This window comes from uncultured Ruegeria sp. (assembly GCF_947504215.1).
GTDB lineage: Bacteria > Pseudomonadota > Alphaproteobacteria > Rhodobacterales > Rhodobacteraceae > Ruegeria.
Window position 1 is genome coordinate 1 of the sequence record NZ_CANNGO010000006.1, and the last position, 224,130, is coordinate 224,130.

The 224,130-nt window shown below is 56.2% G+C and carries 223 protein-coding genes, 7 tRNA genes, 1 other RNA gene and 1 pseudogene (1 of these 232 only partly in view); 113 read left to right on the top strand and 119 right to left on the bottom strand.

Going from position 1 to position 224,130, the window contains the following annotated elements; all coding sequences use genetic code 11:
• Positions 1 to 186 precede the first annotated feature (186 nt).
• Both Q1B21_RS12300 and Q1B21_RS12305 read right to left on the bottom strand, forming a co-directional pair.
• Positions 187 to 261, bottom strand: a tRNA-Asn gene (locus Q1B21_RS12300).
• 77 nt (positions 262 to 338) lie between these two features.
• Positions 339 to 1,253: an MBL fold metallo-hydrolase gene (locus Q1B21_RS12305; RefSeq protein WP_299889735.1), complete on the bottom strand. Its 915-nt coding sequence runs from the start codon at positions 1,251 to 1,253 to the stop codon at positions 339 to 341.
• A gap of 44 nt (positions 1,254 to 1,297) precedes the next feature.
• Here Q1B21_RS12305 and Q1B21_RS12310 point away from each other — a divergent pair, with 44 nt between their 5' ends.
• A complete protein-coding gene (locus Q1B21_RS12310; RefSeq protein WP_298934906.1) occupies positions 1,298 to 2,617 on the top strand; it encodes an ATP-binding protein in 1,320 nt (439 codons plus the stop codon).
• A 53-nt stretch (positions 2,618 to 2,670) separates the two neighbouring features.
• On the opposite strand, the gene Q1B21_RS12315 is transcribed toward Q1B21_RS12310, so the two are convergent.
• Positions 2,671 to 2,747: transfer RNA gene (locus Q1B21_RS12315), tRNA-Ile, on the bottom strand.
• A 108-nt stretch (positions 2,748 to 2,855) separates the two neighbouring features.
• Here Q1B21_RS12315 and purM point away from each other — a divergent pair.
• From purM to rnd, 3 genes are all read left to right on the top strand, one after another.
• Complete coding sequence (gene purM / locus Q1B21_RS12320; protein ID WP_299889737.1) at positions 2,856 to 3,902, top strand: phosphoribosylformylglycinamidine cyclo-ligase; 1,047 nt, start codon at positions 2,856 to 2,858, stop codon at positions 3,900 to 3,902.
• Positions 3,899 to 4,495, top strand: a complete 597-nt coding sequence (gene purN / locus Q1B21_RS12325) for a phosphoribosylglycinamide formyltransferase (protein ID WP_299889739.1) — start codon at positions 3,899 to 3,901, stop codon at positions 4,493 to 4,495. The genes purM and purN overlap by 4 nt, the downstream gene beginning before the upstream one ends.
• Positions 4,496 to 4,608: 113 nt before the next feature.
• A complete protein-coding gene (gene rnd, locus Q1B21_RS12330) occupies positions 4,609 to 5,766 on the top strand; it encodes a ribonuclease D (RefSeq protein ID WP_298934909.1) in 1,158 nt (385 codons plus the stop codon).
• Positions 5,767 to 5,772: 6 nt separating this feature from the next.
• Here rnd and Q1B21_RS12335 read toward each other — a convergent pair whose 3' ends face one another.
• A complete protein-coding gene (locus Q1B21_RS12335; protein ID WP_298934910.1) occupies positions 5,773 to 6,297 on the bottom strand; it encodes a hypothetical protein in 525 nt (174 codons plus the stop codon).
• A gap of 139 nt (positions 6,298 to 6,436) precedes the next feature.
• Between Q1B21_RS12335 and Q1B21_RS12340 the strand changes: the two genes are divergently transcribed.
• Positions 6,437 to 6,847 (top strand): SufE family protein, encoded by a 411-nt coding sequence (locus Q1B21_RS12340; RefSeq protein WP_298934911.1) that lies wholly within the window; start codon positions 6,437 to 6,439, stop codon positions 6,845 to 6,847.
• 2 nt (positions 6,848 to 6,849) lie between these two features.
• On the opposite strand, the gene Q1B21_RS12345 is transcribed toward Q1B21_RS12340, so the two are convergent.
• The 3 genes from Q1B21_RS12345 to Q1B21_RS12355 form a co-directional block, all read right to left on the bottom strand.
• Positions 6,850 to 7,515 (bottom strand): DUF1638 domain-containing protein, encoded by a 666-nt coding sequence (locus tag Q1B21_RS12345; RefSeq protein ID WP_299889742.1) that lies wholly within the window; start codon positions 7,513 to 7,515, stop codon positions 6,850 to 6,852.
• A 77-nt stretch (positions 7,516 to 7,592) separates the two neighbouring features.
• Entirely contained in the window at positions 7,593 to 8,630 is a 1,038-nt protein-coding gene (locus Q1B21_RS12350) for a Hint domain-containing protein (RefSeq protein WP_299889744.1), read from the bottom strand.
• Between the two features lie 152 nt (positions 8,631 to 8,782).
• Positions 8,783 to 9,481: a B12-binding domain-containing protein gene (locus Q1B21_RS12355; RefSeq protein ID WP_298934914.1), complete on the bottom strand. Its 699-nt coding sequence runs from the start codon at positions 9,479 to 9,481 to the stop codon at positions 8,783 to 8,785.
• 309 nt (positions 9,482 to 9,790) lie between these two features.
• On the opposite strand from Q1B21_RS12355, the gene Q1B21_RS12360 reads away from it, so the two are divergent.
• Positions 9,791 to 10,861 carry a PA0069 family radical SAM protein gene (locus Q1B21_RS12360; protein WP_299889746.1) on the top strand — a complete coding sequence of 357 codons (1,071 nt, stop codon included), beginning with the start codon at positions 9,791 to 9,793 and terminating at the stop codon, positions 10,859 to 10,861.
• Positions 10,862 to 10,908: 47 nt separating this feature from the next.
• Here the strand turns inward: Q1B21_RS12360 and gltA are convergent, their stop codons facing one another.
• Together gltA and gltX are read right to left on the bottom strand one after the other, a co-directional pair.
• Complete coding sequence (gene gltA / locus Q1B21_RS12365) at positions 10,909 to 12,204, bottom strand: citrate synthase (RefSeq protein ID WP_298934916.1); 1,296 nt, start codon at positions 12,202 to 12,204, stop codon at positions 10,909 to 10,911.
• Between the two features lie 121 nt (positions 12,205 to 12,325).
• Positions 12,326 to 13,726 (bottom strand): glutamate--tRNA ligase, encoded by a 1,401-nt coding sequence (gene gltX / locus Q1B21_RS12370; protein WP_299889748.1) that lies wholly within the window; start codon positions 13,724 to 13,726, stop codon positions 12,326 to 12,328.
• A gap of 78 nt (positions 13,727 to 13,804) precedes the next feature.
• Between gltX and Q1B21_RS12375 the strand changes: the two genes are divergently transcribed.
• Positions 13,805 to 15,856 (top strand): ComEC/Rec2 family competence protein, encoded by a 2,052-nt coding sequence (locus Q1B21_RS12375; RefSeq protein WP_299889750.1) that lies wholly within the window; start codon positions 13,805 to 13,807, stop codon positions 15,854 to 15,856.
• On the opposite strand, the gene lexA is transcribed toward Q1B21_RS12375, so the two are convergent.
• The 6 genes from lexA to Q1B21_RS12405 all read right to left on the bottom strand — a co-directional run bounded on the left by lexA (position 15,850) and on the right by Q1B21_RS12405 (position 20,675).
• Positions 15,850 to 16,548 carry a transcriptional repressor LexA gene (lexA, locus tag Q1B21_RS12380; RefSeq protein WP_299075590.1) on the bottom strand — a complete coding sequence of 233 codons (699 nt, stop codon included), beginning with the start codon at positions 16,546 to 16,548 and terminating at the stop codon, positions 15,850 to 15,852. The two genes, Q1B21_RS12375 and lexA, sit on opposite strands and share 7 nt — an antisense overlap.
• A 78-nt stretch (positions 16,549 to 16,626) precedes the next feature.
• Positions 16,627 to 17,799 (bottom strand): gephyrin-like molybdotransferase Glp, encoded by a 1,173-nt coding sequence (gene glp, locus Q1B21_RS12385; RefSeq protein ID WP_299889753.1) that lies wholly within the window; start codon positions 17,797 to 17,799, stop codon positions 16,627 to 16,629.
• Positions 17,796 to 18,269 (bottom strand): cyclic pyranopterin monophosphate synthase MoaC, encoded by a 474-nt coding sequence (gene moaC / locus Q1B21_RS12390; protein ID WP_299889755.1) that lies wholly within the window; start codon positions 18,267 to 18,269, stop codon positions 17,796 to 17,798. The genes glp and moaC overlap by 4 nt, the downstream gene beginning before the upstream one ends.
• Positions 18,269 to 19,081 (bottom strand): indole-3-glycerol phosphate synthase TrpC, encoded by an 813-nt coding sequence (trpC, locus tag Q1B21_RS12395; protein ID WP_299889757.1) that lies wholly within the window; start codon positions 19,079 to 19,081, stop codon positions 18,269 to 18,271. Before trpC ends, moaC begins: the two co-directional genes overlap by 1 nt.
• Positions 19,078 to 20,097 (bottom strand): anthranilate phosphoribosyltransferase, encoded by a 1,020-nt coding sequence (gene trpD, locus Q1B21_RS12400; RefSeq protein WP_299889759.1) that lies wholly within the window; start codon positions 20,095 to 20,097, stop codon positions 19,078 to 19,080. Before trpD ends, trpC begins: the two co-directional genes overlap by 4 nt.
• Positions 20,094 to 20,675: an aminodeoxychorismate/anthranilate synthase component II gene (locus Q1B21_RS12405; protein WP_298934924.1), complete on the bottom strand. Its 582-nt coding sequence runs from the start codon at positions 20,673 to 20,675 to the stop codon at positions 20,094 to 20,096. Before Q1B21_RS12405 ends, trpD begins: the two co-directional genes overlap by 4 nt.
• A 195-nt stretch (positions 20,676 to 20,870) precedes the next feature.
• Here Q1B21_RS12405 and Q1B21_RS12410 point away from each other — a divergent pair, with 195 nt between their 5' ends.
• Positions 20,871 to 22,286, top strand: coding sequence for a polysaccharide deacteylase family 2 protein (locus tag Q1B21_RS12410; RefSeq protein ID WP_299889761.1), 1,416 nt, complete (start codon positions 20,871 to 20,873; stop codon positions 22,284 to 22,286).
• A 53-nt stretch (positions 22,287 to 22,339) separates the two neighbouring features.
• On the opposite strand, the gene trpE is transcribed toward Q1B21_RS12410, so the two are convergent.
• From trpE to fabI, 5 genes are all read right to left on the bottom strand, one after another.
• Positions 22,340 to 23,851 (bottom strand): anthranilate synthase component I, encoded by a 1,512-nt coding sequence (gene trpE / locus Q1B21_RS12415; protein WP_299889763.1) that lies wholly within the window; start codon positions 23,849 to 23,851, stop codon positions 22,340 to 22,342.
• Between the two features lie 11 nt (positions 23,852 to 23,862).
• Entirely contained in the window at positions 23,863 to 25,704 is a 1,842-nt protein-coding gene (locus Q1B21_RS12420; protein ID WP_299889765.1) for a peptidyl-prolyl cis-trans isomerase, read from the bottom strand.
• Positions 25,705 to 25,788: 84 nt separating this feature from the next.
• Entirely contained in the window at positions 25,789 to 26,964 is a 1,176-nt protein-coding gene (locus tag Q1B21_RS12425) for an aminotransferase (RefSeq protein WP_299889767.1), read from the bottom strand.
• Between the two features lie 60 nt (positions 26,965 to 27,024).
• A complete protein-coding gene (gene gpt, locus Q1B21_RS12430) occupies positions 27,025 to 27,534 on the bottom strand; it encodes a xanthine phosphoribosyltransferase (protein WP_299889769.1) in 510 nt (169 codons plus the stop codon).
• Between the two features lie 4 nt (positions 27,535 to 27,538).
• Entirely contained in the window at positions 27,539 to 28,345 is an 807-nt protein-coding gene (gene fabI / locus Q1B21_RS12435) for an enoyl-ACP reductase FabI (protein WP_298934930.1), read from the bottom strand.
• A gap of 135 nt (positions 28,346 to 28,480) precedes the next feature.
• On the opposite strand from fabI, the gene pdxH reads away from it, so the two are divergent.
• The 4 genes from pdxH (at position 28,481) to Q1B21_RS12455 (ending at position 30,329) form a co-directional block, all read left to right on the top strand.
• A complete protein-coding gene (gene pdxH / locus Q1B21_RS12440; RefSeq protein ID WP_299075564.1) occupies positions 28,481 to 29,086 on the top strand; it encodes a pyridoxamine 5'-phosphate oxidase in 606 nt (201 codons plus the stop codon).
• A gap of 121 nt (positions 29,087 to 29,207) precedes the next feature.
• Positions 29,208 to 29,735 carry a cold-shock protein gene (locus Q1B21_RS12445; RefSeq protein ID WP_298934932.1) on the top strand — a complete coding sequence of 176 codons (528 nt, stop codon included), beginning with the start codon at positions 29,208 to 29,210 and terminating at the stop codon, positions 29,733 to 29,735.
• Positions 29,736 to 29,741: 6 nt separating this feature from the next.
• Positions 29,742 to 30,209 (top strand): DUF192 domain-containing protein, encoded by a 468-nt coding sequence (locus Q1B21_RS12450; protein WP_299889772.1) that lies wholly within the window; start codon positions 29,742 to 29,744, stop codon positions 30,207 to 30,209.
• Between the two features lie 43 nt (positions 30,210 to 30,252).
• Positions 30,253 to 30,329, top strand: a tRNA-Pro gene (locus Q1B21_RS12455).
• Between the two features lie 11 nt (positions 30,330 to 30,340).
• Here the strand turns inward: Q1B21_RS12455 and Q1B21_RS12460 are convergent.
• Positions 30,341 to 30,775 (bottom strand): hypothetical protein, encoded by a 435-nt coding sequence (locus Q1B21_RS12460; RefSeq protein WP_299889774.1) that lies wholly within the window; start codon positions 30,773 to 30,775, stop codon positions 30,341 to 30,343.
• 534 nt (positions 30,776 to 31,309) lie between these two features.
• Here Q1B21_RS12460 and Q1B21_RS12465 point away from each other — a divergent pair.
• Both Q1B21_RS12465 and Q1B21_RS12470 read left to right on the top strand, forming a co-directional pair.
• Entirely contained in the window at positions 31,310 to 34,939 is a 3,630-nt protein-coding gene (locus Q1B21_RS12465) for a vitamin B12-dependent ribonucleotide reductase (RefSeq protein ID WP_299889776.1), read from the top strand.
• 547 nt (positions 34,940 to 35,486) lie between these two features.
• Positions 35,487 to 35,732: a hypothetical protein gene (locus Q1B21_RS12470; RefSeq protein WP_299889778.1), complete on the top strand. Its 246-nt coding sequence runs from the start codon at positions 35,487 to 35,489 to the stop codon at positions 35,730 to 35,732.
• 54 nt (positions 35,733 to 35,786) lie between these two features.
• On the opposite strand, the gene Q1B21_RS12475 is transcribed toward Q1B21_RS12470, so the two are convergent.
• On the bottom strand, positions 35,787 to 37,331 hold the full coding sequence (locus Q1B21_RS12475; protein WP_299889780.1) for a trimethylamine methyltransferase family protein: 1,545 nt from the start codon (positions 37,329 to 37,331) through the stop codon (positions 35,787 to 35,789).
• Between the two features lie 408 nt (positions 37,332 to 37,739).
• Between Q1B21_RS12475 and Q1B21_RS12480 the strand changes: the two genes are divergently transcribed.
• Entirely contained in the window at positions 37,740 to 38,267 is a 528-nt protein-coding gene (locus tag Q1B21_RS12480) for an outer membrane beta-barrel protein (RefSeq protein ID WP_299889782.1), read from the top strand.
• A 6-nt stretch (positions 38,268 to 38,273) separates the two neighbouring features.
• Here the strand turns inward: Q1B21_RS12480 and Q1B21_RS12485 are convergent, their stop codons facing one another.
• Positions 38,274 to 39,461 carry a pyridoxal phosphate-dependent aminotransferase gene (locus Q1B21_RS12485; protein ID WP_299889785.1) on the bottom strand — a complete coding sequence of 396 codons (1,188 nt, stop codon included), beginning with the start codon at positions 39,459 to 39,461 and terminating at the stop codon, positions 38,274 to 38,276.
• A gap of 57 nt (positions 39,462 to 39,518) precedes the next feature.
• Positions 39,519 to 40,016, bottom strand: a complete 498-nt coding sequence (locus Q1B21_RS12490; RefSeq protein WP_366140889.1) for an MmcQ/YjbR family DNA-binding protein — start codon at positions 40,014 to 40,016, stop codon at positions 39,519 to 39,521.
• Positions 40,017 to 40,083: 67 nt separating this feature from the next.
• Here Q1B21_RS12490 and cysS point away from each other — a divergent pair, with 67 nt between their 5' ends.
• From cysS to Q1B21_RS12505, 3 genes are read left to right on the top strand one after another with little or no spacing between them, the layout of a single operon-like run.
• Positions 40,084 to 41,481 carry a cysteine--tRNA ligase gene (cysS, locus tag Q1B21_RS12495; protein WP_299889787.1) on the top strand — a complete coding sequence of 466 codons (1,398 nt, stop codon included), beginning with the start codon at positions 40,084 to 40,086 and terminating at the stop codon, positions 41,479 to 41,481.
• Positions 41,481 to 43,115 (top strand): citramalate synthase, encoded by a 1,635-nt coding sequence (gene cimA, locus Q1B21_RS12500; RefSeq protein ID WP_299889789.1) that lies wholly within the window; start codon positions 41,481 to 41,483, stop codon positions 43,113 to 43,115. The genes cysS and cimA overlap by 1 nt, the downstream gene beginning before the upstream one ends.
• Positions 43,112 to 43,894, top strand: coding sequence for a squalene/phytoene synthase family protein (locus Q1B21_RS12505; protein ID WP_299889791.1), 783 nt, complete (start codon positions 43,112 to 43,114; stop codon positions 43,892 to 43,894). The genes cimA and Q1B21_RS12505 overlap by 4 nt, the downstream gene beginning before the upstream one ends.
• On the opposite strand, the gene Q1B21_RS12510 is transcribed toward Q1B21_RS12505, so the two are convergent.
• Entirely contained in the window at positions 43,895 to 45,121 is a 1,227-nt protein-coding gene (locus Q1B21_RS12510) for an MFS transporter (protein WP_298934945.1), read from the bottom strand.
• 97 nt (positions 45,122 to 45,218) lie between these two features.
• Between Q1B21_RS12510 and Q1B21_RS12515 the strand changes: the two genes are divergently transcribed.
• Genes Q1B21_RS12515 through Q1B21_RS12530 form a run of 4 tightly spaced genes read left to right on the top strand, consistent with a single transcriptional unit; the run spans position 45,219 to position 47,314 of the window.
• Positions 45,219 to 45,851: a DNA-3-methyladenine glycosylase 2 family protein gene (locus tag Q1B21_RS12515; RefSeq protein WP_299889793.1), complete on the top strand. Its 633-nt coding sequence runs from the start codon at positions 45,219 to 45,221 to the stop codon at positions 45,849 to 45,851.
• Positions 45,848 to 46,513: an alpha/beta fold hydrolase gene (locus tag Q1B21_RS12520; protein WP_298934947.1), complete on the top strand. Its 666-nt coding sequence runs from the start codon at positions 45,848 to 45,850 to the stop codon at positions 46,511 to 46,513. The genes Q1B21_RS12515 and Q1B21_RS12520 overlap by 4 nt, the downstream gene beginning before the upstream one ends.
• A 2-nt stretch (positions 46,514 to 46,515) precedes the next feature.
• Positions 46,516 to 47,007, top strand: a complete 492-nt coding sequence (locus tag Q1B21_RS12525) for a GNAT family N-acetyltransferase (RefSeq protein WP_299889796.1) — start codon at positions 46,516 to 46,518, stop codon at positions 47,005 to 47,007.
• Positions 47,008 to 47,011: 4 nt separating this feature from the next.
• Positions 47,012 to 47,314: a putative quinol monooxygenase gene (locus Q1B21_RS12530; RefSeq protein ID WP_299889798.1), complete on the top strand. Its 303-nt coding sequence runs from the start codon at positions 47,012 to 47,014 to the stop codon at positions 47,312 to 47,314.
• 10 nt (positions 47,315 to 47,324) lie between these two features.
• Here the strand turns inward: Q1B21_RS12530 and Q1B21_RS12535 are convergent, their stop codons facing one another.
• Positions 47,325 to 47,750, bottom strand: coding sequence for a VOC family protein (locus Q1B21_RS12535; RefSeq protein WP_298934950.1), 426 nt, complete (start codon positions 47,748 to 47,750; stop codon positions 47,325 to 47,327).
• 32 nt (positions 47,751 to 47,782) lie between these two features.
• Positions 47,783 to 48,388, bottom strand: a complete 606-nt coding sequence (locus tag Q1B21_RS12540; RefSeq protein WP_299889800.1) for an rRNA large subunit pseudouridine synthase E — start codon at positions 48,386 to 48,388, stop codon at positions 47,783 to 47,785.
• A 213-nt stretch (positions 48,389 to 48,601) separates the two neighbouring features.
• Between Q1B21_RS12540 and Q1B21_RS12545 the strand changes: the two genes are divergently transcribed.
• Positions 48,602 to 49,189: an HNH endonuclease gene (locus tag Q1B21_RS12545; protein WP_298934952.1), complete on the top strand. Its 588-nt coding sequence runs from the start codon at positions 48,602 to 48,604 to the stop codon at positions 49,187 to 49,189.
• A 3-nt stretch (positions 49,190 to 49,192) separates the two neighbouring features.
• Here the strand turns inward: Q1B21_RS12545 and Q1B21_RS12550 are convergent, their stop codons facing one another.
• Positions 49,193 to 49,657, bottom strand: coding sequence for a disulfide bond formation protein B (locus tag Q1B21_RS12550; protein ID WP_299889802.1), 465 nt, complete (start codon positions 49,655 to 49,657; stop codon positions 49,193 to 49,195).
• Positions 49,654 to 50,232, bottom strand: coding sequence for a YqaA family protein (locus Q1B21_RS12555; protein ID WP_299889804.1), 579 nt, complete (start codon positions 50,230 to 50,232; stop codon positions 49,654 to 49,656). The genes Q1B21_RS12550 and Q1B21_RS12555 overlap by 4 nt, the downstream gene beginning before the upstream one ends.
• 145 nt (positions 50,233 to 50,377) lie before the next feature.
• On the opposite strand from Q1B21_RS12555, the gene Q1B21_RS12560 reads away from it, so the two are divergent.
• The 5 genes from Q1B21_RS12560 (at position 50,378) to Q1B21_RS12580 (ending at position 56,766) form a co-directional block, all read left to right on the top strand.
• Positions 50,378 to 50,463: transfer RNA gene (locus tag Q1B21_RS12560), tRNA-Leu, on the top strand.
• Positions 50,464 to 50,995: 532 nt separating this feature from the next.
• Complete coding sequence (locus Q1B21_RS12565; RefSeq protein WP_298934955.1) at positions 50,996 to 52,195, top strand: glycosyltransferase family 2 protein; 1,200 nt, start codon at positions 50,996 to 50,998, stop codon at positions 52,193 to 52,195.
• 465 nt (positions 52,196 to 52,660) lie between these two features.
• Positions 52,661 to 53,629 carry a TAXI family TRAP transporter solute-binding subunit gene (locus Q1B21_RS12570; protein ID WP_298934956.1) on the top strand — a complete coding sequence of 323 codons (969 nt, stop codon included), beginning with the start codon at positions 52,661 to 52,663 and terminating at the stop codon, positions 53,627 to 53,629.
• A gap of 99 nt (positions 53,630 to 53,728) precedes the next feature.
• On the top strand, positions 53,729 to 56,338 hold the full coding sequence (locus Q1B21_RS12575) for a TRAP transporter permease (RefSeq protein ID WP_299889805.1): 2,610 nt from the start codon (positions 53,729 to 53,731) through the stop codon (positions 56,336 to 56,338).
• Positions 56,335 to 56,766 (top strand): universal stress protein, encoded by a 432-nt coding sequence (locus Q1B21_RS12580; protein WP_298934958.1) that lies wholly within the window; start codon positions 56,335 to 56,337, stop codon positions 56,764 to 56,766. The genes Q1B21_RS12575 and Q1B21_RS12580 overlap by 4 nt, the downstream gene beginning before the upstream one ends.
• Positions 56,767 to 56,886: 120 nt before the next feature.
• Here Q1B21_RS12580 and Q1B21_RS12585 read toward each other — a convergent pair whose 3' ends face one another.
• Genes Q1B21_RS12585 through Q1B21_RS12595 form a run of 3 tightly spaced genes read right to left on the bottom strand, consistent with a single transcriptional unit; the run spans position 56,887 to position 60,975 of the window.
• A complete protein-coding gene (locus tag Q1B21_RS12585) occupies positions 56,887 to 57,927 on the bottom strand; it encodes a lipocalin-like domain-containing protein (RefSeq protein WP_299889807.1) in 1,041 nt (346 codons plus the stop codon).
• Entirely contained in the window at positions 57,917 to 60,331 is a 2,415-nt protein-coding gene (locus Q1B21_RS12590; protein WP_299889809.1) for an ABC transporter permease, read from the bottom strand. Before Q1B21_RS12590 ends, Q1B21_RS12585 begins: the two co-directional genes overlap by 11 nt.
• A complete protein-coding gene (locus tag Q1B21_RS12595; protein ID WP_299890106.1) occupies positions 60,328 to 60,975 on the bottom strand; it encodes an ABC transporter ATP-binding protein in 648 nt (215 codons plus the stop codon). The genes Q1B21_RS12590 and Q1B21_RS12595 overlap by 4 nt, the downstream gene beginning before the upstream one ends.
• 175 nt (positions 60,976 to 61,150) lie before the next feature.
• Here Q1B21_RS12595 and Q1B21_RS12600 point away from each other — a divergent pair, with 175 nt between their 5' ends.
• Positions 61,151 to 61,585: an ion channel gene (locus Q1B21_RS12600; RefSeq protein ID WP_298934960.1), complete on the top strand. Its 435-nt coding sequence runs from the start codon at positions 61,151 to 61,153 to the stop codon at positions 61,583 to 61,585.
• On the opposite strand, the gene cls is transcribed toward Q1B21_RS12600, so the two are convergent.
• The 3 genes from cls to Q1B21_RS12615 all read right to left on the bottom strand — a co-directional run bounded on the left by cls (position 61,582) and on the right by Q1B21_RS12615 (position 64,996).
• Positions 61,582 to 62,994: a cardiolipin synthase gene (gene cls, locus Q1B21_RS12605; RefSeq protein WP_299889812.1), complete on the bottom strand. Its 1,413-nt coding sequence runs from the start codon at positions 62,992 to 62,994 to the stop codon at positions 61,582 to 61,584. The two genes, Q1B21_RS12600 and cls, sit on opposite strands and share 4 nt — an antisense overlap.
• A gap of 422 nt (positions 62,995 to 63,416) precedes the next feature.
• On the bottom strand, positions 63,417 to 63,692 hold the full coding sequence (locus Q1B21_RS12610) for a hypothetical protein (RefSeq protein ID WP_299889813.1): 276 nt from the start codon (positions 63,690 to 63,692) through the stop codon (positions 63,417 to 63,419).
• Positions 63,693 to 63,919: 227 nt separating this feature from the next.
• Positions 63,920 to 64,996 carry an AI-2E family transporter gene (locus Q1B21_RS12615; protein WP_298934963.1) on the bottom strand — a complete coding sequence of 359 codons (1,077 nt, stop codon included), beginning with the start codon at positions 64,994 to 64,996 and terminating at the stop codon, positions 63,920 to 63,922.
• Positions 64,997 to 65,168: 172 nt separating this feature from the next.
• Here Q1B21_RS12615 and Q1B21_RS12620 point away from each other — a divergent pair, with 172 nt between their 5' ends.
• Together Q1B21_RS12620 and Q1B21_RS12625 are read left to right on the top strand one after the other, a co-directional pair.
• A complete protein-coding gene (locus Q1B21_RS12620) occupies positions 65,169 to 66,035 on the top strand; it encodes a YihY/virulence factor BrkB family protein (protein WP_299889816.1) in 867 nt (288 codons plus the stop codon).
• A 294-nt stretch (positions 66,036 to 66,329) separates the two neighbouring features.
• Positions 66,330 to 66,503 carry a hypothetical protein gene (locus tag Q1B21_RS12625; RefSeq protein ID WP_298934965.1) on the top strand — a complete coding sequence of 58 codons (174 nt, stop codon included), beginning with the start codon at positions 66,330 to 66,332 and terminating at the stop codon, positions 66,501 to 66,503.
• 2 nt (positions 66,504 to 66,505) lie between these two features.
• Here Q1B21_RS12625 and Q1B21_RS12630 read toward each other — a convergent pair whose 3' ends face one another.
• Together Q1B21_RS12630 and Q1B21_RS12635 are read right to left on the bottom strand one after the other, a co-directional pair.
• Positions 66,506 to 67,222, bottom strand: a complete 717-nt coding sequence (locus Q1B21_RS12630; RefSeq protein ID WP_299889818.1) for an RlmE family RNA methyltransferase — start codon at positions 67,220 to 67,222, stop codon at positions 66,506 to 66,508.
• The gene (locus Q1B21_RS12635) at positions 67,222 to 68,334 is read right to left on the bottom strand and encodes a Ppx/GppA phosphatase family protein (protein ID WP_299075498.1); all 1,113 of its coding nucleotides are present in this window, start codon (positions 68,332 to 68,334) and stop codon (positions 67,222 to 67,224) included. The genes Q1B21_RS12630 and Q1B21_RS12635 overlap by 1 nt, the downstream gene beginning before the upstream one ends.
• Before the next feature lie 180 nt (positions 68,335 to 68,514).
• Here Q1B21_RS12635 and Q1B21_RS12640 point away from each other — a divergent pair, with 180 nt between their 5' ends.
• The 6 genes from Q1B21_RS12640 to Q1B21_RS12665 all read left to right on the top strand — a co-directional run bounded on the left by Q1B21_RS12640 (position 68,515) and on the right by Q1B21_RS12665 (position 74,067).
• Positions 68,515 to 70,401, top strand: a complete 1,887-nt coding sequence (locus Q1B21_RS12640; protein WP_299889820.1) for a PhoX family phosphatase — start codon at positions 68,515 to 68,517, stop codon at positions 70,399 to 70,401.
• 246 nt (positions 70,402 to 70,647) lie between these two features.
• Positions 70,648 to 70,944, top strand: coding sequence for a virulence factor (locus Q1B21_RS12645; RefSeq protein WP_298934969.1), 297 nt, complete (start codon positions 70,648 to 70,650; stop codon positions 70,942 to 70,944).
• Between the two features lie 26 nt (positions 70,945 to 70,970).
• Positions 70,971 to 71,897, top strand: coding sequence for a methylenetetrahydrofolate reductase (locus Q1B21_RS12650; protein WP_299890108.1), 927 nt, complete (start codon positions 70,971 to 70,973; stop codon positions 71,895 to 71,897).
• A 9-nt stretch (positions 71,898 to 71,906) separates the two neighbouring features.
• On the top strand, positions 71,907 to 72,968 hold the full coding sequence (locus Q1B21_RS12655; RefSeq protein ID WP_298934970.1) for a methyltetrahydrofolate cobalamin methyltransferase: 1,062 nt from the start codon (positions 71,907 to 71,909) through the stop codon (positions 72,966 to 72,968).
• Between the two features lie 126 nt (positions 72,969 to 73,094).
• A complete protein-coding gene (locus Q1B21_RS12660) occupies positions 73,095 to 73,922 on the top strand; it encodes a polyphosphate kinase 2 (protein ID WP_299889823.1) in 828 nt (275 codons plus the stop codon).
• Positions 73,923 to 73,993: 71 nt separating this feature from the next.
• Positions 73,994 to 74,067: transfer RNA gene (locus tag Q1B21_RS12665), tRNA-Gly, on the top strand.
• Between the two features lie 15 nt (positions 74,068 to 74,082).
• Here the strand turns inward: Q1B21_RS12665 and Q1B21_RS12670 are convergent.
• Positions 74,083 to 74,937 (bottom strand): class I SAM-dependent methyltransferase, encoded by an 855-nt coding sequence (locus Q1B21_RS12670; protein ID WP_299889825.1) that lies wholly within the window; start codon positions 74,935 to 74,937, stop codon positions 74,083 to 74,085.
• A gap of 24 nt (positions 74,938 to 74,961) precedes the next feature.
• Positions 74,962 to 77,004 carry an ASKHA domain-containing protein gene (locus Q1B21_RS12675; RefSeq protein ID WP_299889827.1) on the bottom strand — a complete coding sequence of 681 codons (2,043 nt, stop codon included), beginning with the start codon at positions 77,002 to 77,004 and terminating at the stop codon, positions 74,962 to 74,964.
• A 217-nt stretch (positions 77,005 to 77,221) separates the two neighbouring features.
• Between Q1B21_RS12675 and guaB the strand changes: the two genes are divergently transcribed.
• The 3 genes from guaB to Q1B21_RS12690 all read left to right on the top strand — a co-directional run bounded on the left by guaB (position 77,222) and on the right by Q1B21_RS12690 (position 82,325).
• The gene (gene guaB / locus Q1B21_RS12680) at positions 77,222 to 78,670 is read left to right on the top strand and encodes an IMP dehydrogenase (RefSeq protein ID WP_298934975.1); all 1,449 of its coding nucleotides are present in this window, start codon (positions 77,222 to 77,224) and stop codon (positions 78,668 to 78,670) included.
• A gap of 95 nt (positions 78,671 to 78,765) precedes the next feature.
• Complete coding sequence (locus tag Q1B21_RS12685; protein ID WP_299889829.1) at positions 78,766 to 79,923, top strand: RsmB/NOP family class I SAM-dependent RNA methyltransferase; 1,158 nt, start codon at positions 78,766 to 78,768, stop codon at positions 79,921 to 79,923.
• 110 nt (positions 79,924 to 80,033) lie between these two features.
• Complete coding sequence (locus Q1B21_RS12690) at positions 80,034 to 82,325, top strand: ATP-binding protein (protein ID WP_299889831.1); 2,292 nt, start codon at positions 80,034 to 80,036, stop codon at positions 82,323 to 82,325.
• A 5-nt stretch (positions 82,326 to 82,330) separates the two neighbouring features.
• On the opposite strand, the gene Q1B21_RS12695 is transcribed toward Q1B21_RS12690, so the two are convergent.
• Positions 82,331 to 82,924, bottom strand: coding sequence for a sulfotransferase family 2 domain-containing protein (locus Q1B21_RS12695; RefSeq protein WP_298934977.1), 594 nt, complete (start codon positions 82,922 to 82,924; stop codon positions 82,331 to 82,333).
• Positions 82,925 to 83,116: 192 nt separating this feature from the next.
• Here Q1B21_RS12695 and recA point away from each other — a divergent pair, with 192 nt between their 5' ends.
• The 4 genes from recA (at position 83,117) to Q1B21_RS12715 (ending at position 88,284) form a co-directional block, all read left to right on the top strand.
• Positions 83,117 to 84,181 (top strand): recombinase RecA, encoded by a 1,065-nt coding sequence (gene recA, locus Q1B21_RS12700; protein WP_120635490.1) that lies wholly within the window; start codon positions 83,117 to 83,119, stop codon positions 84,179 to 84,181.
• A 147-nt stretch (positions 84,182 to 84,328) separates the two neighbouring features.
• The gene (gene alaS, locus Q1B21_RS12705; protein ID WP_299889834.1) at positions 84,329 to 87,001 is read left to right on the top strand and encodes an alanine--tRNA ligase; all 2,673 of its coding nucleotides are present in this window, start codon (positions 84,329 to 84,331) and stop codon (positions 86,999 to 87,001) included.
• Position 87,002: 1 nt separating this feature from the next.
• On the top strand, positions 87,003 to 87,290 hold the full coding sequence (locus tag Q1B21_RS12710) for a DUF1330 domain-containing protein (RefSeq protein WP_299075468.1): 288 nt from the start codon (positions 87,003 to 87,005) through the stop codon (positions 87,288 to 87,290).
• A gap of 370 nt (positions 87,291 to 87,660) precedes the next feature.
• The gene (locus Q1B21_RS12715) at positions 87,661 to 88,284 is read left to right on the top strand and encodes a transglutaminase-like cysteine peptidase (protein WP_299889837.1); all 624 of its coding nucleotides are present in this window, start codon (positions 87,661 to 87,663) and stop codon (positions 88,282 to 88,284) included.
• Positions 88,285 to 88,340: 56 nt separating this feature from the next.
• Here Q1B21_RS12715 and Q1B21_RS12720 read toward each other — a convergent pair whose 3' ends face one another.
• The 6 genes from Q1B21_RS12720 to Q1B21_RS12745 all read right to left on the bottom strand — a co-directional run bounded on the left by Q1B21_RS12720 (position 88,341) and on the right by Q1B21_RS12745 (position 94,129).
• Entirely contained in the window at positions 88,341 to 88,862 is a 522-nt protein-coding gene (locus tag Q1B21_RS12720) for a hypothetical protein (protein WP_299889839.1), read from the bottom strand.
• A gap of 598 nt (positions 88,863 to 89,460) precedes the next feature.
• On the bottom strand, positions 89,461 to 91,278 hold the full coding sequence (gene typA, locus Q1B21_RS12725; protein ID WP_299889840.1) for a translational GTPase TypA: 1,818 nt from the start codon (positions 91,276 to 91,278) through the stop codon (positions 89,461 to 89,463).
• 76 nt (positions 91,279 to 91,354) lie between these two features.
• Positions 91,355 to 91,690, bottom strand: coding sequence for a multidrug efflux SMR transporter (locus Q1B21_RS12730; RefSeq protein WP_298935426.1), 336 nt, complete (start codon positions 91,688 to 91,690; stop codon positions 91,355 to 91,357).
• A gap of 380 nt (positions 91,691 to 92,070) precedes the next feature.
• Complete coding sequence (locus Q1B21_RS12735; RefSeq protein WP_299889842.1) at positions 92,071 to 93,234, bottom strand: HD domain-containing protein; 1,164 nt, start codon at positions 93,232 to 93,234, stop codon at positions 92,071 to 92,073.
• Positions 93,231 to 93,476: a hypothetical protein gene (locus Q1B21_RS12740; RefSeq protein ID WP_299889843.1), complete on the bottom strand. Its 246-nt coding sequence runs from the start codon at positions 93,474 to 93,476 to the stop codon at positions 93,231 to 93,233. The genes Q1B21_RS12735 and Q1B21_RS12740 overlap by 4 nt, the downstream gene beginning before the upstream one ends.
• Positions 93,476 to 94,129, bottom strand: a complete 654-nt coding sequence (locus tag Q1B21_RS12745) for an alpha/beta hydrolase (protein ID WP_120635482.1) — start codon at positions 94,127 to 94,129, stop codon at positions 93,476 to 93,478. Before Q1B21_RS12745 ends, Q1B21_RS12740 begins: the two co-directional genes overlap by 1 nt.
• Positions 94,130 to 94,307: 178 nt before the next feature.
• Here Q1B21_RS12745 and Q1B21_RS12750 point away from each other — a divergent pair, with 178 nt between their 5' ends.
• From Q1B21_RS12750 to Q1B21_RS12795, 10 genes are all read left to right on the top strand, one after another.
• The gene (locus Q1B21_RS12750; protein WP_299075454.1) at positions 94,308 to 94,766 is read left to right on the top strand and encodes an Rrf2 family transcriptional regulator; all 459 of its coding nucleotides are present in this window, start codon (positions 94,308 to 94,310) and stop codon (positions 94,764 to 94,766) included.
• A 53-nt stretch (positions 94,767 to 94,819) separates the two neighbouring features.
• On the top strand, positions 94,820 to 95,863 hold the full coding sequence (locus Q1B21_RS12755; RefSeq protein WP_299889844.1) for a cysteine desulfurase family protein: 1,044 nt from the start codon (positions 94,820 to 94,822) through the stop codon (positions 95,861 to 95,863).
• An 18-nt stretch (positions 95,864 to 95,881) separates the two neighbouring features.
• A complete protein-coding gene (gene sufB / locus Q1B21_RS12760; RefSeq protein ID WP_298935431.1) occupies positions 95,882 to 97,402 on the top strand; it encodes a Fe-S cluster assembly protein SufB in 1,521 nt (506 codons plus the stop codon).
• Entirely contained in the window at positions 97,402 to 97,605 is a 204-nt protein-coding gene (locus tag Q1B21_RS12765) for a hypothetical protein (RefSeq protein ID WP_299889847.1), read from the top strand. The genes sufB and Q1B21_RS12765 overlap by 1 nt, the downstream gene beginning before the upstream one ends.
• Before the next feature lie 49 nt (positions 97,606 to 97,654).
• Entirely contained in the window at positions 97,655 to 98,410 is a 756-nt protein-coding gene (gene sufC / locus Q1B21_RS12770; protein ID WP_298935433.1) for a Fe-S cluster assembly ATPase SufC, read from the top strand.
• Positions 98,410 to 99,690 (top strand): SufD family Fe-S cluster assembly protein, encoded by a 1,281-nt coding sequence (locus Q1B21_RS12775; protein ID WP_298935434.1) that lies wholly within the window; start codon positions 98,410 to 98,412, stop codon positions 99,688 to 99,690. Before sufC ends, Q1B21_RS12775 begins: the two co-directional genes overlap by 1 nt.
• Positions 99,690 to 100,175: a YIP1 family protein gene (locus Q1B21_RS12780; protein ID WP_298935435.1), complete on the top strand. Its 486-nt coding sequence runs from the start codon at positions 99,690 to 99,692 to the stop codon at positions 100,173 to 100,175. Before Q1B21_RS12775 ends, Q1B21_RS12780 begins: the two co-directional genes overlap by 1 nt.
• Positions 100,172 to 100,753: a Yip1 family protein gene (locus Q1B21_RS12785; RefSeq protein ID WP_299889850.1), complete on the top strand. Its 582-nt coding sequence runs from the start codon at positions 100,172 to 100,174 to the stop codon at positions 100,751 to 100,753. The genes Q1B21_RS12780 and Q1B21_RS12785 overlap by 4 nt, the downstream gene beginning before the upstream one ends.
• Before the next feature lie 11 nt (positions 100,754 to 100,764).
• Positions 100,765 to 101,985, top strand: a complete 1,221-nt coding sequence (locus tag Q1B21_RS12790; RefSeq protein WP_299889852.1) for a cysteine desulfurase — start codon at positions 100,765 to 100,767, stop codon at positions 101,983 to 101,985.
• Between the two features lie 89 nt (positions 101,986 to 102,074).
• Positions 102,075 to 102,151, top strand: a tRNA-Arg gene (locus Q1B21_RS12795).
• Between the two features lie 237 nt (positions 102,152 to 102,388).
• Here Q1B21_RS12795 and Q1B21_RS12800 read toward each other — a convergent pair.
• The gene (locus Q1B21_RS12800) at positions 102,389 to 102,958 is read right to left on the bottom strand and encodes a DUF882 domain-containing protein (protein ID WP_298935438.1); all 570 of its coding nucleotides are present in this window, start codon (positions 102,956 to 102,958) and stop codon (positions 102,389 to 102,391) included.
• A 421-nt stretch (positions 102,959 to 103,379) separates the two neighbouring features.
• Here Q1B21_RS12800 and Q1B21_RS12805 point away from each other — a divergent pair, with 421 nt between their 5' ends.
• From Q1B21_RS12805 to Q1B21_RS12820, 4 genes are read left to right on the top strand one after another with little or no spacing between them, the layout of a single operon-like run.
• Positions 103,380 to 104,921: a L,D-transpeptidase family protein gene (locus Q1B21_RS12805; RefSeq protein ID WP_299889854.1), complete on the top strand. Its 1,542-nt coding sequence runs from the start codon at positions 103,380 to 103,382 to the stop codon at positions 104,919 to 104,921.
• A 35-nt stretch (positions 104,922 to 104,956) separates the two neighbouring features.
• On the top strand, positions 104,957 to 106,048 hold the full coding sequence (gene lpxD / locus Q1B21_RS12810; protein WP_299889856.1) for a UDP-3-O-(3-hydroxymyristoyl)glucosamine N-acyltransferase: 1,092 nt from the start codon (positions 104,957 to 104,959) through the stop codon (positions 106,046 to 106,048).
• 32 nt (positions 106,049 to 106,080) lie between these two features.
• Positions 106,081 to 106,338 (top strand): acyl carrier protein, encoded by a 258-nt coding sequence (locus Q1B21_RS12815; RefSeq protein WP_298935442.1) that lies wholly within the window; start codon positions 106,081 to 106,083, stop codon positions 106,336 to 106,338.
• 9 nt (positions 106,339 to 106,347) lie between these two features.
• On the top strand, positions 106,348 to 107,556 hold the full coding sequence (locus Q1B21_RS12820; RefSeq protein ID WP_298935443.1) for a beta-ketoacyl synthase: 1,209 nt from the start codon (positions 106,348 to 106,350) through the stop codon (positions 107,554 to 107,556).
• A gap of 61 nt (positions 107,557 to 107,617) precedes the next feature.
• On the opposite strand, the gene Q1B21_RS12825 is transcribed toward Q1B21_RS12820, so the two are convergent.
• On the bottom strand, positions 107,618 to 108,214 hold the full coding sequence (locus Q1B21_RS12825) for an invasion associated locus B family protein (RefSeq protein WP_299889858.1): 597 nt from the start codon (positions 108,212 to 108,214) through the stop codon (positions 107,618 to 107,620).
• A gap of 452 nt (positions 108,215 to 108,666) precedes the next feature.
• On the opposite strand from Q1B21_RS12825, the gene Q1B21_RS12830 reads away from it, so the two are divergent.
• Positions 108,667 to 110,214 (top strand): helicase HerA-like domain-containing protein, encoded by a 1,548-nt coding sequence (locus Q1B21_RS12830; protein WP_299889860.1) that lies wholly within the window; start codon positions 108,667 to 108,669, stop codon positions 110,212 to 110,214.
• A gap of 35 nt (positions 110,215 to 110,249) precedes the next feature.
• Here Q1B21_RS12830 and Q1B21_RS12835 read toward each other — a convergent pair whose 3' ends face one another.
• The 8 genes from Q1B21_RS12835 to Q1B21_RS12870 form a co-directional block, all read right to left on the bottom strand.
• Positions 110,250 to 110,501 carry a hypothetical protein gene (locus Q1B21_RS12835; protein ID WP_298935446.1) on the bottom strand — a complete coding sequence of 84 codons (252 nt, stop codon included), beginning with the start codon at positions 110,499 to 110,501 and terminating at the stop codon, positions 110,250 to 110,252.
• 190 nt (positions 110,502 to 110,691) lie between these two features.
• Positions 110,692 to 112,005 (bottom strand): branched-chain amino acid ABC transporter permease, encoded by a 1,314-nt coding sequence (locus Q1B21_RS12840; RefSeq protein WP_299889861.1) that lies wholly within the window; start codon positions 112,003 to 112,005, stop codon positions 110,692 to 110,694.
• A complete protein-coding gene (locus Q1B21_RS12845; RefSeq protein ID WP_298935448.1) occupies positions 112,002 to 113,012 on the bottom strand; it encodes a branched-chain amino acid ABC transporter permease in 1,011 nt (336 codons plus the stop codon). The genes Q1B21_RS12840 and Q1B21_RS12845 overlap by 4 nt, the downstream gene beginning before the upstream one ends.
• 182 nt (positions 113,013 to 113,194) lie before the next feature.
• Positions 113,195 to 113,524, bottom strand: a complete 330-nt coding sequence (locus tag Q1B21_RS12850; protein WP_299889863.1) for a hypothetical protein — start codon at positions 113,522 to 113,524, stop codon at positions 113,195 to 113,197.
• A 279-nt stretch (positions 113,525 to 113,803) separates the two neighbouring features.
• On the bottom strand, positions 113,804 to 114,352 hold the full coding sequence (locus tag Q1B21_RS12855) for a hypothetical protein (protein WP_299889865.1): 549 nt from the start codon (positions 114,350 to 114,352) through the stop codon (positions 113,804 to 113,806).
• A gap of 2 nt (positions 114,353 to 114,354) precedes the next feature.
• On the bottom strand, positions 114,355 to 115,185 hold the full coding sequence (locus Q1B21_RS12860; RefSeq protein ID WP_298935453.1) for an ABC transporter ATP-binding protein: 831 nt from the start codon (positions 115,183 to 115,185) through the stop codon (positions 114,355 to 114,357).
• Positions 115,182 to 115,970, bottom strand: a complete 789-nt coding sequence (locus Q1B21_RS12865) for an ABC transporter ATP-binding protein (RefSeq protein ID WP_299889867.1) — start codon at positions 115,968 to 115,970, stop codon at positions 115,182 to 115,184. Before Q1B21_RS12865 ends, Q1B21_RS12860 begins: the two co-directional genes overlap by 4 nt.
• 105 nt (positions 115,971 to 116,075) lie before the next feature.
• A complete protein-coding gene (locus Q1B21_RS12870) occupies positions 116,076 to 117,257 on the bottom strand; it encodes an ABC transporter substrate-binding protein (RefSeq protein ID WP_298935456.1) in 1,182 nt (393 codons plus the stop codon).
• Between the two features lie 163 nt (positions 117,258 to 117,420).
• Here Q1B21_RS12870 and Q1B21_RS12875 point away from each other — a divergent pair, with 163 nt between their 5' ends.
• Positions 117,421 to 118,515: a PQQ-dependent sugar dehydrogenase gene (locus Q1B21_RS12875; RefSeq protein WP_299889869.1), complete on the top strand. Its 1,095-nt coding sequence runs from the start codon at positions 117,421 to 117,423 to the stop codon at positions 118,513 to 118,515.
• 4 nt (positions 118,516 to 118,519) lie between these two features.
• Here Q1B21_RS12875 and Q1B21_RS12880 read toward each other — a convergent pair whose 3' ends face one another.
• Positions 118,520 to 119,524: a GlxA family transcriptional regulator gene (locus tag Q1B21_RS12880; RefSeq protein ID WP_298935458.1), complete on the bottom strand. Its 1,005-nt coding sequence runs from the start codon at positions 119,522 to 119,524 to the stop codon at positions 118,520 to 118,522.
• 168 nt (positions 119,525 to 119,692) lie between these two features.
• Here Q1B21_RS12880 and Q1B21_RS12885 point away from each other — a divergent pair, with 168 nt between their 5' ends.
• Complete coding sequence (locus Q1B21_RS12885; RefSeq protein WP_299075399.1) at positions 119,693 to 121,063, top strand: class II 3-deoxy-7-phosphoheptulonate synthase; 1,371 nt, start codon at positions 119,693 to 119,695, stop codon at positions 121,061 to 121,063.
• A gap of 55 nt (positions 121,064 to 121,118) precedes the next feature.
• On the opposite strand, the gene Q1B21_RS12890 is transcribed toward Q1B21_RS12885, so the two are convergent.
• A complete protein-coding gene (locus Q1B21_RS12890; protein WP_299889872.1) occupies positions 121,119 to 121,793 on the bottom strand; it encodes a PAS domain-containing protein in 675 nt (224 codons plus the stop codon).
• Positions 121,794 to 122,037: 244 nt separating this feature from the next.
• Here Q1B21_RS12890 and Q1B21_RS12895 point away from each other — a divergent pair, with 244 nt between their 5' ends.
• From Q1B21_RS12895 to Q1B21_RS12950, 12 genes are all read left to right on the top strand, one after another.
• Positions 122,038 to 122,928, top strand: coding sequence for a YicC/YloC family endoribonuclease (locus Q1B21_RS12895; protein ID WP_299889873.1), 891 nt, complete (start codon positions 122,038 to 122,040; stop codon positions 122,926 to 122,928).
• A 17-nt stretch (positions 122,929 to 122,945) separates the two neighbouring features.
• Positions 122,946 to 123,587, top strand: a complete 642-nt coding sequence (gmk, locus tag Q1B21_RS12900) for a guanylate kinase (protein ID WP_299076634.1) — start codon at positions 122,946 to 122,948, stop codon at positions 123,585 to 123,587.
• A complete protein-coding gene (locus Q1B21_RS12905; protein WP_299889874.1) occupies positions 123,584 to 124,108 on the top strand; it encodes a gamma carbonic anhydrase family protein in 525 nt (174 codons plus the stop codon). The genes gmk and Q1B21_RS12905 overlap by 4 nt, the downstream gene beginning before the upstream one ends.
• A gap of 27 nt (positions 124,109 to 124,135) precedes the next feature.
• On the top strand, positions 124,136 to 125,182 hold the full coding sequence (locus Q1B21_RS12910) for an ATP-binding protein (RefSeq protein WP_299889875.1): 1,047 nt from the start codon (positions 124,136 to 124,138) through the stop codon (positions 125,180 to 125,182).
• 196 nt (positions 125,183 to 125,378) lie between these two features.
• Positions 125,379 to 126,419, top strand: a complete 1,041-nt coding sequence (locus Q1B21_RS12915) for a substrate-binding domain-containing protein (protein ID WP_298935467.1) — start codon at positions 125,379 to 125,381, stop codon at positions 126,417 to 126,419.
• Between the two features lie 88 nt (positions 126,420 to 126,507).
• Positions 126,508 to 127,980 (top strand): phosphate ABC transporter permease subunit PstC, encoded by a 1,473-nt coding sequence (gene pstC, locus Q1B21_RS12920; protein ID WP_299889877.1) that lies wholly within the window; start codon positions 126,508 to 126,510, stop codon positions 127,978 to 127,980.
• Positions 127,977 to 129,308 (top strand): phosphate ABC transporter permease PstA, encoded by a 1,332-nt coding sequence (pstA, locus tag Q1B21_RS12925; RefSeq protein ID WP_299889879.1) that lies wholly within the window; start codon positions 127,977 to 127,979, stop codon positions 129,306 to 129,308. Before pstC ends, pstA begins: the two co-directional genes overlap by 4 nt.
• Positions 129,309 to 129,323: 15 nt before the next feature.
• Positions 129,324 to 130,121: a phosphate ABC transporter ATP-binding protein PstB gene (gene pstB, locus Q1B21_RS12930; protein WP_298935470.1), complete on the top strand. Its 798-nt coding sequence runs from the start codon at positions 129,324 to 129,326 to the stop codon at positions 130,119 to 130,121.
• 31 nt (positions 130,122 to 130,152) lie between these two features.
• Entirely contained in the window at positions 130,153 to 130,854 is a 702-nt protein-coding gene (gene phoU / locus Q1B21_RS12935) for a phosphate signaling complex protein PhoU (RefSeq protein ID WP_298935744.1), read from the top strand.
• Positions 130,855 to 130,866: 12 nt separating this feature from the next.
• Complete coding sequence (gene phoB / locus Q1B21_RS12940; protein WP_298935472.1) at positions 130,867 to 131,556, top strand: phosphate regulon transcriptional regulator PhoB; 690 nt, start codon at positions 130,867 to 130,869, stop codon at positions 131,554 to 131,556.
• A gap of 134 nt (positions 131,557 to 131,690) precedes the next feature.
• Positions 131,691 to 132,920, top strand: coding sequence for an acyl-CoA dehydrogenase (locus Q1B21_RS12945; protein WP_299889881.1), 1,230 nt, complete (start codon positions 131,691 to 131,693; stop codon positions 132,918 to 132,920).
• Between the two features lie 116 nt (positions 132,921 to 133,036).
• The gene (locus Q1B21_RS12950; protein ID WP_299889883.1) at positions 133,037 to 133,804 is read left to right on the top strand and encodes an SDR family oxidoreductase; all 768 of its coding nucleotides are present in this window, start codon (positions 133,037 to 133,039) and stop codon (positions 133,802 to 133,804) included.
• Here the strand turns inward: Q1B21_RS12950 and Q1B21_RS12955 are convergent.
• Entirely contained in the window at positions 133,801 to 134,670 is an 870-nt protein-coding gene (locus tag Q1B21_RS12955) for an acyl-CoA thioesterase II (protein WP_299889885.1), read from the bottom strand. The genes Q1B21_RS12950 and Q1B21_RS12955 overlap by 4 nt on opposite strands.
• Positions 134,671 to 134,720: 50 nt before the next feature.
• Positions 134,721 to 135,953, bottom strand: coding sequence for a serine hydrolase (locus tag Q1B21_RS12960; protein ID WP_299889887.1), 1,233 nt, complete (start codon positions 135,951 to 135,953; stop codon positions 134,721 to 134,723).
• Positions 135,954 to 136,155: 202 nt separating this feature from the next.
• Here Q1B21_RS12960 and Q1B21_RS12965 point away from each other — a divergent pair, with 202 nt between their 5' ends.
• Positions 136,156 to 136,761: a 2-hydroxychromene-2-carboxylate isomerase gene (locus Q1B21_RS12965; protein ID WP_299889890.1), complete on the top strand. Its 606-nt coding sequence runs from the start codon at positions 136,156 to 136,158 to the stop codon at positions 136,759 to 136,761.
• 38 nt (positions 136,762 to 136,799) lie between these two features.
• Here Q1B21_RS12965 and Q1B21_RS12970 read toward each other — a convergent pair whose 3' ends face one another.
• Positions 136,800 to 137,831, bottom strand: a complete 1,032-nt coding sequence (locus Q1B21_RS12970) for a phosphotransferase family protein (RefSeq protein ID WP_299889892.1) — start codon at positions 137,829 to 137,831, stop codon at positions 136,800 to 136,802.
• A gap of 15 nt (positions 137,832 to 137,846) precedes the next feature.
• A complete protein-coding gene (locus tag Q1B21_RS12975) occupies positions 137,847 to 138,665 on the bottom strand; it encodes an SDR family NAD(P)-dependent oxidoreductase (RefSeq protein WP_298935482.1) in 819 nt (272 codons plus the stop codon).
• Positions 138,666 to 138,809: 144 nt separating this feature from the next.
• Here Q1B21_RS12975 and Q1B21_RS12980 point away from each other — a divergent pair, with 144 nt between their 5' ends.
• The 3 genes from Q1B21_RS12980 to Q1B21_RS12990 all read left to right on the top strand — a co-directional run bounded on the left by Q1B21_RS12980 (position 138,810) and on the right by Q1B21_RS12990 (position 141,123).
• Entirely contained in the window at positions 138,810 to 139,805 is a 996-nt protein-coding gene (locus Q1B21_RS12980; protein WP_299889895.1) for an NADPH:quinone oxidoreductase family protein, read from the top strand.
• A 116-nt stretch (positions 139,806 to 139,921) separates the two neighbouring features.
• Positions 139,922 to 140,371, top strand: coding sequence for a type II 3-dehydroquinate dehydratase (gene aroQ / locus Q1B21_RS12985; RefSeq protein ID WP_299889898.1), 450 nt, complete (start codon positions 139,922 to 139,924; stop codon positions 140,369 to 140,371).
• Complete coding sequence (locus Q1B21_RS12990; protein WP_298935485.1) at positions 140,368 to 141,123, top strand: LuxR family transcriptional regulator; 756 nt, start codon at positions 140,368 to 140,370, stop codon at positions 141,121 to 141,123. The genes aroQ and Q1B21_RS12990 overlap by 4 nt, the downstream gene beginning before the upstream one ends.
• Positions 141,124 to 141,479: 356 nt before the next feature.
• Here the strand turns inward: Q1B21_RS12990 and tsf are convergent, their stop codons facing one another.
• The 5 genes from tsf to Q1B21_RS13015 all read right to left on the bottom strand — a co-directional run bounded on the left by tsf (position 141,480) and on the right by Q1B21_RS13015 (position 145,293).
• A complete protein-coding gene (gene tsf / locus Q1B21_RS12995; RefSeq protein WP_299889900.1) occupies positions 141,480 to 142,355 on the bottom strand; it encodes a translation elongation factor Ts in 876 nt (291 codons plus the stop codon).
• Between the two features lie 76 nt (positions 142,356 to 142,431).
• Entirely contained in the window at positions 142,432 to 143,241 is an 810-nt protein-coding gene (rpsB, locus tag Q1B21_RS13000; protein WP_298935487.1) for a 30S ribosomal protein S2, read from the bottom strand.
• Between the two features lie 166 nt (positions 143,242 to 143,407).
• Complete coding sequence (locus Q1B21_RS13005; RefSeq protein ID WP_299889903.1) at positions 143,408 to 144,262, bottom strand: 1-acyl-sn-glycerol-3-phosphate acyltransferase; 855 nt, start codon at positions 144,260 to 144,262, stop codon at positions 143,408 to 143,410.
• A complete protein-coding gene (locus Q1B21_RS13010; RefSeq protein ID WP_299889905.1) occupies positions 144,249 to 145,004 on the bottom strand; it encodes a GNAT family N-acyltransferase in 756 nt (251 codons plus the stop codon). The genes Q1B21_RS13005 and Q1B21_RS13010 overlap by 14 nt, the downstream gene beginning before the upstream one ends.
• 106 nt (positions 145,005 to 145,110) lie before the next feature.
• Positions 145,111 to 145,293: a DUF3553 domain-containing protein gene (locus Q1B21_RS13015; RefSeq protein ID WP_170430504.1), complete on the bottom strand. Its 183-nt coding sequence runs from the start codon at positions 145,291 to 145,293 to the stop codon at positions 145,111 to 145,113.
• A 42-nt stretch (positions 145,294 to 145,335) separates the two neighbouring features.
• On the opposite strand from Q1B21_RS13015, the gene Q1B21_RS13020 reads away from it, so the two are divergent.
• Positions 145,336 to 145,932, top strand: coding sequence for a histidine phosphotransferase family protein (locus Q1B21_RS13020; protein WP_299889907.1), 597 nt, complete (start codon positions 145,336 to 145,338; stop codon positions 145,930 to 145,932).
• Here Q1B21_RS13020 and Q1B21_RS13025 read toward each other — a convergent pair.
• From Q1B21_RS13025 to Q1B21_RS13065, 9 genes are all read right to left on the bottom strand, one after another.
• Complete coding sequence (locus tag Q1B21_RS13025; RefSeq protein WP_299889909.1) at positions 145,929 to 147,191, bottom strand: glutamate-5-semialdehyde dehydrogenase; 1,263 nt, start codon at positions 147,189 to 147,191, stop codon at positions 145,929 to 145,931. The genes Q1B21_RS13020 and Q1B21_RS13025 overlap by 4 nt on opposite strands.
• Before the next feature lie 43 nt (positions 147,192 to 147,234).
• A complete protein-coding gene (gene proB, locus Q1B21_RS13030; protein WP_299889912.1) occupies positions 147,235 to 148,341 on the bottom strand; it encodes a glutamate 5-kinase in 1,107 nt (368 codons plus the stop codon).
• Positions 148,329 to 149,363 carry a GTPase ObgE gene (gene obgE / locus Q1B21_RS13035; RefSeq protein ID WP_299075332.1) on the bottom strand — a complete coding sequence of 345 codons (1,035 nt, stop codon included), beginning with the start codon at positions 149,361 to 149,363 and terminating at the stop codon, positions 148,329 to 148,331. The genes proB and obgE overlap by 13 nt, the downstream gene beginning before the upstream one ends.
• Before the next feature lie 37 nt (positions 149,364 to 149,400).
• Positions 149,401 to 149,937: a GNAT family N-acetyltransferase gene (locus tag Q1B21_RS13040; protein ID WP_120635435.1), complete on the bottom strand. Its 537-nt coding sequence runs from the start codon at positions 149,935 to 149,937 to the stop codon at positions 149,401 to 149,403.
• Positions 149,934 to 150,542, bottom strand: a complete 609-nt coding sequence (locus Q1B21_RS13045) for a LysE family translocator (RefSeq protein ID WP_299889915.1) — start codon at positions 150,540 to 150,542, stop codon at positions 149,934 to 149,936. Before Q1B21_RS13045 ends, Q1B21_RS13040 begins: the two co-directional genes overlap by 4 nt.
• 95 nt (positions 150,543 to 150,637) lie before the next feature.
• Positions 150,638 to 150,907 (bottom strand): 50S ribosomal protein L27, encoded by a 270-nt coding sequence (rpmA, locus tag Q1B21_RS13050; protein WP_037306861.1) that lies wholly within the window; start codon positions 150,905 to 150,907, stop codon positions 150,638 to 150,640.
• Between the two features lie 11 nt (positions 150,908 to 150,918).
• Entirely contained in the window at positions 150,919 to 151,563 is a 645-nt protein-coding gene (locus Q1B21_RS13055) for a 50S ribosomal protein L21 (RefSeq protein ID WP_299889917.1), read from the bottom strand.
• A 220-nt stretch (positions 151,564 to 151,783) separates the two neighbouring features.
• On the bottom strand, positions 151,784 to 152,587 hold the full coding sequence (locus Q1B21_RS13060) for a DUF2059 domain-containing protein (protein WP_299889919.1): 804 nt from the start codon (positions 152,585 to 152,587) through the stop codon (positions 151,784 to 151,786).
• Complete coding sequence (locus tag Q1B21_RS13065) at positions 152,584 to 153,426, bottom strand: DUF2059 domain-containing protein (protein WP_299889921.1); 843 nt, start codon at positions 153,424 to 153,426, stop codon at positions 152,584 to 152,586. Before Q1B21_RS13065 ends, Q1B21_RS13060 begins: the two co-directional genes overlap by 4 nt.
• A 123-nt stretch (positions 153,427 to 153,549) precedes the next feature.
• On the opposite strand from Q1B21_RS13065, the gene Q1B21_RS13070 reads away from it, so the two are divergent.
• From Q1B21_RS13070 to Q1B21_RS13110, 9 genes are all read left to right on the top strand, one after another.
• Positions 153,550 to 153,639: transfer RNA gene (locus tag Q1B21_RS13070), tRNA-Ser, on the top strand.
• Positions 153,640 to 153,901: 262 nt separating this feature from the next.
• Positions 153,902 to 154,459 (top strand): hypothetical protein, encoded by a 558-nt coding sequence (locus Q1B21_RS13075; RefSeq protein WP_299889923.1) that lies wholly within the window; start codon positions 153,902 to 153,904, stop codon positions 154,457 to 154,459.
• 211 nt (positions 154,460 to 154,670) lie between these two features.
• Positions 154,671 to 155,699: a zinc-binding dehydrogenase gene (locus Q1B21_RS13080; protein WP_299889925.1), complete on the top strand. Its 1,029-nt coding sequence runs from the start codon at positions 154,671 to 154,673 to the stop codon at positions 155,697 to 155,699.
• Positions 155,700 to 155,773: 74 nt separating this feature from the next.
• Positions 155,774 to 156,649, top strand: a complete 876-nt coding sequence (locus Q1B21_RS13085) for a branched-chain amino acid ABC transporter permease (RefSeq protein WP_298935545.1) — start codon at positions 155,774 to 155,776, stop codon at positions 156,647 to 156,649.
• 4 nt (positions 156,650 to 156,653) lie between these two features.
• Entirely contained in the window at positions 156,654 to 157,751 is a 1,098-nt protein-coding gene (locus tag Q1B21_RS13090; RefSeq protein WP_299889928.1) for a branched-chain amino acid ABC transporter permease, read from the top strand.
• A complete protein-coding gene (locus Q1B21_RS13095; protein WP_299075267.1) occupies positions 157,748 to 158,512 on the top strand; it encodes an ABC transporter ATP-binding protein in 765 nt (254 codons plus the stop codon). Before Q1B21_RS13090 ends, Q1B21_RS13095 begins: the two co-directional genes overlap by 4 nt.
• Entirely contained in the window at positions 158,509 to 159,282 is a 774-nt protein-coding gene (locus Q1B21_RS13100; protein ID WP_298935548.1) for an ABC transporter ATP-binding protein, read from the top strand. The genes Q1B21_RS13095 and Q1B21_RS13100 overlap by 4 nt, the downstream gene beginning before the upstream one ends.
• 5 nt (positions 159,283 to 159,287) lie before the next feature.
• Positions 159,288 to 161,174, top strand: a complete 1,887-nt coding sequence (locus tag Q1B21_RS13105) for a long-chain fatty acid--CoA ligase (RefSeq protein ID WP_299889931.1) — start codon at positions 159,288 to 159,290, stop codon at positions 161,172 to 161,174.
• A 24-nt stretch (positions 161,175 to 161,198) separates the two neighbouring features.
• Complete coding sequence (locus tag Q1B21_RS13110) at positions 161,199 to 162,359, top strand: ABC transporter substrate-binding protein (RefSeq protein ID WP_299889932.1); 1,161 nt, start codon at positions 161,199 to 161,201, stop codon at positions 162,357 to 162,359.
• Between the two features lie 48 nt (positions 162,360 to 162,407).
• Here Q1B21_RS13110 and Q1B21_RS13115 read toward each other — a convergent pair whose 3' ends face one another.
• The 3 genes from Q1B21_RS13115 to rplM all read right to left on the bottom strand — a co-directional run bounded on the left by Q1B21_RS13115 (position 162,408) and on the right by rplM (position 164,284).
• Positions 162,408 to 163,124: a class I SAM-dependent methyltransferase gene (locus tag Q1B21_RS13115; RefSeq protein ID WP_299889934.1), complete on the bottom strand. Its 717-nt coding sequence runs from the start codon at positions 163,122 to 163,124 to the stop codon at positions 162,408 to 162,410.
• Between the two features lie 210 nt (positions 163,125 to 163,334).
• Positions 163,335 to 163,820: a 30S ribosomal protein S9 gene (rpsI, locus tag Q1B21_RS13120; protein ID WP_074736371.1), complete on the bottom strand. Its 486-nt coding sequence runs from the start codon at positions 163,818 to 163,820 to the stop codon at positions 163,335 to 163,337.
• A gap of 5 nt (positions 163,821 to 163,825) precedes the next feature.
• Positions 163,826 to 164,284, bottom strand: coding sequence for a 50S ribosomal protein L13 (rplM, locus tag Q1B21_RS13125; RefSeq protein WP_058281323.1), 459 nt, complete (start codon positions 164,282 to 164,284; stop codon positions 163,826 to 163,828).
• A 241-nt stretch (positions 164,285 to 164,525) separates the two neighbouring features.
• Between rplM and Q1B21_RS13130 the strand changes: the two genes are divergently transcribed.
• Complete coding sequence (locus Q1B21_RS13130; RefSeq protein ID WP_298935563.1) at positions 164,526 to 164,891, top strand: nuclear transport factor 2 family protein; 366 nt, start codon at positions 164,526 to 164,528, stop codon at positions 164,889 to 164,891.
• On the opposite strand, the gene Q1B21_RS13135 is transcribed toward Q1B21_RS13130, so the two are convergent.
• On the bottom strand, positions 164,892 to 166,295 hold the full coding sequence (locus tag Q1B21_RS13135; protein WP_299889937.1) for a PLP-dependent aminotransferase family protein: 1,404 nt from the start codon (positions 166,293 to 166,295) through the stop codon (positions 164,892 to 164,894).
• A gap of 99 nt (positions 166,296 to 166,394) precedes the next feature.
• Between Q1B21_RS13135 and Q1B21_RS13140 the strand changes: the two genes are divergently transcribed.
• Positions 166,395 to 166,622: a DUF1127 domain-containing protein gene (locus Q1B21_RS13140; RefSeq protein ID WP_298935566.1), complete on the top strand. Its 228-nt coding sequence runs from the start codon at positions 166,395 to 166,397 to the stop codon at positions 166,620 to 166,622.
• A 59-nt stretch (positions 166,623 to 166,681) separates the two neighbouring features.
• On the opposite strand, the gene Q1B21_RS13145 is transcribed toward Q1B21_RS13140, so the two are convergent.
• Complete coding sequence (locus tag Q1B21_RS13145; RefSeq protein WP_298935747.1) at positions 166,682 to 167,125, bottom strand: PaaI family thioesterase; 444 nt, start codon at positions 167,123 to 167,125, stop codon at positions 166,682 to 166,684.
• Between the two features lie 49 nt (positions 167,126 to 167,174).
• Between Q1B21_RS13145 and Q1B21_RS13150 the strand changes: the two are divergent.
• The 4 genes and pseudogenes from Q1B21_RS13150 to gluQRS form a co-directional block, all read left to right on the top strand.
• Positions 167,175 to 167,969: pseudogene (locus tag Q1B21_RS13150) on the top strand (enoyl-CoA hydratase); the annotation flags it as partial.
• A 260-nt stretch (positions 167,970 to 168,229) separates the two neighbouring features.
• Positions 168,230 to 169,570 carry a methylenetetrahydrofolate--tRNA-(uracil(54)-C(5))-methyltransferase (FADH(2)-oxidizing) TrmFO gene (trmFO, locus tag Q1B21_RS13155; RefSeq protein ID WP_299889940.1) on the top strand — a complete coding sequence of 447 codons (1,341 nt, stop codon included), beginning with the start codon at positions 168,230 to 168,232 and terminating at the stop codon, positions 169,568 to 169,570.
• Positions 169,571 to 169,607: 37 nt separating this feature from the next.
• Positions 169,608 to 170,222, top strand: a complete 615-nt coding sequence (locus Q1B21_RS13160) for a class I SAM-dependent methyltransferase (protein WP_299889942.1) — start codon at positions 169,608 to 169,610, stop codon at positions 170,220 to 170,222.
• Positions 170,219 to 171,130 carry a tRNA glutamyl-Q(34) synthetase GluQRS gene (gene gluQRS, locus Q1B21_RS13165; RefSeq protein WP_299889944.1) on the top strand — a complete coding sequence of 304 codons (912 nt, stop codon included), beginning with the start codon at positions 170,219 to 170,221 and terminating at the stop codon, positions 171,128 to 171,130. Before Q1B21_RS13160 ends, gluQRS begins: the two co-directional genes overlap by 4 nt.
• On the opposite strand, the gene hisI is transcribed toward gluQRS, so the two are convergent.
• Complete coding sequence (gene hisI / locus Q1B21_RS13170; protein ID WP_299889946.1) at positions 171,116 to 171,505, bottom strand: phosphoribosyl-AMP cyclohydrolase; 390 nt, start codon at positions 171,503 to 171,505, stop codon at positions 171,116 to 171,118. The two genes, gluQRS and hisI, sit on opposite strands and share 15 nt — an antisense overlap.
• A gap of 48 nt (positions 171,506 to 171,553) precedes the next feature.
• Between hisI and Q1B21_RS13175 the strand changes: the two genes are divergently transcribed.
• Both Q1B21_RS13175 and Q1B21_RS13180 read left to right on the top strand, forming a co-directional pair.
• The gene (locus tag Q1B21_RS13175) at positions 171,554 to 172,006 is read left to right on the top strand and encodes an iron-sulfur cluster assembly scaffold protein (RefSeq protein ID WP_298935575.1); all 453 of its coding nucleotides are present in this window, start codon (positions 171,554 to 171,556) and stop codon (positions 172,004 to 172,006) included.
• Positions 172,007 to 172,064: 58 nt separating this feature from the next.
• Positions 172,065 to 172,703: a MarC family protein gene (locus Q1B21_RS13180; RefSeq protein WP_298935577.1), complete on the top strand. Its 639-nt coding sequence runs from the start codon at positions 172,065 to 172,067 to the stop codon at positions 172,701 to 172,703.
• Positions 172,704 to 172,887: 184 nt separating this feature from the next.
• Here the strand turns inward: Q1B21_RS13180 and Q1B21_RS13185 are convergent, their stop codons facing one another.
• From Q1B21_RS13185 to Q1B21_RS13205, 5 genes are all read right to left on the bottom strand, one after another.
• Positions 172,888 to 173,010: a hypothetical protein gene (locus Q1B21_RS13185; protein ID WP_299889948.1), complete on the bottom strand. Its 123-nt coding sequence runs from the start codon at positions 173,008 to 173,010 to the stop codon at positions 172,888 to 172,890.
• Between the two features lie 112 nt (positions 173,011 to 173,122).
• The gene (gene recG, locus Q1B21_RS13190; RefSeq protein ID WP_299889950.1) at positions 173,123 to 175,213 is read right to left on the bottom strand and encodes an ATP-dependent DNA helicase RecG; all 2,091 of its coding nucleotides are present in this window, start codon (positions 175,211 to 175,213) and stop codon (positions 173,123 to 173,125) included.
• The gene (gene ligA, locus Q1B21_RS13195; protein WP_299889952.1) at positions 175,210 to 177,336 is read right to left on the bottom strand and encodes an NAD-dependent DNA ligase LigA; all 2,127 of its coding nucleotides are present in this window, start codon (positions 177,334 to 177,336) and stop codon (positions 175,210 to 175,212) included. Before ligA ends, recG begins: the two co-directional genes overlap by 4 nt.
• 123 nt (positions 177,337 to 177,459) lie before the next feature.
• Positions 177,460 to 178,176 carry a response regulator transcription factor CtrA gene (ctrA, locus tag Q1B21_RS13200; RefSeq protein WP_298935588.1) on the bottom strand — a complete coding sequence of 239 codons (717 nt, stop codon included), beginning with the start codon at positions 178,174 to 178,176 and terminating at the stop codon, positions 177,460 to 177,462.
• A gap of 87 nt (positions 178,177 to 178,263) precedes the next feature.
• Positions 178,264 to 178,554 carry a DUF1153 domain-containing protein gene (locus tag Q1B21_RS13205; protein ID WP_299890111.1) on the bottom strand — a complete coding sequence of 97 codons (291 nt, stop codon included), beginning with the start codon at positions 178,552 to 178,554 and terminating at the stop codon, positions 178,264 to 178,266.
• Between the two features lie 129 nt (positions 178,555 to 178,683).
• Between Q1B21_RS13205 and mnmA the strand changes: the two genes are divergently transcribed.
• Positions 178,684 to 179,829, top strand: coding sequence for a tRNA 2-thiouridine(34) synthase MnmA (gene mnmA, locus Q1B21_RS13210; RefSeq protein ID WP_298935590.1), 1,146 nt, complete (start codon positions 178,684 to 178,686; stop codon positions 179,827 to 179,829).
• Here mnmA and Q1B21_RS13215 read toward each other — a convergent pair.
• From Q1B21_RS13215 to Q1B21_RS13300, 18 genes are all read right to left on the bottom strand, one after another.
• Entirely contained in the window at positions 179,826 to 180,407 is a 582-nt protein-coding gene (locus Q1B21_RS13215; RefSeq protein WP_299889954.1) for a hypothetical protein, read from the bottom strand. The two genes, mnmA and Q1B21_RS13215, sit on opposite strands and share 4 nt — an antisense overlap.
• Positions 180,407 to 181,564: a lipid-A-disaccharide synthase gene (lpxB, locus tag Q1B21_RS13220; RefSeq protein WP_299889957.1), complete on the bottom strand. Its 1,158-nt coding sequence runs from the start codon at positions 181,562 to 181,564 to the stop codon at positions 180,407 to 180,409. The genes Q1B21_RS13215 and lpxB overlap by 1 nt, the downstream gene beginning before the upstream one ends.
• Positions 181,564 to 182,358, bottom strand: coding sequence for an LpxI family protein (locus Q1B21_RS13225; RefSeq protein ID WP_299889959.1), 795 nt, complete (start codon positions 182,356 to 182,358; stop codon positions 181,564 to 181,566). Before Q1B21_RS13225 ends, lpxB begins: the two co-directional genes overlap by 1 nt.
• A gap of 4 nt (positions 182,359 to 182,362) precedes the next feature.
• Entirely contained in the window at positions 182,363 to 183,148 is a 786-nt protein-coding gene (gene lpxA / locus Q1B21_RS13230; RefSeq protein WP_299889961.1) for an acyl-ACP--UDP-N-acetylglucosamine O-acyltransferase, read from the bottom strand.
• Entirely contained in the window at positions 183,145 to 183,618 is a 474-nt protein-coding gene (gene fabZ / locus Q1B21_RS13235) for a 3-hydroxyacyl-ACP dehydratase FabZ (RefSeq protein WP_298935600.1), read from the bottom strand. The genes lpxA and fabZ overlap by 4 nt, the downstream gene beginning before the upstream one ends.
• 73 nt (positions 183,619 to 183,691) lie before the next feature.
• Positions 183,692 to 184,282, bottom strand: coding sequence for an OmpH family outer membrane protein (locus Q1B21_RS13240; protein WP_299889964.1), 591 nt, complete (start codon positions 184,280 to 184,282; stop codon positions 183,692 to 183,694).
• A gap of 6 nt (positions 184,283 to 184,288) precedes the next feature.
• A complete protein-coding gene (gene bamA, locus Q1B21_RS13245) occupies positions 184,289 to 186,649 on the bottom strand; it encodes an outer membrane protein assembly factor BamA (RefSeq protein ID WP_299889966.1) in 2,361 nt (786 codons plus the stop codon).
• Between the two features lie 128 nt (positions 186,650 to 186,777).
• Positions 186,778 to 186,906, bottom strand: coding sequence for a hypothetical protein (locus Q1B21_RS13250; protein WP_298935605.1), 129 nt, complete (start codon positions 186,904 to 186,906; stop codon positions 186,778 to 186,780).
• A gap of 80 nt (positions 186,907 to 186,986) precedes the next feature.
• A complete protein-coding gene (gene rseP, locus Q1B21_RS13255) occupies positions 186,987 to 188,339 on the bottom strand; it encodes an RIP metalloprotease RseP (protein ID WP_299889968.1) in 1,353 nt (450 codons plus the stop codon).
• A 4-nt stretch (positions 188,340 to 188,343) separates the two neighbouring features.
• Complete coding sequence (gene dxr / locus Q1B21_RS13260) at positions 188,344 to 189,516, bottom strand: 1-deoxy-D-xylulose-5-phosphate reductoisomerase (protein WP_299889970.1); 1,173 nt, start codon at positions 189,514 to 189,516, stop codon at positions 188,344 to 188,346.
• Positions 189,516 to 190,298 (bottom strand): phosphatidate cytidylyltransferase, encoded by a 783-nt coding sequence (locus Q1B21_RS13265; protein WP_299889972.1) that lies wholly within the window; start codon positions 190,296 to 190,298, stop codon positions 189,516 to 189,518. Before Q1B21_RS13265 ends, dxr begins: the two co-directional genes overlap by 1 nt.
• Positions 190,295 to 191,026 carry a polyprenyl diphosphate synthase gene (gene uppS / locus Q1B21_RS13270; RefSeq protein WP_298935613.1) on the bottom strand — a complete coding sequence of 244 codons (732 nt, stop codon included), beginning with the start codon at positions 191,024 to 191,026 and terminating at the stop codon, positions 190,295 to 190,297. Before uppS ends, Q1B21_RS13265 begins: the two co-directional genes overlap by 4 nt.
• A 9-nt stretch (positions 191,027 to 191,035) precedes the next feature.
• On the bottom strand, positions 191,036 to 191,599 hold the full coding sequence (gene frr / locus Q1B21_RS13275) for a ribosome recycling factor (RefSeq protein WP_120635394.1): 564 nt from the start codon (positions 191,597 to 191,599) through the stop codon (positions 191,036 to 191,038).
• A gap of 184 nt (positions 191,600 to 191,783) precedes the next feature.
• The gene (gene acuI, locus Q1B21_RS13280) at positions 191,784 to 192,779 is read right to left on the bottom strand and encodes an acryloyl-CoA reductase (protein ID WP_299889974.1); all 996 of its coding nucleotides are present in this window, start codon (positions 192,777 to 192,779) and stop codon (positions 191,784 to 191,786) included.
• Positions 192,780 to 192,881: 102 nt separating this feature from the next.
• Positions 192,882 to 193,985: a dimethylsulfoniopropionate demethylase gene (locus tag Q1B21_RS13285; protein ID WP_299075190.1), complete on the bottom strand. Its 1,104-nt coding sequence runs from the start codon at positions 193,983 to 193,985 to the stop codon at positions 192,882 to 192,884.
• Positions 193,986 to 194,492: a DinB family protein gene (locus tag Q1B21_RS13290; RefSeq protein ID WP_299889976.1), complete on the bottom strand. Its 507-nt coding sequence runs from the start codon at positions 194,490 to 194,492 to the stop codon at positions 193,986 to 193,988.
• On the bottom strand, positions 194,492 to 195,196 hold the full coding sequence (locus Q1B21_RS13295; RefSeq protein ID WP_298935624.1) for a DUF1326 domain-containing protein: 705 nt from the start codon (positions 195,194 to 195,196) through the stop codon (positions 194,492 to 194,494). The genes Q1B21_RS13290 and Q1B21_RS13295 overlap by 1 nt, the downstream gene beginning before the upstream one ends.
• A 4-nt stretch (positions 195,197 to 195,200) precedes the next feature.
• Positions 195,201 to 195,980, bottom strand: a complete 780-nt coding sequence (locus Q1B21_RS13300; RefSeq protein WP_299890113.1) for a DUF2182 domain-containing protein — start codon at positions 195,978 to 195,980, stop codon at positions 195,201 to 195,203.
• A 98-nt stretch (positions 195,981 to 196,078) separates the two neighbouring features.
• Between Q1B21_RS13300 and Q1B21_RS13305 the strand changes: the two genes are divergently transcribed.
• The 10 genes from Q1B21_RS13305 (at position 196,079) to Q1B21_RS13350 (ending at position 203,770) form a co-directional block, all read left to right on the top strand.
• Positions 196,079 to 196,810 (top strand): FadR/GntR family transcriptional regulator, encoded by a 732-nt coding sequence (locus tag Q1B21_RS13305; protein WP_299889979.1) that lies wholly within the window; start codon positions 196,079 to 196,081, stop codon positions 196,808 to 196,810.
• 131 nt (positions 196,811 to 196,941) lie between these two features.
• On the top strand, positions 196,942 to 198,342 hold the full coding sequence (locus Q1B21_RS13310; protein WP_299075181.1) for a selenium-binding protein SBP56-related protein: 1,401 nt from the start codon (positions 196,942 to 196,944) through the stop codon (positions 198,340 to 198,342).
• Positions 198,343 to 198,355: 13 nt separating this feature from the next.
• Positions 198,356 to 199,009, top strand: coding sequence for a hypothetical protein (locus tag Q1B21_RS13315; RefSeq protein ID WP_298935628.1), 654 nt, complete (start codon positions 198,356 to 198,358; stop codon positions 199,007 to 199,009).
• 59 nt (positions 199,010 to 199,068) lie between these two features.
• Positions 199,069 to 199,719 carry a TenA family protein gene (locus Q1B21_RS13320; RefSeq protein WP_299889981.1) on the top strand — a complete coding sequence of 217 codons (651 nt, stop codon included), beginning with the start codon at positions 199,069 to 199,071 and terminating at the stop codon, positions 199,717 to 199,719.
• Positions 199,720 to 199,737: 18 nt separating this feature from the next.
• Positions 199,738 to 200,100, top strand: coding sequence for a DUF4345 family protein (locus tag Q1B21_RS13325; protein WP_299075173.1), 363 nt, complete (start codon positions 199,738 to 199,740; stop codon positions 200,098 to 200,100).
• Positions 200,101 to 200,136: 36 nt separating this feature from the next.
• Positions 200,137 to 200,508, top strand: a transfer-messenger RNA (tmRNA) gene (ssrA, locus tag Q1B21_RS13330).
• Between the two features lie 100 nt (positions 200,509 to 200,608).
• Positions 200,609 to 201,040, top strand: coding sequence for an ester cyclase (locus tag Q1B21_RS13335; RefSeq protein ID WP_299889984.1), 432 nt, complete (start codon positions 200,609 to 200,611; stop codon positions 201,038 to 201,040).
• Between the two features lie 129 nt (positions 201,041 to 201,169).
• Complete coding sequence (locus Q1B21_RS13340; RefSeq protein WP_299889986.1) at positions 201,170 to 201,985, top strand: sulfurtransferase/chromate resistance protein; 816 nt, start codon at positions 201,170 to 201,172, stop codon at positions 201,983 to 201,985.
• Positions 201,982 to 203,235: a chromate efflux transporter gene (gene chrA / locus Q1B21_RS13345; RefSeq protein ID WP_299889987.1), complete on the top strand. Its 1,254-nt coding sequence runs from the start codon at positions 201,982 to 201,984 to the stop codon at positions 203,233 to 203,235. The genes Q1B21_RS13340 and chrA overlap by 4 nt, the downstream gene beginning before the upstream one ends.
• A gap of 76 nt (positions 203,236 to 203,311) precedes the next feature.
• Positions 203,312 to 203,770, top strand: a complete 459-nt coding sequence (locus Q1B21_RS13350) for an SspB family protein (protein ID WP_298935636.1) — start codon at positions 203,312 to 203,314, stop codon at positions 203,768 to 203,770.
• A 29-nt stretch (positions 203,771 to 203,799) separates the two neighbouring features.
• Here Q1B21_RS13350 and Q1B21_RS13355 read toward each other — a convergent pair whose 3' ends face one another.
• Positions 203,800 to 204,363: a hypothetical protein gene (locus tag Q1B21_RS13355; protein WP_299889988.1), complete on the bottom strand. Its 564-nt coding sequence runs from the start codon at positions 204,361 to 204,363 to the stop codon at positions 203,800 to 203,802.
• A 207-nt stretch (positions 204,364 to 204,570) separates the two neighbouring features.
• On the opposite strand from Q1B21_RS13355, the gene fumC reads away from it, so the two are divergent.
• Genes fumC through Q1B21_RS13375 form a run of 4 tightly spaced genes read left to right on the top strand, consistent with a single transcriptional unit; the run spans position 204,571 to position 207,020 of the window.
• The gene (gene fumC / locus Q1B21_RS13360) at positions 204,571 to 205,965 is read left to right on the top strand and encodes a class II fumarate hydratase (RefSeq protein ID WP_298935640.1); all 1,395 of its coding nucleotides are present in this window, start codon (positions 204,571 to 204,573) and stop codon (positions 205,963 to 205,965) included.
• On the top strand, positions 205,965 to 206,141 hold the full coding sequence (locus Q1B21_RS13365) for a DUF4169 family protein (RefSeq protein ID WP_298935642.1): 177 nt from the start codon (positions 205,965 to 205,967) through the stop codon (positions 206,139 to 206,141). Before fumC ends, Q1B21_RS13365 begins: the two co-directional genes overlap by 1 nt.
• Entirely contained in the window at positions 206,138 to 206,359 is a 222-nt protein-coding gene (locus Q1B21_RS13370) for a ribbon-helix-helix domain-containing protein (protein WP_298935644.1), read from the top strand. Before Q1B21_RS13365 ends, Q1B21_RS13370 begins: the two co-directional genes overlap by 4 nt.
• A 58-nt stretch (positions 206,360 to 206,417) precedes the next feature.
• A complete protein-coding gene (locus Q1B21_RS13375; protein WP_298935648.1) occupies positions 206,418 to 207,020 on the top strand; it encodes a DNA-3-methyladenine glycosylase I in 603 nt (200 codons plus the stop codon).
• Between the two features lie 26 nt (positions 207,021 to 207,046).
• Here Q1B21_RS13375 and Q1B21_RS13380 read toward each other — a convergent pair whose 3' ends face one another.
• The 4 genes from Q1B21_RS13380 to Q1B21_RS13395 form a co-directional block, all read right to left on the bottom strand.
• Entirely contained in the window at positions 207,047 to 207,928 is an 882-nt protein-coding gene (locus tag Q1B21_RS13380) for a fructose bisphosphate aldolase (RefSeq protein ID WP_298935750.1), read from the bottom strand.
• A 73-nt stretch (positions 207,929 to 208,001) separates the two neighbouring features.
• A complete protein-coding gene (locus Q1B21_RS13385) occupies positions 208,002 to 209,351 on the bottom strand; it encodes a cytochrome P450 (protein ID WP_299889992.1) in 1,350 nt (449 codons plus the stop codon).
• Positions 209,348 to 210,562, bottom strand: a complete 1,215-nt coding sequence (locus tag Q1B21_RS13390) for a hypothetical protein (protein ID WP_299889994.1) — start codon at positions 210,560 to 210,562, stop codon at positions 209,348 to 209,350. Before Q1B21_RS13390 ends, Q1B21_RS13385 begins: the two co-directional genes overlap by 4 nt.
• A gap of 63 nt (positions 210,563 to 210,625) precedes the next feature.
• On the bottom strand, positions 210,626 to 211,378 hold the full coding sequence (locus Q1B21_RS13395; RefSeq protein ID WP_298935654.1) for a cytochrome c biogenesis CcdA family protein: 753 nt from the start codon (positions 211,376 to 211,378) through the stop codon (positions 210,626 to 210,628).
• Positions 211,379 to 211,483: 105 nt separating this feature from the next.
• Here Q1B21_RS13395 and Q1B21_RS13400 point away from each other — a divergent pair, with 105 nt between their 5' ends.
• Positions 211,484 to 211,717 carry a sulfurtransferase TusA family protein gene (locus Q1B21_RS13400; RefSeq protein ID WP_299890114.1) on the top strand — a complete coding sequence of 78 codons (234 nt, stop codon included), beginning with the start codon at positions 211,484 to 211,486 and terminating at the stop codon, positions 211,715 to 211,717.
• A 58-nt stretch (positions 211,718 to 211,775) separates the two neighbouring features.
• On the opposite strand, the gene Q1B21_RS13405 is transcribed toward Q1B21_RS13400, so the two are convergent.
• The 8 genes from Q1B21_RS13405 to purC form a co-directional block, all read right to left on the bottom strand.
• Positions 211,776 to 214,520 carry a ribonuclease E/G gene (locus Q1B21_RS13405; RefSeq protein ID WP_299889996.1) on the bottom strand — a complete coding sequence of 915 codons (2,745 nt, stop codon included), beginning with the start codon at positions 214,518 to 214,520 and terminating at the stop codon, positions 211,776 to 211,778.
• Between the two features lie 476 nt (positions 214,521 to 214,996).
• Complete coding sequence (locus Q1B21_RS13410) at positions 214,997 to 216,331, bottom strand: sigma-54 dependent transcriptional regulator (protein ID WP_120635372.1); 1,335 nt, start codon at positions 216,329 to 216,331, stop codon at positions 214,997 to 214,999.
• Between the two features lie 12 nt (positions 216,332 to 216,343).
• A complete protein-coding gene (locus tag Q1B21_RS13415) occupies positions 216,344 to 218,122 on the bottom strand; it encodes an ATP-binding protein (RefSeq protein ID WP_299889998.1) in 1,779 nt (592 codons plus the stop codon).
• Between the two features lie 36 nt (positions 218,123 to 218,158).
• Positions 218,159 to 218,827, bottom strand: coding sequence for a phosphoribosylformylglycinamidine synthase subunit PurQ (gene purQ / locus Q1B21_RS13420; RefSeq protein WP_298935665.1), 669 nt, complete (start codon positions 218,825 to 218,827; stop codon positions 218,159 to 218,161).
• Positions 218,828 to 218,838: 11 nt separating this feature from the next.
• Positions 218,839 to 219,882, bottom strand: a complete 1,044-nt coding sequence (locus Q1B21_RS13425) for a zinc-dependent alcohol dehydrogenase family protein (RefSeq protein ID WP_299890000.1) — start codon at positions 219,880 to 219,882, stop codon at positions 218,839 to 218,841.
• 4 nt (positions 219,883 to 219,886) lie between these two features.
• Positions 219,887 to 220,117 (bottom strand): phosphoribosylformylglycinamidine synthase subunit PurS, encoded by a 231-nt coding sequence (gene purS / locus Q1B21_RS13430; protein WP_298935669.1) that lies wholly within the window; start codon positions 220,115 to 220,117, stop codon positions 219,887 to 219,889.
• Positions 220,118 to 220,234: 117 nt separating this feature from the next.
• Positions 220,235 to 220,909 (bottom strand): MarC family protein, encoded by a 675-nt coding sequence (locus Q1B21_RS13435; protein ID WP_299890002.1) that lies wholly within the window; start codon positions 220,907 to 220,909, stop codon positions 220,235 to 220,237.
• Between the two features lie 145 nt (positions 220,910 to 221,054).
• Positions 221,055 to 221,810 (bottom strand): phosphoribosylaminoimidazolesuccinocarboxamide synthase, encoded by a 756-nt coding sequence (gene purC / locus Q1B21_RS13440; protein ID WP_299890004.1) that lies wholly within the window; start codon positions 221,808 to 221,810, stop codon positions 221,055 to 221,057.
• Between the two features lie 186 nt (positions 221,811 to 221,996).
• On the opposite strand from purC, the gene Q1B21_RS13445 reads away from it, so the two are divergent.
• Both Q1B21_RS13445 and bmt read left to right on the top strand, forming a co-directional pair.
• Positions 221,997 to 222,317, top strand: coding sequence for a DUF1476 domain-containing protein (locus tag Q1B21_RS13445; RefSeq protein ID WP_298935675.1), 321 nt, complete (start codon positions 221,997 to 221,999; stop codon positions 222,315 to 222,317).
• Between the two features lie 123 nt (positions 222,318 to 222,440).
• Entirely contained in the window at positions 222,441 to 223,454 is a 1,014-nt protein-coding gene (gene bmt / locus Q1B21_RS13450) for a betaine--homocysteine S-methyltransferase (protein WP_299890007.1), read from the top strand.
• A gap of 6 nt (positions 223,455 to 223,460) precedes the next feature.
• Here bmt and Q1B21_RS13455 read toward each other — a convergent pair whose 3' ends face one another.
• Positions 223,461 to 224,130, bottom strand: the 3' portion of a protein-coding gene (locus Q1B21_RS13455; RefSeq protein ID WP_299075126.1) for an enoyl-CoA hydratase-related protein. It continues 107 nt past the right edge of the window; the window shows 670 of its 777 coding nt (coding positions 108-777); its start codon lies beyond the right edge, outside the window; the stop codon is at positions 223,461 to 223,463.

The following is a 224,130-nucleotide window of genomic DNA, read 5'->3' on the forward strand; positions in this document are numbered from 1 at the left end:
AACCTACGACCAATTGATTAACAGTCAACTGCTCTACCGCTGAGCTACGCCGGAACGGTTCGCGCCGTATAGCAATCAGATTTCACGACGTCCAGAGGGCGGTGTTAAGTTTTTTCAACGAAAGAACGTGACCGTGCTGAAGACGCAGAAATACGGCCGAATGTAGGTACGTGTCTGAGGGGAAATTGGCTCCGGCGGTAGGGATCGAACCTACGACCAATTGATTAACAGTCAACTGCTCTACCGCTGAGCTACGCCGGAACGGTTCGCGCCGTATAGCAATCCGGATTCTACGCGTCCAGAGGGGAAGCGTGTGAATTTCAAAAAAATCGTTGCGGCTAGGAACTGCGGCTAAAGACTGCCTTTGCTGACAGACGATCCGTGAAGGAAACCTGAGATTTACCTTCCAGATCAACGAGATGGGCAAAGACGTTACGTTCGGCGGCAGGAAGCAGAGCAGGCGGCGTGTTCGTATAGATGCGTTCAGCCAATTGGCGCGCAGTTCCGGGCGCGTCTTCAAGTGCGGATAGGATCTGAGCCTCGCGCCCCAATCTGTGCTGAATCAGCCAATCCAACCGGCCGGCCGGGTCGGTGATCGGTGCGCCGTGCCCCGCGTGAAACACCGACCAGTCACGCGCCCGCAGCCGGTGACAGGCCGCCATGAAATCGGTCAAGTCACCGTCGGGTGGTGACACCAACGAACTCGCCCAGCCCATAACATGATCGGCGGTAAAACAGACATCGCCCCAGGCCAGCGCAATATGATTGCCCAGGTGGCCCGGCGTATGGATCACTTCAAGATCCCAGCCATCGCCACGGATCACCTCGCCATCGCCGATTTCGACATCGGGGCGAAAACGGGTGTCGATGCCTTCGCCACCCCCGGCCAGGCCATGTCCTGCTAAGTGAGTCATTACTGCGCTCCGACCAGCTTCCGGGCCACCAAAGGCAATAATCGGAGCGCCCGCTCGGGCCGCCAAAGATGCGGCCAGCGGGGAATGGTCCAGATGGCTGTGCGTGACAATGATGTGGCTGATCCGCTGGTTGGGCTGCAGTGCCTCCAGGATCGCGGATAGATGCGCGTCACTCAGCGGGCCGGGGTCGATGACGGCAATGTCATACGTTCCCAGCAGATATGTATTGGTGCCGCGATAGGTCATCGGCGATGGATTCGGGGCCAGAATGCGCCTGAGCCCGGGTTGCATTTCGACGGCAATACCGGGACGCGGGTTGAAATCATCAGGTGCCTGCATTCTGCGCTCTTCCTCTTGTCGGGGCAGCCCGCTAGGTTTAGCGCATGTCCACACAATGGCTCAAACCCTATATGCCTCGCAGCCTGTATGTCAGGGCCGCATTGATTCTGGTTTTGCCGGTCATTGTGCTGTTGCTGGTCGTGGGAATTGCCTTCCTGCAGAGGCATTTGGAGGATGTCACGTCGCAAATGACCCGCGCCGCTTCGCGCGAAGTCAACCTTGTTACAGGCGCTATGGCTGAGGCCGAGACACAGCAGCAGGCATTGGCGGCCATTCGGCCTGATTTGGCCGCGCTTGAGATGCAAGTCCGTTTTCTGGGCATAAATGAAGAACCGGATATCGGGCGGCGTCGCTGGTACGATTTCATTGCTCCGCAGGTCGAGACTGATCTGCGGGCAAACTTGCCGGATCTGATTGCGGTTGCATTGCCCAGCAGTCAGGAGGCACGGCTATACTTACCGACGCATCTTGGGACGTTGCAGCTGACCTTTGATCGAAGGCGACTGTCGCCAGCGGCACCGCATCAGTTGATTGTAACGATGGTGTTCTTTGCCATCATCATGACCTCGATCTCGTTTCTGTATATGCGCAATCAACTGCGCCCAATAACACGCCTGGCCAACGCGGCGCAGGCATTTGGCCGCGGTCGGATAGAGCCATACTCGCCAAGTGGTGCAATCGAGGTACGGGCCGCAGGTAACGCGTTTCTGGACATGCGGGCGCGGATCGAGCGGCAAATGGAGCAGCGAACCCTGATGTTATCCGGTGTCAGCCACGATCTGCGCACGCCGCTGACGCGATTGAAGCTTGGCCTTTCAATGTTGCCCGAGGAAGAGGCGGCACCGCTGCAGCAGGACGTCACTGAGATGCAGGCTCTGCTGGATGCCTTTCTGGATTTCTCTCGCGGAGCAGCCGATGGCGCCACCGAAGAGGTTCATCCCGAGGCTTTTGTGCGTCAGATTGTCGATGATGCCAGACGGGCAGGGTACGAAGCCGATTTGGTGAGTGTTGAGGGGCAAGGCACAGTTATGTTGCGTCCTACGGCGATCCGCAGGGCGGTGGAAAACCTGATCGGGAATGCGGTTCGATATGGCACCAAGGCCGATGTCAGCCTGAGCCTTAATCCCAAGTCTTTACGCATCCGCGTCGAAGATGATGGTCCAGGAATTCCAGCCGATCAGCGTACTGAGGCTGTCAAACCGTTCACCCGCCTTGATCCGGCTCGCAATCAGAATCAGGGCAGCGGTGTGGGGCTTGGCTTGGCCATCGTTGCCGACATCGCCCGTGCGCATGGCGGCACTTTACGCCTTGCCAAAAGCGAACGATTGGGTGGATTGTGCGCGGATATTATTATCGGACGCTAGCGAGGCAAAATTTTGGGGGAAGTGTGCCAACTTTTTTGGTCTGGCGGTGATTCTGGTAGGCCCGGAGGGACTTGAACCCCCAACCAAAGCGTTATGAGCGCTCTGCTCTAACCAATTGAGCTACAGGCCCGCCTGAGGGCCTTGGGTATCACGGTGAACGCCCGCGTCAAGCCTGACCGTTGCATGCGCGCGCACAATCGAATAACTCGCGCTGCAAAGCACTCATGAGGGACTGACCATGACAGCGGGCAAGAACGGAATCACCTATGCCGATGCAGGTGTGGACATTGATGCGGGCAACGCGCTGGTCGATCGGATCAAGCCCGCCGCCAAGCGGACCAACCGTCCCGGTGTCATGAGCGGCTTAGGTGGCTTTGGCGCTTTGTTTGATCTGAAGGCTGCCGGTTATACCGACCCAATTCTTGTCGGCGCCACGGACGGCGTCGGAACAAAGCTGCGCATTGCGATCGACACAGGTGTCGTGGATGGCGTTGGCATCGATCTGGTCGCGATGTGCGTTAATGACCTGATTTGCCAAGGTGCCGAGCCGCTGTTTTTTCTGGACTACTTTGCGACCGGCAAACTGGATACAGATACTGCTGCCCGGATCATTGAAGGCATTGCAGAAGGCTGCGCAAAATCAGGCTGTGCTCTGATCGGTGGCGAAACAGCCGAAATGCCAGGGATGTACCCTGACGGGGATTTCGATCTGGCCGGATTCTCGGTTGGTGCGATGGAACGGGGTGCGGATTTGCCAGACGGCGTTCAGGCGGGTGATGTGCTGTTGGGGCTGGCCTCGAACGGGGTGCATTCCAACGGCTATTCGCTGGTTCGCAAACTGGTTGAACTGTCCGGGTTGGGCTGGGATTCGGCATCTCCCTTTGGTGACGGTTCGTTGGGCGAAGCTCTGCTGACGCCAACGCGGCTTTATGTGAAGCCAGCGCTGGCGGCAATCAGGGCAGGGGGCGTGCATGCCTTGGCGCATATCACAGGCGGCGGCTTGACCGAGAACCTTCCGCGCGTTCTGCCCGAAGGCATGGGCGCGCAGGTTGATCTAAACGCCTGGGACCTGCCGCCCGTGTTTGGGTGGATGGCACAGACAGGGGGCATCGCCGAAGCTGAAATGCTGAAGACGTTCAACTGCGGCATCGGAATGATCCTTGTCTGCGCTGAAGATCGTGCAGCAGATTTGGCTCAACTGCTGCAGGATGCAGGTGAAACCGTTTCACGGCTTGGAGAAATCACAGAAACATCTGGCGTTGCCTATTCGGGCAAGCTGTTGTGAGCCACAAGCGCGTCGCCATTCTGATTTCTGGCGGTGGGTCAAACATGATGTCCCTGGTGGACAGCATGGTTGATGATCATCCCGCACGCCCTTGTCTGGTCTTGTCAAATGATGCGACGGCGGGTGGGCTGAAAAAAGCTGCTGACCGGGGCATTCCAACGGCGGTCGTAGATCATCGCCCGTTCAAAGGCGATCGGGTGGCATTCGAGGACGAATTGGCAAAACCGCTCCTGGACGCGAAACCTGACATCGTTTGCCTTGCAGGTTTCATGCGCGTTTTGACCGGCGGTTTTGTGTCGCAGTTTCAGGGGCGGATGCTGAATATTCACCCGTCACTGCTGCCGAAATACAAAGGCCTGCACACACACGCCCGCGCGATCGAGGCAGGTGATGCGGAACATGGTTGTACAGTGCACGAGGTCACCGCTGCGCTCGATGATGGCCCCATTCTGGGTCAGGCACGCCTAGGGATCGCGCCGGATGACACGCCCGACACGTTGGCCGCGCGCGTGTTGGTGTGGGAACACAAATTGTACCCGGCTGTTTTGAGTCGTTATGCTGAAGGCAACAGGTCACCCCTTCTGTTGCCTTGATATTTCGTGGGTGATTTACACACGCACGGAATTCGTCCTATGGTCGCCTCTATCGCTCGGGACTAGGCAAAATCGGGCAATTTCAAATAACAAGAGCAAGAATAGTACGGCGCATGAAAACCCTGAAGACGACGCAAGAGCTGGCCGAATTTTGCAAGGCCGCTGCGGACTACCCCTATATCACAGTGGATACCGAATTTCTGCGCGAACGGACTTACTATTCCAAACTCTGCCTTGTGCAGTTGGCGGTTCCCTCAGAAGATGAAGATAGCGCAGTTCTGGTCGACCCTTTGGCCGATGGTTTGTCGCTGGACCCTCTTTATACGCTGTTTCGGGATGAAAACGTGGTCAAAGTGTTCCACGCCGCCCGGCAGGATCTGGAGATCTTCTGGGTCGAGGCCGACGTGTTTCCGAAACCGTTGTTCGACACTCAGGTGGCGGCCATGGTCTGCGGATTTGGCGAGCAGGTTGGGTATGAAACGCTGGTGCGCAAGATCTGCAAGCAGGGTGTCGACAAAACCTCTCGGTTCACCGATTGGTCACGACGCCCTTTGACCGAAGCGCAGAAAACCTATGCCTTGGCGGATGTTACCCATCTGCGCCGAATCTATGAACATCTTGCGGCCGAGCTTGAAAAAACCAGCCGCAGCCATTGGGTGGCGGAAGAATTGCGCACCCTGACCCAGCCTGCGACATACGATATCCAGCCCGTAGATGCGTGGAAGCGTGTCAAAACACGAACGAATTCGGCCAAGTTTCTGGCCGTGGTGCGCGAACTGGCGCAATTCCGCGAAGCACATGCGCAGCAAAACAACGTGCCCCGCAACCGGGTGTTTAAAGATGATGCTTTGATCGAACTGGCGTCGACCAAACCAAAATCTCCTGCTGATCTGGGGGCGTCGCGTCTTTTGCTGCGCGAAGCGCGCAAAGGCGCGATTGCGGACGGTATTCTTGCTGCGGTAAAGCGCGGGGTGAACTGCCCGCCGGAACAATTGCCTAAAATCGACAACAGCCGCGACAAACTGAAAGTCAATCCAGCCCTGTCTGACCTGCTGCGGGTTTTGCTGAAATCAAAAACCGAAAGCTCGGGTGTGGCGGCCAAGCTGATCGCGACCAGTTCCGAGCTTGATCAGATCGCAGCAGGCGAACGCGAAGTTCCTGCCATGTCTGGCTGGCGTTTTGAAGTATTCGGGGAAGATGCCCTTAAGCTGTGCGAAGGTAAAATCGCATTGGCAGCCAAGGGACAAACGGTTCAGGTTGTTTCGCTATAGCGGAACTTAGCGCCGCCGCGATTCCAACGCGTTCTGCTGACCCACCACACGAACCAGACGAACGGCCTGCAAATCCTGGCTAGAAATGTTGATGGCGTCCGATACCATCCGGGACCGTTCCGAACCTTGCCGGGTCTGGTAAGTCGGGTAGGTTACCCGAAAGGTGAACTCCATAACGCCGTTTTTGTCATTCTCTTCAGATGTCACGGGCACCAGACGGGCATCAAAAGCCCCTTGGCGCAAGGCAGTGCCAGATGCGTAAATGATCGCACCCGTGGGTGTTGCATCGATCCTAAGCTCATCTATCTTGGCGATTGCTACGCTTCGGTCTTCTTCTTCGGGGCGCGAAAACAGTCCCCTGTTACCGCTTTGCTGCGGGATCAGTGCGTCAGCGTCATCCGGCGATGTTTCAACAGGGGCAGGCGTACTGGACCCAAACCAGTTGGAAGGGTTCACCCGCGAGTCGCGCCAGCTGTTGCAGGCAGACAAGGTCAATACGGCGACGAACAGAACAGACAGAGTTTTTTGCATAGACCCACAGCTTTTGGCACCAATTCAAGCAATGGGTTAGCGCAATTTCCGCGCCTTGAAAAGCCACGCCGGGGGCTGGACAGGCGCCTATCGTCGGCATAGGTGACAAATGTGACCGCAACGGAAGGATCGTCGCACCATGGCAACGCCCGCCTTTGAAGACATTGTAGAGGATTTCGAGTTTCTGGAGGACTGGGAAGACCGGTACCGCCACGTCATCGAGCAGGGCAAAGCGATGGAGCCGCTGAACGACGCGTTCAAGGTGCCGGCGACCAAAGTGAACGGATGCGCAAGCCAGGTGTGGTTGCATCCGATGATCGAAGGCGGCGTGTTCAAGTTTGACGGAGACAGCGACGCCCTGATCGTGCGCGGACTGATAGCCGTTCTGCGATCACTCTATAATGGTTTGCCCGTTGCCGAGGTTCCAAAAGTTGATGCCGGCGGTGAACTCGCGCGTTTGGGGTTGAACGACCACCTGTCGGCACAACGGTCAAATGGGCTGCGATCCATGATCGAACGCATCCGGGACGTTGCTCAGGAAAACGCGTGATTTTATGTTTTAGACGGGCGATTGGCCCAATCTGACATCGTTGTCTCCAGATCACCGTAGCCCGTCAAACGTCGCTCGAACGCCAAGCCCATCTTGTCAGCACACGCGCGCGCACGCTCTGTCAGGTTCGGATCATCGGTTTGTGCCTGGTAAACCAGTTTGGTGTAGTTGCCAAAATACATGTCTCGCAGCTCTGGGTGCCGGTCTAACCCCAAGGGTTTCCAGACAAAGGCATCAAATTGACGGGCAAGAAAATCCGTTAGATAAAAGGCGGTAGTCTCATCCTCTCCGCGCTCTGCGAAGATTTGATTGCCTTCGAAAAAAGAATAGCAGTGGGGCCCTTTGATCATTTCAACACCCAATCGGTCACACGCTTTTTCCAACAGACCGCCCGTGCCGCAATCGGCGTAAACGACGAAGATCTGATCGTATTGGTCTTTGTGTTTGAGGACCGAATCCTCGACCGCCTGCGTGATCCGTTCGGGATGGACGTGCAGAATGGCGGGCAGGCAGGTCAAAGCCAGATGATCCCAGCCGTTGCGCTTTTTGATATCCAGAATCTCACGCGCCAACGCACCGCAGGCAATCAACAAGATGCTGCCATTGCCTTGGCTTGAATAGCCTTGAGTTGTCAGTCCCGCGTCATCCGGCAGGTTTTCTTTCTGCATGGCTCAGGTTCCTAGTCGGCTGTATGCAGAAAAGAACGAAAGCGAGGTCAAGGCAAGCCTTGGACCGACATCTGATGTCAGGCCGCCGACGCCCGTGCCTCATACGAGGCCAGCATTGGGCGTGCGGTAGGCCCATATGTGCTGATGCCGTCGGCTGCCAGCTCAGGGAACAGCGAGAGAATTTCCTGACGTGCTGCATCATCCAAGCTGTTCCATCCCTGAATCCCGGGATGAAAGCTCTCACTCAGGCAGCCTTCGGCCCAGACCAGTTCGTGCTGATCAAACATCAAGTGGAAATATGTGACGGCCCCGCCGGGGAGAATCCTGATATCTCGGCCATTTACCAGTTGTTTTGCCGGAAGCAGAGCTTCGGCGTGGCCGGTATGCAGTTCGATGCGCCAATCTTCCAACAGCATCCGGTGTTGTTGCGAGACCAACAGGTCCCGCTGATTGCCCAATGCGCCTGCTTGAATTAACACAGGTGAAAAAGGTCCCTGCGCTTGCACCGTGCGCTGACCAATCCATCGCAGGGTTTGCAGGCCGTGATCTAGCGTTTGAATTTTGTCACCAACGCTCAGCTGCTCCACAGATCTCTCGCCGCAGTTCGTTCTGATCAATGTGCCGGATGTGAAGCAAGTCACCAGATCCCAGCTTTGCCGGTTTGCCGTCAGACCCGAGAAATTGTTCCCGTTCAGGCTGTTGAGGGTGATGGAGCGGATGGCCCCTGCTTCAAGCGCAACTTGGTCCGTGTTTGCCGTAAACTCGGGCATCAGGTAGGCATTGCCATTCACGTCCTGCGCGACCACGGCAGTAATGTTTGCTGTGGTCCCATCAATGTAAGTGATGGTCGCATTGAAAATGGACGTGCCATCGAAGGTCTGTGTCGGTCCGCCGTCGATTGAAAATTGATCGTTTCCGACAGTATTGTTCATTTCGAACACCGAGCCGGGGTTGCCAACGGGGGACCAGGTTACAGCGTTATTGAGTAGGGCGTTGCCCGAAGCGCCAAAAGTCTGGCCCACAAGCGCAGATGCGTTTTCGGCGATATTGTTGCCTTCGAAACTGTCGATATCGGCAATGTTGCCAAGAGAAATGGCAGTAAAAGTAGTGGGCACTGGAACCTCGGAACTCTGGTAACATATTCTAACTGGGCACTAGTTAGAACACGTCGATCCAAATCTCAATTTAGAATTCCGGTCAGGCAAACAGTTGAACAAAAAAAGCCGCCCAAAAGCGGGCGGCCCTTATTGAACTATTGGATTTGTAGTCAGCCAGCCAGTTGATTGTGCTTACGAGACACGAATTCCTTTGCGGTTTCCACGGCCACGGCAGCATCGCGGCAATAGGCATCAGCTCCGATGGCTTTGCCGAATTCCTCGTTCAACGGCGCGCCGCCGACAAGAACAATATAGTCGTCGCGCACGCCTTGTTCGACCAACGTATCAATGACGACTTTCATGTAAGGCATGGTCGTGGTCAGCAGGGCAGACATGCCCAGAATATCGGGCTGCTCGGTCTCCAGCGCTTCCAGGTAGTTTTCGACCGGGTTGTTGATGCCCAGATCAACCACTTCGAAGCCTGCTCCTTCCATCATCATCGATACAAGGTTTTTGCCGATGTCGTGAATGTCGCCTTTGACGGTGCCGATTACCATCTTGCCCACACGCGGTGCGCCGGTTTCGGCCAGCAGCGGCTTCAGGATTGTCATGCCGCCCTTCATGGCGTTGGCGGCCAACAGAACCTCAGGCACGAACAAGATGCCGTCACGGAAGTCGTGGCCAACAATCGTCATGCCGCCAACCAGCGCCTTGGTCAGAATGTCGTAAGGGGTCCATCCGCGTTCCAGCAGGATGTTCACGCCTTCCTCAATCTCTTCCTTCAGGCCATCATAAAGATCGTCGAACATCTGTTCGACAAGTTCGTCGTCGTTCAGTTCGGACAGGACAATGTCTTCTTCGTCGGACATGGGGATTCCCTGAGCTGTTCGGGCGCGCAGCCCGTGGTGGCATTTGTCCCGTTTTGGCCAAAACGTCGCAGCCTGACTGTGACGATTGCGACCTCGGCGGTTTCGTGACCGACCTATACGTTAAAATCTTGGACCACTCGACAGAATTTTCTGCAAGATCATCCTGCATTTGGTTCAGGTTATGACGAACGATACCTTTCACCGGATTTTCCTCCATCGTGTTTCGATGCCGTCGTTTTTCAAATTGCACTGCCTTGCGAATTAAGCGGCCGCCGCCTATGTTGAGTAAGAACAAAGAGCGAACAAAAAATGAGTCATCCGTCTAGTATCCGTGGTCGCGGCGCAGCATCCAATGCTGTTGGGCGTTTTGAACGCTATACAACGGTTGCGACAGATGATGGGTGGTGTGTGGAAGAAGACTTGCCACCGCTACGGACAGAAGTTCGAGACGAAGTGGCGCGCAGCTTGATCACTTACAACCGCTCACCGGATCTGCCGTTCGATCGGTCGATAAATCCCTATCGCGGGTGCGAGCATGGTTGTGTGTATTGTTTTGCCCGTCCAAGCCACGCCTATCTGGGGATGTCGCCGGGGCTGGACTTTGAAACACGCCTGATCGCCCGACCCAATGCGCCCGAGGTGTTGCGAAAGGAACTGTCTTCCAAGGGTTATCGGGTTGCACCAATAGCGTTGGGAACCAACACAGACCCTTACCAACCGGTCGAAAAAACGCGTTTGATCACTAGGGCCTGCCTGGAAGTGCTAAGCGAGTTCAACCACCCGATAGCGATTGTGACCAAAGGCGCGTTGATTGAGAGAGATCTAGATATTCTGGCAGATATGGCGCACCGAAGCCTAGTGCGCGTTGGCATATCGCTGACTACACTCGACAGCGGTTTGTCGCGGCGGATGGAACCGCGCGCGCCGTCACCGCAGCGACGTTTGCAGATAATAAGACGATTGACTGAAACGGGTGTGCCAGTGCGCGTCATGACGTCTCCGGTGGTGCCCGGCCTGACGGATCATGAGTTGGAGCACCTGTTAGAGGTGGGCAAAGAGGCAGGCGCGGACGTGGCCAGCTGGATCATGCTGCGCTTGCCACGGGAAGTGTCCGAGCTTTGGCAGGACTGGTTGGCAGAGCATGAGCCAGCGCGGGCTGACAAGGTGATGACCCATCTGCGCGACATGCATGGCGGGCGCGAATACGATCCGCGCTGGGGTCACAGAATGCGGGGCGAGGGCGAGTATGCCCAGATGATCGGCAAGCGTTTCAAGCTGGCAATCAAACGTTTGGGGCTGGCAACGCAGTCCGAGCCGCTACGATGTGATTTGTTTTCGAAACCACCCCAGGCAGGTGATCAACTTAGCCTGTTTGAATAGAAAACGCCCCGGAAGACCGGGGCGCTTTTTCGTTCTATGCGTTTTAATCAGCGCTTTTCGATGTCGACGTAATCGCGGCTTGTCTCGCCCAGGTATAGCTGGCGCGGACGGCCGATCTTGTTTTGTGGATCCGCAATCATCTCTTTCCACTGGCTGACCCAACCGACGGTGCGCGACAGCGCAAAGATCGGTGTGAACATCGAGGTTGGGAAACCCATCGCTTCGAGGATGATGCCCGAATAGAAGTCCACATTCGGGAACAGCTTCTTCTCCGCGAAGTAAGGGTCTTCCAAGGCTTGTTTCTCGAGCGCTTTGGCGACCTGCAGTTTCGGGTTGTTCTCGATACCCAGCAGATCCAGAACCTCATCCGCCGATTGCTTCATCACTGTCGCGCGCGGGTCGAAGTTCTTATAGACACGGTGGCCAAAGCCCATCAGGCGGAATGGATCACTCTTGTCTTTTGCACGATCAATGTATTCCGGAATGCGATCGACGCTGCCGATTTCTTCCAGCATCTCCAGGCACGCCTGATTGGCGCCACCATGGGCCGGCCCCCAAAGACAGGCGATCCCGGCAGCCACACAAGCAAACGGATTTGCCCCAGATGACGAAGCAAGGCGCACAGTCGAAGTCGATGCGTTCTGTTCATGATCTGCATGCAGGGTAAAAATCCGGTCCATCGCACGGCTCAGGATCGGGTTGACCTCATATTCTTCGGCCGGAACGCTGAAGCACATGCGCAAGAAGTTTGACGCGTAATCAAGATCGTTGCGCGGATAAACGAAAGGCTGACCGTTGTGGTATTTGTAAGCCCAGGCCGCGATGGTTGGCATCTTGGCGATCAGGCGGTGCGATGCCACCTCTCGTTGATGCGGATCCGAGATATCGGTTGAATCGTGGTAGAAAGCTGACATCGCGCCAACGACACCGACCATGATCGCCATTGGATGCGCATCCCGACGGAACCCGCGATAGAAATACTGCATCTGCTCGTGCAGCATTGTGTGGCGCGTAATGGTGGTTTCAAACGTCTCGAGCACTTTTGCATCCGGCAGCTCTCCGTATAGCAGCAGGTAGCAAACCTCGAGGAAATGGGATTTCGCAGCAAGCTGTTCAATCGGGTAGCCGCGGTGCAGCAGCTCGCCTTTGTCGCCGTCAATATAGGTTATGGTGCTGTCACAGCTGGCGGTCGAGGTGAATCCGGGGTCATACGTGAATACCCCTGCCTGGCCGTACAGCTTGCGGATGTCGACAACATCAGGCCCGGCGGTCGGCGAATGAACCGGCAACTCATACTCTTTACCATGAACGGTCAAAGTGGCTGTTTTATTGCTTTCAGTCATGGTTGTCCCTTCTTCATTCATGCGCAGGTCAAGACGCCGTCTGACCTTGCGGGCAACGGCTGCGCGCAGGGGCGCAGTCCGGGTGTTAGCAGTGCAGCGTTACCCGATTATGAAGCTTGGGCTACTTCGCTGCTTCTGAAAGTCGCGCCAGGGTTTCATCTCGTCCCAGCACAAGCATCATGTCAAAGACCGAAGGTGTTACCGCCCGGCCTGCCAATGCAGCCCGAAGTGGGCCCGCCAGCTTACCGAACTTGAGCTCCCTTGCCTCGGCAAAGGAATTCAGAGCCTCCTCCAGCTCGTTCCGGCTCCAGCTAGCATTTTGCAGATGCGGCGTCAATTCTTCCAGTATACCATCGGATACAGAATTCAGAGCCTTTCCCGCTTTTTCATCCTGAGTGATAGGGCGTTCGGTCAGTACAAAATGCGCTTTTTCAAGGAGTTCGGGGAAAGTTCTGGCCCGATCTTTGAGGCAATACATCGCACGTTCCAGATCACCGGATTGTGTCTGCGTGAGCGAAGGAAGGTCGGCTGCGGCCAGGTAATCTTCTATCTCATGCCGCAATGCAGCATCGTCAGACAATGCGATATGCTGTCCACACAGGTTTTCCAGCTTTTTCAGGTCGAAACGAGCAGGGCTTTTGCCGATTCCATTCAGATCGAACCAGTCTTTGGCCTGTTCATCGGTGAAAAATTCATCGTCCCCGTGGCTCCAGCCCAGACGAGCTAGATAGTTGCGCATACCGGCAGCGGGGTAGCCCATGGCCTGGTATTCCTGCGCCCCTAGCGCGCCGTGACGTTTGCTGAGCTTTTTGCCGTCTGGGCCGTGAATGAGCGGAATATGGGCCCAGACCGGCACATTCCACCCCATGGCCTCGTAGATCATCATCTGGCGCGCGGCATTGTTCAGGTGATCGTCACCGCGGATCACATGGGTCACACCCATATCGTGGTCGTCCACGACCACAGCCAACATGTAGACGGGCGTGCCGTCAGATCGCAGCAGGATCATGTCGTCCAACTGATCATTTTCGATGGTGACATCACCCTGAACCTGATCCCTGATCACCGTCGCACCGACCTGAGGCGCTTTGATGCGAATGGCAAAGGGCGTATCCGGATGCGTCGCCGGGTCAGCCTCTCGCCAAGGGCTGCGGAACAGTGTTGACTTCCCCTCGGCCCGGGCCTGTTCACGGAATACGGCAATCTCTTCCTGGGTCGAGAAACACTTATACGCTTTGCCTTCGGCCAGCAGTTGATGCGCAACTTCGGCATGGCGGGATGCGCCATCGAATTGAGAGATAACATCGCCATCGTGATCCAACCCGAGCCACGCCATACCTTGCAGAATGGCCGCCGTGGCTTCGGGGGTCGAACGCTCGCGGTCAGTGTCCTCAATCCGCAGCAGGAATTGACCGCCGCGGCCGCGCGCATAAAGCCAATTGAACAGCGCCGTGCGCGCGCCACCGATGTGCAAAAATCCGGTGGGCGAGGGGGCAAAACGGGTGACGACCTGATCGGACATTTTGTTGATTAACCTTTTGGTAACCGCGAAGGGCATAGTTTGGCGACTGTCTAACGAGCCCGAAGGACGGGGGCAACCATGCGTGTTCTTGCACGGGCCGAGGCTGCGCTGCTGAACCAGACCGGGTATTTGTTTCCCTGGTCTCCGGTATGCCTGGCCATCGGTATCGGCCTCTACTTCGGATTACGGTTCGAGCCTGAGTGGCCGATCTATGTCGGTCTGGGCGGCGCGGTTTTGGCTCTGCTTGGCCTAAGCCGTGCGCCGTTGCCCGGTTGGGGCCCGTTAGCAATCGGGGGGGCGCTGGTCGCCGTTGGTTTCATACTGGCGGGCGCGCGCGCCCACATGGTGGCAGAACCGGTTCTGTCGTGGCGGTACTATGGCCCGGTCGAGGGGCGGGTCGTTGCCATGGACCGTTCTGCCTCGGATGCGCTGCGTCTGACGCTGGACCAGGTGCGCTTAGGGGACGTACCAGCGGGCCGCCGTCCGCAGCGCATCCGAATTTCCGTCCACGGTGACGCGGTCCCGATCGCGCCCGGGCAACGGATTATGACAACGGCACACTTGTCGCCCCCGCAGGGCCCGGTTGAGCCCGGCGGTTTCGACTTTCGGCGTCACGCGTGGTTTCAACGCCTTGGTGCGGTTGGGTATACGCGGGTACCGATCTTGACAATCGCGCCTCCTGGCGAAGGGGTTGGTGGAGTTCATATCACCGCCTGGCGGATGGCGATTTCTCAGCGCGTTCGCACGGTTCTTCCGGGTGAAGTCGGGGGCTTCGCAGCGGCCGTCACCACAGGCGATCGCAGCGGCATGGGGCAGGCGACGCTGGATGGTTTAAGGGCATCGAACCTGGCGCATTTGTTGGCGATTTCTGGTCTGCATATGGGGTTGCTGACTGGGTTTGTCTTTGTGTCCTGCCGAATCGGCCTGTCGGCTGTCCCATCGCTGGCCTTGCGGATGCCGGTTCGCAAAGTGGCAGCAGCTTGTGCGATGGTTGCGGCGGTCATCTATCTGATGTTGTCAGGCGGCAACGTTGCGACAGAGCGTGCCTTTGTCATGGTCAGCGTCATGTTCGGTGCGGTGTTGATCGACCGGCGCGCCATTTCACTGCGCGCAGTGGCTGTCGCCGCCCTGATCGTGTTGGTTCTGCGCCCCGAGTCTTTGCTTAGCCCCGGATTCCAGATGTCTTTCGCGGCCACCACTGCATTAGTGGCCGTGTTTGGTATGCTGCGCGACTTTAGGTCTGTATCCGTTCCAAACTGGCTGAAACCGGTGATCGGGGTAGTGTTGTCCTCGGCCATTGCAGGTCTGGCCACAGCTCCGATCGGTGCGGCACATTTCAATACGATGTCCCACTATGGGCTACCGGCGAACCTTTTATCGGTTCCCGTCATGGGCATGATCGTGGTTCCGTCGGCGGTTGTTGCCGCGTTGCTGGCACCCATTGGTTTGGAAGCGGTCGCATTGAACGTCATGGGTATCGGCTTGCGCTGGATCCTAAGCGTTTCCAAGTGGGTTTCGGGATTGGATGGCGCGCAAGGACATGTTGTTAGCCCGCCAGCGTTTGTACTGCCTCTCATCGCATTGGGAGCGTTGTGGCTGGCCTTGTGGCAGGGACGGGCAAGATGGGGCGGCATTGCGCCAATAGCGATCGCCTTTCTGTTATGGAACCCAGGGCACCGGCCAGACATTCTGATTGCTGAATCCGGAGGTTTGGTGGGGGTAATGACAGAACACGGCCGGGCCTTGAGCAAAGAAAAAGGCAGCGGTTTTGTGGCAGGGGTCTGGTTGGAAAACGATGGCGACGGGGTGGACCAGATCCAGGCGGCGCTGAGGTGGCCCGAAGAAGCAGGCAAAATCCGACGTTTCACATTGTACGACAAAGAGGTCGTTCACCTAACCGGCAAACGGGCTGCACAGGGCTTTGATGAATGCCACGACAACCAGATCATCATCTCGGCAGTCGCGCTTGATCTTAAGGGGAACTGCGGACTGTATGATCCGGACCGATTGCTCAGAACTGGTAGTCTGTCGTTCTCGGATGGGAAACTGACCACCAGCGCAGCTGAGACAGGTCATCGGTTGTGGTCCCCGAAAAGCCCCGGGAACCTTCTGTTGCAAAAGGATCAATAGGTTCGGATCAGACCGACCAAACGCCCCTGAACCTTCACCTTGTCTTCGGGAAGAACACGGGTCTCATAGGCCGGGTTCGCAGCTTCCAGTGCAATAGCCTGACCGCGGCGGAAAAAGCGTTTCAGCGTGGCTTCCTGATCTTCGACCAAAGCCACGACGATATCGCCGTTATCCGCAACCGCAGATTCTCGGATGACAACCACATCTCCGTCATTGATCCCGGCGTCGATCATCGAGTCGCCGCGAACCTCTAGCGCATAGTGGTGACCCTGGCCCGAAACCATTGGCCCGGGAACGGCAACCTTGTGCGACACATGGCTTATCGCCTCAATGGGAACACCGGCGGCGATCCGGCCCATAACGGGCAATTCCAGCGCATCAACCGAGACGGGCTCGAAATTGGCCGGACGTGGGCTGGACGGCTTGTCACCTTCAATCACGCGCGGGTTAAACCCGACTGTGGGTTCGCCGCCGAGGCTTTCGGGCAGCTTCACAATCTCGATGGCCCGCGCGCGGTGGGCAAGGCGCCGGATAAAGCCGCGTTCTTCCAGCGCTGTGATCAATCGGTGGATGCCGGATTTCGATCGCAAGTCCAGAGCGGCTTTCATTTCGTCAAAACTGGGCGGAACACCGTCCGCCTGCACGCGTCTGTGGATGAACTCCAACAAATCCAATTGCTTCTTGGTCAGCATCGCTCACACCTCGTCGCTCATGCGTTTTCTTTTGTTCTACGCATGTTCACGTTTTGTGTCAACCGGATTGCGGCAATACTAGATTGGCAGATATCTCACCGTATCGCCAATTTGCAGTGCCGGATCCTGCGGGGGGCGAACCAAAAGAGCGTTGGCCTGCGCCAAAACACTCAGCAGGGAACTGTCCTGATCTGCGCAGGCGCGAATGCCGTTTTGATCCACAATCGCCCGCATGTAATGCTCTCGCGGACCATTGGCGTCGAGGCACTCCAACAGGGTTGTATGCTGAAACGGGGGGACGGTCTGTTCCAGGCCCAGCATGCGCCGCACCATCGGGGCCAGGAACAAATAGCCGCATACCATGGCGCTGACAGGGTTTCCGGGCAAGCCAACCATTGCCGCATCCCCCATACGCCCGGCCATCAAAGGTTTGCCAGGGCGCATCCGGATTTTGTAGAATGATCGCTCCATCCCTAGGGATTGAGAGACGTCGGACACCAGATCGTAGTCCCCGACAGAAGCGCCGCCGATCGTGACGACCAGATCCGCGCCCTTTGCCATATCAAAGGAAATCTCAAGCGAAGACACCGTGTCCTGCGCTATGGGTAAGACCCGAACATGGGCGCCAAGCCCTTCAAGCATCGCCTTGAGGCCAAATGTATTCGACGCGATGATCTGATCGGGGCCGGGCGTTTCACCCGGCATGACAAGTTCATTTCCGGTTGAGATCAGGGCAATTTCAGGCTTTTGCGCGACAGGAACCTTGGGGACGTTCATCGCTGCCATCAACGCGACATCTTCTGCGCGGAGCAAACGCGGGGCCGTGATGGTGGTCCCTTTGGTGAAATCTACACCTGTTGGACGAATATTGGTCTTTGACCCGGGCGTGTCGCTGACGGTAATCAAGTCGCCGCGCCGGTCCACATCTTCTTGAATAATAACGAAATCTGCGCCTTCGGGAACCGGCGCGCCAGTAAATATGCGAACGGCCTGACCGGGCCCAACCGCACCTTCAAATCGTTGCCCTGCTGCCGCTTCGCCAATGACTTTGAACATGGCGTGCCGTTCAACTTCGGTTGCCTGAACCGCGTAGCCATCCATGGACGAGGCTGCAAATGGTGGCTGATCCCGGGTCGCAGCTACGTCCTGTGCCAGAACGCGCCCCGCAGATTGAGCCAGATGAACCTGTTCCACAGGTAGGGGCGCGACCAGATCAAACAGCAGCGCGCGGGCGTCTTCGACGGTAATCATTCTGCCTCGTAACGCCCTGACTTCCCGCCATCTTTCAGGAGTACACGAATACCGCAGATCTCCATCGCCTTGTCGACAGCCTTCGTCATATCATAAACGGTCAGAGCCGCGGTCGACACAGCGGTCAGGGCTTCCATTTCGACACCGGTTTGCCCGGAGGTCTTGACGGTGGCTTCGATCTGCACACCGGGAAGGTCTGGATCCAATGTCAGTTCCACGGCGACTTTGGTGATGGGCAAGGGATGACAAAGCGGGATCAGATCGGGCGTTTTTTTGGCCCCCATGATCCCGGCCAGACGTGCGATTCCTAGAACATCGCCCTTCTTGGCGCGACCTTCTGAAATGATATCAAAAGCTTCCGTGGCCATCTTGATGTACCCGGCAGCGATCGCGACCCGATCTGTGACAGTTTTGTCCGAGACATCCACCATATGCGCCTGACCTTGCGCGTCGAAATGGGTAAGTGGCATCACATCACTCCGGGGATCAGCGGGTTAGCCAACAAATGACGTGTGGCCGTCGCCACATCGTCCTGCCGCATCAGGCTCTCTCCGATAAGGAAGCACCGCGCACCGTAACGGGCGATATCGGATAGATCCTCGGGTGTGTTCAACCCGCTTTCGCAGATGATTGTCCGGTCTGCCGGCACCAGTTTCGACAACCGCCGTGTTGTATCAAGGCTGGTTTCGAAGGTCTTGAGATTGCGGTTATTTATTCCAATCAGGGGACTTTTCAGATTTGCAGCGCGTTCCAATTCCGCTTCATCATGGACCTCGATCAGAACGTCCATTTCCCAGTCGAACGCGGTCTGTTCCAACTCGGCGGCTTGTTCATCTTCAACCGAGGCCATGATGATCAGGATACAATCCGCCTCCAAAGCGCGGGCTTCGACGACCTGATAGGGGTCGTACATGAAATCCTTGCGCAACGCAGGCAAGGACGTCGCCGCACGCGCTTGAGTCAGATAATCCTTAGCGCCTTGGAAACTAGGCGTGTCGGTCAGCACAGACAGGCAAGTCGCGCCGCCATCTTCATAGGCTTTGGCCAAAGCCGGAGGATCAAAGTCAGGGCGGATCAACCCTTTGGATGGGCTGGCCTTTTTGACCTCGGCGATCAGTCCATAGCCTTGGCGGGAGGCGGTTTGTAAAGCTTCCGCAAAACCGCGCACTTCGGATGCGTTTTTTGCTTCGCTTTCAAGTTGTTCTAGGGACTTGCTCGCCTTATCCGCAGCTACTTCTTCCAGTTTATACGCTTTGATTTTGTCCAGTACGGTTTCGGTCATGCGGCTTCCTGTGTCATGCGGGCCAAGGCGGTGATTTTGTCTTTCGCTCTTCCGCTGTCGATGCTTGCAGCGGCCACTTCGACGCCTTCCCGCAGGTCGCTCACAGCGTCGGCCACAACCAGTGCTGCAGCTGCGTTTAGCAAAACAGCGTCGCGATAGGCCGAAGGGGTGCCGTCCAATAATGCGCGGAAGGCATTGGCGTTCTCTTCCGGAGATCCGCCAAGAATGTCCTCGAAAGGGTGTACCGGAAGGCCAGCATCTTCGGGATGCAATTCAACCTCTTTGACGGTTCCATCTTCCAAAGACGCCACCCAGCTGATGCCAGTAATAGTCAATTCGTCTGTTCCGTCGGATCCATGCACCAGCCAGGCATGCTCAGATCCCAAAAGGCCCAGCGTTTCTGCCATTGGACGGATCAGGTCCCGGCTAAAGGCGCCGGTCAGCTGGCGCTTTACGCCTGCGGGGTTGGTCAGTGGCCCAAGGATGTTGAAAATCGTGCGCGTGCCAAGTTCCTGCCGCGAGGGCATGACATGGGCAATGGCTGGATGATGCATCGGCGCCATCATGAAGCCAATTCCGACCTCTTCTAGCGCGTTTTCAACGGTTTGCGGGCCGACCATAACGTTGATACCCATCTGACCCAACGCGTCTGCAGCGCCTGATTTGGAACTGAGATTTCTATTGCCGTGCTTCGCCACAGTAACCCCAGCGCCAGCAACCACAAAGGCCGTCGCGGTTGAGATGTTCAGCGTACCTTTGCCATCTCCACCGGTCCCAACAATATCCATTGCACCAGCCGGCGCTGTTACAGCGTTACACTTGGCACGCATGACTGCAGCGGCAGCCGCATATTCTTCGACCGTTTCGCCCCGTGTCCGCATTGCCATCAACAGCCCGCCAATCTGGCTGGGCGTTGCTTGACCATCAAATAGAATCCCAAAGGCCTGTTCAGCTTCGGCACGGCTCAGGGGACGATCGGCGGCTGCTCCGATCAGTGGCTTTAACGCGTCGCTCATGCCGGGACTTTCAATTCTTGCAGGAAGTTCTTGAGCAAGGCATGGCCGTGCTCGGATGCGATGGATTCCGGGTGGAATTGGACACCGTGCATCGGCAGCTGTTTATGTTGCAGCCCCATGATCGTGCCGTCTTCCAGTTCAGCCGTGATTTCCAGGCAATCGGGCAGGGTGTCTCGGTCGACGATCAGGGAATGGTAGCGTGTCGCCTCGAACGGTGATGGAAGGCCGGCAAAAACGCCTTTGCCTTTGTGATGCATCATGCCCATCTTGCCGTGAACGATTTCGTGGCATCGCACAACCTTGCCGCCAAAGACCTGCCCGATGGTCTGATGCCCAAGACAGACACCCAAAAGCGGGGTTTTCGTTTCGGCAGCAGCTTGCGTCAGTGCAAGGCAAATCCCGGCTTGATCGGGGTCGCAAGGCCCGGGGCTGAGTAAAATGCCAGCCGGATTCATGGCCATTGCTTCCTGCACATCAAGCGCGTCATTGCGGCGAATAACCATTTCGGCGCCAAGTTCGCCCAAATAATGTACCAAATTGTAGGTAAACGAGTCGTAGTTGTCGATCAGCAGCAGCATGTGGGCACTTATCTCGGCTTGGGCATTTCAGGCTGGCGATGCAGCCCCTGGCCACGGTATAATGTCGGGACATACATGCTCAGGCTTGTGCGGCAGCGTCAAGGGGACATCCCGTTCCGGGCGCGACAACAGGTCGAGCGTCGCAAAAGATGGCGCAACGGTGAGCGGGCAGGATAGAGGCGAGAGGCAGCAGTAATGGGCGGATTTTTCGGAGGAATGATCGTCGGGACGGTCGTTGTTTTGATCATTGGCGCGGTTTTGTCACTGAACACGCCGTTGGCCAACAAACCGGTTGTGGCATCGCAGGCACCCGACGCAACCGAAGTCGAGACACCCGAGGCTTCGGTCGAAGCTGTCGAGGCTGGGGCCGACGCGGATCTGGTCGAACTGGCCCCGCGTGCGCCAAAAGCCGCCGGGGATGGGTCTGATGATCTGGCTGATCTGACGGGACTTGAGGAAGCACCTGATACACAGCCTTCAATTGGTGGAGCAACACAGGGATTGGAGCAGCCTGAACCGTCGGCTTCGACCGAGGTTTCTGTTGTGACAGACACTCCGGCGGCGCCGCCGACGCCGAGTACCGCTCCGGCCCTTCCTCCGGAGGACGAGCAACCCTTGGTGATCGACGACACGCCTGCACCCCTTGTCGAGCCAGAGGGTGAAGAAGTTGCCGTGCTTCAGCCGGAACCCACGCCTGAAACGCCATCTGTTGGCGCCGAGGCTGAGGAAGAAAACCCTTTCGAAAACAGCCCAATTGCGGTTGAAGGTGACGAGGATACGATGCCGCGCGAACTGCCCCGGATCGCCGCATTGCCGCAGATCGGGGGCGAGCAACCAGTTGAAGACAGCTCAATAGTGGGCAAGCGAGTAGTCCCTCTGACCGAGCGGGACACTGCCCCCGCGGAAGAAGCGAGCGCTGAAAGTGAAGTAGCACCGGGCCCGCCGATCGACGCCTATGCAATCCCGTTTGAAAACCCAGACTCCAAACCGTTGATGTCGATCATTTTGATTGATGATGAAGGCGCCTTTGGGGCCGAAGCGCTGCAGGATTTTCCTTATCCGATCAGCTTTGCCATCAGCCCCTCGGACCCGAATGCGGCAGAAAAGATGGCACGCCACCGTGCCGCCGGGTTCGAAGTACTGGCGCTGGCGGACATGCCCGAAGCGGCGAGTGCGCAAGATGCCGAAGTCTCGATGGCCGTCTGGCTTGATACGCTGCCCGAGACTGTTGGGATTCTTGAAGGTGTTGGGACCGGCATTCAGGGCAACCGAAAGCTGGCCGATCAGGTTGCGGCCATTGCGGGGGGAACGGGTCGCGGTCTGATCACACAAGACAATGGTTTGAACACCGTCCAAAAGCTGGCCGCGCGCAATGGCATCCCGTCGGGCGTGGTGTTTCGCGACATAGACGGGGCTCGGCAGGATCCCAAGATCATGCGCCGGTTCCTAGATCAGGCGGCATTCCGTGCTGGTCAGGAAGGGACAGTTGTCATGTTGGGACGTGTGCGCCCAGAAACGATCTCGGCTTTGCTGCTATGGGGGCTTGAAGATCGTGGAAACCGGGTCGCCATGGCGCCGATTTCGGCCGTCATGATGCGTGAAGTTCAGTAGAACTTGCACGTTTTGAATGAAGGGGCGGTGATCTGAGGATCTACCGCCCTTTGTTAGCTGTTTCCTGACCCAGTAAACCGTGCCGCATCCGCTGCTGCGCGGCGGATGGCGTTGGATTTATGCACGGTCTCCATATACTCTGCCTCGGGGTCACTGTCATAGACGACACCGCCACCAGCTTGAATGTAAAGCTTGTGATCCTTCACAATGGCCGTCCGCAGGGCGATACACATGTCCATGTCACCACCGGCACTGAAATAGCCAACCCCGCCGCCATAGACGCCGCGTTTTTCGGGTTCAAGTTCGTCGATGATCTCCATCGCCCGCACCTTAGGCGCACCTGAAACAGTGCCGGCAGGCATCCCGGCAAAGAAAGCGTCCAGCGCGTCTTTGTCTTCGGCCAGTTCGCCGACGACGTTCGAAACGATATGCATGACGTGGCTGTAGCGCTCGATGATAAATTCTTCAGTCGGGCGCACTGTACCGATCTTGGCGACGCGACCGGTGTCGTTGCGGCCCAGATCCAGCAACATCAGATGCTCTGCCAGCTCCTTTTTGTCGGCCAGCAGATCAAGCTCGTTCGCCTTGTCTTCTTCGGGCGTTGCACCGCGTGGGCGCGTTCCTGCGATCGGGCGGATCGTGACTTCGTCGCCAAAGACGCGCACCAGAATTTCTGGGCTTGCACCCACGACTTGAAAGCCGCCGAAGTTGAAATAGAACATGAACGGCGACGGGTTGGTGCGTCGCAATGATCGATAAAGCGCAAAAGGCGGTTGTGGAAAATCCTGGGTCCAGCGTTGCGCCGGGACAACTTGAAAGATGTCGCCCGCGCGGATGTATTCCTTGGCCTTCTCGACCGCATCCATATAGCCGGACTTGGTGAAGTTCGACACCGGAGGCGCCACCTCGGACGCGTCGCCCAGATCACGGGTTTCGGCGGGCATTGCGCGTTCCAGGTCACGTACCGCATCCATCACGCGTTCAGCAGCCTGGGCGTAGGCGGCCTTGGCCGATTGCCCGTCACTGGCCCACGCCGGAGAGACAACAGTCACTTCGCCTTTCACGCCATCCAGAACTGCAATGACCGACGGGCGCATCATGATCGCATCGGGCAAGCCCAGCGGGTCCGGGTTCACATCCGGCAGATATTCCACCAACCGCACCATGTCATAGCCCAGATAGCCAAACAGGCCTGCCGCTGCCTGAGGCAGATCATCGGGCAGGGCAATGCGGCTTTCGGCCAACAATGCCCGCAAATTGTCCATTGGGTTGCCGTCTTGCGGCGAAAACGCCTCGGCATCGAAGCGGGCCGAGCGGTTCAGTGACGAAGTCTCTCCATCGCATCTCCAGATCAGGTCGGGCTTCATGCCGATAATCGAATAGCGCCCGCGCACCTCTCCTCCGGTGACGGATTCCAGCATGAAGGCGTCTTTCTGCGCGCCCGTCAGCTTGAGCATCAGCGAAACCGGTGTATCAAGATCCGCCGCAAGGCGCGTGTAAACGACCTGGTTTTCGCCCGCTTCATAGGCGCGCGCGAACGTGTCGAAATCGGGTGTCAGGGCCATCTCGGTCTCGTTTAATAGCTCGACTGCACAGCGTTCAGCGCCTGCTGGTCGATAACCGGGCGGGCCCGGGTCTGCGCGTCGCGCACATAGGCATCAAAAATGTTCTGGGCCAGCGCCTGATCCATTTGAGCAGCCAAAGCCTGTTGCACCTGGCGCAATTCATCTGTTTCCGCTGGCGGCAGAACTTCGTCCAAACGCACGATCAATGCAGTGCCGCTGCCGCCAATGACGCGCAGTTCACCGGGATCCATGGCAAAGACGTCAGCCATGAAACTGGCCGGAACATCTTCCAGAAACGCGGTACGGGTCAGGCCGTTTTCAACACGGAAAGGCAGCCCAGTCGCGGCAAAATCCCCATCTGTGGCCAGTTGTGTCACAGCGGTGTTGGCCAGCGCTTGCAGTGCTTTGTTCGTCTCGGCCTGACGCCAGGCTTCGGCAACGCGGTCGCGGGCGCTTTCAAACGGTTCGGGGCGCTGCGGCAATTCTTCGTTCAGGCGCAGGGCAAAAATCGATCCGTCTTCTAAAAAAGCAACCTCAGGGAAGTCACCCTCGCGGACGGCTTCGGCTGCGGTTCTGAAACCATCATAGGCTGCGACACGCTCGGCGCTGTCGCGGGTCCAGTCGATTTGGCCCAACTCCATTTCGGTCTCGCCAGCCAGTTCTTCAAGCGTCGCACCCCCAGCCAACATGTCGTTGATGTCTTCGGACTGCGCCTCGATCAGACGACGGGCCCGATCCGAGGCCAATTCCTCGCGCAGGGCGGGTTCGGCTTCGTCAAAGGGTACGTTGTTTGCTGCCAGAGTTCCGTTGATCCGGAACAGGGCAGGGCCAAATACGGATGGCAGCGGGCCCACAACCGCATCAACTTCGGCAGCAAACACAGCGTCGGCGGCGTCGCCCAGATCGTCACGGGTGACGTCGCCAAGGTCGATATCGCTCAGCTCAAGCTCACGATCCTGAACAAGTCTTTCGAACGTGGTTCCGCCCACCTCCAATTGCGCTTTGGCATCATTTGCGGCGTCTTCGTTTGGAAAGTTCAGACGCTCGACCAGACGACGCTCGGGCTGCTGGAATTCTGCGGATCTCTGGTCATACAAACGACGCAGGGAGTCGTCGTCGACCTCAACCGTGTCCAACAGCATTTCTGGTGACAGAATCGCATAAGTCAGGCGCTTGGTACGGGGTAGGGTGAACTGATCGGTGTTCTCGTCGTAAAAGGTTTGGACCTGAGCATCCGTTGGTTCCGCAATAGGCTCTGACAGCGCATCACCCCCGACAGTTGCGACAGTGAAGCTGCGCCGCGCGCCAATGTAGTCGGTCAGTATGGAAGTCATCGTTTCCGGCATCCTTACGCCGCTGATCACCGCGCCTTGCACAAGCGTTCTGGACGATTCCTTGCGCAGATCGGATTCGAATTCAGAGTCGGTCATGCCGACTTGTTCCAGTTGGAAACGGTAAGCTTCGCGATCAAAGGAACCGTTCACGCCCTGAAAGGCCGGAATCGAAACAATGTCTTCCTGCAGGTTCTCATCACCGATCGAGATTCCAAGCAGGGCAACTTCGTTGTCCAATGCAGCCAGCGCCGTCAACCGCGAAAGTGCGAGCTGTTCCAGCCCAAGCTCGCGGGCCTGCGACATCTGTAGTGGCTGACCTGTCTGCGCTTCGATTGCGCGAATTTCACGCTGCAGCTCCCGCACATAGGTGTCGACCGAGACGCTTTCATTGCCAACCTGCGCCACAGTGCGGACCGTACCGCTGAGGTTCACGGCACCGAAACCGGCGAGACCCAGCATCAAAAGGCCCATCAGAATCCAGACAAAGGTTTTCGAAAGACTTTTTGTGCCTGCGGCCATAGCGCCCTCTTCTTACTTACATCGGCAGGTATCTGCCCCGTTGGTTGCGGCCCTGAATACGATGCGTGTGGCCGGGGGGCAAGCTTAGAAGGACAGTCGCTGCAAACGGTCGAACAACAGGCCAATTCCCTCCCGGTCGAGATTGGCAAATGCGATGCGCACCTGACGTTTTCCAGCTGGATCGTGATCAGGCATGAACATGGTGCCGGGCAACAGTAGAATCCCTGCATCTGATACCAATCGGCGGGCCAATACGTCTGATGGCATGTCAAACGGATGTTCTAGGTAAGCGAAATAGGCCCCAAGCCCCAGCAATCGCCACCCTTGGGCGGTCAGTTTTGGCATGCCGTCCGAGATTGCTGCACGGCGGTCGAGAATTTCATCCCGCTCACCCGCCAGCCACTGGGACAGGTTTTGCATTCCCCAAAGGGCAGCGAACTGGCCGATCTGACCGGGGCAGATGGCCACCGTATCCAGGAACTTCTCGACTTCGGACAACAATTCCGTGCTGGTGGCGATGGCCCCAACACGGTGCCCCGTCAATCGGTAGGCTTTTGAGAAAGAGTAGAGATGAACAAGTGTTTCGTCCCAATCAGGGTTATGGAACAGGCCATGAGGCGGACCATTCCGGCTGTCGAAATCACGGTAGGTCTCGTCCACTAAAAGCCGAATCCCAGCCTCGCGCGCCAGGTCGAAAAAAGCACGGACCAGATCGCTTGGATACTCAACACCACCTGGATTGTTGGGGGTCACCAACGCAATAGCCCGTGTTCTGTCTGTGATCAGGGCACGTGCCTTGTCCGGGTCTGGTAGCAAATCATCGCCAGTTGGTAGGTCGGCGGCTGTGACACCGGTCATGTCCAGCCACATTTTATGATTGAAATACCAGGGGGTTGGCAGGATAACCTCATCCCCTTGAGCCGTGATTGCAGAAATCACAGCCGAGAAAGCCTGATTGCATCCTGATGTTATTGCAACCCGTTCCGGTGCGATTTTTGCGTCATAGTGCGCGCCAATCTGCGCTGACAGCTCTGCCCGCAGCGCGTCATTCCCCAACACCGGACCATAGAGATGCGCGCTGTCTTCATTGACGGTAAACTCAGCGATAGCCTGACGCATTGCCAAAGGTGGAGGATCAACAGGTGCGGCCTGACTCACGTTGATCAAGGGGCGGTCAGCAGTGAAGGTAACCCCGTCCAACCAACGCCGCGCCTCCATAACCGGGGGGGCAAAAGTGGCGGCTGTGCGGGTTTGTGTCATGCGGCATCCCTGAGCATTTCAGCGCGGGCCTGCCGCACGCTTTTTTCTTGTTGGAAACGGTCAGTCCGTTCCGCGATACGGCTGAACATACTGAAGGGCCATATCCCACGGGAAAAATATCCATGTATCCTGGCTGACCTCGGTGATGAACGAGTCGACCATCGGGCGGCCTTTGGGTTTGGCATAAACCGTGGCGAAGTGGGCTTTGGGGTACATGTCCCGCACCAGTTCCAGTGTTTTGCCGCTGTCGACAAGATCGTCAATGATCAGGATGCCTTCGCCATCGCCCATCAGATCCGCATCGGGCGCCTTGAGAACTTCGGCCTTACCTTGATCCTGATGGTGATAAGACCGAACGCTGATCGTATCGACGGTACGAATGTCCAGCTCGCGACTGACGATCATGGCCGGGGCCATGCCACCACGAGTGATCGCAACTACGGCGCGCCAGGCACCACTATTGGGGCCTTGCCCGTCAAGGCGCCAGGCCAAAGCTCGAGAATCGCGGTGAATTTGATCCCAACTTATATGAAAGCCTTTTTCATGGGGCAGGCGGTCCTTGGCGCTCATGGTCTTAACCCTTTTCAACGTCCGGCGCGTCGACAGCTTTCATGCCGACGATGTGATAACCCGAATCCACGTGCAGGTTCTCACCGGTCACGCCGCTGCTGAGGTCAGACAGCAGGTAGAGCGCAGACTTGCCCACATCATCTATGGTCACGTTGCGGCGCAGGGGCGAGTTGTATTCGTTCCACTTCATAATATACCGAAAATCGCCGATGCCGCTGGCGGCCAGAGTTTTGATCGGACCGGCAGAAATCGAGTTCACGCGGATACCATCTTTGCCCAGATCTTCGGCCAGGTATTTCACCGACGCCTCGAGCGCCGCCTTGGCAACCCCCATTACATTATAATGTGGCATGACTTGTTCTGCGCCATAATAGGTCAGGGTAATTGCGCTGCCGCCTTCGGACATCATCTTTTCCGCCCGCTGCATCACCGCAGTGAAGGAATAGACCGACACATCCATAGTCAGATTAAAGTTGGCGCGGCTGGTGTCGACATAGCGACCGCGAAGTTCGTTCTTGTCGGAAAACCCGATCGCATGAACAACGAAATCCAGCTTGCCCCACTTTTCCTCAAGAGAGGTAAACAGCGCATTTACAGACTCTTCGTCGCTGACATCGCAGGGCAGGACGATTTCGCTGCCCAATTGCGCTGCTAGTGGGTCGACTCGTTTCTTGAGTGCGTCGCCTTGGTAAGAAAAGGCCATTTCAGCCCCAGCATCGGACAAGGCGCGGGCAATACCCCATGCGATTGATTTATCATTGGCCAGTCCCATGATGAGGCCGCGCTTGCCGGCCATCAACTGATTTGCCATGTTCGGTTCTCCGCCTGTCTTCGCGTTATGTTGAGTTGGTTTATGCCATTGGTAGCGCTGCATCAAGGCCGCGTGCTCTTGCCCGTAGCGAGTTCTCGCCTTAGGGTCCTTAGCAATACGTTCCAGGGGATGGAAATGAGCGAGCGCGATGGCATTTTTGCCGGCACCGATCCGTTTGAAATAGCGGCCCGATGGTTGGCCGAGGCCGAAGAGACTGAATCGAACGATCCCAACGCAATCGCGTTGGCGACCGTAGATTCTGAAGGCATGCCCAATTCCCGCATGGTTTTGCTGAAAGAAATCGAACCGGAAGCGTTCGTTTTTTACACCAACTACGAAAGCACCAAGGCAACCGAACTAGATTCTGCCGGGAAGGCTGCATTTGTCATGCATTGGAAATCTTTGCGGCGCCAGCTTCGTGTTCGTGGTATAGTAGAGCGTGAAAGCGGGCCTCAAGCCGACGAGTATTATGCGTCACGATCGCTAAAAAGCCGATTAGGGGCTTGGGCGTCTCGTCAGTCGCAGCCCCTGAGCAGCCGCGCCGCTTTGATGGCAGAGGTTGCAAAAGTGACGGCAAAACTTGGACCGAATCCGCCCCGTCCTCCATTTTGGGGGGGGTACCGATTGGTCCCAACGGAAATCGAATTCTGGGCCGATGGAGCGTTCCGTCTTCATGATCGGTTCAGATGGGAAAGAAAGGAGCCGGGTTCGGCATGGCAGGTGCAGAGGTTAAATCCATGACTTTCACGTGTCGCGAAATGCAACAGACAGAAATCAAACGGTTTTTTCAGCTTGAATTTGCCTGCCATTCCCATAAACAACAAACCCTTAACGAAGTGCAAAAATTCGCGATGGGAAAACCGTGCCAGAAGATCTGAACAACATGTATCGCGTCCATGGACACGTTAAATGGTTCGATCCCGCAAAGGGGTACGGATTTGTTGTATCTGACGATGGCGGTCCGGATATTTTGTTGCACGTGAACGTGCTGCGAAACTTCGGCCAAAGCTCGGTTGCCGACGGTGCCGGCATTGACATCATGACTCACCGCACGGATCGCGGTGTTCAGGCCGTCGAAGTAATTGCGGTTGATCCTCCGGCACAGGCCGACACCATGATGTTGGCCGATTTTGCCGAGCTTGACCCAGACGCTATTTCGGATGCGCCGCTTGAGGCTGCGCGGGTCAAATGGTTCGACAAGGGCAAGGGGTTTGGGTTCGCCAATGTCTTTGGTCGCGGCGAAGATGTGTTCCTGCATATCGAAGTTTTGCGTCGCTCTGGTCTGGCGGATCTGCAGCCTGGCGAAGCACTTGCGATGCGTGTGATCAACGGCAAGCGGGGGCGTATGGCGGCCCAAGTGCTGGCCTGGGAATCTGCGCTGGACGACTGATTCTCGATGGCGCGACATCTGACACTTCTGGCTCTGCTTTCAATTCTGTGGGCCGGGGATGTCTTGGCCGAATGTCGGGCAGATCGCGTCGAACTTCGAAATGAAGCAACCCTTGTGCGCTTTGACGTAGAAATTGCGGTAACGCCGCAAGAACGCTCCCGTGGTTTGATGTTTCGGGAATCCCTGCCAAACCGCTCTGGTATGTTGTTTGTGTTCAGCCCGCCGCAGCGGGTGGTGTTCTGGATGAAAAATACACTGATTCCTCTGGATATAATTTTCCTGGATCAGACTGGTGCCGTGACTCACGTGCACGAAGGTGCAATTCCCGGAGATTTAACGCCAATTGACGGCGGTGATTCCGTTTTTGCAGTCTTGGAAATCAACGCCGGATTGGCTGCGCGCTATTCAATTGAGCCGGGAACGCAGATGCGACATGAAGTTTTTTCGCAAGGCCCCGCAATTTGGCCCTGTTAGGGCTTTTCAAATCAGATCGGCCTCGTTAGGAAGGCGCACGGTCCGGGGCGTGGCGCAGTCTGGTAGCGCACCTGTTTTGGGTACAGGGGGTCGTAGGTTCGAATCCTGCCGCCCCGACCACTTTCTCAAAGTTATTTGGGTGAACCGCCAGCAGCCTGATACAGGTTGCTGATGGCTTCATCCAATGTCTTGCTTTCTATTGGGATGTTGATGGTTTGGCCGGTTTTCTGAGGCACCTCAAAAAACAGGTTAGCATCTACAAGGTAGCCTGCGTCGTTTCTCGTCGACGTCAATCGCATCACGCTTTGCGGTAGTTCCTTGGGATAGCCGTCATATGTCAGAATCAGATAAGCTGTGGCGTCCGGCGGCAGCGACTCTCTGCATTCAAAAGCGCGGCTTCCGATCTTTTTAAAGGTTTCGCCGGGTCCCGAGCAGCTGATCTCGAACGTGTCGAACAGCCTTTGGGGGTAGCTTTCAAACTGTGCGCTGCGTGACGCGATGGGCACATCTTGTGGTGTACAAGCCACGATCATGGCCATAGCGGGTAAAATGCGAAACAACTGCATCCTTTTGTAAGCCCTCAATCATTTGCGCATCTTCGGACCCGGTTTAGGTGTCGCAGCATCCATTCCAGGATGATTCTTGCCCAGCCTAGCCAGTCAGGCACCGGTTGATCAAATGCTGATAACTATGCTGGTAAAAACGGCAATTCCCGTTGCAGCTTTGGGTCAGTGGCGAAAAATCGCCATGCGCGACCCTGTGGAGGAATCGGGTTCCAAAAACTGGCATCTCACTCAGACAATTTGGTCAACAAAAAAGATTTCAAAATGACTGAAAAATGACGTTGACCTTATATGGGTATTTACGCCAGATTGTATGAGCCGAAGAAAGCGCCACTACATCTGGTATCGAAAGCCAGAGAAGGCGCCGGGCGAGGGTCGGAAAGCACATCAAAGTATCGTGCAACCGTAGGGTCGGTTTCGCGCTGTTCGCAGCAGCGGTCGGACTTTTGCGCCTTTATCTTCGGTTTGGTGGGCGGCTTGCAATTTCAAAGCCCCAAGTAGCGTGACGATGCAATTGACAGAACCAGGGCGGCGGACATGAAGATTGAAAGAAAATTCACAACAGCGGGGCAGGACGCATATGAGGATCTGGACTTTGTTTCAGCAACGTCTGAAATCCGAAACCCCGATGGCACGATCGTCTTCCGCCTAGATGACATCGAAGTCCCGTCCAGCTGGAGCCAGGTTGCCAGCGACGTCATCGCACAGAAATATTTCCGCAAGGCTGGTGTTCCGACCAACCTGAAGAAGGTCAAAGAGAAAGACGTTCCAGAATTCCTATGGCGCTCGGTTCCCGTTGATGGTGCGGACTTTGAAGGAGAAACCTCTTCCAAGCAGGTGTTCGACCGTCTGGCCGGCGCCTGGGCCTATTGGGGCTGGAAAGGCGGCTATTTCTCGACCGAGGAAGACGCGCACGCCTATTTTGATGAGATGCGCTATATGTTAGCGACGCAACGCGCAGCGCCGAACAGCCCGCAGTGGTTCAATACAGGCTTGCATTGGGCATATGGCATCGACGGCCCGGCGCAGGGGCACCACTATGTCGATTATAAGACTGGCAAGCTGACCAAGTCGAAATCCGCATACGAACATCCACAACCGCACGCGTGCTTCATCCAATCCGTGAACGACGATCTCGTGAACGAGGGTGGCATCATGGACCTGTGGGTGCGCGAGGCGCGTCTGTTCAAGTATGGCTCGGGTACCGGGACCAACTTCAGCCATTTGCGTGCCGACGGTGAGGCGCTGTCGGGTGGTGGCAAGTCTTCGGGTCTGATGGGCTTTCTCAAAATTGGTGACCGTGCAGCAGGTGCGATCAAATCCGGTGGGACAACCCGTCGGGCCGCAAAGATGGTGATCGTCGACGCGGATCACCCTGACATCGAGCAGTTCATCGAATGGAAGGTACTTGAAGAGCAGAAAGTAGCTTCGATCGTTGCCGGATCGAAGATGCACGAAAAGATGCTGAACGGCATTTTCGAGGCCATTCGCACATGGGACGGTGTTCAGGACGATGCATATGATCCCAACAAGAACGACGCGCTGAAGACTGCCATTCGCGAGGCAAAAAAAGTCGCAATCCCAGAGACTTACATCAAGCGCGTGCTGGACTATGCCAAGCAGGGACACGACAGCATCGAGTTCCCGACCTATGATACGGATTGGGATTCAGAGGCTTACAACTCGGTTTCGGGGCAGAACTCGAACAACTCGATCCGCGTAACCAACGCCTTCCTGACGGCCGTCAAAAAAGACGCCGATTGGGAATTGATCAACCGCACCAACGGCAAGGTCGCTAAGACCGTCAAGGCGCGTGACTTGTGGGAAAAGGTTGGCCACGCAGCCTGGGCCTGCGCTGACCCTGGCATCCAGTTCCACGACACGGTTAATGAGTGGCACACTTGCCCCGAAGACGGCGCGATCCGCGGCTCGAACCCATGCTCGGAATACATGTTCCTGGATGACACGGCCTGTAACCTCGCGTCGATGAACCTGCTGACCTTCCTTAAGGATGATGAATTCCAGGCGGCGGACTACATGCACGCCTCGCGTCTTTGGACCCTGACACTGGAAATCTCGGTGACGATGGCCCAGTTTCCGTCCAAGGAAATCGCGCAACTGTCCTATGATTTCCGCACCTTGGGTTTGGGGTATGCAAATATCGGCGGGTTGCTGATGAACATGGGGCACAGCTACGACTCGGACGAGGGCCGGGCGATCTGTGGCGCGTTGACTGCGATCATGACCGGTGTGGCTTATGCGACCTCAGCTGAGATTGCCGGTGAATTGGGCGCTTTCAAAGGATATGAGCGCAACGCCGACCATATGCTGCGCGTGATGCGCAATCATCGCCGGGCATCCCAAGGTGTGACTGAGGGATACGAAAAGCTGGCGGTGAAGCCAGTTCCTCTGGATCACGGCAACTGCCCCGACAAGCGCCTGGTCGATCTGGCTATGTCAGCCTGGGATGAGGCGCTGACGCTTGGCGAAAAGAATGGGTATCGCAACGCCCAGGCAACAGTGATTGCACCAACTGGCACCATCGGTCTGGTAATGGACTGTGACACAACCGGGATCGAGCCTGATTTTGCGCTAGTAAAGTTCAAGAAGCTGGCCGGTGGCGGGTACTTTAAGATTATCAACCGCTCGGTGCCTGCAGCGCTGGAAAAGCAGGGATATTCTTCGTCACAGATTGAAGAGATCGTGTCCTACGCGGTTGGGCATGGCACTATCGGCAACGCGCCTGGCATCAACCACACCTCACTGACCGGTCACGGTTTTGGACCGAATGAGCTGGCCAAGGTGGACGCCGCATTGGCAAGCGCGTTCGATATTCGGTTCGTCTTCAACCAGTGGACATTGGGCGAAGATTTCTGCACCGGTGTTCTGGGCATCCCGGCGACCAAGCTAAACGACCCAACGTTCGATCTGCTACGCCATCTGGGCTTTACCAAGGCGGATATCGACGCGGCCAACGACCATGTCTGCGGAACCATGACGCTGGAAGGCGCGCCGCACTTGAAGGAAGAGCATTATTCGATCTTCGACTGCGCCAACCCGTGCGGCAAGAAAGGTAAGCGTTTCCTTGGGGTTGATAGCCACATCACCATGATGGCCGCGGCCCAAAGCTTCATCTCGGGTGCGATCAGCAAAACGATCAACATGCCGAATGACGCGACCATCGAGGATTGCCAGAAGGCTTATGAGCTCAGCTGGTCGCTCGGTGTGAAGGCCAATGCGCTATACCGTGACGGCTCGAAACTGTCGCAGCCTCTGGCGGCAGCGCTGGTCGAGGATGACGACGAGGCGGCAGAGGTGCTGGAGAGCGGCACGGCCCATGAAAAAGCCGTCGTTCTCGCCGAAAAGGTTATTGAGAAGGTCGTCGTCAAGGAAATCATCCGCAGCCATCGTGAGAAACTGCCGCATCGCCGCAAGGGTTACACCCAGAAAGCAATCGTCGGTGGCCACAAGGTCTATCTGCGGACAGGTGAGTTCGAAGACGGCAAGCTGGGCGAAATCTTCATCGACATGCACAAGGAAGGCGCTGGCTTCCGGGCGATGATGAACAACTTTGCCATCGCAGTGTCGGTTGGCCTGCAATATGGCGTGCCACTGGAGGAATTCGTGGACGCCTTTACCTTCACCAAGTTCGAACCGGCTGGGATGGTACAAGGCAACGACTCGATCAAGAATGCGACGTCGATCCTGGACTACATCTTCCGCGAACTGGCCGTGTCTTATCTGGACCGCACCGATCTGGCCCATGTGAAACCCGAAGGGGCATCTTTCGACGACCTTGGCCGGGGTGAGGAAGAGGGCGTATCAAACGTATCCGAGATAAGCGAAAGCGCGGCGACCAAATCCTTGGAAGTGCTGAAACAAATCAGTTCGACCGGCTATTTGCGTAAACGCCTGCCGCAAGATCTGGTGGTGTTCAACGGTGGCCAAGCCGAAGTGAACGGAATGGCAGAATCAGCAAGCCAGTTCGAAGTGCAAAGCGAAACAACTGTCGTGGCCGAGGTTGCAACCGGAATGGATGCGCGCACCAAAGCCAAAATGCAGGGGTACGAGGGCGACCCGTGCGGAGAATGTGGAAACTACACGCTGGTGCGCAACGGCACCTGCATGAAATGCAACACCTGCGGGTCTACCAGCGGGTGTAGCTAAAGAAAACACCCTGCCACGCGGGGTGTAGGGGCCGGATTATCCCTCGGTAAACCGGTCCTGACGAACTCGGAGCAAGGCAAAGCCTAAGGCTTACCTAATTGCCTTGCTCCACTCGACCGGCATGCCCGTGTTGGTCGGGAACAGGGTGGGGCGGAATATTTGCTCTTTCCCACTCTCTCACGGAACGGGTGCGCTCGTTCCATGCGCAGTCCAGGCCGCAGGCAAAAAAATACCGGGCGGTCAACGAAATGAGCCTGGAAGGCGAAACTAACAGGGGGCTTCGGCCCCCTTTCTTTTTTGTCCGGCCCGAGTCGCCGTTTTGAGCAGAGCCTTGCCGGATTGTCGCAAACATGTCGGGCAAGAACCGCCGAACCGTCGTGTCGGCGTTTCGCCCAGCGGGGGATTGCAGACCCGACTCGGCCAAACACGCGGAGTTTGGCGCGAAACCATCGCATTTAGCCGAGGCGGGTGGTCTGGCGTCACGCAAAGGTGTCTTTGGTGCCTGTCCGGACACAAACACGTAAAAAGCCACTCAGGAGGCAACGTAATGAAACCGCAAAATCTAGCTGTTATCTCGGCAATCGCACTTGGACTGCCGGCAATGGCACTGGCGCAATCCAGCGCTGACACCAATGGCGACGGCGTTCTGACGATCGACGAAGTCCAAGCTGTAATGCCCGAAGTCGACACTGATGGCTTCTCGGCAATGGATGCAAATGGCGATGGCGCATTGGATGCCGATGAGATCGCAGTTGCACAAGAGGCGGGCTTACTGCCGCCCAGCAACGGTTAATTGATAGACAACAGAGGCGGCCCGAATTCGTTCGGGCCGCCGTTTTTCAATAGCTTATGCAGGTAAGTGAATGTTGAATTTGCGGCGTAACTCGTCATCCAGCAGTGCGTCGAATTTCGCCGGTGAAGGTGCCGAAAGGATTTCTTCCTTACGCGCAGTTGCCTTGTCCAGCAAATCAGGTTTGCCCAATTCAACCCATTCTTTCGGCGACGTACGATCGCCAAAAGTGGGATAGACATAGTCGGCCTGCATCCGGCTTAGGGTCGCATCGGTGCCCAGATAGTGGCCAGGACCGCCGATACAAACTTCGGCGATCTGATCCAGGGCCAAAGTCTCATCCGACACTTCAATTCCACGCACACACCGCAGGGCTTGTCCGATCAGGTCATCGCCAAGGATCAGACTTTCGAAGCAGAATCCCAACAGTGACGCATGCATGCCCGCTGCTTCGTAAACCATGTTCAAACCCGCCAAACCCGCCATGACATTTGAGCACATTTGTTCCCAACCAGCCTGCATGTCGGGTAGTTTGGAATCGGAGGCGCCGGCCGCGGCACCGCCCGGAAGGTTATAGAACTTATGCATCTGAGCGCACCCAGCACTGAGAAGCGCCTGTTCACCTGATCCGATGGACATTGCGCCCGTGCGCAGATCCAGACCGAAGGGCCAAGTGCCAAAAACCGCCGGAGCACCGGGGCTTACGGCATTTACATAAACCAGACCGGCAAGGCATTCTGCAGTGGCTTGCGTGATCGCGCCGGCGATGGTTGAAGGGGCGGTAGCACCGGCCATCCCCGCGGACAGCAGCAGTACCGGCATTCCGGCTTTGATGCATTCCTCCATCACCTGACAGCTTTCGGTCGCGAACTTCATCGGCGGAACCACGAAGCAGTTGGAGTTCGACATAAACGGCCGCTCGCGCCATTTGTCTTCTCCGCCAGCGATCATGTGCAGCATTTCTATTGCCGGTGCGACGTGATGAGGCTCGGTGAACGAGGTGCCGATATGCTTATAAGTACCTGATGTACATGCATAAACAGTGTTCAGATCCATTTCGAGATTGTCGGCGATATCGCGACAGACCATGGGTCGCTGAACAAAATGGATGTTGTCCAATTGCTGGCAAATCCGCGAGGCGTCGTGCAAGTCCTGCACCGTCGAATGGCGGTATTCGCGGCCGTGGACATCGACCATGCTGACGGCGGCACCGGCGGTGCCGTAATGCACTTTTGATCCCGACAGCTCTAGGTCTGTTTTGCCGTCCCGGCTGTGGAGAGTAACTGATCGATTGGCCTTGGCAATCGTGTCTTCGACCAGGGCGCGGGGGAACCGAATGCGACCGTCGTCCCCCAGAATGCATCCGGCACCGACCAGATAGTCAATTCCGCTTGGCGGGGCATCGGCAAGGCCAATCGTTTCCAACGCTTGTAGGGCAGCTTCGTGGATGCGTTCCACCTGTGCCTGGGTCAGCGGTTTGTATGTCCCGCCTTCCATTCCAGGGCGCACAGGACGCAGATGTTCGGGCAGAGCGGAGGCGCGGGCTGCACGGCGCGCAGAGCGTCCGCCACTGCGCGAGGTATTTCGGGTTTGGTTGTTCATGTATAAAGTCCGGTCGCTAATCTGTGTCGTGAGAAGATGGTTTCACGACACGTGCGGACGACCCCGTGCTGCACGCCCACGATCCGCACCAATGGTGCGGCTGATCAGGCGGATTTTCCAGACTTCATTATGCATGCGACCTCGCAAATAATGGTTCAGACTTTTCCAGTCGGGGACGGGAAAATCTGTCCTGTTTGCGACCAGTGCCCAAAAAACCTGTGATGTGAGGCAGAACGTATAGCTTAGGAGAATACATGACTCAGATTTTCTCCCGCTATAGGAGAAATCTGTTATACTTCGATCACTTAATGAGGAGTGGCGCGCGATCTGAATTGAAATCTGACAATTACGAACCAAGTTTCAACTGATGGCTGGTGGTCGGCCAAATGCATGCGTGGACCTGTCTTGATGACGTGTACGAAACCTCTTTCAGCTCTGATTGTCTCGGTGATGATCACTTGTGCTGCCCCTGCTTTGGCAGAGGACTGGACAGGGGCCTATGCGGGTTTCAGCTTTGGATATGCTGATGCGGATGGCCCGGGTGGGGCCAGCGGCGATGACACGGCCTTTGGCGCGCATATCGGTTATGATCGAGACTTCGGTAACTTTATTCTGGGTGGTGAGCTTGAGTATAACCGATTGTCCCTGAACCTGAGCGACGATCAGGGCAGTCTGGACAGCATGACAAGCCTGAAGTTTCGCGGTGGGTACGATTTTGGCAGTGCGCTTGGATATGTGGTTGTTGGTGCCGCGCGTGCGGAAACATCAGTTACCAGTGATACTGCCGCAGTTTACGGAATCGGTGTTGCCTATCCGATTGGAGACAACTTTGTCATCAGCGGCGAAGCGTTGCGTCAAAACTTCAACGATGTGACGCGAACGAATGGCGGCCTTGATTCGAACGTTTTCAACCTGCGAACAACCTTTCGGTTCTGAGGTGGATCACTCAGCAGCCTGACAATCGGCAAGGGTTGCGGCAAACTCACACAAAGTTTTCAACGCAGATGCAAACCGTTCGTCGTCGATGGTCATAGCGACCCGAACGTGACCTGCGGCGGCTTTCCCAAAGCTTTCGCCCGGCATGACGGCAATTGAATGCGTATCCAACAGGGCGTTGGCAAATCCTTCGCCGCTTAAGCCTGTGGCGCGGACATCCAGCATCACATACATCGCGCCTTGGGCAGGAACCAAACCGACAGTGTTCTGAGCTGCCAACAGGTCCATTGCCAAAGCACGGCGACGGCGGAACGGGGCAGCAATGTCTTCTTCAAGGACCGTGCCCGCATTCAGCGCGAAACTTGCCGCATCCTGAATGAAACCAGGCACGCCGTAAGTGGTATGGGTTGCCAGATTGATAAAGTGATCGATCACCTCTTCCGGGCCAACAATCCACCCGCAGCGAGAGCCGGTCATGGCGTGGGACTTGGACATTGACCCAACAACCAGGGTTTGATCAGCCATGCCGGGCAGGGCGCGGGGCGAAAGGTGGGCGCCTTGCCAGACCTGCGTGTCATACACCTCGTCCGAGATCAGCCACAGGTCACGCCGCTTGCACAGATCTGCAATATTCTCAAGCGTTTGGCGGGAATAGACCACCCCGGTTGGGTTGTTTGGGGTGTTGATCAACAGCGACACGGCCCCGTCTGCTGCAGCCTCGATGGACTCGGCGCGAGGTTGGAACGCATCTTCCGCGGTAGTCGCGACGGCGCGCGCGATGGCACCGGCACCTCGGATCGTTCCGGGGTAAGTGGCGTAATAGGGATCAAGATACAGGCCGACATCCCCCGGATCGCAGACAGCCATATGCGCCGCAAACAAACCTGCTTGGCCACCGGGTGTAATCAGTACGTTCTTGCGGGTGGTTGGGATGCCGCTACGCATCTGCACCCGTGCCGCGACAGTGTCGCGCAACATATCTGTGCCCGGAACCATCGCATAACCTGTATGCCCATCCCGAGCCGAGGTTTCCATGGCCCCCAAAATTGACGGATCGGTTCGGATGTCATGCTCGCCAATCGTCAGCTCGGTCACAGCGTGCCCTTCACTGACCATGCGCCGTGCGCGGTAAAAGACATCCCACCCGTCGCCGCCGCCACCGGTCAGATGAGTGATGCGCTGAGACAGTTTCATAGCTACGCCCTTGATACTCTTTAAGGCGACTGGGGCAGAGCCAAGGACAATTGTCAATCAGCTTCGCGGCGGTAATTCAGCCTGAGCTTTTTTTGTCAGCGAGGCCCGTACCAGATCGTAAGATGCGGCGAGGCGGTGACGCATTTCTGCAGAGTCCGCATCGAAGGGCAGACGCACCCAACTGCGATGAAAGTACGGGGCTTTGACTCCGACGCCCGCATCAATCAGCATCTGAGCGGTTTCGATGTCAGGTGTTTTGACGGAAACCCCGTCATTTTTGACCCCGATGCAGGCAAACATTTTGCCGCCGATTTTCCAGGCGTCATGGCCACCACCCCACGGATCGGACCATTCGGCCCCCGGTAGGCCGCGGCAGATGGAATTGACGTGATCTCGGCTCATGCCAGGTACAGTGCCGCGCTGCGCGTTTGAACTCAAGTCTTGGCATGTGATCAATCCCGTGATAATCGAATTCCCATGAACCCGATGACCTGCATCATTATCTGCTGCATTACCTGCTGAATTCTCAAGCGGGCCGGTTTCTTTCGTTTTCATCCCTGAGACAAGTTGCTAAGCCCGCGCCAACGCGCGACGCGCATGCCGTTTCTTAGGAGCCCGACCGATGACCCCGATCAAGCTGCACAACACTCGGACACGGACGAAGGAAGACTTCGAGCCGATCGATCCTGACAACGTGCGGATGTATGTCTGTGGGCCAACCGTCTATGACCGTGCGCATCTGGGCAATGCGCGGCCGGTGGTGGTGTTTGACGTGCTCTACCGTTTGCTGCGCCATGTCTACGGCGCGGATCACGTAAAATATGTGCGCAATTTCACTGACGTGGATGACAAGATCAACGCAACGGCGCTGTCGCGGAAACAGGCCGGGGCCGAGGGCTCGTTGGAACACCTGGTACAGGAACGTTCGAACGAAACCATCGGTTGGTATCTGCACGACATGGGCGCTTTGGCCGCGTTGGAGCCGGATGAGATGCCGCGTGCCACGCAGTATATCGCGCCGATGGTCGCCATGATCAAAGACCTGATCGCCAAAGGACACGCCTATGCTGCCGAAGGCCATGTGCTGTTTGCCGTTGATACCTGGAAAGAGGACTACGGCAAGCTGTCGGGTCGCTCGGTCGATGACATGATCGCCGGTGCGCGGGTCGAGGTCGCGCCTTACAAAAAGAACCCGATGGATTTTGTCCTTTGGAAACCGTCGACCGATGATCTGCCGGGCTGGGACTCACCCTGGGGCCGGGGCCGTCCCGGCTGGCACATCGAGTGCTCGGCCATGAGCTATGAACTTCTGGGTGACAGCTTTGACATTCACGGTGGCGGCAACGACCTGATGTTCCCTCATCATGAGAATGAGATCGCCCAGAGCAAATGCGCCCATCCCGAGGGTCAGTTTGCCAAGGTCTGGCTACATAATGAGATGTTGCAGGTCGAGGGTAAGAAGATGTCCAAATCTTTGGGCAACTTCTTCACCGTGCATGAGTTGCTGGAGCAAGGCGTGCCGGGCGAAGTGATCCGGTTTGTCTTCTTGCAAACCCATTATCGTAAGCCGATGGACTGGACCGAGAAAAAGGCGCGCGAGGCCGAGGCGACGTTGCGCAAGTGGCGGGCGCTGACAGCGGGCATCGAGCCCGCCGCCAGCGCGGCGCCTTCGGTTGTCGGAGCATTGGCGGATGACCTGAATACTGCAGGCGCCATTACTGAATTGCACCGGCTTGCCGCCGACGGAGATGCGGCGGGGCTTTTGGCTGGCGCGCAAATCCTTGGTTTGCTGTCTCCAGAGATGGGGAGTTGGGCAGAAACCGGTGGCGTGGATTTGGCATCTCATGCCGAGGTGCTGGCAAAGGCGCGGCTTGATGCAATGAACAGCAAGGATTTTTCCGAGGTTGATCGCCTGAAAGCCGCGTATATTGCCGCAGGACTTGAGGTTCGGATGAGCAAAGATGCCGTTGAACTGGTTCCCGGAGCAGGGTTCGACGCTGCCAAGCTGGAAGATGTGTGATGACCAAAGAACGCCTCTACCTTTACGACACGACCCTGCGTGACGGGCAGCAGACGCAGGGAGTGCAATTCTCGACCGCTGAAAAGGTGCGGATTACGAAAGCCTTGGATGAATTGGGCGTGGACTACATCGAAGGTGGTTGGCCCGGAGCAAACCCGACGGACAGCGCGTTTTTTGACACGGCACCAACGACCTCGGCACGGTTGACGGCGTTTGGGATGACCAAACGGTCTGGCCGCTCGGCGGAGAATGATGATGTTCTGGCCGCTGTGATGAATGCGGGCACGCAGGCCGTGTGTCTGGTGGGCAAGTCGCATGACTACCATGTCACGCATGCACTTGGCATCCCATTGAAGGAGAATGTCGAGAATGTCCGGGCCTCGGTCGCGCATATCGTGGCGCAGGGGCGTGAGGCATTGTTTGATGCCGAGCACTTCTTTGATGGCTTCAAAGACAATCCGGAATACGCCGTCCAGGTGTGCCGCGCCGCGTTGGATGCGGGCGCGCGCTGGGTTGTGCTGTGCGACACAAACGGGGGCGCTTTGCCGGCGGAGGTCGGACGTATTGTCTCGGACCTGATTGCGGCTGGTTTTCCCGGCGATCGGCTGGGCATTCACACCCATAACGACACCGAGAATGCGGTGGCGTGTTCTCTGGCGGCGGTTGATGCCGGGGCGCGGCAGATCCAAGGCACATTGAACGGGTTGGGCGAACGCTGTGGCAACGCCAACCTGACCTCGCTGATCCCGACATTTCTGTTGAAGGAACCCTATGCCTCGGGTTTTGACATCGGCGTCAGCCTGGAAGCGCTGGCAGGTCTGACTCGGATCAGCCGAATGCTGGATGAAATTCTGAACCGGGTGCCGAGTAAGCAGACAGCCTATGTCGGGGCCTCGGCCTTTGCGCATAAGGCCGGGTTGCATGCCAGTGCGATCCTGAAAGACCCGTCGACTTATGAGCATGTTGATCCGGCAACCGTCGGCAACGCGCGCATCATTCCGATGTCGAACCAGGCCGGGCAGTCGAATCTGCGCAAACGCCTGACCGAGGCCGGGCTGACGGTCGAAGCCGGTGATCCGGCGCTGGGGCGTATTTTGGACCGGATCAAGCGTCGCGAGTCAGAAGGCTATTCCTATGACACGGCACAGGCCAGTTTCGAGCTGCTGGCCCGCGACGAGTTGGGGCAATTGCCCGAGTTCTTCGAGGTCAAGCGCTACAAGGTCACGGTCGAGCGGCGCAAGAACAAGTACAACAAGATGGTCAGCCTGTCCGAAGCGGTCGTCGTGGTGAAGGTCGATGGGGAAAAGAAGCTGTCGGTCAGCGAATCTCATGACGAATACGGCAGTGACCGCGGGCCGGTGAACGCATTGGCCAAGGCTTTGGCCAAGGACCTGGGTCAATATTCCCCAATCCTCGATGACATGCATCTGGTCGACTTCAAAGTCCGGATAACGCAGGGCGGCACGGAGGCTGTGACGCGGGTTATCATCGACAGTGAAGACGGGCAGGGGCGGCGCTGGTCCACAGTGGGCGTCAGTGCAAACATAGTCGATGCCTCGTTCGAGGCTTTGCTGGATGCGATCCAGTGGAAGCTGGTTCGGGACTGCGGGCCGCAAAAGGCAGCGGCAGAGTGAGCGTTTCCTTTGACGATGACGTCAAAGCCTGTGCTGCACTGGTCCACAAAGCCGACCCGGACCGATTCCTTGCGGCGATGGCCGCACCCGTCGCTGCGCGTGCGATTCTGTTCCCGATTTACGCGTTAAATGTCGAGGTGGCGCGCGCCCCGTGGGTGACACAAGAGCCAATGATTGCCGAGATGCGCCTTCAATGGTGGCGCGATGCGCTACAGGAAATTGCCCAGGGTCCAACGGTGCGCCGGCATGAGGTGGTGACGCCTTTGTCACGGGTTCTGTCGCCGCATCTGGCGGAAAAGATGGACAAATATGTCGCCGTAAGGCGCTGGGATATCTACCGCGACCCGTTCGAAGATCAAGATCATTTTGACGCCTATATCGATCACAGCAACGGCACCCTTTTGGTTGCCGCATCGCAAGCCCTTGGTCCGGCAGACGAAGAGGTTGTGCGGGACTTTGGTTATGGCGTGGGCGTTGCGAATTGGTTCCGTGCGATCCCTGATCTTGAGGCGCGGGGACGTATCCCATTGCTTGATGGAACGTCCGCAGGTGTGAAGCAATTGGCTCGGTCTGCGCTGCAGCGCATTGAAAAGGCCCGGTCAAGTCGGGCTTCGATCTCGGATCAGGCGCGGCCAGCGTTATATGCGGGATGGCAGGCGGAATGGATTTTGAAACACGTTATTGCGCAGCCCGAACGGGTCGCTGCCGGTGCTTTGTCACAAGGTGAGATGCGGCGACGGCTGTCACTGATGTGGACGGCAGCCTCTGGGCGCTGGTAGTCAGACCGTTTCGGCGTCAGCCGGTCGCAGCATCAGCCAAAGCAACGCGCCACCTGCCAGTGTCAGCAATGGAATCATGGCCAAGTTTACCGCAGTCCAACCTTCTACCGGAGAACCACCAGAGCAATTCATCAACCCGCCAGAAGCCAGCGACGCAACGGTCACGCCGCCAAACACTAGCAGATCGTTCAAACCCTGCATGCGTCCCCGCTCATGCACTTCGTGAGACGCAGCCAACATGCTGGTTGCGCCGATAAAGCCGAAATTCCAGCCGATGCCCAAAAGGATCAGGGCGACGAAGAAATTGCCCAGTTCGACCCCCTGCAAAGCCACCACGCCGGCACCGGCAAGGATGGCCAGACCAAGCGCCACGATCTTCTCGACACCAAACCGCGCGATCAGATGGCCGGTAAAGAAGCTTGGCACATACATTGCCAGCACGTGGCTGGTCACCACATCGGCCGCGTCATTCGCGCTGAAACCACACCCGACAACCGCCAGAGGTGTAGATGTCATCACAAGGTTCATCAAAGCGTAAGAGACCATCGCGCAGATGATCGCCACCGCGATACGCGGGGTCTTCAGCAGCTCCAGCCGTGACCGTCCTCTGGGCGTATCTGCCGTGGGTTTGGGCGGCGTCGGGATGTCGAGAAAGAAGAACAGGCCCGAACCGAATACATTCAGCGCGATCACCGCAATGTAGGTGCCCAGAAACGGAATCACATAAGCTTCGGAGGTCAGTTTGACGATCTGGGGCCCGATGACCGCAGCCGCCAAGCCGCCCGCCATAACATAGGAGATCGCTTTGGGGCGAAACTCATCCGATGCGGTGTCGGCCGCGGCAAAGCGATAGAATCCGTGCGCGCTCATGTAAATGCCGGTCAGCAAGCTGCCGAGTAGGAAAATTGGGAAAGACCCGAGAAATAGACCATATGCCCCGATCAAACCGCCCAATGCGCCCGCTGTTGCGCCGACCAGAAACCCGACCTTGCGTCCCCATTTCTGCATGATGCCGGAGATCGGGGTTGCGGCCAGCATCGACCCCAGGACGATCAGCGATATGGGCAATGTCGCGAGGCAGGGATTGGTCGCCAGCGATTGCCCCGCCAGCCCTCCGACGATGAATATCATCGGCATCTGCGCCCCCAGAACCGATTGCGCGGCCACCAGAACGGCGACGTTTCGTTTGGCCTGAGAGTTGTCGGGGGCGGAGGTGGTCATTGTCATGGGCATATCCGTATCGGCGAAAACGATTGCACACAAGCGGGTTGCATATGCGACAAAGCCGCCTAACGTGCGGGCTGTCACTGAAGCTGGAGAACGCATGAAAGTCGGACGTATCATCGAAACGCCAGATTGCGTTGCCGAAGGCGCCGAATGGCTGGCCCAGGCCTGCCCGCGCATGGCGTTCGCGATGGAACAGACCGGCCCGTTACCCCTGCGTCGGCGTCCGGATGGGTTCGCACAGCTGCTCAGCGCCATTGTCAGTCAGCAGGTCAGTGTCGCATCCGCCAACGCAATTTGGCAGCGGTTGAAAGACGCGAAACTGACGGGCCCGCGCAAAATCATGTGGGCCACGGATGACGATCTGCGTGATGTAGGCCTCAGCCGCCAGAAGATTCGTTATGCCCGCGCACTTGCCGAAGCGCGCATTGATTACAAAGCCTTACGGAGTGCTTCTGATGCGGATGTCGTTGCCGTTCTGACCGAGGTGCCGGGTATCGGGGTTTGGACAGCCGAGATTTACGCCATGTTCTCACTGGGCCGCGCCGATGTGATTGCGCCAGGTGATCTGGCGCTGCAAGAAGCGGCGAGGGTCCTCTATGACTTGCCCAAGCGTCCCACCGACAAGGAACTGCGGCTGATGGCTGAAGACTGGTCGCCTTGGCGGTCAGTTGCGGCACGGGTTTTGTGGGCCTATTACCGGGTGGCCAAACAAAGAGAAGGGATCAGATGACACGGGTTTTGAATGCGCTCCGGAAAGAGCCTGTTTCGGGCGACACACGCTCGGTCGTGGTTTTCGTGCACGGCTATGGCGCTAACGGGGCCGACCTGCTGGGATTGGCTGATGTGCTTGGCGAACACTTGCCCGAGACGCTGTTTGTAGCCCCAGACGCGCCCGAGCAGATCCCCGGAATGCCCAATGGGTTTCAGTGGTTCCCAATCCCGTGGATCGACGGCTCGTCCGAGGAAGAGGCGCGCCGTGGCATGGACATGGCGACCGAGGATTTTAATGCGTTTCTCGACGCCCTGATGGTGGACGAAGATGTATTGCCCGAGCAGGTGGTTCTGTTTGGGTTTTCTCAAGGTACGATGATGAGCCTGCATGTCGCCCCGCGGCGCGAAGACCCGGTTGCCGGAATTGTCGCCTTCTCAGGCCGTCTGCTGGAACCGGATATGTTGGCAGATGAGGTCGTCAGCCGAATGCCGATTTTGCTGGTGCATGGGGACGCTGATGATGTCGTGCCGCCACAATCGCTGCCCGAAGCCGCCGAAGCCTTACAAGGCGCAGGTTTCAAAGAGGTCTTCGCCCATGTCATGAAAGGCACCGGTCACGGTATCGCGCCTGACGGGTTGAGCGTCGCGCTGGCCTTCATGCGTGACAAGCTGAGCCTTTGACCATGATCGCCGTCCGCCCAATGATGCACGAAGATGTGGCCGAGGCATGCCGCATTCTTAATGAGATCGTCGCCACCGGGGGCACTACGGCGCATGAAACTCCGTTCTCCGAGGTTTTGTTTGTGCAAAGCTATCTGGATGGCGCCGACAAGATCTGCTGTCATGTTGCTCTGGACGACCGGGGGGAAGTGGCCGGGTTCCAGTGGTTGGGCAGCCATGATGCATTGCCGGAAGACTGCGCCGATATCGCCACTTTCACCCGCCGCGATCCGGTGTTGCGCGGTGCGGGACGTGCGCTGTTTGATGAAACCGTCAAAACAGCGGGCGCATTGGGGTTTCGTACTATCAACGCGACGATACGGGCAGACAATGTACTGGGCCTCAGCTACTACGAAAAAATGGGATTTCGTGATTTTTCGATCGCCCATGGCGTTCCCTTGCGCGATGGGACCCCGGTGAACAGAATCTCGAAGCGCTTTAGCCTGAAGGAGTGAGCCCATGTTGATCGTCACTGGTGTTGTCGAAGTTGCTGAAGAAGGTGTGGCAAGGGCGCGTGACGCTGCGCTGGCCATGGTGGCTGAGACGATGAAGGAACAAGGCTGCCTGGTCTACGAATTCAGCCAGGTTCTGGGGCATGCGAACCGGTTTCGGGTTTATGAGGAATGGCAGAATCAGGCCGCACTTGAGGCGCATTTTGCGACACCTCATATGGCGGCGTTCCGGGCTGTTCTGGCAGATATTGGCGTGATGTCCAGCGAGATTCACCGCGTTGTCGGCGGTGAAAAGCAGCCCCTGGGCTGAGCAAACCGGATCAATCCCACAACCAGCCTTCGGCAAATTCGACGGAGTTACCTGCCGGGTCGCGTACATACAGAGAGCGTGCACCACTAGGCCAGTCAAATTCGGCGTCCAAGGGAATGTTCCAATCCAGCAGGTGCTTGCGCATCAGGGCGATTTCATCCCGGGTTAGTACAAGGCAGACATGGCCTGCGCCGCGGGCGCCATGCGGCGGGACTGGCAGATCTGGATTGCTAGGCGGCTGCTCGGTTTGGTCCGGGTTGAACAGCAGCAAAACCGAGTCGCCAATTTTGTAGAATATGTGCCGTTCAGGGATATGCTGAATGCGCTCAAGGCCCAGAATTTCACCATAGAACTGCTCGGCCGCGTCCAGATCATCGACGTAAAGCGCCGCTTCCAGAATGGCCCTTGGGGCAGGTATACCGGGCGTCAGTTTCATGGGCTTAGTCTAACAGATCAGGGCACGATCTGTCACCGGCGCGGGCGGCGATCCCGTTTGCGCTGCGGCGCGACCTTTAGTTCTGGCATTTGCAGACTGCCCCACTGGCCGGGGGCAAGGTCATCCAGGGTCCAATCGCCGATCCGGTATCGGATCAGCCGCAGTGTTGGTAGGCCAACGGCAGCCGTCATCCGGCGCACCTGCCGGTTCTTGCCTTCGCGCAGGGTCAGTTCGATCCAGCTGTCCGGAACGGTTTTGCGTTCGCGGATCGGCGGCGTGCGGGGCCACAGCATGGGCGGCTCGTCTATCTTGCGCACTTTGGCTGGGCGAGTCAGGCCGTCTTTCAATTCCACCCCGTCTCGCAGCGCTTTCAGTGCCGCGACATCAGGCTTGCCTTCGACCTGAACCCAGTAGGTTTTGACCATTTTGTGTTTCGGGTCTGAAATCTGCGCCTGCAAGCGCCCTTCGTCGGTCAGCAGCATCAGTCCTTCGCTGTCGCGATCTAGCCGTCCCGCCGGATAGACACCGGGCAGATCTATGAAGTCCGAAAGCGTGCTGCGTGGCGCGCCGGCATTCGCGCGGTCGGTGAACTGCGGCAGCACATCAAAGGGTTTGTTGAAGCGAATGAACCATGACATGGGCATGCCATAACGCGAGCGCCGTATCCGATGCAACCTGTGGATAACTGTCATGCCTCTGTTACGGAACAGGCTTACCCAGTCTTCGACATATTGTGGAAACTCGGGGCTTGTCAGAGATTTAACACGATATATAGTCACTATAAGGCTGGGGCGGGTGCTCTCCGCTCTGGTGTCACAAACGGGCAGCTGAGAGCGAGAGGCGATTCTACTATGGACGGAGATTTCAGGACCGAATTTGTCAGGGAGCCAGGTGCGCTCAAGCACCATCCGGCATTGGTTTTGAACGCCGATTACCGCCCCTTGTCCTATTATCCACTGTCGTTGTGGCCCTGGCAGGAGGCGATCAAAGCGGCTTGGCTGGACAGGGTCGATATTGTTGCCGAGTATGACGAAGTTGTCCGCAGTCCCAGTACCGAGATCCGAATACCCTCGGTCGTTGTTTTGAAAGACTATGTAAAACCCAGAAAGCGCGTGGCCTTCACGCGCTTTAATTTGTTTCTGAGGGATGAATTTAAGTGCCAGTATTGCGGAGGCCGTGGTGATCTTACATTCGACCACGTTGTACCGCGCGCGGCGGGCGGGGTGACTAGCTGGCAAAACGTAGTTGCGGCTTGCAGCCCGTGTAACTTGCGCAAGGGCTCCAAATCGTTGCGACAAGCGGGCATGTCGCTTCGCAAACCGCCGCGCCAGCCAGACGCCGAGGCGTTGCGCAATATCGGCCGCAAGTTCCCTCCCAACCATTTGCACGAAAGTTGGATCGATTTTCTGTATTGGGACGCGGAATTGGACCAGCTGTAAGGTTCAGCTGCTGCGCCAGGCAACGATCCAGACCAGCACCAGCCCGGCAGAAATCAGAGCATTCCAACCAGCCATGGACAGGCCTAACATTTCCCACGGGATATCATCACAACGCACCAGCGGAGCGGACATGATCTGCTCCATCAACTCTTGCGAAGACAGCCCGCCAATGTCGCCCGATGTACAGCTGCTGGGTCCTTCCCATAATCCTCGCTCGACCCCTGCGTGATAAACTCCGATCCCTGCTGTTACCGCTACAGCGACTGCGCCGAACAGGGGCAGAATTCGGAGATTTGGCAAGGCTATGGCAACAAGCCCGACTGCGATTGCAACGCCATGTGGGTATCTTTGCCAGATACACATTTTGCAGGGTGCCATACCGCCGAAGTATTGGAAGCTCCACGCTGCCAGCAGCAGCGCTGCAGATCCGCCCGCAGCCAAAACAACATAGGTCGTACGCTTTGTCATAGGTATCGCACCGCTAAGAAGCCGCCAAACAGCAGAATAGTAAACAACGTGAACATTAGGCCCAGACGTTTCTCGATAAAGTCCCGGATCGGTTCACCAAAGCCCCAAAGCAAACCGGCGACAAGAAAAAATCGCAAGGCCCGGGCCAGAATGGACGTGGCAATGAAAGTCCCCAACGGCATCCCCGTCCAGCCCGACATGATGGTGATAACCTTGTACGGAAAAGGGGTGATCCCAGCGGCAAGAACCGCCCAGAATCCAAAATCGTTGAAGCGGGTGTTAAACTCTTCCATCGCATGCGCTTTGCCCATGGATTCCAGAATAGGCTGGCCGATGCTGTCGTAGAAGAATGCCCCGATCGCATAACCCAGCATACCGCCCAAAACCGACGCGACCAAGGCGACCGACGCGATCAGCCAGGCCCGCGAAGGCCGCGCCAGGATCATCGGAATCATCAACACATCAGGGGGAATCGGAAAGAAGGAACTTTCTACAAAGGCCACGATGGCCAGGGCCCACAGCGCGCGCGGGTGTTCCGCCAGCCGAATGGTCCAGTCGTACAACGATCGCAACATAAAGCACTCAAATCCAATTCTCAGACCGTGCAAGCCAAACCACGCACCTGCAGTACCGTCAACCGCCGTCGCGGAAACAATCAGAGTATTGGTTGTTTTTTGCCTCTGGACCTTCGTCGAGTTGAACGCTAATCCAGTGTCCGTGGCCCAAGTGGCGGAATGGTAGACGCAGGGGATTCAAAATCCCCCGTCCTAACGGACGTGCCGGTTCGAGTCCGGCCTTGGGTACCAAAGTAAAAACAGAGGGTTAGGGGAACCTGCTCTCTGTTTTTTCTTTACTGGCGGCTGGTTTGCTCACACTTCCACGTTCTGGTTTTGATGGATTTGCGAGCAAAAATAGGCAGATGCTGTTTGAAAACAGAGTTGATGGAACTCAAAATCTTCCGACGGAAATATCGTGAGAGTTCGAGGCATCGCTTGCGCCAAATTATTCGCATTTCTTTCAAAATCAAACCTTAAGATAGGCGAGAATACGTCGTTCCTTGGAGATTGTATCCGGATGTGCGGCGCAGAATCGGCTTCTTACCAAGATGACACAAGGGCGACGTCTACGAGCTCTGGTACCATCGGCAAAAACACTCGACGAGTTTCTGGGAATCTTGTCTCACAAACTTGTTTCGAATTAATAAACAAAGTATCTCTGGATTGGTTTATGTTCATGTCGAGTGAATAAATTTGTGCCTTTGCAGACTGTCCTTGACTTCGAAGTCGCGTCTGTAAATCTGATAGTGTTATTTGTTTAATTTTTAGTAGGTGGGTTCCATTGGTTGGGAAGCAAGAAATTACAGAATCATCGGATGAGTCTGACGCAATTGAGTTGACGATCCTGATGCCGTGCCTGAATGAGGCCGAAACGATCGAGGTCTGCGTTCGAAAAGCGCTCGATTACATCGCGCGTGATGGCATTCGGGGCGAGGTTTTGATCGCAGATAATGGCAGCACCGACGGTTCGATTGAGATTGCCGAAGGTCTTGGGGCCAGGGTCGTGAATGTCGAACAAAAAGGATATGGCGCGGCATTGGCCGGCGGTATCGAAGCAGCCCGCGGAACGTTTGTAATCATGGGTGACGCTGATGATAGCTATGATTTCTCCAGGCTAGAGCTGTTTGTTCAGGAACTACGGGCCGGAAACGATCTGGTCATGGGAAACCGATTCCGTGGTGGTATATCCGAGGGCGCGATGCCGTTTCTGCACCGCTATCTGGGCAATCCAGTTCTGAGTTTCATCGGTCGGCTGTTCTTCAACATCCGTATCGGCGACTTTCATTGTGGCATGCGCGGGTTCCGGCGACAGTCCATTCTGGACCTTCAATTGCATACGTCCGGCATGGAATTTGCGTCCGAGATGGTTGTCCGTTCCGCGATGAGCCGACTGAAAATTGCCGAAGTGCCGACAACTCTCAAGCCGGATGGCAGAAGCCGTCCGCCGCATTTGCGCACTTGGCGAGATGGCTGGCGGCACCTCAAATTCTTGCTGATGCACAATCCCAGATGGCTTTTTGTGTATCCGGGATTGTTCTTCACATTGGTTGGCGGCATCACTGCCCTCGTTCTTATGTTCGGACCGGTACGCGTTGCCGGATCTGTTGAGCTCGGGACGAATACTTTCCTGGCCTCTTGCCTGATCACAATCGTCGGGACCCAGTTGCTGACGTTTGGTGCCCTAGCGCGCATGATTGCGACGACGAGCGGTCTGTTGCCTGTTGGAGAGCCCAGCAAAATCCTAAAAAACTGGGCGACCACAGACACTATTGCGCTCTTTGCGTTTTGGCTGCTGTTGTTTGGTCTTCTTTTGTTTGGGATCGCATTTGGGCAATGGGCGCGACTTGGCTTCGGCGACCTTTCCAACCCGTTGACGACACGTTTGACTGTCGCTGGGTTCAGTCTGATGGCAATATCGGTCCAGTCCGCATTTGCGGCGTTCCTGTTCGGAATTATCGAGATTCCAACACGGGAAAAGTAAGCAAAGTATCGATGCCGGGCTCATCGAAGGTTAGAGCTCAAACGTAAACTGCGTTTCAAAACAAATGTTTCGGTTCGGCTATTTTTTCGCCGGATCGGGCATCCTTGGTCCTCGGTCGGATGTTGTTCCCGTTTGAGATGGATCTCGCGGTGTGCAACGCCGTGAAGTTTGAACAATGACGCTTTTGCTGCATTTGCTCGTGAGGGGTCAGACATGAAGCGCTTGTGCCCGTTAACGGGGAAACTTTTGAAAACTTCCTCAGATGTGCCGCTTTGAGCGGATGAGTGGTGCACTGGCCTTGACAATTGATGTGTCTGAATGAAACCTCGAAATTGTTGGGAGATATTGGAAAATTCACTGAGGTGCAGCCGTTGCATGACGGGCTGATCTGGCTTATCGGCGCGTTCCCCGACTAAGGGGCTTTAGCCTTTTCCCCACCAACAAAATAAAAATGGGAGTTCTTAAATGAAAAACAGCAGCAAGCTTAGCCTCGGCGCATTCGTCACCGCGGCCATGATGGCTCCGGCGGCTTATGCCGAAGAGTTCATCACCATCGGCACCGGCGGTGTGACCGGCGTTTATTACCCGACCGGTGGCGCGATTTGCCGTCTGGTTAACAAGGGGCGCAAGGAACATGGCGTACGCTGTTCGGTCGAATCGACCGGCGGTTCCGTCTATAACATCAACACCATTCGCGAAGGCGAACTGGAGTTTGGTGTGGCGCAGTCTGACTGGCAGTACCACGCTTACAACGGCAGCTCGAAATTCGAAGAGGCTGGTCCCTTCGAAAACCTGCGTGCTGTCTTCTCGGTTCACCCTGAGCCGTTTACGGTCGTTGCCCGCGCCGATTCCGGCATCACCAATTTCGAGGACATGAAAGGTAAACGCGTCAATATCGGTAACCCCGGTTCAGGTCAGCGCGGCACTATGGAAGTTCTGCTGGGCGAAATGGGCTGGACCACTGGCGATTTCGAACTGGCGACCGAGCTGAAGGCGGCCGAACAGTCCGCAGCTCTGTGCGACAACCAGATTGATGCGATGGTTTATACCGTTGGTCACCCGTCCGGATCGATCCAGGAAGCCACTACGGCGTGTGACTCGGTTCTGGTGAACGTCAGCGGTGATGCGGTTAGCAAACTGGTCGACGACAATTCGTTCTACCGGACCGCAACCATTCCTGGCGGCATGTATCGCGGTTCTGACGGCGATACCCAAACCTTTGGTGTGGGCGCAACCTTCGTGACGTCGGCAGACGTGTCGGATGATGCGGTTTACGCTGTGGTCAGCTCGGTCTTCGAAAACTTCGATGACTTCAAAAAGCTGCACCCTGCGTTTGCCAACCTCAAGCCCGAAGAAATGATCGCGGACGGCCTGTCGGCTCCGCTGCATCCGGGCGCCGAGAAGTACTACAAAGAAAAAGGCTGGATCCAGTAATTCAGACCTGACACAGGGCGCCTGCGGGCGCCCTGCACCAAACCCGTATCAAACGGGTAAGTTAGAAGGCCGAAAAAGGCCGCGACGGGGAGACATGTCATGAGTTCCGATTCTCAATCCAATCGTCCGCTATCAGAAGAAGAGCTACAGGAGCTTGTAGCCTCGTCTGATGCGGGCGGACGCAATCCAGTCGGCAATGTCGGGATCTTCCTGGCCATTGTAGCGGCGATTTGGTCCATTTTTCAGGTCGTTCTGGCCTCTCCGCTGGCGAATTATGTATTGCCCGGCAGTGTTGTGAACAACGCGCGGCAGTTTCATTTGGCCTTTGCGATGTTTCTGGCCTTTGCCGCCTATCCGGCGCTGAAGTCCAGCCCGCGCGACTACATACCCATCCAGGATTGGATCATGGGTGTGTTGGGCGCGTTTGTCGCGCTGTATGGCTATTTCTTCTACAACAAAATCGTTGATGCTGGCGGGCTTGCAGACGATACCGACAAGTGGATCGCATTGGGCGGGTTGATCTTGTTGTTCGAGGCCGCGCGTCGCGCGCTTGGCCCAGCAATGGCGATCATTGCAACGATCTTCCTGGTTTATGTTTTCTTCGGCGCGTCCGATTGGGTCCCAGAGGTCATCCGTTGGAAAGGCGCTAGCCTGAAAAAAGCCATGAGCCACATGTGGATCACGTCTGAAGGCGTGTTCGGGATTGCGTTGGGTGTTTCAACGAAATTCGTGTTCCTCTTTGTTCTGTTTGGAGCCTTGCTGGATAAGGCCGGGGCAGGGAACTACTTCATCAAGATGGCATTTGGCGCGCTGGGTCACCTGCGCGGCGGCCCCGCCAAGGCGGCTGTCGTGGGCTCTGCTGCAACCGGCCTGATCTCTGGTTCGTCCATCGCCAACGTTGTGACCACTGGCACATTCACCATCCCATTGATGAAACGCGTTGGTTTCAGCAGCGAACAAGCGGGTTCGGTCGAGGTCGCCTCGTCAGTGAACGGTCAGATCATGCCTCCGGTTATGGGGGCTGCGGCCTTTCTGATGGTGGAATATGTCGGCATTTCCTATGTCGAGGTGATCACCCACGCCTTCCTGCCCGCAGCGATTTCTTACATCGCTTTGGTCTACATCGTGCACCTTGAGGCGGTGAAGCGGAACATGCCCACCTTGGGCGACCGCGATGTGAAGCTTGCGCGTACCGTCGTCGGGATGCTGTCTTTCTTCCTGGTCTTCGCTGGGCTGTGCTATGGTTCGCAATTCCCGGTCGAAGCTGTCACCAACTGGGTGCCGTCTTCGGCAGGATTGGTCCTTAGCCTGATCGTCTGTGGTATCTACGTTGCTTTGCTTTATCTGGCCGCTCAGGTGCCGGATCTAGAGCCGGATGATCCGAATGCAAAAGAAGTAACCTTGCCCGTCATCGCGGACATCTACAAAGCCGGTTTGCACTACCTGCTGCCGATCATTGTATTGGTCTACTTCTTGATGATCGAACAGAAGTCGCCGGGTTTGTCGGCCTTCTGGGCGACTACTTTGCTGTTCGTGATCCTGTTAACGCAGAAGCCCCTGAAGGCGATTTTCCGCGGTCAAAGCAACATGTATGACACGTTTATCGACGGTGTTGCTGACCTGTGGCAGGGCCTGATCGACGGCGCACGTAACATGATCGGTATCGCGTTGGCCACGGCCACGGCGGGTGTGATCGTAGGCACCGTGACACTGACAGGTGTCGGGCAGGTCATGGCTGATCTGGTCGAGTTCCTGTCGGGCGGCAACCTGATCCTGATGCTGGTGATGGTTGGTATCCTGAGCCTGATCCTGGGCATGGGACTGCCGACTACTGCGAACTACATCGTTGTCAGCTCTCTGATGGCCGGTGTGGTTGTCGAACTTGGGGCGCAAAGCGGCCTGATTGTGCCCCTGATCGCGGTCCACCTGTTCGTCTTCTATTTCGGCATTATGGCCGACGTGACGCCGCCGGTGGGTTTGGCGAGTTTCGCGGCCGCCGCCGTCTCGGGTGGGGATGCGATCAAAACCGGGTTCATCGCGTTCTTCTATTCGCTTCGCACTGTGGCGCTGCCGTTTGTGTTTATCTTCAACACGGACCTGTTGTTGATCGACGTCACGTGGGTGGAAGGCATAACGGTCGCCGTTTTTGCGACAATAGCGATCCTTGTCTTTACGGCGGGAACAATGGGGTACTTCCTTACCCATAGCCGCATCTATGAAAGCATTGCCCTGATCTTTGTAGCGTTTGCGCTGTTCAGGCCAGACTACTTCATGGACCGAATTTCGCCACCGTTTACAACTGTTGAACCGGCTGCGTTTGAGGAAACCATAGGTGAAACACCGCCCGGGACCGAGGTCCGGCTGGTGGTCCAAGGCCCGGATTTCGACACGCTGGAAATGGTCGATACAACCGTTGTTGTCACTGTTGGTAACGAGGACGGTGGTTCTGCCCGGGTCGAAGCGATGGGTCTGCTGCTGGTCCCCGAAGATGGGTTGGTCAAGTTGGAAGAACCTTTGTTCGGTACACCTGTGGCCGATAATCTGGGGAACTTTGATTATTACGGTGATGAAGCGGTGCGCCTGACCTCGGTCAGCTTGCCGTCCAGCCAATCCCCGAAACAGCTGATCTATATCCCGGCGATGCTACTGTTGGGACTGATCGCCTTCCTGCAACGCGGCCGTGCCGCCAGACAAGAGGTGCCAGCATGACAAGTTCTGTTTTATGCGCCATCGACATCAGCAACGGAGATTTGGATGCGCCTGTGCTGAAAAGAGCGGCCGCGTTAGCGGACCTTGACGGCGCGCAGCTAGATGTCGTCACCGTTCTTCCCGATTTTGGAGAAAGCTGGGTTTCTGGCTTTTTTCAGCCTGATTTTCACGACAAAGCTCTCGAAGAAGCGCAGAACAACCTGACTAAGATGTGTACAGCCACTCTGGGTGCGGATCGCAATGAAAAGATACGGCATGTGGTGGCCACGGGCACGGCGTATCAAGAGATCCTGAAAACGGCCGAAAGTGCGGGTTCGGACCTGATCGTGATTGGCGCACACAAACCAGATCTAAAGGATTATTTGCTGGGACCGAACGCGGCACGGGTTGTGCGGCATTCGACTGTTTCGGTTTACGTTGTCCGTTAGGGACAATCCTCCCAAGTAAAGTTCTTACTGATATGCGAAGCTCCTTTGGGCTTTGCATTTTTTTCTTCTGTACAAAAAAATCAGACGCGCCCGATTGGCACAACAGACGGCGACGCTTGGTCAGTAGCCCGTCATCTCCAGATACCCGCGCCCCTCATGGGTGCCTGTGACGGTCACAGGCCCTTCCCAATATTCAAATCGGGTGGCCATCCAGGCATCTGGCACAAGCGCGGACACTTCAACATCGACACCGCGATCTGGCAGAGTCACGCGCCATGCCACCGGAACGTCGCGGCCCGCAACATGTGCTGTTTCCAGTGGTGTGAAACTGGTGGACCCATCCGACAAAGCCATAGAGGACCCATCTGCGCTGATCCAGGTTGCTGAGGTGAAATCACCCCGGTCTCCGCGCAGACGAAATGCCATCAGCTTGTCCCCATCATCGAAGCTGAGCGAGAACCAATCCCACCCGCTCTGATCCTCGGCCAGGGGTTGTGAGGACCATTCCCGGTCCAACCAACCATTTCCGCTGACCGCCATGTCCCCCTCGGGCAGATGCAGCACGCCTTCGACATTGTACGATGGTTGTGAATAGTAGTGACTGGCTTGCCCATCGGATGACTTTACCGAATAGCCATTTTCCCCGTGAAACACCAATGGACCCTGGGCTTTCAGCGACAAATCATACCCAAAGTCTTTACCGCTCGCAGTGAGTGTCAGGGTATCAAAGTCGGGCCCGCTCATTTGCCACTCATCAATCCATGCTGCAAAAGGCTCTGCTGTTGCACCGGCCTGCCCAATGCCGCCACGCGACAAACGTTCTGCAAAGTAGTGGGTTTCAGGGGTGGTGACCGCGGCATGACCCATCCAGATTTGCGGGCTTTGCCAGCCTTCTGTTTCGAACGGCTTCAGGGCTGATCGGAACAGCGTCCACTGAATGCCATAGTCGCGGCCATCGTCGGCTGTCAGGTTTGCGGTCAGATACCACCATTCGATTCGAAACGCGGGATGTGGTCCATGGTCCTTGGGAAACTCGAACTGATAGCCGCGCTGGGGGATTTCGAACCCATCGGCTGACCCGCCCAGGCCAGCATAACCCTGCGCCCAGCTGGATACCGGCAGCATGCACATGATGGCTATCAGTAAGGCTCTAACGTTCACTGGCAAAAACCCTCAGCAAATCGGCAGGTGGCAGGCGCAGCAACCGCATCGCGGGTAGGGCGGCCGCGATAAGTGCTGCCAAAAGTGTAAGGACAAACAGATAGAGCCAATCCAGAGGAAAAACATACATTGGCAAGCGCCAACCAAAGGCCTGTACGTTGATCACCGTTAATAAAACCCAGGACAGAACCAACCCAAGCGGCAAAGCCAGGCACGCCGTAAGCGCTGCGAGCGTCACACTGCGCATCAGTTCTAACCGGGCCAATTGGGATCGGTCCAACCCCAGCGCCCAGACGGGCGCGATTTGCGGCAGGCGTTGGGTCCACAAGGTCAACAGACTGGTGAGAATGGCAAAGCCTGCCACGCCAAGGGTCAGAACGTTTAACGCCGACGTTACAACAAATGTCTTTTCGAAAATGGCCCGTGATTGCGCTTTCATCGCCGCCTGGTGGACTACGGATTGTCGGGGCAAATCAAACTGGCGTCGCAGCTCCTGTGCCATCTCAGTCGCATCCTCGGGGGGCATGCGTACGCCAAACCGTCGGGTTTCGGCACCCGGCGCGATCTGATCCAATTGTGCCATTGAAACCATGGCTTGCCCGGTCGGGTTTCCATAGTCGGAATAGACGCCTGCGATGGTCAGAACGTGACCGGGACGAAGCTCAAGGGTATCTCCAGGCCAGAGATCGGCGCGACGTCCCAGTTGTTCATTAATCAAAACAGCATGCCCGGTCATGACGTCGTCCCAAACACCCGTTGCCGAGGTGATCAAAGGCCAATGCAGCCGATACACCGGGTCATCAACAATGCCATACAAGAACAACGGCCCCGTTTCATGTGCCAGCTCGACAGTGCGAAGTGGCAAAATCGCGTCAACACGCGGTTGGAGCCACTCAGATATCTCCTGACCTTGCTGGTCGTCTACGGCTGTGACGTAAAGCTCAGAGGTCAAACGCTGATCCAACCAACCGACAAAGGTCAGGCGAAAGCTTGAGACCATTGTTCCAACGCCGATATTGGCGGCGAGGGCCAAAAGCAATGCCATCAGCGCAAGCGATAGGCCGGGCAATTGCGCCCGCATGTCCGCCCAGACCCATTGCGCAACAGGTCCCTGCGCGCGTCGGGCGAACAGGGCAAGGACACCGGACAAAGACAGCGGCAATAACAAAGCGGCACCGGTGAGCAAACCTGCAAGAAGAACAAATCCTGCGATCAGACCGCCGACACTAAGATATGCGAGTGTACCGCCCGCAATCAGAATCAAACCCGCCAGCGCAGTCAAGCGACGCGCCGGGGCGTTGTCTTGCCATGCGCGCACTCCAGGGCCGGTAAGTATTGGCATCTGTGACAAACGCCAGAGGGCCTGACCGCTGGCAAGCAACGTTCCGGCCACTGCCATGGCAATACCTGCTGCGGCCCATTCCGGGCGCAAGGACATCTGTCCGCTGACCGAGGCGCCGTACAAACCGCGCAGTGTTGCGGCCACATCCGGCAACAGTGCGCCAGCGATAAAGAAGCCCAGAGCCAGGCCCAATGCCCCGCCGATCACTGCAAGAAACGTCAGTTCGGCCAGGATCAACACAACCAAACGGCGCATCGATACGCCAAGTGCGCGCATCGTTCTGATCATGCCGCGCCGCTGAGCAAACGCCAGCCCGACGGTTCCATGGACGATGAACAAACCGACGGCAAAAGACAGCATACCAAAGGCCGATAGGTTCAAGTGAAAGCTGCCCGTCAATTGGTCCGTATCCACTTGGGATGATGGACTAAATCGTTGCAGTTCCGGCGCGATGTCTGACAAGGCAGGGACCAGCCGCGGCTGGTCCGAAAGCACGACCAAGCGCGAGATATCTCCTTGCTGGTCCAGTAATGTTTCGGCGACACCAATATCCGTCAATATAACGTCTGGCGGCAAGGCAGAGCTTTCCAGTATCGGTGGCAAGTCGCCCTGTTCGCGTAGCAGTGGTGCCAATTCCGAAGAGGCCAGAATGCGCCCCGGGGCGGTCAACATATCGGCAGGGTCGGGGGCGGCGGCACTCTGTTCAGCTTCGACAATGGCGGGCAGGGCCGGGTAAGCCACCATATCCACGCCCATCAGGTGCACACTGCGTGTACCGAGCCGATAGGGCCCTTCCAAAACAGCAGCGACCTGCCATCCGGCGCGACGAAGATCAACATAACGCGCAATAGGGATGGGCCCCGTTGGGTCTCGTAATTCGTCCAACTGCCCAAGCGCCAATTGGGCATTCGCCCGCGCATAGCTTGCCCGCGCTTCGGAGTTGATGGCCTGAACGGCCGACCAAAGGCCCGTGGCCAGCGCGATACCGATCAGCAGTGTTCCAAGCTGCAGGCGATGCGCACGCCAATGAGACAGCAGGGCCTGTAGGACCGTTCGCGTCACTGAATATGCCCGCCAGACAGATGGACGCGACGGTCTAGCCGCGCAGCGATATCGTGCGAATGGGTGACCAGCAGCAACGCAGCGCCAGTGTCCGCGACCAACGCCAACATCAGGTCCAGCACATTTGCGCTTGCGGTTTCGTCCAGATTACCGGTGGGTTCATCCGCCAATAGCAACTTGGGGCGCACGGCCATGGCGCGTCCGATCGCCACCCGTTGCTGCTGGCCGCCAGACAGGTTTTCGGGATGTCGATCCAGTAAATCTGCGACGCCCAACCTGTCTGCCAGATGCAGGGTCCATTCCTGGTCCTGACATTCGGCGAGACGCGCGTGGAACGTCAGGTTTTGCAGAACTGTCAAAGACGGTATCAGGTTGAATTGCTGAAATACCAGCGAAACGCTTTGGCGGCGCAGTTGCGCACGACCTGCGTCATCCAACGGCGACAAACGCGTTCCGTCCAGTGTGATCTCGCCCTGATCGAAACTGTCCAGCGCGCCTGCCAGATTCAACAAAGTACTTTTGCCGCTGCCACTTTCTCCGGTCAGTGCAAGCGTTTGGCCCTTATCCAATGTTAGCGAAACGCCCTTTAAAACAGGTCGCCCGCCCGGATAGGATTTCTGGATGTTGTCGATATTCAATAACATGGCCTGACCCGTCTTACTGCGCAGGATGTGCAACTGTTTGCGTGCCTGTCCAGTGCTGACATGTATCCGGTTCCATTCGCCGCAGGCAAAGTCATGCAGGGTCGGGCTTGTACCCGGGGGCGCCAAGGGTCATTCTGCACGGGCAAACCGAAGCCGCAATTCAGGATGTAAAAACATGACGTTGCCGCACCAGATCTTTTGGGGCAGTACTTTTCTGGGTCTCTGCATCGTGGTCGAGATCCTTTTGCTGACCTGGTGCACCGTGGTCATTATGAAAATGGAAGCAAAATGGTCCGCGCGCGGCTTGTTCATGGGCACAGCAGGTCCGATTGCCACTGCGTTAGCTTTCATTGTCGCAACGCATACAATTCAAGTTTGGCTCTGGGCCATTGTCTGGGTGCTGCTTAAGGTGTTGCCGGATTTGAATTCAGCCCTTTATTTCTCGTTGGTCACATTCACGACTCTAGGTTATGGCGACATCGTCTTGGGGGATGGCCTGCGAATCTTTGGCTCATTTGCGGCTGTGGCCGGACTTTTGGCGTTCGGATTGTCTACGGCCTATATGGTAGCGCTGATGACACGGGTGTTTCAGGAGAACTTCTTTTCCTAAAGGATCGGTGCGAACAAACGGGCCAGTGGGGCGCCGAACCGGATATGGGCCGGTTGTTGGGACAGGGACCGTGTCAGCTCGTAACTCGCTTCGAAATCAGCCAGTAGCATTTGTTCCACATCATGTGCGGCGCGGGTATCAAAAAACAGGGCCATCGCCTCAAAGTTCAGACGGAAAGAGCGGTTGTCGAGGTTGGTTGTGCCGACCGCCATCAGAGTGTCATCGACCACAAATACCTTCTGGTGCATGAAGCCATCGGTGTATCGAAATACCCGCGCGCCACAGTCCCGAACCTCGTCAAAGTAAGCGAAGGCAGCTAGCCAGGGCAGACGGTGGTCAATCACCTCAGGAACAAGAATGCGGACATCCACGCCGCGCATCGCTGCGTGTTGCAGCGCTGTCATGATGTCGATGTCCGGAACAAAATAGGGAGATGCGATCCATAGGCGCTCTTTTGCCTCGGCGATGGCGGAAAAAAACATCATCGCCCCTGTTTCAGTATCGTCCCCGGGACCGGTCGCCACCAAAAGAGCGTTCATGTCCTGCTCTGATACGCTGCCTGCCCAATCCAGATGATCGATCAAATCTTCGTCATGGGCCCAATGCCAATCCTCCGAAAAGATGAGCTGCAGCTGTCGAACAACATGCCCGGTCATCTTCAAATGGGTATCACGCCAGTGGCCAAAATGTGGATCTTCGCCCAAATATTCGACACCTACATTATGCCCGCCGATAAAGCCGGTTTCGCCATCAATGATCACGGTTTTGCGGTGATTGCGGTAGTTTAGCTGAAAGCGAAAATTCGGGCCGCGCTGTTGCCGTGGATCGGCGACATCAATCCCGGCTTCCTGCATCGTTTCCAGATATTGCGTGGGCAGGCCATAGCTACCGACAGCGTCGGTCATGAACCGTACATGAACTCCACGTTTTGACGCTTCGATCAGCTTTTCCTGAAGCTTTTGCCCCAGCGCATCGTCACGGATGATATAGAACTGAATCAGGACATAGCTTTTGGCGGCATCAATCGCCTCAAAGATAGCATCAAATGTTGCTTGCCCATCAATCAGCAACTGCGCACCGTTGCCGCGTGAGACGGGCAGGTGAGCCAAAAACTCAAACGGGCGAGGATTGATCGACATAGACGCGGGATCGGGTTTGGAATAGTCGGCAAAAGTCTTGATGCCTTCGACAACCCGTTCGCTTTCCTGTCGGGCGATCCGGTAGCCACGAAACCGATGATGGCCCAGAAACAGATACATAGGCACCGCGAAAAAGGGCGCTGACAGCAAAAATACCACCCAACCGACGGCTCCCTGCGGCGTGCGTGCGGTCTGTGCGGCACGCACGGAAAACACAGCCGCCGTGACGTACAGGGCAAAAACGAAGACGGAAAAGAGTAGTGTCCACATGGGGTTGGGTGACTCCGAGGTCGTTCAGTTTGCCCTAGTGTAGATGCGTGGCCAGTCATGCGCCATATCCACGATGAGCCTATCAACTCATGGCCCGGGCCCTTTGCTAAGACAAGATCAGTTTCCAATCGCCAATACGCAAAGACAGATCGCCGTTATCGATGAAATAGAAGATATCTCGGCGCAGACGCTCGCGGGTTCCCTCGTCGATAGACGTAGGTTTTGTGGTCGGGGCTATTGTCTGTCGAATAGTGCGCCAACGAGTTGCCAGAAACGCTAAAATTATACATAAAATCAATTGATTGTGCGACGTCTCTGCCATGTTCAAGCGTGCCAGAGGTGATTTCATCCGCCGCGCAGGTCATACGCCTCTCAGAGGGTAGCCGATAAGGCAGAGCGGCCTCACCCGGATAGTGCGCATGTCAGCGTACCTCCTCGGCGATCAGATGATTGGTGTTACGGAATAGCACAAAACTAGTGGTTTGTTGGCAGATACTCATCACGATTGACCAGGTGACCTTTGCCGATCTGATCAGTGACATAATCTCGGTCTTCCGCAGACAAGCGATGGTTGGATCCTCGATTTGCATGCCTGCTTTGGTATCGCGCCGATGTTGGGCTTTTGATCCCGCGTCAATGCTGGAATAGCTCACCATGTCGCGATTGCGGCGGTCGCCAGCTTGCCATCCACGTGTCATGGGGGGGCGGTCATATGTCATTAACGTTTAGCGGCGGTCCCGCGGCCACGACTTATGTAAAAGCCGAGTCATCGGCGGTATTCGAAGTTCAAATTCATCTGTAGGATGCTGATCTGCGTGTATCGTAAGAATTGAAGCAGAGATGCATGTTCTGCGATGCAAATACATCTCGAATTCGAAATGTCCAATTTCTAAATGATCTTTTACTGGCCAAACAACCCGGACCTTTAGGTCCCGTTGTCGTCTTCGCCCAGACTACCGTCCAGGGACATCAGGATCGCAATGGGGCGCAATGCCGGAACATGGCTAAAGACAATCAGAATGCAGACAGTCAAAGGCACGCTGAGGAACGCACCGATCAACCCCCAAACCGTCGTCCAGAAGGTTAGAGCCAGAATGACAAGGAATGTGGACATGTTCAGCGACCTCCCCAACAGGGCAGGATCCAGGAAGTTACCGATCAGGAACTGCAGCGTGCCACAGCCCAGAACAATGATCAGAAACGGGCCGATGCTGTCGAATTGCACCAAAGCAATCATTGCCGGGAAAATCACCGCGATAATCGATCCGATTGACGGGATGAAGTTCAACGCAAAGGTCAGTACCGCCCAAGTCTCGGCGTATTCCAACCCCAGAACTTTGAATACCGCATAACTGATACCAGCCGTAAACAGGCTGATGAGCGTCTTAACCCCGACATAACGCTGAAGGCTGAACGAGATCGCGTCAAGCATCGACGAGAACTCTGCGCCGGTTTGTGGACTGCCTGCGGCCAGCTGGATTTTCTTGCGAAAGGCAAGGCGTTCGGCCATCAGAAACGCAACATAGAGGCTGATCAGAAAGAACTGGTTCAGCAGGGATGTTGCGCTGCCCAGTAACAGGCGGGCCAGATAAGACATGTCGATACTGACCAGATTGTCACGGATGAAGGTGGTGATATCATTGCCCACCAAGCCGGTAATCCGATCAACCGCGCTGTCAAATTGTGTTTCATAAGTGCCGATTGAGCGCGCAAATTGGGTGGCTTGACTGCCCAGAATGTACATTATCATAAACAAACCGGCTAAAACCACAGTTACTCCAGCGATGTTTGCCAACCAGACAGGCGCGCGCGTAACGGCGATAACCCGGTCGCTTAGTGCGATGATCAGAACATTTACTAACAGTGCCATGGTCAGCGGGATCAGGAAGGCAGCCCCTGCATATAGTCCCAACACCAAAAGGCTGGCGACAATGCAGGTGTCGCGAACGACCGACAACTTAAGTCTTGGGCGATCCGGTGTGTCTTGCTGATCCGAGGTCATCCAGATCCCTGAAATGCGCGCGGCGATGCGCTGGAAAAAATGGCGTAGATATCCTGATCCTGCACAAGCGATTGAGTTTATGCAATGCAGTCAGATATTTGTCGGATCGATTATTGCCGTGTGTCGCGTTTGACGGGTTCTGTGTTTTTCGGTGTCGCGATAGGGTCAAAGTATGACCGGACATGTGATTCCCTCGGTTGGTCTTCCCGTGCAGGCGTTGTGGATGGCCATTCGCCGCTTTAACGACAAGAACGGGTTCGTCATGAGCAGCCATGTCGCCATGTCGCTGATGATGGCGCTGTTTCCCTTTGTTCTGTTTACGGTGGCTTTGGCTGGCACACTGTCGCAGGGATATGCGACAGATGAATTGATCGATCTGATTTTTGGCGCATGGCCCAAGGATGTTGCCGACCCGATCGTTTCCGAATTGCGCGCGGTTCTGGCCGGATCAGGGTCGGGCGTGATCACGCTCGGGGGTTTGCTGGCAGTCTATTTTGCATCAAATGGTGTGGCCGCTGTGCGGGCCGCGATAAACCAAGCCTATCACGACTATGATCACTGGCCGTTCTGGAAAACGCGGCTGTTATGCTTCGTGTTGGTCATTTTAGGCGGCGCAGCGATTCTGGCCATCGCAGCGTTCGAAGTAGTCTTGCCGGTCTACACTCAGCTGGTTTCAGACAGAACGGCGGTGAATGTATCCGATTGGCTTTCGGTGGACAGGTTGCGATGGACGTTTACCGTGGCCGTTCCTGTGGGAACCGTTCTCTTGGCTCATTTGATCCTGCCGACGCGCCGACACCGGTTGTCTCAGATCTTTCCGGGCGTCTTTCTGACACTGATATTGTGGGCGATCGGAGGATGGGTGTTTTCTATCTATATCGCTCAATTCGCAACTTACAGCGCTACCTATGCCGGGCTGGCGGGCGCCATGGCGGCTTTGATCTTTCTTTACCTTTGTGCAGCAATGCTGATCCTTGGGGCGGAATACAACGGTGCCCTGATCGCATTGCGTACCAAAGCCAAAGTCGATGCCTCATGAGGCTGGCGGTATGGCTGTGACGTTACGCGAGGTTGCCATGATGGATCCGCAACGGGCCGAAGCCTGACCTATGCTAGTGCAGTTGGCGCAGATCGACCGGGGCCCGGATGCTGCCTGAGATGTATTGAACTAAGCATTGGCTCGGATGCCACAAGATCCAAGCTTGCTGCTATTGTCGACACAACTTGCCCGCTGACATGGCACCATCGTGCCAGTATTAAGCCATTTTCCCGTCGGATTTGGTGACTACGCTTCTGAGCAGAATGATGCTCTGAATGTGTTTAAAGGTGACCAATGTCGGACAAAACGACAAAGCAGAAGGTTTCGCTTGATCAGCGAATTGCCGAGCTGCGCGACAGAAAGCCCGTTGATCTGAATCACGGGGAGGCGCTGCTGTTGCAGGGAATCGCCACAGCATCTTGGCGCGAGCCGCGTCTCGCAAAGGATCATTTCGCGCTCGAGGATTGACCTCAGCCACGGAACTCGGTTGCAACAACAAACTTTTCAGAACTGTCCGAACGAGATGCAGGTGGTTTTACATTGGCCACTTTGTCGAACTTCTGTTTCAACAGTTTTTGCAGGTCACCTTCGGCGCCCCCAGCCAAAACTTTGGCAACAAAGGTTCCACCTTCTTCCAGAACATCGAATGAAAAATAGGCCGCCGTTTCGCACAGGGCCATGATCCGCAAGTGGTCCGTTTGCTTGTGTCCCGATGACGAGGCCGCCATGTCAGACATCACCACATCGGCCTTGCCGCCCATCCACTCTTTGACCTTTTGATCTGCGTCGTCTTCCATGAAATCCAACACATGAATTTCGGCCCCTGCGATCGGTTCAACCTCTTGTATGTCGATGCCCAGAACAGTGCCGATTTTCTTGCCGGATTTCTCACCCAGCGCGTTAACGCGTTTGACGGCGACCTGACACCAGCCACCCGGAGCACAGCCCAGATCAACTACCCGTGCGCCCGGTACAAGAAAGCGGAATTTTTCGTCCAGTTCCAGTATCTTGAACGCAGCACGCCCCCGATAACCTTCGGTCTGCGCCCGTTTGACGTAGGGATCATTCAACTGCCTCTGCAGCCAGCGGGTCGAGCTGAGCTTGCGCCCGCGTGCCGTTTTCACTTGAACCTTCAGGTCGCGTTGTCCGCGACCCGAGGTGTTTTTACCAGTTGGTGTCTTCGCCATTAAAACGGTCCGTCTTCCAATACGCCGTCCGCGCTCATCTGAGCATAAAGCAGGCCCTCGCGCAGCCCCCGGTCCGCCACGGAGAGGCGGTCGGTGGGCCAGCAACGCAGCAATGCCTGCAAAATGGCCGAGCCGGACATGATCAGGGCCTGCCTATCATCACCGATACGGGGATCGCGGCGGCGCCCATGAGGGCCGAGTTCTAGATAACCACGTATGACTTTGTCAATCTGATCGCTGGTCATACGCAACCCGTCCACTTTGGTCCGGTCATAACGCTTGAGGCCAAGATGCGAGGCCGCGACTGTGGTCACCGTGCCGCTGGTGCCGACAATCTGAAACCCTTCGCGGGTCTGTTCGTCTTTATATGGGGCAAAATCGGCCAGGTTTTCTTCAAAGAACCAGCTCATCAAAGCAAACCGGGCCGAGTCATCCTCGACATCATTGAACTGATCCCGCAGTGTCGCAACGCCAAGGGGCACACTGATCCAGTCCACCACTTTGGCGGCGGGAAAGGGGCTATCTGCGGTGTGGAACCCGTTGTGCAATCGCATGATCGCCGCCGGACGGTCCCGGCGCGCAATTGACGAGATATCGATCCAAACAAGTTCCGTCGATCCGCCACCAATGTCCACAACTAGCAATTGCTCGGTCTTGGTTGAAACCAACGGGGCGCATGAAATGACGGCCAAACGGGCTTCTTCTTCGGGCTGAATGATCTCAAGCGTCAGACCGGTTTCACGTTTCACCTGGCGGATGAAATCACGTGAATTTTTTGCCCGCCGGCACGCCTCGGTCGCGACCAGACGCATCCGTTTGACTTTATTGCGTTTCAGCTTTTGCTGGCAAATCCGCAGGGCCTGTACGGTGCGCGCCATCGACGCCCGTGACAGCCGCCCGGTGCGTTCCAATCCGGCACCCAACTGCACGGACTTGGAGAAGCTGTCTACCACATGGAACCCGCTTGCCTTGGGCTGGGCTATCAACATGCGGCAGCTATTTGTCCCCAAATCCAGCGCCGCATACAAAGCATCTGGATCGGGTCTATCCGGCGCGGGGCTTTCAACCGCTTTCGGGAACGCGCCCGCACCTTTGGGACGCTTGGGCGCCATCGTCACGCCCTCCGATTTTCAAGTTACCCCGACCCTAGGCGGCGCTTCGCCGACGTGCAAGCGATTTCAATTTTGAATTTAACGCAACTGTCACATGCGGTTCATACTGGGATGCGACCTGATTGGTCGAAACCCATTGCGGGATTCTCTACCAGCTTACAGCCAGATACGGAGTCTGCCATGAATGATGAGCGCCCTCTTTCCTTTGATGAATTTGACGAAGTCGTAAATCCACGACCAGAAGAATGCGAATTTGACCGCATTGTCGAACGCGCCTTGTCGCGTCGCGGATTTTTGGGTGGTGTTCTGGCCATGGGCAGTTTCACGGCTGTTGGTGGATCGATTCTGCCCTCAGGTGCAAGCGCTGCATCGGACCGGTTCTCATTCGAGGCAATTCCGATCTCTACAGCGGACGAAGTGATTGTACCGCCGGGGTACAAAGCCGAAGTCATGGTACGGTGGGGGGATCCGCTGTGGTCTGATGCACCTGAATTCGACCATGCGACCCGTGGCACCGCAGCCAGCCAGGAACGGGCGTTTGGGGACAACACTGACGGCCAGGACGTGTTCTTTCACGACGGTCATACCCTGCTGGTCGTCAACAACGAATATACCAATCGCGATATTCTTTGGGGCAACAACCCCGATGCCAAGGCAGCATCTGACGATGATGTCGCCAAGGGTATGATGGCCCATGGTGTAACCGTCGTTGAAATCGCCAATACCGACGGTAAGTGGGGTATCGTAAAAGACAGCCCTTATAACCGCCGCGTTACACCCCAGACCGTCATGACTCTGACAGGGCCTGCAGCAGGCGATGACTTGATGAAAACGGCTGCGGATCCAAGCGGCACTACATGCAAAGGCACTTGGAATAATTGCGGTAACGGCAAGACGCCGTGGGGCACCTATCTGGCCTGTGAAGAGAACTTTAACGGTTACTTTTCCGCAGCTGACGAAAACCACGAAGTCGAAGACCATCTGAAGCGCTATGGAGTGTCCTCGAAAGACTGGGGATATGGCTGGGCCAAGATTGACGAACGGTTCGACGTGTCCAAACATCCGAATGAACCGCATCGTGCAGGCTATGTCGTCGAGATTGACCCATCTGACCCGACGTCGACACCTCGTAAGCTGACGGCTTTGGGCCGTTTCAAACACGAAAACGCAGAAACTGTCGTCAACAACGATGGTCGCGTTGTTGTGTATATGGGCGATGATGAGCGGGGCGAGTTCCTGTATCGCTTCGTGTCTGACGGCGTTTATGCGCCTGGCGTCGATACCAACCCGCTGTTGGAAAACGGCACCCTTTCCGTCGCGAAATTCAACGACGATGGCACGGGTGAGTGGTTGGACCTGACCCCCGAAACGACTGGCCTTGCCTCTGCAGCCGAAGTCAGCGTGCATACTCGTCAGGGTGCCTCGGCCGTCGGTGCGACCACGATGGACCGGCCCGAATGGGTTGCGGCAAATCCAAACGCACCCGAGGTCTATTGCTGTCTCACCAACAACAAGAACCGGGGTGTAAAGCCGAATGCAGGCGGCGATGAAACACCCGCAGGGGGGCCGAACCCGCGTGAGGCAAATAACTATGGCCAGATCGTGCGGTGGCGCCCGGATGGGGGCGATCATACTGCCGCCGGCTTTGGCTGGGATCTGTACGTGCTTGCTGGCAACCCAACCGTCCATCAAGACGCCTATGGCGGGTCGGACAACGTGAATGCTGACAACATGTTCAACTCACCCGATGGTCTGAAATTCGACAACCATGGTCTGTTGTGGATCCAGACGGACGGTACGTACTCCAACGAAGGCGACTTTGAAGGGCAGGGCAATAACCAGATGCTGGCGGGTGACCCGGTCACCGGTGAAATCCGCCGTTTCCTTGTGGGTCCTAACGAGTGTGAGGTTACTGGCCTAAGCTGGTCCCCGGATCGTCGCACCATGTTTGTTGGCATTCAGCATCCGGGCGAGGACGGCAACAGCCACTGGCCAGAAGGGGGTGATGCAGTGCCACGCTCGGCCATCATTGCGGTCACGCGCGATGACGGTGGCTTGCTCGGTTAAGCCCTCTTAAGCCTGAAAATGACCCTGAACGGTGGACGCCGTTCGGGGTTTTCTTTGTTTATGCGCCGATTTCATAGTGACGTTGAGAATTTTGATATGCGTGTTCTGTAAGGAATTGGCTAAAAGCCCCATATCCGGTCGTGGGCAAAAAACGTCGCTGGATAAGCGTCGTGTGTCGAAATTCGACCGACCCGCGCCCACATAGAAGTTTAGAACCAGCCCATCTGGTTAGGAGGAATCACGGCGATGCCTGACGTCACTATCGTATACTGGCGCGACATTCCCGCTCAGGTCATCGTTGGCAAAGGCCGACGTGGGGCCAAGCGGCAGTTGGAGGAACGGTTCGAGCAAGCCATCGACCGGGCTGCAATGAAGGTGAACGCCAAGGACAGTGATGCCTATCTGGCTGAGTGGCGCAAGGCGGCCCCCTTTGCAGTCGAAGGCGAGCCAGCCGAGATTGCCGAGGCAGAAGCCGTGCGTCTGGAAACGGAATACGATCAGGATCGCATCAAGACCCTGATTGCCAATGACGGTTGGGCATGAGCCCAAAATCTTTATGGGAGGCCGCGATGGCTTTGCTGAACTTCAAGAAACGTGATGCGGCTGAAAAGGCCCCGGTAAACCCGACCGTCGAAGCCTTTTTGCAGGGTTATTCGATTGAGGTGATGCCGCGCACGGCTGAAAAGGTCGAAGATTTCCGCGCGCTGCTGCCCGAAGGTACACGCGTTTACATCGCCCATATCGAAGGCACGCCCATCGAGGATATGGTCAAGACCGCCAAGCGGATCACTGACGAAGGCTATCCGGTCATGCCGCACTTTCCGGCGCGGATTATCAAAGATGCGGCGACGCTGGAAAACTGGATCTCGATGTATCAGGGCGAGGCGGGCGTAGATCAGGCATTGCTGCTGGCCGGTGGTGTTACCAACCCACACGGCGATTTCGACAGCTCGATGCAGTTGTTGGAAAGTGGTCTGTTCGACAAGGCTGGTTTCAAACGTCTGCATGTTGCGGGGCATCCTGAAGGCAACAAAGACATTGATCCGGACGGTTCGACCAAAAATGTCGACGATGCGCTGCGGTGGAAGCAAAAGTTCTCTGAAACCACCGACGCAGAAATGGCTCTGGCCACGCAATTTGCCTTTGAAGCCAAACCGATCATCGAATGGGCCGACAATCTGAAAGAAGCTGGTATCGATATTCCAGTCCATATCGGTATCGCCGGTCCGGCCAAGCTGCAGACGCTGATCAAGTTCGCCATCGCCTGTGGTGTTGGCCCATCGCTGAAGGTCCTGCAAAAGCGTGCCATGGACGTGTCAAAGCTGCTGCTGCCCTACGAGCCGACCGATGTGATTACCGAGCTGGCCAACCACAAAGCGGCCAACCCGGATTTCAACATCACCAATGTACATTTCTTCCCGCTTGGTGGAATCAAGACCAACGCCAACTGGGCCATCAATAACGGCGGCGCTTCGGCAAAGCCTGTAAACTCCTAAGGAACGGACATGACGCGTACAGTCGTAGAATCAAAAACAAAAACTGCCGTTCTGGGCTTTGATGAGCCGTTTTGTGTGATCGGTGAGCGGATCAATCCGACCGGTCGCAAGAAGCTGGCAGCTGAGCTGGAAGCAGGCGATTTCTCGACTGTCGAGAAGGATGCATTGGCCCAGGTTGCGGCGGGCGCGACGGTTCTGGATATCAACGCGGGCGTTGTCTACAACTCGAACCCCAACCCAAACGAGACCGAGCCGCCACTGATGCGCAAGATCGTTGAACTGGTGCAGGGGCTGGTCGACGTTCCGCTTTGCGTCGATTCCTCGGTTCCCGGTGCGTTGGAAGCCGGGCTTGAGGCGGCGGAAGGTCGTCCTCTGCTGAATTCGGTCACTGGCGAGGAGGATCGTCTGGAATTGGTTCTGCCGCTCGTCAAGAAGTATAACGTGCCAGTTGTTGCAATCTCGAACGACGATACGGGTATTTCAGAAGATCCAAATGTACGGTTCGAAGTGGCCAAAAAGATTGTCGAGCGCGCTGCCGACTTCGGTATCCCTGCGCATGACATCGTCGTTGACCCCTTGGTGATGCCCATTGGTGCGATGGCAACCGCTGGCCAGCAGGTGTTTGCTCTGGTCCGTCGCTTGCGCGAGGAACTTGGTGTAAACACCACTTGCGGCGCTTCCAACGTCTCGTTCGGCCTGCCGAACCGCCACGGTATCAACAACGCCTTCCTTCCGATGGCTATGGGCGCAGGCATGACTTCGGCGATCATGAACCCGGTGGCGCTGCCGGTTGGTCCCAAGAAACTGGCCGAGAAAAAGGCCGAAGTTGAAGCCAAAGGCATTATCTTGCCCGCCGATATGGATGATGAAACTTTCTGCCAGCTGTTCGGTCTGGGTTCGACACTGCCGCGTGCCGGGAAAGAGATGGAGGCCATTCGCGCCGCCAATCTGTTGACCAACAACGACCCGCATGGTGGGGCGTGGATCAAGTTCAACAAAGCCCCCAGCGAAGCCGGGGCCGAAGGGGCCGGAGGTGGTCGTCGTGGCGGTGGCCGCCGTCGTCGCGCCTGATTTACTTGAAACCATCAAGCGAGGCCGGGCCATAAGCCCGGCCTTTTTCGTTTGACTCTGATCAATGCCAGGATCCCCGATTTGGGCAAAATGGCCTGACCCAGCACACAACGATCAGGCATTATCATGGCAAGACATCACCCTCCGAAACTGTCGGACGCTGACCTGTCGCAACGGTTGGCAAAGCACGACTATTACGATCAGCTTGCGGATCTGCAGGCGCAGCTTGCGCGTATTCAACAGGCCTTTTTGTTTCATGATTTAAAGGGGGTGATCGTATTCGAAGGGTGGGATGCCGCAGGCAAGGGCGGTACAATCCGTCGGATCAGTCAGGCCCTGGATCCGCGCAGCTTCAAGGTTTGGCCTATCGGGGCGCCTAGGAACTACTACCTCAATCGACACTACCTGCTACGCTTCTGGGAACGGCTGCCACCCAGTGGGGCAATCTCAGCCTTTGATCGCAGCTGGTATGGGCGAGTGTTGGTCGAACGGATCGAAAACCTTACACCAGAAAATCGATGGCGCGCCGCGTATCAAGAAATCAACGATTTCGAACGCATGCTGGTGGATGACGGGACACGGATCGTGAAGCTGTACTTTCACATTTCCCCCGAAGAACAGATGAAACGCTTTACTGAGCGTCTGACCAATCCGCTGAAACGTTGGAAACTAACCTATGAGGATTTTCGCAACCGCGAAAAATGGGAGGCGGCTGAGGTTGCCGTAGATGAGATGCTAGCCCGTACGTCGACAGGTATGGCGCCGTGGCATGTTATTCCGGCAAACAACAAAAAATATGGGCGGATCAACGCGATGAGCGCGGTTGTTAAGGCGTTCTCGAAGGATGTAGACCTTAATCCTCAGCATTTGGATACGCGCACGTTGGACGCGGCCTGCGAGGCCTTGGACCTGGATCAGTCCCTGATCAACAGTCTGCGTGCGCGGACGGAATGACGATTTTGCGCCGCGGCCCAGATGATCCGGCTTGAACCTTGGCTGGCGGCGATGATATCCAAACCAGAGCGGCGGGTATGATGTAATGGTAGCCTGTCAGCTTCCCAAGCTGAACGCGCGGGTTCGATTCCCGCTACCCGCTCCAACTCTGACCTTCACATCACGACGCACGGCGGGCTTGATACAAGTTGATCACGGCTGGAAGGCCGGCTTGGTCTGTTAACATAGGTCTGAACTCTTCAGAAACAGCCTGCCGAATTACAGAAACATCTTCTTTTGACCCGTCGAAATGAGAGATGACCCGCGCTGCCGGGCCGACGCGGGTGCATAAGGTGGCGGTTTTCTCGATCGTATCAAGAAAATTCAGCCCGATTGGGATTGCGTGCGCCCGGACGTCTTTCAATCCGGCTTCCGTCATCATACCGATCACATGGTCCAGATCATGAAAAGCAAGCGGGCCGGGCGCGTAACGGTCAACCTTGGGCGGATGTCCCAATCGATTGGTGGCTGCGATATGCGGTATCCGAAACCACGGATTGTCCGCCAAGGGGCCCCAGGCGGCAAACGTCATTTGACCGTTCGGTACCAGCGCTCGCGCAATGTTTTTGAACGCGGCAATGGAATCATCAAAAAACATCACCCCGAATCGAGAGATTGCCGCATCCCGGCCTGCTTCTGGAAATTGGGTGACCTGCGCATCGGCCCGTTGAAAATCAACGTTGCCCAGTCCGCTTTCTTTGGCTCGTTGCGCGGCCCGGTCCAGAAACGGTTGTGAGATATCGGCCCCGAGTATGTGCCCGTCAGCGCCAACTCGCCTCGCCGCAGCCAAGCTGCTGACGCCAGTTCCACAGCCGATATCCAGAACGCGCATGCCTTTATTCAGATCGGCGTGTTTCAGAATCAAATCAATGACCGGGGCCATCATATGATCAAGCTGGTCCTCATAGGTCAGCCATTTGGCGCCAGAAGGTGAGTTGCTCCAATATTCTGCCTGGTCCTCATTCGCGATCTGCATGCCGTCCTCCTGTGGATAGCAGGACTATGCTTTGCGCCGCCTCCTGCGGCCAGCTTTTTCAGGATCGCCGCCTGTGTTGAATGAAGGCGATGGCAGGGTAACAATCTGACCCAGTTCGGGGAATGGATCTGTCTTGTGCGGGATCGCATTTGCAGCGACGAAATGGTCCTGAAATTTGGGTTCGATGGCGGTTTCGACCTTTGTGATCTGGCGCACGACCTGCTCGATTTCCGACCGGGCTGCGATGTTGCACAGCGCAATCCGTGCCCCGGTTCCGGCGGCATTGCCCGCGCTGGAGACTTTGTCCAACGGTGCGTCCGGGATCATCCCCAGCACCATGGCGTGTTTGGTCGAAATATGCGCCCCAAACGCGCCCGCCAGAACGACACGGTCAACCTTGTCGACGTTCATTTCGTCCATCAATAGGCGCGCACCAGCGTAGAGCGCCGATTTCGCCAATTGGATGGCCCGAATGTCACCTTGCGTGACGGTGATCCGCGGGCCACCTTCGGCGCTGGCGTCGTGGATCAGATAGGAATGTGTGCGCCCTTCTGGGACGGCGCGAGCGGTGCCGGTTTGCTCGGCTGAACCGATCAAGCCACTTTCATCCAGCAGACCAGCGATGCGCATTTCGGCGACCGCCTCAATGATGCCGGACCCACAGATGCCGGTGATGCCAGTGGTCGCGATATCCTGATCAAACCCGTCTTCATCTGACCATTTCTCGGATCCGATGACCTGGAAGCGGGGTTCCTTGGTCACTGGGTCGATTTCAATGCGCTCGATTGCGCCAGGCGCTGCGCGCTGGCCCGAGCTGATCTGAGCGCCCTCAAACGCGGGTCCTGTGGGCGAAGAACAGGCCAATACGCGGGTGGTGTTGCCCAATAGGATTTCGGCGTTTGTACCGACGTCAACGATCAGCACCAGATCCTCGGACTTGCCGGGTTCTTCCGACAGGGCAACGGCGGCACAATCGGCCCCGACATGGCCAGCGATGCAGGGCAAGATGTACACTTGCGCGCGCGGATTCATGTTGGTCAGGTCCATCTCGTGTGCTGGCAGCGAGAGGCTCTCGGAGGTGGCCAACGCAAACGGAGCTTGGCCCAGTTCCACAGGATCCAACCCCAGCAGCAAGTGGTGCATGACCGGGTTGCAGACAAACACCGTTTCCACAATCAGTTTTGCGTCGATCTCGGCGTCTTCAGCAATAGAGGTGGTCAGATCATTGATCGCCTCGCGCACTGCTTTGGTCATTTCCTGATCGCCGCCGGGGTTCATCATGGCATATGAAACGCGGCTCATCAGGTCTTCGCCAAAGCGGATCTGAGGGTTCATCAGGCCAGAGGATGCTTTGACCTGGCCGGTTTCCAGGTCGGTCAGGTGGGCGGCGATGGTGGTTGAACCGAGGTCAATCGCCAACCCATACAGGCCACCTTCGTGCAGTCCCGGCCAGATTTCCACGATTCGACCGGCAGTGTCCTTGTGACCTTTGTGAACCGCGACCGTAACCTCCCATTTGCCTTTGCGCAGCGTGGGTTGCAGCTTGGACATAAGGGACAGATCGGCGGTGACGTCACCAATCATCCATTGCTGCTGCAAGGCCCGTTCCAAACGCTCAAGATCACCTGTCGGAGAATGCATGTCCGGCTCTTCAACCACGACAAAATAAAGTCGGGTCGCCGGATCCATGGTGATTGCCCGCGCTGTCGCCGCTTTGCGGACGACCTGTCGATGCACCTGACTTTCAGGCGGCACATCGATTACAATATCGCCCTGAACAGTGGCTTGGCATCCCAAGCGGCGACCAGGTTTCAGCCCGCGTTTGTCGTCATAGCGCTGTTCGACCGCATTCCATTCGCTCAACGCGCCGTCTGATACGGTGACTCCGTGCTTGGGAAACTCACCGTAGCTGGGCGTGATCTGGCACTTTGAACAAATCCCGCGTCCGCCGCAAACCGAATCCAGATCGACCCCCAACTGGCGGGCGGCGGTCAGAATCGGTGTGCCTGCGGGAAAATGCCCGCGTTTGCCTGACGGGGTAAAGACGACAAGGGGGTCGGTGGTCATGAACGGCCTGCCTTTTGTATTCGCACGTATCCCGCGCAACATATGGGTTTGCGGGCAAAGGGAAAGGGCATTCAGCGGCACGTTTTGCACATGTTGCGTCGTTTTGGGGCGCGGCATTGGCCCGCATGGAACAACAACTTGTTGCAGGGGGCTTTTCCTTGGGTCAAATCCATGTAATAGGGTCACCGCCAAACGGGCTTTTGCATGGAGTTAGATGATGCAGATTCGTGAGGCACTCACCTTTGACGACGTTCTCTTGGTGCCGGGCGCATCTTCCGTGCTGCCGGCAACGGCTGACACGGCGACGCGTGTAACGCGCGAGATCACTATGAATATCCCGCTGCTCAGCTCGGCGATGGATACGGTGACCGAGGCGCGGATGGCCATTGCAATGGCACAGGCGGGCGGAATTGGCGTTGTCCACAAGAACCTGACCATCGAAGAACAGGCGCGCGAGATACGACGTGTGAAACGGTTTGAATCCGGCATCGTCTACAATCCGGTCACGTTGCGTGTGGATCAAACGCTGGCCGACGCACAGGCTTTGGTTGAGCGTTACAATTTCACCGGGTTTCCGGTGGTCGAGGAAAACGGCCGAGTGGTCGGCATCCTGACCAACCGGGACATGCGGTTTGCATCGTCTGACAATACGCCGGTCAAGGCGATGATGACCTCGGACAATCTGGCCATGTTGCAGGAACCCGCGGATCTGGAAGAGGCCAAAAGCCTGATGCGCGCACGCCGGATCGAAAAGCTGCTGGTCGTTGATGGTGAAGGCAAACTGACCGGTCTGCTGACCCTGAAAGATACCGAACAAGCCGTGCTGAACCCAACAGCCTGCAAAGACCGCTTGGGCCGTTTACGCGTCGCGGCGGCGACCTCGGTCGGGGATGCAGGATTTGAACGGTCCGAGCAGCTGGTGGATTCGGGTGTCGATATTATTGTCGTGGACACCGCACATGGTCACTCTCAAGGCGTTCTGGACGCTGTCACGCGGGTCAAAACCCTATCAAACGAAGTGCAGATCATCGCGGGCAACGTCGCAACCGGAGAAGCCACCCGGGCGCTGATTGATGCGGGCGCAGACGCGATCAAGGTGGGCATCGGACCGGGGTCGATCTGCACAACGCGCATGGTGGCAGGGGTCGGAGTGCCTCAGCTGACGGCGATCATGGATTGCGCTTCGGCCGCGCAGGATGTGCCAGTGATCGCTGATGGCGGCATCAAGTTTTCCGGAGATTTTGCCAAGGCGATTGCGGCAGGTGCGTCTTGTGCCATGGTCGGATCAATGATCGCGGGCACCGACGAAAGCCCGGGCGAGGTCATCTTGTATCAGGGGCGGTCGTTCAAATCTTATCGCGGCATGGGTAGCCTGGGTGCAATGGCGCGCGGTTCGGCGGATCGCTATTTCCAAAAGGATGCGGCCAACGACAAGCTGGTGCCCGAGGGGATCGAAGGGCAGGTGCCTTACAAGGGGTCGGCCAGTGCAGTTGTACATCAGTTGGTTGGTGGGTTGCGCGCCGCCATGGGGTACACCGGCTGCGCGACGGTTGATGAGATGCGTCGCAACTGCAACTTCGTCAAGATTACAGGTGCCGGCTTGAAAGAAAGCCACGTACACGACGTGCAGATCACCCGTGAAAGCCCGAATTACCGGGTGATGTGATCCATTGGAGTCCATCTCACGGCGCCCTCAATAGGGCGCCGTTTTGCGTTCGAATCTGTCATTTCGTATGCCTCTGATTGCCAAGGATAACTGACATGACCCCTGCAGCCCGTGTTCAAGCCTCAATCGAAATCCTGGATGACATTCTGGCCGGGATGCCGGTTGAAAAGGCGTTGACGGGTTGGGCCCGGCGCAGTCGCTTTGCCGGGTCGAAAGACCGCGCGGCAGTTCGCGATTATGTCTTTGATGCGTTGCGTTGCAAGCGGTCCTTTGCTGCACTTGGCGGGGCGAACACGGGGCGCGGTCTGATGATCGGCGCAGTTCGTGCCGAGCAGGGGAATTTGGAGGCGTTGTTTTCCGGAGATCGACACGCACCGTCCCCAGTTCTTGAGGCTGAAACAACCAGAGATTTCACCTCGGACTCGGAACGTTTCGACATTCCCGAGTGGTTGTGGCCCCGGTTCTCGGCATCGCTGGGCGGGGAAGCAATTCCAGCGGCGCAATCACTGCAAACCCGTGCAGCGGTTCATCTGCGCGTGAACCTTTTGAAGGGCGACGTGGCCACTGCACTGTTGGCGCTGGAAGCTGACAATATCAAAGCGCTTCCTCATCCTGCCTGCGATACGGCGTTGGAAGTGACAGAAGGCGCGCGAAAAATCTCGCAAAGCCGCGCCTATGCCAATGGTCTGGTGGAACTGCAAGATGCAGCCAGTCAGGCGGTTGTGGCAGCCCTGGATCTAAAGCCCAGGATGCGTGTTCTTGACTATTGTGCAGGAGGCGGCGGCAAAGCGCTGGCGTTGGCCGCGCACAAAGGGCTCGAGGTGTTTGCCCATGACGTGAATGCCGGACGGATGCGCGACCTGCCAGTCCGGGCCGCGCGGGCCGGTGCAAAAATCACAATGCTGACCACTGACGAGATTGCCGATGTGGCCCCGTTTGATGTTGTTCTGGTTGATGCCCCGTGTTCGGGCAGCGGTTCATGGCGACGTGCGCCTGCAGGTAAATGGGCATTAACAGACGAGCGTTTGCAGGACCTGACGGCAATTCAGACAAGGATTTTGACGCAGATCGTGAGTTTGGTTGGGGCGCATGGGACATTAGCATATGCGACCTGCTCAATGCTGAACGACGAAAACGGTACAGTCGTGGATCGTTTTCTTGAACGTAATCCGAAGTGGCGGGAAAGCTTTCGAAGATCGTGGCTGGTTACACACGGCACTGATGGTTTCTTCACAGCGCACTTGACGCGGTAACCATCTGGCGATTAGCAACCATGGGTAGAGTATTTCTTTCTAATGTCCTTTAAGCGGGTGTTAACGTTTTTTGGATCGTTTTAACCCATAGTCCTTACCCCGAGCCATTAATGTCCGACACAGCAGATTTCTTTCCTAATCCGTCCATCTCAAAATTTCCCCCAGTTTCGCGACTTGGACCTCTTATTCTTCTGGCTGTTTTTCTGAGTGTTATGCCTGCAACCGGGATTTTGTCGCAGGATTGGAGCAGAGGGTTGCTTGTTGCCAGTTTGTCATTGCTCGTGGTGGCTGCTGGCGTTGTCATTCAGGTGCTGCTGGCCAATCGATCCGCGCGCCAGGCCACGGCAATCATGGCGGCTTTTGCCGAACAGGACCTGTTTCCGTGCCTGATCGCAAATTCGCACGGTGAAATACTAGTAGCCAATTCTCAGGCCGTCAGTCGGCTTCATGCGGATACGGGATTGAACTTGGCCCAGTGCCTGCGATCTGTTTTTGGCAATCCACCGGCGATTTTGTTGCGGCTGCAATCTCAAGCCCTGTTAAAGGGGCGGGCACGCGAAGATATCCTAACATATGGGGATACGATACCGGTGTCCGTTTTCCGGTTGGCCGAGGGTGTTTTCTGTTGGCGTTTCCAGTTGGATGAGCAAGCGAGCTGGCAAGATCTAACGCTGCCGGTTCTGTCCAAAGGTCGAAATGGGTTGGTGCTGGGTTTGAACGGTGCGGCTGAACGCCTGTTGGGGTTCAGACCGGGTTCCATTGAAGAGATTTTCCCGGACGGAACGCCAACAATTGGTGATATCAGCCAGGTACAAACGCGCGACGGTGCCGTCCCTGTCGTGGCGTCGCAACTCTCCCGATCCGGGTTCGGGCAAAACCTGGCGCTGTCACCTCTGAATGAGACTGCAAACACACAAGGCGGAACCGGTTTTGCGGACCTCCCGGTTGCGATCATGTGTCTTGCGACGGATGGCACGATACTCGAGGCCAACCGACTGGCCAACAAGCTGTTGGGTGACACGCGCCTGAGGGACACGAACATCAGTCAGATTATGCACGGCCTGGGCCATCCGGTTCTGGAATGGCTGCAGCGGACGGCAAATGAGGAAGACACTCAGCGATCTGAGTTTTTGCGGCTTAGCCGGGATGACAAGGAAGTCTTTGTTCAGGTCACCTTGAACCGCATCATTGATGACGGAAAGGTTTGTCTGATTGCGGTTTTAAATGACGCAACCGAGCTCAAGACATTAGAAGCTCAATTTGTTCAAGGCCAAAAAATGCAGGCCGTCGGGCAGCTGGCAGGCGGTGTGGCGCATGATTTCAACAACCTGTTGACGGCCATTTCCGGGCATTGCGATTTACTTTTACTGCGACATGATCAGAACGATTCTGACTACGGTGACTTGGTGCAAATCAACCAAAACGCCAATCGAGCCGCTGCACTGGTCAGTCAGCTTTTGGCTTTTTCCCGCAAGCAGACCCTCAGACCCGAGGTGCTGGATCTAAGGGATACGATCTCGGACCTGATTCATCTTTTGAACCGTCTGGTTGGTGAAAAAGTCCAACTGACACTCAGCCACGACCCGGTGTTGAAATCCGTCAGGGCAGACAAACGCCAACTAGAACAAGTGCTGATGAACCTTGTCGTCAATGCGCGTGACGCGATGCCCGATGGAGGAGAGATTCGAATTGAAACCGAGGTTCTGAATCTGACACGGCCATTCAGGCGCGACCGCGCGACAGTGCAGCCCGGGGAATATGTGACCGTCAAGGTGATCGATCAAGGAATTGGGATTCCCACGGATAAGCTGCAAAAGGTGTTTGAGCCGTTTTATACGACCAAGCGCACAGGCGAGGGCACCGGACTAGGGTTGTCGACTGCCTACGGCATCGTAAAGCAAACAGGCGGCTTCATCTTTGTGGACAGTGCACCGGGGCGGGGGACCGAGTTTGCCGTCCTTCTTCCTGTGAGTGCCGCTGAAGCCGAACCTGGGCCGACTACACTTGAACAACCTGATACTCAAAACGCGGGTCAGGGCGAGGGCGTGGTGCTGTTGGTGGAAGACGAGGCGCCGGTGCGGGCTTTTGCGACACGCGCATTGAGATTGAAAGGCTACACGGTGCTTGAGGCTGAGTCCGCAGAAGACGCATTGCGGCTACTGGAAGATCCGGATTTAAACGTTGATGTGTTTGTCACCGATGTTGTGATGCCCGGCATGGACGGGCCAACTTGGGTGCGCCAAGCGATGGAGACGCGTCCGGACACGCGGGTGGTCTTTGTGTCAGGCTATACCGAGGGCGCCTTCGGCGATAACGGCCCGGAAATCGCAAATTCCACCTTCTTGCCGAAACCATTTTCACTCAACCAGCTGACCGAGGCCGTTTTCCAACAACTAAGCTGACCTGGCTATTCGGCCGAGTCATGCGTGGTAAATTCCGCTGCGTGTTTACTTCGAAACTTGCGGCTTGTTTCTTCGGTCAAAGAAAGGTCGCCGGGAGGAGAGACGTTTTCCCGAGGCAAGGTGATGTCTACGTTAAGGCGGTCCTGTAGGAAGGTCAGGATCTTGTCTTGGTTTTCGTATTTGAAAACGTGAGTGGCGCCGAATCCATTGCTGCGTGTGCGGAAAAACTGGCTCTGACTACCCACATCGGCAAATTCGGGGCGGGGATTTTGCATGTAAGCGCGGACAAACTCGTCGAACGTCATGTCGCGGGTCGAGTGTGGATGGCCGACACGGTCCTGCCGGCTGCGAAACCTGTACCAACTGCCGAGCCAATCGATGGGTTCGCGAACAACGGCCATGATCTCCATCTCGGTGTCGTACATCTTGCGAAACATGTTTTGAAAAAAGCGATCGTATCGGCGCACCGGGGCATGCTTCAATTCGGGTGGGCCTGCTACTACAAGGTCGGCACGGTCGCGCAATGCCGAATGATAGGCAGTGCTTCCAGTTTTTGGGACAGACAAAAACGCTAGGCGTTCCTTATAGAAAACAAGCATTTATCAACTTCCCGATCACATAACTTATACACGCAGATTGTCGTAAACGACTCTTTAATACAATTGCAGAACAGTGAGGTCTGTAAGTTTTAGTTGAAATGTTCTCTTTTTGGTCCCATAAGGAACAAGAGGCGAACAAAGCAGCGATTGCCGCCCGGCCAAGGGTGTGACAAAAGAGAAGGCGACAGGACAATGGCGGATCTTCTGACGATGAGCGACAAGAAAAACGCGGACAAGCAAAAGGCGCTCGACAGCGCGTTGGCCCAGATCGAACGCCAGTTCGGCAAAGGCTCGATCATGAAGCTGGGTGATGACACCAAGCAAGAGATCGAGGCAAGCTCGACCGGATCTCTGGGCCTGGACATTGCACTGGGCATTGGCGGGTTGCCGATGGGCCGCATTGTCGAGATTTATGGGCCCGAAAGCTCGGGTAAGACCACGCTGACCTTGCATTGTATTGCAGAGCAGCAAAAGCGTGGTGGTGTGTGTGCGTTCGTTGATGCGGAACATGCGCTTGACCCGCAATATGCCCGCAAGCTGGGCGTCGATCTGGACGAGTTGTTGATTTCACAACCCGACACGGGTGAGCAAGCTTTGGAGATCACTGATACGCTGGTACGGTCTGGTGCAGTGAACATGGTTGTAGTCGACTCGGTGGCGGCGCTGACGCCGAAATCCGAACTTGAAGGCGATATGGGCGACAGCAGTGTCGGTGTGCAAGCCCGTTTGATGAGCCAAGCGATGCGCAAACTGACCGGATCGATTAATCGCAGCAAGTGTATGGTGGTCTTCATCAACCAGATTCGGATGAAGATCGGCGTTATGTTTGGCAGCCCGGAAACCACCACCGGTGGCAACGCGCTGAAATTCTACAGCTCGGTCCGTCTGGACATTCGCCGCATCGGCGCGATCAAGGACCGGGATGAGGTTGTCGGCAACCAGACCCGTGTCAAAGTTGTGAAAAACAAGGTGGCACCGCCCTTCAAGCAGGTGGAATTCGACATCATGTATGGCGAAGGCATCAGCAAGATGGGTGAACTGTTGGATCTGGGCGTCAAAGCCGGTGTGGTCGAGAAGTCAGGTTCGTGGTTCAGCTATGGCGACGAGCGGATCGGGCAAGGGCGTGAGAATGCCAAGCAATATCTGCGCGACAACAGCCGCATAGGGCTAGAGATCGAAGACAAGATCCGTGCCGCGCATGGTTTGGATTTCGAGATGCCACCGAATGCCGACGAAGATGATATCCTCGAGGCATAGCAATAGCCTGGATTTCTGACAGAAGTTTTCGACGGGGCGGCCGGTTGGGCCGCCTTGTCAGTTTTCACCAACCGTATCCTGTGGACACTCCCTTGGCAGGGGGCTAAACCTTCGCGGACGACTGTTATTGCCCGCCGAGAGAGCCCTATGCCCACGCTGAACGATATCCGCTCAACCTTCCTGAACTACTTTGCCAAGCAAGGTCACGAAGTGGTTGCGTCCAGCCCGCTGGTGCCGCGCAATGATCCAACATTGATGTTTGTAAATTCCGGTATGGTGCAGTTCAAAAACCTGTTCACCGGCCTGGAGAACCGCGACTACCAACGCGCCACGACAGCACAGAAATGCGTGCGTGCTGGCGGCAAGCACAACGATCTGGACAATGTGGGATATACGGCGCGCCACCACACATTCTTTGAAATGCTGGGCAATTTCTCGTTCGGGGACTATTTCAAGCCTGAGGCAATTCCATTTGCGTGGGAGTTGATCACCGAGGAATTCGGCATCGACAAGAGCCGCCTGTTGGCGACGGTCTATCACACCGATGATGAAGCGTTTGAGATTTGGAAAAAGGTCGGTATCCCAGAAGACCGGATCATCCGCATCGCCACCAATGACAACTTCTGGCAAATGGGCCCCACCGGGCCCTGTGGTCCGTGCACCGAGATCTTCTATGATCATGGCGATCATATCTGGGGTGGCCCTCCGGGATCAGCCGACGAAGACGGTGATCGTTTCATCGAAATCTGGAACATCGTTTTCATGCAAAACGAGCAGTTCGAAGATGGCTCGATGGTGGAACTCGACATGCAGTCGATCGACACGGGCATGGGGCTGGAACGCATCGGGGCCTTGCTGCAAGGCAGCCACGACAACTATGATACCGACCTGTTCAAGACGCTGATCGAAGCATCAGCGGATGTCACACATGTCGATCCGTATGGTGATCAGAATGTGCATCACCGCGTCATTGCGGATCACCTGCGGTCGACCTCTTTCCTGATGGCGGATGGCGTGATGCCGTCGAATGACGGACGCGGCTATGTTCTGCGTCGGATCATGCGTCGGGCGATGCGCCATGCGCATTTGTTGGGTGCAAAAGATCCGGTCATGCACCGGCTTGTTCCGACCTTGGTGCAACTGATGGGCGCTCAGTATTCCGAACTGGGCCAGGCGCAAGCGCTGATCGAAGAGACTTTGTTGCTGGAGGAAACCCGGTTCAAGCAAACTCTGGATCGCGGGTTGAAACTGTTGGACGACGAAGTTGCCGGATTGCCGGAAGGTGAGCAACTGCCTGGCGACGCCGCGTTCAAGCTTTACGACACCTTTGGGTTTCCGCTGGATTTGACGCAGGATGCGCTACGCGAAAAGGGCCGCAGCGTCGACACCGATGGTTTCGATGCGGCCATGGCGGAACAGAAAGCAAAGGCGCGCGCTGCGTGGTCGGGATCAGGCGAAGCCGCAGATCAGGCCGTATGGTTTGACGTACTTGATCACGACGGCGCTACTGATTTTCTGGGTTACGACACCGAGAAAGCGGAAGGTCAGGTCATGGCCCTGGTGGTTGATGGCGCTTTGGTGGACAAAATCGAACAGGGCGACAGCGGCTGGGTCGTTGTCAACCAATCTCCATTCTACGGAGAAGCTGGCGGCCAGATTGGCGATACTGGTGAAATCCGCCGCCTGGAAGATCGCGACGATGTTGCAAAGGTCGAAGACACCAAGAAATTTGCCGACGGTAAGGTCTATGCGCATAAGGTGACAGTAGATCACGGAGCGTTATGCAAAGGCGATGCGGTTGAGTTGGAAGTTGATCACGCGCGTCGCACTGCAATACGCGCCAATCACTCGGCAACGCACCTGCTGCATGAGGCACTGCGCGAGGCGTTGGGTGATCACGTGGCGCAGCGCGGATCGCTGAACGCATCAGATCGTTTGCGGTTTGACTTCAGCCATTCCAAAGCGCTGTCTCAGGAAGAAGTGCAGAAGGTCGAGCGTGAGGTGAACGATTTCATTCGCCAGAACTCGGCAGTCGAGACACGGGTCATGACCCCGGACGACGCGCGCGAGCTGGGGGCGCAAGCGCTGTTTGGTGAGAAATACGGCGACGAGGTTCGTGTTGTTTCGATGGGCAAGGCCCCAACCGGAAAAGGCCATGACGGCGAAACCTGGTCGATTGAACTGTGTGGTGGAACGCATGTTCGCCAAACCGGAGATATCGGAACATTTGTTGTCTTGGGTGACAGCGCCAGCAGCGCGGGTGTTCGGCGGATTGAAGCGCTGACCGGAGATGCGGCATTCCGCTATTTGTCGGCGCAGGATCAACGTGTGTCAGAGGTCGCGTTGGAATTGAAGGCGCAGCCGGATGACGTGGTCAGCAGAGTAAAGTCGCTGTTGGATGAGCGCAAAGCGTTGCAAAACGAGCTTGCCCAATTGCGGCGCGATCTGGCCATGGCTGGTGGTGCGGGTCAGGGATCTGGTGCTGAAGCGCGTGATGTCAATGGCGTAAAGTTCCTGGCTCAGGCTCTGACTGGTGTGTCCGGAAAAGATCTGCCTGCGTTGATCGACGAGCATAAAAGCCGCATTGAATCCGGGGCCGTCTTGCTGATTGCAGACACCGGTGGGAAAGCGGCGGTTGCGGCCGGGGTGACACAGGATCTGACTGACAGGATCTCAGCCGTTGATCTGGTAAAGGCAGCGGTGGTCGAACTGGGCGGTAAAGGTGGCGGTGGGCGTCCGGACATGGCCCAGGGCGGCGGCAGAGATGCCGCCAATTCGGATGCAGCGATCAAAGCTGCGGAACAAGTACTGGGAGGATAAGATGCCTGCACTTTGGATTGCGCATGTAACAGTGACCGATGCTGAGGCATATGGAAAGTATGCTGAGTTGGCCGGACCAGCGATTGCCAAGCACGGGGGCGAATTTATCGCACGCGCGGCACGCTATGTGCAATTGGAAGGTAAGGAAAGACCTCGAAACGTGGTTGCCCGGTTCCCGTCCGTCGAAGCGGCGGTCGAGTGTTACAACTCGGTGGACTATCAAAAGGCCCTTGATCACGCACGCGGCGCAAGTGAGCGTGAACTTGTTGTTGTGGAAATAACAGACTGAGAATCAGTCTTCACACATTGGTTCAAGACATTTGAGCCAAGTGTGCTGTTTGTAAGCAAATTTCAGCTTAGACCAATTGCGGCACGTGTAACGATTTCGTGTTCGGATGGCCTGTGAGGTTTATTTCATATTTGTCATGGACTTAACGGCATGCTCCCGGGCAAAGCCGTGGAACGCGTGCCCCAATTGTGGCCACCGCATCTAACTTCTTGCCCGAAATGGTCAAATTCGCTGACGAATTTCCGCCTCTTTTCCCCTTCAGTCTAACCGGAGATTGCATAACCAGGCCTGTTTACGGATAGTTTCAAAAAACGGTACAAGGTCCTGCTTTACGGCAATTGCTCGGAAAAACCTGGATCGAGGGACAGGCATGACATCGTATAGCACTAAGTTATCGTCAGGTATTGGTCACTTTGTGAGAACATCGGGACGCGCAACAGGACTATTTGCCCTTGTTTTGGGGTCTTTCTTCGTAGGATCCGAGGCCAAGGCTTTTGAAAAGGCCTTTATCACCACAGTCGCAGCTTCGCCTCCTCCGTCCGGGGCACATCAATTATGTCGTCAGTATAGTTGGGCGTGTTCCTCCAAGCGGTCGATATCGCTGACAAGTCAGCAGGAAATGCAGATTATTCAGCAGGTAAATCGCCGCGTGAACGCCACAACCCGCGAGGTGGCTGACCAGCTTCAGTACAAAACCCGGGAAAGATGGGCTTTACCGACGTCTCGTGGCGGTGATTGCGAAGACTTCGCTCTTTTGAAGAAACGGGATCTTATCAAGGCTGGAATCGATCCGAAGAAGCTCCTGATCGCGACCGTTCTGGATAGAAGCCGGAATGGTCACGCTGTTTTGGTCTACCGGTCTGCAAATGGCGATCTTATTCTGGACAACGCGACGAGCCGGATCAAACCCTGGGCGGATACGCGTTACCTGTTTTTGCGGATGCAGGACCCAAATCAACCGCGCCGATGGGTTGGCGTTTACGGGAGTAGCTAATTCTCTTCCCTTCCAGTTTTGATGAAAATTAGAGGAATCGGTGAAAAGGTCACTTTTCACCGGTCTTTGTTTGTTTCTAGGTCAGTCTTTGACTGGATCGCTTGGGCCGTTCCCGCCACCGGACCCGCCGTCTCCGCCGCCGTCGCCGCCACCGGAGCCAGACCCGCCGCCATCACCACCACCGTCGCCGCCGCCGGAACCAGAGCCGCCGCCATCACCGCCGCCAGAGCTGGATCCACCACCGGAACCAGAGCCGCCGCCATCACCGCCGCCAGAGCTGGATCCACCACCGGAACCAGAGCCGCCGCCATCACCACCGCCAGAGCTGGATCCACCACCGGAACCAGAGCCGCCGCCATCACCACCGCCAGAGCTGGATCCACCACCGGAGCCAGAGCCGCCGCCATCACCGCCGCCGGAGCTGGATCCACCACCGGAGCCAGAGCCGCCGCCATCACCGCCGCCGGAGCCTGATCCGCCGCCGTCACCACCGCCGGAGCTAGAGCCGCCACCGGAGCTAGAGCCACCACCGGAGCTAGAGCCACCGCCCGAGCCGCCGCCTTCGTCGGCTGATCCATCACCAGTTCTTTGTGTTGGTGCGCCGATCGAAGCGGTCGGGAAGTCCGTCAGAACAGCGGCAAAGGCCGGGCAAAACTGAAGGGTTCTTGTGAGAATATCTTCGAAGTCGGGACGGCGTTGAATATAACGCAGCATCCGAGCATCGACGACGCTACACGCACAAAGCGTTTCGGTTGAAACAGATTGCTTGGCTGTTCTTACGGTGCACTTTTCTGCAGCCTGTGCCGGAGCACCAGCGAGTAATGGGACTGTGGCTGATGCGAAAACAATGGATAAAAGACGGAACTTGATGCGCATAGCGCGTCTCCTTGAAACTCGTTAACAACTACGTCGTACTTATGCGCTATACTGAATGCCGCGTGTATGAACGACGTCACACTTTGGCCATAAATACACCTTTCTTGAGCCCGATTTACAAGAAGATGTTTGGCTGATTGAGTTGCAGTTAACTCCCCTAAAAGTTGAATGTTCTTTCAAAACAGAGAGAAGGCCTGACGTAACGGCAGGCCCTCAACTTCTCATCATTTTTGAAATGGGTGAAAAAATGTCACACTCATGTCATTGTTTCCAGCCTCACACCAGTCCAAAGGCGGTGTTTTAGGCCGATCTGGACATCCTTTTGCGCTCATGCGGGTCTAGAAACCGCTTGCGCAAACGGATTGCGTTGGGCGTAACCTCAACCAATTCATCGTCGTCGATATAGGCAATCGCCTCTTCCAGTGAAAACTGGATGTGGGGCGTCAGACGGACCGCATCGTCGGACCCGCTGGCCCTGACGTTGGTAAGCTTCTTGCCCTTCAAAGGGTTCACTTCCAGATCGTTGTCACGAGAATGTTCGCCAATCACCATGCCCTGATAAACATCTGTCTGAGGACCGACGAACATGCGGCCGCGCTCTTCCAGGTTCCAAAGCGCGTAGGCAACGGCTTGGCCGTTTTCCATGGAAATCAGAACACCTGCACGGCGACCGGGGATGGGTCCCTTGTGGGGCGACCAGCCGTGGAACACACGGTTTAAGACGCCGGTTCCGCGTGTATCGGTCAGGAATTCTCCGTGGTATCCGATCAATCCGCGGGATGGCACATGTGCGATGATGCGGGTCTTTCCGACACCTGCGGGGCGCATTTCTGCCAGTTCGCCTTTGCGCGCACCTGTAATTTTCTCGATTACTGACCCGGAGTATTCGTCATCCACATCAATGGTGACCTCTTCGATGGGTTCAAGCCGTTGACCTTCTTCTTCGCGAAACAGAACCTGCGGGCGTGAGATGCTGAGCTCGAATCCTTCACGGCGCATGTTTTCGATCAACACGCCCATCTGAAGTTCGCCACGACCGGCGACCTCAAAAGCTTCTCCACCGGGGGTGTCGGTGATGCGGATGGCCACATTGGATTCGGCCTCTTTCATCAGGCGATCACGGATCACACGCGATTGGACCTTTTTACCGTCGCGGCCAGCCAGAGGTGAATCGTTGATCCCAAATGTCACTGTGATCGTAGGCGGGTCGATGGGCTGGGCGGGCAGAGCTTCATCTACTTGCGGGGAAACCAGGGAGTCGGCCACGGTGGCCTTGCTCATGCCTGCGATGGTGACGATGTCGCCTGCTTCGGCCACATCGATGGGTTGTTGGCCCAATCCACGGAAGGCCAGGATTTTGGAGGCACGGAAGCTTTCAATAGGTGTGCCGTCCCGGCTGAGGGCTTTCAGGCCTTCACCCGCTTTCAACGTGCCGCTTTCGACGCGGCCCGTCAGGATGCGCCCGATGAACGGATCACTGCCAAGAGTAGTTGCCAGCATCCGGAACGGTTCGTCCTTGTGTTCGGCCTGCTTGGGTGCGGGCACATGATCCACGACAAGATCAAATAGCGCGGTCAGATCTTTGCGGGGTCCGTCCAGTTCCATGTCAGCCCAGCCTGAGCGGCCCGAGGCATACATGGCAGGAAAATCCAACTGATCGTCATCTGCACCGAGGTTCGCGAACAAATCAAAGCATTCGTCCAGCGCGCGGTCCGGCTCGGCATCGGGTTTGTCGACCTTGTTCAGCACCACGATCGGACGCAGGCCAAGTGCCAAAGCCTTAGAGGTTACGAACTTGGTTTGCGGCATCGGACCTTCGGCGGCATCCACCAGCAAAACAACGCCATCGACCATGCTGAGGATCCGTTCTACTTCGCCACCGAAATCGGCGTGGCCGGGGGTGTCGACGATGTTGATCCGGGTGCCTTTCCATTCGACCGAAGTGGCCTTGGCCAGGATGGTAATGCCGCGCTCGCGTTCGAGGTCATTGCTGTCCATAGCACGCTCTGCCACGGCCTGATTTTCCCGGAACGCGCCGGATTGTTTAAGCAGCTCATCCACCAGGGTCGTTTTACCGTGGTCCACGTGAGCGATGATTGCGATATTGCGCAGGTCCATGAGAGGTCAGCCTTTGAACGGGAAGTTGCCGCGCGCATAACGCGGCACAGGCAATTATACCACCCCTAACCGACAGTCAGTGACCTGTGGTCTTGGAAAACAGGTGTATGATCAGGATTCCCGCCAGGATCATCGACAAGCCAAGGACCGCCGGCCAGTCGAGTTTTTGTCCGAAGACGACAAAACCGATGACAGCGATAAAGAAAATCCCAAGCCCGGACCAGATGGCATAAACAATCCCCACGGGCATGACCTTCAGGGTGAGGGCCATCAAATAAAATGCAAACCCGTAACCGACAACAACTAACACTGATGGCCAGAGCTTTGTGAATTGCTGACTGGCTTGTAAGGCTGTTGTGCCAATTGTCTCGGCAAAAACGGCCAGCAACAGGATCAGATAGGCTTTGGGCATGGCGAAACACCTAAACACAGGGATATCTGGCCCGGTTGAGCACGATACTTCCCGTCTAGGCAAGGAGATTCGATGCCCTGCAACAGTTAAGACGATGACCTAGGGTCAGGTATACCTGACTATGGGTTTTTTCCGTTTGGTGTAAGATTTCCCCATATTTAATGATTTGTTAACGAGTATTGTTCAATGACGACATTTTCAAAATCCGTCATATTTGCTTCGGCTCTTATTGTGGCGCTTGGGTGGCTTGCAGGCGGGGGGTCCGTCTAGATTGCTGTAGCCCCATTTGGTTTATCAGTTAGATGGTTGCGTAGGATAAGCGCCATCCAGAACTTAGCAGGGAAAAAGGAGCTTTCGGGCTCCTTTTTTCTTTGGGCCGGTTATACGCAGGCAGCCTCAGATGCTGAAAAATACTCAGTCAGTTGAGGTTCAAGCCAGGCCCAAAGGTCGGGCGCACCGGCTTCGATGGCAGGGCGAACGCGAGCTTCGATCTGCGCGAACGTAACGTCGTAATCGATCCAGGACCCGCCACCCGTTTCCAGATTGGCGATCGGAGTTTGGAGCCGGTCAATCGCCTTGCCAAATCGCGCATCGTCGCTTTGGGCATTCTCGAATTCATGCCACAGATCAACAAAGGCAAGACGCTGGCTATCCGGCAACATGCCAAACAGGCGTTTCGCAGCGGCTTCCTCCTTCGCGGCTTGTGCGGCGTGATCAACTTGTCCGTGGATCGGATGATCCCCGGCATCAATTTCGACGATATCATGAAGTAAAAGCATCTGCAGAACCCGGTCGATCCTGACATTCGGGCCTGCGTATTCCGACAAGACCCAAGCATACAGCATGATGTGCCAAGAGTGTTCGGCCGAGTTTTCGAACCGATCACTGCCCATCAGACGAGAGGCGCGCAGAATAGACTTCAGCTGATCGGCCTCGGTCAGAAATGGCAGCCTGTTTGTGAACGTGTTATTGTCTGCGCCTTTGTTGGCCAGCAAATCGTGCGCGTGACGGTAGGCATAGGGAAACACACTTTCCAGATAGGCCGCGCGCCCACCATCCAGATTATCCCGAACGACATCCAGATGGTCTGGCCTCGGTTGGGTTGCGCATACGACCTGAAACAGGGGCTGGCACCGATCCAGTATCTTTGCAAATTGCGCGTCCGAGGTCTGATCTGCCTCGAATTCGCGCCACAACGACATGAACTCTTCTGCCTGTTCCGAGGGGAGAAGGCCAAAAAGTTGCACTGCGGCTGCGTGTTCGGATTTCGCGACACTTTCCCAATCCGTGCTCAGGTGAATTGGGTGGTCGCCGACGATGATCTCGACGAGATCATGCAGCAGCAGCATGCGTATGACACGGTCAGTGTTTACATCGGGACCGGCCAGCGGTGCCATGACCAACGCCCAAAGCGCAAGATGCCAGCTATGTTCGGCGGAGTTTTCGGGACGGGACTGGTCGAGCAGGACATTCGCCCGCTCAACTGTTTTTAGTTCATCCGCCCGTTTCAGGAACGTGATCTGAGCCGATAACCTCTCGGTCATTGCTTCTCTATCGCTTTGACCTTCGAGCGGTGATCGGTCAGTCGCTTTATCACGAATTGCCGCGCCTTACGTTCTGCCAACCGCACCCGGACTTCAGTCAGGAATGCCTCTTCCAAAGATTGTGAGGATGCGCCTAAAAGCTCGGAGACTTGCATAAAGAAACGATCATCGCCGGTTTCATCCATGACCTTCATCGTATCTTCCGCCAGTTTCGACGCCAGATTGGTGATCGTATCGGACATTAGCGCGTGGTTTCAGTCAGTCGGCGCTTCACATAGTCGCTGACATCAGTGATCAGCGTGTCCATGTGGCGATCCTGGAAGAAGTGATCGGCACCTTCGACCTCGGTATGGGTGATGGTGATGCCTTTTTGCTCGTGCAGCTTGCTCACCAATCCAGTTGTATCGGCCGGGGGCGCGACGCGGTCCGCGGATCCATTGATGATCAAGCCAGAAGACGGGCAGGGCGCCAGGAACGAAAAGTCATACATGTTGGCCGGGGGCGACACGCTGATGAACCCTGTGATCTCGGGGCGGCGCATCAACAACTGCATTCCGATCCATGCGCCGAACGAAAAGCCTGCGACCCAGCAATGTTTGGAATTGGTGTTCATCGATTGCAGGTAATCCAGCGCCGACGCTGCATCGCTCAGCTCGCCTACGCCCTGGTCGTATTCGCCCTGGCTGCGGCCAACTCCACGGAAGTTAAAGCGCAACACGGTGAAGCCCATGTTGTAAAACGCGTAGTGGAGATTATAGACCACCTTGTTGTTCATGGTCCCGCCGAACTGAGGATGCGGGTGCAGCACGATGGCGATCGGTGCGTCTTTTTCCTTTTGCGGGTGGTAGCGGCCTTCCAGGCGGCCTTCGGGTCCGGGAAAAATCACCTCGGGCATGTGTGCTTTGGTCCTGTCTTTTTCTAATTGGCGCCGGGAATTACTTGACGGTATTCGTCGGGCACCTTAGAACGGTTCTAATTATCACGCTTAGCGAAAACGCGCTGTCCGTCGGAGATACGCACTGGCAGCGGCGGCGTCAATGATTTCGCGCGGATCTGACTAAGAGGACCGGATAATGAAGCTGTCGACCAAAGGACGTTACGCCATGGTGGCGTTGGCAGATATTGCTTTGCAGTCCACTGACAGGCTGGTCACACTGGGTGAAATCTCCGAGCGTCAGGATATCTCACTTCCTTACCTGGAGCAGCTGTTCGTCAAGCTTCGGCGGGCCGAACTTGTCGCATCTGTGCGCGGTCCGGGTGGCGGCTATCGTCTGGCGCGCCCGGCGTCTGAGATTCGTGTGGTTGAAATCCTCAGCGCGGTGGACGAAACGGTTGACGCATTGCAAAAGGGGGCCGGGGCGTCTGGCGCGTCTTCAGGCAGCCGTGCGCAGTCTTTGACCAACCGGCTTTGGGAAGGCCTTAGCGCTCATGTGTATGTGTTTTTGCACCAGACCCGTTTGTCCGACGTCATCAAGAACGATCTTGCGCCTTGTCCGGCAGTTCCGAACCTGTTCGCTGTTGTCGACGATTGATCTAACGGGTTTGAAAGCAACATCATGAGGATTGTTCGGGAAAAGATGTATCCATGACGCGTGTTTATCTGGATCACAACGCGACAACGCCTTTGCGGCCCGAAGCGCGCGACGCGATGATTGCGGCGATGGATGTCTGCGGCAACCCGTCCTCGGTCCACGCCGAAGGGCGCGCGGCTAAAGCCCTGATCGAGCGGGCCCGTGCTCAGGTTGCCAACGCATTTGGCGCTGATGGCGCCGACATTGTCTTCACATCCGGTTCCACCGAGGGTGCTGCATTGACGATGGCAGGTCGCGATCTTCACGGCTCTGCAATTGAACATGACGCGGTAAGGGCTTGGACTATTGAAGATATCCAAGTTCAGAGCAGCGGTTTGGTTGTGGTCGATGATCCTACGAAAGCTACCCTGCAAGTGGCCAACTCCGAAACGGGCATTGTTCAATCACTGCCGTCCGGGCTGGCCGTGACTGACGCCACCCAAGCTTTCGGTAAGCTGCCGATCGCGTTCAACTGGCTCGGCGCTCAGATGGCTTTGATCTCGGCGCACAAACTTGGCGGCCCCAAAGGGGTCGGTGCAGTGGTCATGAATCGTGGTACGGACCTGGCGGCCCAGATCAAAGGCGGTGGGCAAGAGATGGGGCGTCGGTCGGGTACCGAAAATGTCATTGGAATAGCAGGGTTCGGGGCGGCAGCTGAGGCAGCGGTGCGTGGCTTGAACAATGGTGTTTGGGCGCAAGTTGAAGAATTTAGAAATATTCTAGAAAACGCTCTTGAGGCTGGAAATAAATCACCTATTTTTGTCGGGAAAGGTCAAAAACGCCTTCCGAACACGCTGTGTTTCGCATCCCCCGGTTGGAAGGGTGAAACACAGGTCATGCAGATGGATCTGTCGGGTTTTGCGGTCAGTGCGGGCTCTGCCTGTTCCAGCGGCAAAGTACGCGCCAGCGCGGTGTTGACTGCAATGGGATATGATGAGGTGACAGCAGCCAGCGCGATCCGCGTATCGCTGGGCCCTCGGACAACCGAAGAAGACGTGCTGCGTTTCGCCGAAACGTGGTTGGAAAAAGAGAAAAAGCATCGCGCGCGCGCCGCGTGATCTGACGGAGGGTAGAACATGGCCGCATTGGACCAGGCCCAGGTAAAAGAGGGTGTCGATCAGGAAACCGTGGATGCGGTTCGCGAAGTCGGAACCTATAAATATGGCTGGGACACCGATATCGAAATGGAATACGCGCCCAAGGGCGTGAATCCCGATATTGTGCGCCTGATCTCGGACAAGAACGAAGAGCCGGAATGGATGACCGAATGGCGTCTGGCCGCGTTCGAGCGTTGGACCAAGATGGACGAGCCCACTTGGGCGATGGTCCACTACCCGCCAATCGATTTTCAGGACCAGTATTATTACGCGCGCCCCAAGTCGATGGAAGAAAAGCCGAAATCGCTGGACGAAGTCGACCCTAAGCTTTTGGCAACTTACGAAAAGCTGGGTATCCCTCTGAAAGAACAGATGATTCTGGCAGGCGTCGAAGGTGCTGAAAACGCACCTGCCGAAGGGCGCAAAGTTGCTGTGGACGCGGTGTTTGACTCGGTATCCGTAGGGACGACTTTCCAGAAAGAGCTGAAAGAGGCCGGTGTCATCTTCTGTTCGATTTCTGAGGCGATCAAAGAACATCCTGAGCTGGTCAAAAAGTACCTCGGCACTGTCGTGCCGGTGTCAGACAACTTTTACGCCACACTGAATTCAGCCGTTTTCTCGGATGGATCCTTTGTCTACATCCCACCCGGCGTGCGCTGCCCGATGGAGCTAAGCACCTACTTCCGGATCAATGCGGAAAACACAGGTCAGTTCGAGCGGACGTTGATCATCGCCGACAAAGGCTCGTATGTGTCCTATCTGGAGGGGTGCACCGCGCCCCAGCGCGACACCGCACAGCTGCACGCCGCGGTGGTCGAAATCATCATCGAAGAAGACGCCGAGGTGAAGTATTCGACTGTTCAGAACTGGTTCCCCGGGGATGAGAACGGCAAGGGTGGTATCTATAACTTTGTGACCAAGCGCGCCGATTGTCGGGGCGATCGGTCCAAGGTGATGTGGACACAGGTTGAAACAGGCTCGGCTGTGACCTGGAAATACCCGTCCTGCATCCTGCGCGGCAATGAAAGCCAAGGTGAATTCTATTCGATCGCGATTGCCAACAACTATCAGCAGGCCGACACCGGCACCAAGATGGTTCATCTGGGCAAGAACACCAAATCACGGATCGTGTCCAAGGGGATCAGTGCGGGCAAGGCACAGAACACCTATCGCGGGCTGGTTTCGATGCACCCGAAGGCGAAAGACAGCCGCAACTATACCCAGTGTGACAGCCTTTTGATTGGCGACAAATGCGGAGCCCACACGGTGCCGTATATCGAGGTCAAAAACAACTCGAGCCGGGTGGAACACGAGGCGACGACCTCCAAAGTGGACGATGATCAACTGTTCTATTGTCGTCAGCGCGGCATGGACGAAGAAGAGGCTGTGGCCCTCGTGGTCAACGGGTTCTGCAAAGACGTGCTTCAGGCGCTGCCAATGGAATTTGCCATGGAAGCGCAACAGCTTGTCGCGATTAGTCTGGAAGGGTCTGTAGGCTAATGCCGGACAAGTCCCGCCAACGCATCCAAAGGGATGAAGTGCTGACCGCAATGGGTTATGCGCTTCCAGTGCTTGGTGGGTTGTTTGGCGTCGCTTACGTCAACATTAATCATATGGCCTTCATAAACCCGGTATGGGCGGTGGGTGGCGGAGTGACCCTGGGGTGGATTGCGTCGCGTATTCTCCGAAAGTTACTGGGATAGAAATTGAACGGAGCCCAAGTGCTCTGATGCTACACCAAAGGACAAATAAATGCTGGAAATCAAAAACCTGCACGTGAAACTTGAGGAAGAAGACAAGCAGATCCTCAAAGGCGTGGACCTGACCGTCGAGGCCGGTAAAGTGCATGCGATCATGGGGCCGAACGGATCGGGCAAGTCGACCCTCAGCTATGTGCTGTCAGGCCGTGACGGATACGAAGTCACCGAAGGTTCGGTAGATCTCAATGGTGAAGACCTGCTGGAGATGGAGCCTGAAGAGCGCGCCGCCGCCGGCATGTTCCTCGCCTTCCAGTATCCCGTCGAAATTCCGGGCGTCGGCAACATGACCTTCCTGCGCACCGCTGTGAACGCCCAGCGCAAAGCACGCGGGGAAGAGGAGATGTCAGCTGCTGACTTCCTCAAAGAAATCCGCGCCAAGGCCAAGTCTTTGAAAATCGACGCCGATATGCTGAAGCGCCCCGTCAATGTCGGGTTTTCTGGCGGTGAGAAGAAGCGGAACGAGATCCTGCAAATGGCAATGCTGGAACCCAAGCTCTGCATTCTGGACGAAACAGACTCCGGCCTTGATGTAGATGCGATGAAATTGGTTGCTGAAGGTGTAAACGCGCTGCGCGATCAGGGCAGGGGATTCCTTGTCATCACTCACTATCAGCGCTTGCTGGATCACATCAAACCGGATGTCGTGCACATCATGGCTGACGGAAAAATTGTCAAAACCGGCGGTCCCGAACTGGCGCTGGAAGTTGAAAACAACGGCTACTCTGACATTCTTGCCGAGGTGAACTAATGGCTGTCCCCGAGGTTAAACAATCAGCAACCGAGGCTCGATTGGCCACGTTGACGATGCCCGATGCCGGGTGCACCCGTGCTGCGCGCGAAGACGCTTTGGCGCGCGTGTTGGAAACGGGCCTGCCCGGACGTCGCGATGAGTATTGGAAATACACGCGCCCGGACACACTCATCACGTCTGATGCTATGCCGGCCGCAGTGTTGAAGGATGACGAGCCGCCGATTTTCGATAAGCTCGATCGACTGAAAATCGTTTTCGTCGATGGTGTGTTCAGCCCTAACGATTCGGATGACCTGTCTCTGGAAGGCGTCAGTATTGATCGCCTCGAAGATATCTGTTGCAAGGATATTCACTGGGCGAAAGAGCTATACGGTGTGCTTGAGGCTCGTGGTCAGGTTCCGGTGCAACGTCCTTTGGCGGCACTGAACACTGCTTTTGCGTCTGATGGAGTTGCCATCCACGTGACAGGTAAGCCATCCAAACCGATCAATCTGATCTACCGCCACGCGTCCCCAACATCGGACGCTATCCTACATCATGTAGTTCGCGTCGAAAGCGGAGCCGAAGCGACGATTCTGGAAACCGGCCCGGCTGCCTCCCGCTTTAACAAGTGTATGGAGATCGACGTGGCGGACAACGGCACATTGCATCACGTGCGCGCGCAGGGGCGCGATCATGAGCGGCGTGCAGCCACCCATATGTTCACCCGTCTGGGGCAGGAATCGGTCTACAAGTCATTCACCTTGACCGTGAACGGCGTGCTCACCCGGAACGAGCAGATTGTCGAACTGACCGGAGATGACGCTGTTGCTCACGTGGCGGGCGCTTGTGTCGGTGATGGTGATTTCCATCATGATGACACCGTGTTTGTCACTCACGATGCGGTGAACTGCGAAAGCCGGCAAGTCTTCAAGAAAGTGCTGCGCAACGGTGCGACCGGGGTTTTTCAGGGCAAGATTCTGGTCAAAGCAGGCGCTCAGAAAACTGACGGTTACCAGATCAGCCAGTCACTACTGTTGGATGATGACAGTCAGTTCCTGGCCAAGCCCGAGCTTGAGATCTATGCCGACGACGTGGCCTGTTCACACGGGTCGACATCCGGCGCGATTGACGAAACCGCTCTGTTCTACCTGCGGTCTCGTGGCGTGCCGACAAAGGACGCGACCAATATGCTGACCCTGGCCTTTTTGGCCGAGGCAGTAGACGAGATCGAAGACGGTTCCTTGGCCGAAGCCATTGTGAACCGTCTGGAAGGTTGGTTGGCGCGGCGCAGCTGATGCCGGTTTCGTCAGATATCGTGGCAACTTACCGGGGGCCGGGGCGCGTTGTGCGCCGGCTTCTGGATATGGGACCGCGCGAAGACCGGGCGCTGGCATTTGTCATGTCTTTTTGTCTGGTCGCGTTCATTGCGCAAATGCCGGGTCTGGCGCGTCGGGCGCATCTTGAAGGGCTGGAACTGAATATGCTTTTGGGCGGTGCCCTGTTGGGTTCCGTGTTCATATTACCGTTGTTCTTCTACCTATTGGCTCTGATCTCATATTGGGCGGCGCGACTGGTAGGTGGTCACGGAACAGCCTATGGCGCGCGTCTTGCTTTGTTTTGGGCTCTGTTGTCCTCGGCTCCGCTGGTATTGTTGAACGGGCTGGTTGCCGGGTTTATCGGTCCTGGGCCAACATTGACCCTGGTGGGCGGGGTTTGGGTTGCCGTATTTGTTTGGTTCTGGTTATCAGGCCTCAGGCAAGCACAAAGGGTTGCTGTATGAACACGGTCTTCTTCGGCAATCTGGCGGTGCTAACGCTGCGCAAACCAGCGGAAGCTGCGCGCCAGCTGTTGGCCCTGAAACCGGGACGCGAGGTCTTGTGGCTGGCGTTTTTCTTGGCTGTTGTTCTGAATTGCCTTGTGCAATTGGGCATCGACCTGTTCGTTTCGGTGCCTGACATTGATGCTCCGGACAGCGAAACACTGACCGAGACTGAATCGATTCCTTTAGTGTTGCTGAAATCGGCCGGAGCAATGATGTTGAGCATCGTGGCCTTTCTGTTCGTCGGCCGCCTTTTGGGCGGGACTGCGACGTTCGATGATATGATGGTTCTGACGATTTGGTTGCAGTTTCTGCAGATCGCTGCCCTGCTGATCACGCTGGTTCTAAGCATCACCTTTCCGTTTCTCATGCTGTTATTGCTGATGGCGACGGCGGTGCTCAGCCTGTACATCACACTGCATTTTTTGAACGAAGCGCATCAGTTCGGATCCTTGGGCAAGTCTTTTGCTGTCATCCTGCTGTCCGCTCTTGTTGCGGTGCCTTTCGTCCTCATGTTGACCCCAAGCGGGCCCGTCTAGGGAATAAGCCTATGTATGATGTGCAAAACATCCGTTCAGACTTTCCGATCCTGTCGCGTCAGGTGAACGGCAAGCCGCTGACTTACCTTGACAATGGGGCGTCGGCGCAGAAACCGCAGGTTGTGATCGATGCGGTGACCCGGGCGTATTCCGAAGAGTATTCAAACGTGCATCGTGGGCTGCATTATCTGTCCAATCTGGCCACTGAAAAATATGAGAATGTGCGTGGCAAAATCGCACATTTCCTTGGCGCACCCGACGAGGATGAAATAGTTCTGAATTCCGGTACGACGGAAGGGATCAATCTGGTCGCGTATGGCTGGGCCATGCCACGCCTGCAAGCAGGGGACGAGATCGTACTTAGCGTGATGGAGCATCACGCCAATATTGTCCCCTGGCATTTTTTGCGCGAACGGCAAGGCGTTGTCCTGAAATGGGTCGATGTGGATGCAGACGGCGGGTTGGACCCTCAGGCCGTGATCGATGCGATTGGACCCAAGACCAAATTGGTCGCCGTAACACATTGCTCGAACGTTCTTGGCACTGTTGTGGATGTGAAGGCCATTACCGACGGTGCGCATGCCAAAGGTGTTCCGGTTCTGGTCGATGGAAGCCAGGGTGCAGTTCATATGCCTGTGAACGTGCAGGACCTCGGTTGCGACTTCTATGCGATCACCGGGCACAAGCTTTACGGTCCCTCTGCGTCTGGTGCGATTTTCATCAAATCCGAACGTATGGCTGAGATGCGCCCGTTTATCGGTGGTGGCGACATGATCAAAGAGGTCAGCAAAGATCAGGTCATCTACAACGATCCGCCCATGAAGTTTGAAGCCGGAACGCCGGGTATTGTTCAAATCATCGGGTTGGGCGCGGCGCTGGACTACATGATGGAATTGGGGATGGAGAATATCGCAGCCCATGAGGCTGGGTTGCGGGACTACGCCATGCAGCGCCTTAAAGGATTGAACTGGTTACAGGTGCAGGGCATCCGACCTGACAAGGCTGCGATCTTCAGCTTCACACTGGACGGGGCAGGGCACGCGCATGATGTGTCTACTATTCTGGACAAGAAAGGTGTCGCAGTCCGGGCGGGTCATCACTGTGCAGGTCCGTTGATGGATCACCTAGGGCTGACCGCCACATGCCGCGCGAGTTTCGGTCTTTACAACACAACGGATGAGGTCGACACCCTGATCGAAGCACTCGAACTGGCCCATGATTTGTTCGCGTGAAGTGGACTAACCTGTCTAGGCGAAACCGATATGGGCGGCGAAGATTTGCAGTTGCACCCGGATCGGAACAAGGTTAGCTAACGGCCAAGGCACCTGTAGCTCAGCTGGATAGAGCGCTGCCCTCCGAAGGCAGAGGCCAGAGGTTCGAATCCTCTCAGGTGCGCCATTCAACAATCTTAAAAGTCGAAGAATTTTGCGAGTGCAACGGGTCTAACGCGCTGCCGTTCAGTCGCTGCGGGGCAATGTCTTGAGACTTTGGAGATGGAGTCTTTCACAAACAGAATACGGGACTATTGTGTTTGTTCTTTTCAGAAGGCGGGCAGTTTGCGGCACGTTGAAGAACGATCACGTGCTAGCCGAGCACGAATAAGGGCAGGATACTGAGGCTTTGTCGCGTTCGGGCTTAGCCGCGCCATGTGCGGACAACACCGCAGTCCATGTGAACAAAGTTCGAGCGGTAATACTGACCAACACCGCCAGCACGGCACGACATGGCTGCTTTGGCCATCTGAGAAACCGATCTGGACGCCAAACGCAAATCAGCCGCCTGACCCTGCATGTGCAACGAGTTGCGCGCTACGCGGCGGGATTTCGAACGCAGCATCGCGTTGGTCTGGGGTGAGCGATAGCCCGACAACAGCATATACGGCTCACTCGCGTCCAAAAGGTTATGTGAGGCGGCCATGATGTCGATAGTGCGCAGGTCCATGGACTTGCTCTGGTCAGTCCGCCAGTCACGCATGAAGTGGTTCACTTCCTTGACAGCGTCCTTGATATATTTGCCGTCCACCCAATATATCATATCAATCCGCTCGCCAGTGCGACCGGAATACATACGGATACGGCGAATATCGCCGCCACCGCGAAGAAAACCTGCTGCGTTGGAATAGGAAGGTGCTGCTGCGACCGCTGTGGCCGCGAATGCGCCCAATAGGGCACGCCGGGTCATTCCCGAGGTACTGCACTTGGTCATTTTTAGGTTCGTCCCGTACTGTTCCTGCCTGCACACGATGTTACGTGCGCGGTGTTAATTTATTCCCATCCCAGATGCGGAATTTATGGCACAATCAGATTCGGCCGCCAAGAAGTCTTTCAGAGGCATCTTTTCAAGGGGGAATTTTCGGCAGTTTTTTGCGCAAATGACACAGTGCGCCACAAAAATTTCTTAATTGGGTGTCGCGCAGCACGCAGCCGATGCAAACGCGCATCACGCGCGAGCGGAAGCTCTGAGGTAAGGAATTTGTGAATAGACAACAGGCGGGTCCGAAAACCATATTTGTCCGACGCAGCGACTATTGCTCAAGCTATTGAATAACCAAGGTCATCTCATGCTCTCTGTTTTTAGAACCAGTACCAGTGTTTTGCTAACCGCCTGTTTCGCGGCAACGGCCGCGATGGCTAACACCGCTTCGGACATCGCCCCCGATACTGCATTTCAGATGGCAGTTGCCGAACACACCCCGAATGCGACGGGGATCGCTGAGTTTTACAAAGGCAACGGATTTGCGCCGGTTTGGGTGGGGAATACGCAAGAACATGCCCAGCGCCGGGCTGCTTTGATCAAGTCCTTGTCAGAGATGCATCTGCACGGGTTGCCCGCCGCAGGATATGACGTTCAGGCGTTGATCGACCAGATGCAACAGGCTCGTTCGGTTCGGGATCTGGGCGCGGTCGAAGCGGAATTGACCCGGGTTTTTGTCGAATACGCAGATGATCTGTACTCGGGAGCTTTGCGCCCGGCCAGCATCGATGCTGGACTGGTGCGTAAAGTGGAACGGCGCAGTGCCACAGAGCACCTGCAACAGCTTAACACGCACGGGGCAGACTATCTGGATCAGGTTGCGCCACAGACGCTCCAGTATCGCTCCTTGATGAAGCAAAAAATGGCCCTGGAAGCGTTGGTTGATCAGGGCGGTTGGGGGTCTACAGTCCCGGTGACCAAACTGGAATACGGGGATACCGGATCCAGCGTGATCAAGCTGCGCAACCGGCTTGTGGCTATGGGCTATCTGAAACCAACGGCCAGCCCGGTCTATGACGACGCGGTTCTTGCTGCGGTTCAGGCGTTCCAAACGGCCCATGGACTGGCCGCCGATGGCGTTGCCGGAAACGGTACGATCACGGAACTCAACCAGCCTGCTTCCGAGCGGTTGAAAGCAGTGTATGTTGCCTTGGAACGCGAACGTTGGTTGCCACGTGAACGTGGCACACGTCATATTCTGGTCAATCAGGCCGATTTCTCGGCAAAGATCGTCGACGATGGGCAGGTCACGTTTGAGACTCGTGCTGTCATTGGCAAAAACACGCATGACCGTCGCAGCCCTGAATTCTCAGACGAGATGGAGCATATGGTGATCAACCCGAGCTGGTATGTTCCGCGCTCGATCATCACCAAGGAATACCTGCCAAAGCTTCAGTCCAATCCCAACGCTGTTGGCCATATTGAAATTACCGACCGACGCGGCCGCCAGGTCAATCGCGGTGCTGTGGACTTTACCCAATTCACGGCGCGCAATTTCCCGTTTGCGATGCGTCAGCCGCCCAGCAAACGGAATGCGTTGGGTTTGGTGAAGTTCATGTTCCCCAACAAGCACAACATCTATCTGCATGATACACCTCAGAAAAGTTTGTTTTCACGCGAAGTGCGGGCCTTTTCGCATGGCTGTATCCGACTGGCGCAACCGTTTGAGTTTGCTTACGCACTGCTTGCCAAGCAGGAAGAAGACCCCAAAGCGTTTTTCCATCGTATTCTGGGCACCGGAAAAGAGACCAAGGTCGAACTGGAGAACCCGGTTCCGGTGCATCTGATCTATCGCACGGCCTATATAGGGCCGAGAGGCGACGTACAGTATCGCCGCGACGTCTACAAACGCGATAGCAAGATTTGGCAAGCTCTTCAGAAGGCAGGGGTGGCCCTGCCGGACGTTCAGGGGTAATCACAGGGCGCAACTCCTGCCAAAAGGAAGCCCGCATGCAGTTTACCGTTCAGCAAATCGCCGAAGCCCTTGGGGCTGAGTGTCAGGGCGACACGGGTCTCACGATCATTCGGGCAGCCGAGCCGGGTGATGCGGGCCCGACGGATCTGGCGATGGCTATGGCGCCAAAATATGCTGAAGCGCTTTCAAACGGCGATGCGCGCGCGGCCGTGTTATGGGAAGGTGCCGACTGGCAGGCACTGGGTCTGTCCGCCGCAGTATTTGTACCGCGTCCTCGAATGGCGATGGCCGGGATCACCGCGATGCTCGACCGGGGGCAGGGGATTGAACCTGGCATCCACCCGTCTGCAGTGGTTGACCCAAAGGCTCAGATTGCCACGGACGTGTCCATCGGTCCGCTGACCGTTGTGGGCGCGCGCGCCCAAATTGGCGCGGGAGCGGTTATCGGAGCGCACTGCGTCATTGGTCTGGACGTGATCCTTGGCGAAAGCGCCGTTCTGCGCGAAATGGTCAGCATCGGGGCACGAGCCCGGATCGGGGACCGTTTTATCGCACAACCCGGTGCAAGGATCGGCGGGGACGGTTTCAGCTTTGTGACACCTGAAGTTTCGGGCGTCGAGAACGTCCGGAAAACGATGGGGGATCAAGGAGATGCGAAGGCACAGACCTGGTTGCGCATTCATTCGTTAGGTGCCGTAGAAATTGGCGATGATGTCGAAGTTGGGGCCAATTGCACCATCGACAACGGGACGATCCGTAACACATGTATTGGCAACGGCACCAAGCTGGATAACCTTGTTCACGTCGGACACAACACCCGCGTCGGCCAAGATTGCCTTCTATGTGGTCAGACAGGTGTTTCGGGGTCCGTCGAGATTGGCAATAACGTTGTTCTGGGCGGTCAAACCGGGGTCGTCGACAACATCTTTATTGGCAATGGCGTGATATCTGGCGGAGGCACCAAGATCCTGTCCAACGTTCCCGCAGGGCGTGTCATCATGGGTTACCCTGGCATCAAGATGGAAAGCCATACGGATATCTACAAGGCACAGCGCCGCTTGCCTCGGTTGGCACGTGACGTTGAGGCGTTGAAAAAGGCTGTTTTCAAACAGCCTCCGAGCGATTAAATCATCCTCAAACCGGCAATCAGGGGATCGACATGAGCATCAGCGACCGCGTCATCGCAATCATCGCAGAGCAGGCCTTGCTGGAGCCTTCGGATGTAACGCCTGAAAGCACGCTTGAAGATCTTGGGATCGACAGCATGGGGCTGGTCGAAAGCATTTTCTCTATCGAAGAAGAATTCGACATTTCTGTTCCGTTTAACGCAAATGAACCGCAAGCCAACGATTTTGATATTTCCAACGTTGCTGCGATCATCGCTGGGATCGAAAAGCTCGTGTCGGAAAAGGTCTGACGCAAAGTTATGAAACGTGTTGTTATTACCGGCGCCGGCACCATCAACTCGCTGGGCCATTCGGTCCCCGATACACTCGAGGCCATGCGCGAAGGGCGTTGTGGCATCTCCGAGCTTGAGTTTCGCGATGTCGAACGTCTGACCATCAAGATTGGTGGCCAGGTGCGCGGGTTCGAGGCCGAAGGCCGCTTCAACCGTCAGCAAATGACGCTGTATGATCGGTTCACGCAATTCACCCTGACCGCGGCGAAAGAAGCGATTGAGCAATCCGGGATCGAGTTCCACGGTGATATGGCCGCGAGGTCGGGCGTTGTTCTGGGGACAGCAGGTGGCGGCGTTTCGACATGGGATGACAATTACCGCTCGGTCTATGAGGACGGCAAAAACCGTGTGCACCCTTTTGTGGTGCCCAAACTGATGAACAACGCTGCTGCCAGCCATGTGTCGATGGAGCATAATCTAAAGGGGCCCAGCTTTACGGTTTCTACAGCGTGCGCGTCGTCAAACCACGCCATGGCATTGGCCTTTCAGATGGTGCGTAGCGGCGCGGCCCCTGCCATGATTACCGGCGGCGCTGAATCCATGCTGTGTTTCGGTGGGGTCAAAGCCTGGGAAGGGCTGCGGGTGATGTCCAAGGATGCCTGTCGCCCCTTTAGCGCCAATCGAAACGGAATGGTGCAGGGTGAGGGTGCCGGCATTTTTGTCTTCGAAGAATTTGAGCATGCGCGCGCACGCGGTGCTGAAATCCTGTGCGAGGTTGTTGGGTTTGCCATGTCATCGGATGCGGCGGATATCGTTATGCCCAGTAAACAAGGGGCGTCTCGGGCCATGGCCGGGGCCTTGGCTGATGCTGGGTTAAACGCGAGCGATGTAAGTTACATCAACGCACATGGGACGGGCACTGCAGCGAACGATAAGACAGAATGCGCCGCAGTTGCCGACGTTTTTGGCCCGCATGCAGATGATCTGATGATTTCGTCGACGAAATCTATGCATGGCCATTTGATCGGTGGCACCGGCGCCGTTGAGTTGCTGGCGTGCATCATGGCACTGCGGGACGGGATCATTGCGCCAACCATTGGCTACGAAGAACCCGATCCAGAATGTGCGCTGGACGTCGTGCCAAACGAATCCCGCGAGGTCAAAGTCGATGTTGCGATAAGCAATGCGTTTGCCTTCGGTGGGCTGAACGCGGTACTGGCTTTGAAGAAAGTGTGAAACCTGTGAAAGCCACCACCGCCAGGATCGTTAGCGGTGGGTGGTCTTGTTTCGAACGGATTTATCTGACGTTAACGTCCAGACCGTCAAACCCTGCGGTAAAGCCAGACAGAGACATGTCCATTTCCAGGACCTGATCGGGGAAACGTGCCGGAACCAGCGAGAATGTCGCCTTGCTGCCAGCCTTCATCGCGCTGAGGTCACCCTGGCTGAGGCCCAATTGCGCAACACACCCTACGGGAACACAGTGATGGTAGTTGTACAGTTTGCGTGGCGCACCATCGATTGACAGCGCCAACTGTGCCTGCAGCAGTGTTTCCAGCGGGACAATTACATTCGCCCAAGCCACGGCAGCGCCGCCTTCGGGCAGTTTACCGATGGAGACTTCGGCTATCGGCTCGCCTTGCGGACCGTTCAAGACTTGCACGATTGCACAGGGGTCTTCACCGTCCTCTGCTTTGATGCAGGACACGTCCCATTCACCTGATTTCTCTTTGACGAATTGCTCGCCGACGCGCGGACCGGATTCTCCAAGGTCCAGCTCGGTGCCAGTCTCGGCGTTTGGTGTCTCTTCGGTGGGTGTCGCTTCTTGCGCGCTGACTGCGCCACACATCAGAGCCGCAGCCACAGTGTTGAGCGAGAGGATGTTCTTGATCATGAATGCCTCGGGGTTTTGATGATTGATCTTTTTGTTTCGTCTAGCACCCTAATCACCTGGTGTCAGGCGCTAAGCTGTCGGTGGGTCGGAATTTGAACGATTTCTTGCCAAAAGGGTAGAACAACTGCCTTTCAGGACAAGAAAAAGGGAGCCGTTTGCACAGCTCCCTTTCCCGAATTTTTCTCCCCGTCGGACTGGCCGACTTAGTTATGCGCAAATCCTAAGGAAGGGGCACTCAGCGGTCAACTGCTAACCTGAACTTTTAACATACTCATCAGTTCACTTTAATGCCGGAAACTTGAAAAAAGCCGCGCCCGAAGGCACGGCCAGTCGACAGGGAGGAAGTTTGTCCCCCGCAGCATGCACCGCAAAGAGAACGACAAGACTATCGCAGTTAAAGGTTAACTTTGTATGCTGGGCATGGATCGGTGAAAGCGAAGGCAAAAGAACAGATGACAAAAGAATTGTTTATAGGCGGTGCAGGGCAGGAATACAGTCAGCCACAGGGGCTGTCCTTGAAGTACGCCAATCGTCACGGCCTGATTGCTGGCGCGACAGGCACCGGCAAGACCGTGACGCTTCAAATCCTGGCCGAGGGGTTCTCCAGCGCCGGTGTCCCGGTGTTTCTGTCTGACGTCAAAGGCGATTTGTCCGGGTTGGCCCTGGCGGGTAGCCAATCCCACAAACTGCATCAGGCGTTTTTGGATCGGGCCGAGCGCATCGGCTTCTCCGATTTCACTTACGAAGCCTTTCCGGTCACGTTTTGGGACCTATTCGGTGAGCAGGGGCATCCGGTGCGTACCACTGTTACCGAAATGGGACCATTGCTGTTGTCGCGATTGATGGAGTTGAGCGAGGCACAGGAAGGTATTCTGAACATCGCATTCCGTGTTGCCGACGAGGAAGGAATGCCGCTGTTGGACCTCAAGGATCTGCAGGCCCTTCTGGTTTGGATCGGCGAGAACCGGGCGCAGCTTTCGCTGCGCTATGGCAATGTGTCCACGGCATCGATCGGGGCGATACAGCGACGGTTGCTGGTGCTGGAAAACCAGGGCGGCACACGTCTGTTCGGCGAACCCGCTCTGGATCTGGCTGACCTTATGCGGACCGATGACGATGGGCGCGGGGTGGTCAACATTCTGGCGTCAGATCAATTGATGGGGTCACCACGCCTCTACGCGACCTTCTTGTTGTGGCTGCTGAGTGAGTTGTTCGAAGAACTGCCAGAGGTCGGCGACCCTGATAAGCCCAAGCTGGTGTTCTTTTTTGACGAAGCACATTTGTTATTTGATGACGCCCCCAAGGTGCTGGTGGACAAGGTCGAGCAAGTCGCGCGTCTTATCCGATCCAAAGGCGTCGGTGTCTATTTCATCACGCAGAATCCAGCAGATATTCCGGAAGATATCCTGGGGCAGTTGGGAAACCGCGTCCAACATGCGTTAAGGGCGTTCACAGCCCGCGACCGCAAGAACTTGCGCATGGCCGCCGAGACTTATCGCGAAAATCCAGCCTTCGACACCGAAGTTGCAATCCGCGAGGTCGGTGTTGGTGAGGCGGTTACATCGATGCTTCAGAAAAAGGGCGCACCGGGTATCGTCGAGCGCACTTTGATTCGCCCACCAGGGTCGCAACTGGGGCCAATTTCGGATGCAGAACGTCAGGCCATTTTGGGTGCATCGCCAATGGCGGCCAAATACGACACCGCGATTGACCGGAAATCCGCATTCGAAATACTTCAGGCCCGGGCGGAAGCGGCCGCAAAGGCTGCAGAGCGCGCCGAGGCAGATGAAGTAACGGAACAGCAGAGCCCTATGGAGCGTGAATACGCCTCGGCCCGCAGGTATTCCGGAGCTCGGGTGGGTCGATCCTCCTCGCGCGCAGTGCGCAAGAAGGACACATTTGCATCAGCCATGAGTTCGGCTGTTATCAAGGAACTGAAGGGAACAACCGGTCGCCGCATTGTTCGCGGCATCCTCGGAGGTTTGTTTCGTAGCCGGTAGAAGTTGGTGGCGGCGCGATCAAAAGCGCCGCATCCTCACTTCAGCTGGCGTTGACCTTCCTGTTTGCAGTAAGCGTCAGCTTCCGGCACCGACATTTTGTCAGCCGGGAAATCAATGGCACGATCCCAGGTAACGCGGTCCGGACGATAAAGTTGGCACGTGACCACGCCTTTGGGGGTCTGAACCTTGACCGGAGTCGTTTCCAGATCTTCCGGTGAAGGAATGCATGCTGTGAGTGCCGCAAGGACGGGCAGCAGCACAGTGGCTTTGGCGAGTGGTGTCTTCATGGGATACTTTTGCTCTTTTTAGTGAGTCTCAATGATCGTTACAGATCGGCTAAGCGTGTGTGAGTGAGTGCCGACAACACAACGCACCAAGTGGCCGGTGCGGTGTCCCCGTTTAGTCAGAAAATCGTTAAGAATCAAGAAACCGGGCTGTCCTACAGGCGCAGTTTCGCTGATCTACATGGTTTTTGCTCTATTTCTCGGGGATCAGGCCTCTTGGGCTAAATCTGAGAACAATCAACAGCACAAGGCCCATGGTGAACAGTCGCATATGCGCCGCGCTTTCGATCAGATGCACCTTAAGCACGCTACCATCCGGCATGCCCGAGGTGATCAGGTTCATGATCCAAAGCCCCATAGGCTCGACCTGCACCCAAAGGAACCAGATCAAAAATGCACCTAGTACTGCTCCGAAGTTGTTTCCTGATCCGCCGACGATAACCATCACCCAGACCAGAAACGTAAAGCGCAACGGGTTATAGGTCCCCGGCGTAAGTTGTCCGTCCAACGTCGTCATCATTGCCCCGGCAATACCGCAGATCGCTGAGCCCAGAACAAAGATCTGAAGATGGCGACGGGTGACATCCTTGCCCATCGCCTCAGCTGCAACCTCGTTGTCACGAATGGCACGCATCATTCGACCCCAGGGGCTTTTGAGCGCCATTTGTGCCATCCAAAGCAATACAAGCAACACAATCATGAACAGCAGCGAGTAGCCCAGCTTCACAGACAGTGTGGAAGCAATGACTGGGTCCAGACCAAACCAGTCAGCCCGTGCAATAAAGCTGGGGTCGTTTTGCAGTTCGACCTCATATCCGACCACCGGGGCCGGGCGGGGAATGCCGTAGACGTTCTTGACACCGCGCGCCAACCAATCCTCATTCTTCATGACTGCGATGACAATCTCGGCAATGCCAAGCGTGGCAATTGCCAGATAGTCCGAACGCAGACCCAGTGCCGTCTTGCCAATCAGCCATGCAGCCCCTGCAGCCAGCAGTCCACCTGCGGGCCAAGCCAACAGTACAGGCAGGTTCAGGCCACCGATGTTACCCGCAACTGCGGGATTGATGGCCTCGATCGCGACCGCGTTGGGATCAAAGACTGCACGATAGACAAAGAAACCAATGATGAGAATGGCGACGATGACCAGAGTTTGCGCGCGCCCCTTCGGCATTTTCTGCGCGGCCAGCACTGCGGCAACAACGGTTACTGCCCCCAGCAAAAGGGCCAACACAACACCGTAGCCACCCTGCGACCACGCCCCCGGAGTGGGAGGTGTCGACACCAAAACAACCGCCAATCCACCCAGCGCCACGAAACCCATGACACCGACATTGAACAAGCCGGCAAAACCCCACTGCAGATTCACGCCAATCGACATAATGGCCGAGATCAGGCCCATATTCAGGATCAGGATTGCAGAGTTCCAGCTTTGCGTGAAGCCAGTCAGCAGGATCAAACCCCCAACGACCGCGAAAAGCAGCGTATTTTTGACTGTCTCGGTCATACCGCTTTTCCTTTGAACAGGCCTGTGGGCTTAAACAGCAGCACGATCAGCAGGATGACAAAGCTGACGGCGAATTTGTAGTCGGTGGACAGAAGCTGCACCAATCCCGACGGTTCCAGATTTTCTGGAGCGACATAAGTCAGCACCTTTTTCCAGGCATAGGTGATCGTGACTTCGGAAAAGGCGATAATAAAGCCGCCGGCAATGGCACCAAGCGGGCTGCCCAAACCGCCGACAATCGCCGAGGCGAAGATCGGCAGCAGCAACTGGAAATAGACAAACGGCTTAAAGCTCTTGTCGAGGCCATAGAGCACACCGGCAGTTGTCGCCAAGGCCGCCACCAGGATCCAAGTGATCATCACCACGCGTTCCGGATTGATCCCCGACAACAGCGCCAGATCCTCGTTATCGGAATAGGCGCGCATGGATTTTCCGGTGCGGGTCTTGTTGAGGAACCAGAACAGGGCCGCAACTGCAGCAACGGCGACCACGACCGTAATGACCTGTGAAGTGCGGATCGCCAAGCCTTCGCTGAGCCCTGTCCAGGCCTTGAAATCCCGTGCTTTGATCAGGAACCGCGCGCCGTCCGAAAACCTTTGGTCATCCGGGCCTATGATGAACCGGACCAGGCCGTTCATGATGAACATCACCCCCATCGACACGATCACCAGTATGACCGGTTTGGCTTTTTGTTCTCGGTAAAAGCGATAAACGAACCGGTCAGTGATCAGCACCAGAAGGATACATCCCAAGATCGCAAAGGGTAGGGCGAGAAGAGCGGTCGGTAACGGACCAAAGCTGACGCCAGCGGCCTGCATACCCCATGTCACCAAGACGGCGATCATTGCACCAAAGGCCATCGTGTCGCCATGGGCAAAGTTGGAAAACCGCAGGATGCCATAGATCAAGGTGACACCCAGCGCCCCAAGTGCCAATTGACTGCCATAGGCAATCGCAGGCACGATCACAAAGTTCGAAAGCGCAACAAGCGCGTTTAGTAAGTCCATCAATTCTTCTCACTGTCCGGGTGCGGCTTTATGGCATAGCGTTGTGAGAAGACACAACATTTTGTGGCCTGTTTTTTGCCTTTATGACGCTGCAGTACAAGGTTTTGAACAGTTACGTTGCCGTTTCATCGCATGCGGGAAAACGCTGTCTGGCGGTCGCGTCCGCCAGACAAAGTTACTGCCTAAGCGTCGACCTGGATGCAGGTGCCGCGGTCGGTTCCAACATGGGGACCTTTGATCGAGAGGTCGTAGGTCATATCCTCGGTATGGATTACGAAAGTCACCACATTGCCGCCTTCGATATGAAGAAAGGTCATGTTGCCAACACCTTTCAAGATAGTCGCATCGCCTTCGATACTCTGTGTGGCGATGCGACCCTTGTCACCTTCCGCAGCTTGGTTCAGGCGCACTTCGCTTCCATCGCGATCTGACACGCAGACGAAGCGGCGTTCTTCTGCTGCTGCAGCCGTGGCGAGTAGGGCGGTCACGGCCACGCACATCCATTTTTTCATTGTTTGGTCCTGAATAGAGTTTTTCATTCAGAAGGTTCGCTGATTTCACGGAACCAAATCTGTTTGTCCGGGAAACCGTTTCCTTCACAGCGCCCGGCGCTAAACGCACAATGTGACCGGATTGCAGCCGAGGCGTGGAAATCTTGGGATGAGGGGTGAGTTTCTAAGGGCGTTTGATGCTGAGAACTGTCAGCTGGTCCTGTTGGAATAGGCGGTCAAGTGGTCGTCGGAACCAGGGCGACGTTAAAGAGCGCCACATGGGGGTTAAGGAAATCCATCCTACTTACCATACTCCGGACAGATCATCTTGATTGTTTCAAACCGCGCTTCGGCGCTGTTCCGTTTTATATACAGCCTGAACCAAAAGTTCTGATTCTCCCAAAGATCAACAACCTCGTCGTCGTTGCTTGCGTCCGCTTCGAACACAAAAGCATATGACTGTTCGTCGTATGGTGAGATCTGCTTGCCATAGAGCCAATCATTCAATCGGAATTCCATTGCTTCACCTGAAACGAAATCGAACTTGAACCAAATCGGGAGAGGGACAGGCACTCTCGAATAGCGCGCAAAGTCGACCCAAGCGATTTCATCCACTCTCTCAATAAGGTCGTATGGATTGTTCCCATTCTGCTCATTTATTGGTGCCATGAAGACCGTCGTTGTAACGATCAGTTCGCTTTTTTCGCGCGTCATTTTGCAGAGCTTTTGAGCGTCACATCTTTCAACAATTACACAATCATATTTCTCGAGCCCGCTTACAGGTCCAATAAATGCCATAGCTGTCCGGGGCAGAACGCTCAGAATTAGCGAGAAAATTGCCTTAATCATCCTCACCCCCCCAAGAAACTCTTCCGAACCTCCGGGTCCGCCAGCAATTCCTTGCCCGTTCCGCTATACGCATTCCGCCCCTGAACCAGCACATATCCCTTATCCGCGATCTCCAGCGCCTGCCGGGCGTTCTGTTCAACCATCAGGATCGGCAGCCCGGTGCGTGAAACCTCGATGATCCGGTCAAACAGTTCGTCCATTACGATTGGTGAGACACCGGCCGTCGGTTCGTCCAGCATCAGCACTTTGGGCTGGGTCATCAGTGCCCGGCCGACGGCGACCTGTTGGCGTTGGCCGCCCGACAGCTCTCCGGCTGCCTGGTTGCGTTTGTCGCGCAGGATCGGAAACAGTTCAAACACCTGCTCCATCGTCTCGGAAATGTCGTCACGACGGATGAATGCACCCATCTCGAGGTTTTCCTCGACCGTCATCGAGGTAAAGATATTCTGCGTCTGAGGCACAAACCCCATACCCCGGATCACACGATCTTGTGGCGTGAGGTTGGTGATATCCTCGCCATCCAACCGCACCGAGCCGGCGCGAACGTCCAGCATCCCGAATACGGCCTTCATTGCAGTTGACTTACCCGCGCCGTTGGGACCGACGATGACTGCGATTTCACCTTTATCAACTGCGATGGTGCAGTCATGCAGGATGTCCGGCCCTCTGCCGTACCCGCCTGTCATGGTGTCACCGATCAGGAAGGGGCCGCCTTCGACCTTGGAAACCGGGCCGCTTTTCGTGTGGGCGGGCGTCATTGTCCCGATTCCGGCGGTATTCGTGATCGAAGCGTCCTTGTTGCCGTGATCGTCCTGGTATGGGTTGTCGCTCATGCGCCAGCCTCCAGCTTGTCTTTGTTCTTCAGGCCAGTGCCAAGATAGGCCTCAATGACATGCTCATTTGCTTTGATCTCGTCGAGCGTGCCCTGAGCCAGCACCTTGCCTTCGGCCATGCAAATGACCGGGTCGCAGATCTTACCGATGAAATCCATGTCGTGTTCGATCACGACAAAGGTGTATCCGCGTTCTTTGTTCAGGCGCAGGATCGTGTCAGCGATGGTCATCAGCAGGGTGCGGTTCACACCGGCGCCGACCTCGTCCAGAAACACGATTTTGGCGTCGACCATCATGGTGCGGCCAAGTTCCAGCAGCTTTTTCTGCCCGCCGGAGACCTGACCGGCCTTATGATCGGCCAGATGTTCGATGGTCAGAAATTCCAGAACCTCGTCTGCTTTGGCTTTCAGTGCACGCTCTTCATCCGCGATCCGTTTGCGTCCGAACCAGGTGTTCCACAGCGATTCACCGGATTGCGCGCCGGGCACCATCATCAGGTTTTCGCGGCAGGACATTGATGAGAATTCGTGCGCGATCTGGAAGGTTCGCAGCAGGCCTTTATGAAACAGATCGTGTGGGGGCAGGCCAGTGATATCTTCGCCATCCATGAACACCCTGCCACTGGTGGGCGGCAAAACCCCGGCGATGACGTTGAACAGAGTGGTTTTTCCGGCCCCGTTTGGCCCGATCAGGCCAGTGATCGACCCTCGTTCGATTTCCAGCGATGCCCCATCCACCGCGTGAAATCCGCCGAAATGCTTGTGCACGTCTTCAACGACGATCATGTTTTCCCCTTGCCTCATCCCCGAAAAACAGGTGCGGCCTTTTGTCATTGAAACAGCCCAGGCACAAGGCCCGGGCTGCTTTGTTTTCGAGCTGTTTACTTCAGATCAACGGAAGCTGACGGTCTTGTTTTCACCGTCGGTCACTTCGATCTCGCGGTAGGAGCCCGCGCTTTCACCGGGGCCGATCAGCTCAACACCGGATGCTCCGACATAGTCGATCTCTTCGCCTGCTGCCAAAAGCTCCAGACCCTTGGCCAGTTCACCCGGATAGATTTTTTCACCTGGTGCGTTGGCCACATCCATGACTTTCGCGGCATAATCTGCAGGGGTTGTCGAACCTGCGGCCTGCATGGCTAGCATGAACAGCGCCGCTGCGTCGTAAGATTCAGGCGAATACGGAGATGATCCGTCAAAGCCTGCAGCTTCGGACAGGGCAAAGTACTTTTCAGCGCCTTCACCACCCGAACCCGCGATCTGACCGAACGAGCCGTTCAGGTCAGCGCCCACATTGGCAGGCAGCGAGTCACCGATCATCCCGCCGGGCAGACCGAATGTGTCGAACGCGCCGCTGTCCAGCGAGGATTGGATAATACCCAGACCACCTTGATCCAGATAACCCGCGACGACAAGAATGTCGCCTCCGGCCGAGGCCAGCGCTCCAACTTCGGCCGAGTAATCCGCCTTGCCGTCTTCATGCGCAGCCACGATGGTCACTTCGCCACCGGCAGCTTCGAACGAAGACTGGATCGCGTCGGCCAGACCTTTGCCATAGTCGTTGTTGGTGTAGGTCAGCGCGATAGAGTTGATGCCGCGATCTTGCAGGATGTCCGCCATCACCTGACCTTCACGCGCGTCCGAAGGCGCGGTGCGGAAGAACAGGCCATTGTCTTCCATGGTCGACAGACCGGGCGAGGTAGCAGAGGGTGAGATCATCACCATACCGTTCGGAATGGCGACATTCTGCAGAATCGCACCTGTCACACCCGAGCAGTCTCCGCCGATGATGCCAGCAACACCGTCGGCAATCATACGTTCGCCGTTCGATGTGGACAGACCGTTGTCGATACAACCCGTGTCTGCACGCATACCAACGACCGTGGCCCCATCAAGCAGTTTGCCCGATTCTGTAACTTCGGCGATTGCCATCTCGGCTCCTGAACCCATCGCGGGGGCCAGCGATTCGATCGGGCCGGTAAACCCGATCAGAATACCCAGTTTGACATCTTCGGCCATTGCGGCGCCCGCCAACAATGCGGTTGCTGCAGTTGCAGTAAGCAGCTTTTTCATATGGTTACTCCCTGATTTTATCTTCTTTCTGCGCACGACCCTAGGCAAGCTGCTCAAAAAAGAAAAGTCCTAACGAAAAAGTGCTTTTGCATACATTAATTCTATTTGTTTTGTTGGCGCTGCCGGGTTTCGGTGGTGTTTCAATACTTGGTGGAGGGCGAAGATGATCCGGCTTGTTGCGATTCTCATTTTGACTTGGGCGACCGGTACGGCCCATGCGGACACCTTGCAAACTGCGTCAGGCCCAGCCCGTGTCACGCAAATGTTGAAAGGTCTGGACACGCCGTGGGCCGTGGGCATTTTGCCGGACGGTAGTTTCCTGGTTACGGAACGCGACGGCGACCTGCTTTACGTCAGCAATGGCAAAACGCAGCCTGTGTCTGGCGTGCCCAAGGTTGCTGAATCGGGGCAGGGCGGCTTGCTAGATGTCACCGTCGCAGAGGATTTCAGCCAAAGCCGAGAGGTGTTTCTGTCCTTCTCTAAACCGCAAGCAGATGGGGCCGGAACGGCGGTGGCCGTGGCGCGGTTGTCTGAGAATGGGCAACGCCTGACAAATCTGCGCGTCATATTCGAGGCTATGCCCGGCGGAGCGGGTGGGCGGCACTTTGGCTCGCGCGTGGTCGAGGCCAGAGATGGCACACTGTTCATAACTCTCGGTGATCGGGGCGACAGGCCCTCTGCGCAGGACAGATCAAACCACATGGGTTCTGTCATTCGGATTACGCGTGACGGTTCAGTGCCTGCCGACAATCCATTTATAGGGCAGCCTGATATCCGTCCTGAAATCTGGTCCTTTGGTCATAGAAACCCGCAAGGCGCAGGGTTGGATTTAGATGGGCAACTGTGGGTGTCCGAACACGGTGCGAGGGGCGGGGATGAGGTTAACGCTATCCGCAAAGGATCAAACTACGGGTGGCCGGTGATCTCTTACGGTACCCATTATTCCGGGGAGAAGATCGGCGAGGGAACATCGCAAGCCGGGTTGGAACAGCCCGAACACTACTGGGACCCGTCTATCGCGCCATCGGGGTTGCTGGTGTATTCCGGCAAGCTGTGGCCCCAGTGGAGGGGTGACATCTTTGTCGGCTCGCTCAAGTTCGACTATATCGCGCACCTGGGGGGATCGCCGCTGCGCGAGGTTGAGCAGATCAAAGGGCCGGAAACCGAACGCGTTCGTGACATTGTCGAAGCTCCGGATGGATCAATCTGGTTTATATCGGTCGGGCAGGGCGCCGTGTATCGCATGACGCCCGGCTGAGACCTCAGACCGACAAACGCCCGCTTTGCGTTCCGCGTTCGCGGTAGGGCGTGGTGTTGTAATGCGCCCGGTAGCATTTCGAGAAATGGCTGGGTGAGGCAAAACCGCAGGCAAGTGCCACGTTGATTACGCTCATATCTGTCTGCATCAGCAGGTTGCGCGCCTTATGCAACCGCAGCTCCATATAGTAACGCTTGGGCGATCGGCTGAGGTACCGACGGAACAGCCGCTCAAGCTGTCGGGTGGACATGCCGACATCCTTGGCCAGAATCGAAGGCGAGATCGGCTCTTCGATGTTCTTTTCCATCATCAGGATAACCTGGCTGAGTTTGGGGTGACGCACACCAATGCGTGTTGGTGTCGACAGGCGCTGCGTGTCCTGGTCCGTACGGATCGAGGAATAAATCATCTGATCCGCGACTGCGTTTGCAAGATCTTCACCAAAATCATCGGCAATCAGTTTGAGCATCAGGTCGATCGATGAAGTCCCACCGGCTGTGGTCATGCGGTTTCCATCGATCAGAAACACCGATTTGGTCAGCTCAACGCTGTCGAACTCCTCGGCAAAACTGTCCGAATTTTCCCAATGGATCGTCGCGCGTTTGCCATCCAGCAACCCGGCTTTCGCCAATGTATAAGCCGCAGTGCACAGCCCACCAATCTTTAGCCCCTTGCGCGCTTCACGGCGCAACCAGTTCAATACGCGCTTGGTGGTAGCGGCCTGAACGTCTACGCCACCGCAGACCATTATAACCTGGTCGCGCTGTAGCTCGCCCAGGTCTGAATCCAGCTTAAACGTGGTTCCAGATGAACAGGATACGGTTTCTCCACCTTCTCCTGCCAGAGTCCATGTGTATATGGTGCGATCAGCCATACGGTTGGCGATGCGCAGGCTATCCAGAGCAGATGCAAAAGACAGCAACGAGAACTTGTCCAAAAGGACAAAAACAAAGCTAACTGGTTTATCCGTGCGGGCGTCCACAGTGACAACTTGGCGTTGCTCTTGCATGGCGATTTGTCCTTGAATTGGCGACGGCTGCACCTACGTCGCGTCTGAGTTGCCAGACACCATGCTCAAAGCTTCTTTACCACGTCAAGAGGTGCAAATCGGATATGGCCACTCTTCCCTGCTTTTTGTATAGAGACCACCTGAAATACATCAGCGGAGAACTAAGCTATGACTGAGTGGCAAAAAACGAGCTGGCGCAACAAGCCCCGGGTTCAGATGCCAGAGTATACCGACGCGGCCGCGCTGGCCAAAGTCGAGGCTCAGCTTTCACAGTATCCCCCGCTGGTCTTTGCCGGTGAGGCACGGCGTCTCAAGCAACATCTTGGTGCCGCTGGTCGCGGTGAGGCCTTTTTGCTGCAGGGTGGGGATTGCGCTGAAAGCTTTGAACAATTCAGCGCGGATGCGATCCGCGATACGTTCAAGGTGATGCTGCAGATGGCCATGGTTTTGACCTATGGAGCCAAGGTTCCGGTGGTGAAAGTGGGTCGCATGGCCGGCCAATTCGCCAAACCTCGCAGCGCGCCGACCGAGGTTATCGACGGCGTAGAACTGCCCAGCTACCGTGGCGATATCATCAACGAACTGGCCTTCACGCCCGAATCCCGGATTCCGAATCCTCAGAAAATGCTGCAGGCCTACACGCAGGCCGCCGCGACTCTGAACCTGTTGCGCGCGTTTTCGACCGGTGGTTTTGCGGATATGAGCATGGTGCATTCGTGGACGCTGGGCTTTACCGATGAACAGGACGTTCAGAAGTATTCTGAAATTGCCGACCGAATTCAGGACACCATCGACTTCATGGGTGCGGCGGGGATTACCGCAGATACAACGCATGAGTTCTCGACCGTCGAATTCTACACAAGCCATGAAGGGCTGTTGCTGGAGTATGAAGAGGCGCTGACACGTTTGGATTCCACCTCGGGCAACTGGCTGGCCGGGTCCGGGCACATGATCTGGATCGGTGATCGCACCCGTCAACCCGATGGGGCACATGTCGAGTTCTGCCGCGGGGTTCAAAACCCCATCGGCCTGAAATGCGGCCCGACCACCTCGGCCGAAGACCTCAAGGTTTTGATGTCCAAGCTGAACCCGGAAAACGAAGAGGGTCGCCTGACCCTGATCGCGCGTTTTGGCGCTGGCAAAGCAGGTGAGCATCTGCCGCGTCTGGTCAAGGCCGTGAAAGAAGAAGGCGCCAATGTCACTTGGGTTTGTGATCCGATGCATGGCAACACCATCAAGTCGGCGACAGGCTACAAAACCCGGCCCTTCGATTCGGTATTGCGCGAAGTGCGCGACTTCTTTGGTGTTCATCAGGCCGAAGGCACCATTCCCGGCGGCGTGCACTTCGAGATGACCGGTCTGGATGTCACGGAATGCACCGGTGGCGTGCGTGCAGTGACCGAAGAGGATCTGTCCGACCGCTATCATACCGCATGCGATCCACGCCTGAATGCGTCTCAGGCGTTGGAGCTGGCCTTCCTTGTTGCTGAAGAACTGACCAATTTGCGTCGCGATCGTTCAAAGCGCCAAGCAAGCTAAGACATCTACGAGTTATCGGGAAGCGGCGGGTTATTGATCCGCCGTTTTTCGTTGGTCAGTCGTCTCTGGAAACGACCAGTCGGAGGTGGTTTCGGGGTCGCTTGAGTTCTGACTGATCTTCCGCAAAGCCGGCAGCATTTTCCAGTTCGGGTTTCGCGGACACGTGCATGTCTGACAACAGTTTGAGGCGTCTGTCGGATATGGCAAAACGGCGCGGTGTTGAGCCAATTGTACCGTCGCTCACCATGATGCCAAGAACCCGGCTCACATCTCCCAGGTCACTTTGTAGGGGAAGAAGTATCATGCGCGCCTGCAACCGCGCGCGACCCAGCGTGCCAGCCGACACGACACTTAGCTCTGCCGTCGCGGGTGCGGAGAGGACTTGTTCAAGCACGTCTTTCAAATCCGCTCGCGCATCAGGTTCAAAAAAGGATGTCAGCGGCATTCCCCGAACCTCCATTCCCGCGAGTTTGTTCAGATGGCTGCCAGCCAGGCGAAACCGCGCAAGGCCCGGCGCGATGCGTTCCAGAATGAATGTGTATTCCAGAACATTCTCTAACCCGCGCGGATCAACCTGCGACCGTTTCGGAACGCCGTCGCCTGTCAGTAATGCGGTCCAGTAAGCCTCGGCCTGGCGGATCGGCGAGAGGCTGCGCCCACTGTCAAAGCGATCCATTGCGACGATCTTTCCAAATCCTGGCCCGGAACCAATCCCGAAAAAGGTTTTCATTTCCATCACCCTAACATCAAACCGCCGCCATTTTCATAAAATGCGAGACATCGCATATGTCGGCGGCCCAAAAGCCTCTGCTCTGGTCAGTTTGACTCGGGTTAAGACAATTTTGGAGTAATTCTTTAATGAATGGTTAACTTCTGCGGATCAATTGCGGCGTCAGCAAAGTCTTGCTCTGGACCGGTCAATGGCATTAGGTGCGGCAGGCGGCAGAAGCAGCGCAGTGACAGAAAGGGCAGTCATGATCAGATCCATGACCGGGTTTGCCTCGGGCAAGGGGGCATTTGGCCCGCATAGCTGGACGTGGGAACTGCGCAGCGTGAACGGCAAAGGGCTGGATTTACGCATTCGGGTCCCGGAATGGCTGACCGGGCTAGAGGTTGCGTTGCGCGGTACCCTGTCTAAGTCTCTGAGCCGCGGAAACGTGACGCTATCCATGCGTCTCAGCCGCGATGAGGCAGATGCCGAACTGGCGTTGAACGAAGCCGCGATGGCCGATGCGATGGATGCTTTGGTGAAAACACAACAGATGGCCGAGGCGCGTGGGGTGTCCCTGGCGTTATCCAGTGCAACGGATCTGCTGGCGATGAAAGGGATGATGGAGGCCGGTACAGACGCCGATGATCCAGGCCCCTTGGTTGCGCATCTGACGTCCAAGTTCCCCGAACTTCTGAGTGCATTCATAGACATGCGTCAAACTGAGGGCGAAGCACTTGCTGGTGTACTGACATCTCAGTTGGATCAGGTTGCCTCTTTGACAGAACAAGCCGCAGAGCTGGCTGCACAGCGCAAGGACAAGATGGCGGATGCGTTGCGTGAAAATCTGGCGCGCGTAATGGATAACACACAGGGTGCAGACCCTGATCGCGTGGCGCAAGAACTGGCTTTGATCGCGGTCAAAGCGGACATTACTGAAGAAATTGATCGTTTGATTGCCCATGTGGCAGCTGCGCGTGACCTGCTGGGTCAAGACGGGGCCGTTGGGCGCAAGTTGGATTTCCTGATGCAGGAGTTCAACCGAGAGGCAAATACACTGTGTTCAAAAGCGCAAAGCGCTGATTTGACGTCCGTAGGGCTTGAGCTGAAAGCCGTGATCGACCAGATGCGTGAACAGGTGCAAAACATTGAATAGAAATGGGAATGACTGAAATGGCGCACCGCCGGGGTCTACTAATTATTCTCTCCTCGCCTTCAGGGGCGGGAAAGTCCACTTTGGCGCGACGGCTGATGGCATGGGACAGCGACCTGGAGTTTTCGGTGTCCGCGACGACCCGCGACCCGCGCCCCGGAGAAGAGCATGGGCGCGAGTATTACTTCCTCAGCGAGGATGCCTTCAGACAGCAGGTGTCCGAAGGTCAGATGCTGGAACATGCCCACGTGTTCGGCAACTTCTACGGCTCTCCTGCAGGACCGGTGCGGGAATCGATCAATGCCGGACGGGATGTGTTGTTCGATGTGGATTGGCAGGGCGAGGTTCAGATCAGGAACTCGGATCTGGGAAAGCACGCGCTGTCGATCTTCATTCTGCCTCCATCGATCCCAGAGCTGCGACGCCGGCTGGAAACACGTGGTCAGGACAGCGAAGACGTAATCGCTAAACGCATGCTCAAAAGCTGGGACGAGATCAGCCACTGGGGGTATTACGACTACGTTCTGGTGAATGACGATCTGGATGCAACCGAAGACAAGCTGAAGACAATCGTCAGCGCAGAACGGATGCGACGGATCCAGCAGCCCAGCCTACAAGACCATGTAAGAACCCTGCAAAACGAATTTGAGGGATTGTCATGACACTCTACGCCTTGGGCGCGCACACGCCGCAGATTCACGAAGACACCTGGGTGGCACCGGATGCCAATCTGGTCGGGAAAGTTGTCCTGGAGCAGGGCGCCTCGGTTTGGTTTGGATGCACGATCCGGGCCGATCATGAAGAGATCCGTGTAGGTGCTGGCAGCAACGTTCAGGAAAACTGCGTCATGCATATCGACGCCGGATATCCTTTGATCATCGGTCAGAACTGCACCATCGGGCACAAGGTTATGCTGCATGGCTGTACGATTGGTGACAACACCCTGATCGGAATGGGTGCCATCGTTCTGAACGGCGCAAAGATCGGAAAGAACTGCCTGATTGGGGCAGGGGCGCTGATCACTGAAAACAAAGAGATCCCGGACAATTCCCTTGTTATGGGGTCGCCCGGTAAGGTTGTTCGACAACTGGACGACGCTGCTGCGAGGAAAATTACGTTTAGCGCGCTACACTATCAGGAAAACATGCGCTTGTTTCGTGAAACGTTGACACAAACCTCTTAGGTACTTTGACAATCAGAGTTCCAAACCATGTCCACAGACTTACTTGAAGAATTAGTGTCAGCCATTCCTATGCCCGCATTGATGGTCGATCAGACCGAACGCATTATTGCGGCCAATACGGATGCGAAGACACTGCTCAGCCAGAATATTCAGGGTCGGCACTTCGCCACCATTCTCCGGCAACCACAGGTGATCGAGGCGATGGAGCAATGCCTGCGCACCAAAGGTCCCACCAAAACACGGCATTTGTCGAATGACGGGGCGCAGGACACGACATTTGAGGTTCAATGCCGCTACATGAACGGCGTTGGTACCGTATCTGGTGGGGCAGTTCTGGCGATCTTTCAGGATGTCACACATCTGGATCAGGCCAGTCAGATGCGCCGCGACTTTGTGGCAAATGTCAGCCACGAATTGCGCACACCACTTACCGCGCTGATGGGGTTTATCGAAACTCTGCGAGGGCCAGCCCGCGATGATGATGCCGCGCGGGAACGGTTCCTGCAGATTATGGACGAAGAAGCCAACCGGATGAACCGCCTAGTCGGTGACTTGCTGTCCCTGAACCGGGTAGAAAGCGAAGAGCGTGTGCGTCCCAAGGAAGAGTTGGAACTGACAGGCCTGTTGCAATCGACATTGAATTCACTGCGGCCCCTGGCGGAAGATGCCGGTGTATCCTTGTCGTTGAATGCTGTGGCTGGTCCGATCTCGGTGCCCGGGGATAGCGATCAGTTGCGGCAGGTCTTCACCAACCTGATTGAAAACGCCATCAAGTACGGCGGAAGCGGCGAAAGTGTTGAGGTTCTGGTCTCGGCCTCCGAAAGGGACACGGCGATGCGAGGACCCGCAGTGCGCGTGCAGATCATCGACAAAGGCCCGGGAATCGATGCCGTCCACTTGCCCCGCCTGACCGAGCGATTCTATCGCGCCGACAGTCATCGGTCGCGGCAACTAGGCGGAACCGGTTTGGGGCTCGCGATTGTAAAACACATCGTGAATCGCCATCGAGGACGTTTGCGCGTGGAAAGTGATCTGGGAAAAGGGTCTGTTTTTACAGTGATTTTGCCGCGCTAGGCTTCTTCAAATATCTGAACCAATGCCGTCAGCCTTCCCACAACCCAAAATGATTTTTGTTATCATACCGGTGAAACTCGTCGCTTGTCATGAAACCGTTACACACTTGTCACAAAAGGCTTACGCACGATCCATAGGGGTGCGCTCAGGATCATCATGGGGGTGATCGCAAATGTACTTTCTCAAGGAGACTGAAATGTCCTTTGCAAAACTGTCGGCTTCGGCTCTTGCCATCGCTGCTGTATCGGCAACAACTGCTGCTGCTCGTGACAATGTTCAGGTTGCAGGGTCGTCGACCGTGCTGCCTTACGCATCGATCGTTGCCGAGTTGTTTGGAGAAAACACCGACTTCCCAACGCCTGTTGTTGAATCGGGTGGCTCTTCTGCCGGCCTGAAGCGTTTCTGTGAAGGTGTTGGTGAAAACACCATCGACGTTGCAAACGCATCACGCGCCATCCGCGAAAAAGAAATCAAAGCCTGTGCCGACAACGGTGTTACCGACATCATGGAAGTGCGCATCGGCTATGATGGCATCGTGTTCGCCAGCCAGCAGTCGGGTCCTGCATTCACCGCGTTCCAGCCGGCCGATATCTACAACGCCATCGGTTCCAAAGTGATGAAAGACGGCGCGCTGGTTGATAACAGCTTCAACAACTGGGCCGAGTTCAATGGCGACCTGCCTGACGTTGAAATCGCAATGTTCATCCCCGGCACCAAGCACGGTACCCGCGAAGTGTTCGAAGACAAGGTTCTGCTGGCCGGTTGTGAAACCACAGGCGCAATGGAAGCCATGATCGCTGGCGGCATGAGCGAAGACGATGCCGAGGACGCATGCCTTGACGTTCGGACCGATGGCAAGTCGGTTGATATCGACGGCGACTACACTGAAACTCTGGCGCGTATCGACACCAACCCGAACGGCATTGGCGTGTTTGGTCTGGCGTTCTACGAGAACAACACCGACAAGCTGAAAGTCGCGACCATGGGCGACGTCGCACCGTCGACCGAAACCATCGCGTCGGGTGAATATCCGGTTTCGCGCCCGCTGTTCTTTTACGTCAAGAAAGCACATATCGGCGTGATCCCCGGCTTGAAAGAATACGCTCAGTTCTTCGTCGCTGACGAAATCGCTGGCGGTTCCGGCCCGCTGGCCAATTATGGCCTGGTGGCAGACCCTGAACTGGCATCGACGCAAGACGCGATTGCAAACGAAGCAACCATGGGTTCCGGCAGCTAAGCCGGACATTGGTCTGACATAGTGTGGGGCGATCTGAACGGCGCCCCACGCTTTTCTCGAATTCCCCAACCGGACCAGTGAGGGTGGCATGCCAATAGTTTGGCTTTTTCTGATCGTCATGGCGATCGCAGCAATCGGGTACGTGCTCGGGCGGTCTCGTGCATTGCAAAGCGCCGGAGGCGACAGCCGCGATCTGCACTCCCTGCCGGTGTTCTACGGCGCAAATGTTGCTTTGAAGGCGGTTGTACCAGCCTTTGGTCTGCTGATCATTTGGCTTCTGGCGCAACCGCTTTACGTTTCCTCTCAGGTTTCTCAAACAATCCCTGACAGTGTCATCAAAGAAGGCTCATCACGTAGCCTTGTGATGGCCGAAGTTCGGCGTACGGCGTTTGGATTGGACAACGCCGTTGCACAGGGCGACATCACCGAAGAACTGGCCCGAAACGCCCGTGCGGACGTTGCAGATATGACGCAGCGCCTCAAAGATGCCGGGCAAGTTGTCACGTCAAACATCACACAGCCAGTTCTCATGGCGGCACAAAGTTACCGGATCTTGAATTCCACCGGCTACTTTATCATGTCGATTGTCGTGATTGCCGCTGCGCTGCTAGGGGCGGCATTCAGCTGGCGTCAAACCCATTCCGAGTACCGTGCACGCAATGTTGTCGAACAAGGTATTCGCGTTCTGCTGCTGGCTGCTGCGTCAATCGCCATCCTGACAACAGTCGGAATCGTTCTGTCGCTGGTCTTCAATACGTGGGAATTCTTCAAGCTATACCCCGCGACCGACTTCTTCTTTGGCCTGACCTGGTCACCGAGTTTCTCGGGGCGTGGCGGGTCATCTGCTTTGGGTGTTCTCCCACTGCTTTGGGGCACGCTTTACATTTCGATCGTCGCGCTTTTGGTGGCTGTTCCGATTGGCCTGTTTGCCGCGATCTACCTGAGCGAATACGCCTCGCCCCGTGTGCGCGCCTTTGCCAAACCGTTGCTTGAGGTGCTCGCTGGTATTCCCACCATCGTCTATGGCCTGTTCGCCTTGCTGACGGTCGGCCCGCTTTTGCTGGGTATTTTCGGTGATGGCGGGTTGGGTTGGATGAAAGCTGGAACTGCTGTGATGACGGCGGGGCTGGTTATGGGCATTATGCTCATTCCTTTCGTCTCATCTTTGTCAGACGACATCATAAATGCGGTGCCACAGGCGATGCGCGATGGGTCTTACGGGCTGGGCGCTACGCAGTCGGAAACCATTCGACAGGTGGTTCTCCCCGCCGCATTGCCGGGTATTGTTGGCGCGATCCTGTTGGCCGCGTCACGGGCCATTGGTGAAACCATGATCGTGGTGCTGGGGGCAGGCGCGGCCGCGCGCCTCAGCCTCAACCCGTTCGAAGCCATGACAACCGTGACCGCAAAGATCGTCAGCCAGCTGACCGGTGACGCCGATTTCGCCTCACCAGAAGCGCTTGTGGCGTTTGCGCTTGGAATGACACTCTTCATCATCACGCTGGGCCTGAACGTCTTCGCCCTCTACATCGTGCGCAAATACCGGGAGCAGTACGAATGACCGACGCAAGCATGCCAACCCCGGAAACGGGCCGTCACTCTGTCTCGCTTACGGCACCCGATGCGCGGACGCGCAAGCGTGCGCAAGCCGAAAAACGGTTTCGGGCTTACGGGATCATTGCGATTGCAACCGGCTTGTTCTTTCTGGTTGTCCTTTTCACATCGATCCTGTCGGAAGGCATTCCGGCGTTCAAGCGCACGGTTGTGAGCGTGGAGTTCATACTGACCCAACAGGACCGCGAAGAGGCGGAAAGCGAGCTGTTCAAGACAAAGGCGTATTCTAACCTGTTCGTCACCGCGCTCAAAACCGAACTGGATGAACGCGGCTTGAATGTCGACATCAACGAAGACGCCATCGAACGCCTGTTGGGCAAGGTTGGCGGCACGATCCGTACGTTCTACAGCGAGAATCCCGACAAACTCGGGCAGCCGGTGCGGTTTGATCTGGCCGCATCCAGTCGGGTTGATGGATACTACAAAGGCCGCGTGACACGAGAGGCGATGCAAGACAGCAGGTTCTTGCAAAAAAGTGACCTTGACCTTGTGGATGCGATGGAAAAAGCGGGGATCATCAAACAGGCATTCAACTGGCCCTTTATCACTGGCGCGGATTCAGGCGTCGACAATCCGGGCGGTGCAGGTATCGGCGCGTCCGTTGTCGGGTCCTTTTTTATGATGCTGGTGGTTCTGGCCCTTTCCCTGCCAATTGGCGTCGCGGCCTCGATCTATCTGGAAGAGTTCGCACCGCAGAACCGGTTTACCGATCTCATTGAAGTCAACATCTCGAACCTTGCTGCGGTCCCGTCCATTGTGTTCGGTATTCTTGGTCTGGCGGTTTTTATCCAGTTCATGCACCTGCCGCAATCGGCGCCGCTAGTTGGCGGATTGGTTCTGACACTGATGACATTGCCGACAATCATCATCTCAACACGCGCGTCGCTTAAGGCGGTTCCGCCGTCGATCCGGGATGCGGCATTGGGGGTAGGGGCCTCGAAAATGCAGGCAGTCTTCCATCATGTTTTACCGCTGGCGGCCCCTGGTATTCTGACAGGTACCATTATCGGTCTGGCACAGGCACTTGGTGAAACCGCGCCGCTGTTGCTGATCGGTATGGTAGGCTTTGTGGCGCGAGGATATCCGGATGGGTTTGTTGCGGGTTTCACCGAAGCGAACTCGGCCATGCCAGCCCAGATTTATACCTGGGCCTCGCGCGCTGATGTTGCCTTTTACGAAAAAGCCTGGGGTGGGATCATCATCCTTCTGATGTTCCTGCTGACCATGAACATTATCGCAATTATCCTGCGCCGGCGCTTTGAACGTCGCTGGTAAATGGGGGATGTTACAATGAACGATATGACGCGAGTGGAGAGACAAGTGGACACCAACAAGATCAAGCTGGAGTGCCGTGACTGCCAGGTCCACTATGGTGAGACCCACGCGATCAAAGACGTGAACGTCGATATCGAAGACAAGACCGTGACGGCCTTTATCGGTCCGTCCGGCTGCGGCAAATCCACGTTTCTGCGCTGTTTGAACCGGATGAACGACACAATCGACATTGCCCGCGTCAAAGGGTCGTTCAAACTGGATGGTGAAGACATCTACGACAAGCGTGTCGATCCGGTGCAGCTGCGCGCCAAGGTCGGAATGGTTTTTCAGAAACCAAACCCGTTTCCCAAATCGATCTACGACAACGTTGCATATGGTCCGCGTATTCATGGCCTTGCCAAAAACAAGGCAGACTTGGACGACATCGTCGAGAAATCTCTGCGTCGCGGTGCGATCTGGGACGAAGTCAAGGATCGCCTGGATGCACCGGGCACTGGCCTGTCTGGCGGTCAGCAACAGCGCCTGTGCATTGCCCGCGCGGTGGCAACAGAGCCAGAAGTTTTGTTGATGGACGAGCCCTGTTCGGCATTAGACCCAATCGCAACAGCCCAAGTCGAAGAGCTGATCGACGAATTGCGCGAACAGTATTCGGTTGTGATCGTGACGCACTCGATGCAACAGGCCGCCCGCGTCAGCCAGAAGACGGCTTTCTTCCATCTGGGCAGTCTGGTTGAGTTTGGCGAAACCGGTCAGATTTTTACCAACCCTGTAGACCCCCGCACGGAAAGCTACATCACCGGCCGGATCGGCTGAGCATAGGTAATCAGAAATGACCGATAATCAAATGTCCGACCAACATATCGCATCCGCTTTTGATCGCGATCTTGAAACCATTCAGGCCCATATCATGAAGATGGGTGGCCTCGTCGAGGAATCGATTACGGGTGCTGCACGCTCGCTCGAAACCCGAGACGAAGAATTGGCGCAAGAAGTTCGCCAGAAGGATAAGGCCATTGATGAGCTGGAAGAGCTCGTCAACGAAGAGACCGCGCGATTGATCGCATTGCGATCGCCGACAGCCAGTGACTTGCGGCTTGTCCTGTCGGTGATGAAAGTCTCAGGCAACCTCGAACGTATTGGCGATTACTCAAAAAACATTGCAAAACGAACCACGGTTCTGGTCACGGCAACGGAAATCAACGGCAGCGCGGCAGCGTTGCGCCGAATGGCTCGCGAGGTAGAGATGATGCTGCGTGATGCACTGGATGCCTACATCCAGCGCGATTCTGAACTGGCGTCAGATGTCATCGAGCGTGACCAGGAAGTGGACCAGATGTACAATGGCCTTTTCCGCGAGTTCCTGACCTTTATGGCAGAAGATCCGCGCAACATTTCGGCCTGTATGCACTTGCATTTCATCGCCAAAAACATCGAGCGTATGGGCGATCACGTGACTGCTATTGCAGAACAAGTCGTCTACCTGGTGACCGGCGAACGTCCGGCCGAAGCCCGGCCCAAAGCTGATAACACATCGCAAACTGTCTAGAGGACGAAGGCAATGTCTGCTGATCAACCGAGTGTACTGGTGGTCGAGGATGAGCTCGCTCAGCGCGAAGTTTTGGCATACAACCTTGAGGCCGAAGGGTTTCGCGTCTCAAAAGCCGCCAGCGGCGACGAAGCGATGCTGCTGGTCGACGAAGAAAGCCCAGACATCATCGTACTGGATTGGATGATGCCCAATCTCAGCGGCATCGAGGTATGCCGACGCCTCAAGACCCGGCCGGATACACGCTCTATTCCGATCATCATGTTGTCGGCCCGTTCTGAAGAGGTCGACAAAGTGCGCGGGCTGGAAACCGGCGCAGATGACTACGTGGTCAAACCGTACTCGATCGTGGAGTTGATGGCCCGTGTACGGACCCAGCTGCGCCGGGTTCGCCCCGCGACTGTAGGGATACGGCTGGAATTTGATGACATTGTGCTGGATTCTGAAACCCACAAGGTCAGCCGCGGAAGTATGCCGTTGAAGCTTGGTCCGACTGAGTTCCGTTTGCTCAGCACATTCATGGAAAAACCCGGCCGTGTCTGGAGTCGCGAGCAACTGCTGGACCGGGTCTGGGGGCGCGACATCTATGTCGATACGCGCACCGTCGACGTTCATATCGGACGGCTGCGCAAGGCGTTGACGCAACATGGCGGTGAAGATCCCGTACGCACGGTGCGCGGTGCAGGATACGCCTTGGGCTGAAGTGATCGGGCAGGGGCCTTTGCTACGGTCCCTTGCCCATGACTTTTACTCATGGGAAGGTGCGAAACTCTTGCTGTAACTTTCAGCGGGCGCGCGGTAGGCTTTGGCAAAATTGCCAACCCCGGAGAAGTCCCATGAACGCCCCCAGCACCAAACCAACCTTGCGCGCCAAGGATGCGCCCGATCTGGGGCAGTTTGCGTGGGATGATCCGTTCCGTTTGGCCGATCAATTGACCGAAGACGAACGCATGATCGCCGACAGTGCGCGGGCGTACGCGCAGGAAAAACTGCAACCCCGCGTGACCGAGGCGTTTCAGAACGAAGAAACCGACCCCGGAATCTTTCGGGAAATGGGCGAAATGGGCCTGTTGGGAACGACCATTCCTGAAGAATACGGCGGCATCGGCGCGGGCTATGTCGCCTATGGCCTCGTTGCACGTGAAGTCGAACGTGTGGATTCCGGCTATCGTTCGATGATGTCGGTGCAAAGCTCTCTGGTGATGTACCCGATCTATGCCTATGGCAGCGAGGAACAGCGCCAAAAATATCTGCCCAAACTGGCCAGTGGCGAGTGGATCGGGTGTTTTGGCCTGACCGAGCCGGACGCAGGGTCTGACCCGGCGGGCATGAAAACCCGGGCCGAGAAGATTGACGGCGGCTACCGATTGACCGGTAGCAAGATGTGGATTTCGAACTCTCCGATCGCTGACGTCTTTGTTGTCTGGGCGAAATCAGATGCCCATGACGGCAAAATTCGCGGCTTTGTTCTGGACAAAGGCGTGAAGGGTCTGAGTGCACCCAAAATCCAAAATAAGCTAAGCCTTCGCGCGTCGATCACCGGCGAAATCGTTCTGGACGGTGTTGAAGTGGGCGAGGGCGCATTGCTGCCCCATGTACAGGGCCTCAAGGGACCGTTTGGATGTCTAAATCGTGCCCGGTTTGGAATCAGCTGGGGTGTTATGGGCGCTGCGGAATGTTGCTGGCATGCGGCGCGTCAATATGGGCTGGATCGCAAGCAATTCGACAAGCCCTTGGCGCAAACGCAACTGTTCCAACGCAAGCTCGCAGATATGCAGACCGAGATCGCTTTGGGCCTGCAAGGCAGCTTGCGCGTCGGTCGCCTGATGGATCAGGCCGAAGCCGCGCCGGAGATGGTTTCTATTGTGAAGCGCAACAACTGCGGAAAAGCGTTGGACATCGCGCGGATGGCACGTGACATGCACGGTGGAAACGGGATTTCGCTTGAGTTTCAGGTTATCCGCCACATGGTCAACCTTGAGACAGTGAACACCTATGAGGGCACGCATGATGTACATGCGTTGATCCTGGGGCGGGCACAGACAGGATTGCAGGCCTTTTACTGAGCTATAGTACGATGCGTGTAATTGGTATTATGGTAAATAAATGCCATTACACTGCACTTTAATTTTAAAACCAACGCCTTACCATGCAGTGTTGAATCTGAGATTTGGAGCGTCACATGGATCTGAACGGGAAAACTGTTGTCGTCACAGGCGCCGCACAAGGTATTGGCAAAGGTCTGGCAGAAAGATTTGCACATGAAGGCGCAAGTGTCGTTTGTGCGGATATCGACGATGCCGGAGCGCGTTTGGTCGCGGAAGCCATCGGTGGACATGACCTGCGCTGCGACGTCTCCAGCGAGGAAGAGATCAAATCTCTGATCGAACACGTCGAAAACACAGTCGGTCCGATTGACCTGTTCTGTGCAAATGCCGGAATTCTGACGCTTGGAGGTCTGGATGTCCCGGATGAAGACTGGGATCGAATCTGGAAGATCAACGTAATGTCCCACGTTTGGACAGCGCGTCATCTGGTTCGTCGGATGACCGCGCGCGGTGGCGGATACATTATGACAACCGCGTCAGCGGCTGGCTTGTTGAATCAACCTGGCGCGGCTCCATACGGCGTCACAAAGCATGCAGCGGTCGGATTTGCCGAATGGTTGTCGCTGACCTATGGGCACCAGGGCCTGCGGGTTTCAGTTTTGTGCCCACAAGCAGTACGATCAGAAATGACCCGAGGACATGAAAATTCGGTGGCCGCAATCGACGGCATGCTAGAGCCTGAAGACGTGGCGCAAGCCTGTGTTGATGCGATCCGCGAAGAACAGTTTCTGGTTCTCCCACATCCTCAGGTGTTGGACTATATACGGCTGAAATCTGATGATTACGACCGATGGCTTGGGGGAATGAGAAAGTTAAATCAGGTGTTTGTCGAGAATTCTTAAGGTTTCTTCTGCGCCCTTCGCATAAGGCCTTCTTGCGCAACAGAGGCGACCAACACGCCTTCCTCGGTGTATATCGACCCACGATTAAAGTTCCGCCCCTGCCCCGACCACGGCGAATCCATTGCATAAAGGTGCCAGTTCTCAAAATGCACCGGTGCGTGAAACCAGATGGTGTGGTCCAGGCTGGCGCCATTGACCTCGCCAGTAAACCAGCTCAGCCCATGTGGGCGCATTCCTGAACTCATCAGGTTCATGTCCGAGGCATATGCCAGCAGCAAATGCTGTGTTTTTGCGTCCGCCGATGCGGCGGCTCCCATTCGGAACCAAATCTGATTGCGATCATCCGATACCGCCGGGTTGAACGGATCCAGATGATCGACTTCCCGGACTTCGATTGGGCGTTCGCGGATCAGCTCGGGTCGCATTCGTTCGGGCACGCGATCCAGGTATTTCTGTCGCAACTCCGTCCGCGCCGGATAGTGTTCCGGGGTATCCAGATCCGGCATAGGGTGCTGATGATCCCAACCTTCGTCTTTGATGTGAAACGACGCGGACATGTTCAGAATTTGTTTTCCATGCTGAATTGCAACCACCCGTCGCGTCGTAAAAGAACCTCCGTCTCGCGCTCTATCAACCTGATAAATAACGGGAATGGTTGGATCCCCCGGGCGAATGAAATAGGCATGCAGCGAATGACACAGCCTGTCATCGACAGTGCGATAGGCCGCTGCGAGTGCCTGCGCAATCACTTGTCCGCCGAAAATACGTGTCGGGGTTTCGCCACCTGAACCGGTACCGCGAAACAGATCAACCTCAAGACGTTCAACGTTTAGAAGATCAAGAAGAATGCGTTCGGCTTCGGTCATGGTCTACTCATCAATCTTTGGTCTCACTTGGCGTATCAGCCGCCGCGGCATCAATCAATCATCGCCGCAAGGACAAGCGCCTTAAGCTCTGCACGTGACGGGTATGAACTGGACGGTGACAACTGAGTAAAGAAAACGGCAGTCAGGTCATTTTCCCGATCAATCCAGAAATAGGTCGATGCCATGCCGCCCCAACTGAAATCTCCGACGGACCCGGGCACGCGGACCCTGCCCGGGTTCAAGACGACGGAACCGCCTAACCCAAAACCCATACCTTCCATCGGTTGTTCGGCAAAGCTTTGCGGTCCCATAGATGCAATGTCGCCCGGTAAGTGATTGAGCATCATAAAGTCTACGGTCTTCGATCCCAGCAATCGGTGACCGTTTCCAGTGCCTCCGGTCCGTAGCATTTCGGCAAACATTGCGTAATCGTCGATTGTGCTGATCAATCCTCCACCACCGGAAAAAGTAGTCGTGTTTTCAAAAGGTGAATGTCCGGCGCGATCGACAAGACGCAAGGTATCCGTGCCTGCATCGGCTGAATTCAACGCCATCGCGTCACCAGCCAGCGGAGTGTAAAGCGACGCAAATCGATCCCCTGCCCCTGTTGCGACCGAGAACCCGCTGTTCCGCATGTTTAGCGGCGCAAAAACCTCTTGCTCAAAGAACACATCCAGAGACTTTCCCGAGACGACCTCGATCACGCGCCCGAGCACATCTAAACTGACCGAGTATTCCCAGCGGGTTCCAGGTTGAAAGGCCAGAGGCAGATCAGCCAAATCAGCCACTCGGTCCTTTAACAGACCCTGATTTGGCTTAAACAACAGGTCTTGGTCGTCCATCGCGGCGGGTAATAGCCCGGGATTGAACGGGTAACTGAAACCAGCGGTGTGCGTAAGTAGCTGGTGCACAGTCGGTGTTGTAGCATTCTGGGTTTGGTCCAACCGCTGCGCATCCGGAACAAGCGCCTGCATGTTGTCGAAGCCGGGAAGGAAATCTGATAGAGGCGCATCCAGATGGAACAAGCCCTGTTCTGCCAGCATCATGATCGCAACGGACGTGACGGGTTTGGTCATTGAGTAGATGCGAACCAGCGTATCCCTTTCAAACGACAGGTTGTCTTCGACGTTCCGCAATCCGGTCGCATGGAAAAACACTTCGCGACCTTGGTGAAACACCACCACCGAACTGCCCGCGTATTTCCGCTGATCAACATAGCTGTCCATCCACGTGCAGATGTGGTTTAGCCGTGTCTGTTCAAATGTCGTATTTACGTCGGGCATTGAAGATCGAACCTCATATGATCTGCTACGATCATGGTTGCTTGGGCGCTGAAACAACAGTGAAAATTGCAAGCCCCGGCAACTGACTTCTGGGTCGATTGCACTGGGTACAGCGGCTGTTTCAAGTGTTAGACTACCGACGTCTCAGATTCGCCATACGCTCTTGCAACCCGACGATTTGCCGTCTTTCCGGAGGACCAACATGGCCCAAACCATCGATTTCGTCTTCGATTTTTGCAGTCCCAACGCTTTCCTGGCCCATAAATTGTTGCCGGGTCTGGCCAAGCGGCACAAGGTTGCGATCAACTATGTCCCGGTGCTGTTGTCCGGCGTGTTCAAAGCCACCAACAACCAAAGTCCTTTTCATGCGTTCTCGGAAAACCGCCAGAAGTCGGCCTATCTGACACATGATCTGCACCGGTTTGCCCGTCGCCGCGGATTGAACTTTCACATGAGCCCGCATTTTCCGTTGAACACACGGTTTGCAATGCGTGGCGCTTACTTTGCTTCGGGAAAATCATGGGAAGTCAAATATATAGACGCCGTATTTGATGCGATTTGGGTGCATGGTCAAAAGGTTGACGAGATGGGTGTGTTAACCGAAATTCTGCACGAGAATGGGCTGCCGGTCCGAAAAACACGTGAGGCGATAGGAAGCGCAGACACAAAACAAAAACTGAAGGATCGAACCAAGGCGGCCGTCAAGCGCGGTGTATTCGGGGTACCCAGCTTGTTCATCGGTGATGAGATGTTTTTTGGTAAGAACAGCCTCGCGAACCTTGAACTTGAGTTGTCCAATTCGAAGTAGGCCGTATGAATGTTTGAAAACAGTATGCTACCTCACTTTCATAAGCTTGTGTTCAGTGCCACCAACCCATGCTGCGCGAAGACGGGGACATAGGCGCCAAATGCTTGGGCGCGTTTGGGGTCAGACGCGTTACCGTCCAAAGCGCGCTTGTAAACACCCTGCAGAATGCCCGCCATGCGGAAAAAATTGAACGCCAGGTAGAATCCAAAATTCTCGATCCGATCGATTCCGCGCCGTGCGCAATACTGCGCGACAAAGGCCTGATCACTTGGCAGGCCCAGGCTTTCGCGATCGATGCCGGCCAAGCCGCGCCCTTCTTTGCCCGGTGGCATCTGCCATTGCATGATGACAGCAGCCAAATCGGCGTAAGGGTGCCCAATTGTTGACAATTCCCAGTCGAGCACCCCGACGCATTTGGCTCTGTCTGGGGCGAACATCAGGTTATCGATCCGGTAATCTCCGTGGACCAGTGTTCTTTGCCCGTCATCCGCTGGAATCGAGGCGTCCAAAGCCGAAATCAGCCTATCCATGTAAGCAATCACTGCGGTCTCTGACGCGCGATACTGCTTGGTCCACCGAGAGATTTGCCGCTCAAAATAGTTCCCGGTAGGTCCGTAGTCAGTCAGACCGGCAGCGCCTATATCCACCATATGAAGCTCAGCCAAAACACGGTTCATCTCGTCCAGAATGGCGGTCCGGGCTGTGTTGCTTTCATCCTTCATCGTGGGTTCAAGAAAGATCCGGCCCTGAAGATGCTCCATTACATAGAAGGTCGAGCCGATGACACTGTCATCTTCGCAAAGAAGGTACATTTCCGGCACGGGGACCTTGCTGCCCGCTATCGCGCGCTGCACACGGAATTCGCGATCAACGGCATGGGCTGATTTCAACAGGGTTCCGGGTGGTTTGCGGCGCAAAACGTAAGACCGGTTCGGAGTGCGTAGTTCATAAGTCGGATTGGATTGACCCACCGAGAATTTTGACGCCTCCAATGGGCCTTGATAGCCACTTAGATGCGCTGACAGATAAGCATCTACAGCGGGTAGATTTAACGTGTTGTCTTTGCTCATTTTCTGTACTCGCGATTACATGGCCTCGGCAAAGATATTGCCGGCAGTTACCACATTGATACCACCAGAAACTGGAATCACAGCACCGGTGACATAGCTGCCACCTCGACCGCACAGAAAAAGCATACATCCTGCGATGTCCTCGTCCCGCCCGACGCGCCCCAAGGGTACAGACTTACCGACCTTGTCTCGTGTTCCCTCATCAGCCGTAGCAAAAGCCGTCATGCGGGATACAAACGGCCCCGGAGCCAACGCGTTAACGGTCACATTATAGGGCGAAAGCTCCTTCGCCATGACCTTGGTCAGATGCAGAACGGCCGCCTTTGATGCTGAATAGCTGTACGCTCCGTCTCCCATTGGAACTTCGCCCATGACGGAACCAACATTGACAACCCGTGCCGGATCTTCTGGCGATCCTGATTTCATCAGCAGTGGCAGAAGTCTCTGGGTAAGCTCGAAGATCCCGGCAACATTGACGGACATGACCTTTTCCCAAGCCTCGTACGGAAACTGGCCCATAGGCGCACCCCAGGAGGTGCCCGAGTTATTCATAAGAATATCAAGCTTATCCGTGCGTGCAGTAATGTCATCCACCAGATCATCGATCCCTTCCTTGCTGCCAAGATCACCGGCAAAACCCTCGGCGCTTCCCGGGGCATCCAAGGCGTTTAGCTCGGCCGCCACGGCAGCGCATGCGTCGCCTTTGCGCGATGCGATCAGAACATGTGCTCCGGCCCGAACCAACGCTTCGGCTGCCATGCGGCCAATTCCTGTTGCCCCTCCGGTGACCAATGCGGTTTTACCGTGCAGCGAGAAAAGTGTTTCGGGTGTCATGGTCTGCTCCTCAGTTATGTGCGGTGCATCGATTTGCTGTGTCCGAACTTGCCGTTGCGGGAGCCGGGCGTCTGCGCCGTTGACAACCCAGGTCGGTGCACCAAAAGTTCTTCCTTACAGATTAACAGGGACAAGGCAGTCGACATGCAAGCATTACTCAGCGTCGCCCCCGGCGGGCCCGAGACATTGGAACTGACCACCCTGCCCGATCTCAAACAAGGTAAGGGTGATTTGCTAGTCGGTGTAAAGGCCGCCGGTGTCAATTTTCCGGATACTCTGATTATCCAGGACTTGTATCAAATGAAACCGCCCCGCCCGTTTGCCCCGGGCGGAGAAATCGCAGGCGACGTATTGGCTGTGGGTGAAGGGGTCACAGGTTTCGCAGTCGGAGATCGTATCCTGGCGTTGACCGGGCATGGTGGATTCGCGACGCAGGCGGTGGTCAAGGCGGCGACGGCACTCAAATTTCCAGATGCGATGCCATATGAAGACGCGGCCTGTTTCATCTTCACTTACGGAACGTCCTATCACGCCCTGAAGGATCGCGCTGCGATTCAACCCAATGAAACTCTGCTGGTTTTGGGCGCAGCAGGTGGCGTAGGGTCTGCCGCTATTGAACTGGGCAAGGCCATGGGTGCCCGAGTGATCGCAGCCGTATCGTCACCTGAGAAGGCAGAGTTTTGCCGCCAGATCGGGGCGGATGACACAATCCTCTACCCGCGGGAAATGGACAAGGACGCACAGAAGTCTTTTGCGCATGACATAAAGGGCCTGGCCGGGTCCGGTGGTGTAGATGTCGTGTATGACGCGGTCGGCGGGCCCTGCGCCGAACCCGCTTTACGCAGTATGGCGTGGAAAGGTCGATACCTTGTGGTTGGCTTCCCAGCCGGAATTCCGAACATCCCGCTTAATCTTGCGCTGCTGAAAGGCTGTCAGATCGTTGGCGTCTTTTGGGGGGCGTCCGTCTTTCGGGACCCAAAGGCGCATGCCGAGAACGTCAAAGAGCTTTTTGGGTACTATGCGGCGGGTCAAATCAAGCCACGTATCAGCGCCCAGTTTCCACTGCGAGACGCGCCCGAAGCGCTGGAAAATTTGTCTCAGCGATCTGCCTTGGGAAAACTTGTGGTGACCATGGATTAGACCCGTCTTCTACGCCGGAAACATGTATCCCGAATACCCTTGACCCGCTGAGGTAAAGTCAGGTGGACAACCATACCAATTCATGACTATGAACGTTTAATGGGGACAATTTAGTAATGCATGACGTTTTGGTATTGAATGGGCCAAACCTCAATCTGCTGGGTACGCGCCAGCCAGAGGTGTATGGTGCGACCACTTTACAGATGATCGAGGATCGCTGCGTCAAACATGGTGCATCTGTCGGTCTTAAAGTGTCACATCTGCAATCCAACCACGAAGGCGTGTTGATTGACGCGATCCACGCCGCTCGGGGTGTTCAGGACGGCTTGATTGTGAACGCAGGCGCCTTCACACATACCTCGATTGCCCTGATGGACGCGATTGCCTCTGTCGAATTACCGGTTGTGGAAGTGCATTTGTCGAATATCCATGCGCGTGAGGCGTTCCGCCATAGCTCTTACATTGCGCCCGTTGCATTGGGCCAAATCTGCGGGTTTGGGGCCCAAGGCTACATCTTCGCATTGGACGCGCTGGCTGCCCACCTGACATCGGGGACCGGCGCATGAAACTCAAGGAATACCTGCACTTTGTAACCTACGCCAAGACTCTGGAAGAGCTCTGGGACGCGCATTGCCGCCAAATGGCCGAATATGGGTTCGACCGGTTGATCTATGGCTACACGCAGTTTCGGACCGCAACGTCGCTGGGGGATCCAGAAGACTTCACAATCCTGACGAACCACAGCCGGTCGTATGTAGACGGATTTCTGGGCGACGGACTATATTTCCATGCGCCAATGCTGAAATGGGCGCTGGACCATGAAGGCGCAGCAAGCTGGCATATGATTCAGGATATGGATTCTAGTGGGGTGCTGACGCCCCAGGAACAGCGCGTCATTGATTTCAATAAATCCAAGGGTGTTATTGCGGGCTATACCGTCAGCTTCAACTCCGTCTCCATCCGCTCAAAAGGCGCGATCTCTCTGTCTGCAGAAAATGGCAGAACCCAGGATGATGTTGATGAAGTCTGGGAGAAGCATGGAAACGACATTCTTCTGATGAACAATGTCGCCCATCTGAAGATCCTGACCCTGCCTCACAGTCCGCCAAACCGTGGCCTGACCAAACGCCAGCGCGAGGCGTTGCAATGGGTCGGCGATGGCAAAACGACACAAGACATTGCGTTGTTGATGGGGCTGACCTCTGCAACGGTGGAAAAGCACCTGCGACTTGCCCGAGAAGCCTTGTCCGTTGAAACTACAGCGCAGGCTGTTCTTAAGGCATCATTGCACAATCAGATGTTTGTCGTCGAAGCCTGAGCCGCTGATTTGACGTAAACTGCGTCACTTTACCTAGGGTAAGGAAAACATGACTATCCGAATCTGGCAGGAAAGTTGCACAGTATCCTTGTTCCGTGAGTGGTGGCTTTAGCCAGGGAACATTCGGTTGGATCTTTGCAATAACAGAGCTCTCCAATCACTCTGACAAGGGGGCGTTTATTTATCCGCGTACCGGTGTCGGAATTTTGGGGGGCCTCGAACATCCCCATCATGCGGGGCCCTCCATTCAACATCTTGTTTAATGACGGATTGAATTGGCTTAAAAAAACGGGCTACGCGACGCGTAACCCGTTTCAGCTTGGTGATAGGGCCGTGAGCGGGCCCTACCTTTTTGATTAGCCCTGTGCGGCTTTTGCAACTTCGGCTGCGAAATCTTCCTTCTCGACCACGATGCCTTCGCCAACTTCCAGGCGGACAAAGCCGGTGATCGTTGCGCCTGCTTCTTTGGCAGCCGCTTCAACGGTCAGGTCAGGGTTCACAACAAACGCCTGGTTCAGCAGAGTTGCTTCCGCCACGAATTTATTCATACGGCCAACAATCATCTTTTCGATCACCTGCTCCGGCTTGCCGGATTCGCGGGCGATGTCCATCTGAACCTGCTTTTCCTTCTCGACAACTGCCGGGTCCATGTCGGCTTCGGACAGGGCCGCGGGGTTTACCGCTGCGATATGCATCGCAATCTGCTTGCCGATCGCTTCGTCCCCACCGGACAAAGCAACCAGAACACCGATTTTACCCATACCGTTGGTGGCCGCGTTGTGGACGTAGGATACAACGGTGTCGCCCGACAGCTTCGACATGCGGCGCACCGACATGTTTTCACCGATTGTGGCGATCTTGTCGGTCAACGTGTCTGCAACGGTCTTACCGCCCAGATCAGCCGCCAGCAGAGCTTCGACATTATCGACGCCTTCTGCGGCATATGCGATTTTGCCAACCATTTCCTGGAACTCGGCGTTCTTGCCGACAAAGTCGGTTTCCGAGTTCACTTCCACTGCAACACCGTTGTTGCCATTGACATGAACAGCAACCAGACCTTCGGCTGCGGTACGGCCCGATTTCTTGGCCGCCTTGGCAAGGCCTTTGGTGCGCAGCCAGTCAATGGCTTCGTCCATGTTGCCGCCTGTTTCGGTCAGCGCTTTCTTTGCGTCCATCATGCCTGCGCCAGTTGTGTCGCGCAGTTCTTTCACCATTGCTGCTGTGATTGCCATCTCTTGGCTCTCCTCAATTCAAACGGATTTGGGGCAGGTCTACCCTGCCCCATATGTCATTTACGTGACGGGCAGCTTACGCTTCGGCTTTGGTTTCCGGAGCGGCTTCTGCGGTCTCTTCAGCCGCAGGCTCTTCCGCAACGACCTCTTCAACCGGTGCTTCTTCGAATGCACCCAGGTCAACACCAGCAGCACCCATCTGAGCGGTCATACCATCCAGAGCGGCACGTGCGGCCAGATCGCAATACAGCGAAATCGCGCGCGCAGCGTCATCGTTGCCAGGGATGATGTAATCAACACCATCAGGCGAGCAGTTGGTGTCGACAACAGCCACAACCGGGATGCCCAGCTTGTTGGCTTCGGCGATGGCCAATGCTTCTTTTTTGACGTCGATGACGAACAGCAGGTCGGGGACGCCGCCCATTTCGCGGATACCGCCCAGCGAAGCTTGCAGTTTGCCCTGGTCACGCTCCATGCCCAGACGCTCTTTCTTGGTCAGGCCTTCGGCGCCGGTTTCCATCGCTTCGTCGATCTGGTTCAGACGGTTGATCGACTGGGAAACGGTTTTCCAGTTGGTCAACGTTCCGCCTAGCCAGCGATGGTTCATATAGTACTGAGCCGACTTTTCAGCCGCTTCAGCGATCGGCTGAGCTGCCTGACGCTTGGTGCCAACGAACAGTACGCGACCGCCTTTTGCAACGGTGTCACGAACGGCCTGCAGAGCCTGATCCAGCATCGGAACAGTCTGGGTCAGGTCCATGATATGGATGCCATTGCGCGAGCCGTAGATGAACGGGCCCATGCGGGGGTTCCAACGCTGCGTCTGGTGACCAAAGTGAACGCCAGCTTCCAGCAGCTGACGCATGGTGAACTCGGGAAGAGCCATGCTATTTTCCTTTTCCGGTTTACGCCTCGGCGGGGGTGAAAGAAGCGGATGCTCCAACCGGCGGGCCAGATAAGGATGTCTCCCCTACAAAGCCCAAACCCCGCCTGCGGGTTTGAATGGCGCGCGTATACGGCAGGATTTAAGGCTGTGCAAGGGCCAAATGCCCTTATTTTTCAAGCCGGGCCAGCGCATGCGCGTGTCGCACCGCCTCTTCGCAATGTGCTGCCAGAGCTTTGCGGTTTTCGAAATCACACACCCGAGCTGGAGAGTGGTAAATCAACTCGACCGATCCCTGTCGGCGTGCGCCCAAAGTCTTCAACAGATGTGGTCCGAACTCCATGTCGCCCCACCAGCCGTAAAACCTGTCGGGCTGACCTTTGGGTGCGTGAAAGACGACGGACACGGGTTGCACATACATGAAATCGCGCAATTCATCTGCGAAGAATGCCGCAAAAAGCGTTGTTTTAAAGGGCAAAACCCGCAATCCATCGGTCGAAGTGCCTTCGGGGAAGAACAGCAATTTGTGACCAGCGTTCAGTCTTGTTTCGAAAATCCGCGTTTGTTCACGCGCTTTTTTTGGGTTTCGTTCGATGAAGACGGTTCCGGTCGCCCGGGCCAGCCAGCCGATACCCGGCCATTTTGCGACTTCGGCTTTGGACACGAAGTAGATCCGCTTGCGCGCGTTAAGGGCAAAAATATCCAGCCATGACGAATGGTTTGCTACTACCGCTCCGTGTTCGCGCATCAAACTGCCCGACGTTCGGAATCCCATGCCCAGAATGCGAAACGCGTTTCGGCACACAAACTGAGTTATGTAAGGCGTAACAGGACGGCGCACTCCGAAAAACGGGCGTTCAAACACGCGGAGGATTAAGAGAATGATCAGCCCACCGAAGACGAAAATCGCCAACGGCAACCCACGCAACAGCACAAGGCAGCAGCCGACGAAACCCAACTCAAGCGGGTCCGGTGCGTCTTCACTGTTCCAAAGAGGCGCAGTCAACGAGTCACGCTCCGCCATAAATTCGTTTCTGCCGTTCGTTCATGCGCGCGGTATCCAGGATCAAACATACATCGGTGGTGTTAAACGCATGATCGATGAACGCCCCCTCGCCTACAAAACCTCCGAGCCGCAGATAGGCCTTGATCAGCGCAGGCACCTGAACCATCGCCGCGCGACGGTCCAAAGCCTCAGGTTTTACCAGGTTCATGGATTGAAACACTCCTGGCTGCGCCCTGACTCGAAGATCAACTGGAGCCAGGTGATTGTGGTGCAGCATAGACAGTGGCTGCGCCAGCGCGCCTACTTCTGTGCCATGAAAACTGGCCACACCAAAGAGGATCTCGATCTGACGCTCTGAGACATAACCAGCAAGACCATTCCACAGGTGATACATCGCCGTGCCGCCCCGGTAATCCGGATGCAGACAGGACCGGCCGAGCTCCAACAACTTGCGGCCGCTTTGTTTCAGAACGGTTAAATCGTACTCGGCCTCGGAGTAGAACTGCCCGAGTTCTGCGGCACGATCACCCGGTAACAGCCTGTAAACGCCCACGACTTCGCTCGTCGCGTCATCATAGGCCAGCATATGGTCGAAATAGGGATCAAACTCGTCCTGCTCCAACCCGGCGTCATGATCGACCATCTCACCACCGCCGCCCAGTTCGCGCACGAACACGTCATAGCGCAATCGTTGCGCCGCGCGCAGCTCGTCCGCTGAGTCAGCAAGTCGTATAGTAAACGAAGGGCCTGCGTCGGGCATGTCAGAAAGATTGATCCTATGTTTCTGAAGCGCAGATATCGCAGTTTTTCAGGCAAAGGCAACCAGACGGTGACAGGCTTTCCTGTTAACTATTCCTAAACCAGTTTCACGGATCAAAGACCGGCATCAGGGCGATGCGTGTTCCATCGATTACCACTTTCCCCTGCTCGCGAAAGTTCACGGTGATCTTGCCTGCGATGTTGGATTGAACCTGTCCGACGCCCCAATCCGGGAAATCCGGGTGGCGCACGAACATGCCCGGTGCGAGAATGGCATTCAAATCTGTCATGCTTGGGCTCCGGTCCGGTGGCAGATACAGCAGGAGGTACGCATGGGCGGCTCAGACGTCAACCTGGCCGAGTTGATCGGCTCTCGGATCTGTCATGATCTGATCAGCCCGATTGGGGCAATTACCAATGGGCTTGAGCTTTTGGATATGGTTGGCGCAGTGCAAGGCCCGGAAATGGAGCTGATCTCGGGCAGTGTCGGCAGTGCCGGGGCACGGATCCGCTTTTTCCGGGTTGCCTTTGGATCTGCCGGTGATCAGCCATTGGGTCGGACCGAGGTGGCGGATCTTCTGAAAGATGTTGAACGCGCCGGTCGGGTTCGAGTGCACTGGAATCTGACAGATGCGGTGCCGCGCAATCAGGTGAAACTGGCCTTTTTGGCGCTTATGTGCTGCGAAAGTGCCATGCCGATGGGGGGCGATGTCCGGATCAGTGCGCATGGCGACAAGTGGGAGGTGACAGGCACCGCCGACAAGCTGAATGTCGACGGTGACCTATGGAAACATGTCGTAACAGGGCGTTTTCCAAACAAGATCACACCTGCTCAGGTGCAATTTGCGTTGTTACCCGAAAGCGCCACAGCCATGGGTCGAAAAGTAGCAGTCGAGACTGCATCGACCCGCGTTACCCTTAGATTTTAGGCGCGGGTCGTTCCGTTCCCGCGGACAAGGTACTTAAAGCTGGTCAACTGTGCTGCCCCCACCGGGCCGCGCGCGTGCATTTTACCGGTGGCGATCCCGATCTCGGCACCCATGCCGAACTCACCACCATCGGCAAACTGGGTCGAGGCGTTGTGCATCAGGATTGCACTGTCCAGCCGCTCAAAGAAACGGGCGGCGGCACTGGCATCTTCTGTCATGATACAGTCTGTATGGTTCGAACCGAATTGGCGGATATGCGAAATAGCGCCATCAATGTCAGCGACCGGTTTGGCGGCGATGATGCTGTCCAGAAACTCTTTGCCCCAGTCATCGGCCGAGGCCGAAACAGTGCCCTTCACAGCCAAAGGGCCTTCGGCATGAACCTCAACACCCGCCGCCAATAGGGCGGCGATGATGTCTTGCCCCAGCGTCTCAGCGACATCCTGATGGATCAGTAGGCATTCAGCCGCCCCGCAAATTCCTGTGCGGCGGGTCTTGGCGTTCAGCACGACATCCAAGGTTTTCTGCGGATCAGCGTCTTTGTCGACATAAATGTGAACGATGCCTTCGAGATGGGCAAAAACCGGAACGCGAGCTTCGCGCTGGACCAGTCCGACCAAACCCTTGCCACCACGCGGGACGATGACATCGACATAATCGGTCAATGTCAGCAATTCCTGAACCGCAGCGCGGTCGCGGGTCGGGACCAGTTGAGTGGCATCTTCGGGCAGGTTCGCAGCTTTCAAACCCTGGACCAGACAGGCGTGGATGGCGGTGGACGAATGAAATCCCTCGGACCCGCCCCGCAGGATCACGGCATTGCCGGATTTCAGGCACAAAGCACCTGCGTCTGCCGTTACATTGGGGCGGCTTTCATAGATGACACCGATCACACCCAGCGGAGTACGCACGCGCTGAATATTCAGACCCGAAGGCATATCCCATTCCGTCAGCACCTCACCCACCGGGTCGGCCTGATCTGCAACGGTACGCAACCCATCGACCATGCCCTGAATGCGCGTCTCATCCAGCATCAGACGGTCCATCATCGCGGGGCTGAGACCCTTGTTACGACCGAACTCCATATCCTTTTGGTTGGCCGCGATGATCTGAGCGCGATTGTTCCAAACCGCCTCGGCCGCTGCGATCAGGGCCGCATGTTTGCGTTCCGCGCTTGCAAAGGCCAATTCCGCTGATGCTGCTTTGGCACGCTTTCCAAGGTCGGTCATCAGGTCGGGGATGCTGTCGAAATCCTTCATATCACGTGCCTTTCTGGTCGGTAGCTTTCAGTAACAGTGCGCGCTAAAGCGCCAAGTCGTCGCGGTGGATCAATGCCGCCCGACCCGGATAGCCCAACGTCGCCTCGATTTCCGACGATCTGCGCCCTTTGATTGCGTCGGCCTCCTGCGCCGTATATCGGCTGAGGCCCTGTGCCAGTCGGCGAGACTGCGGATCGAGAACCGCAACTGGATCACCGCGCCCGAACTCTCCGTTTACCGCAACGATGCCAGCCGGCAGCAAGCTTTTTCCATTTGCCAACGCCTTCGCCGCGCCTGCATCAACGGTAATTTCGCCACGAGGTTTCATTGCAGAAATCCAACGTTTCCGGGCGGCATGTGGATCGAGCGTCGCCGTAAACCAGGTGCAGTTTGCGGCGTTGTTCAAAGATTTCAAAGGGTTCAATTTCGAACCTTCGGTAATTGCCATCGTACAACCTGCGGCAATAGCCATCTTTGCTGCAAGCAATTTGGTTTTCATACCGCCTTTCGACAGACCGGATCCGGCGTCACCCGCCATCGCCTCGATCTCGGGCGTGATCTCATCAATCACGTCATAGCGCGTGGCCGAGACGTCTTCGCTGGGATTGCCGCTGTAGAACCCATCCACATCCGACAACAGGATCAACTGATCGGCGCCAACGGTCACGGCAATCTGGGCCGCCAAACGGTCATTGTCGCCATAGCGGATCTCATCCGTTGCCACGGTGTCATTCTCGTTCACGATCGGGACCACACCCAAACCCAGCAAGGTCTCCAGCGTCGCGCGTGAATTCAGATACCGGCGCCGATTGGCACTGTCCTCCAGCGTAACCAGGACCTGAGCGGTCGTAATTCGGTGCGGCGTCAGCGCTTCTTCATAGGCGCGCGCCAGTCGGATTTGCCCAACTGCCGCCGCCGCCTGAGATTGTTCGAGCGCCAATGTGGCCGCAGGCAGGTTCAGAACACCGCGCCCCAATGCAATCGACCCCGAGGATACAAGAATGACATCTGTGCCCTGCCCTTTGAGCCAGGCAACATCCTGTGCCAGCGACTGCAACCAGTCTGATCGCAGCAAACCCGTTTCGCGATCCACCAACAGGGCAGACCCGATTTTAACGACCAATCGGTTTGCAGCGGTTAGGGCCGCCACGTCGTCGTCTCCTCGACAGGCTTCTGGCGCAACCTGTCTTCGTCAATTCGGGTTCTTAGGGCGCGCAGCACTTCGGTCACACCCTGACGGGCGACGCCGGACATTGTCATGATCGGGCCACCAACAGCCTCTTGCAATTCGGTTTTGGCCGCTTCAAGCTCTTCCTCATCCAACGCGTCGATCTTGTTGAGCACTGTGATCCGCGGCTTTTCGGCCAAGGCCCCGCCATAAGCTTCAAGCTCATGAATGATTGTACGGTAATCCTCGGCGACCGTCTCAGAGGTGCCATCGACCAGATGCAACAAGACCGCGCAGCGTTCCACATGGCCTAGAAAACGATCACCAATGCCACGCCCTTCATGGGCGCCTTCGATCAGGCCGGGAATGTCAGCGACGACAAATTCCACGTTGTCCACGCCGACGACGCCAAGATTGGGATGCAGCGTTGTAAACGGATAGTCCGCAATCTTGGGGCGCGCGTTTGATGTGGCCGCCAGAAAGGTAGATTTTCCGGCATTCGGCATGCCCAAAAGCCCGACATCCGCGATCAGCTTCAGGCGCAGCCAGATGGTCCGGTCAATGCCGCCCTGCCCCGGATTGGCGCGGCGCGGGGCCTGATTGGTGGCGGATTTAAAGTGCAGGTTGCCGAAGCCACCATTGCCGCCCTTGGCCAGCAAGACGCGTTCGCCCACTTGCGTCAGGTCCGCGATTACGGTCTCTTCATCTTCGTCCAGAATCTCGGTGCCGACGGGGACGCGCAGAATGATGTCGTCACCATCCTTGCCGGTCCTTTGCTGACCGCGACCGGGTTGGCCACTTTTAGCAAAGAAATGCTGCTGATAGCGGAAGTCGATCAGGGTGTTCAACCCATCGACAACCTCGGCCCAGACCGAGCCACCTTTGCCGCCGTCGCCACCATCGGGCCCACCATATTCAATATATTTTTCGCGCCGAAAGCTGACGCACCCGCCACCGCCGGCCCCGGACCGGATGTAGACCTTTGCAAGATCGAGAAATTTCATGTCAGTCCCCTACTGCAAAGGCCCCACCGGCCACAAGTCAGAGTTTCTTGCTGTATGTCCAGGTGGGCACATTTGCGTCGCGTGCCACCGAATAGCTCTCGGCGTCGCCCAAGTACTCAAACCCGCAGTGAATCAGCACCCGGGCCGAGGCCGGATTGTCCTGAAATACGCTGGCGAACATGTTCGCGTTCTTCAGCGGGTTGGTATTGACCAAGGCCTCGACGGCCAGTGAGGCGACGCCGGTATTCCAGTAGACAGGTGCAACCCAATACCCAACCTCAGTCTGGTTGCGATCCAGTCGAGTCAGGGAAATCAGACCGATAAGTTCTGGGCCGCCATCCTTGGTGGCATCCATGGCCCAGACATCTTCGTCCCGCTCGTCTGCCATCGAACGCGTCACGAAGGCTTCGATCGAACCCGGTGGCAGCGGGTGGGGAATACTGGTGGTCATACGCGCAACGCGTTCATCGCCTGCATAATGTTCGACGAGACCCATATCCGAACGACGCAAAGGGCGCAGATCGAACCGCTCGGTTTCGATGACCGGCTGATTTATTATTGTCTCAAGTTTCATGAGTGCGTTCCTCCTCCGAACAACACGAATAATACGGACGCAACAGTCAAACTGGCTAAAGTCCACATCAGATATTTTTCCGCGGGCCGTCCTTCAACCACATGGGCAATTCTATCGCCTGCAAAAGTCCAGATAGGGTGCACGACAATCTGGCAGAGCAATAGACACAGAGCGATTGTAAATGTTGCGTTAAGACTGGGGGTACCTGCGGCAACAAAACCGGTGAAGCCGGCAATAATCATCGCCCAGGCCTTGGGGTTAAGCGGATGCACGATCAGCCCGGCCCAGAAACCGGGCACATCCTGAACGGACACGTCACGCGAAAGTCGCAGATTGGCGATTTTCCACGCAAGCCAGCAAATATATGCCGCCGAAGCATATTTCAGGGCAGCAAACGCCATCGGAGCCTGATCCGCGACCTGCATCAACCCAAACCCAACGGGCCAGATGATCAGTTGCTTTCCCAGGACAACACCGGCCACAAACGGCAGCGCCGCCCGAAAACCATAACGCGCACCTGTTCCCAGCAGGACCATATTGGCCGGTCCCGGTGTGCCGACCTGACTGGCGGCAAAGATCAGGAAACTGGTGGTTGCGACTGTCATCAGACCATTCGATCAAAATTGCGTTAAAACGAGAAAGGGGACCGGCACTTTGTGCCGGTCCCCCATGAATTTTTCTTAAACCTCTGGGTTTCGGCTTACTCTGCGGCCTCCGCCACTGGCAGGACCGAAATAAAGGTGCGGTTTTTGAGGCCTTTGTGAAACTTGACAGCGCCATCAGTGGTCGCAAAGATCGTGTGATCCTTGCCGATGCCTACGCCTTCGCCCGGCCAAAACTTGGTGCCGCGCTGACGCACGATGATGTTGCCTGCGATGGCGGCCTGGCCACCATACAGTTTCACGCCAAGGCGACGACCAGCTGAGTCGCGACCGTTACGGGAGGAACCGCCAGCTTTTTTATGTGCCATTCTCTCTCTCCTTAGCCTTTAGCCAGTTCTTTGGCCTGTTCGATCCAGCCTTCACGCTCGATCCGGCCTTTGAACGACAGTTTCTCGTCCATAGCAGCTACGTCTTCATCCGTCCATGCCGCGATCTGGGCAAAGGTGGTGATGCCAGCCGCAAGAAGCTTCTTCTCAAGTGCAGGGCCAACGCCGGACAGTTTCTTCAGATCGTCTGCGCCAGCGTCAGCAGCGGGTGCTTCGGCTTTCTTGGCAGGCGCCTTTTTCGGAGCTGCTTTCTTGGGTGCTCCTGCTTCAACAGCTGCTGCGGAAACCGAACCGGTTGCAGCTTTGATGCCCGACTTGTCAGCGCCCGACGACAGGATATCGGTGATTTTGACCAGTGTCAGTTTCTGACGGTGGCCAACGGTGCGCTTCGAGCTGTGCTTACGACGGCGTTTGACGAACTTGATGACCTTGTCACCTTTGATCTGTTCGACAACTTCGGCTTGAACGCCGGCGCCTTCGATAAACGGCGCACCAACAACCGGTGCGTCACCGCCCAGCATCAGTACGTCGTTGAATTGAACTGTTTCACCTGCGTCGGCAGCCAATTTTTCAACGCGGAGAATATCGCCCGCCTGAACCTTGTACTGCTTGCCGCCAGTCTTGAGGACCGCAAACATGCGTCTTTCCTTTTCATTCCCGCGTTCTGTGGTCCCCGTCTGGGTGTTTTGGCCCCAATGAACTTGAAGGCCACCTCGAACAGCGCGCCCTTTTCGGGCTGTGTGACTGACCTTTGGGGTATGCCCAATGGGTCAAATAATAACGATACCCGGCGCGGAATACCGGCCGGGATGCGCGCTTATCCATAGATTACCTGTGAAAGTCAACACCCAACCAGTGTCAAAGATCCGATCCTCTGAGGACCTGTGCGGCGGCCTCGCCCAGACGGAAAGATATGCTGTCAAACATCTGGTCGAACCCGTCAAACAAAGCCTCATTCACGGCCTGACCCGTATCGGTACGAGAGAACGCGATATTTTCACGCATCTGCGTTTCGTCCATTGGTCGGTACGCAAGCAAAAGAAACGAGTACAGCCAGGTCGTGGCTTCTTCTGTCTTGCTGTCTGTCTCTGAAAGCAACTCCGCCAGCAATTCACCTTCATCCGATAGCTCGCCATAGGCAAGACCTCGGAAAAAGTTGAAATCCGCGCTCAACGACCCTTCTACATTCTGTTCTACAAGGTTGTTGATCTGGATATACTCGTCGACCAGTTCATATCGCACCGAGTCCCGCGCGGTACTTTCATAGGCCTCGCGCGCCATTTCTTCGATGGCCTCGTCCGAAATTGCCCGTCTTGCGGAGTTTTCAAGGGAGATAATCGTTTGGCCCAAGTCGCTTTCGAAAAATACGATGGCCTGATCCAATTGACTGTCCGTTAGCCCGCGTTCGAAGGCCTCTGTCACGCGTTCTTGCATCCAGACCGGATCGTAGATGTCTTCAACCTGCGCTTCAAAGAAGGCACCGCCGGTGTTGTCCAACAGCGTTTCATCCAATTCAAGACGCTGGACCATGGCTTCATCGACCAGAATGTCCATGACTTGCGACAGATGCATGGCGTCGGCCAAACGGTCGACCTTTTCGTCGGCCACCAGTGGCGGGGCCCAAAAGACCAGAAAGGCAAAAAGACAGCTCAGACGCATCATATATCCTGCGCTGGATGCAGATCAGCCATTCTGGCAGCCAGAATTTCGAACTTCATCGCCATGATCTCGTATTGAATGGCATTCAACAGCTCGTAAACTTCCTGCATCAACGGCTGTTCCAGCGCCTCGACATAGGCATCTACATCCGAATCCGAGAACTCCTGATAAGTGTATGCCGCCCCCGCGAGTGCCGACAATTGCAAAGACTGGCGCATAGCGGTTTCGTTGCGCTTCATCATCTGGCGCAGTTCGTCTGCGCCCAGTTGGAGGTCGATCACGCCGGATGCGCTTGCGGCCAGCAGGAACCGCAATTGAATCTCCTGTAGCGCCCGCAACGCCGTTCCGGTGGAATCGATCGCGCGGTTCATCCGCTTCAGGCTTTCCACGCGTTGCGACCCGTCTTGGATCAGGCCCGCAACAATCTCCTGCCCTTCCAATTGCTTGGCCTCGTCGTCATCTATCATATGCGACGCATTCTCGGCCTCTACCAACCGCTGACCCAGATCCGAGGCATAAAATTCGACAGCATGTCCCAAAGCTTCGTCGCTGAGAGTTTGTTCCAGGATCGTCACGGCGGTTTCGTGCATGTCCTCTGTGTCAAACACCTCTTCCGTCAACCGTGTCCAATCCGACCCGAAGCCGTCGGGATCAATGCCCAGCATTTGCGGCGCAGATCCCGACGCCAACGCAATGCTTTCGAGCGCTACGTCAAACCCGGTTGTTGTCAAAAACGCCTCAACACGGTCACGGTTGGCTGCCACAACCTGAAGCGGGATCAGGACCAAAGCCGCAAGCGGCACAAGAAACAGAATGGCGAAACGCCGTGCAAGATATGTCATGCCCAATAGCCTAGGAGTTTTATGCCTGCAGGCAATGGAAAATCTGTGCTTTGGTGATTTGCGGAACTTTCTGCTTGCACCGCTGTACGTTCCTCACTAAATCCCCCCCTCACAGACCCCCGCGGAGAGGTGCCGGAGTGGTCGAACGGGGCGGTCTCGAAAACCGTTGTGGGTGCAAGCCTACCCAGGGTTCGAATCCCTGTCTCTCCGCCACTCACTACAGAGTCGCAAAACCGTTCCGACATCACAAATCGATAGCATCGCTGCCTGTTGGACTGTTCGTGGTGTTTGCAAGGCGTTCAGCGCAAGAAAATGACCAGGTACATGCGTGTTGGCGTGTTATCGCCACGCCCTACCTCTCAGATCAGCGTAGCATGGCTCATGCCCGTATTCTGCTGACATTTCTCGGGAATTCCCCTTTGCGACTCGCTAGCGTTGACCCATCCCGGCGACACATTTTCCAAAGGAGACACACATGTCGCGTACTCTTATTGTTGCAATCGTCATCGCCGCAATTGGCGCTGGCGGATACCTTTACCTCAACCAACCCGAGCCGACCCCGGCCGAGCAGCTTCAGGCAGCCGAGCAGGATGTGAACGATGCTGTGGACGAAACCGTTTCCGCTGCTCAGGATACAGCGACGGATGCGGCAGATACAGCCACTGACGCGGCCACTTCCCTGACGGATCAAGCCGCAGATGCGGTGGACTCAGCGACTGAGCAAGTTGGCGATGCAGCGTCTTCACTGACCGAACAAGCCAACGAAGCTGCGTCTTCGGTTGCTGAACAGGCCGGCGATCAGGTTGCTGCAGTGGCAGGCCAAGGTCAGGACCTGTTCAACTCCTGGATTCAAGGGGGCATGCTGACGATACAGAATTTCGATTATGAAACGATGGTCGCATCAGTCGAAAACAGTACTTTGACTGAAGAAGTTAAGACTGGCGCAATCCGGATCCTTGATGACATCAAGGCCTCGCCGGAATTGGTTGTCGAAAAAATGCAGGATTTGCGCAACCTGCTGACCCAACAATAAAAACCAAAGGGCCGATCCGACGGGTCGGCCCTTTGCCGCGCATCTGATGAGCTGCCGCGACGTAAGATCCCGGTTTGGTTGACCCGACGCACCGCTTTTGTTTGGTTTGCGACAAACTCTAGCCTGTATCGCAGCCAGAGCTTCCCCGCCTGAACCCTGGTTATCGGCGACCCGGTCGCGTGCTATACATGCGCTTTTAAGGATGAAAAACATGTCTGCTCTTCCCTCCTCGATGTTCGCTACAATTCTGAAACATGACGGATATTCTGGCGCAATGACCGGGCCGGTGATCGGAGATGCCGCGGATTGGTTGGCTGAGGCGGAGCTGCCAGTTCCCGAACCGGGTCCGGGGCAGGTTCTGATCCGTTTGCGGACCGCATCCGTCAACCCTTCTGACATGCATTTCATCAAGGGTGAATATGGGCAGCCACGCGTTAAAGGTGCAGCTGCTGGTTTTGAAGGATGCGGGGATGTCGTAGCTACGGGCAAAGGCGCCGAGGCACTGCAAGACCAGCGTGTTGCCTTTGTTGCGGCTGGTTCGGGAGCATGGGCTGAGTACGTTGTGACTCAGATGCAGATGTGCATCCCACTGCGCCCCGATATCTCGGACGACGACGGAGCGGCGCAGATTGTGAACCCGCTAACCGCGATGGCGATGGTCGATATGGCAAAAGAGGCGGGCGAGGCGTTTGTCGTTTCTGCTGCAACCAGCCAGTTGGGCAAACTGATGTGCAGCCTGGGCCGGGATCTCGGGTTGAAACCGATCGCTTTGGTCCGCCGTGAAGAGACGGTCGAGTCGCTGAAAAACCTGGGCGCATCCGAAGTTTTGGTCACTACAGACCCAGACGTGGTGCAGAAATTCTCGGACCTGAGCGCGACGCTAAAACCGCGCGTGTTCCTGGATGCGGTGATGGACCAGCTTTCTGAACAGCTGTTCTGCGCCATGCCCAATCAGGCGCGTTGGGTTTGCTATGGCAAGCTGGGCAGCGACTCGCCTACGCTCACACAGACCGGGCAGTTGATATTCATGGGCAAGCGGATCGAAGGGTTCTGGCTGACCCAATGGATGATGTCCACGCCCCCCGCCGATCAGATGCGTGTGGTGGCCGAGGTTCAGGCGCGTTTTGCCGATGGTCGGTGGAAAACTGATGTGTCGGAACGGCTTACGTTGAAGAATCTGATCCCAAATCTCGCCGATGCGCTGAAAAAGAGTGACGGAAAGGTGATTATCACGCCATAGTAGAGCAAGACCCGCGCATCTAAGCAAACCTGCGGGCTGTTCAAACGTCGGGCCACCGACATGGGGAGGAGAGTTTGGATAACGCGCAGCTGCTGATCAGCGGGCTGGCGAATGGCTGTGTCTACGGCCTGATCGCACTTGGCTTTGTTCTGATCTACAAAGCGACCGAGGCTGTGAATTTCGCGCAAGGCGATTTCATGATGCTGGGCGCCTTCGTCACCATTGGCCTGACAAATACTGAATATATGGGCCTGCCCTTTTGGCTGGCTCTGCCGATCTCACTGGGGATCATGGGGGCTTTGGGCTACCTTCTGGATCGCCTGATCATCCGCCGCTTGTTTGGGGAAAGCCAGACCGCGGTTGTCATCCTCACCATCGCATTGGGTTTTGTGATCCGGTTTGTCGCTGGCCTGATCTGGGGACACGAACCGCAGACGCTGCAAAACCCATTGGCCGGCAAAGAAGTCCGGTTTGGCGGGCTGGTTCTGGGGATGGAGGATGTGGCTGTCATTGTCGTCACGATCCTGCTGACCTGGGGCCTTTACGTCTTTTTCAGCAAAACAAGATTGGGGCTGGCGATGCAGGGCGCCTCCCAGAACCAGCTGGCTGCCTATTACATGGGTATCCCTGTCAAACGTGTTCAGGGGATTATCTGGGCTTTAGCCGGAGTGGTGGCCGGAATCGCTGGCATTCTTTTTGCCGCTAAAGGGTCTGTTGATCCAACCACCGGCCTGTTGGGAATAAAGGCTTTTGCAGCTGCCGTGATAGGTGGGTTCGGCAGCCTTCCTGGTGCCTTGGCCGGAGGATTGATTGTTGGCGTTATAGAACCCTTTGCCAGCCGTTACATAGCAGCGGGTTACAGTCAGATCGCGCCATACGCTTTGCTTCTGGCGGTCCTCATATTCCGGCCCAACGGGCTGTTCAGTCAGGTTCGGGTCAAGAAGGTCTAAACGCATGCGGATTGTTTTCAAAACGGATTACATGCAGGATATCAGGCCGTGGAAAGACAGTTTTCAACTGACCATGTACTTGATCCTGCTGGTAATTGTCGCCGCAGCACCTTGGCTTCTGGATGACTTTTATCTCGGCGAGCTGACCAACGTGCTGATCTGGGCCATCGCAGGTCTCGGCCTGATGATCCTGACGGGGCACACGGGTCAGGTCAGCCTGGGCCACGCAGCGTTTCTTGCCTTTGGCTGTTATGCCAATGTCATCCTGATCGAGGCTGGAGTTCCCTTCCTGATCGCCTTCCCTCTGGCGGGTATCCTGACCGGGATTGCCGGCGTAACGGTCGCCATCCCTGCCCTGCGCCTGCATGGCATATACCTTGCGATTTTCACCATGGCCCTGTCCATCCTGATGGACGACGTCATCGTATTGGCCGAACCGATCACCGGCGGCGTCGCGGGCAAGTATCTGGGTGGCGTAGAAATCTTCGGCCATCTGGTCGACCGTTGGGCGACACCGGATCAGTTCTTCTGGCTGGTCCTGATCGTCGCTATTTTTGTCACCCTTGGATATATCAACCTGCTGCGCGCACCGTTGGGGCGCAGCTTCATTGCCGTGCGCGATTCCGAGGTCTCGGCGCAGGCGATGGGTGTGGACGTTGCCAAAACCAAGACGCTCTCGTTTGCGCTGTCTTGTGCGGTGACCGGATGGGCCGGCGCGCTGATGGGGCTTTATGCCGGCGCGTTCAACAACGAAACGTTCAGTGTCATAATCTCAATCCAGTTGCTGATGATGATCGTCATCGGCGGCTTGGGCTCAATCCACGGCGCCTTTCTTGGGGCTATCGTCATTGGCTTTCTGCCGCAGTTCTTGTCGATCTCGAAGGAATACGTTGCGGCGGCGTTTGGTGGTAACACGGTCGCCATCCCGGGGCTGGAATTTGGCATCTTCGGCGCGATCCTGATTTGCTTTATCCTGTTCGAACCCATGGGCATGTATGGCCGCTGGCTGAAAATCCGCACTTGGTTCGAGCTTTTCCCGTTTTACCGCAAAGACATGTTCAAACGTCAGAAATCCTATCTCAAGACGGAGCGTCTGAGATGAGTATGCTGGAGTTTGAAAACGTCACGCTAAAGTTCGGTGGCCTGACCGCTGTGAATGATCTGTCGTTCGAGGTTCAAGAAGGCGAGGTGTTTGCCATCGTCGGACCCAACGGTGCCGGTAAATCCACTGTATTCAATCTGATCTCGCGCTTTTACGATCCTTACGCGGGCTCTATCCGGTTTGACGGGCATGATCTGCTACAGGTGAAACCCTCGGGCGTTGCTGAATATGGGGTCGCGCGCACGTTTCAGAATATCGAGCTTTTCGAGCACGCGACTGTCCTGCAGAACCTGCTGGTCGGGCGGCATCGACATCGCAAAACCAATCTGGTCTCAGAGATCCTGTTCACCCCCTCGGCGCGGCGCCAAGAGTTGGAGAACCGCGAAAAAGTCGAAGAAATCATCGATTTTCTCGATCTTCAAGCCTTCCGTGACAAGATGATTTCAGGCTTGCCCTATGGTGTGCGCAAAGTGGTCGAGGTCGCCCGCGCGCTGGCCACCGACCCAAAATTGCTGCTGCTGGATGAACCGGCCTCGGGCCTGTCTGTCGAAGAGACTACGGACATGCGCTGGTGGATCGATGACATCCGGCGGCAGATGGGGATCACGGTGTTGATGGTCGAACATGACATGGGGTTGGTATCCGGCGTGTCTGACCGGGTTTTGGCCATGGCCGACGGGGCAAAACTGGCCCTTGGCACCCCGGCCGAGGTACAGTCGCACCCCGCCGTGGTCGAGGCGTATCTGGGGAAAGCTTCATGAGTGAGCCAATCCTGAAGATCCGCAATATCGAGAGTTTCTATGGCCCGATCATGGCCATCCGTGGTGTCTCGCTGGATGTTCACCCAGGTCAGATCGTTTCTATTCTTGGGGCCAACGGCGCGGGCAAGACAACGCTGATGAAGACCGTGTCCGGTGTCATGGATCCTGAAAAGGGCAAGATCACCTTTGATGGGCAGGACATCCAAGGGTCTGAACCGCACAAGGTCGTGCAGAAAGGTATCGTACATGTTCCCGAAGGGCGCGAAGTCTTCCCCCTGCTCACAGTGGATGAAAACCTGAGCCTTGGGGCTTATACGCTGACAGACAAAGCGCAGATCGAACGCGACCGGGACTTGGTTTTTAGCTATTTTCCGGTTCTGAAAGACCGTCGCGGGCAAGAGGCCGGAACCCTGTCAGGCGGTCAGCAACAGATGCTGGCAATCGGACGTGGGCTGATGGCCAATCCCAAGATCATGCTGTTGGATGAACCCTCGCTCGGCCTGTCCCCGTTGCTGGTACAAGAGATCTTCGGCATCCTCAAACGCCTGAATGATGAACAGGACATGACAATGATGCTGGTTGAACAAAACGCCCACGCAGCTTTGGAACTGGCCGATCATGGATATGTCATGGAGGTTGGCCGCATTGTCATGGATGGCGCGGCAGATGTTTTGCTAGAATCCGAAGACATTCAGGATTTCTACCTTGGCGCTCAGCAAGACGGCGCGCGCGAAAATCGCCGCTGGAAGCGTAAAAAGACGTGGAGGTGACCCGGATGGAGAACAGCCCCCTGCCCGCGCAGATCACGATCAACGGCGTTCAGTTTAATGCAACCCCGGGACAGCGCCCGCTGCGTGTGGATGGATGCGTCACGATTTGCCAGTTGTTCCAAAGCCGCTGCGCCGAGTTGGGTGATCGCACAGCACATCGTGAAAAAGACCTCGGTGTCTGGAAATCCTATTCCTGGGCCGATTACTGGCAGCATGCCAAATGGATCGGGCTGGCCTTACGCCAACTGGGACTGGAGCGCGGTGACGTGGTTTCCGTCCTGTCCGAGGATCGCAAGGAATGGGCCTGGTTCGACATGGGCATCCAAGGGATCGGCGGGATCGCCTCTGGCGTCTATACCACCGATGCCGCCAACCAGTTGCAATACCTGATCAATGACAGCGGCAGTCGATTTCTGATCGTCGAGGACGAAGAACAACTGGACAAGTTTCTGGAGATCGAAGACGAGGTTCCAGATCTGCTCAAAGTCATCATCCTGGAAGACGAAGGCCTGCACGAACTAGATCATCCGCGCTGCATGATGATCGAAGACCTTTACGACATTGGCAAACAAGCCGAGGCCGAAAACCCCGGATTGTTTGAAGCGGAGGTAGCGCTGGCAAAACCGCAGGATACAGCGTTGCTGGTCTATACGTCTGGAACAACCGGTCAGCCCAAAGGCGCGATGCTGAGCCATGAAAACATACTCGCCGCCATCGAATCCGGTGCCCGCGCCCTGCCCACATTGGCAAGTGACGAACAGCTGTGTTTTCTACCGCTGTGCCACATCCTGGAGCGCGATGTGTCGGTCTTTTACCCGTTGGCGGGCAGATGCACGGTGAATTTCGCCGAAAGCCCCGAGACGGTGTTTGCCAACCTGCAAGAGGTGTCGCCAAGCACATTTACGGCCGTCCCGCGTGTGTGGGAGAAGATCTATTCTCAGGTCCAAATCCTGACCCAAGATGCAACACCCTTGGGGCGCCTTGCGTTTGGCATGGCCTTAAAAGCAGGACTGGCACGTGCTGAGTATCTGACATCCGGCAAGCCAGTCCCAGCGGGTGTTGCTGCGCGATATTGGGTTTGGGATCATTTGGTCCTCAAGAACGTACGGCGGATGCTGGGTATGGACAGGCTACGTCGCGGTGGATCCGGTGCAGCTCCGATTTCGACCGAGTTGCTGACATGGTATTGGGCCATTGGCGTTCCTCTGGTTGAAGGGTTTGGCATGACCGAGACGGCAGGCCTCGCGTCACTCAACACGACAGAAGAAAACAGGATCGGCACAATTGGCCGGGCTGTTGCAGGCAATGACATCCGCATTTCGGATCAGGGTGAAATCCAACTGAAGGGCATGAATGTCTTTCAGGGGTATTGGCGCAACAACGCCAAAACGGCGGAAACCTTTACCTCGGACGGCTGGCTGCGCACGGGCGACTTGGGACATATCGATGACGACGGCTACATCACCATCACGGGTCGGTTGAAAGACATCATCATCACAGCCGGCGGCAAGAATATCACCCCGGCTGAAATCGAAAGCCGATTGAAGTTCAGCCTTTATGTCTCGGACGCGGTCATCGTCGGAGATCAGCGGAAATTTTTGTCCGCGCTCATCATGATAGATCAGGAAAACGTTGAAAAATTTGCACAGGACAGAAAAATTCCGTTTTCGAACTTCGCTTCTCTCTGCGCGGCACCCGCAGTGAAAGAACTGATCGGCGCCGAAGTGGCTACCGTGAACAAGGAATTTGCGCGCGTTGAACAGATCAAGGATTTCCGGTTGATCGACGTTTTATTGACCGCCGAGGACGATGAACTGACCGCGACAATGAAGTTGAAACGCGGGCTGGTGGAAAAGAAACACGCACATCTCATTGAAGACATGTACAATTAGAAAAAACGTTAACGGGAGGAAAAGATGAATAGCATAATCAAACGGCTGGCCGCGGCCACCGCTTTGACGGCGTCAGCGACGCTGGCCTGGGCAGACACACAAGGCGTATCCGACGATGAAATCGTCATTGGCTCAGTCAATGATTTGAGCGGGATTTTTGCCGCCGTTGGTGTCCCGGCGACCAAAGGCGCCAATGTGGTCTTTGATCGGGTGAACGCCGAAGGTGGCGTGCATGGCCGCACCATCCGCTTTGTGGTCGAGGATAACGGCTACCAGATGCCGCGTGCGATGCAGGGCTATAACAAGCTTCTGAACCGCGACAAGGTGTTTGCCATGCTGCAATCGCTAGGGACGCCGATGAACGTTGCGGGGTTCAAACTGCTGGATCCCAAGGGCATCCCGAATGTCGCCCCACTGACAGCGGCCCGGCAGATGCTGCAAGAGCCGATGGACAACAAGTTCACGTCGTTCTCGACCTATTTTGATCAAAGCCGTATCGGCGTGAAATACCTGGCCGATCAGTTCGGATCACAGGCGGTTTGCACCATGTACCTGCCCACCGATTTTGGTGAGGAAATCCTGGAGGGCAGCAAAGCAGGTGCGGAAGAGGCTGGCATCTCTTTTGCGGCAGAGACCACGCATAAACCGGATGAAACTGATTTTGTTGGCTCGCTCAGCAAGCTCAAGGAAGAAGGGTGTGGCATCGTCACAATGGCCCTTGGTGTGCGTCAGGCGATCACTGTCGTTGGCACTGCCAAAAAGATGGGTCTTGCGGATATGAAGTTCCTCGGCACCTCTGCCAGTTTCCTGACCGTTGTGGCTCAGGTGCCCGGTGGTGTGACCGACGGGTTCTATGCCGCCGCGTCCTGGCAAGATCTCTGGGCGCGCGCCGACGAACCCGTTCCAGCCGCGTTTATCGAAGAGTACAAAGCCGCGACCGGCGAAGATCCGGTCGGGTTTGCGATGCTGGGTTATTCGGCGGCCGAGATGATGGTCAAAGCGCTGGATGCGGCGGGCCCTAACTTGACCCATGAGAGCTTTATCGCCGCAATGGAATCCCTCAATTATCAAGATGAGCTGGTGGGAAATCATATTTCGTACGGGCCTGATGACCATCAGGGGGCTGATACGGTATTTGTGAACGTCGTAGAAAATGGCGCCTGGAAATTGGTTTACGAAGAGTAACCAAACCTGACTATCAACCGAAAGGGGCTGTCGTCCCTTTCGGAAACTTCATTTCAGTATTTTCTTCAGCGTCTTCCGAAGAGATTGCAATTTGGGCCGGGTGTAAATCTGAGCTGGTGTCAGATCCGCATACCCACCGTGATCAATGACTCGAAAACCGCTTGGGTCATTGACGATCAGGAACTGGTTGAATGGCAGCGTGTAAATCGGCAAGTCCTGTGCCTCGCAAAAGTAGATCGCGTACGGAAAAACCTCACTGGGGCTGAATTCCTTGCTATGCTGCCAGATCGTTTTGGTGAAATCGTCACCGCCGATGAAGCCGTTTTTTCGAATTTTCGGAAGCATCGATAACAGGTCCATGGTAATCCCGCGCAAGGTATGATCCCCGTCGATATATGCAAAATCAAGCGAGCCGTCTGGAATTTGCAATTGCGCGTTTTTGGTCGTGTCCCGGATTTCGATGACCTTGTCCATATGCGGGCGCACGCGGTTTAATGCCTCCTCCCGGATTTCTTCAAACTCGACATTTGATCTGTTGGCGGGCTTGTTCCAATCTGGCAAGTTCCGCCAGGGATCGATCAGCGTGTAGGCTTCGATTGTCGGAATTTGCCCAAGCAGAATCTCAGCAAACTGCCCTTTCCAGACGCCAACCTCACATAAAGATACGCATTTCAGATCAGAGACCAGCCTGACCCATAACTGATGCCGGTTCTCGCTGGACGCGATGGCGCGTTCAACGATGTCATCGATTGATGCTTCAACCATGGTGTTTCGCCCTCAATCGCGGCGCCCTGCCGGAAAAGACCTTACGCTCTTCTCAGTAATGGCCCGCCTTCGCGAAACAGGTTTACAAATTCTTGGCTGATTATCTAACGGCTTCATCCAAAGCGGCATGATGCTGCTTAGTCCGTAAGCAAAAGGGCGCCCGCATGCACGCGGACGCCCCGAAATCTAGGCTCGTAAAGCGATCTGGAGTTAACGCTTCGAGAACTGGAACGAACGACGCGCTTTGCGCTTACCGTATTTCTTACGTTCCACAACACGGCTGTCGCGAGTAAGGAAGCCAGCAGCTTTCAGCGCGCCACGCAGGGACGGATCGTACAGCTGCAGCGCTTTAGAAATGCCATGCTTGACCGCACCGGCCTGACCGGTCAGGCCACCGCCTTTGACGGTTGCAACAACGTCGAACTCACCTTCGACACCAGCAATCTGGAACGGCTGGCGCAGGATCAGCTGCAGAACGGGGCGCGCGAAGTACACGTCCTGGTCTTTGCCGTTCACGGTGACCTTGCCGGAGCCCGGCTTGATCCAAACGCGGGCAACAGCGTCTTTACGCTTGCCGGTGGCGTAGGAGCGGCCCAGTTCGTCACGTACGGGTTCGCGGACGATGACTTCTTCAGCCACAGCTTCGACGCCTGCAACGGCGCTCAGCTCTTCGAGAGTATTGATCTGATCAGCCATGGTCATTAGCTCCGGGTGTTTTTCTTGTTCATGGATGCAACATCCAGAACTTCGGGCGCTTGCGCCTCGTGGGGATGCTCGGCACCGGCATAGACGCGCAGATTGGTCATAACCTGACGCGACAGGCGGTTGCCCGGCAGCATGCGCTTGACCGCCTGGGTCACAACGCGCTCGGGGTGTGCACCCTCAAGGATCTGCTGCTTGGTGCGCGACTTGATGCCGCCCGGGTGGCCGGTGTGCCAGTAGAAGTTTTCTTCGCGCTTCTTGCCGGTCATCTGGATTTTGTCAGCGTTGATCACGATGACATTGTCGCCCATGTCCATGTTAGGGGTGAACGACGCTTTGTGCTTGCCACGCAGGCGCATGGCGACGATCGAGGCAAGACGGCCAAGAACAACGCCCTCGGCGTCGATCAGGATCCATTTCTTGTCGATGTCTGCAGGTGTTGCAGAAAAGGTTTTCATGGCAGGATAGTCCTGTTTGATGTGAAAGACCGCCCCTTACGGAGCGGCCCGAATTCGATGGATGGGGTTTAGACCTAGCTGTAGAGCACGTCAATACACAGAAAGCTGTTTTAATCATTCAAAAACAATGCGTTGTAAAATAGGTATTAAAATACCCCAAGTTTTCGGGCATATTCGCGCCCTGGCAAACGGCCTGCTATCATCTCTGTATATGATTGCCACGATAGTGAAGGAGAATCCAATGTCCGATCTGAATCAAGTTGTTTCTGATTATGGCGCTGCCTGGCAGGAAACGGATGCGGATAGACGGTTGGAATTGCTGACGCGCTGCTTCGCAGACACCGGGCAATACACCGACCCGACGGCTGCCGTCAGTGGGCGACATAACCTGAGTGTTCATATTGGCGAAGTGCTGCAAAGCGCAGGAGGGCGAGTTGAAATCACCAGCGCCCCAAACTCACATCACGATGTGGTTCACTTTACCTGGCATATGGTTGCTGATGATGGGTCAAAAATGGTCGAAGGTCATGACTTTGTCCGTTTGGACACGGATGGAAAAATCTCATACCTGTCGGGCTTTTTCGGTGATCCTGATCCCCTGACCTGATCAGACACTGATTTGTTCAGGCGGATTGTCCAGCAAGGCACGCAATCGCAGCATCGCGTCTTCAAACTGGCGCAGTGAGATATGCCCGTTCACTGCAATGCGTACGGCGTTCGGCGCCCGCCCGTCCCGCAGGGCAAACTCATCCGCTGACCGTAGCTGTATGCCCTCTCTCTCAGCCGCGCGGCTGAATGCGGCAGACCGCCAGCCAGATGGCAGATTCAACCAGACAAACGGAATATCGGAATCCCAGTTCAAATCAAACCCGCCTAAGGCATTCACGGCCACGCGAACATATTCGCCCATTTTGGATCGGACGTCCGCGGCCAACTGCTGTGCACTTGGGTCCCCGAGCAGCAAGCGAGTCAATTCGGCCAATGGCTGTGCCAGTCCGAAATAACCGTATTCAGCAGACCGTCGCAAATCGCCACTGCGTTCCTTTGGTGCGATCGCAAACCCGACGCGCAGCGCTGGTGTCAACGTTTTTGAGATGGATGACACATGCCATCCCCGTTCAGGCGCAAGCGCGCGATAGCTGGGTGCGCGGGCCTCACCCATGCGATAGCAATCGTCTTCGATGATCTGAAGGTCGTATTTTCTGGCAATCTCGACGACTTCTTTGCGCCGCTCCAGGGGTGAATGTCCCCCCGTTGGGTTCTGGACCTCGGGTGAAACGCAAATCGCCTGGGCATGGGTGTGCCGTAGAACATGGTCAAGCGCTTCGGGGCTGATCCCCCATTTGTCCATTTTTACACCGATGACATCAGCACGCATCAATTCGCCTGCACGGCGAAACCCGGCATAAGACAGGTCCTCGACCAAAACGACGGGCTTTGGGCCGCTCAAAATGGTTTGAAACACAACACACAAACCGCTTTGCCCACCATGGGTCAAAACGATGTCGTCGGCTGTCAGCACACCCAGCGGTAAATCCGACAACCAGTCGACCACCACCTGCCGCACCGACTGATAAGCGTCGCGTGTTGGATAGTTCATGAACATCCTTGGGTCGCCTTGGGCGATCTTTGCCAGGCACGCGCGGATCAGGGCCACCTGCCCAACATCTGGTAAACGCGGACTGAACAGGCTGACATTTGCCTCGTACTTGTCGTCGCGCAAGTGCAGCTGCCTGGACCAGACATCATCCAGAATTGGGGATTTCGGCGGGGCAACAAATGTACCACGTCCGACCTCTGCTTGTAGCAAGCCCTCATCCGTTAGGATGGTATAAGCCCGCGCAACAGTACCTGGCGTAATTTGTAACCTATAGGCAAGTTCCCGCACCGGAGGCAGTTTTACGCCTACCGACAACGTTTTGTTTTCAATGGATTTCCTTATTGTGTCGGCAACCACAGTGTACTTTGGTCCTTTGGATTTCGGCAGCGAGTCCGGCCAAATTGTATCCATTACAATTCTTCCTTTGATTTTGACACAATTTCGAATGTATCAAACACATGTACCGAACATCTATCATTTGTGTCAATACAATTTGGAAGGAATACTGAGATGACACGCACAATGCACAACCCCGCCCTCTTGCTGCTGAATGACAGTCCCCGACTGCCGTTGATCGCCGCGCTGGCCGTGCGGTTTGCGGCGGCGGTCACTCAATGGGAACGCCGTCGACGCAGCCGAATTAACCTAGGTTATCTGGATGACAGGCTGCTCGAAGATGTCGGTTTGACCCGGCATCAGGCCAACCGAGAAGTGAAACGCTATTTCTGGATTAACTAACGATCCCCAGTCCCATTCAGGGACCTCTTCCTAGGCCGGGGCAAGTCCCCGGCCCTTTTTTATCCGAAATTGGCGGCGGCTGACCCTGCCGGCGGCAATGAATATGTCATACTGGCCCGCGCAACCGGATGATCTGACCCGTCCGAGTACATCAGCACGTCCCCAACCGCCAAAGTGCGACCCAGCTTCAGCAACCTGCATTTGGCGATCATGTCCGCATCGCCTTCTGGTTTGCGCAGAAAATCCAGTGAACTGTTGGTAGTGACGGCCAAAGATTGACGGCCTTTCCGTGCAAGCACCATGGCATAGACACACACATCGGCCAGTCCGAACATCGAAGGTCCGGATACCGTACCGCCGGGGCGTAGATGGCGATCATCGACCACCAGTCGCATGGTGATGGTCTCTTCGGTCAACTCTTCGACGACAAAGTCTTTGTGTATCTGCGGAAAGACCTCTGTCAGATACTGTGACAGTTCGCCCCTGTTCATCGCTAACGCCATGCTTCCCCTCATTCAGTTACCGTCCTAGAGTTGGCCCGATAGCCAGCAGGAGGGCAAGATGGCAATTCTGGAACGTAACGACACAGGCGCGGTTGCACAGCTGAAGTTGAATGCCCCTGACCGGCTGAATGCCCTGAGCGACGAGATGCTGGCGGCTTTGCAGGCCGAGTTTGATGCGCTGCGCGAAGACGGTTCCATCCGCGCGGTCACATTGTCGGGATCGGGTAAGGCGTTTTGCGCTGGCCATGACCTGAAACAAATGACCGCCGGACGTAGTTCTGAAGATGGCGGCAAAGCCTATTTTCAGGATCTCTTTGGTCGATGTGCCAAAATGATGATGTCGATCCAGTCCCTGCCCCAACCCGTCATTGCCCAGGTTCACGGGATCGCAACTGCGGCGGGATGCCAACTGGTAGCCACATGTGACCTGGCTGTTGCCGCCGAAGGCACGCGATTTGGTGTGAATGGTGTGAATATTGGCCTGTTCTGCTCGACTCCGATGGTCGCGCTCAGCCGGAATATTCCTAGAAAACAAGCGTTTGAGATGCTGACGACCGGGGATTTCATTTCAGCCGAACGCGCAGCAGAGCTGGGGCTGGTGAACCGAGTGGTACCGGAAATGCTGCTGGAGCATGAGACGATATCGCTGGCCGAGCAGATTGCGGCCAAGCTAGGAACCGCCGTCAAGATCGGAAAAGAAGCATATTATCAACAGCTTGAAATGCCGATCGACCAGGCCTACGCCTATACAGGCGAGGTAATGGCGCAGAATATGCTGCATCGGGATACCGAAGAAGGCATTTCTGCGTTTATCGAAAAGCGTCCGCCCAATTGGACCCAATAACGCAATTGTCATGTACATTTTTTACGACTGTTCGCATTTTAGCACTTTTCAAAAGGGCAACTCTGTGGCAATGCTGGGTCGAGGCCGAGGCCTTGAACATACTTTTGGGTCGCCGCGGGCGGAAGGTCCCTCCGAGCTGGTCTCTCTCGCCAGCGTTGACATTCCCGCAGCGGCGACCCCAAGACCCCTCCTGATAAATTCGCGAATGTAAGCCAGCGGTCGAGTTGCGTCCGTCGGTTCTCTGCCCTATGTGGCAGCGCATGACACAAGTTTTGCATATCGTGGGCGGCGGCATGGCCGGGTCCGAAGCCGCCTGGCAGGCTGCTGAAATGGGCGTGGGCGTTGTTATTCACGAAATGCGTCCGACCGTTGGAACATTTGCGCACCAGACCGGAAATCTCGCCGAGATGGTGTGTTCCAACTCTTTCCGATCAGACGATGATGAGCAGAACGCTGTTGGCCTGCTGCATTGGGAGATGCGCGCCGCGAACGGATTGATCATGACTACCGCTGACGCATACCGTCTGCCTGCCGGTGGTGCCCTGGCCGTTGACCGTGATCCCTTTGCCGAAGGTGTGACCGCCAAGCTGCGCGCGCATCCGCGCATTACCGTCACGGATGAAGAAGTCACCTCTCTGCCGGATGATGGTCAATGGATCTTTGCCACTGGTCCTCTGACCTCTCCGGCTTTGGGCGAAGCAATCAGAACTGAAACCGGCGCCGAGGCGTTAGCCTTCTTTGATGCAATCGCCCCGATTGTCTACGCTGACAGCATCGATATGAGCCAAGCCTGGATGCAGTCGCGCTATGACAAGGGCGAGACTGAGGAGGAACGCACAGCCTATCTGAACTGCCCGATGGATCGGGATCAGTACGAGGTATTCATTGATGCGCTGTTGGCCGCTGACAAGGCCGAGTTTCACGAAGGTGAGACCGCTGGTTACTTCGATGGCTGCCTGCCGATCGAGGTCATGTCGGAACGTGGACGCGAAACCTTGCGTCATGGGCCGATGAAGCCGGTTGGCCTGACCAACCCTCATCAACCGGACGTCAAGCCCCATGCGGTTGTTCAGCTGCGCCGCGACAATGCCCTGGGCACGCTATTCAACATTGTCGGGTTCCAAACCAAAATGAAATACGGCGCGCAGACCGAAGTGTTTCGCATGATCCCCGGATTGCAGGACGCCAGTTTTGCGCGGTTGGGCGGTATTCACCGCAACACGTTCATCAACTCACCCACATTGCTGGATGCGCAGATGCGGCTAAAATCCAAACCTAATATTCGCTTTGCCGGTCAGATAACCGGTGTCGAAGGCTACGTGGAAAGTGCCGCGATGGGGTTGTTGGCAGGCCGGCTGGCCGCATCTGAAATTCTGGGCCGCACACTGCCCGAAGTACCGCAAGACAGCGCCATGGGTGCTTTGGTCCATCACATCACTGGCGGGGCCGAAGCCAAGACATTCCAACCCATGAACGTCAATTTCGGCCTGTTCCGCCCGGTAGAGGGCCTAAAGGGTGGACGCCGGGGCCGCAAGGACCGCTACAAAGCCTATACAGATCGGGCAAAGGCCGAATGGACAAGCTGGCTGGCACAATGCTGACTGGACGCGCCATGCTCGCTCGGCCTAGCATGGTTGCATGAACGACAAGTTTTTCCAAAGCACCTACGAACTTGAAACGCCTGAGGACACTCAGGAACACTATCAGAAATGGGCCGCAACCTACGAGGATGAGGTTGCCGCACAAGGCTACGCCACACCCGGTCGCGTGGCCGAGGCGCTGTGGTCTCAGATGTCGCAGTCAGAAACGCCGATTCTGGATTATGGCTGCGGAACTGGCCTGTCAGGCGTCGCGCTGCGGGCGGCGGGTTTTGATGTGGTCGACGGTATGGATCCGACGCCCAACATGCTTGAAGTTGCAGCCGCCAAAGCTGTCTACCGTGATCTGTCCAGTTTTGAGATCACCGACCCCGAACCGCTGAAGCAGGATGCTTATAGAGCCATCACCGCCATCGGAGTGATTGGCACAGGTGCCGCGCCGCCTGAAACACTGGATCTGCTGATGAAGGCGCTTCCTAAAGGTGGAATGCTTGCGTTTTCCTTTAACGATCATACGCTTGCAGATCATACTTATACTTGCCGCCTGAATGATTGGCTCGATATGGGGGCTGCTCGGTTGTTGTTTCGCGAACATGGTCCGCACCTGCCGGGTATGGACCTTAAATCTGACGTGTATGTATTAGAAAAGACGTGACTTTCACCACTCGCTTTGCCCCGTCTCCAACCGGACCACTACACCTTGGGCATGCCTATTCTGCCTTGTTGGCTTACGACATGGCCGTCTCCGAAGGCGGGGATTTCCTGTTGCGGATCGAAGACATCGACCAGTCCCGATCCCGAGCCCATTGGGAAGACCAGATCTATGGTGATCTCAAATGGCTGGGTTTGACATGGCCTGAACCTGTCATACGCCAATCTGAACGACAGCCGATCTACGATCAGGCCCTTGATGATCTCTGGTCCCGTGGTCTGCTTTATCCGTGTTCATGCAATCGCAAAGACATCGCAGCTGCGGCCAGTGCTCCGCAAGAAGGTGCCCCGCTGCTGGGGCCGGATGGGATCATTTATCCGGGAACGTGTCGTGTTCGCTGGCAAGGGATCGATCTAAGCCGGCGCGCGCGTCCCAAGGACCAACCGCTGCGATTGAATATCGCAAAGGCGGCCCAGCTGGTTTTTGGTGACGCGAAGCCCGGTGGCTCTTTTCCAGAACTCGGTCTTGGTCCAATGAAAGAAAGCGGCCATATCGCCTTCACACCGTATGAGTTGCAGACCACCATCGGCGATTTCGTCCTGTCGCGTCGTGATATGGGCACATCCTATCACCTGTCGGTGGTTCTGGACGACGCAGCACAAAAGATCACACACGTTGTGCGCGGTCAGGATCTTTTTGAAGCGGCGCGTATCCATGTTTTGTTGCAAGCCCTGCTAGACCTTCCAACACCCGCGTATTTTCATCATCGTCTGATCCGAGACGACGCTGGAAAACGGCTTGCAAAGCGCGATGATGCCCGTGCAATCGCCAAGTATCGCGCCGAAGGCGCCTCGCCCCAGGATATTCGGGCCATGGTCGGGTTTGACCCGTGTCGGTCACTCCATCGGTGACATCAGCTCAACCTCTTCACCATCGCGCACGGCTGTGTAGAAACAGGTTCTGCGATTGGTGTGGCATGCCGCCCCGGTCTGGCGCACCAACACAAGCAGGCAATCGCGGTCGCAATCGACGCGCAAATCCACCAGTTCCTGCACGTGACCGGATGTTTCGCCCTTGATCCAGAACGCCTGACGAGAGCGTGACCAATAGGTGACGCGACCCGTCTGCAACGTGCGCTCGACCGCCTGGGCATTCATCCAAGCCATCATCAGAACCTGGCCAGATGCCTCGTCCTGCGCAATGGCAGGGACCAATCCTGCGTCATTGTATGTAAGACTCGAAGGGTCAAAGACGACTGGGTCAGACATGATAAAAACCTTTTGCATCCCGAGGGCTGGCCACTATGTATGGGGAACACTCTACGAGGGAAAGCCATGAGCGGCGAGAACGACCTTATTAAGCTCTACTCTGGACGTATTCTGGCGCTTGCGGCGGAAATCCCGCATCTGGACCGGCTCGACACCCCTGATGCAACGGTCAAGAAACGCGCGCCTTTGTGCGGATCGACCGTAACCGTAGACGTGACTCTGCGCGATGGTCGGATCAGCGAGTTTGGTCAGGACGTCAAAGCATGCGCCTTGGGTCAGGCCTCAGCATCCGTTGTGGGGAATGCCGTCATAGGCGCCACACGGGCCCAAGTTGAAACCGCGCGTGAGCAACTGACTGCGATGCTGAAAAAGGATGGCCCTGCCCCCGATGCGCCGTTTGACGGGCTCGAGGTGCTGATGCCTGCGCGGGACTATAAAAACCGTCATGCATCGATCCTTCTGGCGTTGGATGCAACGGCGGAAGCCATGGAACAAGCCGAACAGGCAAATTGCGCCTGAACATGGCGTTTTAGTACAAACCTGTCTAACCTCTGGAAAAATTTGAGGAGTGATGGGATTGAATAACTTGCTTGAGCATTTTGTAACGCTTTGGGTTGTCATTGATCCGATTGGTACAATACCGGTCTTCATAGCAGTAACCGCAGGGCTCGAAGCTGCCGCCCGTCGGCGCATGGCGTTGCTTGCCTCGTTGATCAGCGCCGGCATTTTGTTGTTTTTCCTCATATTCGGACAGCTGCTAATTGAGGCGCTGGATATCGGCCTGAACTCTTTTCAGGTTGCCGGGGGCATCATCCTGTTCCTGTTCGCTTTGACGATGATTTTCGGAGAAAGCAAACAGGACGTAGAACAACGCCAGGCCGAAGAAGACCTGGAAGATAAAACCCACAAGCAAAACCCTGCTATTTTTCCCCTCGCGGTGCCGTCTTTGGCATCCCCCGGGGCAATGCTTGCGATTGTCATTCTGACTGACAATCACCGATACAGCATGGTGGATCAGGGTATTACAGCGCTGGTCATGTTGGCAGTGCTGGTCGTGGCATTCGTACTGATGCTTCTGGCTGAACCGATCATCCGTTTGATCGGCCATTCCGGCGCGGCCATCATAAGCCGTGTGATGGGCATGATATTGGCCTCGGTCGCCGTAAACTCTGTTTTATCGGCATTGATGGAAATCATGAAAACCGGACAATTGTAAAAAAAGCCGCCGCTCCTTCCGGGCGGAAAGGGCGGCGGCAGGTAATGCGTTTCTCGTGTGGGGTCCGGGTCTCCGCGGGGCCGAGGCATGGCCCCTCAAGGGAATTGGGACAGGCAGGTCACCCTTGACTGAGATGGGGATAACACGCGCGAGACAATCGGCACGAGAGCGCAGGCAGAAAGGCTTAGAAACCGACGGGCAGATGCAAGGCAACAACCAGAATCACGACCAGAGACATCACACCCGCCGCATCCTGCAGAATGGTCGATTGTGAACGGCTGAATACGCTCTTGATCTGGCTCAGCATAGGGTCACCTCCGGTCAGAGTTTTAATTCTTTGTTGACCTTTTGTTCTCATATTTTGCCGAGTCGGTAAAGAACTTTTTAAGAACATTTGTGAACTTTACGGAACTTGTGCTCTAACCTACTGAAATCAAACGGATCGCCTGATCCTGTTTCATCAACCAAAGCAGAACACGGGCGGCCTGCCCACGCTCAGACGTCAGCTTTGGGTCTGCGTTCAACAAGGTGCGTGCATCCGATTGGGCAACTGCCATCAAACCTGCCTGCCTCTCCAGATCGGCAATGCGAAATCTCGGCAAGCCAGATTGGGCCGTGCCGATCAGATCACCTGCCCCGCGCATCTGAAGGTCGGTTTCCGAGATCCGGAACCCATCCTCTGTCTCGCGCAGAACCTCCAACCGTTTGCGCCCGCCTTCACTCAGAGGTGCCTGATACATTAACAAACAGGTGGACTCGGCCTCGCCCCGACCGACGCGACCCCGCAATTGATGCAGCTGAGCCAGACCGAAGATTTCGGCCCGTTCGATCACCATGATGGTTGCGTTGGGTACATTCACGCCCACTTCGATGACCGTTGTGGCCACCAACACCTTGGTCTGACCGGTTTGGAACGCTGTCATCGCCGCGTCTTTGTCGGCTGGCGGCATCTGGCCGTGAACCAAGCCCACAACGTCGTCGCCAAGAATGGCGCGCAACCGTTTGAACCGATCTTCCGCCGCCGTCAGGTCCGAGACCTCGGATTCATCGACCAGCGGACACACCCAATAACACTGTCGGCCTTCTGCAATGGCCTTTCGCAGATGCGCCACAACATCGTCCATGCGTTGCGTGCTGATGATCGCAGTTTTGATCGGCTTACGCCCCGGCGGTTTTTCATCCAGAACCGAGACATCCATATCGCCATACTGCGCCAGCGCCAGACTGCGTGGGATCGGCGTGGCCGTCATCACCAGAACGTCGGCGCCCTGCCCTTTTTCCGACAATTCCATCCGCTGCCGTACGCCAAAACGGTGCTGTTCATCGACAATTGCCAGACGCAGCGCGTTAAATTCGACATCGCTTTGAAACACGGCATGAGTTCCGACAAGAATCTGGATATCTCCGCGTTTCAATGCCTCAAGTTTTGACCGTCGCTCCGCGCCTTTGTCCCGTCCGGTCAATATCTCCAGAACAACTCCAGAGTCCTCGGCCAGCGGTCGCAACCCCTCCAGATGTTGTCGCGCCAGGATCTCGGTCGGGGCCATCATGACACCCTGACCACCGGCCTCAACCGCTACAAGCAAAGCCATGAACGCCACAAGCGTCTTGCCTGCGCCAACATCCCCTTGAAGCAGGCGATTCATGCGTGTTTCCGCCGCCATATCCTGCGAGATTTCTTCGATGGCGCGGGTTTGCGCCCCGGTGGGGCCATACGGCAAGCTGGACAGAACTTTCGACTGCAGCGCTCCTGTTCCAACGCTGACAATCCCGCGTGCCTTACGGTCCAGTTGCCGGGCCAGTGCCAAGGTCAGTTGATGTGCCAACAGCTCATCATAGGCCAAACGCTCGCGCGCAGGAGCGAAAGCCGCGACATCATCAGCACCGTGCGGATTATGGGCCGATTGAATGGCCGTTGCCCAATTCGGCCAACTCTTTTGGGTAACCTGTGCGGGATCAATCCATTCTGCGAGCTCAGGCGCGCGGGACAATGCGCTACGCGATGCTTTGAAGGCCGTCTTTTGGGTCAGGCCGTGTGCCAAATGATAGACCGGTTCAAATTCGGGAATCTCGCCTGCCTGCTCCGCCGGCAGGATATGATCTGGATGCACCATCTGCGCCATGCCGTCGAACAGTTCGAGCTTGCCAGAAACCACGCGGCGAGATCCCTGCGGCAAGACCTTTTTCAGGTAGTCACCGCGCGCATGGAAAAAGACCAGTTGGAAATCAGCCTGTGCGTCTTCGACATGTACTCGATAGGCGCCACCTTTGTTTCGGGATGGCCGGTGCGTGCCGACGGTCACCTCAACGGTCAGCGTCGTCGGCAGATCAACCCCCTGGATCGTGTCTCGCCGGCGCCGGTCCACGACGGCATATGGCAGGCCGAACAGCACGTCGCGCGGGCTTTCGATCCCGGTTTGCTCCATGATCTGGGCGGTTTTTGGCCCGACACCCTCGAGTGTCTCCAAACCGGCAAACAGAGGGAAAAGCTGTTCCGGCCGTCCGCTCATGCGTCTTCGATCAGCTGCAACCAGCCATCCTCATCCAGAGTCTCAATACCCAGTTCCGCCGCCTTCTTGGCTTTCGATCCAGCCCCGGGCCCAGCTACCAAAAGATCGGTTTTCTTGCTGACAGATCCTGAAACCTTTGCCCCCAACGCCTCGGCACGGGCTTTGGCCTCGGCACGCGTCATTTTTTCAAGCGTGCCTGTGAAGACAACGGTCTTTCCGGCCACCGGGCTACCCGAACTATCAGGTCGTTTGGCCTCCTGCACCTGCAACTGACCCACCAGATCGTCAATAATTGCACGTTCGGCAGACTGGGAAAACGCTGACACCAACGCGCGCGCCATGACCTCTCCGATCCCATCAATGCTCAGCAAATCCTCCCATTCGGGGCCGGAAAAACCGGACGCGGCGGTGATGGCGTTTTCGAATTCGTCCCAGGTGCCGTAATGATTGGCAATCAGGTTCGACGCGGCCTCTCCGGTATGACGAATTCCCAATGCAAACAGCAGACGACCAAATGGGATCGCGCGTTTTTCATCGATTGCCTCCCACAAGTTTGCGGCACTCTGGGCACCCCAGCCCTTGCGATTGGCAAGCTTGTTCAGATTGGCGGCGTCGCGCTGCTGTAATGTGAAAATATCAACCGGTGCTTTGACCGGCAAATCGGGATCATCATAGAACATTTCGATCTGCTTGGCGCCCAGACCTTCGATATCGAATGCTTTGCGCGATACGAAGTGTTTCAATTTCTCGACCGCTTGCGCCGGGCATATCAATCCCCCGATGCAGCGCCTGACGGCATCACCCTCTTCTCGAATGGCATCGCTTTGGCATTCCGGGCATTTGGTTGGAAAGTCGAAAGGCTCGGCCTGTTCGGGGCGTTTGGACACGTCTACATCGGCAATTTTCGGGATCACGTCGCCCGCGCGATAGACCTGCACCCAATCGCCAACGCGTATGTCCTTGCCGTCACGGATGGTTTCACCCCTGGCGTCCCGTCCGCAAATGTAATCTTCGTTATGCAATGTCGCGTTCGACACGACCACGCCGCCAACGGTCACCGGATGCAGCCGTGCAACGGGGCTAAGCGCACCGGTGCGGCCCACCTGAATGTCTATCGCTTCAAGCCGTGTCCACGCCAATTCAGCCGGAAATTTGTGGGCAATCGCCCATCTTGGGGTCGTGGACCGGAAACCCAATCGTGCCTGCAAGGCCAGATCGTTAACCTTGTACACAACCCCGTCGAGATCATACCCGAGGGTCGACCGTTGCGCTTCGATATCCCGGTAATGCGACAGCATCTCTTGGGGCGTTTCACATAACTTTGTCAGCCTGTTGGTTGAAAACCCAAACTTGCTAAGCTGCCCGATCGCGGCCATTTGTGTGTCTGCCAGGGGCGCCGACAATTCTCCCCACGCATAGGCAAAAAAACGCAAGGGTCGAGAGCGCGTGATCTCGGAATCCAACTGCCGCAATGAACCCGCCGCCGCGTTTCTGGGATTGGCAAAAGGCTTACCGCCGATCTCGGACTGGCGTTTGTTAAGATGTTCGAAATCCTCGTGCGACATATAAACTTCTCCCCGCACTTCGAAGATTTCGGGGGCGCCATCGATATGGTGTGGAATGTCAGAAACAGTGCGCGCATTTGCTGTTACGTTTTCGCCGACCTCACCGTCCCCGCGTGTTGCGGCCTGAACCAGCTGCCCATTCTCGTAACGCAGTGACAATGACAGGCCGTCAATTTTTGGCTCTGCCGTGAATGCCAATCGCGCGTCGGCGTCCAACCCGAGGTATTTCCGAATTGATTTGTCAAAGTCCGCAACATCTGCTTCATCAAAGGCATTGCCCAGTGACATCATGCGCACGGCATGAGTGACTTTTGAGAACCCATCGGAAACGCGTGCGCCAACCTGTTCAGACGGGCTGTCCTGACGTTTCAATTGTGGGAAACGGGTCTCAATCTCAGCATTGCGCTGTTTCAGGGAATCGTATTCCGCATCTGAAATCTCGGGCGCATCTTCTGCGTGGTACAGCGTGTTAGCCCGTTGCAGCAATGCAGCAAGACGCGCCAATTCCTCACGCGCCTCATCTTCTGTGAGCTCTGGTACCGAAATTGAGTTGCTCATGGCCTCGCCCTGTCACGAATTCTTGGACTTCAGTGATAGGGCGAGGCCATGGCGAGGTCCAGTCGTGCTGAGCCATGAGTGGAAGTGCCGCCCTGGACCGACGGCGGTACGTCTTAGGTCAGATCAAGCGCCGACCGCCATCCTGGTGTCATCCAGGCTGTTGGTCTGCGGGTCGCGCAAGACATAGCCACGCCCCCAAACAGTTTCGATGTAGTTATCACCGCCCGTCGCATTGCTGAGCTTTTTTCGCAGTTTGCAAATGAACACATCGATGATTTTCAATTCGGGCTCGTCCATCCCGCCATAAAGATGGTTCAGGAACATTTCTTTGGTCAGGGTGGTTCCCTTGCGAAGGCTCAATAGCTCCAGCATCTGGTACTCTTTGCCGGTCAGATGAACGGTTTGCCCGTCAACCTCGACCGTTTTCGCATCCAGGTTCACCGCGACGCGACCTGTATGGATGATCGATTGCGAATGTCCTTTTGAACGACGAATTATTGCGTGAATGCGCGCCACCAGCTCTTCGCGGTGGAACGGCTTGGTCAGGTAATCATCTGCGCCAAATCCAAAGCCTTTGATTTTGCTTTCTGTATCATCCGCGCCCGACAGGATCAGGATCGGGGTTTCGACCCGAGCGATCCGCAGCTGGCGCAGAACCTCATGCCCGTTCATATCCGGCAGATTGAGATCCAGCAAAATCAGATCATAATCATAAAGCTTCGCCAGATCGATGCCTTCTTCTCCAAGATCCGTCGCGTACACATTAAGGTTCGCATGTGTCAGCATTAATTCAATGCTTTTGGACGTTGTAGGATCATCCTCGACAAGAAGTATTCGCATTTACCTGCTCCAATTCGGGTCAATTATTCCAATTAAAAATAAACCTGACCAAGAATGGTTAATCTGACGTTACCGTTGATTCATTTATTAACTTTCAATCTTAGGTTGTCGATATTTTTTTAGCGCCGTGACTTTTAACGCGTCCACACCGTGTTCTGCGACGGCCGAAACCCAAATATTGAATTCCTCGTCGCTGATGCCGTATCGCTTTTTGGCTTCGGATAAAGTGATCAGTCCATAAAGTACCCCGCGTACCACAACCACTTTACGTGACGCGACCCAGCGTCGCGTATCGGCAGGCGGAAGATCTGCGCGCGTTAAAACCGTTCCATCCGGCAGGGTTACCGATCTTGGCCCTTCAACTTTGTGCAAATACATCTCTTTACCCTTTTCTTGCTGCGACAAAGCTGACATCAGCCTACTTAATTCGGGGTGAAACCGCCCCTTGAGAGTGTGTAGAATTTTCCTATATTCTGCCGGTCTTTCTTAATCCGGACTGGAACCCCCATGGCCCTCGATGCCGAAACCCCGCTAAACTCGCTTGGCTTTGCCAAACCGCCCTCGGAAACCCGGGTGGTTGTCGCCATGTCTGGTGGTGTCGACAGCTCGGTCGTAGCCGCGCATCTGGCGGATCAGGGCTATGATGTGGTGGGCGTGACCCTGCAGCTTTATGATCATGGCGCGGCGCTGGCCAAGAAAGGCGCGTGCTGTGCCGGGATCGATATCCACGATGCGCGCCGTGTGGCCGAGGAACGTGGTTTTCCGCACTACGTGTTGGATTACGAAAACATCTTCAAAGATGCCGTAATCGATGAATTCGCCGACAGTTATCTGGCGGGTGCCACCCCTGTGCCCTGCATTCGCTGCAACGAGAGGGTGAAGTTTAAGGACCTGCTGGAAACCGCCAAGGACCTTGAGGCTGATTGCATGGCAACCGGTCACTACATCCAGCGCAAGATGGGATCTAACGGCGCAGAACTGCACAGCGCCGAAGATGCCAATCGCGATCAGTCCTATTTCTTGTTCTCGACAACGCCGGATCAACTGGCGTTCCTGCGCTTTCCTTTGGGCCACCTGCCGTCAAAAGACGCAACGCGGGAAATGGCAGCGCAATACGGGCTCGCCGTGGCGGATAAGCCTGACAGTCAGGACATCTGTTTTGTGCCTAACGGCAACTACGCCAGCGTGATCGAAAAACTGCGCCCGGGTGCCGCTGAACCCGGCGACATCGTGCATGCGGATGGCCGAGTTCTGGCGCAACACAACGGTGTCATTCACTACACGATCGGACAACGCCGAGGCTTGGGCATTGGGGGCCTTAGCGAGCCGCTATTCGTAGTGAAACTGGACGTGGACAAAAAACAGGTTGTGGTTGGACCCAAAGACATGCTGGCCACCCGGACCATACCTGTGCGCGAAATCAATTGGCTGGGCGATGCCCCCTTCACCTCCCAAACGGAGTGGCATCTGTCGGTCAAAGTTCGCTCGACCCGGCCCCCGCGCGAAGCGATTGTCCGACCCCTGTCAGAGACAACGGCCGAAGTTGAATTGCTGACCCCTGAAGAAGGTGTCTCGCCCGGACAGGCTTGCGTCTTCTATGAGTCCGAAGGCAGCCGTATTTTTGGCGGTGGATGGATCTGGCGCGGTTACTAGATCGCGTCCGTCCACGAATTGCTGAGAATATACAGCCCGGCGCAGATCATCACATAGGGCACCAACCGTTCCAGCTTGCGCGCCAGCCCGCCGGTTATGAAAGGTACTTTCGAGCCCAACAGTGCGACGATAGCCAACCCGATCGCAGCCGCACTTGCACCGAAAAGACCCGCCAGTCTGAACCCGGGGGCCGAGTCGGCAAATAGCGGTCCGAGTACCGCAAACGTATCCATCGACAAGCTTACGAACAGCATCGAGATCACGATGGTCGAGCCACCGGCCTGAACAGTTGGTTCGGCTTCTGAGGGCGCGCTGCGGAATTGTCTGACAACGCCGACCAAGCCGAGGGACAGTGGCACGATGCCCAGATACCCGGCCCAATGGGGGATGACGTCGCCAACGCCAAGTGCCAGAAGAAACGCAGCACCAATGACAATGAATTGCGCCACTAAGAACCCAAAAACCGAACGCCTTGGCCCCGTGACCAGAACCAAAGCCAACAACGCGGCCAAATTATCCAAGTTCGTCAGAATCTGCGCCATAAACGCAGACAAAGCGAAGACACCATAATCCAACATCAGGCGTTCATCCGTTCCAAAACGGCCCTAGCCGCCCTGAGACCCGGCGGTTCGCCTCCACGCCCCAAACGGTCCATTGTCAGATCCATGGCCTGCCTCTGAGCGTCAGGCGCGTCCGCGACTTGGTTCAGTGCCGCGGCAATCTTGTCGGGCAAGCAGTCGTCCAGTAGGCATTCGGGCACCGCGCGCGTATCAGACACCAGATTTACCAGCGTGACGGTATCCAGCTTGACCATTCGCTCGGCCATTTTTTGTGTCAGCCAATTGAGCTTGTAGGCGATCACCATGGGTGTGTTCTGAGCCGCCAGTTCCAGCGAAACCGTGCCGGAAGCGGCCAGCGCCAGATTGGCGGCCCCAAAGGCCGCGCGTTTATAGGCGCTGGCTTGGTCGGCCCCGATGTGTCGCGGGTCCAGCACAACCGGATCTCCCGGCCAGCTTGGAACCACAGAGTTGATCAGATCGGCTGCAGCGCCAACCGTCGGCACGACAACGCGGAATTCGGGCCGGTCCGAGATGAACTGGTGCAGCGCATCCCGAAAACACTCAGACAGCCGTTCAATCTCACCCCGTCGCGATCCGGGCAACGCCAACAAGATCGGTGCGTCGCCCAATTCAAATGTCGCGCGAAACGCGGCGATTTCTTGCGGCGTCGCGACCGGTTCACTGGCGACAGGGTGACCTACAAAGTCACATTCCATACCGGCGCGCTCCATATAGGGCGGCTCGAATGGCAGCAAAGCCAACACATGATCGATGACCTTGGCCATCTTATCCGCCCGTCCCGGCCGCCAGGCCCAAACGCTGGGCGCGACGTAGTGAACGGTGCGAATGGTACTGCTGGCTTTGACCAGTTTGGCCACCCGCAGGCTGAAATCGGGGCTGTCGATTGTAATCAGGACATCTGGTTGTGTATCCAGAACCGCCTGTGCCGTTTCTGAAATCCGGCGTTTGAGGTGGAAGAACTTTGGCAGCACCTCAACCAACCCCATCACGCTCAGCTCGGACATAGGAAAGCGGCTGGTCAAGCCTTCAGCTTCCATCAGCGGGCCGCCGACCCCGTCGAATTCAATATCCGGCACCAGGGTTTTCAATCCCTCCATCAGTGCACCACCCAGCCGGTCGCCGGAAGGCTCACCAGCGACCAGAAAAACGCGCATCAGACGGCGCGCTCGCGCACGAATAGAAACAGGCCGAGGCGATTGCACTCGGCAATCACGCGGTCCTTTTGCAGGACGATCACCCCACCTTTTTCAATGACGATACCTGACAATCCTGCCGCAACAGCGCCCGTCACCGTCTCGGGCCCGATGGCAGGCAAATCAACCCGCCGGTCCTGACCTGGTTTTGGTCCCTTGAACAGGATGCCGCCGCCCGCGTCCGGTCGTTGCGTCAACGATTGCAGCATCCAGGCTGTGCCGAATATGCCCTCGACTGCCAATGCCTGACCTTTTGATACCGCGCAGGCTTGGCCCACATCTGCGGAACCCATCGCGCTCAGAATACTTGCACCGCGATCCGCATCTGCCAGATCCAATTGCGAGGGTTGCGCCTCGGTCAGACTTCCGAGTGACGGCAGCAAGGTTGGGGCAATCTCATGCGCGGCTCGAACGCTCAGTCCGGCGTTCTCGAATATTCCAATCACCGCACGCAACGCGCCGTCATCGCTGGTCATGATTGCCTGCTGCAAGATAGGTACCAAGGGTATGGTCGCCGCATCAATCCGGCTTGGATCCACGGACGGACGTTGCACCGCGCCGGCCATGCAGATTTCGGTTATGCCCCTGACCTGAAGCTCGGTGATAAAACTGCCCAGATGTTCCAAAGGAAAAACAATGTCTGCAGACAGCGCATCCGGAAGAAACCCCTCCATCGCGCAAACCACCGGAGGCTCAGCAAGGGCTGCGACAATCTCACTCGGCAATGCGCCTGTTCCTGCAATCAGCGCCAGCATCGTTCTATTTGCCCGGTGTCAGGAACGAGCGATCACTGTGCCCGGTGACAAAGTCAACAATACGTTGCACGTATTCACTTTCATTGTCCGCCCCAACCCTATGGGCGCGATCCATGAACGTGCCCTCGCCTTTGCTGAGTTCACGAAATGCACTGCGCAGCGCCGAAATGTCTTCGCGCGACACACCCTTTCGCTTGAGGCCAACAAGATTCAGCCCATCCAGCTCGCCGCGCGGGGCCTGTACAAGCCCATATGGAATGACATCATTCGGCACCATGGTCAGCGCGCCAATAATGGCGCCACGACCAACCCGGACCCATTGATGTAGGCCCGAAATACCGCCGATGATCACATCGTCTTCGATGATGCAGTGCCCTGCGGCACCCGCATTGTTCACCATGATTACGCGGTCGCCCATCTGTACATCATGCGCCACGTGAACCCCCGCCATCAAAAGACAATCGTCGCCGATCCGAGTAACGCCCCCGCCGCCATCTGTACCAGTGTTCACTGTGACATGCTCGCGAATGCGATTGCGTTTGCCAATCTCCAGGCGCGTGTCTTCGCCGCCGAATTTCAGGTCCTGTGGGATCTCACCAATGACCGAGAAATTGAAGATCACCGAGTCTTCGCCGACCGATGTATCTCCGGTCACAACCACATGGGATTTAAGCTCGACCCGGTCACCCAGCTTGACCCGTGCGCCCACGTAACAGAACGGACCGATCACACAATCCTGCCCGATTTTTGCGCCGTCTTCGATGATTGCGCTTGGGTGAATGCCGCTCATGCCGTCTTTTCCATCTCCCAATCGACATAGGCCGAAAACTCGGCTTCGGCCGCCACTTCACCGTCTACGGTCGCGCGACCGCTGAACTTGAACAGCTTGCCGCCTTTTTTGCCGCGGAGGGTTTCCACATGCATCTCAAGAACGTCCCCGGGCACCACCTTGCGGCGGAATTTGCACTTGTCGATACTCATGAAGTAGATCAGCAGTTCGGTGTCGATGACGTCCATGCCAACACCCAACATCACGCCTGCGGTCTGGGCCATTGCCTCGACAATGGTGACGCCTGGCATGATTGGTGTACCGGGAAAGTGACCCTGGAAATGGGGTTCATTCATGGTGACATTCTTGATGCCGATGGCGGATTGATAGCCGGTGATATCTACAACCTTGTCGACCAGCAAAAACGGGTAGCGATGCGGCAATATACGCTGAATCAGCTGAATGTCGGCGCTTTTGGTTTCCGTGGTCATAGTGCAGATGTCCCGTTCTGGATGTCTTGTTGCCCGCGTGGTTAGCAATACCAGAACCAGAGGGCAAGCAAACCTATTCGCCGGTGCCGTCCTGCAGCCCGGTACCATCGCCGATTGTTGCGTCAATGCGGGCAATTGCGGCATCGGTAATGTCAGATGTATCCGAACTCAGAAAGACATTCGAACGCTCAAGGATCATCGACGCACCGGTTTCACGTAACAGGTCAATCAGAACCGGGCGCGCCAGTTGAAAAAAGCTCTGCCGGTTCTCTTCGCTACGCCTGGCCAACGTATCTAGCTTGGCCCTCTGCCCTTCGCGGTGGGACTGGACCTTTCTGTCAAAGGCTTCGGCCAATGGGCGGAATTCATCTACTTCGAGACTTGCACGCTTTTCCGTCAGGTCTTTTTCTTCTTTGCTCAACTCAGCGACGATCCGTTCGTTTTCTTCAGCCAGCAACGCGCTTTCTTGTTCGATCTCATCCATGACCCGTTGCCCATATGCAGAATCAGAAAACAACCTGTCGCTGGAAATCGTCAACACGACCGGCTGGGGTACCCCCAGTTCAAGCTGCTGAGCAAAGGTTGGTGGAGCCAGAAGAAAGGTCAAGAAAACACACAGGGCCCGAAGCGGGCCCTGTCTTTGCGTCCAAAAGACACTCAACATCGCAAATCAGAACCTGGCCTGAATGGTCAGGTCAAAATTTTGTTCCTTGTCGAAGTCTTCTTTCTTTAGTGCCTTCGAGAAGTTGAAACGCAGCGGGCCGAACGGGGTATCCCACAAGACCGAAATGCCAATGACGTGACGAATAGCACCGTCTGCACCAACAATATCGGCCCCTGCAGTGTTCACGTTGTCGATGTTGTACAGGTTGCCCACATCGTAGAACAGACCGCCCCGCAATCCCAGTTCCTCGGGCAGACCCAGAGGGAAATCCGTCTCAAAACGCGCAACCCAGTAGTAGTTGCCGCCGATGGCATCGTCCTGCCCATTGGACAAGTCGCGCGGACCCAGACCAGCAGGCTCAAACCCTCGGAACGTATTCGGTCCCAGAACGAAACGGTCAATGGTGCGGCTGAAGTCGTTGCCGCTCCAATGAAGGGCGCCAAGCTCCAATGAGGCCCGTAGGGTCACTTCTTCGCTTAGCACTTTTGTCTGGGCGATACCGCGCGCAGTGGTTTTGACGAATTTATTATCGCCGCCAAGTCCAGCAGCATCAACTCCAACCTCGAACAAAACGCCTGCGTTTGGATTCAGGCCTCCGATGCGGCTGTCATACACATAGGACAGACCCAACGAGCTAGAGGTCCGCTTCCCCTGATCAATTTCCGAAGAAATAACCGCGCCGTTGATTTCGTCGTCCTGCTGGCTCATCTCGCTGTTTTCCCAGCCATACCGCAAACGGACCGCTGACAATTCGCCAATCGCGTAGCTAAGCTGCGGATTAAAGAATATCCGTTTGGTGTCATAGCTGGCAAAGCTCGAGTTCGTCGTAGCCAGACCCAACCCTAGATCAAAGCGCAGTTTGCGGCCCAATAGGTAAGGTTCGGTGAAGTCGATGGTATATTGCTCAGAGTCTTGGGCTGTCGAAAGTGAAACGCCAAGGTTTTGACCACGTCCAAGGAAGTTGGCTTCGTTCAGACCAATGGCCAAACCGAAACCATCCGAGGCTGAGAAGCTACCGCCAAGGCTCAGTGACCCGGTTGGTTGTTCTTCGACATCCACATCCAGGATGACCTGGCTGGGCGTTGACCCCTCACGCGGTTCGACATTGGCGGTGGAAAAGAAGCCCAGTGCGTTGATGCGTTCTGCCGCCTGACGGATTTCGCGCGGATTGAACGGGTCACCTTCGACGGTGTCGAATTGACGGCGGATCACACGGTCAAGCGTGGTCGTGTTGCCCTCAATATCGATCCGCTCGACAAAGACGCGCGGTCCTTTGGTTAGAACAAACTGAACATCCAGCGTCAGATCGCGAGGATTGCGTGTTACGCGCGGCTCGACACGCAGAAAATCGACACCTTGTTTGACACCCAAACGCTCCTGACGGGCGATCGAGTTCTCGATCAGCGTCGGCGAGTAAGTGACGCCCGGTTTGATCTTCAGCGCGTTTTGATAGTCCGCTGCGTCAACACCCGGAATTTCGCTGACAGTGCTGATCTGCCCGAACGAGAACTTCTGGCCTTCGGTGATGTTCATGACCAGGAAAAATGCGTCCCGCTCGCGGGTGAATTCAACGTTGGCACTGTTCACACGAAAATCGATATATCCGCGTGACAGATAGAAATCGCGAAGGACCTGTTTATCAAACTCAATCCGGTCGCCGATAAATGTGTCACTCCGGAAGAACGTCCTCAGGAAAGTTGCCTGCTTGGTTTCAAGAACGCGGCGCAGGCGGCGATCAGAATAAGCGCGGTTGCCCACAAAACTAACACGCTCAACCTCAATGGTTGTGCCTTCGGCCACTTCGAAAACCAGATCCACGCGATTGTCGCTGCGTCGGATGATGCGCGGGATAACGGTTGCCGATACGCGGCCCTGCGCCGAATAGACCTCGGCAATCAAATCGGCATCCGCTTCGGCAACCTGGGGTGTAAACACGCGACGAGGCTGAGACGAGATGACTTCAATCAAAACGTCATCTTTTACGCGGCGGTTCCCCTCGATGCTGATCTGGTTGATCGTCGGGTATTCCTGAACTTCGATCACAAGCGTGCTGCCGCGTGGTGTCAGATCGACTGTTTCAAAAACACCACTGTCAAGCAAACGCTGATAGGCGTCGTTCAACTGTCCGGCTGTCACAGTCTGTCCGGGCTCAATACCGGTTCGCGCTATGATTGTTCCGGTTTCGATGCGGCGGTTGCCGTCAACATCAAAAGAATTGATGGTGAAGTTCTGCGCCCGCGCCTCTTGCGGCAAAGCCAGTAAACTTGCTGCTGCAAACAGGAAAAAAAACGTTAGCGTTCGCCACAAAATCTTGTTTGTTGGCTTTTGCCCCCCGCAGGATGTTCCCGCGCCACGCCCTTTGGTCATTTTTGTTCTCTACCCAGCAATTCAAGAATTTAATGCTGAGTAGCGGGAATAGTTGGTCTTGTCAAAAGGCCAAAATGCGCATCGAGTTATTGGTCAGCTCGGCATTCTATCGAGACGAGAGTGAAGAATCACATCCCAGCCAGGTATGCGCCACAAACCAAAGCCAATGCAGTGACGGCGAAGCTCAAAAGCATGTCCCAGTTCAGCATGAACAGGAAACTCAGGCTCTGATAGGATTTATGCATCGTATTTGTCATAGTAGGCCCTCAACCAGCGGAGTTTCGATAGCCGAGGAATGCGGCAATAGTGCGGCATTTATGTGCCGCACGCGCCTCAATCAGCAAAACAAGTCGTTGGTCAAAGAAAACAACATCAGGCTAAGAATCAGCGTGATGCCGACACCCATAAGCACCCGCAGCGCCTTGTCGCTGGGTGGTTTACCGGCAACGGCCTCGTACGCGTAAAACACCAAATGGCCGCCGTCCAAGGCGGGGATCGGAAACAGATTCAACAGACCGACGGCCGTCGACAACACGGCAATGAAGAAGATGAAGTTCTGTGCGCCCTGACTGGCCATTGCACCTGATGTTTCGGCGATACCAATCGGGCCGGATATGTTGCAGGTGCTGATCGCCCCTGTCACCATATGCCATATCCCCGATAGCGACCCTTCGATGATCCTTATCGTCTGTTGTACGCCGCCCGACAGCGACTCCAACACTCCCGCAGGCTCGGTCGCAGCCTCCAGCATCATGCCGCCTACAATCCCGATGCGCCAATGCGTTACGAACCCACCATCTGGCTGCGGCTCATCCGTCCGGCGCGGTGCAAGCGCAAACTCTAGATCAGCCCCGTCTCGCCAAACGTTCAGTAACAAAACCCGTCCGTCCGAGCCTTCGACAAATTCTTTGAGCTGCTCAAAAGCAAAGATTGGCTCTCCGTTTACAGAGGTAATCACATCCCCTTGCGCCAACTGGATATCCATGGCCGCGCTGCGGGGGGTCACTTGACGGATCAAGGGTGGGAACAACCAGGGAGCGGCGACGTCAATCGTCTGGCCGTCGCGGATAACGGTGTACTCCAGAATGGGCTCCACTGGCAGCGAATCCGTGAAATCGCCCCATGCGCCCTCTTCGTCAAAATCCGGTGTCGGAATGCCAGCGATCGCAACGATTTCATCGCCTTCCTGTAACCCTTGCTCTGTTCCTGGCAAGGGCTGAAGACTGCCGACGGTCAACGGTTCACGCGACACGCCCTGCGACCAGAAAATCATCCCAAACACAAGGATCGACATGACGAAGTTAAACACCGGCCCTGCTGCGACTGTCGCCGTACGGGCCCAAAGGGGCGCGCCATGCATCGTGCGGCGCAGCTCTTCCGGGCTTTGTTCGGTGATCTCTTCCATCGCCTCTTCGTCTTTGCCCGAAGCGGCATTGGCATCCCCAAGAAATTTGACATATCCGCCGAAGGGTAACAGAGCGATCTGCCATCGCGTACCGCGCTTATCCATGCGGCTCCATAGGACGGGACCAAACCCAATGGAAAACACCTCGGCATGGATGCCAGACCACCGTCCAACGATGTAGTGGCCGTATTCATGAACAGCGACAATCACCGACAAAGCGATCACGAAGGCCACAATGGTCCAAAGCAAGTTGCCAAACTGTGGGATCAGAGAAAGTACGTCCAAAATTTTATCCTGCTCGTTTTATCACGGCATCATCAACCCATTGACGTGCCAGATGGTCTGTTTTCCACACGTTATCAAGTGTCATAGGGGCATCAATAAGGCCATCCGTTGCCTCGAACCGCTCTAGAACCGCGTCCACGACCTCGGCCATATTCAGGAATCCGATCCGGTGTGCGATGAAAAGGTCCAGGGCGCGTTCTTTGGCGGCGTTGAACACGGCGCCGGACAACCCGCCGCGCGCCATGACGTCGCGCGCCAGTTTCAGCGCCGGATACCGCGCCAGATCCGGATCGCTAAAGCGCAACTGCCCCAGCTTTGCCAGATCCAGCCGTTGCACCGGCAGAGCCTGTCGTTCCGGCCAATGCAATGCATATCCGATGGCATGGCGCATATCCGGCGCGCCCAAATGGGCCATCACCGCCCCATCGTGAAACCCCACCATCGCGTGCACAATGGACTCCGGATGCACCAGGACTTCGATCTGATCCGGTTCAATGCCAAAGAACTCTCGGGTCTCTATGACCTCCAAGGCCTTGTTGAACATAGATGCACTGTCGATCGTGATGCGCTGACCCATATTCCAATTTGGATGGTTGGACGCCTGCGCGACAGTGGCTTTGGCCAGTTCCGGCAGCGGCCAGTCCCGAAAGGCACCACCACTGGCGGTGATAATCACCCGCTCAACTGCGTCCATATCTTCGCCAGCTAAAGCCTGAAACACAGCCGAATGCTCGCTGTCTACCGGCAGGATACGCGCGTCATGCGCGCGCGCCGTGTCCAAGACCAACGCACCAGCACAAACAAGCGTTTCTTTGTTTGCCAGCGCCAGCGCTGCCCCTTGCTTCAACGCCTGGAGCCCCGGTGCCAGGCCAGCCGCACCCACGATGGCCGACATTACCCAATCGGCCGGCCGTGCTGCGGCCTCGGCAATGGCAGTCTCACCTGCTGCAACCTCGACCCCGCTACCTTGCAGCGCATCTTTCAGGTCTTGCAAGCGGTCTTCATGGGCCGTAACCGCGAGATCAGCGCCCAACTTGCGGGCATCTGTCGCCAGCTGCGCGATATTCGCCCCGCCTGTCAGGGCGACGACATCATAGGCGTCTGGGTTTCGCGCAATCAGGTCAATCGTGTTCTGACCGATCGAGCCGGTTGCACCAAAGATCGAAACTTTCCGCATCACATGGCTCCGGGTGCGTAGATCAATCCAGCAATGAGAACAAACAAGGACGCCCCCATCATACCGTCGAAACGATCCAGAAACCCGCCATGACCTGGGATCAGGTTGGAACTGTCCTTGACCCCGAATTTCCGCTTCGCAGCGCTTTCGACAATGTCACCCGCCTGGCTGGCCATCGACGCCAGAACCGAGATCAGGACGAAGGCCACACCAAACCCGCCATATTGGGCGAATACTATCCCGACAATTGCCGCCGCAACCCATCCTCCGGCAGTGCCGGACCAGGTTTTCTTCGGACTGACCTTGGGCCAGAATTTAGGGCCACCAATGGCTTTGCCAACGAAATAGCCGGCAACATCCGTGGCCACGACAACTGTGATCAACCATATCATCCAGCCAAAGCCCATGTTTTCGCGAATGGATATGAACCCCAAGCCTGCGGCAGCTATCCAGATGGCAAACACCGCGTACAATCCGCGGGACTGGCTGACCTGCCCTGCCCCAACCAGCGCCGGAGCCAGCAGAAACGGCACTTTGTACAAGGGCGGCAAGTGATAGCTTAGAATGACCGCAATCCCGGTCAGAATGCCCAATTGCACAGCCATGCCTGCCCGCTGTGGCTCGATCATGCGAACCAGTTCCCAGGTCATAAGACCACATGCGGCGGCGATGAATGTCTCGAACCAGATGCCACCCAGCCAAACCTCGACCGAGCCAATCGCAACCAAAACGATCGCAGACAGAACCCGCGTGGTCAGATCAGACCATCGGCCGTCACTCATGCCGGAACCGCTCCAAACCGCCGTTCGCGCGACCCGTAATTGCGGCACAGGCGTTCCAACTCATCCGCAGAGAAATCGGGCCAGAGCGTGTCGATGAATTCGTATTCCGAATACGCCGATTGCCAAAGCAGAAAGTTGGAAATCCGGGCTTCACCACTGGTCCGGATCACCAGGTCCGGGTCCGGCAGAACACGAGTATCCAGGTATTTCGGCAGCGTTTCCTGATCTACATCCTCGGGCCGCAACCGGCCTTCGGCCACGTCCAGGGCCAGACGCTTGGTCGCCCGCGCCACTTCATCCCGGCCGCCATAGTTCAACGCTACGGTCAGATGAACCAGATCGTTACCTTTTGTTTCCTCTTCCAGCGTATCCATCAAATCGGTCAGCTTGGCATCCAGCCGCACCCGATCCCCAATGAAACGCACGCGAATGCCGTTTTCCGCCAGCGTAGTGGTTTCCTTGATGATGTAACGCCGAAACAGGCTCATCAATCCGGCGACTTCGACCTGCGTCCGCTTCCAGTTTTCTGTCGAAAAGGCAAACACTGTCAGATATTTGATGCCCAATCCCGGGCAGGCTTCGACGACTTCGCGCACGCGCCGCGCACCTGCATGGTGACCAAACAGCCTTGGCCGTCCGCGTGCCTGTGCCCAACGGCCGTTGCCATCCATGATGATGGCGACATGGCGCGGGCCGGCACACAGTTCGGGTTGGGGATCTTTAGGCATTTTGTCGGTTCAGACCTGCATGATTTCGGACTGCTTGTTCTCAAGCGCAGCGTCGACGGCCTTGATCATCTCGTCCGTCAGGTCCTGAACTTCGCTTTCCCAGAACTTCTGATCATCCTCGGACATGCCGTCGGCTTTGGCCTTCTTGATCTGATCCATGCCGTCACGGCGGACGTTGCGGACGGAGACACGCGCGCTTTCTGCATATTGCCCGGCCACCTTGGTCAACTCGCGGCGGCGTTCTTCGTTCAATTCGGGGATCGGCAGCATGATGATCGTGCCATTCAGCTGAGGATTGATCCCTAACCCGCTTTCGCGGATCGCTTTTTCCACTTTGCCGACAAGGCCCTTGTCCCAGACATTTACCGTGACCATGCGCGGTTCAGGAACGTTCACTGTGCCCACTTGGTTGATCGGTGTCATCGCGCCATAAGCGTCCACCATCACAGGTTCGAGCATCGAGGCCGACGCCCGACCTGTCCGCAGCGACGCAAATTCGGTTCTGAGGTTCGCCATAGCGCCGTCCATGCGGCGTTTCAAATCATCGGTGTCCAGTTCAAAGTCGTCAGACATGCTGCTCACTCCCCGTCTTCAGGTGATGTTTGGATGGGTCTTAAGCCATCACAATTGGGATGTATAGCAATCATGATCAGGAATTGTACCAATGGCCAGAGTCGTTTCGGCCATTTTTCATCAACATCTCAATCAGAAAACCGGCCAACCTGTGGGTCAGCCGGCTTGGAAATGTCTTTTGCCGTCAGGCGTTCACATCAACAACCACACGGCCCTTGACCTGACCTTTCAGAATGTCTGCGCCCAGTTGGGGAAGATCGGACAAAGCGGCCGGGTGAACCATTGCTTCCAGCTTGTCCATGGGCAAATCCGTGGCAACCCGCTGCCAGGCCCGGACGCGGTTGTCATAAGGCTGCATAACGCTGTCGATGCCCAGCAGGTTCACCCCTCGCAACAGGAACGGAATCACGGTTGCAGGCAATGCCGCGCCACCCGCCAGACCAACCGCGGCAACAGAGGCACCGTATTTCATTTGCCCCAACACACGCGCCAGCATTTCGCCACCAACCGCATCAACGCAGCCCGCCCAGTTTTCGCTTTCAAGCGGGCGTTTGGTGGTCTCATTCAGCTCATTACGCGGAACAATAGTCGTAGCCCCCAGGGATCTCAGGTAATCTCCGGTTTCCGGACGGCCAGTCACGGCCGCAACCTCATAGCCCAGATGACCCAGAATGGCCGTCGCAACCGATCCAACGCCACCTGCGGCACCAGTCACCAGCACGGGTCCGTGCTCCGGTGTCATGCCATGATCTTCCAAGGCCATCACGGCCAGCATCGCGGTGAAACCAGCGGTTCCCACGGCCATAGCCTGTCGCGTATCCAGGCCATCGGGCAAGGGCACCAGCCAGTCCGCCAATGCGTTGGCTCTCTGAGAATAGCCACCCCAATGCGCCTCGCCCACGCGCCAACCGGTCAGAACAACCTTGTCACCCGGCTTGTAGCGATCATCCGAGGACGCCTCGACCTTACCGGCATAATCGATGCCGGGCACATGCGGATAAGATCGCACCAACCCGCCGCCCTTGGGCGACATGCACAAACCGTCTTTGTAGTTCACAGTGGAATACTCGACGGCCACAGTCACGTCGCCATGTGGCAGCGCATCCAAAGAAAGCTGCTGGACCGACGCGCTCGCCAGGCCGCTTTCCTCATCCTTTTCCATCACCAATGCATTGAACATCCAAAGCTTCCTTTCGTTGTTTCGCGACCGGATTCACACTTCATCTGGCCAAAAATATCCCGGGGGAGTTGCGCTGCAACGGGGGCAGAGCCCCAACACCCGTTAAATCCAGAACCTCTCTTGCACCGTTGCGCGGCGCATGCCGTCAGGTGTCTCGACCTCCACACCTGTTCCAGCGTCCCAGTGGCTCAACCTCAGCATACCAATCGAAACGTTTGTTTCGAAATCTGGGGACCAGGCCGAAGAGGTCACCTGCCCCACCCGTTTGCCACTTGCATATACCGGCCAGGGGCCATCACATGGCGGCACCACATCCCCTTCAATCGCGATCGGCCGAATTTGCTGAACTGGTCCCTCCTTGGCCACGCGCAGCAAGGCGTCCCGTCCGATGCAACCAATCGCCGTATGGGTGTTGCAGAACTTGCCTAACCCACATTCATGCGGAGTGTTATCGTCGGTCATATCGTTGCCGTAAGACAACAAGCCACCTTCGATCCGCTCGATCAAATTCGGACATCCGGCGCGCACTTGCAGGTCCCCACCCGCAGCAAACAGCGCATTCCACAAAGGCATGCCGATATCTCTGCCTTCGACATAGATCTCAAAACCGCCCTGCTTTGAATAGCCTGAGCGTGCAACCGCCAGATCCCTGCCTTCGAACTGGAACATGTCAAATTTGAAGAACCGAATGTCCCGCACCCGGTCGCCAAAGATCCGTGCCATGAGTTCGTCGGCCTTTGGTCCTTGAATTGCCAGAGGTGAAACGTCCGGCTCATCCACCAGCACGTCCAGACGATACCCGTTGGCCAAGCCCTTGACCCACAGCAACAAATCGCTGTCGGCAATAGAAACCCACCAGCGATCTTCGGACAGTTTCACAGCCACCGGATCGTTCAACATGCCGCCGGTTTCATCGACAATAGGCACGTAAAAGCACTGGCCCGGCAGCATGCCGCGCAAATCCCGGGGCGTCAGCATCTGCATCAACCGTGCCGCGTCGGGCCCTCGCAGTTCGACCTGACGTTCGCAGGAAACATCCCAAACCTGAACATGTTCCTTCAGGTGCCGATAATCAGCCTGCACGCTTTCGAAAACCGTGGGCAATAACATGTGGTTATAAACCGTATACGCCTTCACGCCCGCAGCTTCGACGCCATCTGAAAATGGTGTTCGCCGCAAGCGGCGGGACAAGGAAATTTGCGGCATTCACACCTCCTGTGGCATAAAGACAAGATCGCTGACAGGCGCGGCCGAGCCGGTTTCAGTCAGCATTTTGTGGATTTGTCCCCGGTGATGGGTCTGGTGATTGAAGAAATGGATGATGCTTCGGGCGTAAGGCACCGTAACATCGTCTTGTTTCGCGGCTGAAAACCACGTGAACTCACCCGTTAAAGAGCCATCTCCCAGGCTCTTGGCCCAGTCTGTTATGCGCGCGTCCATGCTATTCCGAAGGGGCAGCCATTCGCTCAGATCCGCGCAGATCGCGGTGCTTTCCGGTATTCCGCAATTCGGGCCTTCGCCCTTGTCAAAGCGCGACATCCAGATCCAGTCGCCCCAGAGCAGGTGGTTTGCCGTTCCCAGGATCGACCCGAAAAAAGCCCCACGTTCGCGCGTCAATTCTTCTTGGGTCAAACCTTCAAAGAACTCTGCCAACTGATTGCTCTGCCACGTATTATAGCGCGCCATTTCACGGGCATAGGCACCGGTGATCATCACTTTGGACCATGCCAGTCGATGGGGCAAATTTCGGCGGATTTGCCGCCAAAGTCCCAAATGCGGCCATAGTCGCGTACCCGCGACTTGGTTCCACGAGCCACGATAATGTCCGGACCCATCCAATATTTTGAGTTCGACACCATGACCGGGTGCTCCGGGTCCTGGCCCGCCAGCATCTCGATCTCGCCTTGAATCTTGCGCCCAATGGCGATCCGACGCTTGTTACCGTCTCGCTCAATCTGAACCGGGGCACGTTCGGCTCCGATGATCTCGCTGACCAGCATGGTGAACAGACCCGTGGTTCCCCCCGCCTGACCACTGAAGATTTGCAGCAGACCATTGTACGCTTTGCCGCTGGCGCGTTCGTCCACATAGGCCGCAACTTTCCACTGCCCCTCACCCATGCGCCCGGGAATATCGACCAACAGACCGACGTTCAGACCCGACAGATCCTCACCCTCGAAATGGCCTTCATCGATGATCACACCCATCCAGGCGTGGCAATGCCCTTCGGTTGGGGGATGCGCGCCTAGAGACACAACACAGGGACAAAACACATCGCAGGAACAGTTCAGGATCAGCTCACCTTTGATGGCCCATTCCGTCGGGCTCATCTCGCGCCGCTTGGGGTTGGGCATGCGGCTGTCGATCCGCTGACTGATAGGCAACCTGTCGGCTTCTGGTTTTCTGTTTTTGGCCATAGGCTTATCCTCCGTATACAATGGGATAGATCAGCAGTGCGGCGCCGCCTGCTATTAGTAGAAACCCCATCGGTCGGGTCACGACATGACCGATTTGGGGAAGTTTTTCCAAAACCATGAACAAGGTCGCCAGCCCCATCCACAACAGGCTCATGACACCGCCGACGAAGCCAAGCGCCATAAAGCCCCAGCAACAGCCGAGACAGAAAGCGCCCAATCCAAGACCCATGCGCAGGCCGCCTGTAAAGCCGGGTTTCCAGTGGCCCAGGAAATAGGTCATCGGGGCGTGGCACACGCCATGACAAACCTCTTTCGCACGGGTGAACTGGAAAGCGCCAACAGCAATCAGCAATCCGCCTGCGATCCAGTTGGATTTAGCTATGCCAAGCATGTCCACAACGCCGCCAAACAGCAATACAAGCTGAATACCTGTGATCAGGGCGGCAAATCCAACCCACACCACGAAATAGCCGGTCAATACGCCCAACCACCCGCTGCGCGACCCGTCAGCGCTGCGGATCAGGTCTTCATAGCTGCGCAAGGTGGGTACCAGCGTCGGCAACATCATCGCTGCCATCATGATCGCCCACATCCAGAACAACGGGCCAAACTCGGCCATGGGCATGTACATGTCCATGCGTGGGTCCATGGCACGCATCGCCTCGCCCATCGGGCCCGGGCGCCCGATCCAATCCAGATCCATGTCCCGGTTCATCGAGAACATGATCCACCATGACCACAGGATCATGGCGTAAAAGCCCAGCCATAAACCGCTGCGAAGCATTGCGCGACTCACGTGTCCCTCCCGACTCATCTCTTGCTTTTCAAATGTCAGACTTTTAAATGTCAGACAAATAAAAATTGATCCACGGTTGCCGAAACATGAAAATCGACCCTCAAAAACCTGCTGACCTGTCTGCCCAGATTGCACAGGCCATCCGTGATGCCATTGTGTCCGGAGAGTTGATCGTTGATGAGCGGTTGCCGTCTGAGACCGAATTGTCGGATCAGTTTCAGGTCTCGCGCCCTACTGTACGCGAAGCCTTGAAGCGGCTGGCAGCGCAATCATTGATACGGACGCAACGCGGCGCTTCCGGGGGTGCGTTTGTCAATCGCCTCAGCTTTCAGGACGCGTATTCGCAGCAAATCACAACCTCGACGCTGTTGTTGTCGATGAATGCGGTGACCTTCGACACGGCTTGCGAGGCGCGGTATGCGCTGGAGCGGGCCTGCGCGCCGATGTCGGCGGAACGACGGACGGCGGATCAACTGGCCACTATGCGCGCCGAGATTTTTCGCCAATCTCAACCCGGGCTGACGGATGAGGCTTTCTGCGCATCAGATGTGGCCTTTCATCGCGCGTTAGTCGATGGCGCAGGCAACCCGGTTTTGTCCTACCAACTGGCCGGCGCCGTCGAAGCGATGCAGCCCTTGATGAACATGATCACCTTCACTGCGCGTTCCCGCGAAGAAATCATTCTGTTCCATGAGAAAATCGCTGACGCGCTTGAGGCGCGGGACGCCGAGACTGTAGACAGTACTTTGGTCGATCTTGAATCCTACACGCGTCTGCTAGCCCATGATGTGGCCGAACGGCGACGCAAACCCGCCTGATCCCACATCAGGCCCGAATACGAGGCAAAGAGACAGGCACAAGGACACACGAGCAGCTAGAAGGATGTCATCCGGCATCAAGACCGGAACTCTCAATAAAATTGAATATCAATTGCTTACGGGAGGACGTTATGAACCAAAGACCGGACCCTACCTTTTATCCATCAGCCAAACTGGCAATGGAGGGCCCGACTGAGACGCTTGCTTTCACGCTGATGCTCAGTCCTGATTTTTCGCAACCTGATGGGCTGGCGGTTGTGAATGTCGATCCGACATCGGACGACTTTGGCAAAATCGTGCATCAGGTGATCATGCCGGAAAAGGGCGATGAGTTTCACCATTTCGGATGGAATGCCTGTTCGTCTTCCCTGTCGCCGCTTAGTGGCCATGCCTTCCTCGAGCGTCGGTATTTGATCATTCCGGGCATTCGATCCAGCCGGATCTATATCATCGATGTGAAGAACCCGCTGGAAGCGAAGATTCACAAGATTATCGAACCCGAAGAAGTCTTTGCAAAGACAGGGTATTCCCGCCCCCATACGATCCATTGCGGCCCCGAAGGCATCTATGTCAGCACCTTGGGCGGTGCGGGTGAAGACGGTACAGACGGCCCTCCGGGCATCTTCATCATGGACTGCGAGACCTTCGATATCATCGGACGCTATGAAATCGAACGCGGGGTGCAGGACAAACACTATGATTTCTGGTGGAATCTGCCGCGCGATTACATGGTCAGTTCCGAATGGGGTCTGCCCCCGCAATTCGAAAACGGGATCGTGGCCGAGGATTTGCTGTCGAACAAATACGGACACAGCATCCATTTCTGGAACCTGCGCAACCGGACCAACATCCAGACCATTGATTTGGGGGAAAACCACCAGATGGCGCTGGAAATTCGCCCTGCGCATGATCCGGTCAAGCAATACGGGTTCTGTGGCGTGGTTGTGGACACGACCAACCTGCAAGGCGCGATTTTTACATGGTGGCGCAACGACGATGGCACGTTCGAGGCCAAGAAAACCATCACGATCGACCCGCAACCGGCAGACCCGGACGACCTGCCCGAGTTGCTTAAAGGGTTCTCGGCCGTGCCACCACTGGTCACGGATATCGACCTCAGCCTGGATGACAAATATCTGTACGTTGCCTGCTGGGGCACGGGTGAGATGCACCAATACGATGTTTCGGACCCGATGAACCCGAAATTGGCCGGTAAGGTCGAGGTCGGCGGGATTGTCAAAAAGACCAAACACCCGAACGGCCAGGACTTTGGCTATGGTCCCCAAATGGTTGAAATCAGCCGTGACGGCAAACGTGTCTACTGGACCAATTCGCTGTATTCCACCTGGGATGATCAATTCTATCCCGGTGAACGCGGCGCCGCCATGGTCAAGGCGGATGTCGGTGAGAACGGAGGCCTGACACTGGATCCGAAATTCTGGGTCGATTTCCCTGCCGGGTATCGCGCCCATCAGATCCGTCTGGAAGGTGGCGACTGTTCAACGGACAGCTTCTGCTACCCCTCCGTCTAATTTGGAGTGGTTGATGACATCAACGGCTGGCCTTTGGCTGGCCGTTGTACTCAGCGGTGCTTATCACGGGTTGAACCCCGGTATGGGATGGCCGCTGGCGGTATCTTCCGCATTGATGGAGCAACGGCAATCGGCGCTGTGGCGCGCGCTGGCGGCTTTGGCGGGCGGGCATTTCGTGGCCATGCTGGGAGTGCTCTTACCCTTCGCGCTGATGGCGGTATTGGTCGATTACCAAAAAGAAATCCGGATTGGTGCCGCGCTAATTGTCATTGCCATGGGTCTCTACATCGCTATTACACGCCGCCATCCGCGGATGTTGTCGCGTATTCCACCCAGCAAGCTGGCCTTGTGGTCTTTTCTGGTGGCATTGGCGCACGGGGCCGCCCTGATGCTGGTGCCGATCTACCTTGGGCTCTGTGGGCTGGATGAGCTTGATGCGGGCCATCGCGCCGTATCCGAGATTATGGCCACAAATGGCCTGCTGGTACTGGCGGTTGCGGCAATCCATACAGCCGCGATGATCTTGGGCGGGGGTCTTCTCGCCTATGCCGTTTATCGCTGGTTGGGCCTGCAGTTTCTATCGCGCACCTGGTTCAATCTCGAACTGATCTGGGCGTTCAGCCTAATTTTGGTTGGTGCGTTGGGGCTCTGGTCTACGCTCGGGTGATCTTGCACTTGGAATTCAAACACGCTTTGTCTGCGGCGGACATTTCATGGAGCTTCCATATGCAAGACAGCACGCGCCCGACAGATATGCTGCGTCAGGGCAAATCCGCCGATTGGCAGGCCGCAACCACGCACGCCTTCACGCGTGAATTGGCCGACGGCACCCTGCCCGAACATAAGATGCGCTGGTATCTGGAGCAGGATTATCAATTCGTGGACGGCTTTGTGCGCCTGCTGGCCAGCGCCATCGCCCATGCCCCGAGTTTGGCCGACAGTGTCCCTGCAGCGCAATTTCTGGCGGTCATCACCGGCCCCGAAAATACCTATTTCCTGCGCGCGATGGAGGCCTTGGACACCGAACCCAGCAATGATGCCGCCCCGGCCACCCGCGCATTTCAAGACTTGATGGCCGAGGCCGCAACATCAGGTCGATATGAGAACATGCTGGCTGTCCTTGTGGTGGCCGAATGGGTGTATCTGACCTGGGCCAGCCCGGAAAACCCTCCGAAAGATGAACTTCCTTTCTGGTTCGCCGAATGGATCACGCTACATGCGGGCGACGGGTTCGAGAGCGTTGTGGACTACCTTCGAATTCAGCTCGACAAGGTCTGGCCCACGCTGAATACCAGCGCTCAGGCCGAGGTCACACAGCTGTTCCACCGCGCGATCGAGCTTGAGCGTGAATTCTTCGACGCCGCATACGCGGCCTGATACGGGAAAGGTCCGTTTATGGTCACAACACTGAATGTCATCGCCGCCGTACTGACCATCGGTTTTGGATTGTTTGGATTTCTAGCGCCCGCCTGGACGGCGGCGTCGCTAGATCTAGCACCCACCAATAGTACAATGGGTCTAAGCGAGATGCGCGCCTCGGTCGGTGGGTTGTTTGTCGTCACGGGCATAGCTGTCCTGTGGCTGAACGCTCCGATGGCCTATGCCATGCTTGGTGTGGTCTATGCCGGGGCGGCGTTGGGGCGGTTCGTGTCTGTGTTTGTCGACCATCCCCCCTTGGCCAAGGCCGTAACATTTGGTGGAATCGAACTGGTCCTGGCTGTTTGGCTGATTGCAGCGAACATCAATAAAACACCGTAACATATTGTAACTGCTAAGATCGAGCAGATGTAATCTGAGTTTGCATCCGGTCGGAACCTCACCTATATAAGTCTTGTCCTTCGGGACTATGGACATAAACGCGCTCGTAATAAGCGGATCGGACCCGGGGGCGGTACCCGGCGGCTCCACCATATATCTTCTGGAGATATCCTTCATTTGGGGATTTCGTCAGAATCGGGGGGCCGAAATAGGATCGACGAACGTCTAAAGGGGTTAGCTTTGTCTCGGCTGTCTGCCACCGTTACCGGCGAAAACAGTACAATTGCAAATGACAATCGTGCTCCGGTTGCAGTTGCTGCGTAAGCAGTAGCAAGACCGAAACTTAAGCCCTTGCGCCTAGCCGTGTAAGGCGGGGTTCGCAGGTACCTGGCAACAGAAACCTGCATTTTCCTGCAATTTTGTCTGCGTTTTTAGCGTTCCCTGTACATATTCAGGGTTTGTTCATCCCTTTTTGCCAACGTCTGACCGGACAGACAGGAGAGCCGGGATGGCAAATTCAGACATACTCAAAACATGGTATTCCGAGGTTTGGGAAAACGGGAATACTGACGCAATCGATCAGTTCTTCGCGCCCGAAACAATGGCCGAGGGGTTGATCCCAGAAATGCAGGTTGGTGCGGATGACTTCCGCGATCTAGTCATGGCATTCCGACACGTGCTGGGCGAAATCAAGGTTGATTTGCCCAAGATCATCGAGAATGACGATTGGGTATCGGCCATTCTGCATGTCAAAACCTTTCGTGCAGACAATGGCGCGCCGCTTGAAGTGACAGGTCAGGTCATGGCGCGGTTCAAAGACAACAGGATGGTCGAGGCTTATAACCAGTTTGATTTTGTGTCTTTGTTTGAACAACTTGGTCAGTTTCCGCAGGACACACTGCCGGTTTGCATGACTGGACAAAGGCTCGAATGGGCTTGATCAGGCGCAAACCAATCTTGACCCCCAAGGCGCTTGCGCGGTAGCAAGTGCCATGGGGTAAGATTGCGAACGCCCCGTGAGGCGACAGCCCAAGTTTCGCATGTATCCGACAGTATAAGGAAACATGCCATGGCATCGCCAAACTCAATTGCCCCCAGACAACTGCTGCGTTTGATCGGCACGCCGCAAGCACCAGTGCTGGTCGATATTTGTATCGATGAAGATTTCGAAGCCGATCCGTTTCTGATCCCAGGGTCGATCCGGCACCCGGCAACCGACATACCTGGGCTGGTTCGGCTGCTTTCGGGGCGCCCGAGTGTCATCATTTGTCAAAAAGGCAAAAAGCTGAGTCAGGGAATGGTCTCGTGGCTGCGCAGTGAAGGCCATTCAGCCGAATATCTAGAAGGCGGGACGTATGCGTGGCGCGACCTGCCAGAGGCGTTGCGCATCCCTGTTGCCCCCCTACCCGCACTGGCGGGCGGCGGAACAGTCTGGGTGACCCGTCATCGGCCAAAGATCGATCGGATTGCGTGCCCTTGGCTGATCCGGCGGTTCATTGATCCCAACGCCCGTTTCTTGTTCGTTGCGCCGGACGAGGTTGAAAGCGTAGCTGAGAAATTTGATGCCATCCCCTTTGACGTCGAAAACACCTTTTGGACCCATCGTGGCGACAAATGTACGTTTGATACATTGCTGGAGGAATTCAGCCTCTCGTCTGCCGCTTTGGACCGACTTGCACGTGTGATCAGGGCTGCGGACACCAACAGACATGATCTGGCGCCCGAAGCGGCTGGATTGCTCGCCGTTTCCGTTGGACTGTCACGCCAATTCCGTGACGATCACGAAAACCTCGACGCGGGCATGAACCTGTACGATGCGCTGTATCGTTGGGCGCGCGATGGGTTTGATGAAGGTCACGACTGGCCCACAGGTCGCAAGCCATGACGCCAACATTGAAAGAACTTATCCAAGTGTTTGGGCGCATCGGTCTGCTGTCTTTTGGCGGGCCAGCGGCGCAAATCTCGCTTATGCATCAAGAGCTTGTCGAACGCCGACCCTGGCTGGACGAACAATCATATCTGCGGGCCTTGTCGCTGTGCATGTTGTTGCCGGGCCCCGAGGCTATGCAGCTGGCGACCTATGCGGGTTGGAAAATGCGCGGTGTGAGCGGTGGCCTGATTGCCGGCAGTCTCTTTGTCCTGCCCGGGGCCATCGTGATCACCGTCTTGGTCTCGCTTTATGCAGCATTTGGCGATCTTCCACCTGTTCAGTCCGCATTCCTGGGGATCAAAGCGACAGTCATCGTGATTGTCCTACAGGCCCTACGCAACCTGTCACGCAAGGCATTGACAGATGTCGAGCATCGGATGATTGCAGGGCTGGGATTTATTGCGATCTTTCTGCTGAACCTCCCCTTCCCGCTTATCATTCTTGTTGCTGCAGTGTGGGGGTATGTGTCCTTCAAGGGCACGGTTCCCGTGATCGAAACACCTGCAACCCCAAGCTTGGCGCGACCCGTGCGGACAACCGCCATTTGGTTGACGCTGTGGCTGGGCCCATTGTTTTTGCTCAGCATCACCGGGCAACAGCTGCTCAGTGATTTGGGCTGGTTCTTTGCACGGTTGGCTGTTGTAACCTTTGGCGGAGCCTATGCGGTTCTCGCCTACATGACGCAAACTGTGGTCGATCAGTATCACTGGATCAGCACCAATCAGATGATCGACGCGCTTGGGCTGGCGGAAACCACACCCGGCCCCCTTATTCTGGTCACCCAATTTGTGGCGATGCTGACCGGACAGATGAATGGCGGTCTCTCGCTGGGGCTCGCAGCCGGAGCCGTAGCGCTTTGGGCGACTTTTGTTCCCTGTTTCCTTTGGATTTTTCTGGCGGCCCCATATCTTGACCGCTTGGCCACCCGCCCCCGGCTGTCTGCAGCATTGCATGGAATCACCGCGGCCGTCGTGGGCGTGATTCTCAACCTTTCATTGTGGTTTGCCCTGAACGTTCTGTTCGGATCCGTTCCGCGAATGTCATGGGGCCCGGTGGCACTTCCTGTCCCAGATGTCGGCAGCCTGGACTTTACGGCACTGGCCTTGACGCTTGTCGCCGGTGTGTTGATTTTCCGAATGAAACTCGGGATGGCGACTGTGTTGACGCTGATGGCAGCTGCTGGATTGGCTGCACATTTTATCTGATCAATCCGATCATACCCGCCCTTTCGTTTCCGAACAAAACCCCTATGCTGAGGCCAACCACTTTCGAGGATGACACATGTCGCAAGACATCGACTATGGAAACCTGATGCACACCGCCATGCGCGGGTTGATCAAGACTGTTCTGACCGGGGTTTCTGAGACCGGCTTGCCCGGGTCTCATCATTTCTTCATCACTTTCGACACGCGAGAAGAAGGCGTGGATATCGCAGACTGGCTGCGCGAGCGATATCCAGAAGAGATGACAATTGTTGTCCAGCATTGGTTCGACAACCTTGACGTTGGAGATGACGGCTTTGCGATCACGCTGAACTTCGGTGACAAGCCAGAACCTCTTTATATCCCGTATGAAGCAATAAAGACCTTCGTGGACCCGTCCGTAGAATTCGGCCTACGATTTGAAAGCCCTGAAGACGAAGCAGACGAAGACCCCGTTGTCGAGGAAATGATTGAGGTCGAGGAAGAGGACGAGCATCACGACGCAGACGTGGTGTCACTGGACAGCTTCCGAAAGTAAGACCAACTAAGCCCTGCGCAACGCAGGGCTTATTGTTTCATCAGGAAGGTTTCGACGGATCGAGACTTTTCGCCGTTGATAAAACGCGTAAAGGCAAGGTTCAGACCGCCATCCGTTAGGGTGCGGTCGAATTGTTGCAACTCGTAGCCGCCCTGCTCGTTTATAAACAACGAAAACACAGTCAGTGTTTGCCCATCAATCCGACCCCAAACAAATGGCTCGCCTTTGATCGGGTCAAGCGGGACCTCGTGCCCAAACACGTTTCTTTTCATGGCCGCCGAGAACACGTCGGGGCGATCAGATTGCTGAAAATCAACCGAGAACTTTTGCTCTTTCACCCTGCCATCCGACTTATACGTCGTTGTTTTCCAACTGACGTTGAATCCTTTTGCAGTTTCATGAATGGATACGCTCATATCCCGGGGAGTGGCGGTTCCATCAACATCAACAACATCAGCCGAGCCGATATAGCTGCCGATAAAGGGGGTGATTTCAGCGGCCCGCACGGTACTGCCCAGCACGACGACCCAAAGCAGAAGTCCAGCAGTAAATGCGGCAACTTTCATGGATGAAATCCGTTGAGATACGAGCATTTAGTTCTCCAAATCGGCTGTCCTGACATTGTAGCCAAGCGGGTACGGTTAACAATGGCGCATTCTGAAGCTGGGACAATAAAAATGACGCACCCACGTGCCTATACCTTTGACGTCCCTGTGTTTATGGTGCGCGCAACTTGCCGATTGCGTCGCAGATTTACTGGGGCTAAACGGCATATGATTGCATACCAGACGGAGTGACCGATGTCTCAAACCCGCACCGAATCCGACAGCTTTGGCCCGCTGGAGGTTCCCGCCGACAAATACTGGGGCGCGCAGACACAGCGTTCGATCATGAACTTCCCGATCGGTTGGGAAAAACAACCGGTCGCCATCGTGCGCGCGCTGGGCGTGATCAAGAAAGCCTGTGCCATGCAGAACAAGGCAACAGGCAACCTGGACGCTACCATCGCAGATGCGGTCATTGCCGCCGCAGGTGAGGTGATTGAGGGCAAGTTTGACGACAACTTCCCTCTGGTCGTGTGGCAAACCGGGTCGGGCACCCAATCGAACATGAACTCGAACGAAGTAATCGCCAATCGTGCGATCGAGATTCTCGGCGGCGTGATCGGCTCAAAAGACCCGGTTCACCCTAATGATCACTGCAATATGGGCCAATCGTCGAACGATACTTTCCCCACCGCCATGCATATCGCCACAGCGATGAGCGTGCGCGATGTGCTGCTGCCCGGCCTTGAAAAACTTGCGTCTGGGTTGGAGCAGAAGGCAGACGAGTTCAAAGACATCATCAAGATCGGCCGTACGCATACACAAGATGCAACGCCGCTGACGTTGGGGCAGGAATTTGGCGGATACGCTCATCAGATCCGTCAGGGCATCGCCCGGGTTCAGGCCACCATGCCGGGAATATATGAGCTGGCCCAGGGCGGCACCGCGGTGGGCACCGGCCTGAACACTCAAAAAGGATGGAGCGAGTCTGTCGCAGGCCACATGGCCGACATCACCGGCCTGCCCTTCGTCACCGCGCCGAACAAGTTCGAAGCGCTGGCCGCCCATGACGCCATGGTCTTCCTGTCAGGCGCTTTGGCCACGATTGCAGGCAGTTGCTACAAGATCGCCAATGACATCCGCTTCCTGGGTTCGGGCCCACGTTCGGGTCTGGGTGAGTTGGTTCTGCCGGAAAACGAGCCCGGCTCGTCCATAATGCCCGGCAAGGTAAACCCGACGCAGGCCGAAGCGCTGACTCAGGTTGCGGCCCACGTGATGGGCAATGACGCTGCCATTAAGTTTGCCGGCAGCCAGGGGCATTTCGAGCTCAATGTCTATAACCCGATGATGTCTTACAACCTGTTGCAGTCCATCCAGCTACTGGGTGACGCGGCTGACAGCTTTACTGAGCGGATGTTGCTGGGCATTCAGGCCAATGAGCCGCGCATCGAAAAGCTGATGAAGGAATCGCTGATGCTGGTCACAGCGCTAGCCCCAACCATCGGCTACGACAACGCCACCACCGTCGCCAAAACCGCGCACAAGAACGGCACGACCCTGAAGGAAGAGGCCATCGCGCTGGGTTTTGTCGATGAAGCAACCTTTGATGCGGTTGTCCGTCCTGAACAGATGATCGGTCCGAAAGACTGATGGGCAAGCCGGTCAACTTGAACCGGTATCGAAAAGAAAAGGCACGGGCCGAGAAAAAGGCCCGTGCAGGCGAAAACGCTGTGAAATTCGGCCAATCACAGGCCGAGAAAGACGCTGTGAAGCAGCGAGACGGCAAGACACGCCGCGACCTGGATAATCACGAGTTGGAAGAATGAGCGGTCGTCCGATCAAACGTTCTTTGACACTCAAAGGTCACCGGACCTCGGTCTCGCTAGAGGATGAATTCTGGCAGGCATTTCGGAATATCGCCAAGCAGAAAAATATTCCAATCAATGTGTTGGCTGCGGAAATTGATGTGGCGCGCGATCCAGAAACCGGTCTGGCGTCGGCCATTCGCGTGTTCATCCTAAACTGGTATAGCGAACGGCAATGACCCCTTGCGTTGGTCCAGATCCTGAGTTTAGGATACTGAGAACAAAAAGGGTACATTCATGAGCGAGACTATAGTTGGCCCGGATGGGCAACCCCGCTGCGCTTGGTGCCAATCTGCGCCGGAATTCTTCGAATACCATGACAACGAGTGGGGTTATCCGGTGGCCGATGATCAGCGGCTGTTCGAAAAGCTGTGCCTTGAGAGTTTTCAGTCCGGCCTCAGCTGGCGCACGATCCTGTCCAAGCGCGAGAATTTTAGAAACGCGTTTTATGGCTTTGATTTCAACAAAATGGCCGCGTTTTCTGATGCGGATGTAGAACGCCTGTTACAAGACAAAGGCATCATACGTCATCGCGGCAAGATCGAAGCTGTGATCAACAATGCCCGCCGCGCGCAGGAGCTGATCGCATCAGAAGGATCTTTGGCGGCTTATGTCTGGCAATACGAATCCAAGACACCGCCAGACCCACAAACCGCATCAACCTCGCCAGAATCCGTGGCGATGTCGAAAGACCTGAAGAAACGCGGTTGGAAATTTGTTGGCCCCACCACCGTATTCGCCTTCATGCAGGCGATGGGGTTGGTCAATGATCACGCCACGGGCTGTGTCATGCGCGAAAAGGCATCAAAACTGCGCCGCGAATTCATCAAACCGGAGTAAACAGGCGCCCCGAAGGGCGCCAGAGATCACGCGGACGCGCTAAAGATCTTGTTAATGTTTCCACCCAGCGCCGCGTTGAATTCCGCATCGGATTGCTGTTTAGCCAAGCCTTCGGTCAACGCACGCGAGAAGGATGCAATCATCTTACCGTTCTGCCCCAAAAGATCACAGGCCTGTTCCGTCGAATATCCCCCAGAAAGGGCCACAACGCGCAGCACGCGCGGGTGATCGGCGACCTCGTCATACAGGTTCGCCTGATTGGGGATCGTCAGTTTCAACATGACATCCTGATTGTCATTCAACTGATCGAGGTTCTTCAGAAGTTCTACCTTCAGAATGTCTTCTGCCGCGGCCTTTGTTTCTGAATGAATGTTCACTTCGGGCTCGATGATTGGAATCATGCCCGCCTTGACCACCTCACGCCCAACATCGAACTGTTGTGACACGACGGCGGCGATGCCTTCGGCATTGGCTTCGTGAATGACAGACCGTTCCTTGGTGCCAAAAACGCCGTCTGCTTTGGCCAAGGTCTCGGCCAACCCCGGGATCGGTTTCATCACTTGAACACCATTGGCCTTTTCTTCCAGACCTTTGTCGATTTTCAGGAACGGAACGATACCTTTCACCGACCAAAGATAGTCAGCCACTTTGCGGCCATCGATCTCTTCGCCCAATGTGCGTTCGAACAGGATTGCCCCGATGACTTTATCCTTGGTGAAATCATCCGCCAGAATGATCCGCGCCCGCATCTTTTGGATTTCGCCGAACATTTCTTCGTCCGAGCTATAGTCGGACGCTTCTACCCCATAGAGCGCCAGCGCTTTGGGTGTCGATCCGCCGCTTTGATCCAGTGCTGCGATAAAACCTGCTCCGTTGGACATCTGCGCGCGCTGTTCTGCTTTGGACATAATGCTTTCCCGTTTAATACTGATTCCGATTTCCTCACCCGCATACAGCACGTGGATCGACGATGGTAGATTGTTAGCGCTCAACCAGCCGCAACCAAATTCCATCCTTGGACCGAACCGTCAAATGAGCGACCGGAATCGGCGTTTTACCGCTGATTGTTTCGAATTTGAAATGGCGCAGTAGCATCGACAGGATCAACGGCCCTTCGACCATGGCAAATCCGACGCCAGTACAGACGCGGGGACCAGTAGAAAACGGGATGTAAGCCTCTCGTTGGCAGGTCTTGCCATTCTCGGTGGCCCAGCGGAACGGATCAAAGCCGTCCGGGTTGTCCCACAGCCGCTCTTGCCGGTGTAGATGCCACGGGCTGATGACAATCTGCGATCCCTTTGGCACGTCCCGGTTTCGGAACTTTTCCGGGCACCCGGCCTCACGCACCATCATCGGAACCGGTGGGTATAGCCGCAGCGCCTCACGAAACACATCGCGGCTGATTTTTAGCTTGGACATGGTCGCGAATGTGGGATCGTCCAGCGCCTGCGCCTCGGCTGCGACCTTGTTCTGCCAGTCAGGATACAGCGCCATCAGATACAGCGTCCAGGCAAGGGCCGACGCGCTGGTTTCATGCCCGGCCAAAAAGAAAATCGCAACCTGATCAATCATCTCATGGGTTTCAAAGCACTGACCTGTCATCGGATCAGGAGTAGTCATGATCTTGGTCGCTAGGTCATCCGGTGCTGTTCCATCCGCAATTGCATCGGCACGTTTTGAGGTGAGCTTTGCGATCAGCTTTCGAATTTCTTGTGCATTTCTACGCGTTTTGCGTGAATGAAACCGAGGCAACCACCGTGGCACCGGCACAAACGCCGCAAGATTCAGCAGAGGCTGTTCGCGTTGATAGGCCCGAAACTTCTCGAAAACTTGCGCCGCGACCTCATGTTCGATCGGAACCGAAAACAAAGTGCGAAATATCACATCTGCGGCCACATGGCTGGTGATCCCCTCGCATTCGATCTGCGTTCCAACATGCGGACGCAAACGTTCGACACAGGACTCAGCGGCTGAAAGCATGGCGGGGAACGTGTCTTTGAGGCGTCCACCCTCAAAAGCAGGATCAATGATCCTGCGCTGGCGTTTCCATACCGCACCATTGGTCAAAAATACGGAGTCGCCCAACAACGGGCGCAAACCTTCGCTGATCCGGCCAGATTTGGGAAAGTCGTCCGGGCGCTTTTTCAGAACGGTTTCAATTAGGTCCGGTTGGTTGACCATGTAAGATCGGAAGAACGGCGTGCGGAATTCAGCCATCCAGGCACGATACAGGCGTTGGGGCTGCGCTGACAGTAGATCCTGCCTAAACAGCCTCAGATACCGCCAGAGCGAGACCTTATCGGGGCGTGGCTGCGGTTTGGGTGGGTTCATGCGTCCACCGAGGTGTATTTCGAAACGGGCGCCTCGATGCGGGACTTGGACGGTGCGCGCCCTTTGAAACGTTCGCCTAATGTTTGCGGGCCAGCTGTGATACGAAAGTAATCATATGTGCCTGGCTGGTCGAAGGCGCAGAGATACTGGAAATGAAGCCTGAAAAACCGCCAACGCAACGCATTCCAGCGCTCGAGTGAAAGGGTTTTGGTGAAAGCCGCTGACAGGACCAGTGGCCATTTTTTGCCCGTCCCGGCCACGCCGCTGACGGACACCGGATCGCATAACGCAAAAGCGCAACCATCACCTGGTGCAGAAACATCGACCCAGGTTAGGTTATCGCTGTTTGAGAGAAACTGAAGATCGGCCCGCAAGCGGTGCGCCTTGGGCAGGAACGAGACCATGGGCACCACCTGCCCCAGGGTCAGGAAGGACAGAACCGGACCGTTCTCCGGCACGCGGTGGTCGCGGATCAGGTCAGACAAGACCGACACACCCAGATGTGCGCCCGAGCTGTGCCCCACAACCAGCACTTCGTCCACCTCTGTTTGCAGTGCCTGTTGCACCAAACCAGCGAAGCTATCCAGACGCTTCTGCAACTCTGCCGAGGTTTCGCCTTTCGACTGGGCCGAATAGGCGTAGTCATGCATCAGATAATAGGCAAACAGGCGGTTATCGATCTTTCGGAACCACCGTAACAATCCATAGGCCGCAGCAAGCGCAGGCACCAAGGCCAACCATCCAACCAAGGACCACATCAAAGTTGTGATGCCCCACGCCACCAAAAGCGCAGCCAAAAGTTGCGTCAACAACATCCCCACGGGATACAGCGCCGCGATCACGGGCCCCTTGCGCAAACGCACTAACCGCCCCAACGCACCGGTCGACAGGTAGATCCACGCAGTATGCGCCAATTGCAGGTAGGTCGCGGGAATCGATCCAGACATACTGTCCTGAACGATATCGGACCAGACCAGGACGTCGACATCCGTTTGGACCTGTATCCCGTCCTGAAAGGACACCACCCGCCAACCGAAAGGACCGTCGCCGGACTTTGGCGAAATCGAAATATCGTAGCCGGAAATTGCCGCCTGCAGGACAGACTCAGTTCGATACAACTCGCGATATCGCCGCGGAGGCATCGGGTCATATCCGGGTATATAGAACACTCGGCGCCTATGCACCTGAGGGGGATTTGTCTGACTGCTCATGGCCTTACCTTCTACCGCACAGGTTAACGCAGCATTGCGGCCAAGGTAAGGTGGCTTCGCGATTTAACCCAGAACTGCCAGCGCGGGGAAGGTTTCTAGCAGCCACCAGCTGAACTCGGTGAACAGCCCCGTGACCAGCATGATGCCCACAAACAGCAACAGCGCACCCATCACCTTTTCGATCGTGCCCATATAGGGTTTGATCCGGTTCATGACGGTCATCGAACGGTTCAAGAACATCGCCGCTAGCAGGAACGGAATCCCCAGCCCTGCAGCGTAGACACCAAGTAACAGTGTGCCCCGCGCGACTGACGCCTCGGATGCGGCCAAGGAGAGGATCGCGCCTAGCTGCGGGCCGATACACGGCGTCCAGCCAAAGGCAAAGGCAAGCCCCAGAATATATGCGCCAAACACAGATCCACCGGAATCGCCGGTCTCAACACGGGCTTCCCGGTCCAACAGCGGAATTCGGAAGACATTCAGAAAATGCAGGCCAAAGACAATCACCACGGCGCCCGATATCTTGGCAAACAGCACCTGGTTTTGCAGCACAAATGCCCCGAAAGCCGACGCCGTAAAGCCCAACAACAAAAAGACTGTGGACAGACCCAGAACAAAGAACAGCGCTGACAAGGTTGCCTTGCGACGCGCGCGGGCTTCATCCTGCATTTCGTTGATCGTCACACCGCTCATATAGGCCAGATAGGGCGGCACAATGGGCAGCACGCAAGGCGACAAAAAGCTGATGAGCCCGCCAATCAAGGCGACGAACATGGCAGGAAGCAGACCCGCATCGATGATTTCTATTCCGAACATAGATCAGCACATATGGTATCGATGCGTCGCCGTCACGGGGCCAATCGGTCACATCATCGTGGTTGCACGCTGGACACCATGGCAAAGTGGAAATATCTGATCCCCATGTCAAACCCGACCGAAACGCTGGACGCCCTTGGCCTGCTGTGCCCACTGCCCGTCCTGAAGGCTCGCAAACGCCTGAAATCCATGCCTGCTGGGGCTGTTTTACGCGTATTGGCTGACGATCCTGCCGCGATCGTCGATGTCCCGCATTTTTGCGTCGAAAGCGGTCATCAGCTGGTGTCTCAGGAAGATGCCGACGGGCATCAGATCTATCTCATTCAAAAATCAGGCTGACAGGTTGCCGGGGCGTGCAAAAGAAAAGGCGGACACGCTGGCCCGCCTTTTTGTTTGACTACTGGCCCAAGGACCACCAGCCTCGCCGTTTAGGCTTGGCGGGTTCGCTGGGTTTTTCGGGTTCGGGAGCGGTCGTTGCAAGCAGGGGCTCGGCAGGTGTTTCTTCTACGCTTTCTTCGTTCGAAACTTCAGCCACGTCCGCAACTTCGACAGGTTCGGGCGTCGCTTCGGCAACCAATGGCGCCTCTTCCGCAGGCTCGGCCGCTGTTTCCGGTTCAGGCGCAGGCTGCTCATCCAGAGGCTGTTGTACGGGTTCACGGGCCTGCTCTGGCGCGACCTCTTGCGTGGCCGTGGCGTCCGCCTCGGTCACAGCGTCAGCCGCAACGGGCTCGACCTCTTTTTTCTTGCGACGCGGCGCTCGGCGTTTTTTCGGCTTGGCTGGGGCCTCGTCTTCACTCTGCGGTTCCGCGGGAGCATCCGTCTCGGCCGCCTCTGCGGGTTCAGCCGCGGTTTCGCCGTCTTCAGCCGGCGCATCGCCGGTTTCGGATCCAGCGTCCTGAGCGTCTGCTCCTCCGCCGTTCTTTTTCCGACGGCGACGACGGCGCTTGCGCTTGGGCTTTGCTTCGTCTTCGGCCTGAACGGCCTCGTCAGCGACTTCGGCCTCTTCCTCGTCGGATGAATCCACCAGATCCATCAGTGATGCATCCACCGAGACGACAGGTGCCGTTGCCTCGGGTACGATCCGGCTCGCCGTCTTGAACTTCTCCATCGAGAAATCCGGGCTAACCAGATGCAGATCGCCCTCAACACGCACAGACAGGCCGTAACGGGATTCGATCTGAGCGATATGTTCGCGTTTCTGATTCATCAAGAAGTTGGCGATGCTGACCGGGCAGCGCACCAAAACCTCGCGCGAACGACGACGGGTGCCTTCTTCTTCGATCTGGCGCAAGATCGACAGCGCCATGTTGTCGTCGGACCGGATCAGACCTGTCCCATGACACGCTGGGCATGGCTGAGTTGTCGCTTCCAACATACCGGGACGCAGACGCTGACGGCTCATCTCCATCAGACCAAAGCCCGAGATACGGCCCATCTGGATGCGCGCGCGGTCGGTCTTCAGCTTGTCCTTCATGCGCTTTTCGACGGCTGAGTTGTTCTTGCGCTCGTCCATATCGATAAAGTCGATGACGATCAGACCAGCCAAGTCACGCAGCCGCAATTGGCGCGCCACTTCCTCAGCCGCCTCAAGGTTGGTTTTAAGCGCCGTTTCTTCGATTGAACCTTCTTTGGTCGCCCGGCCCGAGTTCACATCGATGGCCACCAGCGCTTCGGTCACGCCGATCACGATATACCCACCGGATTTCAGCTGTACGGTCGGGTTGAACATGCCCGCCAAATAGCTTTCCACTTGGTAGCGCGCGAACAAGGGCAGCGCGTCCTCGTACCGTTTCACGTTCTTGGCGTGGGACGGCATGATCATCTTCATGAAGTCCTTGGCAATGCGGTACCCGCCTTCGCCTTCGACCAGAACTTCGTCTATATCGCGGTTGTACAGATCCCGGATCGACCGTTTGATCAGGTCGCCTTCCTCATAGATCTTTGCAGGCGCAATGGACTGCAGGGTCAGTTCACGGATTTGTTCCCACAAACGCTGCAGATACTCGTAGTCGCGCTTGATTTCGGATTTGGTCCGCTTCGCGCCAGCCGTGCGAATAATCAAACCCGCACCCGTCGGTACATCAATTTCCGAGGCGATTTCCTTGAGTTTCTTGCGGTCCGGAGCGTTGGTGATCTTGCGGCTGATACCGCCGCCACGTGCCGTGTTTGGCATCAGCACACAATAGCGACCGGCCAGCGACAGGTAGGTGGTCAGCGCTGCGCCTTTATTGCCGCGCTCTTCCTTGACCACTTGAACCAACAGCACCTGACGGACTTTGACGACTTCCTGGATTTTATACCGGCGCGGGCGCGGCTTGCGCGGCGGACGGATATCTTCGCTGTCGTCTTCATCGGCAACGGATTCGATGGAATCGTCCTTGCTGGTCGCGTCCGAGCGCGCGTCGCCCTCGTCAGCATCCTCTGCGTCGGCTTTTTTGCCGTTTGTATCCGAAGTCTGTTCTACTTCTTCCGAAGTGGCGTCTGTCGCATCCGCTTCAGCAGCTTTCGCACCGTCGCCACCCTCAGTCGCATCTGCTTCAGGGGCTGCTGCAATCTCATCTGACGGCGTGTCGTCAGATTTTTCAGCCTCTGCTTCATCGACCGGTTCTTCAACAGGTGTATCCGCGACCAGCTCCACCGGTGAGCTGCCTTCGGGCACGTCCATTTCAACCGTATCGTCGGTGTTCTCGCCATCTTCCAGATCGATGGTTTCCATGCCAGATGGTTCCGAAGACACTTCGATTGACTCGACTGCATCGTCAGATTTTACATCCGCCGCTTTAATCCGGGATCGCGAACGGCGTCTTTTGGGCTTGGACTCTTCCGCCTCATCCCGAGCCTTCATGGCCTCGGCATAAGCGCGTTCTTCCTCCATCAGCGCCTCGCGGTCGGCGACCGGGATTTGGTAATAATCCGGATGGATCTCGGAAAACGCGAGGAACCCGTGGCGATTGCCGCCATAGTCCACAAAGGCCGCCTGCAGTGACGGCTCGACCCTGGTTACTTTTGCGAGATAGATGTTGCCAGCAAGCTGGCGTTTGTTTTCGGATTCAAAATCAAATTCCTCGACCTTGTTTCCGTCGACCACCACAACGCGAGTTTCCTCTGCGTGGGTGGCATCGATAAGCATTTTCTTAGCCATGTGTCCTTGGTGCACCGCGCCAAACGCGTTGTCCTGACCCGTCCGGGCGGACAGGCGCTTTTGGGGTGGTGTCTTGTCAGGGCGATATCGGACGGCGCGCGGCAGGGTCTGGCGCTCTGGCCCCCTGCCCGTTCTCTCAATCGTTGCGCGCGCGTCATCGCGGTTCTTCTCCGACAGGCGCGATACAAGCCGCCTCCTGCCCATTTATTCCTTTCGCCCAACGCGTCGGGCTCAGGCACTCCACTGCCCCATGCGGGGCACAATCGGTCTGCTTTGCGGTGAAAGATCGATCATCACTTGGGGCAAAGCAGCGAAACTCATTGATTCGGGACTTAAAGACGCAAAAAAGGATCAGGCCCGTCCGCCCACATTAAAAGCAGTCCTGTGGAAAACACAATGGGCAAACTGCATCGCCGGCAATCAGTTAAGACCGCCGGCGTTCCAAATGTTGCAGCTGTTAAGGTGGCACTTGCCCGTTAGAGATAGTCCGACCGCTGCAGGCTGTACTTGGCCATCTTTTCGTTCAACGTCCGACGCGGCAGGCACAATTCATCCATCACGGACGCGATCGAGCCTTTGTGGCGGCGCATTGTGTTGTCGATAAGCATCCGCTCGAACGCTTCGACATATTCCTTCAGCGGCTTGCCTTCGGTTGTCATCACCGGCTGCATTTCTTCGTGATCAGACATCAGCAAGGATGCAATCGTACCCGAACCACGCCGCGATTGCAGCACGGCGCGTTCCGCGATGTTGATCAGCTGACGCACATTGCCGGGCCACGGCGCCTGCAACAGTTGCGCTGCTTCCTGAGCGCTGACCTGTGGGGCGTCACAGCCATATTCCTCGGCAAATTGCTCGCTCAGACGCGTAAACAGCGTCAGAATGTCTTCGCCGCGCTGGCGCAGCGGCGGCATCGTGATGCGCAGCGCCGCCAGTCGGTAGAACAGATCAGGGCGCAGAACATCCTCGCTGGTTTTTCCCGCTTCCTGAAGGTTTGAAATTGCGACGATCCGGGTTTCCGCCGGGGTGCCCTGATCGTTCATAACGCTCAGCAGCTTGGCCTGAAGCGTATCGCTTAGGGCCTCAACATCCTCCAGCACCAATGTACCCCCGCGGGCCTCTTCGATGGCTGGCAGTTGGGCATCTTCAGGCATCATTGGGCCAAACAGACGCTTTGATAGCGCCTCTTCTTCCAAGGCCGCACAGGACACTAACACGAATTTCTTGCCCGCTCGGCTGCCAACGGCATGCAAGGCATGGGCGACCAGAGTTTTGCCTGTCCCGGTCTCTCCGTCGATCAGAACGTGACCATCGGCCTGGCCCAGATCCAAAATGTCCTCGCGCAACCTTTCCATAACCGGGCTGGCACCGATCAATTTGTTCATGATCTGAGTGCCGCCGGACAGCTCGCGCCGCAGTGCTCGGTTGTCCAGGGTCAGCCGTCTGGCGTTGCTGGCGCGCTTCGCCAATTCCGACATGCGGTCCGGGTTGAACGGTTTTTCGAGAAAATCAAACGCCCCGACCCGCATCGCCTCGACCGCCATGGGCACGTCACCATGACCGGTGATCATAATGACCGGCAGTGTACTGTCGGCGCCCATCAGCTTTTTCAGCAGTTGGATGCCATCCATTCCCGGCATCTTGATGTCTGAAATTACAATGCCCGGGTAGTCCGGCCCCAAAACCTTGAGTGCATCTTCTGCACTGCCAAAGGTTTCAGTGTCATAGCCTGACAGCGCCAGCCATTGGCTGATCGACTGCCGCATGTCCTGTTCGTCGTCTACGATGGCGATTTTCATGGCTTGTGCCATATGTCTTCCCCGTTATTCAGCGGCCTCAAGGCCGTCGCTTCCTAGTATCGGCAGTTGCATCTCGAACACCGCGCCACCTGATTGGCCGTTCCGAGCTGTCAGCCGTCCGCCATGGTCGTTCACGATCCCGGACGAGATGGCAAGCCCCAGCCCGACCCCATCGCCGGGCTGTTTGGTGGTGTAGAAGGGTTCGAACAGGTTCTCGATGTTTTCGATCCCGTGACCATTGTCGCGCACTGTCAGCACCGCCATTTCGCCCGCCGCCAGAATGATTTCCAGATCTGGCTCGGGTACTGACTTGGTGGCGTCCAGCGCGTTTCGCAAGAGGTTCACCATCACCTGTTCGATCCGCATGCGGTCGCCCATTACGACAACCGAGTCCTCGGGCAGGATCTGTGTGATCTTGACCTCCCGTTGGCGCAGCTGCGGCTCCATCATTGACAGGGAAGAGGCCAGCGCCTCCCCAAGGTTTACTGGTGAAAACGCATCTGCACCCTTGCGCGCGTATGATTTCAGCTGTCGTGTGATCGCGCCCATACGCTCGATCAGCCCATCAATGCGACCAAAGCTGGCGAGCGCCTCTTCGGGACGGTTTCGACGCAGTAGCAGACGCGCGCCAGCCAAGTAGGTTTTCATTGCAGCCAGCGGTTGATTCAGCTCGTGGCTGACGGCCGCGGACATTTCACCCAACGCCGCAAGTTTCGAGCTTTGCGCGAGGGTCTGTTCCGCCAGATCCAACGTCTTTTCAACCCGTTCCCGCTCAGCAATTTCCCGCTGCAGCCTTGCGTTCAATGCGCGAAGCTCTGCCGACTCGCGCTGGAACAGCGCCATCCGAAGCGTCGCGCGGCGGCTGAGTGCATAGAAGGTCAGCGCCAGAAGAATCGCAAATCCCATGATTTCCAGCGCCAGCACGCTGTTCACCTTTTCCCGGATCGACGCATAGGTGGTGAACGACGTCATCTGCCAGCCGCGGAACGGAATCCGCGTTTTCATCCGCATCACTGCCTCACCCTGAAGATAGGCATCCGGCGGCAGAGCCGTCCAATCGGTGGTGGCCCGAATGGCGCGTTGGATCGCGTTTTGTGGCGGTTGGCGCAGCATGGCAGCGTTTTCATCCACCCCACGCCATTGTGGTTCGGTCGACAGAATGATGTTGCCGGTGCTGTCGGTCACCATTACGGCATCTGAAATCCCCGCCCAGGCGCGTTCGAACTTCTGCAGATCGACCTCTACGACGATAACACCCAGAATCTCCGATCCGGCCTGAATGCGTCGTGAATAGACAAAGCTATAGCCGCCGGATTCCTTTGGTATGACGGTAAAGATGGTCGAATTTGATCTGATGGCATCCACAAAATAGGCAGAATTCCGATGTGCCTCGCCCAGACGGTTCCTGTCGGTGGCAGCAACAGACCGCCCATCCCCGTCCAGCAGCATCAGCGAGGCAGCGCCAATTTCTTCGACAAAAGAAATCAGGCGCTGTGTCGATAGCGTATAATCGCTGGAGCGCAGCGCCGAGATCAGCGTTGGATCGCGCGCCAGCAATTGCGGTACAATCGCGTTACGGCGCAATTCGCTCAGCAGGTTGCCGGAATACAGCGCCAGGCGCAGCTCTGCGCGGTTTCGCGTAGATTCAGTGAACCGATCCGTCAGCAGCCGGTTGGTGATCCAAACGGTCGAAACAGTGGCCACCAAAAGAATAATGATCGCAACGCGCAACCGCCACCCTAGTGGAGCACCCCGGAATGGGTTTTTCAGTTTGGACCAGCCAGAGCTAACTTCGGTACTCATCCCCAGAAGTTACGCTTGGATCAGTCCGATCTCAAGTCACGCCGGTGCCAGAACACCTGACAATGCGCGGAACAGCGCCACCCCGTCGGTCCCGCCATGGCCTTCATCTGCCGCGCGCTCGGGATGGGGCATCATCCCGAGAACACGACGGTTTTCCGATAAAATGCCTGCGATATCCCCGGCCGAGCCGTTCGGATTCTCGGTATAGGTGAACGCGATCCGGTCTTGATCCTTCAGCGCGGACAACGTTGTGTCATCGGCGAAATAGTTTCCATCGTGATGAGCGATGGGAATACCGATCACGTCGCCGGCATTGTAGCCTTCGGTAAAGGCCGAGTTGCTGGTTTCCACTTTCAGACCAACAGTCTTGCAGATGTATTTCAGACCCGCATTGCGCAGTAGCGCGCCAGGCAGAATCCCGGTTTCGGTCAATATCTGAAACCCGTTGCAGACCCCAACCGCGTATCCACCGCGCTCGGTATGATCGACCACAGCCTTGCAAATCGGCGATTGTGCGGCAATTGCACCGCAGCGCAGATAGTCGCCATACGAGAATCCGCCGGGCACTCCTACAATGTCGATGCCTTCCGGCAATGCCGCGTCCTTGTGCCAGACCATATCGACCTGGAACCCAGCCTGTTCGAAGGCAACGGCAAGATCCCGGTCACAGTTCGAACCGGGGAATACGATGACGGCTGCGCGCATAGCGGACCCTCCTAAGAGACAAAATCAGTGACAACCGCGACGCCCGGAGGTGTCGGAGTATCAAAAGCGGCAAGCTCATCGCTCACCTGGTTCAGTGATATCTTTCGTGTCACCAGCGGGCTAAGGTCAACACCCCCACCCGAGATCAGTGACAAAAGTGATGGGTAACGCCAACTTGGCATTCCTCGTGTTCCATAAATGGACAGTTGTCCTGAATACAGAACATCCATCGGCAGTGACATCTGGGCGTGTTCTCCCGTTGGCATGCCGATCTGGACAAGACGCCCAAGTTTGCGCAAAGACCGCAGGGCCGACACGGTGGTGGTCTCAACCCCCAGGGCCTCGATTGCCACATGCGCGCCGCCGCCAGTGAGGTCTTTTATTGCCTCAGGTGCATTACACATGGCCGCATTAAGGACAGCGTCCGCACCAAGTGTTTTGGCATAGATCAGCTTGTCATCGTCGATATCGACGACGGCAACACGCGCGCCCAACGCCTTTCCGAGTAAGAGTGCCGAAACGCCAACACCGCCGCCACCAAAAACTGCCAGCCATTCGCCGCCTTGCAACTGCGCCCGCCCCACCAAAGCCTGCCAGGCTGTCGTCACGCGACATCCCAAGGCCGCCCCGATTTCCGGGGCCAGGGTTTCGGGCAAAACCGACAGGTTTGCGTCGGCATGAGCAACAGCGATGTATTCGGCGAATGCGCCGTCGCAGGTGAAACCGGGTACGATCTGATCCGCGCAAACGGTCTGATGACCCTGCGCACAATCGCCACACTGACCGCATGCCAGAATGAAGGGGGCAATCACCCTGTCCCCGACGCGCCACCGGGCAACCTGTGCTCCGACGGAAACAACCTCACCGCAATACTCGTGCCCCGGTGTAATGGGTAACGCTACATCAGGGTCCGAGCCTGACCAGGCATGCCAGTCCGACCGGCAAACACCGCACGCCAACACCCGAACAACAACGCCATGTGCGGCAGGTTCAGGGTCGGGAACGGTGCTTACCTCAAGTGGCTGGCGAAAGCTGGTGAGGCGCGCTGCCCGCATTGCTTCAGACCAGTTCGATTTCGTAGCGTTCGATTACGGTGTTGGCCAAAAGCTTTTCGCACATTTCGGTCACGTCTGCCTCGGTCGCGCCTTCGGTAAGCTCCAGGTCGATCACTTTGCCTTGCCGTACACCTTCGACCTGATCAAAGCCCATGGCGCCCAATGCGTGCCGCACCGCTTCGCCCTGCGGGTCCAACACCCCGTTCTTGAGCATCACATGCACCCGTGCTTTCATATTCGCAACTCCACCTGCGGGCCGCGCGTTTGGGCCCATTTCGTTGCGCGGGGGATAGCGCGCCTGATGCCATTGGACAACCCTGTTTACCGTGCGGTTTGCCGCAGCGGCCGAGCGCTACCCTTGCGCGCCCTGCCCGGTCGTCAAACCCGGATAGTGCGTGTCAATTGCGTTGAACACGCCGGTCAGAACCATTTCGACAGCAACAGCCACCAGCAAGATCGCCATGATACGGGTCAGAACATTGATCATCGTATCGCCAAGGAACCGCGAAATCTGATCTGCAAACAACAATCCCAGACCGACAATCGAGCACGCAATGACGACCGCTGAACCCAATGTCACAATTTCCGTACCGGGCGTTGCCTGATGTGAAAAGACAATGGTGATAGCGATTGTTCCCGGACCGATCGTCAGCGGTATGGCCAAAGGCACCACAGCAAAATTGAACTTACGTTCATGCCCATCCGCGACGGCCGCCTGATCTCCGAGAGGGCGATCCTCAGCATTCAGCATCGACATGCCAATCCCGAAGATAATGATCCCGCCCGCGATGCGAAACGACGGAACATCTATACCAAAAACAGCAAGAATTTCTTCTCCAATTAAAACGGCCGTCAACGCAATAACCGTGACAGAGGTCATGACAATCAGGGCAACGCGCCTTCGCTCGGGCGCCGAGCACCCCCGCGTCATACTCAGGAAAATCGGCATGTTGTAGAGCGGGTTGAAGATCGCAAGAACAGCGGCCAGGAATTTCAGAAAAACGGCCTGATCAAAGAATTCAGCCATGTATTGCGTCACCTTTTTTGCCAATCTTATCGGGCAAATGTCCCCTTGCACGTACTGATTACCAAATTAAGTGATCACGCGAACACAAAAAACGCCGCTTCTTTGGAAACGGCGCTTTTGAATTTGGGTCAGGTCTGCAATCGGATCAATTGATTAGTGTTGGCTTGGTCACGTTGCTTTTGGGCAAAACACCCAACCGGCGCGCGACCTCGGAATAGGCATCGGTCAGATTGCCCAAATCGCGGCGGAACACATCCTTGTCCAGCTTTTGGCCGGTTTCGATATCCCACAAACGGCAGCTATCGGGGCTGATTTCGTCGGCCACGATCAGGCGCTGGAAATCACCGTCATAGACGCGTCCGATTTCGATTTTAAAATCGACCAGGCGAATGCCAACTGCCAGCATCACACCGCTCATGAAATCATTCACGCGCAGCGCCAGGCTTAGGATATCGTCCATATCCTGCTGGCTGGCCCAGCCAAAGGCCGCGATATGCTCTTCCGAAACCAGCGGATCACCCAGGGAATCGTCTTTGTAGCAATACTCGATGATCGGGCGCGGCAGCTGCGTGCCTTCGGCAATACCCAAACGCTTGGACATCGATCCGGCAGCATAGTTGCGCACGATGATTTCCAACGGGATAATCTCGCAATTGCGCACCAACTGCTCTCGCATGTTCAAACGGCGGATAAAATGGGTCGGCACACCGATCTGGGTCAAGCCGGTCATGAAAAACTCGCTCAGACGGTTGTTCAGAACACCTTTGCCGTCGATCACGTCTTTCTTTTCGGCGTTGAACGCTGTGGCATCGTCCTTGAAGTACTGCACAATCGTGCCCGGTTCAGGGCCCTCATACAGAATCTTGGCTTTGCCTTCATAGATCTTCTTGCGACGCGCCATAAGCGACCTTTCCAGTCCTGGGTGAGTGAATGAGTCCCTCTCCGGTGGCGCCCTCATAGTCCAAGCCCCCCTTTCCCGCAAGTTCGCAAGACCGAGAGGCTTTGACTCAGCGCAAATACCTTGCACCTGCGGTCTCGTATAGTCATATCATCAGGAAAGAAGTTTAACCCAAGGGGTCCCCAACCAATGACCACATTTGACGAACGTGAAGCCGCGTTTGAAAACAAATTCGCACATGATGAAAAAATGCAGTTTATTGCCCGCATGCGCCGCAACCGATTTATGGCGGTTTGGGCTTCGGCGCTGAAGGGCGAAACCGTGGAACAAGCGCGTGCATACGGGCAGGTACTCGTTCACGCTGACCTTCAAAATGTCAGCGAAGACGATGTTGTCGAGGCTGTCAAAGGCTACTTGGGCGATCTGGCGGATGAAGCAAAAATTCGCGAAAAGATGCTCGAACTGCTGGTTGAAGCCAAAGAGCAAGTGATGGCAGAGGCCGAAGCCTGAGTCCTTAATTCTGGAACTCATGATCTTCATGAGTTTTATGAAATTGATTTGACGTCCCGGTCATGAGACACGGGGCGTCTCTGATTTAAAACGGCGTTTTGCGCCTATTTTTTGGAACATCCCATGACAAACGCCCTGAGCAAACTTCTGGAAACTGCGGACTCTATTTTGGCTGACGGTGCGACCGGGACCAATCTGTTTAATATGGGCTTACAATCCGGCGATGCGCCTGAACTTTGGAACGTGGACGCCCCCGACAAAATCCGGTCCTTGTACAAAGGATCCGTCGATGCGGGCAGCGATCTGTTTTTGACCAACACGTTTGGCGGCACCTCAGCCCGATTAAAACTGCATGACGCTCAGAACCGCGTCGCTGAACTGAATCGTGCCGGCGCCGAGCTTGGTCGCGACATCGCGGACAAGGCCGGTCGCCCGGTTGTGGTTGCCGGATCCGTCGGCCCAACCGGCGAGATCATGCAGCCCGTTGGCAGCCTGTCTCATGCCGAGGCTGTCGAGATGTTTCATGAACAAGCCGAGGCGCTGAAAGATGGCGGCGTCGATGTTCTTTGGGTTGAGACCATCAGCGCACCCGAAGAATTCCGCGCCGCAGCCGAGGCTTTTGCTCTTGCCGACATGCCATGGTGCGGCACGATGAGCTTTGATACCGCCGGGCGCACCATGATGGGTGTGACCTCGGCCGACCTGGCATTGCTGGTGGAAACGCTGCCCAACCCGCCGATCGCCTTTGGCGCCAACTGCGGCACCGGAGCGTCGGACATCTTGCGCACAGTGCTGGGCTTTGCCGCTCAGGGCACTGAACGCCCACTGATTTCAAAGGGCAATGCAGGCATTCCGAAATATGTCGATGGCCACATCCATTACGACGGCACCCCTGAACTTATGGCGCAATACGCGGCGATGGCCCGGGATTCCGGAGCCAAGATCATCGGCGGATGCTGCGGCACCATGCCTGCACATCTTGAGAAGATGCGCGAAGCCCTCGATTCAGTGCCGCGCGCAGATCGCCCAACTCTAGATCAGATCACCGATGCTTTGGGGCCATTTTCGTCGGCGTCCGACGGCACCGGTGACGATGCCGCCCCCGAGCGGCGCACGCGCCGCCGCCGTCGCGCTTAAACCGTATCAGCGCCCTTCAAATTTTGCGGGGCGCTTTTCCAAAAAGGCGACAACACCTTCCGAGAAATCGCGCGTGCGTCCGCAATTTCCCTGTAAGTGAGCTTCAGTCGCCAATTGCTGCGGCAACGTCTTTTCATAGGTCCCGCGCAACGCCTGTTTGATGGCACCAAAGCCTGCAGTCGGACCGCTGGCCAGATACGCGGCCCGCTTGCGCCAATGGGCGTCAAACGCATCATCTGCAATCGCCTCCCAGATCAGGCCCCATTCATCTGCCTGACGGGCGCTGATCTTGTCGGCAAACAGGGCCGCACCCATCGCTTTGGCCAGCCCCATCTGACGCGGCATGAACCAGGTGCCACCGGCGTCTGGCAGCAAGCCAATGCGCGCAAAAGCCTGAAGGAAATAGGCGCTTTCCGTCGCAATCACTACATCGGCACACAGCGCCAGATTGGCCCCGGCCCCTGCAGCAGGTCCGTTTACGGCGGCAATCGTTGGAACCGGGCAGTTGTGAATGGTCTCTAGCATCGGCTCATATTCGTCACGCAGCGACCGTTCCAGATCGATTTTGCCGGTGCTGGATGCATCCCCAAGGTCCTGACCTGAACAAAAGGCAGGACCCGCCCCTGTCAGCACAACGCACCGGGCGTCTTTGGCGGCTTGTTTCATCGCATGGGTG

What these genes read in the sequence shown, in the direction of transcription:
- Q1B21_RS12525 (WP_299889796.1), top strand. Translation starts at nt 46,516, where the DNA reads ATGATCGCCGTCCGCCCAATGATGCACGAAGATGTGGCCGAGGCATGC.
- Q1B21_RS12890 (WP_299889872.1), bottom strand. Translation starts at nt 121,793, where the DNA reads ATGAAAACCTTTTTCGGGATTGGTTCCGGGCCAGGATTTGGAAAGATC.
- Q1B21_RS12470 (WP_299889778.1), top strand. Translation starts at nt 35,487, where the DNA reads ATGAAACCGCAAAATCTAGCTGTTATCTCGGCAATCGCACTTGGACTG.
- Q1B21_RS12450 (WP_299889772.1), top strand. Translation starts at nt 29,742, where the DNA reads ATGGCGCGACATCTGACACTTCTGGCTCTGCTTTCAATTCTGTGGGCC.
- Q1B21_RS12840 (WP_299889861.1), bottom strand. Translation starts at nt 112,005, where the DNA reads ATGACCGAGACAGTCAAAAATACGCTGCTTTTCGCGGTCGTTGGGGGT.
- Q1B21_RS13355 (WP_299889988.1), bottom strand. Translation starts at nt 204,363, where the DNA reads ATGCTCGTATCTCAACGGATTTCATCCATGAAAGTTGCCGCATTTACT.
- Q1B21_RS12710 (WP_299075468.1), top strand. Translation starts at nt 87,003, where the DNA reads ATGCCTGCACTTTGGATTGCGCATGTAACAGTGACCGATGCTGAGGCA.
- Q1B21_RS13075 (WP_299889923.1), top strand. Translation starts at nt 153,902, where the DNA reads ATGTCGCGTACTCTTATTGTTGCAATCGTCATCGCCGCAATTGGCGCT.
- Q1B21_RS12610 (WP_299889813.1), bottom strand. Translation starts at nt 63,692, where the DNA reads ATGACACGTGGATGGCAAGCTGGCGACCGCCGCAATCGCGACATGGTG.
- Q1B21_RS12490 (WP_366140889.1), bottom strand. Translation starts at nt 40,016, where the DNA reads ATGAAAACGAAAGAAACCGGCCCGCTTGAGAATTCAGCAGGTAATGCA.
- Q1B21_RS12340 (WP_298934911.1), top strand. Translation starts at nt 6,437, where the DNA reads ATGGCAACGCCCGCCTTTGAAGACATTGTAGAGGATTTCGAGTTTCTG.
- Q1B21_RS12850 (WP_299889863.1), bottom strand. Translation starts at nt 113,524, where the DNA reads ATGAAAAAATGGATGTGCGTGGCCGTGACCGCCCTACTCGCCACGGCT.
- rnd (WP_298934909.1), top strand. Translation starts at nt 4,609, where the DNA reads ATGAAAACCCTGAAGACGACGCAAGAGCTGGCCGAATTTTGCAAGGCC.
- Q1B21_RS13175 (WP_298935575.1), top strand. Translation starts at nt 171,554, where the DNA reads ATGAGCGGCGAGAACGACCTTATTAAGCTCTACTCTGGACGTATTCTG.
- Q1B21_RS13115 (WP_299889934.1), bottom strand. Translation starts at nt 163,124, where the DNA reads ATGGTTGAAGCATCAATCGATGACATCGTTGAACGCGCCATCGCGTCC.
- Q1B21_RS13335 (WP_299889984.1), top strand. Translation starts at nt 200,609, where the DNA reads ATGGCAAATTCAGACATACTCAAAACATGGTATTCCGAGGTTTGGGAA.
- gmk (WP_299076634.1), top strand. Translation starts at nt 122,946, where the DNA reads ATGGCGCACCGCCGGGGTCTACTAATTATTCTCTCCTCGCCTTCAGGG.
- alaS (WP_299889834.1), top strand. Translation starts at nt 84,329, where the DNA reads ATGCCCACGCTGAACGATATCCGCTCAACCTTCCTGAACTACTTTGCC.
- pdxH (WP_299075564.1), top strand. Translation starts at nt 28,481, where the DNA reads ATGAGCGAGCGCGATGGCATTTTTGCCGGCACCGATCCGTTTGAAATA.
- Q1B21_RS12405 (WP_298934924.1), bottom strand. Translation starts at nt 20,675, where the DNA reads ATGCTGCTGCTGATCGACAACTACGACTCGTTTACCTACAATTTGGTA.
- Q1B21_RS12345 (WP_299889742.1), bottom strand. Translation starts at nt 7,515, where the DNA reads ATGCAGAAAGAAAACCTGCCGGATGACGCGGGACTGACAACTCAAGGC.
- Q1B21_RS12905 (WP_299889874.1), top strand. Translation starts at nt 123,584, where the DNA reads ATGACACTCTACGCCTTGGGCGCGCACACGCCGCAGATTCACGAAGAC.
- Q1B21_RS13265 (WP_299889972.1), bottom strand. Translation starts at nt 190,298, where the DNA reads ATGAGTGACGGCCGATGGTCTGATCTGACCACGCGGGTTCTGTCTGCG.
- Q1B21_RS12910 (WP_299889875.1), top strand. Translation starts at nt 124,136, where the DNA reads ATGTCCACAGACTTACTTGAAGAATTAGTGTCAGCCATTCCTATGCCC.
- cimA (WP_299889789.1), top strand. Translation starts at nt 41,481, where the DNA reads ATGACCAAAGAACGCCTCTACCTTTACGACACGACCCTGCGTGACGGG.
- Q1B21_RS13300 (WP_299890113.1), bottom strand. Translation starts at nt 195,980, where the DNA reads ATGCTTCGCAGCGGTTTATGGCTGGGCTTTTACGCCATGATCCTGTGG.
- pstC (WP_299889877.1), top strand. Translation starts at nt 126,508, where the DNA reads ATGCCAATAGTTTGGCTTTTTCTGATCGTCATGGCGATCGCAGCAATC.
- trmFO (WP_299889940.1), top strand. Translation starts at nt 168,230, where the DNA reads ATGACACAAGTTTTGCATATCGTGGGCGGCGGCATGGCCGGGTCCGAA.
- Q1B21_RS12945 (WP_299889881.1), top strand. Translation starts at nt 131,691, where the DNA reads ATGAACGCCCCCAGCACCAAACCAACCTTGCGCGCCAAGGATGCGCCC.
- Q1B21_RS13240 (WP_299889964.1), bottom strand. Translation starts at nt 184,282, where the DNA reads ATGTTGAGTGTCTTTTGGACGCAAAGACAGGGCCCGCTTCGGGCCCTG.
- Q1B21_RS13060 (WP_299889919.1), bottom strand. Translation starts at nt 152,587, where the DNA reads ATGATGCGTCTGAGCTGTCTTTTTGCCTTTCTGGTCTTTTGGGCCCCG.
- Q1B21_RS13305 (WP_299889979.1), top strand. Translation starts at nt 196,079, where the DNA reads ATGAAAATCGACCCTCAAAAACCTGCTGACCTGTCTGCCCAGATTGCA.
- Q1B21_RS13010 (WP_299889905.1), bottom strand. Translation starts at nt 145,004, where the DNA reads ATGCCCGACGCAGGCCCTTCGTTTACTATACGACTTGCTGACTCAGCG.
- Q1B21_RS12660 (WP_299889823.1), top strand. Translation starts at nt 73,095, where the DNA reads ATGGCAAGACATCACCCTCCGAAACTGTCGGACGCTGACCTGTCGCAA.
- fabI (WP_298934930.1), bottom strand. Translation starts at nt 28,345, where the DNA reads ATGGCAAATCAGTTGATGGCCGGCAAGCGCGGCCTCATCATGGGACTG.
- Q1B21_RS12685 (WP_299889829.1), top strand. Translation starts at nt 78,766, where the DNA reads ATGACCCCTGCAGCCCGTGTTCAAGCCTCAATCGAAATCCTGGATGAC.
- Q1B21_RS12975 (WP_298935482.1), bottom strand. Translation starts at nt 138,665, where the DNA reads ATGACACCCGAAACACTTTTCTCGCTGCACGGTAAAACCGCATTGGTC.
- rpsB (WP_298935487.1), bottom strand. Translation starts at nt 143,241, where the DNA reads ATGGCTCTTCCCGAGTTCACCATGCGTCAGCTGCTGGAAGCTGGCGTT.
- Q1B21_RS13185 (WP_299889948.1), bottom strand. Translation starts at nt 173,010, where the DNA reads ATGCTGAGCCAGATCAAGAGCGTATTCAGCCGTTCACAATCGACCATT.
- phoU (WP_298935744.1), top strand. Translation starts at nt 130,153, where the DNA reads ATGTCCGACCAACATATCGCATCCGCTTTTGATCGCGATCTTGAAACC.
- Q1B21_RS13145 (WP_298935747.1), bottom strand. Translation starts at nt 167,125, where the DNA reads ATGGCGTTAGCGATGAACAGGGGCGAACTGTCACAGTATCTGACAGAG.
- Q1B21_RS12845 (WP_298935448.1), bottom strand. Translation starts at nt 113,012, where the DNA reads ATGGACTTACTAAACGCGCTTGTTGCGCTTTCGAACTTTGTGATCGTG.
- fabZ (WP_298935600.1), bottom strand. Translation starts at nt 183,618, where the DNA reads ATGACCACGGAAACCAAAAGCGCCGACATTCAGCTGATTCAGCGTATA.
- Q1B21_RS12825 (WP_299889858.1), bottom strand. Translation starts at nt 108,214, where the DNA reads ATGATCAAGAACATCCTCTCGCTCAACACTGTGGCTGCGGCTCTGATG.
- Q1B21_RS13325 (WP_299075173.1), top strand. Translation starts at nt 199,738, where the DNA reads ATGGTCACAACACTGAATGTCATCGCCGCCGTACTGACCATCGGTTTT.
- Q1B21_RS12740 (WP_299889843.1), bottom strand. Translation starts at nt 93,476, where the DNA reads ATGTCCGATACGATCACCAATCTGGCGTCGAAACTGGCGGAAGATACG.
- Q1B21_RS12695 (WP_298934977.1), bottom strand. Translation starts at nt 82,924, where the DNA reads ATGCTTGTTTTCTATAAGGAACGCCTAGCGTTTTTGTCTGTCCCAAAA.
- tsf (WP_299889900.1), bottom strand. Translation starts at nt 142,355, where the DNA reads ATGGCAATCACAGCAGCAATGGTGAAAGAACTGCGCGACACAACTGGC.
- rpmA (WP_037306861.1), bottom strand. Translation starts at nt 150,907, where the DNA reads ATGGCACATAAAAAAGCTGGCGGTTCCTCCCGTAACGGTCGCGACTCA.
- phoB (WP_298935472.1), top strand. Translation starts at nt 130,867, where the DNA reads ATGTCTGCTGATCAACCGAGTGTACTGGTGGTCGAGGATGAGCTCGCT.
- Q1B21_RS12690 (WP_299889831.1), top strand. Translation starts at nt 80,034, where the DNA reads ATGTCCGACACAGCAGATTTCTTTCCTAATCCGTCCATCTCAAAATTT.
- sufB (WP_298935431.1), top strand. Translation starts at nt 95,882, where the DNA reads ATGGCCGCATTGGACCAGGCCCAGGTAAAAGAGGGTGTCGATCAGGAA.
- Q1B21_RS12720 (WP_299889839.1), bottom strand. Translation starts at nt 88,862, where the DNA reads ATGGATCAGCCGACGAAGGCGGCGGCTCGGGCGGTGGCTCTAGCTCCG.
- Q1B21_RS13405 (WP_299889996.1), bottom strand. Translation starts at nt 214,520, where the DNA reads ATGGCTAAGAAAATGCTTATCGATGCCACCCACGCAGAGGAAACTCGC.
- obgE (WP_299075332.1), bottom strand. Translation starts at nt 149,363, where the DNA reads ATGAAATTTCTCGATCTTGCAAAGGTCTACATCCGGTCCGGGGCCGGC.
- Q1B21_RS13445 (WP_298935675.1), top strand. Translation starts at nt 221,997, where the DNA reads ATGACCACATTTGACGAACGTGAAGCCGCGTTTGAAAACAAATTCGCA.
- Q1B21_RS13045 (WP_299889915.1), bottom strand. Translation starts at nt 150,542, where the DNA reads ATGACAGTCGCAACCACCAGTTTCCTGATCTTTGCCGCCAGTCAGGTC.
- Q1B21_RS12675 (WP_299889827.1), bottom strand. Translation starts at nt 77,004, where the DNA reads ATGACCACCGACCCCCTTGTCGTCTTTACCCCGTCAGGCAAACGCGGG.
- Q1B21_RS13040 (WP_120635435.1), bottom strand. Translation starts at nt 149,937, where the DNA reads ATGAAACTTGAGACAATAATAAATCAGCCGGTCATCGAAACCGAGCGG.
- recA (WP_120635490.1), top strand. Translation starts at nt 83,117, where the DNA reads ATGGCGGATCTTCTGACGATGAGCGACAAGAAAAACGCGGACAAGCAA.
- trpE (WP_299889763.1), bottom strand. Translation starts at nt 23,851, where the DNA reads ATGGCCCTGACACCCGATTTCGACACGTTCGCGCGCGCCTATGAAGCG.
- Q1B21_RS12615 (WP_298934963.1), bottom strand. Translation starts at nt 64,996, where the DNA reads ATGACCTCGGATCAGCAAGACACACCGGATCGCCCAAGACTTAAGTTG.
- Q1B21_RS12865 (WP_299889867.1), bottom strand. Translation starts at nt 115,970, where the DNA reads ATGATCGTCGTTGAAGACGTGCACAAGCATTTCGGCGGATTTCACGCG.
- Q1B21_RS13400 (WP_299890114.1), top strand. Translation starts at nt 211,484, where the DNA reads ATGTCAAACCCGACCGAAACGCTGGACGCCCTTGGCCTGCTGTGCCCA.
- Q1B21_RS12800 (WP_298935438.1), bottom strand. Translation starts at nt 102,958, where the DNA reads ATGACCAAGTGCAGTACCTCGGGAATGACCCGGCGTGCCCTATTGGGC.
- Q1B21_RS13100 (WP_298935548.1), top strand. Translation starts at nt 158,509, where the DNA reads ATGAGTGAGCCAATCCTGAAGATCCGCAATATCGAGAGTTTCTATGGC.
- gltA (WP_298934916.1), bottom strand. Translation starts at nt 12,204, where the DNA reads ATGACTGAAAGCAATAAAACAGCCACTTTGACCGTTCATGGTAAAGAG.
- Q1B21_RS12530 (WP_299889798.1), top strand. Translation starts at nt 47,012, where the DNA reads ATGTTGATCGTCACTGGTGTTGTCGAAGTTGCTGAAGAAGGTGTGGCA.
- Q1B21_RS13090 (WP_299889928.1), top strand. Translation starts at nt 156,654, where the DNA reads ATGCGGATTGTTTTCAAAACGGATTACATGCAGGATATCAGGCCGTGG.
- purC (WP_299890004.1), bottom strand. Translation starts at nt 221,810, where the DNA reads ATGGCGCGTCGCAAGAAGATCTATGAAGGCAAAGCCAAGATTCTGTAT.
- Q1B21_RS12715 (WP_299889837.1), top strand. Translation starts at nt 87,661, where the DNA reads ATGACATCGTATAGCACTAAGTTATCGTCAGGTATTGGTCACTTTGTG.
- Q1B21_RS13215 (WP_299889954.1), bottom strand. Translation starts at nt 180,407, where the DNA reads ATGTTGGATTATGGTGTCTTCGCTTTGTCTGCGTTTATGGCGCAGATT.
- Q1B21_RS12555 (WP_299889804.1), bottom strand. Translation starts at nt 50,232, where the DNA reads ATGTTGCGATCGTTGTACGACTGGACCATTCGGCTGGCGGAACACCCG.
- Q1B21_RS12870 (WP_298935456.1), bottom strand. Translation starts at nt 117,257, where the DNA reads ATGAAAAAGCTGCTTACTGCAACTGCAGCAACCGCATTGTTGGCGGGC.
- Q1B21_RS12375 (WP_299889750.1), top strand. Translation starts at nt 13,805, where the DNA reads ATGCGTGTTCTTGCACGGGCCGAGGCTGCGCTGCTGAACCAGACCGGG.
- Q1B21_RS13005 (WP_299889903.1), bottom strand. Translation starts at nt 144,262, where the DNA reads ATGGCGGAGCGTGACTCGTTGACTGCGCCTCTTTGGAACAGTGAAGAC.
- Q1B21_RS12805 (WP_299889854.1), top strand. Translation starts at nt 103,380, where the DNA reads ATGGCTAACACCGCTTCGGACATCGCCCCCGATACTGCATTTCAGATG.
- glp (WP_299889753.1), bottom strand. Translation starts at nt 17,799, where the DNA reads ATGATTACCGTCGAAGACGCCCGCGCGCTGCTGTTTGATCTGGTCGCG.
- lpxB (WP_299889957.1), bottom strand. Translation starts at nt 181,564, where the DNA reads ATGCGCGTTTTTCTGGTCGCTGGTGAGCCTTCCGGCGACCGGCTGGGT.
- Q1B21_RS12790 (WP_299889852.1), top strand. Translation starts at nt 100,765, where the DNA reads ATGTATGATGTGCAAAACATCCGTTCAGACTTTCCGATCCTGTCGCGT.
- purQ (WP_298935665.1), bottom strand. Translation starts at nt 218,827, where the DNA reads ATGCGCGCAGCCGTCATCGTATTCCCCGGTTCGAACTGTGACCGGGAT.
- Q1B21_RS12360 (WP_299889746.1), top strand. Translation starts at nt 9,791, where the DNA reads ATGAGTCATCCGTCTAGTATCCGTGGTCGCGGCGCAGCATCCAATGCT.
- Q1B21_RS12520 (WP_298934947.1), top strand. Translation starts at nt 45,848, where the DNA reads ATGACACGGGTTTTGAATGCGCTCCGGAAAGAGCCTGTTTCGGGCGAC.
- Q1B21_RS12830 (WP_299889860.1), top strand. Translation starts at nt 108,667, where the DNA reads ATGACAAAAGAATTGTTTATAGGCGGTGCAGGGCAGGAATACAGTCAG.
- Q1B21_RS13410 (WP_120635372.1), bottom strand. Translation starts at nt 216,331, where the DNA reads ATGGCACAAGCCATGAAAATCGCCATCGTAGACGACGAACAGGACATG.
- lexA (WP_299075590.1), bottom strand. Translation starts at nt 16,548, where the DNA reads ATGCTGACCAAGAAGCAATTGGATTTGTTGGAGTTCATCCACAGACGC.
- Q1B21_RS12480 (WP_299889782.1), top strand. Translation starts at nt 37,740, where the DNA reads ATGACGTGTACGAAACCTCTTTCAGCTCTGATTGTCTCGGTGATGATC.
- recG (WP_299889950.1), bottom strand. Translation starts at nt 175,213, where the DNA reads ATGAGCGGACGGCCGGAACAGCTTTTCCCTCTGTTTGCCGGTTTGGAG.
- Q1B21_RS13160 (WP_299889942.1), top strand. Translation starts at nt 169,608, where the DNA reads ATGAACGACAAGTTTTTCCAAAGCACCTACGAACTTGAAACGCCTGAG.
- trpD (WP_299889759.1), bottom strand. Translation starts at nt 20,097, where the DNA reads ATGAGCGACGCGTTAAAGCCACTGATCGGAGCAGCCGCCGATCGTCCC.
- rplM (WP_058281323.1), bottom strand. Translation starts at nt 164,284, where the DNA reads ATGAAAACCTTTTCTGCAACACCTGCAGACATCGACAAGAAATGGATC.
- mnmA (WP_298935590.1), top strand. Translation starts at nt 178,684, where the DNA reads ATGGCCCTCGATGCCGAAACCCCGCTAAACTCGCTTGGCTTTGCCAAA.
- sufC (WP_298935433.1), top strand. Translation starts at nt 97,655, where the DNA reads ATGCTGGAAATCAAAAACCTGCACGTGAAACTTGAGGAAGAAGACAAG.
- aroQ (WP_299889898.1), top strand. Translation starts at nt 139,922, where the DNA reads ATGCATGACGTTTTGGTATTGAATGGGCCAAACCTCAATCTGCTGGGT.
- Q1B21_RS13310 (WP_299075181.1), top strand. Translation starts at nt 196,942, where the DNA reads ATGAACCAAAGACCGGACCCTACCTTTTATCCATCAGCCAAACTGGCA.
- ligA (WP_299889952.1), bottom strand. Translation starts at nt 177,336, where the DNA reads ATGAGCAACTCAATTTCGGTACCAGAGCTCACAGAAGATGAGGCGCGT.
- Q1B21_RS12745 (WP_120635482.1), bottom strand. Translation starts at nt 94,129, where the DNA reads ATGCCCGAGGTGATTTTTCCCGGACCCGAAGGCCGCCTGGAAGGCCGC.
- pstB (WP_298935470.1), top strand. Translation starts at nt 129,324, where the DNA reads ATGAACGATATGACGCGAGTGGAGAGACAAGTGGACACCAACAAGATC.
- Q1B21_RS12970 (WP_299889892.1), bottom strand. Translation starts at nt 137,831, where the DNA reads ATGAGCAAAGACAACACGTTAAATCTACCCGCTGTAGATGCTTATCTG.
- Q1B21_RS12730 (WP_298935426.1), bottom strand. Translation starts at nt 91,690, where the DNA reads ATGCCCAAAGCCTATCTGATCCTGTTGCTGGCCGTTTTTGCCGAGACA.
- Q1B21_RS12915 (WP_298935467.1), top strand. Translation starts at nt 125,379, where the DNA reads ATGTCCTTTGCAAAACTGTCGGCTTCGGCTCTTGCCATCGCTGCTGTA.
- lpxD (WP_299889856.1), top strand. Translation starts at nt 104,957, where the DNA reads ATGCAGTTTACCGTTCAGCAAATCGCCGAAGCCCTTGGGGCTGAGTGT.
- Q1B21_RS12465 (WP_299889776.1), top strand. Translation starts at nt 31,310, where the DNA reads ATGAAGATTGAAAGAAAATTCACAACAGCGGGGCAGGACGCATATGAG.
- Q1B21_RS13025 (WP_299889909.1), bottom strand. Translation starts at nt 147,191, where the DNA reads ATGAAGGATTTCGACAGCATCCCCGACCTGATGACCGACCTTGGAAAG.
- Q1B21_RS12750 (WP_299075454.1), top strand. Translation starts at nt 94,308, where the DNA reads ATGAAGCTGTCGACCAAAGGACGTTACGCCATGGTGGCGTTGGCAGAT.
- Q1B21_RS13320 (WP_299889981.1), top strand. Translation starts at nt 199,069, where the DNA reads ATGCAAGACAGCACGCGCCCGACAGATATGCTGCGTCAGGGCAAATCC.
- Q1B21_RS12475 (WP_299889780.1), bottom strand. Translation starts at nt 37,331, where the DNA reads ATGAACAACCAAACCCGAAATACCTCGCGCAGTGGCGGACGCTCTGCG.
- Q1B21_RS13055 (WP_299889917.1), bottom strand. Translation starts at nt 151,563, where the DNA reads ATGTTTGCGGTCCTCAAGACTGGCGGCAAGCAGTACAAGGTTCAGGCG.
- Q1B21_RS12335 (WP_298934910.1), bottom strand. Translation starts at nt 6,297, where the DNA reads ATGCAAAAAACTCTGTCTGTTCTGTTCGTCGCCGTATTGACCTTGTCT.
- Q1B21_RS13415 (WP_299889998.1), bottom strand. Translation starts at nt 218,122, where the DNA reads ATGAGTACCGAAGTTAGCTCTGGCTGGTCCAAACTGAAAAACCCATTC.
- Q1B21_RS12630 (WP_299889818.1), bottom strand. Translation starts at nt 67,222, where the DNA reads ATGGCGAAGACACCAACTGGTAAAAACACCTCGGGTCGCGGACAACGC.
- Q1B21_RS13435 (WP_299890002.1), bottom strand. Translation starts at nt 220,909, where the DNA reads ATGGCTGAATTCTTTGATCAGGCCGTTTTTCTGAAATTCCTGGCCGCT.
- fumC (WP_298935640.1), top strand. Translation starts at nt 204,571, where the DNA reads ATGTCTCAAACCCGCACCGAATCCGACAGCTTTGGCCCGCTGGAGGTT.
- Q1B21_RS13370 (WP_298935644.1), top strand. Translation starts at nt 206,138, where the DNA reads ATGAGCGGTCGTCCGATCAAACGTTCTTTGACACTCAAAGGTCACCGG.
- typA (WP_299889840.1), bottom strand. Translation starts at nt 91,278, where the DNA reads ATGGACCTGCGCAATATCGCAATCATCGCTCACGTGGACCACGGTAAA.
- Q1B21_RS12670 (WP_299889825.1), bottom strand. Translation starts at nt 74,937, where the DNA reads ATGCAGATCGCGAATGAGGACCAGGCAGAATATTGGAGCAACTCACCT.
- Q1B21_RS12485 (WP_299889785.1), bottom strand. Translation starts at nt 39,461, where the DNA reads ATGAAACTGTCTCAGCGCATCACTCATCTGACCGGTGGCGGCGGCGAC.
- cls (WP_299889812.1), bottom strand. Translation starts at nt 62,994, where the DNA reads ATGTGGACACTACTCTTTTCCGTCTTCGTTTTTGCCCTGTACGTCACG.
- Q1B21_RS13080 (WP_299889925.1), top strand. Translation starts at nt 154,671, where the DNA reads ATGTCTGCTCTTCCCTCCTCGATGTTCGCTACAATTCTGAAACATGAC.
- Q1B21_RS12625 (WP_298934965.1), top strand. Translation starts at nt 66,330, where the DNA reads ATGTCGGACAAAACGACAAAGCAGAAGGTTTCGCTTGATCAGCGAATT.
- Q1B21_RS12635 (WP_299075498.1), bottom strand. Translation starts at nt 68,334, where the DNA reads ATGGCGCCCAAGCGTCCCAAAGGTGCGGGCGCGTTCCCGAAAGCGGTT.
- Q1B21_RS12965 (WP_299889890.1), top strand. Translation starts at nt 136,156, where the DNA reads ATGGCCCAAACCATCGATTTCGTCTTCGATTTTTGCAGTCCCAACGCT.
- Q1B21_RS13095 (WP_299075267.1), top strand. Translation starts at nt 157,748, where the DNA reads ATGAGTATGCTGGAGTTTGAAAACGTCACGCTAAAGTTCGGTGGCCTG.
- Q1B21_RS12655 (WP_298934970.1), top strand. Translation starts at nt 71,907, where the DNA reads ATGACGCGTACAGTCGTAGAATCAAAAACAAAAACTGCCGTTCTGGGC.
- Q1B21_RS13015 (WP_170430504.1), bottom strand. Translation starts at nt 145,293, where the DNA reads ATGACAGATTTGAATGCCATTCTCGCACCGGGCATGTTCGTGCGCCAC.
- Q1B21_RS13385 (WP_299889992.1), bottom strand. Translation starts at nt 209,351, where the DNA reads ATGAACCCACCCAAACCGCAGCCACGCCCCGATAAGGTCTCGCTCTGG.
- acuI (WP_299889974.1), bottom strand. Translation starts at nt 192,779, where the DNA reads ATGTTCAATGCATTGGTGATGGAAAAGGATGAGGAAAGCGGCCTGGCG.
- Q1B21_RS13065 (WP_299889921.1), bottom strand. Translation starts at nt 153,426, where the DNA reads ATGACATATCTTGCACGGCGTTTCGCCATTCTGTTTCTTGTGCCGCTT.
- Q1B21_RS12950 (WP_299889883.1), top strand. Translation starts at nt 133,037, where the DNA reads ATGGATCTGAACGGGAAAACTGTTGTCGTCACAGGCGCCGCACAAGGT.
- Q1B21_RS12765 (WP_299889847.1), top strand. Translation starts at nt 97,402, where the DNA reads ATGCCGGACAAGTCCCGCCAACGCATCCAAAGGGATGAAGTGCTGACC.
- uppS (WP_298935613.1), bottom strand. Translation starts at nt 191,026, where the DNA reads ATGCCTAAAGATCCCCAACCCGAACTGTGTGCCGGCCCGCGCCATGTC.
- bmt (WP_299890007.1), top strand. Translation starts at nt 222,441, where the DNA reads ATGACAAACGCCCTGAGCAAACTTCTGGAAACTGCGGACTCTATTTTG.
- Q1B21_RS13380 (WP_298935750.1), bottom strand. Translation starts at nt 207,928, where the DNA reads ATGTCCAAAGCAGAACAGCGCGCGCAGATGTCCAACGGAGCAGGTTTT.
- Q1B21_RS12855 (WP_299889865.1), bottom strand. Translation starts at nt 114,352, where the DNA reads ATGATTAAGGCAATTTTCTCGCTAATTCTGAGCGTTCTGCCCCGGACA.
- Q1B21_RS12535 (WP_298934950.1), bottom strand. Translation starts at nt 47,750, where the DNA reads ATGAAACTGACGCCCGGTATACCTGCCCCAAGGGCCATTCTGGAAGCG.
- Q1B21_RS13350 (WP_298935636.1), top strand. Translation starts at nt 203,312, where the DNA reads ATGTCGCAAGACATCGACTATGGAAACCTGATGCACACCGCCATGCGC.
- Q1B21_RS13365 (WP_298935642.1), top strand. Translation starts at nt 205,965, where the DNA reads ATGGGCAAGCCGGTCAACTTGAACCGGTATCGAAAAGAAAAGGCACGG.
- gltX (WP_299889748.1), bottom strand. Translation starts at nt 13,726, where the DNA reads ATGTCCGATCAGGTCGTCACCCGTTTTGCCCCCTCGCCCACCGGATTT.
- moaC (WP_299889755.1), bottom strand. Translation starts at nt 18,269, where the DNA reads ATGCCACTTACCCATTTCGACGCGCAAGGTCAGGCGCATATGGTGGAT.
- Q1B21_RS13140 (WP_298935566.1), top strand. Translation starts at nt 166,395, where the DNA reads ATGACACGCACAATGCACAACCCCGCCCTCTTGCTGCTGAATGACAGT.
- Q1B21_RS12815 (WP_298935442.1), top strand. Translation starts at nt 106,081, where the DNA reads ATGAGCATCAGCGACCGCGTCATCGCAATCATCGCAGAGCAGGCCTTG.
- Q1B21_RS12305 (WP_299889735.1), bottom strand. Translation starts at nt 1,253, where the DNA reads ATGCAGGCACCTGATGATTTCAACCCGCGTCCCGGTATTGCCGTCGAA.
- Q1B21_RS12885 (WP_299075399.1), top strand. Translation starts at nt 119,693, where the DNA reads ATGACTGAGTGGCAAAAAACGAGCTGGCGCAACAAGCCCCGGGTTCAG.
- Q1B21_RS12990 (WP_298935485.1), top strand. Translation starts at nt 140,368, where the DNA reads ATGAAACTCAAGGAATACCTGCACTTTGTAACCTACGCCAAGACTCTG.
- Q1B21_RS12960 (WP_299889887.1), bottom strand. Translation starts at nt 135,953, where the DNA reads ATGCCCGACGTAAATACGACATTTGAACAGACACGGCTAAACCACATC.
- Q1B21_RS12820 (WP_298935443.1), top strand. Translation starts at nt 106,348, where the DNA reads ATGAAACGTGTTGTTATTACCGGCGCCGGCACCATCAACTCGCTGGGC.
- Q1B21_RS13295 (WP_298935624.1), bottom strand. Translation starts at nt 195,196, where the DNA reads ATGGCCAAAAACAGAAAACCAGAAGCCGACAGGTTGCCTATCAGTCAG.
- Q1B21_RS12880 (WP_298935458.1), bottom strand. Translation starts at nt 119,524, where the DNA reads ATGCAAGAGCAACGCCAAGTTGTCACTGTGGACGCCCGCACGGATAAA.
- pstA (WP_299889879.1), top strand. Translation starts at nt 127,977, where the DNA reads ATGACCGACGCAAGCATGCCAACCCCGGAAACGGGCCGTCACTCTGTC.
- ctrA (WP_298935588.1), bottom strand. Translation starts at nt 178,176, where the DNA reads ATGCGAATACTTCTTGTCGAGGATGATCCTACAACGTCCAAAAGCATT.
- Q1B21_RS13110 (WP_299889932.1), top strand. Translation starts at nt 161,199, where the DNA reads ATGAATAGCATAATCAAACGGCTGGCCGCGGCCACCGCTTTGACGGCG.
- Q1B21_RS12895 (WP_299889873.1), top strand. Translation starts at nt 122,038, where the DNA reads ATGATCAGATCCATGACCGGGTTTGCCTCGGGCAAGGGGGCATTTGGC.
- Q1B21_RS12755 (WP_299889844.1), top strand. Translation starts at nt 94,820, where the DNA reads ATGACGCGTGTTTATCTGGATCACAACGCGACAACGCCTTTGCGGCCC.
- guaB (WP_298934975.1), top strand. Translation starts at nt 77,222, where the DNA reads ATGCAGATTCGTGAGGCACTCACCTTTGACGACGTTCTCTTGGTGCCG.
- trpC (WP_299889757.1), bottom strand. Translation starts at nt 19,081, where the DNA reads ATGACCGAAACCGTACTGGACAAAATCAAAGCGTATAAACTGGAAGAA.
- Q1B21_RS12640 (WP_299889820.1), top strand. Translation starts at nt 68,515, where the DNA reads ATGAATGATGAGCGCCCTCTTTCCTTTGATGAATTTGACGAAGTCGTA.
- hisI (WP_299889946.1), bottom strand. Translation starts at nt 171,505, where the DNA reads ATGCAAAAGGTTTTTATCATGTCTGACCCAGTCGTCTTTGACCCTTCG.
- lpxA (WP_299889961.1), bottom strand. Translation starts at nt 183,148, where the DNA reads ATGAGCGGCATTCACCCAAGCGCAATCATCGAAGACGGCGCAAAAATC.
- Q1B21_RS12410 (WP_299889761.1), top strand. Translation starts at nt 20,871, where the DNA reads ATGGGCGGATTTTTCGGAGGAATGATCGTCGGGACGGTCGTTGTTTTG.
- Q1B21_RS13250 (WP_298935605.1), bottom strand. Translation starts at nt 186,906, where the DNA reads ATGACAAATACGATGCATAAATCCTATCAGAGCCTGAGTTTCCTGTTC.
- Q1B21_RS13020 (WP_299889907.1), top strand. Translation starts at nt 145,336, where the DNA reads ATGGGCGGCTCAGACGTCAACCTGGCCGAGTTGATCGGCTCTCGGATC.
- Q1B21_RS12875 (WP_299889869.1), top strand. Translation starts at nt 117,421, where the DNA reads ATGATCCGGCTTGTTGCGATTCTCATTTTGACTTGGGCGACCGGTACG.
- Q1B21_RS13290 (WP_299889976.1), bottom strand. Translation starts at nt 194,492, where the DNA reads ATGATCACCGGTGCCTATGCCCGTGAAATGGCGCGCTATAATACGTGG.
- Q1B21_RS12460 (WP_299889774.1), bottom strand. Translation starts at nt 30,775, where the DNA reads ATGCAGTTGTTTCGCATTTTACCCGCTATGGCCATGATCGTGGCTTGT.
- Q1B21_RS13375 (WP_298935648.1), top strand. Translation starts at nt 206,418, where the DNA reads ATGAGCGAGACTATAGTTGGCCCGGATGGGCAACCCCGCTGCGCTTGG.
- Q1B21_RS13395 (WP_298935654.1), bottom strand. Translation starts at nt 211,378, where the DNA reads ATGTTCGGAATAGAAATCATCGATGCGGGTCTGCTTCCTGCCATGTTC.
- Q1B21_RS12595 (WP_299890106.1), bottom strand. Translation starts at nt 60,975, where the DNA reads ATGTTATTGAATATCGACAACATCCAGAAATCCTATCCGGGCGGGCGA.
- Q1B21_RS12550 (WP_299889802.1), bottom strand. Translation starts at nt 49,657, where the DNA reads ATGACAAAGCGTACGACCTATGTTGTTTTGGCTGCGGGCGGATCTGCA.
- Q1B21_RS12570 (WP_298934956.1), top strand. Translation starts at nt 52,661, where the DNA reads ATGAAAAACAGCAGCAAGCTTAGCCTCGGCGCATTCGTCACCGCGGCC.
- Q1B21_RS13390 (WP_299889994.1), bottom strand. Translation starts at nt 210,562, where the DNA reads ATGAGCAGTCAGACAAATCCCCCTCAGGTGCATAGGCGCCGAGTGTTC.
- Q1B21_RS12515 (WP_299889793.1), top strand. Translation starts at nt 45,219, where the DNA reads ATGAAAGTCGGACGTATCATCGAAACGCCAGATTGCGTTGCCGAAGGC.
- Q1B21_RS13285 (WP_299075190.1), bottom strand. Translation starts at nt 193,985, where the DNA reads ATGCCGCAAATTTCCTTGTCCCGCCGCTTGCGGCGAACACCATTTTCA.
- cysS (WP_299889787.1), top strand. Translation starts at nt 40,084, where the DNA reads ATGACCCCGATCAAGCTGCACAACACTCGGACACGGACGAAGGAAGAC.
- Q1B21_RS12355 (WP_298934914.1), bottom strand. Translation starts at nt 9,481, where the DNA reads ATGTCCGACGAAGAAGACATTGTCCTGTCCGAACTGAACGACGACGAA.
- Q1B21_RS12775 (WP_298935434.1), top strand. Translation starts at nt 98,410, where the DNA reads ATGGCTGTCCCCGAGGTTAAACAATCAGCAACCGAGGCTCGATTGGCC.
- Q1B21_RS12860 (WP_298935453.1), bottom strand. Translation starts at nt 115,185, where the DNA reads ATGAGCGACAACCCATACCAGGACGATCACGGCAACAAGGACGCTTCG.
- Q1B21_RS12575 (WP_299889805.1), top strand. Translation starts at nt 53,729, where the DNA reads ATGAGTTCCGATTCTCAATCCAATCGTCCGCTATCAGAAGAAGAGCTA.
- Q1B21_RS13105 (WP_299889931.1), top strand. Translation starts at nt 159,288, where the DNA reads ATGGAGAACAGCCCCCTGCCCGCGCAGATCACGATCAACGGCGTTCAG.
- Q1B21_RS12620 (WP_299889816.1), top strand. Translation starts at nt 65,169, where the DNA reads ATGACCGGACATGTGATTCCCTCGGTTGGTCTTCCCGTGCAGGCGTTG.
- Q1B21_RS13205 (WP_299890111.1), bottom strand. Translation starts at nt 178,554, where the DNA reads ATGTATTTGCACAAAGTTGAAGGGCCAAGATCGGTAACCCTGCCGGAT.
- Q1B21_RS12980 (WP_299889895.1), top strand. Translation starts at nt 138,810, where the DNA reads ATGCAAGCATTACTCAGCGTCGCCCCCGGCGGGCCCGAGACATTGGAA.
- Q1B21_RS12650 (WP_299890108.1), top strand. Translation starts at nt 70,971, where the DNA reads ATGGCTTTGCTGAACTTCAAGAAACGTGATGCGGCTGAAAAGGCCCCG.
- Q1B21_RS12835 (WP_298935446.1), bottom strand. Translation starts at nt 110,501, where the DNA reads ATGAAGACACCACTCGCCAAAGCCACTGTGCTGCTGCCCGTCCTTGCG.
- bamA (WP_299889966.1), bottom strand. Translation starts at nt 186,649, where the DNA reads ATGACCAAAGGGCGTGGCGCGGGAACATCCTGCGGGGGGCAAAAGCCA.
- Q1B21_RS12955 (WP_299889885.1), bottom strand. Translation starts at nt 134,670, where the DNA reads ATGACCGAAGCCGAACGCATTCTTCTTGATCTTCTAAACGTTGAACGT.
- Q1B21_RS12645 (WP_298934969.1), top strand. Translation starts at nt 70,648, where the DNA reads ATGCCTGACGTCACTATCGTATACTGGCGCGACATTCCCGCTCAGGTC.
- Q1B21_RS12780 (WP_298935435.1), top strand. Translation starts at nt 99,690, where the DNA reads ATGCCGGTTTCGTCAGATATCGTGGCAACTTACCGGGGGCCGGGGCGC.
- Q1B21_RS12425 (WP_299889767.1), bottom strand. Translation starts at nt 26,964, where the DNA reads ATGACACAAACCCGCACAGCCGCCACTTTTGCCCCCCCGGTTATGGAG.
- dxr (WP_299889970.1), bottom strand. Translation starts at nt 189,516, where the DNA reads ATGCGGAAAGTTTCGATCTTTGGTGCAACCGGCTCGATCGGTCAGAAC.
- Q1B21_RS13130 (WP_298935563.1), top strand. Translation starts at nt 164,526, where the DNA reads ATGTCCGATCTGAATCAAGTTGTTTCTGATTATGGCGCTGCCTGGCAG.
- Q1B21_RS13425 (WP_299890000.1), bottom strand. Translation starts at nt 219,882, where the DNA reads ATGCGGGCAGCGCGCCTCACCAGCTTTCGCCAGCCACTTGAGGTAAGC.
- Q1B21_RS12580 (WP_298934958.1), top strand. Translation starts at nt 56,335, where the DNA reads ATGACAAGTTCTGTTTTATGCGCCATCGACATCAGCAACGGAGATTTG.
- Q1B21_RS12735 (WP_299889842.1), bottom strand. Translation starts at nt 93,234, where the DNA reads ATGACCGAGAGGTTATCGGCTCAGATCACGTTCCTGAAACGGGCGGAT.
- purM (WP_299889737.1), top strand. Translation starts at nt 2,856, where the DNA reads ATGACAGCGGGCAAGAACGGAATCACCTATGCCGATGCAGGTGTGGAC.
- Q1B21_RS13315 (WP_298935628.1), top strand. Translation starts at nt 198,356, where the DNA reads ATGACATCAACGGCTGGCCTTTGGCTGGCCGTTGTACTCAGCGGTGCT.
- Q1B21_RS12540 (WP_299889800.1), bottom strand. Translation starts at nt 48,388, where the DNA reads ATGTCATGGTTCATTCGCTTCAACAAACCCTTTGATGTGCTGCCGCAG.
- chrA (WP_299889987.1), top strand. Translation starts at nt 201,982, where the DNA reads ATGACGCCAACATTGAAAGAACTTATCCAAGTGTTTGGGCGCATCGGT.
- rpsI (WP_074736371.1), bottom strand. Translation starts at nt 163,820, where the DNA reads ATGGCTGATCAGATCAATACTCTCGAAGAGCTGAGCGCCGTTGCAGGC.
- Q1B21_RS12310 (WP_298934906.1), top strand. Translation starts at nt 1,298, where the DNA reads ATGTCCACACAATGGCTCAAACCCTATATGCCTCGCAGCCTGTATGTC.
- frr (WP_120635394.1), bottom strand. Translation starts at nt 191,599, where the DNA reads ATGTCTGACGACTTTGAACTGGACACCGATGATTTGAAACGCCGCATG.
- Q1B21_RS13135 (WP_299889937.1), bottom strand. Translation starts at nt 166,295, where the DNA reads ATGGATACAATTTGGCCGGACTCGCTGCCGAAATCCAAAGGACCAAAG.
- purS (WP_298935669.1), bottom strand. Translation starts at nt 220,117, where the DNA reads ATGAAAGCACGGGTGCATGTGATGCTCAAGAACGGGGTGTTGGACCCG.
- Q1B21_RS12785 (WP_299889850.1), top strand. Translation starts at nt 100,172, where the DNA reads ATGAACACGGTCTTCTTCGGCAATCTGGCGGTGCTAACGCTGCGCAAA.
- Q1B21_RS12510 (WP_298934945.1), bottom strand. Translation starts at nt 45,121, where the DNA reads ATGACAATGACCACCTCCGCCCCCGACAACTCTCAGGCCAAACGAAAC.
- Q1B21_RS12545 (WP_298934952.1), top strand. Translation starts at nt 48,602, where the DNA reads ATGGACGGAGATTTCAGGACCGAATTTGTCAGGGAGCCAGGTGCGCTC.
- Q1B21_RS12600 (WP_298934960.1), top strand. Translation starts at nt 61,151, where the DNA reads ATGACGTTGCCGCACCAGATCTTTTGGGGCAGTACTTTTCTGGGTCTC.
- Q1B21_RS13225 (WP_299889959.1), bottom strand. Translation starts at nt 182,358, where the DNA reads ATGCTGGCGCTGATTGCAGGAACAGGCGCATTGCCGAGTGAGATTGTC.
- Q1B21_RS12420 (WP_299889765.1), bottom strand. Translation starts at nt 25,704, where the DNA reads ATGGCCGCAGGCACAAAAAGTCTTTCGAAAACCTTTGTCTGGATTCTG.
- gpt (WP_299889769.1), bottom strand. Translation starts at nt 27,534, where the DNA reads ATGAGCGCCAAGGACCGCCTGCCCCATGAAAAAGGCTTTCATATAAGT.
- Q1B21_RS13340 (WP_299889986.1), top strand. Translation starts at nt 201,170, where the DNA reads ATGGCATCGCCAAACTCAATTGCCCCCAGACAACTGCTGCGTTTGATC.